This is a genomic window from Dactylosporangium sp. NPDC049140 (genome assembly GCF_040648435.1).
Map to the genome: position 1 here is coordinate 1 of NZ_JBEZDS010000017.1, position 200,381 is coordinate 200,381.

Sequence of the window (200,381 nt, forward strand, 5' to 3'; positions counted from 1 at the left end):
CGAACCGCGGGGCCTGGTACTGCGCCATCGGCCCCGGCGCGGCGGCACCACCGGCGCCGGGAGCGTGCGGATCGCGCGGCACCGCGTTCGTGGTCGGCCGCGGCGTGTTCGGCGGCGTCCACACCCCGCCCCTCGCCGGCGGCGCCGCCACCGCATTGGCCACGAGCGCGAGCTGCACGCCCAGCACCGCGCTCGACACGAGCGTGACCGCGCGGCGCAGTGAGCCGCGGTGGCGCCCGGACGGAATCGACAAGATCAACTTACGTCCGGAACCGTCCACCGCAACCCCCGTCGCTCGGATTACCGCCGATGCCCGCAATCAACGGAAGGTAGGACGACGGGCGTCGATGTCCGTGCAGACCGTAAACCGGCCGTCCGCTCCGGCGCCGTCCTGTCGCGTGTGATGAGAGTCACGCACTGCAGTCAAACGACTGCTGGCTGCTGATACGTGATTACGACTCACGAAAGTGCCCGCTTCGGACCAAAAAGCGGACAGTGCGGCTGAACGCTTGCGTGCAGCCAAATCGACGGCCGCGGTCTATCCTCTTGCGCCGTATCCGCGACCTGGAACGGACCAGGGTGGCCACGCTGCGCGGTGGTCGCCGTGGCGGGTGTCCCGGCGGGGCGGTGGCGGGGCCAGGCCGGTCCGGTAGGCGGCGATGACGGCTTGGACACGGTCGCGCAGGCCCAGCTTGGCGAAGACGCGGCCGACGTGGGTCTTCACGGTCGCCTCGCCGAGGACGAGCCGGCCGGCGATCTCGGCGTTGGAGAGGCCCTCGCCGATGAGGGCGAGGACTTCGCGCTCCCGTGCGGTGAGGCCGGCGAGAATGTCGGCCTGCTCGTTGTCGGTTGCCGGGCCGATGTGCTGGGCGACGAGCCGGGTGGTGATCGTGGGGGCGAGCAGCACGTCGCCGGTGAGGACGTGCCGCACCGCGGAGACGAGCCGCTCCGGGGGGATGTCCTTGAGCAGGAAGCCGCTCGCGCCGGCCCGTAGTGCGGCGTAGACGTACTCGTCGAGGTCGAACGTCGTCAGCATCACGATCTTCCACGGGGCCGGCTCGGCGAGCAGGGTCCGGGCCGCGGTGAGCCCGTCCGTGCCGGGCATGCGCACGTCGAGCAGGACGACGTCGGGGCGTTCCCGGCGGACGACGTCGACGGCGGCGGCGCCGTCACCGGCCTCGGCGACGACGGTGAGGTCCGGGTCGGCGTTGAGGATGATGCCGAGGCCCGTGCGCACGAGCGGGTCGTCGTCGGCGATGACCAGCCGGATCATGGCGCCGTCCCCGGCTCGGCGCCGCACGGGATAGGTAGGCGCACGGTGACGGCGAACGGACGGGCCCGGTCGTCGTCGACGGTCACGGCGCCGCCGTAGGACGCCACCCGTTCGCGGATGCCGATCAGCCCGCGGCCGGCGGTGGCCGCGGGCCGGGCGGGCGGCGGCGGCTGGTCGTCGGCGATGCGCACGGTGAGCGCCTCGGCGCCGATCTCGACACTGATCCGGGTGCCGGCGCGGGTGGAGTGCCGCAGCGAGTTGGTCAGCGCCTCCTGAACGATGCGGTACGCGGTGAGGTCCAGCCCGGCCGGAAGCCGCCGCGAGCCGGTGATCCGGCAGGTCACCGGCAGGCCGGCGGCGGTGACCCCGGCGATGAGGCCGGGCAGCATGGCCAGGCCGGGCTGCGGATGCACGCCGGCGTCGTCGGCGCCGGCGGCCAGCAGACTGAGCATGCCCCGCAGGTCACCGAGCGCCTCCCGGCCGCCGGCCTCGATCAGGCGCAGCTGTTCGCCGGCCCGCGCCGCATCACCGGGCAGCAGCGTGCGGGCCGCCCCGGCGGCGATGACCATGACACTGACCCGATGGGTCACCACGTCGTGCAGTTCCCGGGCGATGCGGGCCCGTTCCTCCCGTACCGCGGTGGCGTATGCGGCATCGCGTTCGTGGGCGGCCCTGACGGCCTCCGCCCGCCACGCGACGGCGGCGCGGGCCCGCGACCGCACGACCGCGCCGGCCAGCCAGGCGCTGCCCAGCACCAGGAACGGAATGGCCACGTCGGGGACGGGCAGCCGGCTGCCGCCGGCGAACGGCGCGACCGCCGCGACGAGCAGCGCCGGTCCGGGCCACGAACGCCGGGCGTGGACGGCGGCGGCAAAGCAGGCCAGGATCAGGCACACCGCGGCCACCGCGACGACCGCATCGGCGACCGGCAGGGGGAACGTGGCCACCAGGCCCAGGCCGACGACGGCACACACCGCGGTCGGCCACCGCCGCCGCCACGCGAGCGCGGCCGCGGCGAGCAGCACGCCGTACGGGAACGGGTCAGTGGTCCGGCCGGCGAAGACGACGGCGGTGAGCAGCAGCGCCAGCGCCGCCGCCGCGTCCGCCGGCGTCGACCCGGCCCGCAGGAACAGCCGCGTCACCCAGTCCATCCCGGCGAGCATAGGACTCAGCCGACCCGGCGGGCGACCCGCAGCGCGAGCACGACCAGCAGGAACGCCGCGAGCGTGGCGAACACGCCGGTGTCGAGAGCCTGCAGGTGCCAGAAACGGCCGGCCGGGACGTACCAGTCGAGTCGCTGCACACCGTGTGCGGCGAGACAGCCGTCCAGTCCGCCCTTGTCACCGCCGCTCGCCCCGGCGCACCACCGGGCGGCCTGCTCCGGGCCGACCGCGTTGCCGGCCTCGTCGACCAGGCTCGTCATGTCGAGCCGCCAGTCCTGCCGGGAGATGCCGGCCGGCTGGACGGCGTGCAGGGGGTAAGCGGCCCGGACCGGGGACGTCAACCGGTACCGGATCGACTCCCATGCGAACCGGACCGGCACGAACACGGCCAGGGTGGCCACCATCGCGGGCAGGTTGCGGCGCACATAGGTGCCGACGACCGCGCCGAGCGTGAACGCGAACAACGCATAGCCGGCCGGTGCGACGCCGAGCAGCCCGATCCAGTTGCGCTGAACGGGACTTATCGCACCGGCCCGGAAATACGGGTCGAGGAACCAGCGGTCGAGCACCCCGGCGATCAGGCCGAACACCACACATCCGGCCCCGAGCAGCGTCACCTTCGTCCACAGCCAACGCTGCCGGCCCACGCCCTGCGCCCAGGTGAGGCGGTGGGTGCCGGCCTCGACCTCGCCGGCGACCAGCGGAGCGCCCCAGAACAGCCCGACCAGCGCCGGCACCAGGTTCAGGTACGGCAGGGCGTCGAGCAGCACGGGGTACTGCCCCCGGAGGCCGCCGATCAGATCCCCGCAGCCCTCGTCGGGCCGCGACAGACACTCGATCAACCCGCTGGTGCGCAGGTAGGACTCGAGCGCGCCCCGCATCGTCAGGTACGCCGCCGACAGCGCCGCGATGACGAGGGCCGCCGCGAGCAACTGATTGCGGTGCTGGCGCCAGGACAGCCAGATCATGCCGCCGCCTCCGCTGCCCGGTCCCCGCCGAGGGCGCGCAGAATGAAGTCCTCCAGGCCTTGCCCGGCGGCGGTCAGGTCCGCGACCGGGCCGGCGTGCACGACCGCGCCGCGGCGGACGACCACGAGGTGGTCGCAGGCGCGGTCGAGCTCGGCGATGTCGTGCGACGAGTGCACGACGGTGATACCGCGCGCCTCGGTCTCGCCGTGCACGTGATCGAGGAACGCCCGGCGGGCCAGCGGGTCCAGCGCCGCGGCCGGCTCGTCGAGCAGCAACAGCTGCGGCCGTTTCGCCAGGGCCAGTGTCAACGCCACCTGGGCCTGCTCCCCGCCCGACAGCGAACCGGCCCGCCGCCCCGGATCAATCCCGAGCCCTTCCAGCCGCTCCACGGCGTACCGCTGGTCCCACCGCGGATTGAGTCCCGCTCCCATGCGCAGCAGCTCACGAACCCGGAACCGGCGGTACAGCGGCCTGTCCTGCGCCACGAACCCGACGTCGCCCTGGGACGTCGCCGCACGCGGCGAACGCCCGAAGACCTCCAGCCGCCCGGCGTCCGGCGGTACGAGACCCACCGCCAGGTGCAACAGGGTCGTCTTGCCCGCCCCGTTCGGCCCGACCAGGGCTACGACGCTGCCGGCCGGCACCCGGATGGTCGCGCGGGCCAGAACCCATCGACGTCCGTACCGCTTCCCGACATCCCACGTGGCCAGCGCCGGTTCGTCCGCGCGCGGCCCGTCCATACCTGGCTTCATGCCGACGACGCTAGGCATCCGCCGCCCCGCCCGCGTCCGACCCGCGGCGGAACCGCATCCACCCGCGGACGGAAATGCCCCGCCGCCTCCGCCCACGGTCCCACCGGTCGGGCCCCGACGCATCGAGCAGCACCGCCGGGGACGGCGCACCGCTGGATGCGAATCGTTGTCAATCATGGGCCAGCACTGCCCTGATGCGCGCACCCAGCTCGGCGAACTGCTCCGGGGTGCAAGGCAGGACGCCGTTCTCGGCCATGAGCGCGTGGTACTGCTGCCGCTCGTACGGCACGCCCGGCGGCAACGGCGCGACGTGCCAGTGCACATGCGCGTTGCCCTGCATGCTGCCGAGCGAGAGCAGGTAGGTGCGCTCCGGCCGGACCACCTCACCGACGGCCCGGGCGACTCGGTGCACCACGGCCTGCAGGCTCAGGTAGTCCTCCGGCGTGAGATCCCGGACCACGTCCTCCACGTGCCGGCGTGGAACGACCAGCGTGTAGCCCGCCAGCGTCGGATAGCGGCTGAGGAACGCCACGTGCGCGCCGTCATCAAGGAGCAGCTCGTGCTCGAACCCCGCTTCACCGGCGAGGAACGAACAGATGAAACAACCGCCCGAAAGAACCTGCCGCTCGTACGCGACGAGGTCCAACGGCACCCGATCACCGAGACCACTCATCCAGGCACCGTACGGCGTCGTCGAACGGAGAGCCTCGAAGTCGAAGACGCCGGGGCAGCGCTTAGCCGCCGTTCCGGCGCCGGCTTTCACCCGCGACGCGCACGGCCGCCGTGGTGTGGTGCGGCAACGTATGGGTACGCGCGGCGGAATGCAGACGCAACGACCGAACACCACCACGGAGGCCGGCGTCCCGGTGGCGAGCGACGAGCACTCGCTCACCGTCGGCCCGTCCGGGCCCAATCTCCTGCAGGACACCTATCTGATCGAGAAGCTCGCCCATTTCGTGCGCGAGCGCGTCCCGGACCGCGTGTACCACGTCAAGGGCGGCGGCGCCTTCGGCTATTTCGAGGTCACCGCCGATGTCACCCGGTGGACCAAGGCCGCGTTCCTGAACAAGGTCGGCAAGCGCACGCCGATGCTGGTCCGGTTCTCGTCGGTGGCCGGCGAGGAGGGATATCCGGACACCGACCGCGACGTGCGCGGCTTTGCCATGAGGTTCTACACCGACGAGGGCAACTACGACCTGGTCGGCAACAACACGCCGGTCTTCTTCGTCCGCGACCCCATGAAGTTCCCGGACTTCATCCACTCGCAGGAGCGCATGCCCGACAGCGGCCTGCGCAACAACAACATGCAGTGGGACTTCTGGACGCTCTCCCCCGAATCGGCGCACCAGGTGACGGTCCTGATGAGCGATCGGGGCACGCCACGCTCGTGGCGCCACATGAACGGCTACAGCAGCGACACCTACATGTGGGAGAACGCCGCCGGCAAGAAGTTCTGGGTGAAGTACCACTTCAAGACCGAGCAGGGCATCCAGAACATGACCGACGCCGAGGCCCATGCGATGCGCGGCGAGGATCTCGACTACCACCGGCGTGACCTGTGGGAGGCGGTCGGCCGCCAGGACTATCCGTCCTGGCGCCTCGAGATGCAGATCATGCCGTACGAGGACGCAGCCGACTACCGCTTCAACCCGTTCGACATCACCAAGGTCTGGCCGCACAAGGACTACCCGACGATCCCGATCGGCCGGATGGTGCTCAACCGCAATCCTGAGAACTTCTTCGCCGAAATCGTGCAGGCCTCGTTCGATGTGGGGAACTTCGTCCCCGGCATCGGTCCCAGCCCGGACCGGATGGTGCTGGGGCGCATGTTCGCCTACGCCGACTCCGCCCGGTACCGCAACGGCCCGAACTACACGCAGCTGCCGGTCAACCAGCCGCGCACGGAGGTGCACAACTACAACAAGGACGGCCCGATGCGGTACCACCACAAGGGCAACCAGCCGGTGTACGCGCCGAACAGCTACGGCGGTCCGCAGGCCGATCCGCAGCGGTACCGCGACCCGAGCTGGTTCGTCGAATCCGCCGAGATCATGCGCACCGCCTACGAGGCGCACCGCGAGGACGACGACTTCATCCAGCCCGGCCGGCTGTACCGGGATGTCATGACACCCACCGAGCAGGACCATCTGGTGAGCAACATCGCCGGGCACCTCAGTCAGGGCGTGGAGCGTTTCATCCAGGAACGCGCGATCAAGGAATACTGGGCCAAGGTCGATCCCGATCTGGGCGCCAGGATCGCCCGCGAGGTGGGTCTGACGGTCGGGGCGCGATAGCGACTGCACCACCGGCGGACCGCCTCCGCGTGGACCCGCCTTCGTTGGGCGTCCGCGCCCTCGCCAAACTTGCTTGGCCAGGCGCGGACGCCCAGTGGTACGAGCGTCGTCGCGGCGCGTGATGCCCGTTCCGGTGTCAAGAGGTGATCAGGTCGACGCCACAACCGCGGCGCTATGCCGTCGGAGACGGCGGGTCGCCGCTGCGCTTCCAGCTGACCAGCGGCAGGATGATGGTGGCGTCATCCGAATCGTGCCGCGCGGTGCGGGGCGTCGGCGGCCTGGAATAACTCACCGTCAGCCCAACGACCTCCGTTGCGGCGGACTCTTCCCGGGGACGGTATTCCACCGTCAGGCCCGTGCCCGGCCGGTAACGCGACGGCAGGCGCACCACTGCGGACGGCACCACCCAGGCTCGGCTGCGCTCGTCGCGGTACACGTCGGCGAACTGCGGCACCGACCAGTAGCCCCGTGCGGCCCGTTCGATGCGGTGCCGTCCGGGCAGCTCCTGGATCACCACGATCACGGCGGTACTGAGCGCGAGGTATCCGGCGAGGGTGCGGTCGATCAGCGGCGCGAACGCCACGGCGCTCGGGGCGGCGAGGATGATGTCGAACAGGACCAGCACGCGGAGGCGCGTGAGCACATACCAGAGGCCGCGCAGCGGACCATCGCTCAAAGGGCGCTGTGCCCGGAACTGAATGAGCACGCCGGCGCCCGCGCTCGTGCTCGCATAGATACCGGACGAGAGTCGCCGCGGCCCGAACGACCGGGCGGCGCTCACGCGGAATCTCAGCAGGAGGCTCAGGACCACCGGAATCGCAACGACGGCGAGGTTCCAGCGGCCGTACGGCTGGAGGAGCCTGGACTCGTCCGCCACCAGCACCGACGTGGCCGCAGCCACCGTCGCCAGGTACAGGACGAACGCGACGTACCACGTCCTGGGAACAACGGCGCGGCGGGACGAGTCCAGGCCGAGGCGTCTCGCTGAGCGTTCGACGCCCGCGAGCACCTTGGGGCCGGCCGCCGCGGCCTCCAGGTAGCGGTTCGGCTGGGAGATCGTGACGTTGAGATGGTCCACCCAGGCGAGCAGCGTGACGAGGTTGCTCCGCTTCGAATGGCCCTTCGCGAAGGGGTACACCTTGTCGCGCAACTGCGGTGTGATGAAGGGGCGGGTGTGCGGATCCAGCCCCTGCAGTTCGGCGAGGCAGTCCGAGTCCATGACCAGCGTCACCAGGCGCTCGATGATGGCGAATCGGGCCGGATCCTCCTCGATGCCCTCGGTCGCGAGGCAGCGCCAGAGCGGCTCGACGAGCGCCGGATCGTCAGGCACCACCGCGACGAGAGCCGGCAGGAGCCCGGCGACGCGCGTCGAGTTGGCGTCGGCGACGGTGTTGAGCACACGCCCGACCGCGTCGAGATCGCCGCCCAATGCGTTGACCACCTCGGCTCGTTTCGCGATGAGGCCGTTCAGCACGTCGCATGCCGTCTCGATCGCCGCGCGCTGCACCACGAGCCTGGGCGAGCTGGTCGCGGCGAGCAACGCCGAAAGGTTGACCGCCACGGCCTGGCGGGCACGGACCTTGCCGGCCAGGCCGCTGAGGATCGTCGCCGCGACCGCGTCGGGTGCGTCGGCCCCGGAGAGACACTGGCCGGCGAGGGCAAGGTTTCGTGGCGTCAGCTCGGCCAGGAACCCGGTGAGCCGACTCTGGTCCGCCGCTGCGGCATAGAACAGCACGACCTGGCGCCAGTCGCCGTCGGCCGAGCGCTCGATCATGGTTCGTTCACCCGCGTCCCCCAATCGCAAAAGCTCCTCGGCCACGAGATGCTCCTGGATGGACCGGTGGGCAAAGACGTACCGCTGCCCGTCGAGGGGCGACAGCAGCCCGGACCGCTCGGCGACCTCGTCGACGAACTCCTCCACGCGCTCTGTGGGCACTGCCTCCAGGCTCTCGGCGACCTCGGCCGCGACGCGCACCAGGGCACGCCGTGTGAACTCGTCGAAGCCGCCCACGCCGAGCGCCGCGCGGTGAGCGAACAGGCGCAGGAACGTGTACTTGTCACGGACCCGGAACCGGTTGGCGCTGCCCAGCGGATCGTCCTTGAACCGATGCCGGTCGAGCATCTCCGAGATCATGCGACGATAGAGTTCACTGATCGAGTGCGGGATCTCGTAGTAGTCCTTCTTGGCGAAGATCCCGACTGACATCGCGAGCACCAGCGGCGTGCGGTGCAGCTCCAGCGTCCGGGAACTGCGCAGCGCCACCATGAAGTCCTCCGGGCCCCGGGGACGCATCGCTTTGCGGACGTTGTCGAGGTAGTTGTAGATCTCCCCGTTCCGGAACGGCGCCAGACGGTACGAGTGCTCGGCGATCGGTCCGACCCACTCGTCCTGGATCGTCAGGAGGTTCTGCCGGCGACAGGTGATGACCATCCGGGCCTGTGCGGTCGGCGCGTCCGGGGACCGGTTGTCCATGAACCGGTGCACCTCGTTGAGCACCGGCCGGTAATGCTGTGCGGTGACCTCGTCGAGACCGTCGAGGAGCACGAGGCACTGCTGGGTGTCGAGCGTGCGCCGGAAGAACAACTGCGCGAGGTCGGAGCGCATGCCGACGCTCTTGACCAGGATCTCGTCGATCACATAGCCGTCGATGCCGCCTCCGCCGCTCAAGTGCTCACCGAGCTTGCGCAGCGGCACGAAGAACGGGACCTCGGGCTGACGGACCTGGATCGCGTCGATGGCGACTCCGGTACGGCCCCGCAGCGACGCCACCCCGAGCGCCTTCAGCAGCGTCGACTTACCGGAGCCGGGGTCGCCCTCGATGAGCATGTGCCGCTGGGCACCGACGGCGTTCACCAGCCGGCGCGCGACCACATCGGCGGCTGGTTGTCGCACGTCGGGTCCACCGTCCGCGCCCCGGAGATAGAGCGACACAAACGTGCGGCGTAGGTCGAGGTCCTCGACCCGCTCGAGGTACGGGTTGTCGTAGCGGCCGTGCTCACGCAGGAACCAGGCGGCGTAGCGGCGCTCGGGACCGCCGATGGCGAACCTGATCCGCCGGCCGAGGCGCACCAGCAGTGGCCGGATCGGCGGGAGCGCCGCAAGCAGCACGGTGACGAGGACGCCCAGCAGCCCGCTGACGTCACCGACCGACATTTTGTGAAACACATCGAACACTTGTCCCACCCGAGGTCAGCCGTCGCTCGACTACCCTTTGTACCGGGAGTCGGACGCGGATCGGCATCCGACCAACGGACAGGGTCGGCCACGCCAGTTCGGTCTCCTGATGCCGTTCTGAGTGCGACAGCCACGGTCACCACCGAGGGCGACCTGGCCGCTCACAGCGCTCTCCCCCGCTCCTGATGACCTGGCTGCTGGCCGCCGGGACCGGCAAGCCCCTCCTGCGCCCTCGGCCGCGGGCCGATAGCTTCGTTGCGAAGATATCATCGCATCGGTACCTTGGCGCGCATGACAGGTTCGATGCGGGAGCCGACGTTCCTCATCCTGACCGCGCTCGCCCGCGCGCCGATGCACGGCTACGGGCTGCTCGCCGAGGTCGCGGAGCTGTCCGGCGGGCGGGTCGAGCTGCGCCCCGGCACGCTCTACGGCGCCCTGGACCGGCTCACCGACGACGGGTACGTGGCCCCCGACCGGCAGGAGATCGTCGACGGCCGGGCGCGGCGCTACTTCCGCCTCACCGACGCCGGGGCGGCCGCGCTGCACGCCGAGACCGTGCGCCTGCGGGCCAACGTCGAGGCGGCCGCCCGGCGGCTCGCCGCGCGCGACACGGGCTTCGCCGGCGGGCCGGGTTTCGCCGGGGGTACCGCGTGAACCCGCACCTCCGATCGCGCTACCGGGCCTTGCTGCGCTGCTATCCGGCCGCCTACCGGGCCGAGCACGGCGACGAGCTCGTGGACATGTACCTCGACCTGGCCCACCCGGGCCAGCGGTTCCCACGCCCCGGCGACGTCGCCGACCTGGTCCGCGGCGGCGCACGCCAGCACCTGCGGGCGCGGCAGGCGACCGGACTGGCCGACGCCCTGCCGCTCGCGGCCATGGCGGCGATGCCCGCGGCCGCCGCGCTGGCCGCCGTGCTCCTGCTCCGGGTCGAATACGTGCCGGACATGGTCTTCCAGATCCGCCACCCGGGCCCGTTCCTGTCGCTGGGCGCGTTCGCGTGGCTGGCCTGGCTGCTGCCGCCGGTCACCGCGCTGGCCGGGCCGGCCCGCCCGGCCGTGTGGCTCGCCCTGGCCGTGACCGCGGGCATCACGGTGGCCGGCCCGCTGGCGCCCTACGACGAGGGCGTGCCGCTGTTCGTCGTCGTCCCGCAGCTGGCGCTGGGCGTCGTGGCCCTGGCGTTCCCGGCCCGGCCGGCGGCCTGGCTGCGCCTCGCCCCGCTCGCCGCCGCGGCCGTGGTGACCGCGCTGACCCTGGCGGTGATGCGGGTGCCGGGTACGTACTGGCAGGTACACACCGCCCATCTCGCCGCGGCCGGGCTGCTGGCCACCACAGGCCTCGCCGCGAGCGGCGTGCTCCTGGCCCGCCGCGACCGGCGCGGGCTCTGGCCACTGCTGATCCTGCTGGTGCCGATGGTCCTGCTGGCGCAGGTCGGCGTCGAGCCGGCCACGCGGCCGGACCTGATCGCCCGGCTGGTCCGGGCGGCCGCCCCGGGCGTGCTGGCCCTGGCCGTACTCCCGCTGGCCGTGCTCATCTCGGGCCGCCGCCAGCGGCCCTGAGCCCGGCGCCCGGCCCCGAATGTTGTCAGCGGTGGGCGGTGATCGCTTCGTGGTGTGTGGCACGGTCGATGGTCGATGCTGTACCGGCGGGTCATCCGCGCGGCAATCTCGCCGATGCGGGCGCTGGAGGCGTCGAGGGCGCCGATGGTGCGGTTCGCCGCGGCGGCGACCTGGACCGCCTCGCCGGCGATCTGGGCGGACGCCCAGCACACCGCCTCGGTCGTGCTCGCCTCCGCGTTCACGCTGCTGACCCCGCCGCCACTAATCTGGCGGTCCAGCCGTTCCCAGGGCGGTGAACGGGAGCTCCAGGCACAGGCGGGTCCCCGCGCCGTGCGGGCTGTACAGAGAAACCCGGCCGCCGAACGCCTCGACGCGGTCCTTGATGCCGACCAGGCCGGTACCGCGGGCGAAGTCGGCACCGCCGACGCCGTCGTCCTGGATCGCGACGCGTAGGACACCGTCGGCGTCGTCGGCCGCTACGGTGACCGTGACGGCCGAGGCGCGCGCGTGCTTGGCCGCATTGGTCAGCGCCTCGGCGACGACGTAGTACGTCGTGACCTCGACATGCCCGGGTAGCCGTCGCTCCGCGTGGATGTCCAGGTGGACCGGGACCGGCGAGCGGCGGGCGAGCACGCGTAGCGCTGGGCGGAGGCCGCCGGCGGTCAGGGTCGCCGGATGGATGCCGCGTGCGATCTCGCGCAGCTCGTCCAGCGCACCGACCGCTGCGGTGGCGGCGCTGTCGAGCTGCGCGCGAAGCGCGTCGAGCTCACATGGCACCTCCGCCTGCGCCGTGCGCAACTGCAGCGCCAGCGCGACCAGCCGCTGCTGAGCGCCGTCGTGCAGGTCCCGTTCGATACGCCGGCGGGTCTGGTCGGCGGTGGCGACGATCCGCGCACGAGACGTGGTGAGCGCGGCGTACAGCTGCGTGTTGTCGAGGGAGACGGCCAGTTGGCTGGCGACGAGCTTGACAGCGTCGAGCCGGTCGGTGTTGAACATGCCGCGGATGAGGCGGTTCTCGAGCATCAGCACCGCCTGCAGCGTGCCGCGGTTGAAGATGGGTACGGCTAGCAGCGAGCAACAGGAGATGTCGGTGAAGTACGGGTCGCGGGCGAAACGTTCGTCGCGGGTGGCGTCGCCCACGACCAGCGGCTCGCCGATCCGCTGGGCGTATCGCAGCGCGGACATCGGGACGGTGTGTTCGTGGTCGGTGAGCGGGACGATGCCGCCGTCGCCTCCGGGCAGCAGCCACCGTTGCCGGTCGTCGCTCCACAGCAGCAGGTGTACGGCAGTGGCGCCGGTCATCGCGCTGAGCACCTTGACCAGGCGGGAGTGCAGCCCGGCAATGCTCGTCTCGGAGCTCAGCACCTGCGATGCGGACAGGATGCCGAGCAGGTCGATCGTTCCGGTCGTGACGGTGCAACGACGATGTCGAACGTCATCGGGCTGGTCGCGCTGCCCGGTGGTCGCGTCGCGCTGCAGCCGCAGGGTCGGGTAGGCCCAATCGAGTTGGTCGACTTTCGCCGTCGCGCCCCAGGCGGAGTATTCCTGACGGGCTTGGGCGAGCAGGCCGTAGCCGGCGTGTTCGACGCCGTGGGCCAGGTAGAAGTGGGCCGCACGCTCGGTGATCAGGGCCCGATGCCATGGCCGCTGACGGCCGGCGACCTCGCGGCAGGCGGCGTCGAAGGCGAGGACGGCGGCGCGGAAGTCGCCGACGGCCCAGGCCCGCTCCGCCTCGAGCAACCGCACCAGGTGCAGGAGATTGTCCGGCGCGGTGGCGGCCCGGGCGGCCAGCCACTGCGTCACCTCGCCCAGTTCGGCAACAAGCAGATCGCCGCGATCGTCACCTTGGCTGTCGCGGAGCTGCCCGGCGAGGGCCAGCCCGCGCAGCAGGTGGGCCACGGCGCTTGGGTAGATGCCCGGGGCGGCCGGTAGCAGCGGCATCGCCGCCTCAGTGTGCCGCGCCAGGCCGATCACGTCGCCGAAGATGGCGGCGACGATCGCGTTGTTGATGTGCGCGTAGAGCAACGCTAGCGGATTGCCGGCATGCCTGTCGGCCGGGATTGGCGCGCTGGTTGCCGCAGAGCTTTCGCCGCGCAACACGCCGGCCAGCCACCGGTAGCTGTCGAGCGTTTCGCCGGTCTGCCCGTCGCCGGTCCGCCGCACCAAGGCCAGCCCGGCCTCCACCTCGGCAACGTAGACGTCCAGCGATGGCGCGCACTCCAGATGGCCGGTCACGGTGGGGTAGTAGCTGTGTCCGGCGCCGGCCAGGTCGCCCCCGGCGATCAGCCCTTCCCGGGCCCGCTGCCCTGCTTGGACACTGTGTTCGATCGGTTCGAACCAGCAGCTCAGGAGCGCGGACAGGAAGCGCACCTGCGAGGTGCCGGGCTCGTAGCCGCGGGCCTCGCCCAGCGCCAGGACCCGCTGCACCGCCTGCCACCCGGCAGCGTAGTCATCGCGCATGGTGATAGCGGCGAAGGCGGTGTGGCTTACCGGGCCGAGGAGGGCGCAGGCGGGGCCGTGCTCGATCCAGATCCGCAGCGCTTCGAGGCTCAGCCAGGCGAGCGTGGCGTGGTCAGCGGCGAAGTAGGTTGCCGGCTGGATCGCGTTGATCAGACAGGTCGCGGCGAGCAGCCTCGGGTCGGTGATCTCCGGGTGAGCCAGATCATCCGCGGTGTCGATGTGCTCCAGCCACCGGTACAGACGATCGAACTGGTGGTCGAGCGTGGCGGAGAGCTGATCGGCGACCGGCACGGTGATGCCGAGTTCACGCAGCGACTCCAGACCGAGCCCGACCGCATCCGCAAACCGGTTCCGGTACGTCAAACTGCGCACCTGCACCGCCGTCGCGCCCGCTCGGTCCCAGGCGTTGGTGCACAGCCCTTCGATCGTGCGGTACGCCGCGTCGGCCTCGTCCAGGCGTCCCATGCTGTACAGGGCGGCGTGGCGGCAGGTGTGCACCTCGACGAGCGTGGCGGTGGCGTCTGGGTCGACAAGCCGCAGCGCGGCGGTCAGCAGCGTGCTCACCAGCGCGTGGTTCCCGATCAGCGTCGCTTGGTCGCTCGCGCGCCGCAGCAGCCCGACAACGACCCGCCGCTCCGCCGGGTCGTCGATCGCGTCGACGACCGGCAGGTACTGTTCCGCCGCGCACGCGAACCGCTCCGGCACCCGGGCCAACCGTCGCGCCATCGCCAACCGCAGGGTGCGGCGGCGCTGTGGATCCAGACCGCGCAGGACGATCTCGCGGATCCGGTCGTGGCGGAACCGTATCGCATGGCGTGTCCCGGACTCCAACACCAGCAGGCCCCCGTCGACGGCGGGCCCCAGGCGGTGTTCGACCACGTCCATCGGCGCGCCGGCCGCGGTCTGCAGCTCGCTGAAGTCGGCTCGTCCGCCGAAACACGCCATTGCCTCCACCGCCTGCCGCGACAGCGCGGGCAGGGCCTCAAGCCGTGGCGCCAGCAGCCCGTCGAGCTCGGACTGGCCCAGTTTCGCGCGCACCGTCGCCTCGTCCCACCGCCACCCGGTGGCCGTCGCGAACAGCGCGCCGTCACGGCGCAGCGCGTTGAGCGCCTCCACCGTCTGGTACGGATTGCCGGACGCAGTCGGGTTCATCACCTTGACCAAGCCCGCCGCTGCGGCGTCGTCGGCGTGCAGCATCTCGGCAACCATGGTGACCAGGCTGGGGACAGGCAGGTCGCCCAGTCGCAGGTGGCGCACTGCGGGCTGTTCCCGCCACCGGGACAGGGGCGCCGCCAGCGGATGGGTCGCGTCCAGGTCGTCGTCGCGGTATGCGCCCACCAGCAACAGGCCGTCGATCTGGTTTTCGCTCAATACGGTATCGACGACGCCCATCGGTGTCCGCCCCGCCCACTGCAGGTCATCGACGAACAGCACCAGCGGACGTCGCCGCGACACGACCGCCCGCAACACGTCCACCGTCGTGCGCTGAGCCCGCACCTGCGCCGTCAGCGGATCCCCGGGATCGGGCGGCACCCCGAGCAGCGCCGCGAAATCCGGCTGTACCGCGGTCAGCAGACCCACGTTCGGGCCGACGCTCGCCAAGATCCGTTCACGCACTGTGCGCAGCTCGTCGTCCGGCTCGGCCAGCAGCAGCCGGCCCAACGAGCGAAGCGCCTGAAAGACCCCGTCGAACTCCAGATCTCGCCGATACTGGTCGAACTTGCCCGCCACGAACCAGCCATCAGCGCCCGTCACCACCGCCCGCAGCTCATCAACCAACGCCGTCTTACCCACCCCCGGCGCCCCACCGACCAGCACCCCACGACACCGGCCCGAAAGCGCCTCCTGGAAGGCCACCTCCAGCACCGCCACCTCGTCATCGCGTCCCACCAGCCGCGACGGCGGCAACAGCTCGAGTGGAACGTCCCGCTCGCCGACGCGCAGCCGGGCTGCCGCGTGCGGGGCGGCGTCGCGCAGCCGCTCCAGGTCGTAGACCACACCGTCGGCCGTCTGGTAGCGGCGGTCCGGTTCCTTCTCCAGCAGGTGCAGGATGATCTGGGACAGCGGCGCGGGCAGGACCGGGTTCACCTCGGCGGGCGGCACCGGCACCCGAGCCAGATGATCATGCGTCAGCCGCAGCGGGTCCCCGCGGCCGAACGGCGGCGCACCCGTTGCCAGCTCATACAGCGTCGCGCCCAACGCGTACAGGTCGGCGCGCTGGTCCACCGGCCGGCCGGTGCGTCCGGTCTGCTCCGGCGCCAGATACGGCAGCGTACCGACGATCTCGGTGTGGTGCGTGAACTCGGGACGCAGCCCGGCGAACGGCGTCGCCGAGGCGAAATCCACCAGGCAGGGCGCGCCGTCGCGGGAGATCAGGATGTTCGCCGGCGTGATGTCGCGGTGCATCACACCCCGCCGGTGCATCCGCGCCACCGCCCTGGCCAGCCCCACCGCCAGCCCGATCAGGTCGTCAACCGTCAGCGGCTTGGCGCGATCACGCAGGCTTGTGCCACCGACGTCGTCCACGAGGAGCGCCCCTGGGTACTGCGGCGCCTCCACCAGCTGCGGGACTCCCGCGACACCACGCAGCCGCTCCAGGATCTTCACCTCCTGCCGCAGCCGAGTTTCCGCGCCTGGCCCTAACGGCTCTTTCCGGACAACCGTGCGACCGGCGAGGAAGAGCCGCGTCACACGCGCGCGTTCGCTCTCGTGCAGCATTTCGGCCAGAGCGGGCGGACCTCGGCCAGGCACCATCTTGCCTGCTCCCATGCCGACACCTCCACGCACGATCGCGCTGAACCGCGTATATCGTGTTTATCCCCATTTTACGGATTAATGCGACTGCGCTCGCGACCTGGTCCGCGGGCGGCCACAGAAGGCCCAGTGGTCGCCGCTTCGGCCGAGCGGTCGACCGGATGCCGCGGTACCCCCTCAGGCCATGTGACGTGCGGCCGATCCCGATACGGCCGTCATCCGTGCGGCCGGTTACATGCGGCGGGCCGTGCGCCCGGAAGGAGTCTCGGTCACCAAGGCATCAAAACGGCGGGCGGCGGGCGGCGGCGGCGGATCGCGGTCGTCAGCCCCGCCGCCGCGGCTGCGGTCAGGGCCAGGCCCGCCGCGGCGATGCAGATCGGGCCGAAGCGTCCACCCGAGAAGCTCATCGGAGCACGGTACGCCCTGCCCGGCGACGCTGAGTGGCTGAAGGAGGTTCGGCAGGGCGGCTGGATGATCGGCACTGTGAGTGCGACCCCATTCCCGCATCAGGGCACTCGAATTCCCCGGGACGGACGGACAATGGCGCAGGTGGCCCTCCTCGTCACCGGCCCGGTCGATACGCGAGGTGGTGAGGCTGGTGTCGGGTGGTGGCCTGCGGTTCGCGGTACTGGGGCCGGTGCGTGCGTGGCGTGGCGCCGCGGAGGTCGACCTGGGGGCGCCGCAGCAGCGAGCGCTGCTGGCGTTGCTGCTGGTGCGGGCGGGGGAACCGGTCGGCCTCGGTGAGATTGTGGATGTGCTGTGGGGGGACGGATCCGCCGAGTACCGCGGTGAACGTGGTGCACCGCCACGTCTGGTCGCGGCCGAAGGCGCCCAGTCGCTGACGCTTGACGTGTGGCCCGCCGAGCAGGCCCGTGACTTCCTCGCCCGCCGGCTCGGGGTTGGGCGGGTCGCGGCCGAGCCGGCGGCGGTGGAGCAGATCATCACCCTGTGCGCCGGGCTGCCGTTGGCGCTGGCCATCGTGGCGGCCCGCGCCGCCATGAACCCGGCGTTCCCGCTCGGCGCCATCGCGAACGAGCTGTGGGAGGCGCACGGCAGCCTCGAGGCGTTCAGCGGCACCGACACGGGCATCAACGTGCGGGCGACGTTCTCCTGGTCGTATCGGACGCTCAGCCCCGCCGCCGCCCGGCTGTTCCGGCTGCTGGGCACGCAGCCGGGCCCCGATGTCGGCGTACCCGCCGCCGCGAGCCTGCTCGGCGTGCCGGTCCGGCAGGTGCGGCCGCTGCTGGCCGAACTGACCACCGCGCACATGCTCGTGCAGTCCTCGCCCGGCCGGTACGGGTTCCATGAACTGCTGGGGGCCTACGCCGCCGAACTGGCCGAGACCGTCGACGTGGCAGGCGAGCTGGACCTCGCGAAACGCCGGAACGTCGAGTACTACCGGCGCACGGCGTTCCGCGCGGATCGGCTGCTCCAGCCGCAGCGCGTGCCTCCGCAGTTCGCCTCCCTGCCGGCCGCCGACGACGTCATCGCCGAACCGTTGGAGGACCACCGCGCCGCGCTCGCCTGACGCGTGCCTGGCCGCCGCCGACGGCACCGCCGCCAGAGAGCACTGGAAGGCGGCCGAGGCGATCCTCGCCGACCTCGGCCACCCCGACCTGGACGGCCTCCGGGCCAAACTCGCCGCGGCCGGGTCACCGTCGTGACGGTGGTCTGATCACAGGCTGGTGATCAGGCCGCCGTCGATGACGACGTCGGTGCCGGTCACGTTTCCGGCTCGGTCGCTGGCCAGCAGCAGGACGAGGTCGGCGACCTCGTCGGGCCGGGTGAACCGGCCGGTCACCGAGTCGCCGGCGGCTTGTTTCGCCACCGCGTCCGGGTCGAGGCCGGTGGCGCGGCCCACGGTCGCCGCGACGCCGCCGTCGCCGAGCCACAGCGGTGTGCTGACCGGGCCCGGGCTGACGGTGTTCACCCTGATGCCGTGCGGGCCGACCTCCTTGGACAGCGCCTTGGAGAAGCTCAGCAGCGCCGCCTTGGCGGCGCTGTAGTCGATGACCAGCGGGTCGGGCAGCGATGAGTTCACCGAGGCGACGGTCACGATCGTGCCGGCGCCCCGGTCGAGCAGCAGCGGCAGGGCCGCGCGGGTGGTACGTACCGCGGCCAGGAAGTTGACCGTCAGGGCCGAGATCCAGTCGTCGTCGGCGACCGACAGGAACCCGCCGGTGCGCGGCTGGACCGCGCCTACGTTGTTGACCAGGATGTCCAGGCCGCCGAACGCGGACGCCGCGGCCCGGATCAGCTCGGCCGGGCCGTCCGGCGTGGCCAGGTCCGCCTCCACCGGATGCACACGGCCGCCGGCGGCGAGCTCGGCCAGTTCGGCGGTGATGTGGCGGGCGCCCGCCGCGACGCGGGCGCCCTCACCGGCCAGGGCCCGCGTGATGGCCAACCCGATGCCCTTGCTGGCGCCGGTGACGACCGCGGCCTTTCCAATCAGGTGCAGGTCCATGACGGCATCCTCTCGTGAGTCGGCCGACCCCGGCGCGGAATCGGTACGCCGGGGTCGGCCGGTCGTGCTCAGGCCAGGAAGGTGAGCAGGCGCTGGGTGAGTTCGGCCGGGTGCTCTTCGTAGATCCAGTGGCCGGAATTCGCGATCACGGCGCCGGTGACGTTGTTCGCGTAGGCGCTGACCTGGGTCTGCGCAGAGTCACGGAGGCTGTTGCTGGCGCCGAGTGCCAGGACTCTTCCCGGCCGTCGACGAGCTGTTCGGGCAGGCCGTTGGTCAGGGAGAAGAAGCCGAAGTTCCAGACGCCCGGGCCCTGCTTGGTCAGGGCCGGGAAGTTGTACAGGCCCTCGTCCGGGATCGGCGCTTCGCTGAGGACCAGCTTCGTCACCTCATCCGGGTGGGCGGCGGCGTAGGCGTAGGCGACCATGGTGCCGATGTCGTGGCCCACCAGCCGGATGTCGCGATTCAGGCCGAGCTGGACCAGCAGGCCGTGAATATCGGCCGCCATGGTCTTCTTGTCGTAGCCCCCGGCCGGGGCGTCGCTGCGACCGGCACCGCGCAGGTCCGGCGCGATCACCGTGTAATGCTTGGCCAGCTCGGGCAGGATCCCGCGCCACTCGTACCAGGTCTGCGGGAATCCGTGCACCAGGACCAGGGTCGGGCCGTGGCCGCCGCGCACGTAGTTGATCCCGACGTTACCGACCAGAGCCCGCTGTTCCGTGAATCCGTACGGCACCCGGGGTTCCCGGCCGGCGGCGACGGTGCCGTCGCTATGGGCCGCCGCCGCGGTCGGCGCGAGGAGCGAGAGCACCGCGGTCGCGGCCAGCAGCCAAAGGTGACGGGGCCGCACCGGGCGGGCCCTCATACCTGGTGCTCCTTCAGCCAGGCCAGGCTGGCGTCGGCGACGTCGCGCCAGCCGCTGTCGATGGTCAGCGAGTGCGCTCGGTCCGGGAACTCGAGGATGTCGGTGACCGCGCTGGAGTGCCGGTACTGCTTGAGGGTGGCGCGGGTGACAGCTTCCGGCACGGTGTGGTCCTTGCCGCCCATGATCAGCAGCAGCGGGCCGCGGGACTCGTTGGCGGTGTCCACCTTGGCCGGTGAGTGCGGATCGAAGTTGGCCGCGGCCGCCTCGAAGAGCGGCTTGCCCGGTGCCGGGATCGTCCACCGCTCGTACAACTCGTGGGACTCGGCCTCGGAGACGGCGTTGCCGAACGCGAACCGGAACTGCTCAGCGGTCAGCGAGACGGCCCGGTGCCGGTTACCGGGGTTCTTGAACACCGGCAGCGTGGCGCGCAACGCCGACAGCGGCAGTGGCAGCACGCCCTTGATCTGGGCCGCGTCGATCGCGATCGCGGCAGCCGCCCGGTCCTGGCCGAGCAGCTTCTGGGCGATCATGCCGCCGAAGGAGTGCCCGATCAGGATCGGCCTGGTGTCGAGCCCGTCGATGATCTTCGCGTAGTGCTCGACGACGTCGTCGATGCCGTGGTCGGCGATGCCGTCCGGGTTGGCGCGGGTCTGCTCGACCGTGTCCGCGTCGCCGGGCCAGCCCGGCGCGCTCGGTTCGTAGCCCGCGCCGCGGAACAGGTCGATCCACGGCGTCCAGGAGGTCGCGTGCAGCCATAGTCCGTGGATGAAGATGACTGGTGTCGGGGTACTCATGCTGGGCTCCTCAGGTCTGCTGGGGTGGCGGGCCGACGACCCGCAGGTTGAACGCTTGGGCGGACGCGATGATCGCGCCGATGTCGAACGACGCCGGCGCGTCGTCCACGTGTGCGACGGGCGTGCCGTTGGAACGGAACCACTCGTCGATACCGGCCGGGGCGTACACGACCGCCATCCGGGAACGCGGCGAGCGGACCAGGTAGCTGTGCGGCACGCCGCGCGGGCCGTACGCGACCTGGCCGCCCTGCAGGTCGTAGCGGGCATCGCCGACGAAGAAGCTGATCTCACCGTCGAGCACGACCCACACCTCGTCCTCCCCGTCGTGCACGTGCAACGGCGGAGCCTGCCCCTTCGGGTCGTCGAACTCGAGTACGCTCACCGCCCGGTTGGTGGCGGCGCCGGGCACCACGATGCGGGCCTGGCCGCCGAGGAACCAGAACGGTTCTCCCACACTGGGAGGCGGGAACAGCGGATCGGTCATGATGGGCGCTCCCTGATTCAGCCGGCCGTCGCGCGGGACGCGGCCCGGACGAGGTCGACGACGACATTCGGGTGCGTGATGAAGTACGCGTGTGAGGCGCCGGCGATCTCGACGGTGCGCGAGCCGGCCCGGCCGGCCATCGTCCGCTGCGAGGCCGGCGGGATCGCCTGGTCCGCACCGGACACCGCGTACCACGACGGGATGCTCCGCCACGCGGGCGGGCCGGACGGGGAGCCGAGCGCGGTCAGCGTGATCGGGCGCTGTGTCGCCGCCATCGCCAGCGCCGTGGCCGGGCCGACCTCGCTGATGAACGCCTTGCGGAACTCCTCCGGCCGGATCGAGAGTTCCACGTCGGTCCCGCCGCCCGGGATCGGGACCGGGACGCTGGCGACCACGTCTTGCAGGGTGCCCCCGGCGCTGAGCGCGAACGCGGACTCGCCCTCGTCGGGGACGAACGCGGCGATGTACACCAGCGCCTTGACGTTCGGGTTCCCGGTCGCGGCGTTGGTGATCACCGCGCCGCCGTAGGAGTGTCCGACCAGGATGACCGGGCCGGTGATCGAGGCGAGCACGGCCGCCAGGTAGGCGGCGTCGCCGGCCAATGCGCGCAACGGGTTGGCCACCGCGACCACCGGGTAGCCATCGTCCTGCAGGCGCTGTACCACACCGTTCCAGCCGGACGCGTCGGCGAACGCGCCGTGGACGAGCACGACGGTCGGGCGGGTGCCGCGGGCGGGCCGGGCCGAGGCACCGGATGCGGCCTGCGCGGGCACCGGCGACGTGACGATGCCGAGACCCGCGGCGGCCGACACGGTGGCCAGGCCGGTCAGGACGGTCCGGCGGGAAGTACGAGCGGTGTTCATGGTCATTCCTTTCAACGCAGCGTGCGCGCGGCCGTGAGAATCACGTCCGCGACGGCGGTGGGCTGGGACACCATCACAGCGTGAGAACCGGCCGTCTCGGCGATGTGCGATCCGGCGCGCTGCGCCATGAACCGCTGCGCATCCACGTGGATGGCCTGGTCGTCGGCGGCCACCAGGTACCAGGACGGCAGCACCCGCCACGCCGGCTCCCCGGCCGCCTCGGTGAAACCGGCCAGCGCGATCGGCCGCTGGCTGGCCGCCATGACCGCGGCGGCCGGCGCGGGCACGTCGGCGGCGAACACCGCCGGGAACTGCGACCGGTCGATGCTCAGCTCGACCACCTTGTCACCGTGCTCGGCCCGCACGACGGTCTGCCGCAGCGCCGGCCCCATGAGCGTGGCCGGGAACTGCTCGACGATCCCGGTGAGGCTTTCGCCCTGCTCCGGGGCGAACGCGGTGACGAACACCAGGCCGGCCGCATTGGCGAGCTCACCGGCGGCGCTGGAGATCACCACGCCGCCGTAGCTGTGCCCCACCAGCAGCACCCGGCCCGGCAGCTCGGCGGCCAGGTCCGCCACATAGCGGGCATCCGCGGCCGGCCCCCGCAGCGGGTTCGCCACCGCCCGCACGTCCAGGCCCGCCGCCTGCAACTGCGCGACGACGGCCGACCAACTCGACGCATCCGCGAACGCGCCGTGCACCAGGACAACGGTCAGGCCGTCCTCAGTACGCTCAGACTCAGTCATCTCTTCTCCCACCTCCACATCGACGTCGACCGACCGTAGGCCGACGCCGATGCAAGATCAGTGACAAAAGAGTGACGACGCCGCGAGCAGTGGCGAAGCGGAGAAAACCATCGAGGACGAGCACCAGATGTACGCCGCCTGGATGTTCCGCCAACAGACCGTCCACGACGTCGCGTTCACCGCCGGGCCGGTCCGCGGCCCGTCGGAGGTGCAGGTCGGCGCCGACGGGCCGCGGCCCGGTCGCCAGGACCACGCCTCCGCCCACGAGGCGACCCCGCTGTCCTGTGTGGACAGCGGGGTCGGGCGGATCAGGCCTCGGGGATCGGCCGGCCGAAGTTCTCCAGGGTGATGGCGGCCGGCTCGGGGCCGCCGCGCTTGCCGGTGTCCAGCGCGTCGATCGCGGCGAGCTGCTCGGCGGTGAGGTCGAAGTCGAACACGTCGAAGTTCTCCGCGATCCGCGCCGGCTTGGTCGACTTCGGGATCACCTGACGCCCCTGCTGCACATGCCAGCGCAGCATCACCTGCGCCGGCGACTTGCCGTGCGCCTTCGCGATCTCGCCGATCACCGGGTCCTGCAGGGTGCTGGTGTGCTCGCTGTCGCGGTAGAACGTGATGCCGCCGATCGGCGACCACGCCTGGGCCAGGATGCCGTGCTTCGCGCCGAGCTCCTGCACCTCACGCTGGGCGAAGTACGGGTGCACCTCGATCTGGTTCACCGCCGGCACCACCGTCGCCCTGTCCAGCAGCGCGGTGAGGTGGTCGACCATGAAGTTGCTGACCCCGATCGCGCGGACCTTGCCGTCGCCGTACAGGTTCTCCAGCGCCCGGTAGGCCTCCAGGGTCTTGTCGAAGTCCGAGGGCAGCGCCTGGTGCAGGATCAGCAGGTCGATCTGGTCGACCCCCAGCTTGGCCGCACTCTTGTCGAAGCCGTGCAGCGTCTGGTCGTACCCGTAGTCGCTGATCCAGATCTTGGTCTCGATGAAGACCTCGGAACGGTCGATGCCGGACCCGGCGATGGCTTCGCCGACCTCGCGCTCGTTGCCGTAGGCGGCGGCGGTGTCGATGTGCCGGTACCCGGTCGACAGGGCGGCCTGCACGGCCGCGCGGGTCTCGTCGGGCGGGGTCTGGAAGACGCCGAGGCCGATGGCGGGGATCTCGACGCCGTTGTTCAGCGTCAGGTTCGGGACGGTGGGCATGAAAGCGTTCCTCTCAACGGTCGTACCGAATGGTTGCTCAGCTGGGTCCGGCGTAGTCGGTGCTGACGTGCGCCTCGGCCAGGTCTTCGACCTTCGCCGCGTCGCGAGCGGTGACGATCGCATTGTGGCCGCGGGCGAGAACCGCCTCGGCGAGCGCGCGGCCCAGACCGCTGGAGCAGCCGGTGATCAACCAGGTGGCCATGTACGTCTCCTTACCGGTCAGGCGCCGAAGCGGACGAGCGCCTTGGTGGCGCGGCGCTCGAGCATGGCGGTGTAGGCATCCGCGACACCATCGAGGCCGGTCTCGTAGTCCAGGACCAGACCGGGGTTGATGCTGCCGTCGAGGACGTCGCCGAGCAGTTCGGGGATGTAGCGGCGGGCCGGGGCGACACCACCGCGCAGGCCCACGTTGCGGAAGATGACCGTCTGCAGCGGGACGGCGGAGTCGTGCGGCACCCCGACGGCACCCACGATCGAGCCGACCCGGGCGACACCGAAGGCGGTGGCCATCGACTGACCGGTGCCCACGCACTCCAGCGCCGCGTCGACGCCGATGCCGCCGGTCATGTCCATGACCAGCTTGGTCGCGTCGTCGCCGCGCTCGGTGACGATGTCGGTGGCGCCGAACTCGCGGGCGAGGGCCTGGCGGACCGGGTTGCTGCTCAGCGAGATGATCCGCTCGGCGCCGAGACGTTTGGCCGCGACGACCGCGCACAGCCCGACCGCGCCGTCGCCGACCACCGCGACGGTGTCGCCGGGCTTCACCCCGGCACTGAATGCGGCGTGATGCCCGGTGCACATCACATCGGACAAGGCCACCAGCGACTTCAGCACCGCATCCGAGTGGCCGCGGCCGGGCACCTTGACCAGCGTCGCGTCGGCGTACGGGACCCGTACGATCTCACCCTGGCCGCCGTCGACGCCGTTGTTGCCGAACGAGCCGCCGTTGAGGCAGTTGCCGGTCCATCCGCCGGCGCAGTTGGCGCAGGTGCCGTCGCAGAAGGTGAACGGGGCGACGACCAGGTCGCCGGGCGCCACCGTGGTGACGTCGGCGCCGGCCTGCTCGACGATGCCGATGAACTCGTGACCGATCGGGCCGAGCGCGTGCGGGTTGACCCCGCGGTAGTACCAGAGGTCGGAGCCGCAGACGCAGCCCAGCGTGACCCGTACCACCGCGTCGGTGGGGTTTTCCAGTCGTGGGTCCGGGCGCTCGCCGACGGTGATGTCGCCGGGGCCGCCGTAGAGGGTGGCACGCATGACAGTGGGTCCTTTCAGTGGCGCGCGCTGCGCAGCATCAGGCTGGCGACGGCGGTGAGAGTGATGAGAACGGCGGTGGCGGTGAGGCTGATGTGAAGACCTGGGCGGAAACCGGCCTGCGTGGCGACGACGGCGCCGTAGCCGGCGACGCCCAGCGAACCGCCCATCTGGCGGAAGGTGTTGAACACGCCACTGGCGGTACCCGCTCGCTGCGGCGGCACACTGTCGAGGATCAGCGCGGTGGTCGGTGGCACGGTGAAGGAGCCGCCCACCCCGACCGGGACCATCACGGCGGCGACCAGCCACGTCGGGGCGTCGACCGGCAGCAACACCAGGCCGAGCAGGCCGCCGACCATGAACAGCTGGCCGCCGATGATCGTCGCGGCCGCGCCGAGCCGGACGGCGGCGCGGGCCGCGAGCGGGTTGAGCGCGGCGACCAGGCCGGTCATCGGCAGGAACAGCAGGCCGGTGACCAACGGGGACGCGCCGCGCTGCTGCTGGAAGTACAGGCTCTGCAGGAAGACGACGCCGTAGAAGCCGGCCATGTTGACGAAGCCCACCGCGAGGGCGACGCTGACGATCCGGGATCGGAGCAGGTCCAGCGGCACCATCGGGTGCCGGCCCCGAGCCTGTGCGGTGAGGAATACCGCGGCGGCGACGAGGGCCACCCCGAACGCGATGAGAATCCGCGGGTGGCCGTAGCCGAGCTCCCCGCCCTCGATGACCGCGAAGGTCAGACCTCCGAGGGCGAGCACGGCGGCGATCTGCCCGGTCCAGTCGAACGGCACGACGGTGCGCGGCGAGCCGCCGCCCCGGCGCAGTACCAGCACGGCGGCGACACCGACGGGCAGGTTCAGGAAGAAGATCAGCCGCCAGTCGAGCTGGGTCAGCGCGCCGCCGAGGACCGGTCCGGCCGCGGCGGCGATGGACCCGCCCATCGCCCAGTAGGCGATCGCCCGGGCGCGGGCGGCCGGCTCCTGGTAGGCGGCCCGGATCAGGGCCAGCGACGTCGGTGTGACCAGGGCGGCGCCGACGCCCTGCACGATCCGCGCCGCCACCAGCCAGCCCAGGCTCGGCGCGAACCCGCACACCGCGGAGGCCACCACGAACACCGTCATGCCGATCCCGTACGCCCGGCGGGCCCCGATCCGGTCGGCGAACGTGCCGGCGAACAGCAGCAGGGCGGAGAACATCAGCGTGTAACCGGTGACGACCCACTGCAGTCCGGAGAGACTGCCGCCGAGGTCGGTGCTGACGTCGGGCAACGCCACGTTGACGACCTGCGTGTCGAGCGTGACCACGGCGAAACCCAGCATCGCCACCGCCAGCGAGGCGTGCGGGCTCCGTGCCGGTGGCGCCCCGCCGGTGGCGTGGGAGCTGTGGAGTGTGGTGGAAGGGCTTGACATGGCTGCCTTCTGAGGAACGTGGGTGGATCGCTGATGTTCAGCAAACGCCTGACGGCGGCCGGGAGGGAGACACCGCGCAAAGGGGTACCAGCAGGGACCCCCTTACCGCGGATCGGATGCCTAACCTGGGTTTATGGACAACCGCAATGAGGTACGGGCGTTCCTCAGCTCCCGCCGGGCGAAGGTCAGCCCCGAGCAGGCCGGTATTCCTGTGTACGGCAGCCGCCGGGTCGCCGGGTTGCGCCGTGGTGAGGTCGCCGCCCTGGCCGGGGTCAGCGTCGAGTACTACACCCGCCTGGAACGGGGCAACCTTGCCGGCGCCTCCGACAGCGTTCTGGATGCGGTCGCCCGCGCCCTGCGGCTCGACGACACCGAGGCCGCACACCTGCACCACCTGGCCCGGGCCGCCGGGCCCGCTCCCGCCCGCACCCGGGCCGGCCGGGACAAGACGCCCGAGATCCGGCCGGCGGTCCGCCATGTCCTCGATGCGATGACCGGGGTGCCCGCGTTCCTGCGCAACCACCGCTTCGACATCCTGGCCGCGAACCCGCTGGGCCTGGCCCTCTACGCGCCCATGTTCGCCGCCGGCGCGACGCTGCCGGTCAACTCGATGCGCTTCACCTTCCTGGACCCGCACGCACAGGGGTTCTATCCCGACTGGGCCCAGGTCGCGCGCTCCGCCGTCGCGGCGTTGCGCATCGCGGCCGCCCAGCACCCCGACGACCAGCAGCTGATGAACCTGATCGGTGAGCTGTCCATGCGCAGCGAGCCGTTCCGCGGCTGGTGGGCCACCCAGGACGTCTTCGTGCACCGTCACGGCACCAAGCGGTTCCGCCACCCGGCCGTCGGCGAGCTGGAGCTGGCGTACGAAGGGTTCGAGCTGACCGGCGACGGGAACCTGACGATGCTCACCTACTCCGCCGAGGCGGGAACCCCGTCCGGCGACGGTCTCGAACTGCTCGCCACGTGGGCCGCGACACAGGCGAGCGTCACCGCCCGGGCGGAGTGAGCGGGCCGGTTCAGGCTGACCGTCAGCGGGTGAGCAGGCCGGTGCGGCGCAGCCAGGCGTCCACGGCGGGCTCCGCGCCGGCGATCTCCTCACCCCTCACGGCCAGACCTTCGGCGATTGTCGCGCCGGGACACGACGCGGCATAGTCGCGCTCGGTGGTTCCCAGACCGCTCATCGCGTACGTGGTGAGCGGGTGGATCGTCCTGCCGTTGAACGAGAACTGTTCGACGAACGTCGTCATGATCATTGGGGCGCGGACGTTCCAGATCGGGCTGCCGAGCAGGATCGTGTCGTAGCGCTCGATCGAGGCGAGGGGGTTCGCGATGCCGGGCCGGGCGTTCGCGTTCTGCTCCCGCACGTTACGGGCGACGGTCTCTTCGTAATCGTCGGGGTAGCGGTCGGCGGCCTCGATACGGTACACGTCGCAGCCGATGCGCCGGCCGATCAGGCCGGCCACGACCTCGGTGTTGCCGACGCTCAGCTGCTTGCGGCCCCCGTTGAAGTAGTTCTCCCCGGCGCGGGAGAAGTACGCCAGCAGCACCTTGCCGCTCCCGGACGAAGACGTGGCCGGGGCGCTGCGGGATTGGTTGCCGGCCGCGGAGGGAGTTGCCGGCGCGGCGGCAGTCGGGGCATCCTCCGGGGAACCGGTGCAGGCGCCCAGCAGCGTACCGGCCAACGTCCCCACAGCGCCGAGCAGGATCGCGCGGCGAGGGTGCTTGCCCAGGTGAGCGCGCTCCGCGTCGTCGAGGCGCAGCGCCCGGCCGACCGCGTCCAGAACGCTGTCGGAGGCCCCGGAGAGGTTGCCGCGTTCCAAGCGGGTGTAGTGCTCGAGACTGACCCCGGCGAGCTGGGCGACCCCGGACCGGCGCAGGCCCGGCACCCGGCGGGTGCCCCCGGCCGGGAGCCCCGCCTGCTGCGGGCTCAATCTCGCTCGACGGGAGATCATGAGGTCCCGGATCTCGCTGCGGTTGTCCACGAAGCCCACGCTAGGCATCCGCCGAGGCCGGAGGGGGTCCCTGTCATAACACCTTTGCGCAAGGACTCCCTACCGGCGTCACGGCATCGACGCTTCGACCCCGGCCGGGCGAGCACCGGCACCGGCACCCGCTCGCGCGGTGGTGAACTGCTGCAGAAGCCTTCCCCACCGCCGGCCGCCGACGGCGAACCTGGTCCGCCGCCTGAGATCACGCTGCCGGGGTCACGGGCTCGTCGATCACGCTTGCGTCACCGCCGCGTATGGGGCCCAGGCTCCACGCGTTCAGCTCGTGCGGGGTGCCGAGCCTGACCGCGCTCACCTCGTCGAGCCGGGCGAACTGCGCCGGGGTCAGCGTCACGTCCAGCGCGCCCAGGTAGTCGTCGAGCTGCGCAACGCTGCGCGGGCCGATGATCGGCACGTACGCCGTGGCCGCCCGCGCTCCCTGCTGCCGCATCCAGGCGATGGCGATATGGGAGGCCGGCACGCCGCGCTCGGCCGCGACGTCGAGGACGGCGTCGACGATCGCGGTCTTCTGCGCGGTGTCCTCGAAGAACCCGACGGCCTTGAGGTCGCTGATCCGGCCGGTGGCGCCCCGGCGGTACTTGCCGGTCAGCAGACCGCCGCCGAGCGGGCTCCACAACGCCGCGCCCAGGCCAAGCGCCTGCGCCATTGGCAGCAGCTCCCGCTCGGCCGTGCGGTCGACCAGGCTGTACTCGACCTGGATACCGGCGACCGGGGACCAGCCGCGCAGCTCGGCGATGGCGGCGGCGCGCGACACCCGCCAGGCCGGGAAGTTCGACAGCCCGAAATAGCGGATCTTTCCGGCGCTGACCAGGTCGTCCAGGCCGCGCAGGATCTCCTCCATCGGAGTCAGGCCGTCAGGGGCGTGCACCCAGTACATGTCGAGGTAATCGGTGTTCAGACGGCGCAGGCTGGCCTCGAGGGCCTGGACCATGTACCGGCGGCTGTTGCCGGTGTTGGAGACGGTCTGCGATCCGACGCCGTTCATGCTGTACTTGCCCGTCAGCACGAAGTGGTCCCGGTCGGCGCCCAGGAACTCGCCGAGCAGCTGCTCGGATTCGCCGGCCTGGTAGTTCTCGGCGGTGTCGATGAGCGTTCCGCCGGCTTCGGCGAACCGGTCGAAGATCTTGCGGGCCTCGGCGGGCTGAGCACCGGGGCCCCAGCCGCCGCCGGCGCGCCAGCCGGTGCCGAAATTCGCGGTGCCGAGGCCGTACTCGGACACGCGCAGGCCGTTGTTGCGCCCGAAGGTTGTGTATCGCATGGGTGGACATCTCCTAAGACGAGTAAGACGAGCAACTTGCGTTGTGTAAGCGTGGAAGCGGTTCTCGGCGCCGGTAGGGCGTGTCGGGTCAGCGGGGGACGGTCACGACGATCTTGCCGACCTGGGATCCTGACTCGAGACGACGGTGGGCCTCGACGATGTCCTCCAGCGGGAACGTGGTGTCGATGACCGGCCGCAGGATCTTGCGGGCGACACCGTCGAGAATCCAGTCAATGGCGACCTTGCGGCGTTCGAGGTCGGTGGTGAGTTCGAAGACCTTGTAGCCGCGGATGGTCAGGCTCTTGCTGATCAACTCCAGCGCGGGCACGGTCGCGGCCTCGATGCTCAACGCGCCGTAGACGATCACAGTCCCCCCGGGCGCAGCGGCGCGGATCAGACGCGCCAGAGCCGGTCCTCCCACCGGGTCGAAGATCACGCGCGCGCCCTGCCCGTCGGTGAGTTCGTTCACCCGGGTGGCAACGTCTTCTTCGGTCGTGGCGATGACTGCCTCGGCGCCGGTACCCAGGAGCTGCTGACGCTTGGCGCTGGTGCGGGTCAGGGCCACCGGCCGGGCCCCCACGTTGCGGGCGATCTGGATCGCGGCCAGGCCGACGCTGCTGGAGGCGGCGGGGACGAGCAGCGTGTCACCGGCCTGCAGGGCCGCGGTCTCGATCAGGGCGCCGTAGGCGGTCAGGTACTGCCCCCACAGCGCTGCGGCCTCTTCCCAGGACAGCGTGCCGGGGTGCTTGACCACCCCGGCGGCGGGCGCGATGGCCAGCTCGCCGTGGATGGGGTAATCGGTGACCCTGAAGCTGGGGATCATGCTGACGGCATCCCCGATGGTGAAACCCTCGACGTCCGGGCCGATGGCGTCGACCTCACCGGATGCCTCCCATCCGATACCGGAGGGGAGCTCCATGAGGTGGCCGCTGCGGAGCATGGCATCCGCGCGGTTCACCCCGAGAGCCCGGGTGCGGATGCGGATCTCGCCCTGGCCGGGTTCGCGGACCTCGACGTCGTCCAGGGTCAGGACCTCGGGGCCGCCGGTGGCGTGAAATCGAACAATCTTGCTCATGGGAGTTGTCTTGCCTTTCAAGATCTGGACCTGGTCCGGTCGTTCGTGAGATCGGAGGGCCCAGGGGCTGCTCCGCGCGGATCGAAGGGGTTGCTGTGCGCCAGGGGGCCGCGAGCCCTACGCACCCGCGTCGGCCCCGGCGAGGCCGACGCGCGGCACGACGAGCAGCATCACGGCGGTCGCCGCGGTCAGCCCGCCGGCGACCACCAGCGCCAAGGCGACGCTGCCGCCGCCGAGGACGCCGACCAGTGGGGCACCCAGCGCACCCCCGCCGAACTGGACGGCGCCGAGCAGCGCCGCAGCGGTCCCGGCCGCCTCACCATGCCGGGTCATGGCCAGGGCCGGGGCGTTGGGGAAGGCGAGCCCGATCGCGGCGAGCACAAGGAACAGCGACACCAGCAGTGTGGCCAGGCCACCGAGGCCGGTCACGGCGAAGAACAGCAGGATGAACCCGGCGGCGGTGCCGGCGACCAGGGCGGCACGCAGGATCTGCGGCGGCGTGTACCGGCGCAGCAGTAGCACGTTGAACTGGATGGCGCCGATGAGTCCGGCCACACTGGCCGCAAAAACAAGGCCGAACTCCTGCTCGTCGAGACCGTACTGCTGTTGCAGGACGAAGGACGAACCCGCCACGTAGGCGAACTGGGCGGCGGCGAACAGCCCGACGACCAGTACCAGAGCGACGAACGCACGGTCGCGGAACAGCCGGCCGTACACGCGCACAGTCGCCGCCACACCGCCTCGGTGGCGGCGGTGCGGCGCGAGGGTCTCCGGAAGTCCGAAGAGCGCAACTGCGATCAGCAGTACGCCCAGCGCCGCCAGCGTCACGAACACACCCCGCCAGTCGGTCCAGCGCAGCACCGCGCTGCCCAGACTTGGTGCCAGAATCGGTGCCGCGCCGGTGACAAGCATCAGTCGCGAGAAGATGCGGGCGAAGGCGGATCCCCTGAACAGGTCCCGCACGACTGCGATGGCGACCACCGTGGCGGCCGCCACGCCGACCCCCTGCAGCACGCGCAGCACGTCGAGTACGGCGATGTTGGGTACGAACACGCACAGGATCGACGCGGCCACGTGCAGGACCAGCCCGGCCAGCAGCGGCTTGCGGCGGCCGGCCGCGTCGGACAGCGGCCCGATGAACAGCTGTCCGACGGCCAATCCGAGCAGCGTCCCAGTGAGCGTGAGCTGCACCGCCGTAGGGGTGGTCGCGAGTGCGGCCGTCACGGCGGGCAGCGCGGGCAGGTACATGTCGACGGTCAACGGACCGATCGCGATGAAGGCACCGAGCACGAGCACCAGCCGCGCCCGCTGGCGGCCGGTCATCAGGTCACCCGGCAGCACCGGTTCGGCGCCGTCGGTGGTTGCGGTGGCGGCACTCATGAGACCTCCCTCCAGACGAGATCGAACTCCGTATCCGTGCGCTGCACGGCGATGTCGTACACCCAGCGCGCTACCGCGCCGCCGTTCCAACCCGGCGAGTGCTGACGACGATGGTCCTGATCTTTTGTCATTGCGTTTCCTCTGCTGCTTGACGGGTACCCGGCCGGCATCTTCGCTTCGTCAAACACCTACCGACCGGGCCATCCGGAATTAGGAGCACATGCTCCTATTTGGGAGACGGCAAGGACAGACCCCTCGAGTCGAACCGAATATCGCCGTGCCCGACGTTCTCGAAGACGTGCCGGCGGGCGACCACGACCGCGCTGACGGGTCGGACCCACCCAAGCCCGACTGTCCATAGGGGACGGCGAGCAGCCGCGGGAGTTGGTACAGGCCTCTATCCGCCCGCGGGCACGATCTGTGCGCCGCCCGCCCTGGGTCTTGATTGCCTGCGACCGCGAGATCATGACCGATCGTCCTGCTGATCGAGGCCGCCGAGCTCAACCGTACAAGTCGGGCCGGGGCGGTCCAGATCCCGGTCAGGCTCTGGCCGTCTGAGCCACCCCGTTGCGCTCCCCCGACTTTCCAAGTTCCGCGCGGTCACTCCAAGCGCGAGATCTCCTGCCGTCGGAACTCCTCGACCGGAAGACCACCCCGTCCCCAGTTCTCGGTGTCGACCTCGTCGATCACTACGAAGGTGGAGCTCAACGGCTTGTTCAGGACATCGAGCAGTAGCTGGCTCACCCCTTTGATGAGGGCTGCCTTCTCCTCGACGGTTGCCGCGGAGGCACCGGGCGTGCTGCCCTCACGGGTGATCTGGATGGTGACGATCGGCATCGTAGTGGTCCTTTCTGCGGGTTGCGGCGGGTCAGTGTCCGGCGTTCTGGCCGCCGTCGACGTGGAGGATCTCGCCGGTGACGAAGGGCGCGGACTCAAGGTAGATAACGGCGTCGATCACGTCGCTGGTCTCGCCCATCCGGCCGACCGGGTGCAGACCGGCAAGCGCCGCGTGGGTCTCGACCGGGTGCATCGGGGTCTTGATGATGCCGGGCGCGACGGCGTTGACCCGGACGCCCCGGCTCGCGTACTCGATGGCCAGGGACTTGGTCGCAGAGCTGAGGCCACCCTTGGTCAACGACGCGAGCGCGGATGGAACGTTGGAGTTGGGCTGGTCCACGAAGCTGGTGGTGATGGTGACGATGTGCCCTCCACCGACTGCCAGCAGGTGCGGCAGGACGCGCCGGGTGAGATGGAAGAAGCCGGCGAGGTTGACCGCAGTCACCAGGTCGTACTCCTCGTCGGTGTAGTCGGTGAACGGCTTGGCGACGAACACGCCGGCGTTGTTGACCAGGGTGTCGATGCGGCCGAAGCGCTCAAGGGCCGCGCTGACCACCCGCTCTGCGGTGTCGGCGTCGGCGATGTCGCCCCGGATGTTCACAATCTCTGGATCGTTCGCGTCACCGATCGAGCGCGAAGTGCCCACGACGCCGTAGCCGAGCTTGCGGTACGCGCCCACGAGGGCGGCGCCGATGCCCTGAGACGCGCCGGTGATCACGGCGACCTTCTGTCCCTGAATGCTCATGACGTTCCTCCTCCTGACTGGCCGGAGCTCTGGTTCGCCCCGGCCCGGGGTGACCAGTAGACGACTGGTCGACAAAAAGCTAGCCGACCGGTCATGTATCGTCAAAGCCATGGGACGGACGAGTGATGCGCGAAACAAAATCCTCGACGCCGCCGCCGAGTTGCTGGAGCAGCGTGGCTATTCGGCGCTGGGCGTAGCGGAGATCTGCACCACGGCGGGCGTACCGAAGGGCAGCTTCTACTACTTCTTCGAGTCCAAGCAGGCTCTCGCGCTCACCGTTATCGACGATCACTGGGCAAGCCAGCGGCGGCAGTGGGTCGAACTACTCAGCAGCGACCTCGACCCGCTGCGGCGCCTGCGTGACCTGTTCGAGGCCACCGAGGAGGTCCAGCGCACCGGGCAGCGGAAGGCCGGCCAGGTCGTCGGTTGCCTCTTCGGCAACCTCGCGCTGGAACTCAGCACCCAGGCCGAGGAGATCCGCAGCCGGCTCCAGGAAATCTTCGAGGCCCAGATCGACCTCATCGAACAGGTGATCGTCGAGGCTCAGGCACTGGGCCAGGCAGGCCCGTCGGTCGACGCCCGCGAGGCCGCCCGGTCCATCGTCGCCCAGATCGAGGGACGCGCGATGCTCGCGAAACTGCTCAACGATCCCGCCCAGCTCGAGATGTTGTGGCGAAACAGCCTTGACCTGCTCCAGGTACCGCCGCAGGGGCGGGCCAAGGCGGCATCGCCACCTCGCAGGCGCCGGTCCACGCCCGGATCCTGACCCGCGGCACCGGCCTGAGCCGGACGCGGCGCGTGATTTGGCCGCCGGTGTCGCTGTGCCGTGGTGCACCGCCGACGCGTCGATGAGCGCCACTGGCCTCGTCGACTCGGCAAAGACATGGGGCCGCTCTGGCGGGCAGGCGTCGGTAGACAGCGAATCGGTTGCTCACGGCCGCTTTCGGCCGCAGGCCCCTCGTATTGCCTCAAGCCGCGCGCGGGGAGGAGCCCGGTGACCGTCGAGCCATCAGGCACCGTCAGCATCACTGGTCGAGCGCCGGGCCGTCGGTTCCAACGGGCCACTGCCGGGGGCGTGCAGCACCCGCGGCAGTGGCCGCCACGCTGAGATGGATCAAGGTCACCGCTTCGAAGAAGTCGGCCGCGAGGATGCCCTGAGGGAAGGAACCGCGGGGAGTTCTGTCTCGTGTTCGCGCGCCGTCGCGGCCGGTGTGTGGTTCCGGAAGCTGATCGCGGTCACGGCCAGCGCTGCGACCAGGAACGCGGCGCCGATCGGGCCGAGCCAACCCGCGCCGGTAGAGGCAACGATGCTGGCTCCGATGATGCCGGAGGCGGAGACCGCGACGTAGACGGCCGACGAGTTGAGTCCGATCAGCACGGGCGCCGATGCCGGTGCGGTCGCGACCAGCCGGTGCTGCTGGGCGACCAGCAGTCCCCACCCGGCGACTCCCCAGACCACCAACGCCACGACCGCGGTCGGCAGGGTGGCTGATGTCCATCGCAGCGCGGCGAGGTCGGCAGTGACGATGACGAGCGCGCCGATGATGACGCGGCGATTGCCGAACCGGTCGGCCAGGTGTCCGGCGGCCAGGTTGCCGAGCGTGGCGGCCACGCCCCATACGAGCAGCAGGGCGGCGAGGGTGCGACCGTTGCCGCCGGTTGCGTGGGCGAAGACCAGCGCGATGTAGCTGTAGACGCTGAACAGCCCGGCGTACGCGAGCAGCGTGGTGGCGAGGGTGAGGGCTACGCGGCGGTCTCGGACCGGCGCCAGGCGCGACCGGAGATCCAGCGGAGGCGGGGTCGGCACCGGTGGTAGAAGAGCCGCCACCCCGATCAGGGTGATCAGCCCAAGCCCGGCCACGCCAAGCATGGTTGTCCGCCAGTTGGCTACAGCCGCGATGGCGGTACCCAGCGGCGCGCCGATTGCGGTGGCGGCGGAGAGACCCGCGAGCACCACAGCCATGGCGCGGCCACGCTGCTCCGGCGCCGCCAGCGCGGCAGCGACGCCACCGGACGTCGGCACGATCATGGCTCCGCCAAGCCCGGCGACCGCGCGTGCGACAAGCACTGGCACGTACCAGGGCAGCAGGGCCGAGGCGGCGGTGCCGGCAACGAAGACCGCGAGGCCGGTCAGCAACACCAGGCGGCGTGGCCAATGCGCGGTTGCACTGGCCATGACCGGGGAAAGCAGCGCGTACGCCAGCGCGTAGGAGGTGATCAGCTGACCGGCCGCTGAGGGGCTGACGTGCAGGGTCGTCGACACCTCAGGCAGCACGCCGGCGATGACGAAGCTGTCGGTGCCGGTCGCGAACGCGCCGAGCGCGAGGACGAGTAGTCGTCGATACATGGGTTTCCTTGTGATGTCGAGGGCATGATGCGATGACCGGAGGGCACGGCGTGGCGGCCCCGGGCGCGTCAGAGGCTGAGCCGGCGATGTCCGCCGGCTGCCGGTTCGTCTGGACTATCGGCGTGCGACGGCAGTCGGTGTGTCATGCCTTGGCCGTCAGCAGGCTGCCGAAGAGGACTGGAAGTACGCGCCGAAGGCGGCGCCGGACCTCTCGACTCGGGTGTAGCCAAGGGTCCCGCGCCACCAAGCGAGCGCATGTGCAGCGGCTCAACATCGTCATCTAGCGAAGCGACCTGAGGCCGGCGCGAACCTCTTCCGCGAACAGTTGCGGCTGTTCCCAGTCCGCGAAGTGTCCACCTTTGTCGCCCTTGTTGTAATAGATGAGATTCGGGTATGCCCGCTCCGTCCAACTCCGTGGGGTTTGAACGACCTCGTCAGGAAAGGCGCTCACCGCGACCGGGATGGCGACTTGCTTCGGTGCGAAGAAGGCATGTTTGTTCTCCCAATAAATACGCGCCGAAGAGACCGCGGTTTTGGTCAGCCAGTAGAGCGTGATGTTGTCGAGGAGGTCGTCTCGCGTGAGACCCTCGGTCTGGCCGTCGAAGACGCGTGCGATCAGCGCGTAACTGCGCGTGTCGTGGTCGATGAGCCAGGCGGCCAGGCCAACCGGCGAATCCTCCATTCCGTAGATCGTCTGCGGGCGATTCGCCATCTCCTGGGCGTAGCCCACGTCGTGCTTGTAGAAGAATGCCAACTGCTCGCAGGCGCGTCGTTCGTCGGCCGAGAGGTCGGACGGCAGCGGGTTGCCGGTCTGGATCGCCCTGTCGATTTCTGGCGGGACCGTGAAAGGCCAGGTGAGGTGAATGCCGAGCAATTCCGGAGGCGCCTGCGTACCCATGACATCTGCGACCATCGCCCCCCAATCGCCGCCTTGCGCCGCAAATTTCCTGTACCCCAGGCGCTTCATCAGGACGGTCCAGGCACGGGCGATGCGGTCAGGGTCCCAGCCGGTCGTGGTCGGTTTGCCGGAAAACCCGAAGCCCGGCAGCGACGGGATCACGAGGTGAAAAGCGTCCGAGGCCCTCCCGCCGTGTGCCGTGGGATTCGTCAGCGGATCAATGATCTTCAGCAGTTCAACGATCGAGCCGGGCCACCCGTGCGTGACGATGAGCGGCAACGCATCTTCATGTTCCGAACGAACGTGGATGAAATGGATGTCGAGCCCATCGATCTCCGTGATGAACTGCGGCAGAGCCTTCAGCCTCGCCTCGCACTTGCGCCAGTCGTACTGCGTCTCCCAGTGGCGCGCGAGCGCCTGGATCGTCGCCAGCTTTACGCCCTGCGACTGATCGTCGACGGACTCCTTCTCGGGCCAGCGCGTGGCCGCGATGCGCGCACGCAGCTCTTCGAGGTCCGCCTCGGCGGCCTCGAATGTGAACGGACGGATCGCGGTCGCGTCCGCCTGCGTTCCGGTCACGTCAGTCATTCGTCTCTCCTGTCTTGGGGGGTTGGCATCGGTGCGGTCCTGTCAGGTGTCGGTCTATGCGTAGAAGACGACCGGTCTACTAACAGATCAACTGTGGCTGCGCCGCCTTGGAGGTCTGGTCTTGGGCGATGAGCGGTGCCCTGTGGTCGATCCCGGCCTCGTACCGCTGCCGGGTCGGCTTGTAGAAATTCGCTCCCGTGCCGATTGCCTCACGGCCTTACCCGTCCGTGCCGGCGCCGCGGGCCAGGCCCGTGCCACCGGGGTCATCCCGGCCGGGACCGACGCCTCTAGGAGGGATCCGGGAGGAGAACCACTCGGGAGCGCAGGTTCATTTCCTCGAACCGAGCCAACTGATCCGGCTCGATCCGTGACGGTGGCATCTCGCCCGGCACGGCGGGTTGAGCCAGGTCGGCGATCACCGTCTCCGGACCCGCCGGGGTGAACATGAAGATCATTTTTGCGGTGTGCACACCCTTGTTGAGGAAACGGTGACGGGTCCCCCGGGGCACGTGGACAAAGTCACCCGGCTTCGCGGTGAAGGTGTGGTCCCCGTCGAGAAACTCAAGCTCTCCGGAGAGCATGTAGAACGTCTCCTCCTCGTGCGGGTGCATGTGCGGCCCCGGCCCGCCGCCGGGCGGGACCGACGCCTCGATGAAGCCGATCGTTCCATTCGTCTGCGCCGCCAACGCCTTGATCGTGTAGACGTCGTTGACCGCCCACCTGGTCGGACCCTGCCCGGCCGGCACATAAAGCGCACCCCGCCTGCGGTAGGCGAGATCGTCCGGGTCCACCTCAGGCAACACGAAACTCATGAGTTCTCACATCCATCCTGTACTGCCAGCGACGGCCACAGCCGCGACTGAATTAGGAGCATATGCTCCTACTTCTGGAACGACAAGGCAGACCCCGTCGACGCCCAGCGGCCACCTCCAAATGTGGGAGCAGATGCTCGTATCATGGTGGAGGAGCTCTGGAGGAGACTGTGGTCCGAACGCCGACGAACGTCCACCCGTGCAACAACCTGGCGTTACGCAAGGCGGCCCGGTACCTTGGCGCGACCTATGACAAGGCCCTGGCCCCGGTCGGTCTTCGCGGGACGCAGTTCAGCATCCTGCAGAAGCTCAGTGCTCACGGAGCAATGACGATCGGCAGCCTCGCTGACATGATCGCCATGGACCGTACGACGATGGCCGCCAACCTCAAGCCGCTCGCACGGGAGGGCCTGGTGACCGTCGAGCCATCGGCAGCCGACCGCCGCGCACGGATCGTTACACTCACGCCGGACGGCCGCTCCCGAATGAAGGCGGCGCTGCCCCTGTGGCGAGCCGTGCAGACCCGGTTCGAGGAGAAGTTCGGAGCCGACGAGGCGACCCAACTGCGCGCATCCCTCGAAGCCGTCCTCGACACCGGCTTCGAGCCCTGGGCCGAATAAGACACGACACCAGGGGTTGTACCTGCCGAGAACCGGCCGGTGCTGCCCACGCTCAGCGACGGTTGTTGCCAATCGCCCACAAATTCATCTCACCCGAGTGAACCGGTGTGTGAGATGACGACGGTTGCGCGTACAGCCGTAGACCCGCCCGATCATCGTGGACCCGGGCGCCCGTCCCGCCCATCCATGGTCAGAGCTCGCGCAAAGAGCCTGGCCTCGGCTGCGGGTTCGGGAGCATCTCTTGTTGCGTCGTGCTGCGATGATCGTCATCAGCGCGCTCATCCTGTCGGTGATTGTCTACGCTCGATCGGCTACCGCGGCCGCGCCGCCGGACAGCGAGTTCCAGAAGGTACCGCTGGACACCAACACGTCCAACCCGATGATGCTCGACATTGCCCCGGACGGCCGGGTGTTCTACGTCGACCGTCTCGGCGACGTGCGGGTCATCCACGCCGGCGGCGGCACCGTGCTTTCGGCGCATCTGGGCGTGTTCACCGACAACGAGAGCGGCCTGCTGAGCATCGCGCTCGACCCCGGCTTCGCCACAAATCATTGGCTGTACCTCTACTACTCCCCCAACGCCGCGAGTGTCGACCGGCTCAGCCGTTTCACGGTCACCGGCGACGCCGTCGACCTGGGTAGCGAGAAGGTCGTCCTCGACGTGCCCGTCCAGCGGACCGATTGCTGCCACCACGGCGCGGGCCTGGCCATCGACAAGACGAACGGCAACCTCTGGCTGTCCACAGGGGACAATACGAATCCGTTCGGCTCCGACGGGTACGCCCCGATCGACCAACGGCCCGGCCAAGCCAATTTCGACGCCGAGCGCACGGCCGGCAACACGAACAGCCTGTCGGGCAAGGTGTTGCGCATCCACCCGGAGGCCAACGGCACCTACACGATTCCGGCCGGCAATCTGTTCCCGCCCGGCACCGCGAAAACGCGCCCCGAGATCTACATGATGGGTGAGCGCAACCCCTTCCGGATGGCCCTCGACCCGAAAACAGGCTACGCCATGGTCGCCAACTACGGCCCCGACGCCGACGCCGCCAACCCGGCGCGCGGCCCCGAGAACACGGTCGAGTGGGACATCCTGAGCACTCCGCGCAATGGTGGCTGGCCGTTCTGCATCGGCGCCAACCAGCCCTATGTCGCATATGACTTTGCCAGTGGTACCTCAGGTGCCCCGTTCGACTGCGCCGGCGGCCCGACGAACTCCTCGCCGAACAACACCGGCCTGACGAAGCTCCCGCCCGCGACCCCGGCCACCGTCTATTACCACTACGCCGCCGACCCGGCGCACTTCCCGCAGCTGTCCGGCGGCGCGCCGATGGCCGGCCCGGTCTACCGCTACGACCCGAACCTCAGCTCCGACCGCAAATGGCCGCAGTACTTCGACGGCCGCGCGCTGTTCGCCGACTGGGGCGCGAGCAAGATGTACACCTTCGGGCTCACCGCCGACGGCAAGGGCGTGGCGTCGATCGACCCGCTGCTGAGCTCGATGAGCTTCCTCAAGCCGATGGACTTCAAGTTCGGCCCGGACGGCGCGCTGTACCTGATCGAGTGGGGCTCCGGCTTCGGCGGCGACAACACCGACTCCGGCATCTACCGCATCGACCACGTGGGCGGCGCCGCGTCTCCCGTCGCGCAGGCGTCCGCCGACCACACGAACGGCCACGCACCGCTGACCGTCGCCTTCTCCAGCGCCGGCTCATCCGGGACCGCTTACAGCTGGACGTTCGGCGACGGCGGTACCTCGACCGCACCGAACCCCAGCCACACCTACACCGCCAACGGCAACTACACGGCGGTGCTCACGGTCCGGGACGCCGCCAACCACACCAGCTCGGCGAGCGTCGCGATCACGGTCGGCAACACCGCCCCGACCGTCACCATCACCGCACCGCCCGACGGCGCGTTCTTCCAGTGGGGCGACCAGGTCAAGTACTCCGTGACCGTGACCGACCCGGAGGACACGAGCATCAACTGCGCGGACGTCCACCTGCAGGCGATCCTCGGCCACGACACGCACGGCCACCCCCTCGACGCGCACACGGGCTGCAGCGGCACGGTCACCACGACCTTGTCGAGCGGCCACTCGGAAGGCGACAACACCTTCTACGTCCTCGAGGCCTCCTACACGGACAAGGGCGGCGCCGGCGGCGCGGCCCCGCTCACCACGCGCAGCCAGGTGCTGCTGCAGCCGAAGCACAAGAACGCCGAGTTCTTCACCGCCACCGGCCGCACCGCGACCGGCAAGGGCAACGACGCCCCTGGCGTCACGGCCGAGCCCGCCACCAACGACATCGGCTTCATTCAGGACGGCGACTGGTGGAACGTCGCGCCCGCGTCGCTGGCCACTATCAGCCAGATCCGGCTGCGCGCGTCATCCGCGACCGCCGGCGGCATCGCGGAAATCCGCTGGAACTCCCCGACCGGCACGCTGCTGGGCTCGGCCGCCATTCCGGCCACGGGCGGCTGGCAGACCTACACCGACGTTCCTGTCACCCTGTCCAACCCTCCGGCGGGCAGCGGCAAGCTGTACTTCGTCGCGCGCAACCCGGCGAACGCGCCCGGCTACCTGTTCAACGTCCAGTGGATGGACTTCCTCAGCCCCGGCACCTCGGTGATCAGCCTGCGCGCCCACGCGAACAACCAAGTCGTCACCGCGGACAACGGCGGCACCAGCCCACTGATCGCCAACCGGTCCGCCGTCGGTACGTGGGAGCAGTTCGACGTCGTCGACCAGGGCGACGGCACCGTGGCCCTGCGCGCCCACGCCAACAACCAATACGTCACCGCCGAGAACGCCGGCAACAGCCCGCTCATCGCCAACCGCGGCGCCGTCGGAGCGTGGGAGAAGTTCCAGATCATCCACAACACCGACGGCAGCGTCTCGCTCAAGGCCGGCGCCAACGGCAACTACGTCACCGCCGAGAACGCCGGTGCGGCACCGCTGATCGCCAACCGCACCGCAATCGGTTCCTGGGAAAAGTTCGACCTGGTCACCCAGGTGATCAGCCTACGCGCCCACGCCAACAACGAGTTCGTCACCGCGGACAACGGCGGTAAGAGCCCACTGATCGCCAACCGGTCCGCGGTCGGTACGTGGGAGCAGTTCGACGTCGTCGACCTCGGCGACGGCACCGTGGCCCTGCGCGCCCACGCCAACAACCAGTACGTCACCGCCGAGAACGCCGGCAACAGCCCGCTCATCGCCAACCGCGGCGCCGTCGGAGCGTGGGAGAGGTTCCAGATCATCCACAACACCGACGGCAGCATCTCGCTCAAGGCCGGCGCCAACGGCAACTACGTCACCGCCGAGAACGGCGGCACGGCACCGCTGATCGCCAACCGCACCGCGATCGGTCCCTGGGAGGAGTTCGACAGCCTTCAGTGGTAGAAACTGACCAGGTTCAGATGCGGTACACCGGCCGGGCGTCGGGGTGCAGCCGCCGCAGGCCGTCGCGGGCAACCTCAGCGGCGCTGCCCGCCGGCCGAGCCAGATCCCACTCCAGGTACACCTTGTCGCCGTTGTAGCAGCCGAAGCTGCTGGAGATGCACAACAGCGGCTCATGCTCGACCAGGTGCCCCTCCCGCACGATGTCATGGCCGAAGACGGCCACCTTGCACCCATGGTGCAGGGCACGGAGAAACGCAAAACCGCGCTCCGCGGGGGTGGTACGAGCCCACAGCAGCGCCCCGAGTGGTCCGGTCGATGCCATGTCGGCCAGGGGCACCGATTCGTATCCGGTCAGCGCCAGGTCGTCAAGGTCACCGGGGCCGGCGATCTGCGCGTGCGGCGCGGCGTGGGTAAAGGCGATGCCCGCGGCCGGCGCGACGGCCGCGAGCGGCCAACCCGCCAGCCACCGCCGGAGCGGGGTGAAACCGTCCGAGGCGTACTGCCGCTCCAGGTGGGCCGCCTCGTCGGCATGGAACTTGGCCAGTCGTGGGCCGCCCAGGTGGGCGTGCTCATGGTTGCCCAGCAGGAAATGGACCTGTTGCGGGTAGGCCGCCTGGAGCTGCTGAGCCTCGGCGAGCAGCCGCGGCGTCTGGTCGAGATAGAAGTCGCCGAGATGCTCGGGCCACGCCTGCGGGGCGATGGCCGGACCGTGCACAAGGTCGCCACAGAACAGCAGGTGCGGCCGCGGACCCTGAGTGTCCATGATGGACCTGAACCGGGCCACGATCGCATGGAAGTCCGCGACGTTGCCGTGCAGGTCGGTGACTGCGAGCAGGCTGCCCGTCGACGGCAAGGTCACCACGCGTGACATCAGCCCACCATGGCAGACCGGACGCCCGTAGTCCACCGTGGCCCGGTACGTACCTCAGTACGTGATGGTCAGGCAGGCCACCCGGGCACCGGCGACGCCCGCCTGGCCGGGCGCGGTCATGGTCTCGTCCGCGTGGATCACCAACGAGTACGGCCGGTGCTGCGGGGACAGCGCCCACGGCTGGTCGGCGCTGGCCTTGGCGTTGCCCTCGGCATCGGTGGTGAAGTCCAGCCACACCTCGTTCTGCGGGTTGGCATACGTCGGGTTGTTGGACGGCGAGGAGGTTGCCGTCGGTTCCGGGTGGTGCTGGAAGTGACCGCCGGCGGCCTTCGGGTCCTTGCCGCACGGGTTGACGTGCAAATGCGCGCCGTAGGCGCGGTTCGGTTTGAACCCGGTCACCGCGAGCGTGACCTTGGTGTGGTCGCCGGCGCTGTGCAGGGTGAGCTCCGCGGCGGCGGACGCGGTCGCCGCGGAGGTGTCGTACAGGAATGCGGTGGTTCCTGGCTGTGGCGTGGCTGCGGGGTGGAACGTTCCCTTCGCCGTCACCGTGCCCGGCTCGGCGCTCGACGGCCCGGGCAGCGCCGACGCCGTCCCCAATGGCCGCTTCGGCGATGCGTCCGCGCCCTGGCAGCCGCCGGCGAAGAGCGCCGGGCCGAGCAGGACCAGCGCTGCGGAAATTCCACGTTTCATCGATACTCCCCTCGTTGTCGGATGGGCACCGGGATCGGCGTGGGGGCTGACGACCAGGACCGGTACGTTCCCCCAGCCTGGCCGTCACGGGTACGGCCGGATACCGGGCCACCTCGCCGATCACCCGAGGTGTCACCACCTGGAGCGTCGCGGGGAGGTTCTCGAGGCTAACGATCTTGGTGCACCGGCATCGCGTACGGTAGGCGTAGGCTGACCTTATGGCGAAGGTTGTGCTGCGTGTCCGGCTGATCACCGGCGACAGCCTGGACGTCGCATACGAGGACACCAACGCCTCCGACGTCGACGCGGTGGCTGAGCACGCGATCACCGCCCTCGCCGCTGACTCTGGCATGATCCGTGCCCGCCACGGCGACCGGTTGCTGGTCCTGTACGGACGCGGCGTGGCGGCCCTGGAACTGGCACCTCGCGGCGCAGTCCTGTAGCCCGGCGTCGTCGAGCCACCCCGCCGGCAGACAGCGGTCCGGCAGTCGTGCGGACGAACGACGTAGCCATTCCCTGGGGTTCAACGCCGCCGATCAGCACGGGTCCTGCGCGGCGAGTGCGGGGCTATTGGCGCAGCTCCAGCACGTTGATCTGGGTCAGTTGGGCGTCCGCGAAGGCGTCCACGAGCGGCAGCTGGTAGGTGGCGACGGTCTGCATGCGGTCGCAGGGCAAATGTTCCCGGCCGGGATCACCGACGAGCACCTGGGCGCCGCGCGCCGCAGCGCGTTCCAGGAAGGCCAGCACGCGCTGCGCCATGGGCCCGGTGTAGAAGATGTCACCGGCCAGGACCGTGTCGGCGTCACCGCCGTCCCCGTCGAGCAGGTCCGCGAAACATTCGGCGACGCGCACGGCGTTGACGTTCGCATTGAGTGTGATCGCGGCGACCGCGTACGGGTCTACGTCATTGGCCGTCACCGCGGCCGCGCCGGCCTTTCCGGCCGCGATGCCGACCAACCCCGAACCGGCAGCCAGGTCCAGGACCCGCCGGCCCGCCACGGCCGCCGGATGGTCCAGGACATATCGGGCGATCGCCTTGCCCCCGGCCCACGCGGAAGACCAGAACGGCGGCGGTAGCTTCACACCGGCCTGCGCTTCCATCCTGGCCCACCACACGATCGCGTCCTCAGCCAGATAGAGCCACACCTCGGGTACCAGGGGCACCTCGACGAGCCGGAGCCGGTCCAGGCCGGCGCCTGGCGTCGTCACCTCATGGCGCAGCTCGGCCAGCGCCTGCCCAACCCGACTCATCATCGATCAAGCATGACGGATGAACGCGACGAATCCCGGTCATCTGCCCATTGTTGACCAACGACCTCACCCAGCGGCCGGACCGCGGTTTCTGTCGTTGCCAATTGGGTAGGGGCTACCCGCACCAACGTTGGGTAGGGCCTACCCACTGTCCAGGAGGAACGCGTGGCAAGCGGTACCGTGAAATGGTTCAACTCGGAAAAGGGCTTCGGCTTCATCGAGCAGGACAACGGAGGCCCTGACGTCTTCGTGCACTACTCGGCCATCGCGAGCGGTGGCTACCGTGAGCTCAACGAGGGTCAGAAGGTCGAGTTCGATGTGACACAGGGCCAGAAGGGCCCCCAAGCGGAGAACGTTCGAGCCGTTTGACCCCCCTCGGCAAGCGCCGGAGTCCGCCGAGCCGCACAGGCACTGTTGCGTCGAGCCATGAGTCGCGGTGGACCGCGACGCTTCTTGGGCCTCGTCTGGGTCGATTGCGGCCCGGTACCCGGTGTGCCGCGTCGAGCCCGACCGGGACGCCGGACATGCCCAACAGTCGGTGCGCCGTCTGGACGGCTTCGTCTTCGGTCTGCGCGCAGCAGGCTTGAGGCCGCCTTGCCGGCCTGTCACCGCCGCCTGAAGCGCAGGTCCTGCTGCGGCGAAACCGCGATGTTGCCGTCGCCGATCCGGCCGGCGAGATCGAGCGCTTTCGGTCCGAACGCCGGGACATGCGCTATCGGCGGCGCGGCGACGTGTGTGGAAGCTGCTTCTCTACCTACGCGATGACGCTGCCGGCCAAGCCGCACACCGCCATGAGCCGGACCGTTACACCGTCCGCGTCGACCCAGCCCGCCAGATCGTGCTGCGGCGCCTGCCATCCGCGGTCGGTCGCCCCGTCCTGGAGTCCGTCGGCGTAGCTGGCCAACGCCGCGAGCGTCGGCCGACGGCCGCAGACGCCGAGCAGGTCCCGCACCTCGGCTGCGTGCTGGTCGACCTGCGCCGACAGGCTGGGAATCGCAGCTGCTGCCGCGAGGCCGGCGGCGCCGATCCGTCGGTGGAGACGATCAAGCAGCATCTGCGCGGTCATGCGGTCGGCGCCCAGGTTCGAGGCGGGGATGTTCATGAAGTACGACCATAGAGCGGCCGTACCGGGGCGAAAAGGCCGCAACCACTCCTTTACCGGCATCATGGCCGTTCGGCTGCCGACCGACTGCCCGAACGGGCGAGTCCGGGAGATCCGCCGGACCCGGCAACCCGGTATGCCGGGTTGCCGCTCAACCTGGACGGCGGTGGCACGGCCCGGGAGGGCCGCAACCACCGCTGCGGTCGAGCGCCCGCGCTACCGGGTCGTAGGGGGCCGTTGACCGGTCTGCGGAGGCATGGCCCGTGTGTCGTCGTCCGCCGCGGACGGTGCCGACGGCGGGCGGGCACGCTGGCCGACGGACTGGTCGCGGTACGCCGAAGAGGCTTGCTGGCCTGCGGCGGCCGGCGCGGCTGCGGGCTGCTGCTTTTCTGCCATCAGCCGCTCCGCGTCGCTCTGGCCGGCCGCGTACGCCTTCGGGATTTCGGAGCGGCGGGCCGATTCTGTCTCCGCCCGGTCCAGCCACCTGTCCCAGCGCGCCTGCATCGGCTTCACCAGCCCACCGCCGACGCCGACGATCAAGATGCCGCCGACAGTGGCGAGAACCGCGATCAGCACCGGGGTCGTGACAGTGGTCGCCACCCCGATCTGGTTGAGCGCGGCGATGACGCCGATACCGAGGATGAACACGAAGGCGATGTTCGCCACCGCGCGACCGTAGGAGAGTCCCCCCAACGCTGTAGACACGATGTCTCTCACCGCGGAGGCGATCGCCGCGGCGACCACGACGATCAGGATCGCGACAAAGAGCCGCGGCAACCAGGCGATCACAGCCGTGATGAGCGTGGAAACCGCATTCGGGCCCCAGATGTCGAACGCTATCCGCAGGGTGATCAGCAGCACCGCGTAGAAGACGAGCTGAGCGACGATGCCGGAGGCGTCGTAGCGGGACCGCGCAAGCGCTGTCTTGAGACCGCCGCGCTCCACGAGCCGGTCGAAGCCGATGCGATCCAGCAACTTGTCGACCGCCGCGCGCAGCAGGCGAGCCACCAGGTACCCGACGATCAGGACGACAATGAACGCGATCGCCCGCGGAAGGAAGGCAGCCGCGGACCGAAGCATGTTGCTGAGCGGGCTGCTGATGTCCACGCTCCGCACGGCGAGGTATTCGGACACCATGACTCCTCACTCCTCGTTTGTGGCCGGGAACTGAACTGACCCATGTACCCGATCAAGCACCCGAAAACCACAAATCACCACACCAGCCCGTCACCCGAAGCACCCGGACCCGCACCACATGATGTGTCGTGGTGATCGCCGAGGGTCGGCGATCGTGGTTCGCGGGCCGTGTCGCCCTCGGCGGAGTGCCAGCGGCCTCGCTCGCCCTATCAATGCCAGGAAAGTGCTGAGCCGGATCGGCTTGCCGCTCCAGGTCGCCGGCGGCATCAGCTAGGTCCATTCTCAAATGTGGCTGAGGCTGGTCGCGCTCGCTCCTGGACCTGATTACCGTGTGGCGGCCCGAATGCCTGCGACGAGCGCGGCAACCAGTAGCCCGATCACGAGCACGAGCAGTACAACAGGAAGCAGCAATAGCGTCAGTACCAAGATCAACACCACCGCAAGTTTCACCTCGGGGCTAATCCCCGACCAAGCACCCTTGATCGCAGCCCCGACAGGGTTCTTTCCCTGCAGCTTGGCTTTCAGCCCCTCGACGACCGCTTGCGTGGCGGGCCCTCGGCTCGCCACAAAATCATTCAGATCGTCAACCCAGTGCTCCACCGTCCGCGACGCCTTCGCAGTGGCGTACCGCAGAGCCGCTTCTCGCAGGTCACTCAGCGCAGGTGCGAGGCTCGTCGCCACGGGGGCGCTCCTGGTCGCGCCGCTGGCGGTGCTCGATGCTGTCATGTCGTGGTCTCCTCAGCAAGAATACCTCCACGGCGCAGGCGGACGCTGAAAAATGGTTCTGGCACGAGTTTGGTGATCAGTAGTGGTCGATCAAAGTTGCTTGGATCTCCGGATCGGAGCCGGACGCGGCTCATTGACCTACCACGCCGTCCCACGGCCGCCGTCCGGCAGACGGCCGCTCGAGACTCTTGCCGCGCCGAGCGGTGGGACGACACCGACTGGACCCAGATCGTCGTGCTCTACGACATCCTCCTGCACCTGGCCCCGTCGCCGGTGACCCGCCTGCACCGCGCAAGGTCTTCCAGATCACCGGGACGGCCTGGTCCGATGACCGGCTCGCCAAGGTCGTGGTGGGGCCGCGCGGCCAGCTCATCGAGCTGGAGATCGACCCGCGGGTCTACCGCACGCCTAACTCCAAGGCGCGGCTGCGAACATCCTCGCCACCGTGCGCCGCACGGTCGACGACGCGATGCGCCGGACCGCCGAGGTGCTCGACGAGGGCATGCCCAGCGACCTGCGGCTGGGTAAGATCGGGTCGATCGACGTACGCCGCATGGTCGCCAGCCACGGCGGGGACCTGTCGCGGCAGGACGACGAGGACGAGAGACGCCATGGCCTGGCCCGAGGAGCCCCGCGACCCCGCGTCGCACCTGCTGACCGGGCGCGTCGTCCAGCGCCAGCCCGACGGCACCGTCGTCATGGCCGCGATCACCCTGACCGACGCCGGCCGGACGCTCACCGAGGCGGTGGCCAAGGCGCGCCCGGTCGACAGCCGCATCGAGTCCGACGCGGACCCGCTCGCCGACCTGCCGTCCGACACGCTGTCCCTCTCGCGGGATCAGGCAACGGCCATCGCGACCATGTTCCGCGACTTCGCGCAGCGGGTGCTGCCCGGCACCGCGGTCGGGGCGCTGCGCACGGACGATGCCCTCAGCGCCGTCGCCAAGGAGTGCGCCTCGCGGATGCGTCAGCGCACCATGCAGTTCCGGTTCGCCGACCCCGACGTCGCCGCTGACCCACCACGGCATTTCCTTACCAAGGCGCGGTATATCCCGTCCGGCGGCGGCCGGCATGAGACGCTCCCGCTGGAGCTCGACGCCCCCGTGGCGCAGTGGCGCGCCGAGATCGCCGCAGGCCGCGGCCACGAACCCAACGTGACGTACTTCTACCCCGACGTCATCTCGCTGTCGCTCGCCCGCGTGCAGGTGATCGCCGAGCTGCTGCACGAGTACGCGGCCCGCATGCGCCCGAGTCGCGAGGTAGGGCCGGTCCAGTCGAGCGGCGCGCTGAGCCGGTTGCTCGACGAGCTCGCCACCGACCTGCGTACCCGCGATGCGTGACCCGCGCGGGGCGTGCCGAGCTGGCCGCGAATGGGTCGGATCGCAGCCGATCGATCTTGGCCGTTACCTGTCGCGAATGCGAGGGTGGGGACCTATGCCGCCCGGAGTAAGGCCGGGCAGGGAGACGTCGGCGGCATTCCGACGACGCGGCGGAGTATCGGGACCGGACGAGGTGTCGCTCATGGCCGCCGTGGGCGACCCGACGCGGTCCGCCGGTCGGCCGGATGACCGCCACGTCGTGCTGAGCTGGGCGAAGCATGAGACCTGTTCAGGGCATGAGCGGCGACGCTAGGTTGAGGTCTCGAGGGAGGATACGTGCACGACAGCGGTGAGTGCCGGTTTGTGCAGCGCCATGCCGATCGGCGGGAGATCTTCGCGATAGTGACCGGTGGGCCGGCGCCCGGCGGGCACGGGCCGCTGCCGTTGGGACACGTCATCAGGCGGCGCTTCGCCGAGGCGCGCCTCGGGCGGTTCGTCCCGCGCGGTGATCCGGCGTTGGCCGCCGACCTGGCGGCGCGGGCGGGGGAGTTCCACGACCTTGACGACTTCTACGCGTGCTATGGGTACCCGCGGGAGGTGCTCGACTGGGTGGCGCGCATCCCGCGGCAGGAGCGCGACGGATCGGGCTACTACGAGCAACGGGGGTACCTCTCGGACGAGGCGGCGTCGATGCTCGGGGTCGACCTCGCCGTGCTCCATGCCTCGGCGTGGAAGGAGGCCGTGGAGCCGGGCCGCCTGGACCCTGCCGGCGACACGCTGTACTACACCAACTTCGCCGTCGACATGAACTGGGCGGTCACCGCGCAGAGCGGGCCGACGTGGATCGATGTGTCGTCGTACCGGTTCAAGGCGTGGCTGTCGTTCCTGCCCGGGCCCGGCGACCGCCGGCCGTAGGCGGGCGCTGGATCCCCATGCGCGGTCGGCGACATATCGGATTCTTCGGCCGAGCCTTCTCGCGATGAGACTGCGCGGGGTCGCTCGGTCAGGCGGAGACGCCTCGACACCAAGCAGGGCTCCCGGAGAACTGTTCGAACTCGCCTGTACCACCATGCGGTGCTCGGGTGCGGGGTGGCGCCCAGGATGTGGATTCGGCGGCTGGCGTGCTCGATCACCGCGAACACGTACATCCGCGCTCCGCGCCGACGTCACGAGGGCACGCAGTTGCGGGGACGGGTCACGCGCCGGGCCGGCGCGGCGCTCAGCGCAGGGGGAAGGCCGCGTCGAACGGGCCGGGGTCGATGACGGGGGGCTCATCGGGGGCGCCGCCGAACATTCCCATCGGCGGTGTCGTCCACACCAGGTCGGGTATGTGCACGCGCAGGGCGGCGGCGGCCGGGTGAAGCGGGGTGTCGCACGTCAGACGCACCTCGGCGCGGGTCAGGCTCAGCTGGCCGGCCACGGTGCGCATCGGGTAGCGGTTGCCGCGGTCGTCGAGGACGTGCAACTGCGAGGCGTCGAGCCAGCTCTGCCGCATCCGTTGCCCGTCGTCGTCCGGCGGCAGCGGCACGAACATCGACAGGGCGAAGCCCTCCTCGCTGGCGTCGAGGAACAGCCACGTGACCGACACCGCTGACTCCCCCGGCGCCGAAACCTTCCGGCCGATCGGGATCACGCGTTGCGGGCCGGGCGCCGGCGACGGCAGCGCGCCGTCGAGCAGTACCTCGAACGGAACGCTCCGGTCCGCACCGGCCAGGTCGGTGAAGCGCAGCTGCACCCGCAGGCTTCGCGCGTCCGTGGCGATCCCCGGGGCGGCAACGGCGTGCAGGTCCGTGGTCCAGGCGCCGTCCGGCGTCCAGCTCGCGTCGCCGCCTGCGCCGTAGTCGAAGTAGACACGGCCGCCGTCGTCGACGACGGTGACGTGCGGGTCCGGGCAGTCGTAGTCCCGATCCGACGGGAACCCGCAGTCGGCACACTCGGCCGGATGGTCGATCCGCGCCCGGACCTCCAGCCCGTCGCTGTACAGCGCGAGCGACAACAGCCGGACGTCGTGGCACCCGGCGGGCCAGGCCTCGTTGGGAGCGATAGCGCGGCGAAGCTGCCGCAGCTCAGGTGCCGGCGGCGGGAGGTCGTCGTCCGGTCCGGGCGCCACGATCGTCGCGGTCGCAGTCGCCACGAACGCGGTAGGGGCGAACGTATCGGGCGACCAACCCTCCGCGCACGGATGGCACAGCCGGTCGCCGGTGACCGGGTCGCCGAGCAGTGACTCCGCCTCGGCGAGGGTGCGGCCGCACAGCATGCACGCCACCTCGGACAGGTCCACGCTGCCCTCCCCCGTACTCGGCACCGGCATCGTAGGGCCCCGCCAGATCCAGGGCAACGGCTCGGCAGGACCGCCGCCCTGGCACAAGCCCCTGGCCAGGGGCAAGCAGCGTGACACGGGACCATCCCCGCGTGCGCGGGGAGCAGGCAGAAGTACTGCCGTGACGCCGACGTCATGTCACCGCAACCCGTCACCGTACCGGCGGACCTGACCGCCGCCGACTTCGTCGACACCTACCTGTGGGGGGCGAGGCATTCGACGTTTCCGCTCGTCGACGGCGCCCGGAGTGGTGCACCCCGATGCAGCAGTTCATCCAGAAGTTCCTGCTCAACACCGGCAACGCCGCCGGGCCAACCAGCAGTGGACCTTGCAGTAATTCCCGGCAGTAATCCGCAGGGGCGCCGCCAGCCTGACCCGCCGACGGCGCCCCCACCAGCGAGTCCGTGGACTGCCGGCCGGCGCTGACAGTCCCGGGTGACCCGGCCGGTCAGGGTGACCCGCTGGTCACGGACATCGGCCTTGACGGCGTTCGCCGGCACGTCGACGGTCCACGCGAGAGCCTCGCCGACCGCATAGGCGGGGGTCTGGTCGTTGATCTCCGTGGGCAGCAGGGCCCGTTGGTCCCGCAGTCGGCTCGGCCAGCCGTTTCCGTCACGCCCCCGCGGCCTCGCCGGTGGGCGGGATGACTGCGGTCGTCGCCGGATCTTGGCCGCCGCTGTCCAATCGGAACGGAGGGTAGGCGTCGGTCATCAACGAGGTGTACGCGGCAACCCGTAGAACCCACCGGTTCAGGCCCAGGATCAAGTCGTACAGACCCTGGGGGTACCGGCCGGTGACGGCCAGGACGACCGCGGCGATCAGCACCAGCAGACCGATCAGACCGCCACCGGTCCAGCTGTAGTTGTCGGTATCGGAGTTGACGGCGAACCATGCGCCTCCGCCGGCCAGGACGCCGACGATCAGCAGATGCGGCAGGGCCAGCAGCCACCACTTCACCAGCACCAGTCCACGCGACAGTTGTTCCGGGTAGGACACCTCCAGGTGCGCCGGGTAGTCGGGGACCTCGGCCGGCGTGAACGGCGGGTACTGGTCGGTGCCCAAGGCGCTGTAGGCGTAGTAGTTGACCCGCCAGGTCCAGCGCATCACACCCACGTTGAAGTCGAACAGCGGCCGGGGGTACCGGCCGGTGAACAGGATCGCGAAGAACGCGATCACGGACACCACGCAGAATGCAATCCACAGCGGGATGAGCACGATGAAGTGCGGAACGGCGAGCACCCACTTCACCAGCCACAGCCAGCGGGACAGGTGCGAGTCCAGGCGCGCGTCCACGCGCACCGGATAGGCGGTCGTAACGGTCATGATCGTCGGGCCTCCAACGGATCGGTTGCCGCACTGCTCCGCCGGGCGCGGAAGCGTCCGACCGGATCAAACTGCTGGCCCGTCCGGCGTCCGGACGACGGGGCATCAGGCCCAGGTGCGGGCCGGGTTCCAGTGCCATCGGTCGGCGCGCAACGCGGCGGCGCCACGTGACTACCAAAGTCTGGTGCAGCGCACCCACAGGGGCGCCGGCCGGTCAGGCCACCGACGAACCGATCCATCGCTGACTGTACTCGCTGTCGATGTGAATCGTTCGGCAGCCGGCGGCCATGGTCTTCGCCAGCACCCCGCCCGCGGACCGTCCGGCTGTCGTCGTGGCCAAACGGGACTCAGCTGGTTCCTGACGGCCGGAGCAGAGCGGACAGCTCGGCCGCGATGTGCTCGTCGTAAGCGGATGGCTGCCCCGCCGGTCGGCCCGGCGATCGGAGCTGCTCGGCGATCCGCCGGTCCGCGATGGCCATCAGCCACACCCGCGCGCCGTACCGCGGCCTCATGGGAGCGACTCTCCAGACCTCGACGGACACCGCGCGAGTGACCTCCACGGCGGCGCCGGGTCATCGACCGTCAAATAAATTCCAATGCGCATCCGCCGACCCGCTGCGGGCTGGCCACCTTCAACGCCGCGCTGGCCGCGCAGCTGGGCGTCACCGGCCGGTCGTGCGGGATCGTGCTGGTCGCCACCGCCGGCGACGACCAGCGCCCCGGCCCGGGCGTGGTGCACACCTGGCCGGCGGGCAGCGTCGCCGGATGGCTCGCGGCGGCGGAGGCGCTCAACGCCTTCGACGTTGCTGTCGTGCATCACGAGTTCGGCATCTATCCCGGGCCTGACGGTGGCGACGTCCTGCCGTTGGCTGTAACCGCAGCCGCACGCCGGCCGGACCGATCGCGCCCATCTGCGGATCAGCGTAGGGTTGGGCCGGGGACCCGGTCGCCTGTCCCCGCGCCGACAGGCCTCGGCGCCGCGTGCCTCCACCGCCGTCTGGACCCCGCGGTCATCTCAGTGATGCCCGGCGCTTCAACGGAAGCGTCACCGCTGCCGGTTTTTCGCGGCTGGCCCGTGAGGGGCATGAAGCATGCTCACTTCAACCGTATCGATACCGGCCACCGGTATCCCCGCCCGTCCAATGCGTGCGCCGTCCGGGCCGCCGGCAATCCACTCCGGCGCCGACAACTTGGCAGCGATGGATCACCTGCTGAAGAACCGCGGCCGGCTGCCGGCCGGTCACCCCGATCGGGAAGTCCTGCGTGGGCGGGCCATCGAGAGCTGCCTGCCGATGGCCTACCGGCTTGCGAGTCGATACACCGGTCGTGGGGAACGCCTCGACGACCTGCGGCAGGTCGCCGCGCTGGCGCTGGTCAGGGCCGTCGACGGCTACGATCCGGGACGTGGCGTCCCGTTCGTCGGCTACGCCGCCCCGACGATCATCGGCGCGCTCAAACGGCACTTCCGGGATGCGGCCTGGGGCATGCGGGTGTCGCGCTCCAGCCAGGAACTGCTCCTCGCGATACGCGCGGCGGTCAGCGACCTCACCTACCTGCACGGCCGGGCACCGACCCCGGCCGAGATCGCCGATCATCTCCGCATCGACATCGGCGCCATTCACGCCGCGAAACAGGCTGCACAGGCGTACCGGCTGCCGTCGCTCAACGAACCCCTCGACGGCCACTCCACCGCTGAACGCATGGACCTCATCGGCGCGATCGACCCGCATTACAGCGGCGTTGACGATCACCTGACGCTCACGTCGCTCGTCACAGCACTGCCACCGCGCGAACGGCGCATCCTCGCCATGCGGTTCTACGACGAGATGACCCAGGCGCGGATCGCCGCGGCGCTCGGTGTCTCCCAGATGCACGTCTCGAGGCTGCTCCGGCACACCCTGACCCGGCTCCGGGCCGGTCTGCTCACCGCCGACGCGCCAGGTCCGGATCGATGCCGGCCGCCTGCTCATTGAGGTCGGACCGATTTCGCGCGTACAGTACAGGCGTCGCTCCGGACCCTGGTGACCGGCAGTGCGCGACGTGTCCCGGCCTCGGTTGCCCACCTGTAGGTGGCGCACGGCTGCCGCGTATTCCGTCGTGGTCCGCACCGAAGCATCGTGTCTCCCCCGCCAGCGGGCGCACGGCACCAGGCACGAATCCGTTCAACCGGGCACGGTCGCGCCGCGGAGCCATCCCGGCCGGCCGCCGACGAGAAGAGCAGCCATGGAACCAGTACGGGACCGACACGACGCCGACCAGAACGCCAAGCTGAAGGTCTGCGTGATCGGGGCGTCCGGCAAGCTCGGCCGATACATGGTGCAGCACGCGCTCGACCGAGGCTACGAGGTCGTCGGGGTGTGCCGGGCCGCCAGTGTGGACAAGCTCGGTGCGCTCCGCGACCGCATCACCGTCGTTGCCGGCGCGACCGACGACCGGGCCGTCATCGCCCGCGCGGTCGGCGGCTGCGACGGCGTCCTGACGGTTCTGGTCCCGCGCGGGGTCAACCACTACGCGGCCGGCACGGCCCAGGCGGTGCTCGACCACACCCGCGGCGGCGCCCGCCTGGTGTTCTCCTGCGGATGGCACATCACCCGAGACGGCCTCGACGTCTACCCGTGGAAGGTCAGGGCGATCGTCAAGGTCGCCGGTCCGCTCGCGAAGCTCGCCCGCTTCGCCGACCTCGACGACCAGGTCGACGCGTGCCGGCGCGTGTTCGCCAGCAACACCCGGTGGACCGTGGTGCGCGGCAGCGACCTCGCGGAAGGTCCGAGCCAGGGCCTGCCGGTGTGGAGCCGGCACGTGGGCGACCCGAAGCTCTCCAGCAACCTGACCCGCCGGGTGGACTTCGCCCTGTTCATGGTCGCCGCCCTGACCGACGACACGCTCGTCCGCGAGGCGCCAGCGATCGTCGGCCGCCGGGCCCCCTCTGCCCTCGCGTACGCCAGCACCACCCAGGAACTGCGATGAGCTCGCTGCGGACGACCGCGCGGGTGGCGGGCGGGTTCTACCTGCTCAGCTTCGTCTCGGTGCCGACGCTGACCCTGTATGCCCCGCTACGCGACACGAACTACTTCACCGGCTCCGGCTCCGACACCGGCGTCATCTGGGGCGGGATCCTGGAGATGATCGTGGCTTTTGCCGGCATCGGCACAGCGGTCGCGCTGTACCCGGTGCTCAAGCGCGAGCACGAGGGGGTCGCGCTCGGGTTCGTCGGCGCACGGGTGGTGGAAGCCGCCAGCATTGTCTCCGGTGTGGTGATCGTGATGGCGATGGTGACCGTGCGGCAGGCCGGAACGGGGCCGGATGTCCCGGCCGCCGGTGAGGCGCTGGCCGCGCTGCACATCTGGACGTTCCTGCTCGGCCAGGGCTTCATTCCGGCTGTCAACGCCGTGCTGCTGGGCTACCTGCTCTACCGGTCCCGGCTGGTTCCGCGGATCCTGCCCGTGCTCGGACTCATCGGTGCGCCCCTGCTCGTCACGTCCGCCGTCGCCACGCTGTTCGGCTTCTGGACCCAGGTGTCCCCGCAGTCCGGGCTGCTGACCCTCCCGATCGGGGTGTGGGAGTTATCGCTGGGCATCTACCTCGTCGTCAAGGGCTTCCGGCCCTCCCCCGTCACCGCCGACCCGACCGGCACCGACCGCGTGCCCATCCCCGCCGGACGAAGCGACTGACAACGGATGGTGTGGCGACTCACTGCGACACCGACGGGTGAACCGACGGTCGAATCCGCAGATGGGCCCGCCGACGGCCTATGATCGGGGAACTCCCCCCACCGCTCCGGACCTCGGCGGCGTCCGCATCTGGGCATCGTCAGGAGCGTCGATGGTTATCCAGCACACTAGGCCGCTCATCGCCACAGCGGCGTACGACAGGCTGGTCCAGCGGATCGCCGATCGGGAACCGGCCGCCTTCTCCGCGCTGTACCGTCTCATGGTTCGTTCTGTCTTCGTGCGTTCCCGCATGCAGCTGCGCGACGCCGCAGCCGCCGTGGTGATCACGCGCGCTGTCTTCGTCGAGGTCTGGAGACTGGCTCCCACCAGGCGGCCGTGCGACACACAGGCTTGGCTGCTGGCCATCACGGACCGGCGGAGCGCCGAACACCTGCGATCATCCGCCCGGCCGACGGAGCTGACGGCCGGCTACGACGAACACGTCGCGGCCGAGTTGTCGGCCCTGCTGCGGCCGTCAGGCACCACCTGAAGCCCGCGGCCGGGCGGGCCGGTGGCGCGGAGACTCCGTCGGACGGCGCTTCATGCGGCGCCCGAACCCGGCTACCGCGCTGGTTACGTGCAGGGCTCCCGGCCGGCACAGCGTGCCGCCCGGGAGCCCTCGCCCTGGTACTGGAGTAACGTCATCAGGGGCCGGTACGCCCGGCACACCGCTCGCATTGAGCGCAGCAGAGGTTTCCGGCCGGTCGGGACCCGATGCGGCATCGACGGCCTCCCTCGTGTCCAATCGCGGCGGTGCCGAGTCGTACGGCTGTCCGCCACCGGGGACCGGGGCGGCAAGTTGCCGTTTCACCGTATCGGCGAGTTCGGCGCGTTCCTGGCCTGCGAGGCCACCACCGCGGCGACCCCCAACCCGGCGGCGCCCGACGGAAAGCCGCTCCCGGCCGGCGCATCCTGAGGTCAGCGCCCAGGCCCCGGTCGCCGACTCTCGTGCGGGCGGCGACCGGCGGCGGCGCGGACACCACGGCGACGAACGCACCGTCCGGTGTGCCACGGCGCGTGAAGGCGGTCTTCGGGCGGGCCCGCCGTCGCTTCGGCTGGCTCGATCACCTGGCGCGAGCGGCACGGCGCCACGACCGGGCCGATGGGGGACGGCTCGCCGCCGCGGTCACCTGCTATGCCTTCTTCGCCACGCACTCCCTTGCCCTGCTGGGGTTCGCGATCCTTGGCTACGTGCTCGACGACCCTGCCGTGCTGCGCTCCGTGCAGGCGTACCTCTCGCAGAACCTGCCCGGCCTGGACGCGTCGGCGCTGCGGGCGGCCCGCGGCACGGCGGGCCTCGTCGCGTTCGTCGTGCTCCCCGTCTCCGGACTGTTCTGGGTCGACGCCCTGCGCTCCTCGATCCGGGCGATCTGGCGGCTGTCGCAGTACCCGGGCAACTACGTTGAGCCGTGGCCAAACCGAGATAGGCGTGGTGCAGCGGGGTGCCGGCGCCGGTCGGACGGACCTGGTCCGCGGACCGGTCCGGTTATCGCAGCCAGGGGGCGCGGCGCACCAGCGGCAGGGCGGCCCAGACACGGCCGAGTCCGACGGTGTTCCCGGCGCCGAGCAGGGCCAGGACGATCAGGACGGCGGCGTAGACGAGGTGCTCGTCCAGGAACGGGTTGCTGGCCGGCGGCAGCACGGCGGTCCACATCATGACCGTCAGCAGTGCGCCACCGGCAGCGGCGAGCCACATCCCGACACCGAGCATCAACGCTACGCCGACGGCCAGGAGCGCGCCCATGAACAACACGTCAGCGCCGGCGGTCCCCGCGATGGCATGGTAGAAGCCGCTGAAGGGACCCTTGGCCGAGCCGAGGAATCCGCTGGTCGGGCTGCCGCCGTTGATCCAGGCCCGTGCCGAGGGGGTGGCGAACCCGAAGCCGAACAGCTTGTCCAGGAAAGCCCACAGGAATATCCAGCCGAGCGCGAGCCGGATACCGGCCAGCACGTACCGGGCGGCGGCGGCCGGAGATGCGCTCGTCCGGATCGATGATGCCGGTGCGGATGAACGCCGGTCACCGGTGGTCACAATGACGCGGCCGTGGTCGGCGGGCCGGTATCCGGTGCTGTCCGGATCCAGGTCCGGGACGATGGGGTTGGCGGGGGTACCGATGGCGCCCTCGGGTGCGGTGCTGTGGTCGTTGGCGATGTTGACCATCGCGCTCACGTTCCTTCGCATGACTTGTGGGTCGTGTCCCGCAGCGCGAGCGCTTGCGGGCGGAGCTGTTGGGATCACCTCAAGAGGGAGGCGCATCGAGCAGGCCCCAGATACACGGGAGCCGGAAGCCGGCATTCGCAGCGGAAAATGTGACGGCTCGACGGCCACCAGGGACCGGAGCGACACCATCACCCTACGCCTGATTGCTGCGGAAAGCGCCGCGGAGCCCTTGGGTACCGCGGAGGCGGCGCGGATCGATGCCTACCGGCGGGCCGCGAACTCCTCTCTGTCGGGCAGATCTACCAGCTAAGCGTGCTTGGCGACGGTGAGTAGTACTGCGGCGTCCTCCAGGGCCTCCAGCGTGTGCCGGCAGTCCGGCACGATCAGCAGATCGCCGGGTGAACCGTCCCACGATGCCTCGCCGGCGCCGAGTCTCACCCGGCCGTGCAGGACGTGCACGGTGGCCTCGCCGGGGTTCTCGTGCTCGCCGAGCATCTGGCCGGCGGTGAGCGCGATCACCGTTTGGCGGAGCTGATGTTCGTGGCCGCCGTAGACGGTCGAGCTGCTGCGACCGCTGGAAGCGGCGCGGGCTAGCTCAAGCTGTTGACGGGACAGCGCGGTGAGAGACGACTTCTGCATGCTGCGTCCTATCGGTCGTCGTGCGGGTGATGGGCCGCCGGTCGGTGCTGCCCGTCATGGGCTACGGCGGCGGTGGACGTCCGGATCGGTGTCATCGCCTCGATGAAGGTGGCTGCGGGATGGTGGCGAAGCCGACGCGGACGTCGCTGGCACCGTACGGCAGCCACAGGACGCCGTCGTGGACGATTCCGCCGCAGGAGTAGACGACGTTGGGGACGAGGGTGATGAGGCCGATGGTCCGGGCCAGCTGCAACGCGTTCCGCGTCGTCCGAACCGTTCCGTTCACGTCCGCGACCCGGCGGGCCGGGCCACCCGGGCGTGATCGTCCGGTGGAGCGGCGAGGAGGCCGGCCGCGAGCGTCTCGTACTGGGCCGCGACGGCCGGCCAGCGCACGGCGGCCGGGCGGGGGCGATCCAACCGGGTGGCCATCGCCGGGTCGGTGAGGACGCGGCGGATCGCGGTGGCCAGCGCGGCCGGGTTGCGGTGCGGTACGAGCAGCCCGCGCCCGTCATGCAGGAGCTCGACGGCGTGCGGGAAGGCGGTGGCGACGACCGGGACGCCGGCGGCGACCGCTTCGGTGAGCACGCCGGAGGTGACCTGTTCGGTCGAGTCGTAGGGCAGGACCACCACGTCCGCCGAGCGGATGAGGCTCCCCAGAGCCTGCTCGTCGAGGTACCCCGGCCGGTAGTCCACGGCGTGCGCGACCCCGAGCTGGGCGCCGAGGCGGTGCAGCCCGGCGCGGTAAGCCTCGCCGTGCCGCGCGAGGACCTTGGGGTGGGTCTGACCAGCGACGGTGAACCGCAGCGGTGGGTCGAGGTCCTGCAGCAGCGCGACGGCCCGCAGCGCCCATTCGACGCCTTTGCCGGGTCCGAGCAGGCCCCACGTGAGCAGCTGCGGCAGGCCCCTGGATGGGGCCGGCCGGTCAGCGTGCGCGGCGCTGCCGTGCGGGATGACCATGACCTTGCCGGGATCGACGGCGTAGCCGTGCAGCAGCCGGGCGCGGGCGGTGCCGGTCATGGTGACGACCGCCCCGGCGGTGCCGGCGATGGCCCCCAGGAGCTCCCGCTGACCCGGCGTGGGAGTGCTCAACACGGTGTGCAGCACGACGATGCTGGGCACAGTGAGCCGGCGCAGCAGCGGCAGGATGTCCCCGCCGTCCGCGCCGGGGTAGATGCCGAACTCGTGCTGCACCACCGCGACGTCGAAGGCGTTGAGTGCCGCCGCCGCACCGAGCCAGCCGGCCACGCTGCCGGCCGGCCAGGTGTGCACCACACCGGGGCCCGGGTGCGGATCGTCGCCGGTCGCGGTGACCCGGACGATCCCGCCGGACCTTGGTGCAGCGGTCAGCTGCTGGGCCAGCGAAGCATTGAAGGCGGCCAGACCGCACCGGGTCGGCGGATGGGTGCTGAGAAGTCCGTACGAAACTGCCATTGCTACATTCCGATCGTCAAACGCGCGTGGCGCGCGAGAAGCCCCGCGACGGTGGGGACGAGTCGATCGACGGGTCGTCAGCCACCGGGTTCCGGAGCAGCGCTTCGAGTCTACGCGCAGTAGCGGAGCCACGTGGATACGAACGTTCGGTGTACGGTGAGAGCGTTTCCGCGGCTTCCGGACCCGGCGGAGCCGAACGCGGCTCATTGACCTACCACGCCGTTCCCACAGCCACCGTCCGACAGACGGCCGCTCGAGAGGCACGAGGCCGCCGTTGTTTCCGGCTGTCCGCAGTGCTCACGATGCCTCGGATGATGCAGCGCCGCCGCTTGATCGGCAGCCGGTCGGTGCACGTCAGGTCGACCATCGTGAATGTGTGCCCGCGCGGAACGACGTGGTCGAGTCCGTGGCGCCGGTGCTCGGCTGGCAACCCGCCACCCGGGCGCAGCGAGCACCGGCGCTCATCGACGGCCTACCACTGGACGACGGTGAAGCCACCGGGGAGCACCACCGCGCGCACGGTGCTCCCCGATGCGGTGCCGCGCCGGCATTGCACGCCTGTGTCGTCGTAGGTCTCGGCCACGGCGGAGCCCGATCCGGCCACCGCAACGGTCACCGTCTGCGCCGTCCGGGCCGCGCTGCGCAGCAGTACGGTCGTGTGACCGGCGCCGTCGATGACGTACCGGGACACCAAAGGTTCGAGCACCACCGCGTCGAGCACCGCGTCGCCGCCGGATGCGGTGGCGACGAGGTCGGTCTGCCCGACCGGCAGCTCACCGTCCAGCGTGACCGGCAACAGCGCGCCGGGCGCGGGTGACGTGCCCTGCGGGCCGATACAGCCGTGCTGAACCGTCCCCAGCATCTGGTTCGCGCTCGACCAGCGGGTGACCGCGGCGCTAGCGGGCTGCAGGTCGACGATCGGCAGCACCAGCTGCGGCTGGTTCACCGCCGGTAGCCGGAACCGCGCCGACGAGCCGGTGGGGAGCCGGACGTAAGTGCCGTTGCTGTACTGCGATTCACCGGTCCACGCCGACGGCGGCGTGACCACCGTGGCGCCGCCGGCCAGCGTGCCCTGCTCGGCCTCCACGGTCGTCGAACCCACCCGCTCCACGATCCGGCCTTGCCGGGCCAGCGCGGCCACCTGCGGGTCGGCGTCCAGGGCCAGCATGCTCAGCAGCCCGTGGATGGTCGACTCCGCGCCCGCGTTGCGGTTCACCGTGCCGTCCCCGCCGATGCCGTCGACGGTCCGCCCCGTCGCGGGGTCGTAGGCCGCGACGCCGGCCGCGTTGGCCCCGAAGTACCAGGCGGCCATGATCCCGGCGAGGCGGTGGAATCCGTCGCGCCCGGTCGTGGCGGCCACGGCGAGCAGTGACTGCAGCCGCGAGTCGACGCCGTAGGCGATCTGGCTGCGGTCGATACGGGCCGGCAGGCGTCCGTTGTCCGGACCGCCGGAGGTGAGCAGCCACGGTGTGAAGGTGGCCGCGTCGGTCACCGCCGGGCCGGCCAGGCCGGCGTCGCCGAGGACCTTGCTCGCCCGGGCCAGGGCGGCCGGCATCTGCGAGGCCCAGGCGTGCCAGTCCGACAGCGACAGTGCCCATGGCCGGACGGCACCGAACGGCCAGCTGCGGGAGCCGCCGTCCGACAGCGTCGCGATGCCCTCCGCGAACTGCCGCAGCGCCCGGCGGGCCAGGTCACTACCGCCGGCCTCGACGTAGGCGGCCAGGCCCAGGACGGCTTCGGCAGTGGCGTCCGCGCCGTCGACGATGAGCCAGGCCGGCGTGCGCCGCCCGTCGACGGTCTGCCAGGACCCGTACCAGCGCAGCACCTGCCGGTCCAGGGCGGCGACGGCCAGGTCGAGGCGCTGCCGCAGGAACTGCGCGAACTCCTTGTCGGCGATGCGCCAGGCGGCATAGCCCTCGCCGAGAGCCCACACCGTGCGGGCCAGCCAGTACGACGGGCCGCTGTCGGACGGGTCCGGAGCATCCGGTGGGTCGGCGCTCGGGTTGAGGGTGCCGTCGTGCTGCATCCACAGGATCACGTTGCCGGCGTTCGGCCCGGTCGCCGTCTGGAAGTAGGCCAGGCCGCGCAGCAGTGCGTAGGACGCCGCCTTGCTGCTCGCGGCCCCGGTCTGCCGCCAGTGCCGCAGGTACACCACCGTCGCCCGGGCGATGTCGTCGGAGTTGAAGGCACCCTGGCCGTAGGTGTCGGTGGCCGGATCGTAGGCCCCGCCCCCGATACGCCGGTACGTCCCATCCGGGTTCGGCTCGGCGTAGGTCCAGAGCACGCCGAGGTCCGGCGAACGGTCGAGCCGGTAGGTGGTGTGGCTGTCCAGCGCGTGCACGGTCACGGCGTCGCGCAGGAAGTCCAGGTGGGCGAGGTTGGTCAGCCGGGCCGGGCGGGCCTCAGCCGGTGTTGCGGTCAGCAGCGGGGCGGTCAGAGCTAGACCGCTGCCGAGCAATACGGAACGGCGCTTCATGGCTCACTCCTTCGGTGACGCGGTCCAGCCGAGCGACGCCGATCCGGGCGTCCGCCATGCCGTAGAAGACATAGCGGACGCCGTCGACCTCCTCGATGGCGGTGGGGAAGACAACGTTGGATACCGTGCCGTGCCGCTCGTCCTCGGTCTCCGGGACGAATATCGGTTCGGGGGTCCGGTCGAGGACGCGCCCGGGGTCCGCCGGGTCGAGCAGCATCGCCCCGGCGGCGTAGACGGCCCGCTGCCCGCCGGGGTCGAAGCCGGGCGGGATGTATCCGCTGACCCCATGGTGGATGAGCAGCCAGCCCTCCGGCACCCGCACCGGTGGGGGGCCGGCGCCGATCTTGAGGGACTCGTAGTCGAACTGGGACAGGGCCACGCAGCGGTGCTCCCGGGGGCGGGCCAGCGCGCCGAGGTCGGCCTCGGCCTCATCGGCCGGGACGTAGGAGATCCAGATGCCGGGCCGCTCGTCGGAAATTCCAGCCGGCAGGTGTACTCCCTCACCCGGGCGGAACCAGCCGAGATCCCACATCGGACGGTGCAGCATCGCGTAGCTCGGCCGCCCGTCCGGTCCCGGCACCGGCTCGGGAAAGAAGACCGCGTCCTTGTTGGGGAACAGGTTCAGGTCGGTGTCGAGGCCCGGCTGGTAGGCGAACTGGACCGGCCCGAGCCGCTGCCACGTCCGCAGGTCGGCCGAGACCGCCAGGGCCAGGCGCGGGCCGAGCGGGCCGTAGGCGACGTACGTCATCAGATGCCGGCCCAGGCTCGGTACCCAGGTCGTGCGCGGATCCTCGATGCCGGCGTTGTTCAGGCCGCGCTCCCAGCCCTCGTCCGGGGCGAGGACGACGCCCTGCCGGCGCACCCCTACCGGCACACCGTCGCGGAGCTCGACCTCGGCCAGGCCGACCCGCGACACGTTGCCGGTCGCGACCATACGCGGCAGGAGATACAGCCGCCCGTCCGGTGTACGCCCACTCGCCGGGTTCAGCACGCCTTCGGCCTCGAGCGGATCACCGGGTTCGGGCGCCATCACCAATCCGAGCCTGGTCATTGTGTACGGAACCATGTCAACCTTTCACCCCGGAACCGATATCTGTGGACACGAACTGCCGCTGGAAGGCGATGAACAGGCCGACCGCCGGGGCGGCCAGCACACAGGCGCCGGCGAGGATGGCGCCGTACGGGTTCGCCGCCCGCGCCGACACGTTGCTGATGTAGTTGGCCAGCGAGACCGCCAGCGGCTGCATGCTCGCGTCCTTCGTGATCAGGAACGGCCAGAGGAACTCGTTCCACGGCCCGATGAACGTCAGCAGGACCGCGGTCAGCAGGGCCGGCCGCACCAGGGGCAGGGCGACCGACCAGAGGATCCGCAGCTCGCCGGCGCCGTCGAGGCGGGCCGCCGCGAACAGGTCGTCGGGCAGCTGGAGGAAGAACTGGCGGAAGATGAACACCGCGGTGGTGTTGATGGCAAAGGGCAGGATCATGCCCAGGTAGGAGTCGGCCAGCCCGTAGCCCCGCACGATCAGCACGTAGAGCGGGATCAGCAGCAGCTGGAACGGGATCACCTGGATCAGCAGCACGAGGCCGAACAGCGCCCCCCGGCCGCGGAACTGCAGGCGGGCCAGCGCGTAGCCGGCGAGCACGCCGAACACGACCGTGCCGAGCAGCACGCCGCCGGTGAAGATGCCGGAGTTGAGCAGCGAGCGCAGCAGGTCGACCCGGGAGTTGATGTCGGCGTAGTTGTGCAGCGTCAGCCCGGAGGACGGGATCGCGCCGGCGACCGAGGTGTCCGGCTCGGACTGCAGCGAACCGATCAGCATGTAGTAGAACGGGAACAGGAACACCAGCGCGCCGAGCAGCAGGATGCCGTAGCGGACCAAGGCACTTGTCCGGGTCATGGTCAGCCCCTCTCGATGAGTCGGCGGCTGATGTAGGCGACCAGCAGCACGCCGATGACCAGCAGCACGCCCAGGGCCGCGGCGAAGTCCGGTTCACCTTGCTGGAGTCCGCGCTGATACATCACCAGGACCGGCGACGCCGACGCGCCGTCCGGGCCGCCGCCTCCGGTGAGCAGGTACGGCTCGGTGAAGAGGTTGCCACCGGTGATGAGGGCCAGGATCACCACGAGGGCCGTCGCCGGGCGGACCGCCGGCACGGTCACCGACCAGAACCGCTGCCACGCCGAGGCGCCGTCGACCGAGGCCGCCTCGTAGAGCTCCTTCGGCACGTTCTGCAGCGCGGCCAGGTAGAGCAGGATGAAGAACCCGAGCTGCTTCCAGGTCACGAACACGGCGATGACCGGCATCGCCAGGTGCTCGTTGACCAGCCACGACGGGTCCGGGGCCAGCGGGCCGAGCACCTTGTTGACCAGGCCGCCGGAGTTGAACAGGAACAGCCACACGCCGACGACGGCGACGCTCGCCGTCACGTACGGCACGTAGAACGCGATCCGCAGGAACGTGCGGGCGTGCACGACCCGGTTCAGCGCGTTGGCCAGCACCAGCGCGAGCGCGGTGGTGAGCGGCACGTTGATGACCAGGAAGACCAGGATGTTCCAGAACGCCTTGTGTACCCCCGGGTCGCTCAGCACGGCCTTGTAGTTCGCGAGGCCGACGAACGGAGTGTCGACGACGGCGCCCGGGGCGGCGAAGAAGTAGTCGTGGAAGCTCATCCAGATCGCGAACCCGAGCGGGTAGGCGAAGATGACGGCGATGTAGACGGCGTACGGTGCGGCCAGGACCATGCCCACCGGGTGACGGCCGAGAACGGTCGCCACCCGATTGCGTGAGCCACGAACCTTGCCGCCCGCGACACCATCGGCGCGGGCGGCGGTCGTCATGATCCGCTGGCGAGCTGGTTGACCTTGGACTCGGCGCCGGAGAGCGCGTCGTTCACCGGCTGCTTGCCGAAGATCACCGACTGGGAGTAGGCGTCGCGGAACGTCTGCCAGATCGCGACGGAGTTCGGCACGTTCGGCACCTCGACGGTGCGGCCGGCCTGTGCGGCGAACTGGGTGTAGGTGGGGTTCTTGGTGAAGTAGTCCGGGTACGCGGCCTGCAGGCCCGTGCGCAGCGGCATCTGGCCGGTCATGTTCAGCAGCGCGCCGTCCTGCTCCTTGCTGGTGGCGAACTTCATGACCTCCCACGCGGTGGCCCGGTTCTTGCAGGCGCTGTACATCGCGACGTTCTTGGCGTCGCTGAAGGTCTTGATCTGGTCGGCCGGCTTGCCGGTGGAGGTGGGCACCGGCACCGCGCCCCATTTCACCTTGTTGCCGTAGACCGAGATCGCCCACGGGCCGACGATCGCCATGGCCGCCTTCTGGTCGGCGAACGAGTCCCCGTTGTAGGTCTCCTTCGGCGCCAGGCCCTCGTCGTAGAGGGTCTTCCAGAACGAGGCGACCTTCTGCCCCTCCGGGCTGTTGAACTGGGCCTTGCCGTTCTGCACAAGCTGCTTGCCACCGGTCTCGGCGGCGAACAGCGGGTAGAAGTCGAACCACGGCTGGAAGAACTCGCTGGACGGTGCGGGGTAGATGGCGGCCGGGGCGACGCCGCTGGACTTGATCTTCCGGGCGGCCGCGAGGAAGTCGTCGTAGGTGGACAGCGCGGGCTTCTCCGGGTCGAGGCCGGCCTTGGCGAAGAGGTCCTTGTTGTAGAAGATCATGACCGGGTTGGACTTCCACGGCAGCTGGTAGAACTTGCCGTCGGGCGACTTGTACTGGTCCGCCGTGGTACCGGTGCGATCGCTGATGTACTTCGCGGCCCCGTCGAAGCTGTCCAGCGGTACCAGACCGGCCTGTTTCTGGAATCCCGGCACCGCGGCGGGTGAAGTGTTGAAGATCAGGCACGGCGCGTTGCCGGCCGTGATCGCGGCCCCGATGACCTCTTCGGAGGTCTTGCCGGCCGGAATCTCCTGCGCGGTGATCTTCTGGTCGGCATGGGCGCCGTTCCACTGCTCGACCATGGCCTTGCCCCAGGCCAGCTCCTCCGGGTTGTTGGAGAGCCAGATGGTGATCTCGCCGGTGGCGGCGTCGGCCTTGGAGGCGTCGCCGCCGCCCTGGCCGTCGCAGCCGGCGGCGAGGACGAGCGCGAGTGGTATGACGACGGCGGGGAGAATACGTTTCACTGTGCGACTCCGTTCAACGTGCGGAAGGTGCCGGCGCGGTCGAGCCCCGGACGATGAGCGCGGCGGGCGGAACGGCCACGTCGTCGACCGGGTCACCGGCGATGAGACTCAGCAGGGTGTCGGCCGCCAGCCGGCCCCACAGGTACGGGTCCGTGCTGACGGTGGTGAGTGGCGGAGCGATGTATCCGGACAGTTCGGTGTTGTCGAAGCCGGTGAACGACAGCTGGGTGGGCACGGCAATGCCGTACTCCAGCGCGACCGACAGCCCGGCGATGGCCATCAGGTCATTGGCGCAGACGATGGCCGTGGGCCGGTCGGCCAGGTCCAGTAGTTCTCGGGTCGCCCGGGCGCCGCCGGCCGCCGAGAAGTCGGCCTCCACCACGGCGGTGGCGGTCAGGCCGGCGTCGGCGAGGGCCTGCTCGAACGCCACCCGGCGGGTCGAGCCGTGCAGGAAATGGGCCGGGCCGGCGATGTGCGCAATACGGCGATGCCCGAGCTCGACCAGGTGCCCCACGGCGGCGGCGATGCCCGGCCGGTCGTCGACCAGCACCGCCGGGTAGCCGCTGGGCACGTCCGGCCGCGCGATCGTGACGGCCGGCATCCCCAGCTCCCGCAGCAACGCGATGCGGGGGTCCCCGACGCGCAGGTCGAGGAGGAACACCCCGTCCACCCGCCCGTCGCCGGCCAGCCGCCGGTAGCCGGCCTCCTCCTGGGTGTCCGGCACCACCTGGAGCACGAGGGCCTGGCCCACGTCGGAGAGTGTCCGCTCGACGCCGGCGATGAAGGCGGGGAAGAACGGGTCGGCGCCGAGCAGTTCGGGCTCACGGGCGAGCACCAGCCCGACTGCGAACGCCCGCGAGGCCGACAGCGCGCGAGCCCGGTGACTGGGCGTCCAGCCGAGCGCCTCGGCCGCCTCGAGGACGCGCAGCCGAGTCTCCTCCGAAACGCCCGGCCGCCCGTTCAGCGTGAAGGACACCGTGCCCTTGGAGACACCGGCAGCGGCCGCGACATCACGGATCGTGGGCCGTCCCAGCTTGGCCATCTCACTCCCGCCCCGAGCTCACTAAACCGGTTTGATCGGACCCTAAACCGGTTTGAAGAGCCCCGCAATACGGGCGGCGAACTCGACGAAACATCCACATACATGCGAATTGTTAATGCATGCCCATATTTACGTATGGAACGCGCGGCGCGTCTCGCTGGCCGATCTCATGAAGACCGGGCAACCGCCGGCCACGGGTCGTCACAGGCCCGCGAGGAGCTTCCTGGTGATGTCGTCGAGGCGGGCGGCGCCGGCGGAGTCGGCCGTGAACGCGATGCGCCTGCCCTCCAGTACCGCAGTGAGCCCGGGTGACGGCGCGTCGAGGAACGGCAGGATCTGCGCGACGGCTTCGGCGACCGGCTTGCCCGACGTCCGCAGCCCGTCGACGTGGGCGGCGGTGGCCGCGTCGTATTCGCCGGCGAAACTGGTGGCGACGACGCCCGGATGGTTCAGCACGCAGGGCACCGCATACACCTCGGTGAAGTGCACGCCGAGGAGGTCGCAGAGCGCGGCGCTGTGGCCGAGGGCGCCCGTGCCGGGATAGTCGCGGTGCAGCTGCAGGTCGTCCCAGCGGACCGGGCCGGTGAGCCCGGCGCCGCCGAAGTTCAGCACGACCGGGTGCTCGGCGCGCCGCAGGGGATCGGCCAGTCCGTGGCTCAGCAGGTATCGGCTGAGGTAGTACAGCGCGAAGTTGCTCTCGAAGCCGTCAGCGGTCTCGACGCGGGTCGAACGGTGGAACCGCGCACCGAGGATCAGCACGTCGATCGTCGCATACCGCTCGGTGATCCAGTCGATGACGTGGCGGTTTCCGGCGACCAGGCTCAGGTCGGCGCGCAGGAACCGCGCCCGGTCCCCCGCCGCGCTGCCGGCGGCCCGCAGGAACGCGTCGCCCTTCTCGGCGTTGGTCCCGACGACCAGGACATCGTGGCCGCGGGAGAGGTACACGTCGGCGAGCGCGCGGCCGATCCCGTCGGTCCCGCCCGTGACGATCGCTGTGGGCATGCCCGCCCGCTCCGTTCTCAGCTCTGAAGGACCTTCTGGACAGCGCTGCATCCCACTATATGAGCGCGCCCATCTCTCAACAGTCCCGTGCTCACGGGAGCCTGTCGACAAACCGCGATGCAAATTACTAGTTTCCCGATAGGCTTTATATAAAGTCGGCCGTCGCCTACGCTGCGCCTGTGACCGTCGCCGACACGCAGCCCGCAGCGCGGATGGGGCGGACGGACCTCGGCCTGCTGGCCTGCTGCGCCGGCGCCGGGTTCGCGACGCTGCTCGACTCGGTGGTCGTCACCTACGCGGTGCCGCTGCTCGGCACCACGCTGGACGCGCCGACCAGCGGCGTGCAGTGGTTCCTGTCCATCTACTCGCTGACCTTCGGTCTCGGCCTGGTGCCCGGCGGGCGGCTCGGCGACGCGCACGGCCGGCGGACGTTGTTCATCGTCGGGCTCGTCGTGTTCGCGGCCGGGGCGCTCGCGGCCGCGGCCGCGCCCGCTATCTGGTGGGCGGTCGCCGGACGAGCCGTGCAGGGGCTGGGCGCCGGGCTGATCAGCGCCCAGGTCCTCGGCATCATCCAGGACCGGTTCACGGGACTGCGGCGGGTGCGGGCCCTCGCGGCCTACAGCGCCGCGGGCGCGGTCGCCGCCGTCGTCGGGCCGCTCGGCGCCGCGCTCGCACTCGACGTGCTCCCCGACCACCTCGCCTGGCGGGCGGTGCTGGCGCTGAACCTGCCGTTCGTCCTCGCCGTCGTCCTGCTCACCGTCCGGTTCGTCCCGCACCGGCCGCCGGCGGCCCAGCGGATCAGTCTCGACCTGCCCGCGATCGTCCTGGTCGGCGCGTTCGTCGTGCTGGTCACCATGCCCGTCATCGACCCGGGCATCGACGGCGGCCGGCTGTGGACCGTCGTCGGCGTGTGTGTCTCCCTGGCCGCGGCGACCGTCGCCTGGGAGCGCCGTTACGCCGCCCGCGGGCGCACCCCGCTGTTCGTGCCGCAGCTGCTGGCCTCCCGTGGCTTCGTGGCCGGCAACCTGATCGCGCTGCTCTGGTTCGGCGGCCTGCTGGCCCATTCGACGGTGCTGACGGTGTACCTGCTGCAGGGGCTCGGCTGGAGTCCTCTCCTCGTCGCGGCCGCGCTGATCCCCGGTGCGCTCGCGCGGGTCGCCGCGTCCTCGGTCAGCTCCCGGATCTACGCCCGGCTCGGCGCCCGTACCCTGCCGGCCGCCCTCGTGATCCAGGCCGGCGGCACCGGCGTCCTGGCCACGGTCAGCACCACCGGCACCGGCGCCGCGCTCGTCACCACGATCATTGCGGTCGAGCTTCTCATCGGCAGCGCCTCGGCGATCTTCGAGCCGCCGCTGAGGGCGATCACGCTGAGCTTCGCCCCGCCGACCCACCACGGTGTCGCGGCCGCCTTCCTGCAACTGACGCAGCGGCTGTCGGCGACGTTCTGCATCGCGCTGGTGACCGGGGTCGCCCTCGCCGGCGACCTGCGGACCGTCACCCCCGTCGGGCTGCGCCACGGCCTGCTGATCTGCTTCGGCTTCGTCCTCGCCGCGTGCCTGCTGTCCTTCAGCCCGGCACTGCGCGGCACGGCGGCGGCCCACCGTGCGCTACCCCGACCCGAGCCGGCAGCTCCCCGCGTTGTGCCCGAGTGACCGCACCAGGCGGAGGGGCCGGCCGCCGCGAGCGACCCCATCGGGCGGCGGCGACCTCCGCTGCGAGTCACCTCAGCGGGCGGCGGCGAGCGTTTCGAGTGCCGGGGTCCAGCCGAGGGCCGGGGCCACCGTCTGCGCCAGGCCGGTGAGCAGGCGCACGTTCTCGGCGAGGCCGAACGCCGGAGGCAGGAACAGCACCAGCTCGTCCGCCGCCGACAGGCCCGGGTCGGCGAGAACCGCCGCGGTCACCGTGTCCGGGTCGCCGTGGTACACCGGGCTCATTGCCATCCCGGCCGGCAACTCCGCGGACAGCGCCGGCGGCAGGGCACCCGCGGGGCGGGACGCGGCGGGGCCCTGGGTGCGCCGCTGCCGGTCATAGGCGGCGTAGGTGTCCCGCAGCGCCGCGGTCGGCCCGGGCAGGACCGAGGCGGCGACCGCGACCGGCGGCGCGGGCGTGCCGTGCGCGGCGGCCCACGCTGCACGGTAGGCGCCGATCAGCCGCGCCTGGTGGACCGGGAAGGTCTCGCCGGCCGGGACGTCGTGCAGGATCGTGCCGGTGATGAGCCGCAGCCCCTGCCGGGCGGCGGTGACCGCGGAGGCGATGCTGCCGGAGCCGTACCAGATCCGGTTCCGCAGCCCGGGGCTCGGCGGCGTGACCCGCAGCTCGGTGCCGACCGGCGGGCCGGCGAGGCCGTGGCGTTCCGTCACGGTGTGCAGGGACTCCCCCGCGACCGCGGACAGGAACCGGGCGAGCCGGCGCTGCCCCTCGGTGCGCGCGTCCGTGGTGACCGCGCCGAACACCGCGTCCCACACGTCGGTGCCGCTGGAGAACGCCAGCTGCAGCCGCCCGCCGATCAGCAGGTCCGTGGTGCAGGCCGCCTCGGCGAGCAGGACGGGCTCCTGGTAGCGGGCCGGGATGACGGCGCTGCCGAGGGTGATGCGCGTGGTGTGCTGGCCGGCGGCGGCGAAGAACGGGATCGGTGAGGACAGGTAGTTGTCGAAGTGCCGCTGGTACGCCCATCCCGACTGGTACCCGAGGTCCTCCGCGGCCCGGAAGAGCTCGATGCCCTCGCGGAGGCCCCGGGCGGCCTCACCGGTGGGAAACGACACGCGGGTGTTGAAGCCGAGTCTGGTCACGGGTTTCCTCCTGTGCTGTGCCACGCCGCGACGAGGTCGGCGTACGGGCCGGGCCGGCCGGCGAGCTCGGTGTGGTGGCCGGACTGCACCACGTGCCCGGCGGCGAAGACGAGGACCCGGTCCGCGGTCTCGGCGGTGATCATGCGGTGGGCGATCGACACGGTGGTCCGGTCGCGGGTCAGGACGGCGAGGGCGCGCTGCACCACGACGTCCGTGGCCGGGTCGACGCCGGACGTCGCCTCGTCGAGCACCACGAGGTCCGGGTCGGCGAGGGCCGTGCGGGCCAGGGCGACGAGCTGCCGCTCACCGACGGAGAGACGTTCGCCGCGCAGGCCGACCGGGGTCGCGAGGCCGTCGGGCAGGGTGCCGAACCAGTCGGCGAGGCCGAGCTCGTGCAGGATGCGCAGCGCGTCGCCGTCGGTCACGGCGGGCGCGCCGAGCCGGATGTTCTGCCCGACGGTGCCGTCGAACAGGAACGGGTCCTGCGGGACGATGACGACCCGGCCGGCCACCGACGCGGCGGCGAGCCGGGGCAGCGGCACCCCGCCGAGCTCGATCGTCCCGCCGGCCGTCTCCAGGCGGCGGGTCAGCAGTTTCGCGAACGTCGACTTGCCCGATCCGGTGCGGCCGACGACGGCGACGTGCTCGCCGGGCGCGATGCGGGCCGTGACGTCGCGCAGGACGAGGGGGCCGTCGCCGTACCGGGCCGACACCTGCTCGACGCGCACACCGACCGGGCCGGGAGGCAGCACGGCGCCGCCGGCGACCTCGGCGCTCGGCGTGCTCATCAGCTCCAGAGCCCGTCGCCAGCCGGTGAGGGCGTTCTGCGCCTCGCCGAGGCTCTGCACGAGGAACTGCAGCGGACGGACGAAGAAGCCGACGAGGAAGACCATCGCCACGACCTGCCCGGCGGTCAGCCTCGGCTCTGGCGGGTCGCCGGCGAGGGCCCACCGGACGCCGCCGAGCAGGACCGCCACGGTCATCGTGGAAATCGCCAGCTCCCCCAGCGACGTGTTGCTGTGCAACGGCACGAGGGTCCGCACGAGGCTGTCCCGGGAACGGTCGACGACCTCGTCGAGCTTGCCGCGGGCGCGGGCGGCGGTGCCGGTGGAGCGGATGACGGGCGCGCCGAGGACGGCCTCGTTCACTGCGGTCTGCAGGCGGGACAGGTCGGTGCGGGCGCGGTCGTACCGGCGGGCGATCACCCGCTGCATGCCGAGCATGGCCCCGAACGCGAGCCCGGCGAGGACCAGCACGGGCAGCGCCAGCAGCGGGCTGTAGGCGAGCATCGCGGCGGTGGCGACGACCAGCTGGGCGGCGCTGGTGAGGAACTGGATGCCACCGCCCTGCAGGAACGTCGTCACCTGGTCGACGTCACTGGTGAGCCGGGCGGTCAGGTCGGCGGCGGGCACCCGGTCGGCGGTGCTGGCGGCCATCTCGTGGACCCGGCGCAGCCCGGCCCGCCGCAGGTCGGCCAGAGCCCCCTCGACGCGGTCGTGCAGCCTCCGGTTGAGCAGGACGGAGGCGGTGCCGGCCACCAGCACGGCGCCCGCGCCGACCGTGACGGCGGGGCCGACGGTGTCCGGTGCCAGCCCGGCGTCGATCGCGTGCTGCACGGTCAGCGGCGCGATGACCCGCCCGGCGCCCGCGAGCAACGCGAGCAGCGCGGTGAGGGCCAGTCCCCGGCGCAGCCGCGGCGACACGCGCACGGCGGCGGCGATCAGGGCCCGCGGGCCGGCCTGCGCGAGGCTTGCCAGGGCCCCGGACGGTTCAGCCGACATGGGAGTGATCCTCGTAGGCGGTGACGATCCGGCGGTACCCCGGCACGCCCAGCAGCTCGGTGTGCGCGCCGGCGGCGGCGACCCGGCCGGCGTGCAGCAGGACCACGTGGTCGGCGAGGGTGACCGCGGCGGGCCGGCTGGTCGCGAGCAGCACCGTCGGGCGGTCCGGGCCGTCCCAGGCGGCGGCCAGGCCGGCGAGGACCCGGCGTTCGACGCGCGGGTCGAGCGCCGACATGGCGTCGTCGAGGACCAGCAGCCGCGGCTCGCGCAGGACGGCCCGTGCGAGGCAGATCCGCTGCCGCTGGCCCCCGGACAGGGTCGCGCCACGCTCACCGACGACGGTGTCGAGCCCGTCGGGCAGGTCCCGCACGATGTCGTCCGCGGCGGCGGTCCGCAGCGCCCGCCACAGCTCCTGCTCCGTGTACGGGCGGCGCCGCCACGGGTGGCCGGCGAGGCTCAGGTTGTCGCGGACGGACTCCGCGAACAGGAACGACGTCTGCGCCACGACGGCGACGTGCTCGGCCACCGCGTCCCGGCCGAGGTCGCGCACGTCGACGCCGTCGAACAGCACCGTGCCGCCGGTCGGGCGATCCTGGCCGCCGGCGATGTCGAGCAGGGTGCTCTTGCCGGAGCCGACGGCGCCGACGACGACGGTGACGGTGCCCGGTTCGAGGTCGAGGTCGACGCCGTCGAGGAGTCGGTGGCCGTCGACGGTGACGCGGGTGTCGCGCAGCTGCACCCGCGGCGGCCGCCGGGCGGTGAGCCGCCGCCCGGCGCCGGCCGCGGCGACCGGGTGCTGCAGCACGGCCTGGACGCGGGTGCGACCGGCGCCGGACATCGGCAGCATCGACAGGAACCGGCTGATGACGTTGAGCGGGATGGAGATCGTGATGAGCAGGTACACCACACCGACCAGGTCACCGACGGTGAGGCCGCCGGCCGTGGCCTGCGGCGCGCCGACGGCGAGGACGGCGAGCACGGCCACGGTGGGCAGCAGCTCCAGCACCGGGTCGAACACCGAGCTGACGGCGGCGATGCGCAGGTCGGCGGTGCGCAGGCCGTCCACGGCGGGCGCGAACCGGGCGTCCTCGGCCGCGGTGAGGCCGAGGCTGCGGACCACGGGGCCGCCCTCGATCGACTCGTGCGCGACGCCGCTGACGGCCCCGCGGGCCGCCTGCGCCGCGCGGGCACGCGGGGCGAGCAGCCGCTGGTAGCCGATGTTGACGCCGAGGACGAGGACGACGAGCGCCAGCCCGACGAGGCCGAGGGCGAGGTCTCGGACGAACAGCTCCGTCAGCGCGAGCAGCAGCATGAAGACCATGCCGGCGGCGAAGTACGCGAACTGCATCGGCGACCACAGCGTGTCCACGTCGGACACGGCGTGGGCGAGCAGCCGGCCGGGCGGGTGGCGGCGGTGCCAGCCGGGGTCCAGGTCGAGGTAGCGGTGCACGACGGCGCGGCGGGTCTCGGCCTGCGCGCGGTACTGGACCCGGCCGGTGGCGATGCCGCGGACGAAGATGGTGCCCCACCGCAGCGCCGAGATGCCGAGGATGAGCAGCGCGCTGACCCACCACGCGGACGCCGGCACGGGACGGCCGGACAGGGCGGGCGCCACGAGGTGGTCGGTGGACCAGCCGACGGCGGACGCTCCGAACACCATCGTGGCGCCGTTGAGCAGGCCGGTGACGGTCGCGACGGCCGCCGGTCCCGGGTTGGCCCGGGCCCCGGCGAACTGGGCCGCGAGGGCCGACGGCCGCCGTGTGTCCGGCAGTGGCGGCCGTCGCGCCGTGGACCGTTCAGCCATGCACGTCCGCCGTCGCCCGGTCCGGAGCAGCTGGGCGGTCCGCCACCGGCCGGTCCTGCGCGGCTGGGCGTTGGGGCGCGGGCCGGTCCGCGCCGGCGCGCCCGGGGACGGCATCGATGAGTTCCCGGGTGTGCGGGGACTGCGGGTTGGTGAAGACCTCCGCGACCGGCCCTTCCTCGACGACCTTGCCGCCGCTCATGACCGACACCGTGTGCGAGATCTCGGCGACGACGCCCAGGTCGTGCGAGACGAACAGGTACGACAGCCCCAGCCGCTCCTGCAGGTCGACCAGCAGCCGCAGGATCTGGTCCTGGACCAGCACGTCCAGCGCGGACACCGGCTCGTCGAGCATCAGCAGCTGCGGGCTCAGCGCGAGGGCCCGCGCGATCGCGACCCGCTGCCGCTGACCGCCGGACAGTTCGCTGGGCAGCCGGTCCAGGTACGCCATGGGCAGCGCGACCTGGTCGAGGAGCTCTTGGGCGCGGGACTCGCGGGTGCGCCGGTCACCGACCTTGAACGACACCAGCGGCTCGGTGATCGACTGCCGGACGGTGAACTTCGGGTCGAGCGCCGCGAACGGGTCCTGGTGCACCAGCTGCGCCTTGCGGCGCAACGGCCGCAGCTGGCTCCAGCTGCGGCCGGCGACCTCGGTGCCGTCCAGGAGGATCGAGCCGCTGGTCGCCGGTTCGAGGCCGAGCGCGACGCGCAGGGTCGTGGTCTTGCCGCAGCCGGACTCCCCGACGATCGCGTGGGTCTGCCCCCGGCGCACAGTCAGGCTGACCCGGTCGACGGCGTTGAAGCCGCGGGCGCCGCGCCGCAGGTCGTTGCTCGCGAAGGTCTTGCTGACTTCGGTGAGCGTCAGGATCGGCTCGGGCTGAGGCTGCTCGCGCACGTCGAAGCGGGGCACCACCCGGCCGCCGTGGGCGAGGCGCGGCGCGGCGGCGATGAGCCGGCGGGTGTACTCCTCGCGCGGCGCGGTCAGGATGGTGCCGGGTCCGCCCTCCTCGACCTTGCGGCCGTCGTGCATGACGACGACCCGGTCGGCACGGTCCGCGGCGACGGCGAGGTCGTGCGTGATGATCAGCAGTGAGATGCCCTGCTCGCGGACGAGCCCGCCGAGGTGGTCGAGGATCCGGCGCTGGACGGTGACGTCGAGGGCGCTGGTGGGTTCGTCGGCGATGATGAGCTTCGGCTTGCCGGCGAGGGCGATCGCGATCAGGACCCGCTGGCGCAGCCCGCCGGACAGCTCGTGCGGGTACTGCCGGATGCGGGTCTCCGGGTCGGGGACGCCGGCCTGGTCGAGGTGGCGCACCGCTTCGGCCTGCGCCGCCGCGCCGGTGATGCCGCGCAGGCGGACCACCTCGGTGAGCTGCGCGCCGATGCGCATCGTCGGGTTGAGCCCCACCATCGGATCCTGCGGGATGAGCCCGACGACCGAGCCGCGGAGGCGGCGCAGGACGCGTTCCTTCGCGCCGGCGATCTGCACGCCGTCCACGAGCGCCGAGCCCGCCGTGATCCGCCCGTTGGGCGGCAGCAGCCCGATGACCGCGTTGGCGATGGTGGTCTTGCCGGAGCCGGACTCGCCGACGACCGCGACGACCTCGGCCGCGTTGACCGTCAGGTCGAGGCCGGCGACCGCCGGGGTGATCTTCCGGTGGCGGGTGTACCCGATGTCGAGTCCCGTGATCCGCACGACTGCTTCGGCCGTCATCGCGAAAGCTCCTGGAGGGTCTTGGAGATGTGGTTCAGGCTGAGCACGAGCAGCGCCACGAACAGGCCCGGCAGCAGGCTCAGCCACCAGGCGGTGATGAGGTAGTTGCGGCCGTCGGCGATGAGCGTGCCCCACTCGGCGGCGGGCGGGGCCGCGCCGAAGCCGAGGAAGCTCAGCGAGGCGATGGCGATGATCGCCACGCCGGCGTCGAGCACGGCGAGGACCGCGACCGGGCCCCACGAGTTGGGCAGGATGTGCCGCAGCAGCACCCGGCTCCAGCCGGCGCCGGACGAGCGGGCGGCCTCGACGTACGGCAGCGTCTTGACCCGCAGGACCTCGGCGCGGGTGGTGCGGGCGAAGCCGGGGACGATGCCGACCCCGACGGCGACCGCGACCGGGATGGTGCCGTAGCCGAGCGCGGTGACGATCGACAGCGCCAGCAGCAGCCCCGGGATCGCGAGCAGCACGTCGACGATGCGCATCAGCAGCGCGTCGGCGGGGCCGCCGAAGAAACCGGAGACGATGCCGAGGCTGAGACCGGCGACGAGGGCGATGCCGAGGGCGAGCGCGGTGGCCTGGATGGTCAGCGGCGAGCCGTACAGCACCCGGGTCCACAGGTCCCGGCCGTAGTTGTCGGTGCCGAAGAGGTGGTCCGGGCTGGGTGGCAGGATCGCCAGTTCGGGCTGGGTGTCGAACGGGCCCGCCGAGGTGAAGAGCCGCGGCCGGAAGGCCGAGACGCCGACGAAGAGCACGTAGAGCAGCGCGACGAGGAACACGGGCCTGCGGGCCAGCTGTCCGGTCGCGCCCCACATGTTTGTCACAGCGTGCCTCCTTCGGTGGCGGCGACCGCCGGTGGGCGGACCCGGCCGCCGCCGGTGTAGGAGATCCGCGGGTCCAGCAGCGGGTAGAGCAGGTCGACGACGAGGTTGACGAGCACGAAGATGCTCGCGGCGATGGTCACCACGGCGAGCACCACGGGCACGTCCTGGGCGAGCACCGACTGCTGGGCGAGATTGCCCATGCCCTCGCGGGTGAAGACCGTCTCCACGACGATGGAGCTGGTCACGGTGAGCCCGACGATGACACCGAGGATCGTCATCGCCGGCAGCGCCGCGTTGCGCAGGGCGTGCCGCAGGTGGACCGCGGAGCGCGACAGGCCCTTGGCCCGGGCCGTCGCGATGTACGGCAGCTGCAGCGTCTCGTCGAACGTCTTGACGAGCACCTGCGCCAGCACCGACGACGTGAGCACCGCAATGGTCGCCACCGGCATCACCAGCGACGCGGCGCCTTCGGTGCCGTTGGCCGGGAACCAGCCGAGCTGGAAGGAGAAGAACTGGATGAGGAACAGCGCGACGAAGAACTGCGGGAACGACGCCCCGAGCGCCGGCAGCCGGGTCAGCAGCAGCCGCAGCGGGTACCAGCGCGCGAACGTCGCCAGGTAGGCCAGTGCCGTCCCGGCCACGAGCGACACCGTCGCCGCCGACACGCTCAGCAGCAGCGTCTGCCCGATCCGCTGGCCGATGAGGTCGCTGACCGGGACGCCCTGGGTGAGCGAGGTGCCGAAGTCACCGCGTACCACTCCGGACAGATGATGCCAGTACTGCGTCCAGATCGGCTGGTCGAGGCCGAAGCGGTGCCGCATCCCGGCGAACTGCTCCGGGGTCAGGCTGTCCTCCTGGATGCCGGCCGCGGCGAGCTGCAGCTGCATCGGGTCGCTGGGCAGCAGGTAGAGGATCGCGAACGTCAGCGTGAACGCCGCCCACAGCACGACGACGGCCTGGCTGATGCGACCCACGATGTACCGGGTCATCTGGGTTCCGCCTTTCTGGTCGGAGAACTGTGGGGCCGCCGGGCCCGCCCATGGGTGCGGACGGGCCCGGCGGCTGCGCCGGTCAGTCCTTCCACACGTCGTTGAGCTTGAGGAAGCTCTCGGAGGTGAAGGCGAAACCGTGGACCTTGCTGCTGACGCCGGCCTTCTGCACCCGCTCGAACAGCGGGAACGTGACGCCCTCGGCGATGAGGTAGTCCTGGAGGTCGGCGTAGGCCTGTTTGGTCTGGGCCGCGTCGGTGGTCTGCAGCGCCTTCGTGAACAGGGTCTGCACCTGGGTGATCCCGGCCGGCGGCGCGGAGGCCCGGGCGAGCGCCCTGGAGTTCGCGACGTCGGGGTTCAGGATGAACTGCAGCGCGCCCGGGTCGGCGCGGGTGAAGTACGTGCCGGTCAGGTCGTATTCGCCGTTGTTCACGTACGTCGCCTGCTGGGCCTGGGTGAGGGTGCGCAGGCTCAGGTCGATGCCGACCTTCTTCAGCTGCGCCTGCAGCAGCTCCGAGCCGGCGCTGAACTGCGTGGTCGGGTAGTCGATCGTGAGCTTGGCGCCGCCCTTGTACCGGTAGCCGTCCTTGCCGACCGTCCAGCCGGCCGTGTCGAGAGCCTTGGCGGCGCCGTCGGGGTCGTAGCCGAGCTTGTCCGACTGGGACTTGAAGAACGGCGTGGTCGCGTTGAACGCGCCCTGGACCACCGGGTAGTTCGCGCCGAACACGGTCGTGGCGTAGGTCTTGCGGTCGATGGCCTTGTTCAGCGCCAGCCGCACCTGCGCGTCGCCGAGGACGTGACCGGCGGCGGTGTTGGCGAACAGCGTGTAGGACACACCCGGCAGGGACCGCTGTTCGATCTTGTCGCCGGAGCGCTGGATGAGCTGCTCGTCCTGGGGCGTGAACGGGTTACGGGGCCAGGAGATGTCGGTGGCGCCGCTGATCAGGTTGCCGGTGCGGACGCTGTCCTCGGCGATGTAGTTGAAGACGACCTTGTCCAGGTACGCCTCGCCGCGGTTCTTCGACAGCGCCGAACCCCACTGGTAGCCGGTCCTCTTCGTGAGGACCGTCTCGACCTTCGCCGTGTAGTGGTCCAGGACGAACTGCCCGGACCCGACGACGCTCTTGCCGGTGCAGCGTTCCGCCGGGGTCAGCTGGTACTCGGCCGGGTCGGTGATCGCCAGGTTCGTCGTCGACGTCGCCTGCAGGAACGACGAGTTCGGCTTGCTCAGCGTGAACTCGACGGTGCTCGCGTCGACGGCCTTCGCACCGGTCAGGCCCTGCACGTACGACGCACCCAACGCGGCGCCGTTTGTCGCCTTCACCGTGGCGATCCAGCCGGTGGCGTTGTCGGCGACGGCCTGCGCGTCGAGCTTCTTGCCGTTGCTGAAGGTGACCCCGTCGCGGAGTTTGAAGGTGTACGTGAGGCCGTCCGGGCTGATCTGCCAGCTCGTCGCGAGCCACGGCACGATCTCGCCGGTCTTCGGGTCCTGGTCGGTGAGCGAGTCGGCGAAGTTCCGGATGATCGATCGGCTCTCGATCCAGTACACCTGGAACGGGTCGATGCAGGCCAGGTTCGGGTTGTCGGGGAAGTACGAGACCTTCAGCGTGCCGCCGCTCTTGGGCGTGCCGCCGTCGCCGCCGCTGCTGGCGGCCGGCGTCCCGCCGGCGCATCCGGCCAGGGCCAGCAGCGCCGTGCCGACGGTTAACAATCGAAGTCTATGCATGATGTTTCCTTCTCGAAGGCCGGCGTCAGACGCCGAGGATCCGGCGGCCGCTTGCCACCAGGACGGCGTCGTCCTGCGGCGGGTGGACTCGGATGCAGAGCGCGTCGCGCAGGTGCCGCTCCAGCGGGTGGTGCCGGGACAGGCCCGGGTTGCCCAGTGCGGCCACGGCCGTCTGGGTCGCGGCGATCACCGAGCGGGCGATGGCCACCTTGACGGCGGACAGTTCGGGCAGGATCGAGGTGTCGCCGCTCTCGACCCGCAGCAACGCGCCGTGCAGCAGGGTCTCGGCCTGCACGATCTGCAGGTCGATCTCGCCGGCGACGGACTGGATGCGCTCGGTCTGCGCGATCGGCCGCCCGAGCGCGGTCGGCACCCGTTCCCTGGCGAACGTCACGAACGCCGTCCGCGCGGCGCGGGCCACCCCCAGGTAGAGGGCGGGATGGCCGAAGCTGCCCGGTCCGGCCATGGCGGCCGGGTCCCGGTACACCCCGTCGGCGCCGCGGGGGATCTCGGTGAACGCGTCGGCCGGGACCGCCACGTCCTCGTACACCACGTCGTGGGTATTGGAGGCGCGGAGCCCCAGGTGGTCCCAGGTGTCGAGCCAGGTGATGCCGGGCCGGTCGCCGGGGACGATGACGTGCCCGACGCGGGGCCGCTCCGGGTCGCCGTCCGGCTCGTCGGCGACCGCCCACACGACGTGGTAGGCCAGGCCGGTGCCGCCGGTGGCGTACGCCTTGCGGCCGTTGAGCACCCACCCGCCGGCCGTGCGGGTCGCGGTCGTGCGGGGCAGCCCGCCGCGGGCCGGGGCGCCGAGCTCGGGCTCCGCGCGGACGGCGTTGACCAGGGCCGGGCCGTCCTGCGAGCGCCGGAGCAGGTCGTGGTAGCACTCGGTGGGCCAGCTCGGGTGGGCCGCCTGCGCGGCGTGGGTCAGCAGCGTGTTCGCGGCGAGCAGACCGACGGAGGCGTCGCCCTCGCCGAGCGCGGTGAGGATGCGGGCGATCTGGCGCGGACCGGCACCGGGCCCGCCGAACTGCGCGCCGACGGCCGCGGTGAGCAGGCCCGCTTCGTGCGCGACACGTAGTCCGGGCCACGGCAGGGCGGCGGTCCGGTCGTGCTCGGCGGCGGTCTCGACGACCCGCGCGGTGACGGCCGCGAGGGCCGCGTCGGACAGGTCGGGCGTGGTGAAGGTCAGCGGGGGTGCTTCGGCGCTGGTCATCGCTGCCCCGCCGTGGCGAACCGCGCGTACGCCGGGTCGTAGTTGCCGAGATGCTCGGCCTGCAGGGTGCCGCGCTGCCCGGTCTCCCGTCGGTGCGCGAGCTCCTGCCGGACCAGGGGCAGGACGTGTTCGCCGTAGTCGATGGCGTCGGCGAGGGTGTCGTAGCCGCGGATCGACACCAGCGACGCGCCGTGGTCGACGTAGTCGAGGATCGCGGCGGCGACCGTCTCGGGCGAGCCGACCAGCGCCGTCGAGGCGCCCGCCGCGTTGGTAACCGCTGCGGTGCGGGTCCACAGCGCCCGGTCGTAGAGCTCGGAACGCTCCGCGAAGGCGAGGGCCCGCTGCGAGCCGACGTTCTGCGGGGCGCCCTGGCGGTATTGCTGCACCGGGCCTGGCTTCTGCCAGGTCTCGGCCAGCTTTGCCACATACTGCTGCGCCTTCTGCCAGGCCAGCTCGTCGGTGCGGGCGATGATCGGGCGGAAGGTCACCCAGATCCTCGGCAGCGTGGTGCGACCGGCGGCCCGCGCGATGGCGTGCACCCGGTCGATCTCACCGCGCAGGTCGGCGAGCGGCTCGCCCCAGAAGCTGAAGATGTCGGCTTTCTCGCCACCGATGGCGAACGCCTCGTCGGACTGGCCGCCGATCGAGATGGGGATCGGGCCGTCGTGCGGTGCGAAGCCGGGGCCGAAGCCGTCGAACCTGTAGAACTCGCCGTCGTGGCTGAACGCCGCCGGTTCCGTCCAGGAGCGGCGCAGGATGTCGATGTACTCGGAGGTCCGCGCGTACCGTCGCGCCTTGGGCAGGTAGTCGCCCTGCCGGGCCTGCTCGGCGTCGTTGCCGCCGGAGATGAGGTGGACGACGGCCCGCCCCCCGGTGAGCTGGTCCAGGGTCGCGAGCTTCTGCGCGCCGACCGTGGGGAACGTGGTGTTGGGCCGCAGCGCGACGATCGGCCGGATCCGTTCGGTCAGCTGGCCGACCGCGCTGGCTACGACGAACGAGTCCGCGCTGCCGGCGCCGTAGGGCAACAGCGTGTAGTCGTACCCGGCGTCCTCCAGGGCCCGCACGTACCGGCGGAAGTACGGCAGGTCGATGCCGCGGCTCGGGACCGGGTTCAGCTCCGTCGACGGGTTCAGGTGCGACAGGCTGATGAACTCGACCGCCGGTGCCGCGGTCGAGGGAATCGTGGAGCCGAACGTCAGCGCGTCGCTCATGCGGGGTCCTCTCTGCTTCCATCTCCTAGTTCACCTACTAGTTTGGTAGGAGATTGGTCCGATGTCCAATAACAATCCGGACTCGGCACCGACCGCGATTCACGATCGGTCAAACCCTTGCCAACTCCTATACCAGCGGTATGAAAATGGAGGCGTGTCGTCCGACGGATCAAGCATGAGCGCGGCTGAGCTGCGCCGGGTCTTCAGCGCCTTCCCCAGCGGGGTCACGGCCGTGGCGGCGCTGATCGACGGCGTACCCGTCGGGCTGGCCGCGAGCTCGTTCACCTCGGTGTCCCTCGAACCACCGCTGGTGTCGATCTGCATCGCGAAGACGTCGAACACCTGGCGGGCGCTGCGACTGGCGGAGCGCCTCGGCGTCAGCGTCCTCGCCGCGCATCAGGAGCACCTCGGCCGGCAGCTCGGCGCCCGCGGCGGCGACCGGTTCGCCGGCGCGACCTGGCGCACGACCCGCAACGGCGAGATCCTGCTCGACGGCGCCTGCGCCTGGCTGGACTGCAGCATCGACAGCGAGATCCCGGCCGGCGACCACGACATCGTCCTGCTGCGGGTGCATGCCCTCGACGCCGACCGCGGCGTCCCGCCGCTGGTGTTCCACCAGAGCACGTTCAGCCGCCTGCACCGCGCCGCCTGAGCCCCCTTCCGCGGGCCCGGGGCCGGCGCGGTGCAACCGGGCTGTCAGCTCTCGGGTGCGACGGTCGGGAGACCCGCCTCGGCCCAGGCGGTGAACCCGCCGTCGACGTGGACGACGTCGGTGAAGCCGCGGCCGAGGAGCTCCGCGGCGACCGGCCCCGACCCCACGATCGAGCCGCACACCACCACGATCGGGGTGTCCAGGGAAACGATCGGCGCATGCCGCTGCGGTGACTCCAGGCCGAACTCGGCGGCGAGGCGCTTCCGGTCGGCGATGATCGCGCCCGGGACGGTGCCGTCGGTGGCGCGCCGCGGCGCGCTGCGCACGTCGACGAGGACCGCGCCGTCCGCCACCCGCCGCCCGGCCTCGGCCGCGTCGACCAGCGGCGCCGGCGGATACGGGTCGGCGCCGGTCACCGCCGGCCGGTCCGGCAGCGCCGCCCACTGCGACCACGACCCCGGGTACAGCACGACGTCGACGAGGCCGGCCAGGCTCAGCGCGGCGATCTGGTGCGCGGCGGTGACCCCGGAACCGCAGTAGACCCCGACGGGACGGCCGGGCATGACCCCGAGCGCGGCGAACCGCTCGGCCAGCTCCGCCGGGTCCCGGAAGGTGCCGTCGTCGGTGAGGTTCTCCGACGTCGGTGCGCTCACCGCGCCCGGGATGTGTCCCGGGCGCGGGTCGAACGGGTTGGGCTCGCCCCGGTACCGCTCCGCGGCGCGCGCGTCCAGCAGCACACCACCGTCCGCCACCAGGCGGGCGGCGCCGTCCGGGTCCGTCGACCGCAGCGTCCCGGCGGTGAGTGTCACGCCGCCCTGCTCAGGCTTCTCCTCGTCGGTGGCGAGGGGATGGCCGGCCGCCCGCCACGCGGCCAGGCCGCCGTCGAGCAGGCGAACGTCGGCGACGCCGGCCCAGCGCAGCAGCCACCAGGCCCTGGCGGCGGCGAGGTTGCCGTTGTCGTCGTACGCGACGACGGTGTCACCGGCGTTGATGCCCCACCGCCGCGCGGCGGCCTGCAGATCGGCGACGTCCGGCAGCGGGTGGCGGCCCGTGCCCTCGCCGGCCGGAGCGGCCAGGTCTGTATCGAGGTCGACGTACACGGCGCCGGGGAGGTGCCCGGCGAGGTACTGCGCGTGCCCGGCCGGGTCGCCGAGACGCCAGCGCACGTCGAGCAGCCGCACGCTGCCGGACTGCGGATCGGGCAGGATGCGCTCGGCGAGCTCGGCGACACTCACGAGCACGGGTCCGGGGGTCTGCGACATGTCAGATGGCCTTTCCTGGGTTGAGAATGCCGGCGGAGTCGAAGAGCTGCTTGATGCGGCGCTGCAGCGCCAGGACGTCGGCGCCGAGCTCGCGTTCCAGCCATGCGTGCTTCAGCAGGCCGACGCCGTGCTCGGCGCTGACCGTGCCGCCGAGGGCGAGCGCCAGGGCGAAGATCTCGTCCGCGGCGCGGTGCGCGGCGAGGCCGTCGAGGTCCTCAGGTGGCAGCAGGATGATCGGGTGGAGGTTGCCGTCGCCGGCGTGCGCGAACACGAAGATGTCGGTGCCGGTGGCCGACGCGATCGCGTGCACGCCGTCGACCGCCTCGGCCAGCCGCGACCGGGGCACCGCGATGTCCTCGATCAGCACCCGGCCCTTCGCCTCGATGGCCGGCAGCGCGTCGCGGCGGGCCGCGGCGAGGTCGGCCGCGACCGCCGGGTCCTCGGTGGTCCGGACGCTGCGGGCGGTGCGGGCCAGCACGGCGGCGACGGCCTCGATCTCCTCCCCCGCGCCGAAGCCGTCGGTCTGCACCAGGAGCAGCGCGGCGCCGAGCCCGGCGTGATCGCTGCCGCGCAGGTCGTCGATGGCGGCGAGGGTCGGGCCATCGACGAGCTCGAGCACGGCGGGGCGTACGCGGGCCGCACCGAGGGCGATCGACGCCTGGGCAGCTTCCGTCACCGAGGCGAAGTAGGCGACCGCGGTGGCCACCCGGGCCGGCCTCGGCAGCAGCCGGACGGTCGCACCGACGACGACGCCGAGGGTGCCCTCGGAGCCGACGAACAGGCTGACGAGGTCGAGCCCGACGACGCCCTTCACGGTGTCGTGCCCGACGTGCAGGAGGGTGCCGTCGGCGAGGACCACGTCGAGGGCCAGAACGCTGTCGCGGGTGACGCCGTACTTCGCGCCGCGCAGCCCGCCCGCGTTGGTGGCGACGTTGCCGCCGACGGTGCAGATCGCGACGCTGCCGGGGTCGGGCGCGTACATCAGGCCGTGCTCGGCGGCGGTGCGGTCGAGGTCGGCGGCGATGACGCCGGGCTCGACGCGGGCGATGCCGTCGGCCGGGTCGATGTCGAGGATCCGGTCGAGTCCGGACACGTCGAGCACGATCGCGTCGCGGCCGGCGACTGCGCCGCCGGCCAGCCCGGTGCCGGCGCCGCGGGTGACGACCGGGGTGCCGGTCCGGGTGGCCTCGGCGAGGGTCCGCTGCACGTCGGCGACGGTCCGGGCACGCACGACGGCGTGCGGCGGGCCGTCCGGCGCGAACCCGGACCGGTCGGTGAACAGCGGCTCCAGCTCGACCGGGCCGGGTGCCGGGCTAGGCACCGGCGTCCGCCGTCACCGTCAGCAGGTCGCTCACCCGGTTCGTGCCCGGAGGCAGGCCTGCGGCGGCCTGGGCGCCGAGCAGGCGTTGCAGCCGCTCGTTGACCGGGGTCGCGACACCGTGCCGGCGGCCGAGCCGGACGATCTCACCGTTGAGGTGGTCGACCTCGCTGGACGTGCCCCGGGCGAAGCTCTGCCAGGTCGACAGCCGCCCCGGTACGTGCCCCGGGACCGGCGCGAACGTCAGGCCGGCACCGGCCCGGATCGCGTCCGCGGCGGCCGGGACGATCCCGGCGGTGGCGTAGGCGGCCTCCGCCTCCGCGGCGAGCAGCGCGCCCGCGCGGGCCTTCTCCTCGTCGGTGCCGTCGAGGAGGTCGAGGCCGTTACGCACGTTGCCCAGCAGCTTGCGGGCCTTCCACGCGGAGATGTCCGGGACGCTGTGCACGCCGAACCCGGCCGCCGTCAGGTCACGGACGAACCGCTCCTGATCCTCGTCGCCCGCCCGGTCCGGGTACCGGCCGAGCCACACCACTCCGACGACCGGGAACGACGGGTTGACGACCTCGCCGGGGACCAGGTAGCTCGCCGCCACCGCGACCGTGACGCCGTAGACCCGGCCGAAGCGGCGCAGCGCGTCGTCCTCGGTCGCCAGCCCGTTCTGCACGGTGAGGATCGGCAGGTCGGCCGCGAGCCCGGCCGGCGCGCCGTCCTCGTCGTGCACGGGCCGCCAGGCCCAGTCGATGAGCGCCGCCTCGGCGTCCTGCGCCTTCGTCGCCAGCACCAGGACGTCGTCGGTGGTCAGCCGTACCTCGTCCGGGCCACCGGCGACCGCCAGCCGCACCACGTCGTCGCCATGCGGCCGCCGGATCCGCAGTCCGCGGTCCCGGATCGCGGCGAGCTGCGCACCCCGGGCGACCAGGACCGATGCGATACCGGCCAGCTCCAGCTGGGCGGCGAGCAGGCCGCCGACGGCGCCGGCGCCGATCACCACGTACCGGGTCATGCGGCACCCACCCCGCCGGCCACCAGCGGCGGCTGGGCGACGACCTGCCCGCGGCGGCCGGTCTCGGCGCGGTGGGCGAGCTCCTGCCGGACCAGCGGGATGATGTACCGGCCGTAGTCGATCGCGTCGTCGAGGTTGTCGTAGCCGCGGATCGAGATCAGGTCGGCGCCGAGGTCGACGTAGTCGAGGATCGCCGCGGCGACCGTCTCGTAGCTGCCGACCAGCGCGGTCGAGGCGCCGGCCGCACCCGTCGCCGTGGCCGTCGGCGTCCACAGTGCCCGGTCGTGCACGTCCTTGCGGCCGGCGATCTCCAGCAGGCGCTGCGAGCCGACGTTCGCAGGCCCGTCGGCGCCGGCCCAGCGCGCCTTCCACGGCCCCGCGCCGCGGCGGCCCTGCAGGATCGCCAGGATGCGGTGCGCCTTGTCCCAGGCGAGGGCGTCGGTGGCGGCGACGATCGGGCGGAACGTGACCCAGGTGCGCGGCGTGTCTTCGCGGCCGGCCCGGCGGGCCTCGGCGGCGACCCGGTCGATCTGCTGCCGGGTGTCGGCGAGCGGCTCGCCCCAGAGGCCGAAGATGTCGCCGAGCGCGCCGCCGACCCGGTACGCCTCGTCCGACGACCCGCCGACGGAGACCGGGATGGTGCCGTTGACGGGCCGCACCACTGACACGAAATCCTCGAACGTGTAGTACTTCCCCCCGTGGTCGAACGACTCGGTCGACGTCCAGACCTTGCGCAGGATGCGGATGTACTCCTCCTGCCGCTCGTACCGTTGCGCCTTGGCCAGCCGGTCGCCCTCGCGGGCCTGCTCGGCGTCGCTGCCACCGGCGATGAGATGCACGACGGCCCGGCCGCCGGACAGCTGGTCGAGGGTCGCGAGGGCCTTGGCGGCGACGGTCGGATACATCGTGTTGGGCCGCAGCGCGATGATCGGCCTGATCCGCTCGGTGAACTGCGTCAGCGCCGCCGCCACCGTGAACGGGTCGTGGAACGTCGAGTTGTACGGCACCAACGTGTAGTCGAAGCCGCCGTCCTCCAGGATGCGGGCGTAACGGCGCAGGTACCCGACGTCGACGGCCGGATCGGCGCGCCCGTTGACCTCGTTGCTGGCGTTGACGTTGATGGCACTGATGAACTCGACCGGCATGGGGTCGCACTCCTCGGTAAGGACGGCGCGGCGCCGAGCGGCCGTGCCATGCGACAATAGCCTACTTACCCGATGGGAATACATCCAATTCGGTTCGGTGTCCGGCACCGATCGGCAGACGCGATCGGTACCTTCTCAGGCAACGCTGCGCAGATGCGCCCGGGTTGCGAAGAACTCGCGGCTCACCTCGCACGCCATCCGCTCGAGTTCCGGGTCGATGCCCCTGCGGGCGGCGAGGTGCAGCCCGATCGTGCCGACCTCCGGCAGCTCGCGCCGCACCACCAGCCCGGCGGGCGTCCGGCCGGTGCTCGGCAGCAGCGCGACCCCGAGCCCAGCCCGGACCGCCGCGACCACCCCGTCGAGGCTGGTCGACTCGGCGATGATGGCGGCGACCCGGCCGTCCGCCTCGAGGGCCTGCAGCGCCCGCTGCCGCAGCCCGCACGGCTCCTCGAATGCCACGACCGGCCACGCGTCCCCGCCCGCGGGCGGCGTGAACTGGGCCGCCGAGTACCAGTGCAGCGGCAGCTCGGTGACGGGCGTGCCGATCGGCTCGGATCCGGCGAGGACGACCGCGAGGTCCAGCGCGCCGCGGGTCACGGCCTGCGCCAGCTGCGTCGACCGGTCGATGCGGAACCGCACCGTCCGCCCGGGGAACCCGTGCCGCATCACGGCCAGCAGCTGCGGCAACATCTGGTCGGCGGCGTGCTCCGTGCATCCGACGAGGATCACCCGCTCCGCCACGACCTCCAGCCGCCGCAGCGACTCGTCGTGCACCGCCAGGATCCGCCGCGCCTCGACGAGCAGCGCCTCACCGTGCACGGTGAGGCGCATCCCCCGTCCAGCCTTCTCGACCAGCGGCTCCTTGAGCCGCCGCTCCAGCAGCCGCACGTGCTGGCTCACCGTGGACTGGCTCATCCGCAGCGCGGCCGCGGCCCGGTGGAACCCGCCGCAGTCAGCGATGGCCACCAGTGTGCGCAGGTGGACCAGGTCGAGCGGGTCAGCCATGACGCCCAGCGGCCCATGTCGAAACGTCCGGCACCATGCGCCCGATGATGCGGACAATCGCCGCCGCGTGTCAATCGCCTCACATCGTGACTACCCCGGCTGAGCGGTGCGGGCGTCGTACTCGGCGCGCGCGGCGTCGATCAGGGCCAGGTGCTCGTTGCTCCACCGCAGCAGGTGGGCGGTGGCCTCGCGCAGGGTCGCACCCATCGGGGTGAGTTCGTAGCTGACGTTGGGCGGCATGACGTTGTGCACGGTCCGGGTCAGGATGCCGTCGCGTTCCAGGCTGCGCAGCGTGACGGTGAGCATGCGCTGGCTGATGCCGTCGATGCCCCGCTTGAGCTCGGTGAAGCGGCGCGGGCCGTCCCGGAGGTGACGCACGACCAGCAGCGACCACTTGTCCCCGACGATGTCGAGGACCTCCCGGGGCCGGCACCCCAAGGCCGACTCGACCGGCTCGTCCGTGGTGCTCATCAGTGGTTACCTCCAGAGAACCGGGGCACCGAAATGTGCCTGATTGCGCAAGGCGTGGTGGTCAAACCAGCATTGTCACGGTCACAAAAGAGTACCGAGGCACAGATGGGAACCGCATCTCATGACCACACCGACATACCTTCTGGTCCACGGCGCCTGGCACGACGGCCGCTGCTGGGAGCGGGTCGTCCCGCGGCTGGCCACGGCCGGCCACCGGGTGTTCGCGCCGTCGCTGACCGGGCACGGCGACAAGGCACACCTGCTCGGCCCCGAGGTCGGGCTGGACACCCACGTCGACGACATCGTCGGCCTGATCCTCGAGGAGGACCTCACCGACGTCGTCCTCGTGGGGCACAGCTACGCCGGGCTCGTCATCTCCGGCGCGGCCAACCGGATCCCGGATCGGATCGCACACCTGGTCTACCTCGACGCGATGGTCCCGCGGGACGGCGAGAGCGCCATCGATGTCATGCCCGTGACCCAGTTCCTGATCGACCAGGCCGCGGCGTCCGGCCCGGGCTGGCGCATCCCGCCGCTGCCGGAACAGCCGCCGCCGCTGGGGCTGTTCGGCGTGACCGACCCGACGGACGTCGCCTGGCTGCGCAGCCTGCTCACCGACGAGTCCGTGCGCTGCCTGCAGCAACCGGTCCGGCTCGACAACCCGGCGGCCGGCGCGATCCCACGCACGCACATCCACTGCGTCGCTCACCAGCCGGAGGGGATCACCCGCCGTCCGGTCCCCGCGGGGCAGCGGGTGTGGGAGCTGCCGACCGGCCACGACTGCATGATCACCATGCCGGCCGAGTTGACCGACCTGCTGCTCAAGCTCGACTGACCGGCGGGACCAGCCCGGCCACGAACATGCCGAACGGGTGGTTCGCGCCGGAATCTGCTCCAATGGGCCGGTGACACGCACGGGTGACGGGGCGGACGTCGGTGGCTTCGCCGCCCTGCGCTCCGTGGGCTTCGAGCCCCTCGCCCCGGTGACCGGCACCGCCGTGTTCAGCCCGCCCCTGGGCTACGACATGTGCTGGAACGGTCCCAGGCGCAAACCGGTCGTGGACGAGGTGGCCGAGCAGTACGAGCGCGACGTACGCGAGCTGGCGCTGGAACGGATGCGGCGCGCGTGCGTCGCGGCCGGTGGCCACGGCGTCGTCGGCGCCACCCTGGCGGTCCGCCCGTTCCTGAGGGACAGCCTGGAGTACGTCATCGCGGGCACCGCGGTCCGCGCCGGCGGCTCGCCGCCGCGGCGCGGGGCGCGGCCGTTCACCGCCGGCGTGGATGCGGCCGGGCTGGCGAAGCTGCTGCGGGCCGGATGGATGCCCGTAGCGCTGATCTTCGGCGTCGCCGTGCGGGCCGTGCACGACACCTCGGGCAGTCTTCAGCGCTCCTCGATGGACAACGTCGAGCTGAGCACCTCGACCCTACTCGTCAAGGCGGCCCGGGCCGCGGCGCGGGCCGCCCTGGCCGCCGAGGCGGCGCGGGCCGGCGCGGGCTCGGTACTCCTCGGCGACACCGGCCTCAAGGTCTGCGAGCAGCCCTGCGAGACGGGCCGCGGCGCCGTGGACCGCGACGGCGTGGAGATCGAGGCCGAGGACCGCATCGCCCGGGCCGACATGACGGGCACCGCGATCGTCCAGCTGCACCGCCCGATCGGCGCCCCGCCCGGCCGCCCCCTGTCGATCATGCGGCTGGACCGCGGCCGACGCCCCGCCACGAACTGGAGGAACGAGCCATGACGCTGGACCCGGCCGAGGTGGGCGTTCCGCAGGACGCGATCGACCGGCTCGCCGAGCTCAAGCCCGGCCGGTCGGGGCGGATCTTCACCTCCGACCTCACCGTCAACGAGTTCCTGCTCGTGAAGCAGGCCGGCTTCACGCCGCTCGGGCTGGTGCTGGGCACGTCGGTGTACCACTGCGGCTTCCAGTTCAGCCGCTGGGCGAAAAACGCCGAGCTCGACGTGTTGAGCCAGGCCATGTACCACGCCCGCGAGCTGGCCATGACCCGGATGCAGGCCGAGGCGGCGGTGCTGGGGGCCGACGGCATCGTGGCGGTGCGGCTGGAGGTCGACTTCAAGGAGTGGGGCAGCGACACCGCCGAGTTCCTCGCCGTCGGCACGGCCGTGAAGGCCGACCACGGCAAGCGCTGGAAGCCCAAGACCGGCCGCCCATTCACCTCGGCGCTGTCCGGGCAGGACTTCTGGACCCTGCTGCAGGCCGGCTACGCCCCGCTCGGCATGGTGATGGGCGTCTGCGTCTACCACGTCGCGCACCGCACCTTCGCCAACATGCTCGCGACCGTCGGGCGCAACGCCGAGCTCCCGCAGTTCACGCAGGCGCTGTACGAGGCCCGCGAGCTGGCGATGGCCCGCATGCAGCACGAGGCCGAGCAGCTCGACGCGGAGGGCATCGTCGGCGTCGACCTGAACCAGCGCAACCACTCGTGGGGCTCACACACCACCGAGTTCTTCGCCATCGGCACCGCCGTGCGACCGCTGCGCGACGAGCACACCATCGCCGTCCCTCAGCTGGTCCTCGGCCTCGACTGAACCCCCGACCGGCGACGCGGCCGATCAACCCGCTCCGGCGTCTCCGGTCAGCGCTTCCGGGCGCCGCGCGCCCGGCCGACCGGGCGCAGCCGCGGCCCGGCCGCCGACCGGGCGAACCCGGCCACCGCCGCGACCGCGATCAGCCCGACCGCGGGCCACCAACCGAACCGCCAGACGCCGTCGCCGACCGCCACGGCGATGTCGGAAGGGGGCGGCGGTGCCGTCCAGTGCCCGTCGGCGACCCGCCAGCCCGACCAGTACCGGACCTCGGCAACCGCGTGGTAGGCGAGGTACCCGCCGGCGGTCAGGCACAGGCCGTAGGCCGTGCCGGAGAGGTACTGCCGCCCGCGCGGCGGGCACAGCGCCACCGCCTCCCGTAGCCCCGCGCCGGCGAACACCAGGCCGGTCAGCAGCACCGCCACGCCCAGCGCGACCGCCAGCCACAGCGTCGCGGCCGTCCAGCCGCCGGCGCCGAGGACCCGGTGGGCCACGTACAGCACCGGGTCGTCGGCCGGGCGGCCCACCTCGACTTCGATGCCCGACGGCCCGGCCGGCGGGTCGCTACCGGGCCGGGCGTACCAGTGGGTCAGTGCCGCGCAGCCGAGGATGGTGCCCGCCGCGACCGCCATCGCGTACCCGTCCGGGCCGCCCGAGCCGAGCACGTCGACGGGGCGGCGGGTGGCGAGCCCGCGCAGGCCCGCGACGACGACGGCGAGGCCGGCCGCGACCGCGACCGCCGGCAGCCACCGGTCGGCGCCGGTCAGGACGTGGCGGAAGACACCGTACCCGGCCTCGCCGGGCCGGCCGGCCGCCCCGCTGTTGACCACGGCCGCGCCGGTGAGGACCGCGAGCAGCGCGGCGCTCGCGGCTGCGGCCAGGCCGAGCAGCCGCCCCGCCGGCGGCGGCGCGGCCCGGACGGGCAGGGCGAACGGGCCCGCCCGTGGGCCGAGCGCGGCGCCGCCGGCCGCCAGCAACGCCACGAACGCGAGCCCGGGGAGGAAGCCGACCGGCCCGAGGGGCGCACGCAATCCGGTGCCCAGCGCCTCGGCGCCGGAGGCGGTGGCGATCAGCGGGATGACGACGACCACGAGCACCATCGCCAGCAGGACCAGGATCGGCCGCAGATAGTCCCTGGGCCTCGCCCGACGGGTGCGCGGCGGCCGGGGCGCCGGCGCGGTTGCCGGTGTCACCGCCGACGGAGGGCTCACCGGGACAGGACTTCCCGTCGTCGCCGGGCCCACCGGGACAGGACTTCCCGCCGGGGCCGGGCCCACCGCCGGGGCCGGCTCGTCGACGGCGTGCAGGGCGCCCTCGGCGACGATCAGCTCCGGCTGCTCGATGACGACCGGGGCGACGCCGGTGCTGCGGTGCACGACCGTGGAGACCAGCGGCATCCGGCTCGCCCCGCCCACCAGGAACACCGCCGCGGGTGGGCCGGGCAGGTCGCGCAGCGCCGTGGCCACCGCGGCGACGGTCTCGTCGAGCACCGGGCCGGCCAGGCCGTCGAGCTCCTCGCGGCCGAGCGGCGCGTCCACGTCGAGCAGCGGCAGCCGCACGAACGTCGACGCGCTGCGGGAGAGCATCTCCTTGCCGTCCCGCACGTGCTCCGACAGGTCCAGCCAGGCGTCGCGGTGGGCGGGCTCGGCCAGCTGCTGCCAGGCGCCGGCCTGGTCGGCGTACACGCCGCGCAGGTGCTCGACGACGGCGGCGTCGATGTCGAGCCCGCCGCGGTCGGCCAGGCCGGTGCTGGCCAGCACCGCGAACCCGGCGGCGGTGCGGGCGACCACCGTCGCGTCGAACGTGCCGGCGCCCAGGTCGTACACGACGAGATGGGCGCCGACGGGCAGCGTGGCGCCGAGCACCGTGACGAAGTACGCCGCCGCCGCGACCGGCTCGTCGACCACGGCGGGGCGCGGCAGGCCCGCCTCGACCGCGGCCCGGACGAGGAGTTCCCGACGGATCCGGCCCCAGCTCACCGGGCACGTCACGGTCACCCGTTCGGGTGTCCCTCCGGCGACGCGCTCGGCCTCGGCGGCGACCCTCGACAGCACGGCGGCGAACAGCTCGACGACGCCGACCTCACGCTCGCCGAGCAGGAGCGTGCCGTCGTCGATGCGCCGCTTCGGGTACGGCTCGAAGCGCTCCGGATGCCGGCGGGCCCAGTGCCGCGCGTCGCGGCCGGCCAGCAGCGGCCCGTCCGGGTCGGCGTACACGGCGGAGGGCAGCAGCGGCGAACCGTCGAAGGTGAGCGGCCGGGTCCGGCCGTCCGGCCAGGCGAGGACGGCGACGGTGGTGGACGTGCCGAAGTCGACGCCCAGCCGGTACCCCCCGCCGATCATGCCGCCACAGTAGAGCGCCCCGGCCGCCCGGGAATCTGTCCGATACCTGACATCGCGGTAGCCGTTACGGCGGCCGAGACGATCACCGAACAGTGGGACTGGACCGGCTGAACTGTCGGTTCGTTCTGGTTCCGGCCCGCGTACGTTCGGTGCCACCAACCTGGGTCCGCGCCGGTACCGCGGCTGCGTCAGCGTTTGCCGGAAGAAAGGTTCGACCCGATGCGTCTCCTCCAGCGCGCCAGGCCTGCCGCGGCGGCCGGGCTGTTCGCCGTCGCTTTGTCCGCCGTCCTCACCGGTGCGGCGCTCCTCGCCGCGCCGCCCGAGCCGGCCACCGCCGCCCCCGCCCAGCCGGCGGCCGGCTGCGCCATCACCGGCGTCGTGGCCGGCTCCGCGGCCGACGCCGATCGGCTGCGCAAGCAGCTGCCCACCCAGCCGGCCCACGAGCTGGCCGGCACCCGGCTGGACGGACAGGCCGGCTGGCCGGTGCCGGGCGGCCGGCCCGTCCTGGTCGTCGACTCGACGACCGGGTCGGCGCCGGCCACGGCGACGGTCGCCGCGTTCGGGCTACGGCTCGGCCTGCCCGCCGCCCCGGGCGCGGCCAAGGGCCGGTACGTCAACCAGTCCCAGCCGCCGCTGTTCGGCAGCTTCACCCGCACCGTCGAGGTCACCGTGACCGGCCCCGGCTGCCACACCACGCTGGTCCTGACCAGCGACCGGAGCGCGTTCACCACCGTCGCCGGCGTGGCCGGGCTGCTGCTGGCGCTGGCCGGCGGCTTCTTCACCGTGCTGATCGCCCGGCGCCCCGTCGGCGGCTGGGCCCGGCGCGCGCTGCTGGCCGCGCCGCTGGGCCTGCTGGCCGGCGCCGGCGAGGGGCTGGTGCTGCACGAGTCCGGCGTGCTGAGCCCGTCGAGCGGGCTCATCTGGCTCGCGCCCCTCGTCGGCGTGGTGCTGGCGCTGCTGCTGCCGCTCACCCGCCGGCGCCCGCGGCCGGCCGCCGCCGCGCCGGAGGCGTTCGCCCGGCCGGCGCACGTGGACCTCGGTGGGCGTACCGCCGAATCGCTCTTCACGCAGAGCGAGAGCGTCGCCGTCTACCGGGCGCTCGAGCCGGACGGCGTCACACGGGTCCTGCTGAAGACGCCCCGGCCGCAGTTCGTCGGCGATCCGGCCGTGCTGGCCGCGCTGGCCCGCGACGCCGAGGTCATGCGTCTCCTCGACGACGACAACTGCCTGCGGCTGCACGGGGCCGCCGCGCCGCCCGTCGTGGTCACGGAGGACATCGACGGCGCCCCGCTGCGCCAGCTGCTCGACGCGGGCCCCCGGCTCACCCCGGAGCAGGCCCTCACCGTGGTCGCCAGGGCGGCGACCGGGCTGATCGCCCTGCACCGCCTCGAGCTGGTCCACCGCGACGTGCGGCCCGACAACATCTACCTCGACCGGTCCGGGCGCTCGGTCCTGGCGAGCTTCGGCAACGCCCGCCCCGGCGCCGAGACGGTGCCGGCGGCCGAGGAGGCGGCGGAGTACCTCAGCCCCGAGCAGCGCCGTGGCGAGCCGATCGACGCCCGCTCGGACCTGTTCACCCTCGGCGCCATTCTGGTCGAGCTGCTGACCGGCCAGGTGCCGGTGGTCGCCCCGGACGCGCCGCCCGCCGCCCCGGCCGGGCTGCACCCGCAGCTGGCGACCCTGATCGAGCGGGCCCTGTCGCTCGACCCGGCGGGGCGACCGCAGAGCGCCGAGGAGTTCCTGGCCGAGCTGGGCGAGGCGGCCTCCGCCGCCTACGGGACGGACTGGATGACGCTCGGCGCGGCCACCGGCGCGATCCTGGCCCCCGGCGGGGCGATCGCGGCGGCCGGCGCGCTCGGCGCGGGCGCCGCCACCGCGGGCACCGGGATCACCGCGCTCGGCGTCGCCGAGGTGGGCGCCGCGACAGCGCCGGTGGCCACCGGCGCCGCCGGCCTCACCGTGGCGAGCACCGGGACCACCGTCACCACCACGACGACCGTCACCTCGGTGTCGAGCGGCACGGCCGGCGGGGCCCTGCCGCTGGTCGGCGCGGCCACCGCCGTCCTGGTCGGCATCGTCCTCGCGGTGACGCCGTCGACGCCCGCCGCCGCGTCGCAGGAGGTGATCACGCAGGAGTCGGCCCGGGTCATCCTCGCCTCCACCTGGGGCGAGGCCCGCGGCGGCACCGATACGCACATCGTCACCGACGCGCGCCCGGCGCTGTTGACCCTGCTCGGCTTCCCGGGCGCGGCGAGCGGCGAGCTCAGCCAGGTCGAGATCGGCGTACCGCCCGGGCAGACCAAGTACCCGGCGTACTTCCTCGCCACCGCTCAGCTCAAGCTCGCCGACGGCACCATCGTCTACATCTACGCCCGGTTCACCCGCACCTCGGCCGACCAGCCCTGGATGATGTCGGAGCTGATCGAGTCGAAGGTCGCCGCCAACGTCCCCAAGCCCAAGATCAATTCGGACGGCACGCTGCCCCCGCCGCCCGAACTGGTCGCCGACCCGGCGACCCTGCCGGCCCGGTACGTCGCCTGGGGCCAGCGGGTGACCGACAGCAAGGCCCTCGGCTCCGACGACGTGCTGACGGTGTCCACCGGCGGCGGTTCGTTCCTGGCGGGGATTCCGGGCTTCGTCGGCGTGAACGGCGTGTTCTACAACGCGCTCACCTGGAAGCCGGCCGGCGGCCTGACCATGCAGCCGGTCCTGCTCGAGGACGGCACCGTGCTGGCGCACTTCAACGCCAGCGCCGCCCAGACGCTCTACAACTCGCCGGCCCCGGCGAGCCGGCCGTGCCTGGTGGGCAACACCCAGATCGCCGTGCAGTTCGGCTTCCCCGGCTTCCCGACCGGCAAGTACCGGGAGGTGACGGTGGACTGGGCGATCGCGGTGACCGCACACGTCCCGGTGAAGGGCGCGGACCCGGCCAAGGTCACCATCGAGGACGCGGCGACGCCGACGAACCCCCGCAGCACACCCTGCTGACGTGAGCCCGGCCCGGCGGTGAGCGACCGCCGGGCCGGGCACCGAACCACAGGGAGAGCCCGATGCCGCGCGGGCGTCCATTATGGACTGTCGACCGCACACTGCCGCTCAAGCGTCTGCAGCCGGCGTCGTGGCGCTGATCGCCGGCAACCGGCGCCCGGGCCCGATGACGGCCGTGAGTGCCTCCGCCACCTTCACGGAGGCGTTCGCCTCCGCAGGCGCTCGGTCAGTCGCGGCACGATGCTGCCCGAGCCGGGCGCGAACAGCGCCGACGCCGCCCCGCCGGGCACCTGCAGGAGGACGAGGGACCACAGCGGGACGGTGCCCCCGATGACCAGCACCGCCATGACCGCCTGCACGACGAAGCGGGCCACGTCCGCGCAGACCATTGTCGTTCGCGGGCCGAGCCGGTCGGACAGGGCGCCGCCGAGGACCGGTATCGCGACAACGAGCATGGCATCGCCGAGCAACGAGACGAGCCGCGCGGCGAAGAACAGCCGGAAGCTCGCGGTCCACAACGCGGGCGTATCCGGCGCCGCGGATCGATCCGGATCGTTTGTCACCCCGTAGACCCGGAAGGCTTACCGTGCCCGCGTCCGTGGGCGTGGTCAGATGGGGCGGCAGTGCGGACGGTCGAAGGCGGAAGGAACTGCTGGGGTGAGTGACGCTGGAGCCGGCCTCCGTGCGACCGGGGAGCCGGTGACGAACAGGTGGGCGGCCCTGGCCGCGTTGCTGGCGGGGTTCTTCGTCATTCTGCTCGATACGACGATCGTGGCGGTCGCGAGCCCGCGCATCCAGGAAGACTTGCAGGCCGGTACTTCAGGGCTGTTCTGGGTGACGGCCGGGTACCTGCTGGCGTTCTCGGTGCCGCTGCTCGTCGCCGGGCGGCTGGGCGATCGCTACGACCCGAAGCGTGTGTTCCTGGCCGGGATGACGGGTTTCGCGGTGGCTTCGGCGCTGTGCGGCCTGGCGCCGTCGGTCGGCTGGCTGGTGCTGTTCCGCGTCGTCCAGGGGCTGGCGGCGGCCGCGATGGCGCCCCAGCCGCTCACGCTGATCCGCCGGCTGTTCGGGGCCGACGAACGCGGGCGTGCCCTCGGCCTGTGGGGCACTGTCGCATCAGCCGGGGCGCTGCTGGGTCCGCTGCTCGGGGGCCTGCTGACCGCGGCCCTCGACTGGCGCTGGGTCTTCCTGGTCAACGTCCCGCTGTGCTGTGCCGCGCTGCTGTCGGGGTTGCGCTGGATTCCCGGCAGCCGGGGTCATGCCACGAGCCTCGACCTGCCCGGGGCGCTGCTCAGCACCGCGGGTCTCGGTCTGCTCGTCTGGACGCTGCTGGCATGGCGGGATGTTCCGGCGTCAGTGATCGTTGCCGCCTGCGTGCTGGCTGCGGTGCTGCTGGCCGGGTTCGTGGCCCGGGAGCAGCGGATCGGGCCGCTGGCGCTGGCCCCACCGACGGTCTTCCGATCGGCCGGATTCCGCGCGGCCAGCGTCGCGGTGGCCTCGCTGGGGACGGTGGTCATCGCGATGGCACTGCCGACGATGCTGTACCTGCAGGAGGTGCGGGGCCTCGGACCGCTGGCGGCCGCGCTGGTGATGACCCCGGATGCTGTGATCGCGGCGCTGCTGTCGCCGGCGGCCGGCCGGTGGGTCGACCGCGCGGGTCCACGCCGGCCGGCGATCCTGGGGATGGCGCTGCTCACCGCGAGCCTGCTGCTCATCGAGGTCGTTGTCGTGCTGGGCGTCAATCCGTGGTGGATCGTGCCGGGAGCCGCCGCGCTGGGGATCGCGAATGCGGTGGCCTGGTCGCCGTTGTCGGTCGCCGCCATGGCATCGGTGGACGCGACCGCCGCGGGCGCGGCGTCCGGCATGTTCAACACGATCCGGCAGGTCGCGGCCGTCACCGGTGTCGCGGTGACCGGCGCGCTCCTTGCCGGCTGGCAGGCATCGCCGACCGTCTCGTTCAGCGTCGTCTTCGCGCTCATGACCCTGCTTGCGATGGCGGGTGTCGCCGCTGCCTTCCGGTTGCCGAGGACGCCGGCCGAAGGCGACACCCATTGAATGAACGGCCGGACGTGAGCGGCGCCGCCCTCGACTGCCGGCCTTGCCGTAGCCGGGCCTGGGCGTCCTTCTCGTCAGAGGGCCGGGTGCTGGTCGCGGACCGGGCTCAACGCCTCCAGTAGCGACGCGATGTGCAGGATCGTCGACTCCGCGTACCAGCCGGCCACCAGCTGCACTCCGATCGGCAGGCCGCCGCCGGTCGTGCCGAAGCGCATGGACAGGGCCGGGAGGCCGGTCAGGTTGAAGGGAACGGTCGTCGAACTCACGTGGAAGGCGTCCACCGTCCGGCCGTCCAGCGTGAACTTCGCCAGCCCGTGCGCGTGCGCGGGGATTGTCGTCACCGGGAGGAGCAGTAGGTCGTACCGCTGGAAGTACTCCGCGAAGGCGTCCCGGAGCCGCTCGACCCCCTCCTCGGCCCGGACGTAGTCCTCCACGGACGTGTCCGGTGCGGCGAGCAAGGTCCTCGAGTAGTTGAACATCTGGTCCTCGTGGCCCGCGGTGACTTCGCGGACGGGCGGCTTCATCTCCATGGCGTGCTGCCGGGTGAAGATGTCGAGCGGGTTGTCGCGCTCGAGGGCCGGGATGTGCACGGCCTCCACGTGAACGCCCGCCTCCCGCAGAGCGTCGGCGGCCGCCTGTACCGTCGCCGCAACCTCGGCGTCGACCGGACCCAGCCCCGAGTCGACCAGCCAGCCGACGCGGACGGGCCGGTCCGGTGCTGCGCCCAGGCCGGCGTCGAACTCGCGGGGGACGTCCGCGAAGCCGTCGGCGCCGTCCGGGCCGGCCAGCAACGAGTATGCCAGCGCCAGATCGCGGATCGAGCGGGCCATCGGGCCGGCGTGCCAGTCGCGGCGGGGCTCCCGCGGCCAAATCCCTGTCATCGGGACGCGCCCGTGGGTCGCCTTGAGGGCCGCGATGCCGGTGTCGGCCGCCGGCCCGCGCAGCGAGATGGACAGATCGCTGCCGAGTCCGAGGGGTGACATGCCGGCGGCGATCGCCGCGGACTCCCCGCCGCTGGAGCCGCCGGGCGAGCGGTCCAGGTCCCAGGGGTTGTTCGTCCGGCCCGTCAGGAGATTGTCGGACTCGATCCAGTACGAGAACTCCGGCAGGTTGGTCTTCGCCAGCAGGATCGCGCCGGCCCGCTTCATGCGGGCCACGCTGGTGGCGTCCGCGTCCGGGACACGTCCGGCGAAGATCGGCGAGCCGCGCTGGGTGGCCACCCCGGCGGTGTCGAACGAGTCCTTGGCCGTGAAGGGGACGCCGTGCAGCGGTCCTGCCTCCGCGCCCGAGGCGAGCTGCTCGTCGGCCCGCCGCGCGGCGTCCAGGGCGCCGTCGGCGAGCGTGACGACGGCGTTGAGGTGCGGGTCGACGGACTCGATGCGGTGCAGGTGCGCCTGCACCACCTCGGCCGAGGAGGCCTCCCCGGTGCGGATCAGCTCGGCGATCGCCGTCGCGTCGGCGTAGGTGAGGTCGGTGCCCATGGCGGAGCTCCTCTCAAGATCCGTATCGGTTCTCAGATTACGTCGATCACACGTCGGCGGCGGCCGGCCGGACGATCACATGACGTTCGACGTTGCCGCACGCGGACGCCCTGGGCCGTCGGCGCCGCCATCGCCCGCGTGCTCGACGGGCCGCGGGCCCTCACGGCCTGCGCGGGACCGTCAGCCGACGCGGGCACCCGGCGGGACCAGGCGGGCCGGCACCGCGAACACAGCCAGGTACCACTCCGCAACGAAACACGCGGTCCCCGCGCCGCCGGTGAGGGTCGCGGTGATCCTCGCCGCCCCGGTCGTGAGGGCCGCGCCGTCGTTCTGGCAACCGGGCAGCACGAACGCGAAGATCCTCAGGTCCGGGCCGGCGTTTCGGGCGACCGCCGCCCGCGCCGACTCGATCGCCGCCGGTGGGCCGGCCACCAGCCGGTCGATCTGGCCGGGCTCGGTCACCTCGGTCGCGCCGCCGGTGCCGCCGTCCCGCACCATGACGAACGCGATGAGCGCCGGGGCCGACGCCGGCGCGGGCGACGGGTCACCGGCCGGCGGGGGTGAGGCCGTGACCGGCCCGGTCGATCGCGCCCACGAGGGTGAGGCCGTGACCGGCCCCGGCCCGGTCGATCGCGCCGCAGGTGCATCCGCCGGCCCGTCACAGCCCGCCGCCGTCAGCGCCAGGGCCAGCACGCTCAGTGTCAGCAGTGACCACTTTTCCATGCCGCTGGGACGCACGGCTCCCGGCCCCGGTTCCGCTGGGCCGGTCCCGGCGGCCTGACCGCCAGGTCCCTCACCGCACCCTTCATCGGGCCGATCAGGGCGGCCCGCTCTTGCCCCGCACGCCCGATCAGAGTATTCACACATTGAAATCTGTACACGTCTCGCTCAACCCGTCGGCCGGCATTCGCGGCTCCAGGCAGAGGAGGAATCGATCGTGGGCAGACCTCGATGGACCATGACGCGCAATCCGAAACGGAAGACCGCCGGGCTGATCGCCGTCGCCGTGGTCACCAGCCTGACGGCGACGGCCGCACCGTCGTGGTCGGCACCGCCACGGGACCCGCTCTCCGGCCAGACCGCCAGCGATTTCCTCGGCGAGGGTCACGGCGCCCGCGACGTGGACAACCGCACCGGCGCCGTCGCGCCCAGCGGGCAGCAGCGTTCGCTCGCCGGCAGGTTCGGCGCGGTGCAGTTCAACGCGTTCGGCACGCCGCGGGCGCTCGGCCCGGTGACGCCCGGGCGGACCGCACTGGCCGCGGGTCTCGCGGCCGACCCGGAGACGGCCGCCCGCCAGTTCCTCACCCAGAACCAGGCGCTCTTCGGCATCGACGAGCAGTCGGTCGCCGCCATGGACACGGTCCTGATCCGCCCGATCGGCAAGGCGTCGGTGGTACTGCTGCGGCAGCGCTTCGGCGGGCTGCCGGCCGGGCACGACGGGCTCGTGTCGGTCCTCGTGAGTGACGGCGCGGTCGTCCGGGTGACCTCGTCGCTCTCCCGCGACACCCGGGCACCGCAGCCGGCCACCGTACCCTCCGCCGAGGCGATCGCCATCGCGGTCCGCGACGCCGGGCTGACCGCCGCCAAGGTCGCGCACGTCGACGTCGACACGGTGGCCGTTCCCACGCCCGCCGGCGGGCCGCGCGCCGCGTACGCGGTGACGCTGAACGGATCCGACCTGAGCCGTCCGGTGGCGTTCACCACCTACATCGACGCGCGTACCGGCGGCGTGCTGGTCCGCGACGACCTGGTCGACTTCGACGCGGACAACCCGAGCTGGGCGGTCTTCCCGGCCAGCCCCACGAACGTCGCCGGCCTCGACTCCCGGGTACGCTGGTGCTTCAGCCCGATGCCGGCCTGCGTGCGCACGGTCCGCGACCCGAACAGCGGCCAGGCGTGGGACGTCGACCTGAGCACCGGGCAGCCGACCTTCACCTCCACCGGCAACGCGACGAACGACGTGGTGCAGTGGGGCGCCGGAACCTCCCCCGTCCCGGCGACGCCGAAGCCCAACCGCGACTACGCCTACCCGTTCACCGACCAGTGGCACACGGCCCGTTGCAACCCGGCGGCGTTCACCTCGGCCCAGCGCAACGACGCGGACGCGGCGGTGAGCAACCTGTTCGCCATGCACAACCGGATGCACGACTGGGCGTACAACCTGGGCTTCACCGAATCGGCCTGGAACATGCAGGTCGTCAACCTCGGGCCGGACGGCCTCGGCGGCGACGCCGAGCAGGGCCGCGCTCAGGCCAATGCGCTCAGCGGCAGCCGCAACAACGCCAACCAGGGCACCCCCCGCGACGGCCTCCCGCCGACCACGAACATGTTCCTCTGGCAGCCGGTCGCGGGGGCGGCGTACCCTCCCTGCGTCGACGGCGACTACGACATGACCGTGATCGGGCACGAGTACACGCACGCGATCACCAACCGCATGATCGCCGGGCCGGACACCGGGATCGGCTCGTTCCAGGGCGGCTCGATGGGCGAGGCGTGGGGCGATCTGCTCGCCGGCGAGTACCTGTACGAGAACAACATCCGGGCGCAGGGTGACACGCCGTTCGTCACCGGCGCGTACGCCACCGGGAACAACACGACAGGCATCCGCGACTACGACGGCAGCAAGAGTCCCCTGAACTTCTCCGACATCGGCTTCGACCTGACCGGGCCGGAGGTCCACGCCGACGGCGAGATCTGGGTCGCCACCAACCTGCGGGTTCGCGCGGCATTCGTGCAGCGCTACGGCGCCGGTACGCCGTCGCTGCAGCAGCGCTGCGCCGACGGACAGGTGACCGTCGACGCGTGCCCCGGCAACCGGCGGTGGGCCCAGCTCACGTTCGACTCGTTCCTGCTACAGGCATCCGGCCAGGTCAGCATGCTGGACATGCGGGACAACATGCTCGCCGCCGACCTGGTCCGCTTCGGCGGGGCCAACCAGGACCTGATCTGGAACGCCTTCGCCCAGTCGGGCCTGGGCGCGGACGCGGCCGGCGGGCCGGCCGACACCGATCCGACGCCCAGCTTCGCGTCCCCGTACGCGAACAACGCCACCGTGACGCTGCAGCCGCTGGGCGACTCGGCCGGCGCGGTCATACGGCTGTACGTGGGTGACTACGAGGCCCGCGCCGTCCCGGTGGCGGACACCGACCCGGAGACCGCCCTGCCGGACACCTTCCAGATCCTGCCCGGTACGACGTTCTCGTTCACCGCGGTCGGTGCCGGATTCGGGCACAAGAAGTTCACCTCGCTGTTCCGGGCCGGTACGGCCCAGGATCTGCGGCTGAACCTGCCCCGCAACCTGGCCTCGACCACGGCGGGCGCGGTGCTCACCGGCGACGGCGTCAACGTCGGCAAGCTCGGCGACGACACGGAGGCGACCGACTGGGCCTCACTCGACGGCGTGGCCGGCAAGCAAGTGACCGTCGACCTGGCCGGCGACCGGCCGGTGCAGGTGAACACGGTGAACGTGAGCGCGCTGCTGCGCCCGGCGATCGACGGCGACGTGGACACCGGCGGCCAGAACCGGTTCTCCGCCCTGCGCCAGTTCCGGGTGCTCGCCTGCGACGCCACGAGCGCCGACTGCTCGTCGGACGCCGGCTACCGCGAGGTCTTCCGCAGCGCGCCTGACGCGTTCCCCGCGGAGGCGTTCCGGCCGGTCAGCTCGCAGCTCAACCTCCGGACGTTCCATTTCAACCCGGTCCGGGCGACACACCTGCGGATCCAGGTACTGAGCAGTCAGTGCACCGGCAACCCCCGGTACGCCGGCGAGCAGGACAACGACCCGGCCGCGGCGACCGACTGCGCGACGGCGAGCCCGTTCGCGGCGCAGGTCCGCATCGCCGAGTTCCAGGCGTTCTCCCGGTAGCCCCCGATCGGCGGGGGCCCGCGCGCTCGGCCGCGGGCCCCCGCCGACGAAGCGGAGGCGGACGCGCCCACGACATCGCCCCTCCCCCGCCGCGTACACGCGTGCCGTGCGCGGCGTGCTCAGGGTTGCGGCAACGGCCGCGTGCGTTCCAGGTGGGCGGCGGCGAGGATCAGGTAGGCGCCGGCCGTCCAGGTGTAGGCGCGATCACGCAGGCCGGCGCCGGTCTTGGCGTCGAAGTTCTCGGCAAAGCCGGACTGCTCGCACAGGGCGCGGAAGCGGGCGCTGATGTCGTCGGCCAGGTCGGCGTGACCGGCCCGGCGCAGGCCGTCCTCGATCAGCACGGTGGACGGCGCCCAGATCGGGCCACGCCAGTACCCGTCGGCCTCGTAGTGCGGGGAGGTCGGCAGCTCGGTGGCCGGCCCGAAGGCCGTGAGATGCATCCGGATCCGCGCGGCCAGCGTGTCGCGGACCTGGGCCGGCAGCCCGTCGCCGAGCGCGATGGCCATGAGATCCAACAGGCTGTCGCTGGTCCAGGTGCGCCCGGTCGTGACGCTCCGGGCGGCGAACCGTTCACCGTCCCAGAGGCGATCGAGCATCGCGGCGCAGAGCCGATGGGCCGCCGCGGCCCAGCGGGCCGCGTCGCCGCCGCGGTCGAGGCTCTCGGCGAGGTCGGCGAGCTCGCGCAGTTGCAGCACGAGGAAGGCGGCGAGGTCGGCGCTCTGCACCACGCGCTCGAGGTCGAACGTGGTCGCGTTGTCCCAGCCACTGTCGTTGCCGTGCTGGTAGTGCGGCAGCTCCTCGCCCGGCCCCCGGCGCGTGTCGAGCCAGAAGGCGCTCCAGCGGGCGAGCGCGTCATAGGTCGCTGCGAGCTCAGCGACGTCGATATCCGGGAGTCGCCGGCGCAGCTGGCGCAGCGTCCAGCCGTGGATGGGTGGCTTGACGAAGTTGTAGAGCACCTCGGAGTGGGTGATCGAGTCGGGCAGGGCGCCGGCCGGGTCCTGGTGGTCGAAGACGATTCGGAACTGGTGCCAGGCGAGCTCGGGCAGCCCGTCGGCGAGGGCCAGGGCATTGAAGCAGTGGTCCCAGCTCCAGACCTTGTCCATCCAGTGCTTGGACATCAGCACCGCCGGGCGGGTGACGAACCCGGCCGGTCGGACGGTAGCGGACCACAGCACGTAGGCGGCCAGCTCGGCGGCCGGGGTCTGCGGACCGCGCCACGGCGCCACAGCATCGGCGAAGGCGGTGAACTCGGCCTCGGCGGCCTTGACGACCTCGTCGAAGGTGCAGCCGGCTCGGTACGGCAGCCGGGCGCTGTCGAACTCCTCGATCGCGACCTCCCACGGTTCGTCGCCGGCGACGGCCACACCGCGTTCGCCGGTGCCGAGCGCCTGCGCGCCGATGGCTTCGGCGGTGCCGGCCAGGACCGTGACGCGGTACCGGCGGCCGGTGCCGTAGTCGGTGAACACGTAGGCCCCGTCGACGGGGTCGCGGTAGAAGTACGTGCCGCTGAATGGTGTCAGCGCCGGGTGCGCGGCGCGGATCGCCATGCCGAGCCCGTGTCCGCGCAGCCGGACCGTGTCGACGGTCTCGTAGGCGAGCTCCACCTGGCCGTCCTCGCCGGACCAGACCAGGCGGGCCGGCGATGCGGAGACGGCCGCCTCCGCCTCGGCGCCGCCTCCCATCGGCACCAGCCGCAGCACGGCGTGCAGGCCCGTCTGGTGCGACACCAGGTGCAGGTGCTCGGCGTAGGTCTTCTCGGCCACGACCGGCGAGATGCCGAACCAGGACCCGGCGTAGCTGAACGGGATTTCCCGCACGGAAAATGCCGGGCCGGTGGTGGTGCGCATGGTGCGACTCACTTTCTGGTGCTGTTCAGCCCGTGACGGCACCGGCGGCGACGTAGCTGCGCGACGACGAGCAGCACCGGCGGCCGGGACGGTCACGATGGCGTTGCGGCTGACCGGCGGCACGATCGACCCGAACGTGCGCAACGGGCCGGCACCGTCGGTGCGGGCGGCCCGCCGCGGGTCGGCACCGTCGGTGCGGGCGGCCCGCCGCGGGTCATCGGGGCGGCCTACTTCGTCGCCGCTGCGGCCGCGGTCTGCGCGGCCGTGAGGGCGTCGGCCGGGGACTTCGAGCCGCTCAACGCTGCCTGGACCGCGGTCCACATCGGCTGCGAGATCTTCGGGTACTTCGTGCCGAGGTCGTCGCTGGTGCGCCCCTTGGCGGCCTTGACGGCTTCGACCCATACCTTCAGCTCGGCGTTGGCCGCCACCTGCTTCTCCTGTACGGCGGTGGTCGGCGCCACGTAGTTCAGCGTACTCACGGTGGTGTAGGAGTTCTCGGTGCTGGTCAGGCACTGCACGATCTTCTTGCTCACCTCGTAACGACCGGTGTCCTTCTGCACGGGGAGGCTGACGAACTCGCCGCCCGTCGGCGCCGGCGCGGTGCCGCCGTTCTTGGCCGGTACCGGGATGATGCCGTACTCGAAGCCGGCCTTCTTCGCGTTGCCCAGCTGCCAGGTACCGTTCTCCGCGAACGCGTACTCCCCGGTGGCGAACTCCTGCCAGCTCGTGGTCTGCGTGTTGTTGATGACCGAGTTGGGCGCGTAGCCCTGCTTGAGCCAGCCGGTCCACAGCTGCAGTGCCGAGACCGCCGCCGGCGAGTCGAGCTTGCGCAGGTCCGCCCCGGACCCCCAGTACCACGGCAGGAACTGGAAGCTGCCCTCCTCGGTACCGATGGCGGAGAAGGTGACGCCCTTCTTCCCGGCGGCCTTCACCTTGCCCAGCGCCGCGGTCAGCGACGGCCAGTCCTTGACCGTGGCGATGTCCACGCCCGCGGCCTGCAGCACCGCCTTGTTGTAGTACAGCGCCAGCGTGTTCGCGCCGATCGGCACCCCGTAGGACTTGCCCCCGATCGTGCCGGCGGCGATGAGGTTCGGCGAGATCGCGCCGGTGTCCAGCTTGTTCTCCTGGGTGGTGGTCAGCACGCCGGCCTCGGCGAGCGTGGAGACGACCGGGTTGTCGACGATGAGCACGTCCGGGGAGTTGCCCTGCTGCGCCGCCAGCAGCGCCTTGCTCGTCAGGTCACTGGTGTCGTAACCGGCGCGCTTCACGCTCGCGCCGGCGTCGGTGCCGCACTTGCTGAGCAGCTGGGCCCACTCGGAGCTGCCGTCGTACTGCGGGTACGGGTCCCAGATCGTGTAGGTGCCCCCGCCGGGCGAACCGGCCCCGCCGGTGTCCGGCGAGGAGCAGGCGGTTTGGGTGCCGACGACGGCGAGCGGGACCAGGATGGCGCCGAGGAGCCCGCGCCTGAGCGATGACATGGGCATGATGAACCTTCTGCGGGTGGGGGTGTCCGGCTGGTCGCAGCCGTTCGGGGTGTACCGGACAGGTCGCATGGGCAGGCGCCGTCATGTCTTCGCGGGCGAGGACGGGAACGGCACCTTCGGGACGCGAATCGGTTCGACCCGAAACATAGGGGCGTTCGCGCCGCCGGTCAAGAGCGGACCGGCGTCGCCGGTTACCGCGCATGCGATCCGGGGCCGGGGGTTCGGCGCCTCGTCGGCGCACCATCCCGGGCTGACCACATGGTGACGAATCGGTTCGAGGTGCGAATTGCGCGGCGGGCGGGGCTCCGGCAAGCTTCTCGCCGAGAGCAGGACACGCCGGGCGGCCGCGAGGAGCACCATGAACATCGGAGAGATCGCCCGCCGGGCCGGCGTGTCACGCAGCACGGTGTCGTATGCGCTCACGGGCAACCGGCCGGTCTCCGAGGCGACCCGCCGACGCATCCAGACCGTCATCGACGAGCTGAACTACCGCCCGAACGCCACCGCCCGCGCGCTCAAGGAGGGCCGGACCCGCACGCTCGGACTCGTCATCCCGCCGGCCAGCCGGCGGCTCACCGACATGCAGCTGGGCTTCGTCGCCACCATCGTGGAGGCCGCCGCCGGCGCCGACTTCGACGTGCTGCTGTCACCCTCCGGGGGCGACCACGACCGCTCGTTCGAGCGGATCGTCACCGGCCGCCGCGTCGACGGGGTCATCCTGATGGAGATCCGGCTCGAGGACGACCGGGTCGCCCGCCTGCAGCGCAGCGGCCTGCCGTTCGTGACCATCGGTCGCACGCGCGAAGCCCTCGACATGTGGTCGGTCGACATCGACTACACCGTGCTCGTCTCGCGGTGCGTGCACCACCTCGCCGACCTGGGGCACCGGCACATCGCCCTCATCAACCGCTCCGCCGAGCTCGTCGCCGCCGGGTACGGCCCCGGCCACCGCGCGCTCGCCGGTTTCACCGGGGCCGTCGCCGAACGCGGCATCGCCGGCATCGACGTGTGCTGCGGCGACGACGCGCCGGCCGGTGAGGCGTGTATCGAGCGGCTGCGCGCCGAGCACCCCGAGATCACCGCGCTCGTGACCGTCAACGAGGCCGCGCTGCCAGGCATCCAGCGCGGCCTGGAGCGGGCCGGCCTGCACGTGCCGCGCGACTTCTCCGTCACCGGCGTGGCCGCCCGGCACTGGGCCGAGGACTTCCGCCCTCCGATGACCGCCGCCGACGTGCCGACCCACGACATGGGTGCCCAGGCCGTCGAACTGCTGCTGGAACAGTTGAACATGCCCACGGCGCATCCACGGCACCTCCTGCACACCCCGCCGATCTCCCTGCGCGCCAGTACCGGACCTGCCCCGGTCCGCTGATCGCCGGCTTCCGTCCTGGGGCCGCGCCGCCCGGCCCACCCACGGCGCGGCTCAGGACGGTCGGCCGCCCGGCCGCGGAAGCTTCATTTCGGGGAACTCCCCTTGCAGACAATCACCGGCGTCGACGTCTGAGGCCACGAGCACGAACCGGTTCGTCGGCCCATGGCACTCGTGGATGCCGCCCGGTCCCCGCCAGCGGCCGTCTTGTTGACACGCCGCAGCGCCTGGCCTTACCGTGCACACGAATCGATTCGACGCTATGGCGCCACGGACCACCCAAGTCACCGGGCCGCCGATCGCGCATGTTGGACAGTCCGCCAGCCGTCCGACGACGCCACCTTTCTCCGTCGCCGGCTCGTCTCGCGATCGGTGTGGGCTGTCCGTCGCCCCCTCCCCCGCCGACTGACCGAGGAGATGTCAGTGCACCCTCCACGAATGCGCCGATGGCGCGCCCGCGGTGCCCTCGCCGGATCCCTTGCCTTCGCCGCCGCGCTGACCCTGATGGGCGCACGGCCGGCGCTCGCCGCCGACGAGTCCCTCACCGTCAACTTCTCCGTGACGAACGGGACGCCGTCGTACCGTGCGTCCGGCTGGATCTACGGCATGACCGAGGACGGCAAGAACCCGCCCGACAACTACTACCGCGACGTGAAGTTCCAGGCGATGCGGGCCGGCGGCGCGCAGCTGCCGGGCGGCGGCTGGGTCGGCGGCGGCTACGACCGCCGCTGGAACGCCACACGCGCGCAGGCGCAGCGCACCGCCGCGCTCGGCGGCAAGTTCGTCCTGCTCAACCACGACCTCTGGGGCGCCGACGGCGCCGCCATCAGCCGCTTCCCGGGCGACAACGGCAACTGGACCGACTACGACAACTACCTCAACCGGCTGTTCAGCGACGTCCAGGCGGCCGGGATCACCGTCGAGTGGGACATCTGGAACGAACCCAACATCACCCTGTTCTGGAACCGCCCGCAGGCACAGTACTTCGAGCTGTGGCGGCGCACGTACCAGCGCATCCGGGCCACCTTCCCCGGCATGCTCATCGTCGGGCCGAGCCTCGCCGGCGTACCCTCGACCAGCGGCTGGTGGACGCAGTACCTCGACTACGTCAAGGCCAACAACGTCGTGCCCGACATCGTCAGCTGGCACTCGCTGCCCGGCGACCCGGTGACCAACGTCGCCACCGCGAACCAGACGCTGGACGCCCGGGGCATCGCCCACCCGCGCCCGTACCAGATCAACGAGTACGGCGCCGCCAACGAACAGAACCCGGCCGGCGGCGCGTGGTACATCGCCCGCCTGGAACGCGCCGGCGCCGACGGCCTACGGGCCAACTGGGCCGGCGGGCAGAACCTCCACAACGACCTGGCCAGCCTGCTCACCCACAACTCCGCCGGGCAGTACCAGACCAAGGGCGAGTGGTGGGTGTACAACTTCTACGCCTCCCAGACCGGCCAGATCGCCGCGGTCACACCGAGCGCCTCCTACGACGCGTTCGCCACGAAGACCGCCGGCTCGGCGAAGATCCTCGTCGGCGGCAGCCGCACGACCGGCAACGTCGCCGTGAACCTGCAACGCCTGGACACCACGAGCGGCATCGTGCAGAACAACCAGGTCCGCGTGGTCGTGCAGAACATCCCGAACAACAACGGCGGCGCCGTGACCGGCCCGGTCACGGTACAGGACAGCGTGGTGACACTCTCCGGCAACGCCGCGACGGTGAACGTCCCGCACACCGCCGTCAACGACACGTCCACGATCACGCTGCTGCCGCCGTCGGGCACGGTCCCGCAAGGTCAGCTCATCGTGGGCACCCAGTCGGGACGGTGCGTCGACGTGCCGGGCGCGACGACGGCCAACGGCACACAGACGCAGCTGTGGGACTGCCACGGCGGCACCAACCAGCGCTTCACATACACCGCCAGCAAGCAGCTGCAGGTGTACGGCAGCAAATGCCTGGACGCCAACGGCCAAGGCAGCACCAACGGCACCGCCGCGATCATCTGGGACTGCAACGGCCAAGCCAACCAGCAGTGGAACGTCAACGCCGACGGCACCATCACCGGTGTGCAGTCCGGCCTGTGCCTGGACGCCAGCGCCCTCGGCACCGCCAACGGCACCAAGGTCCAGCTCTGGCAGTGCCTCAACGGCGCCAACCAGAAATGGAGCCTCCGCAGCTGACGCGGGCGCCGGCAGGGCGACGGGCCGACCGGTCCGTCACCCTGCCCCGCGGCGGCGATGTCGTCGAGGATCCACGAATCGATTCGGCGCGGTCCGCGGCCCACCCTGGCCCGCGGAAACCGATCAGCAAGGCCAAACCCGCGACGCCGGCCGTCCCGGAGGACGCCGGCGTGTCATGCCTGGAGGCTCGATGTACCGCAGATGTATTCGTACCTTGGCAGCGCTCGCCGTGCTGGCCGGCGTCACCGCGATGAGCCCGCACGCCGCGTCGGCGGCCACCGTGACCATCAACCCCGGGACCGCGTGGACCGATACGGCCGGCAACCGCCTGCAGGCTCACGGCGCCGGCATCTTCACCGTCGGATCCACCTACTACATGGTGGGCGAGGACAAGACCGCCGGGTCCACGTTCACCGCCGTCGCCTGCTACTCCTCGACCGACCTGGCGCACTGGACCCGGCAGGCCGACGCACTGTCCCGCCAGGCGAGCGGTGACCTGTCCGCCGGCCGGATCGTGGAGCGGCCGAAGGTGCTCTACAACAACACCACCGGCAAGTACGTGATGTGGATGCACATCGACAACACCTCGTACAACGACCAGCGGGCCGGCGTCGCGGTCAGCGACACACCGTGCGGGCCGTACACCTACCTCGGGGCAACCCGACCGCTCAGCCATCCGAGCCGGGATCTCGGACTGTTCAAGGACGACGACGGCACGGCGTACATGATCCATGAGGATCCGGCCGCCGGGATGCGGATCGAGCGCCTTTCCGCTGACTACACCAGCGCGCAGAGCACCGTCGCCACGTTCCCATCGCTGGAGTCGCCGGCGATGGCAAAGGTCAGCGGTCGCTACTTCCTGCTCACCTCGCACCTCACCGGGTGGTCCACCAACGACAACGTGTACGCGACCGCCACCTCCCTCGCGGGGCCGTGGAGCGGGTTCAGCAACTTCGCTCCAGCGGGCACCCGCACCTACGATTCGCAGACCTCATTCCTGCTGCCGGTGACCGGCAGCGCCGGCACCAGCTACGTATACATCGGCGATCGATGGAACGCCTCGAACCTGAACGCGTCGCTGCCGGTATGGCTGCCGATCACCCTCACCGGCACGGGCACGGCCACGCTGAACTGGTACGACTCCTGGGGCATCGACACGAGCACCGGCGCCGTGACGCTTCCCACGGGCGGGAGCCGGCTCGTCGGCAGCCAGTCCGGCCGATGCCTCGACATCACCGGCGCCTCCCAGGCCAACGGCACCGCCGCCGAGCTGTGGGACTGCAACGGCGGCGCGAACCAGAGCTTCACCGCGACCGCCGCCGGTGAGCTGCGGGTGTACGGCAACAAGTGCCTGGAGGCCCGCGGCGCGGGCACCGGCGCGGGCACCGCGGTGGACATCTCCGACTGCACCGGCGGCAACCATCAGAAGTGGACGCTCCCCGGCGACGGCACCGTGGTCGGCGTCCAGTCGCGTCTGTGCCTCGACGCGAGCGGCGGCGGCACCGCCAACGGCACGAAGATCATCATCTGGGCCTGCAACGGTGGCGCCAACCAGAAGTGGGCCCGCAGCTGACACCCAGGACGCACGGGATGCGCCCTCAGGGCCGGCGGCCGGCCGCCGCCGGCCCCCGGGGGCGCGTTCGTCCGGGTCGGACGATGCAAGGCGACGGCTGCCGGCGGTCGTACCGCTCGACGCTCGCACTCTGCTCAGTGGCGAGCCGGCCGTGGCGCCGGCACAGGACCGTTACCGTTGCCCCGTCGGCGCGCAGGGCCGGTGGAGCCGCGCACCACCAGCGGGGCGACCGGCTCGGGCGCCGGCGCGGGAAGCGAGCGCCGGTCCGCCATCAACCGCAGCAGCAGGTCCATGCCGGCCCGGCCGGCCTCCTCGCCGGGCCGGCCGACGGTGGTCAGCGCCGGGCTGGCCAGTCCCGCCGGCAGGATGTCGTCGAAGCCCACGACGCTCATCCGGCCGGGCACCTCCACCCCGCGGGCGCCGAAGGCGTTGAGCAGGCCCAGCGCCATCACGTCGTTGTAGGCGACGACCGCCGTCACGCCGGCCCCGAGGACCTGGTCGGCCGCGGCGACGCCGCCGGCGAAGCGCGGCTCGACGTTGCCGCACTCGACGAGCCCGACGCCCGCGGCGGCCGTGGCGGTGCGCAGCAGGCGCAGCCGGTCGCGGTTGAACCAGGACGCGCGGGGGCCGGCCACGTACGCCACCCGCTCGTGCCCGAGCGCGACGAGGTGCGCGACCAGCTGCCTGATGCCCTCGCCGTTGTCGGTCGTCACCGACGGGATCCCGGCGGCCCGCCGGTTGAGCATCACCATCGGCGTCTCGCGGGCCAGCACCCGCAGCTGCGGCTCGCCGGTGCGCGGGGAGCACAGCACGACGCCGTCGACCTGCTCGACGAGAGCGCGGACGCGGTCCGCCTCGACGGCCGGGTCCTCGTCGGTGTCGGTGAGGAAGACCCAGTGGTCCGATTCCCGGGCGCGGGCCTGCACCCCCTTGACGACGGCGGCGAAGTACGGGTTGAGCAGGTCGGGCACGAGCAGCCCGACGTTGCCGGTGCGCCCGGTGCTCAGTGCGCGGGCCACCCGGTTGGGGCGGTACCCGAGCTCGTCGGCCGCCCGTTCGATGCGCCGGCGGGTGCTCGGCGGCAGCAGGCCGGAGCCCGCCAGCGCCCGGCTCACCGTCGACGCCGAGACGCCGGCCGCCTGGGCGATGTGCTTGATCGTTACCGCCATGGCTGTACTCCCGAAGGTGTCCGAAGAGGAGCCCGGGCGGGCGGCAGCGGGGCGCCGACCCGCGGCCGCCCGCCCGGACGATCAGGCGACGGTGACCCTGAGGATCCGGTCGGAGCCGTTGCCGGCACCGCCGTTGTTGTCGCAGTTGGTGGTGCTGAGCCAGAAGGCGTCGGCGCCGGGGACCTTCGTAACGGTGCGCAGCCGGCCATAGGTGCCGACGTAGTAGGCGCTCGGGGCGCCGGTGCTCTCGCCGCCGAGGATGGGGATGCGCCAGAGGCGTTCGCCACGCAGGGCGCCCATGTACACGACGTCACGCACGATGGCGATGCCGCTGGGAGACGCCTCGTCGACGGACCATTGGCGTTTGGGGTTCTCCATGCCGGCGACGCTGCAGGTGCCCTCGCACGTGGGCCAGCCGTAGTTGAGGCCGGGCTTGATGAGGTTGAGCTCGTCGAACATGGAGTTGCCGAACTCCGCCTCCCACAGGCGGCCCTGGGAGTCCCAGGCAATGCCCTGGGGGTTGCGGTGACCGTAGCTGTACACCAGGGTGCCGAACGGATTGCCGGGGGCGGCGGTGCCGTCGGTCTTCATCCGCAGGATCTTGCCGTTGAGGGAGTTCTTGTTCTGCGCGTTGCTACCCGTCTGCGCGTCACCGGTGGTGGCATAGAGGTAGCCGTCCGGGCCGAACGCGAGCCGGCCGCCGTTGTGGTAGCGGTTCTTCGCGATGCCCGTCACCAGGGTCGTGTAGCCGGTGAGCGACGTGCCGTTGTAGGTCATCCGGACGATCCGGTTGCCCTCCGCGGCGGTGTGCATGAAGTACACGAAATGGTTGGTGGCCCAGTTGGGGTCGAACGCGACGCCGAGCAGTCCGCCCTCACCGTTGGTGGTCACGACGTTGGGGACCGTGCCGACGAGGGTCTTCGTGCCGCCGGTGGTGTTGAGCTTGTACACCCGGAACTGGCCGGCGGCGACCTTGTCGTCGCGCTCGGTGACCAGCGCCGACTGCCCGTCCGGCGCGAAGTAGGTCCCCCAGGGGATGGTCCAGCCCGTCGAGTACGTCGAGACGGCCGACGGCACACCGCCGCTGCACGAGCCGGTGGTGAAGCTGACCGTGTTGCTCGGCGGCGACACGTGACCGGCGAGGTCGCGGGCCACCACGTCGAGCGTGTACGGCGTGTTGCAGGCCAAGGTCGTGACCGCCGTCGCCGTCGCCGGCGGGTGGCCCCCGACCGACGCCACCACGGTGGTGCCGACCCGGACGTCGTAGGCGACGACGCCCACGTTGTCGCTCGAGGCGCCCCACGACAGCGCGACGCTGCCGTTGGTCACGTTGGAGAACGTGAGGCCGGTGGGCGCGCTCGGCGCCTGGGTGTCACTGCTCTGCAGCGTGGTGCAGACGGCCTGGGCGCTGGACAGTGACACGTTGCCGGCGGCGTCGCGGGCGAAGACCGACAGCCGGTATTGGGTGTCCGGGGTGAGTCCGGTCAGGGTCTTGGCGGTGCCGGTGCCGGCCGACTGCGCGAGGAGGTTGCCGTCCTGGTAGATGTCGTAGCCGGTGACGCCGACGTTGTCGGTGGAGCCGCCCCAGGACAGGTCGATGCTGTTCTCGGTGATGTTCGCGCAGCCGGGCTGCCCCGGCGTGCTGGGCGCGGCCGAGTCGCTCTGCCCGGTGACCCGCAGCCGGTCCAGGTTCGGGCCGCCGTTGGCCGTCGTGGCGGTCCCGCGGACGGTGTTGGTGCCGGCGTTGAGCGATACCGAGATGGTCTTCTCGGCCCAGGTGTCCCAGTCGGTCGTGGCGCCGAAGGCCAGGTCCAGGGCGGCGGAGTTGCCGTTGACGGTGATGTCCAGCGGCCGGTTGACCGTGGTGCCGTTGGCGTACCGGAACGTCAGCTGCGCGGTACCGGTCACCGCCGCGCTGACCTGGAACTCCACATAGGACCCGGCCACGTTGGTGTAGTCCACGAAGCCGGTGCCGGTGTAGCCGGTGTGGTTCGTGGCGACGGTGCCTTGCGAGACGGTGGCGGTCTCGGCCTGGTAGTCGGTGAACGCCGCGGCGACGCTGAAGTCGACGTAGTCGAGGTTCGGGTTGCCCAGCGCGGTGGTGGCGCTGATCCGGATCTTGTTGGTTCCGGCGTTGACGTTGGCGGTGACGGTCTTGTCGGCCCAGGTGTCCCAGTTGGTGGTCGGGTCGAACGCGGCGGCCGCGGCCACGACGGTGCCGTTGACGCTGATGTCGGCGGGCCGGTTCGCGGTGGCGCCGTTGGAGTAGCGGATGACGAACGTGCCCGGGCCGGCGTTGGCCGCGGTGACGGTGCATTCGAGGTAGTTGCCGACGGCGTTGTCGCCGTTGGCGAAGCCGGTGCCGCTGTAGTTGGCGTGGTTGGTGTCCACGGTGCCGGCCGGCATGGTGCAGCCCTCGGCCTCGTACCGGGCCGACGCGGCGCCGGCGGCCGTCGCGACCGCCATCGGCAGTATCAGCAGCAGCCCGGCCGCGGCGGCCAGAACGGGTCTTCTCATCGGTCCTCCACTGACTGGCGGTCGAGGTCGGGACCGCCGTCGGCGGTCGTAACGGTCGGGTGGTCGACCGGGGCCGAGCCGCCCACCGCGTCGAGGTAGTCCAGGTTGGGGTTGCCGCCGGCGGTGGTGGCGGTGATGCGCACGGTGTTGGCGCCGGCGTGTACCGGTGCGCTGAGCGTCCTGACCGCCCAGGTGTCCCAGTTCGCGGTCGGCGGGAACGAGGCGCCGGCCGCCAGCGTGGTGCCGTTGACGCTGATGTCGGCGCGCCGGTCGATGGCGGTGCCGTTGGCGTAGCCGATGCTCAGGTTCACGCTACCGGCGGCCGGCGCGGCAAACGTGAACTCCACATAGGACCCGGCGACGTTGTCGCCGTTGACGAACCCGGTGCCGGAGAAGCCCGCGTGGTTCGACTCGACCACGCCCTGGCCGATCGCGGCGGCCTCGGCCTCATGGCGATTCGGGTCGGCGTCGCCGCGCGACACGCGGTACATGACCACGCCGTGCCCGGGCACCGAGGCCCCGATCGAGCCGGTGGTGGTGCGCGTTGCCTTCGACCACAGGTCCTTGAGGCGGTAGCTCGGCGACCCGGTCAGGCCGATCGCGGCGGCGGTGGTGCTCACCGTCGCCGCGGTGGTGTTCTCGTTGAGCAGCACCACGGCGCGGTCACCGTTCGCGAGCACCTTGTTGTACACCACGAGCCCACCACTGGCCGAGACGATCGAGCCCTGCCGGCCGAGCGCGTCCTGGTCCACGGCGATCACGTCGGTGTTCTTCAGGGTGGCCAGCGTGGTGCTCGACACAGACCGGATGTCGCTGCCGATCAGCAGCGGCGCCGCCATCTCCGCCCAGAGGCTGAAGTGGGCGCGGTACTCGGCATCGGTCATGCCCCCGTTGCCGACCTCGAGCATGTCGGGGTCGTTCCAGTGCCCGGGGCCGGCGAACTGCGCCAGGTCGTCGTTGGTGTGTACGCGCGAGATCATGCTGGACCAGTTGTCGCTGATGTCGCCGGTGGTGCGCCACAGATTGCCGACGTCGGCACCCCATTCCCAGACCTTCGGCGGACCGGTGCGGCCCCACTCGCAGATGCTGTACACGATCGGCCGCCCGGTCCTGGCCAGCGCGTCGCGCATCGCCGAGTAGCGGGTCCGGGCGTCGACGTTCTGGTTGTTGCAGTTGTCGTACTTCAGGTAGTCCACGCCCCACGACGCCCACAGGTCGGCGTCCTGCTGCTCGTGGCCGAGGCCACCGGGAAATCCCTTGGTGTTGCACGTCTTCGTACCGGCGCTGGAGTAGATGCCGAACTTCAGGCCATTGCCGTGGACGTAGTCGGCCAGGTACTTGATGCCGTGCGGGAACCGGGCCGGGTCGGCCACCAGGTTGCCGTTGCCGTCACGCGACGGCAGCGCCCAGCAGTCGTCGAGATTGACGTAGGTGTAGCCGGCGTCCTTGAGGCCGGCGGACACGAACTTGTCGGCGACGCCCATGACGAACGCCTCGTTGAACGTGGCCGTGCAGCCGGTGGTGTTCCAGTTGTTGAAGCCCATCGGCGGCGTGCGGGCGAGCCCGTTCTCCAGCGCGGCGGCGGGCTGCGGGCGGGCCAGCACGGTGGCGGCCAGCACCGCCAGCGCCAGCGTCAGCGCGGGCAGCGCCGTCAGCGGTTTACGCATGCTGTCTCCTCGATTCCGGGCGTCAGGCGGCGGCGACGACGTCGAGACGGTCCAGGTTCGGGCCGCCGCCGGCGGTGGTGGAGGTGAGCCGGATCAGGTTGGTGCCGGCGTTGAGGCCGGCGGTGAAGGTGGTCGTCGCCCAGGTGTCCCAGTTGCCGGTGCCGGCGAACGTCGGCGAGGTGGCCACCGTGCCGTTGACGGTGATGCTCATCGGCCGGGCCGTGGTCGTACCGTTGGCGTAGCGGACCGTGACCGGCGCGGGGCCGGCGGCCGCCGCCGTCACCGCACACTCCACATAGGAGCCGACCTCGTTGGTGCCGTTGACGAACCCGGTGCCGGTGAAGCCGCTGTGGTCGGCGTCGACCGTGCCGTGGAAGACGGTGCAGCCCTCGGCCTGGTACTGCACGCCCGTGGCGGTCGAGCAGTTCTGGCTGGACGCGGAGTCCGCGTTGACGCGCAGTGCGAGGCCCGCGGTGTTCTGGCTGTTCTTCACGCAGTAGCCGGAGACGGACTGGAAGCCCATGTCGTACGGGCCGTTGGCGGTCCGTTCGGCGGTGAAGCCGTCGAAGGTGAGGTTCGCCGCGCCGTTGGCGATGACCGCCGGCCGGCCGTCGCCGGAGGCGAAGTCGACCGAGCTGTTCGTCCAGGTGATGTCGTGTGCGTTGTGGACGTACCAGCCGTAGGCCGGGCGGGTGCCGATGCTGTTCGGGTTGTAGTTGCCCGGGTCGTTGCTGGGTACGCCGGTGCCCGTGGTGCCGTTGCCGCCGGGCACGGTGATGTGCACGTTGGTGAAGTGCACGTCGGAGATCCGGTTACCGCCGGACTCGCCCCAGATCGTGGGGCTGAACGCCGGGCCGGCGCCGGTGGCGGTGATGTCGTCGTAGGTGATGTTGCTGATGTGGCCGACGCCCGGGCTGTTGCCGCAGCGTTTCCGGGTGCCGATCTTCTGCATGATCGGCGATCGCACGCCCGTCATCGTGATGTCGCGGTAGTGCACGTCGCTGATGTTCGCGCCGTCCATGGACACCATGCCGAGCCCGGACTTGTCCGCGCCGGTGATGTTGATCCGCTGGAAGTTGTAGTCGGTGAAGTCGCCGCACGTCTCGGATCCGAACATCAGCGCGTTGCAGCACTGCGCGGACAGGTGCGAGTCGGTGACGGTGACGTGGCCGTTGGGCAGCTTCGCGCCGAGGGCGAAGTCGCTCTTGAACACGAGCGCGTCGTCGTTGGCGGCGATGTCCGCGTTGGTGACGGTGACGTTGGAGGCGCTGATGACGTTCCAGCCGTCGCGGTCACCGGCGGTGTCGACGTGCAGGTGGTCGGAGGTGATGTTGTTGCAGTTGTTGGTGAGGATGGCGAAGTGCCCGCCGCGGCGGAACGTCACGCCGTCCAGCCGCAGCCCGTCGCAGCGGGTCAGCGAAAGGATTTTGTCCGCCTCGCCGGAGCCGGGGTTGCCGGTGATGAGGTTACCGGCCCCGTCGATCGTGCCGGCGCCGGTGATGCCGATGTTGGTGAGGCGGTCACCGTAGATCATCGCATCGTGGAAGTGGCTGTGGCCGTAGTCCTGGTAGCTGTCGTTCGGGTTGGACTCGGCCGCGTCGTAGGTGTCGGCGCTCGAACCTTGGATGGTCGATCCGGCGTCGAGTTGCAGCGTGACGTTGCTCTTGAGGTGGATCGTGTGCTTCGACTTGTAGTTGCCCGACGGGAACTGCACGGTGCCACCGCCGGCGCTGCTGGCCGCGGTGATCGCGGCGTTGATCGCCGGGGTGTCATCCGTGGAGCCGTCACCGGTCGCGCCGTAGCTGCGGACGTTGTACGTCGCCGCGTACGCCGCGGCCGGCGCTGCGAGCATGGCCGCGACGACGGCGAGCACCGCCGCGACCTGAGCGAGTCTGCGCATGTCGTTCCCCGCCTCCCAGTTGGACGCCGGCTCAGCCGGTGTGGTCGAGGTAGTCGATGTTCGGGTTGCCGGCGGCGGCGGTGGCGGTGATGCGTACCGCGTTGGCGCCGGGACGTACCGGCACGCTGAGCGTCCTGACCGCCCAGGTGTCCCAGTTCGCGGTCGGCGGGAACGAGACGCCGGCCGCGACGACCGTGCCGTTGACGCTGATGTCGGCGGGCCGGTCGGCGGCGGTGCCGTTGGCGTAGCCGATGCTCAGGTTGGCCGTGCCGGCGCCGGCGCTGTTGACAGTGAACTCCAGGTACGAGCCGGCGACGTTGTCGCCGTTGACGTAGCCGGTGCCGGAGTAGCCGGTGTGCGTGGCCTCGAGCACGCCCTGCGAGATCGTGGCGTTCTCGGCCTCGAGCCGGCCGGGCGGCGGCGGTACCGCCGCGCCCGCGTAGTCCGAACCGACCCACGCCTCGTCGATGCGCAGCCGGTTGTTGCCCTGGCTGTTCACCTTCTCCAGGCGGAGGTGCCGGGCGGTGGTGCGGGGCAGGTCGATGAATTGCACGCCGCGCGCGTTGGGCAGCGTGCCGGACTTGACCTGCGTCCAGGTGCTGCCGTCGTTGGAGGTGTAGACCCGGTAGTCACGGATGCGGGCCGACCCGGTCGCCGGGAACACCGTCGAGTCCTCGCGTTGGTTGACGGCGACGTACTGGATCGGCCTGGCGGAACCGAGATCGAACTGCAGCGAGGCGGGCTGGGTCGTACCGGCGTCCCAGTAGGTCAGGTAGTTGCCGTCGGCGGCCGCGGAGGCGGCGTGCCCGCCGGTGGAGGCGCTCGCGCTCATCGTGTAGGTCGACGGCGGGATGATGCCCTCGCGGCCGCTGGTGACGACCTTGAAGACGGTGTCGTAGGTGTCCCAGCTCGAGACGCCGGTCAGTGTCAGGCTGCCGCCGCTCTGGCCGAAGGCGACCGCGGCCCCGGTGCGCAGGTTGGTCACCGACGAAACCCGGTAACCGTTGTCGCGCACGGACAGCGTGCTGCCGGTCGGGCGGTCGGTGACGTGGATGTACTGCAGGTTGGGGTCGGTCCGGCTGATCGTGGTGACGCCGTAGGCGCCGTTGTTCCACGCGCCCGGCTTCAGGCCGCCGTACATGTACCCGCCGCCCTCGGTGCCGTGCAGCGACGGCCAGATCGGATCGAGGTAGCCGTTGGCGAAGTTGTTGAAGCTCGTCTGGTTGGACGGGAACTTCCCGTTGACCATCGCGGTCTCGGCCATCAGCGACTTCACCGACGAGCCGGCGTTGGTGATCATGCGGCCCAGCGTCAGCTTGTTGTCGACGGCCGAGTTGCTGCCGTCGTACCACCAGGCGCCGGTGGACGGCAGCTTGTAGTCCGCCTCGATCAACCGCGGCGCCGCCGTGTACACCGCCTGCGGGTAGTCGTAGGACGGCGTCATGCCGGTCTTCTGCTCGTTGCTGATCATGTCCATGATCGGCGTGTCTTCGTTGTTGTTGCTGATCGTGTAGCTGGGACGCTGCTGATAGATCTGCTGGTAGAGGTTGTGGTCCAGCCAGTACTGGTTGTCGTTGTCGATCCAGAACCCGCCGAGGTCGGGGTAGCGGTTCATCACCTCGAAGAACAGGTCGTAGCTGTACTCCCCGAAGCCGTCGCGGCTGGTCAGGTCCACGTTGTGGCCGGCGTACGACGAGAACGCACCGGAGTCGAGCCAGCTCTGCCCGGACGACAGGCCCTGGTTCCACCACTGTGGATCGTCGGTCATGTAGAGGATGGTTCGCATGTTGGCGGCCTTCGCCGCGGCGATGGTCTCGCCGAGGAAGTCGCGGTTGGTCTTGCAGCTGCCCGGGATCGCCGACGGCCAGGGCCGGGCGTAGCCGAGCCGGCTGTGGAACGTCGCGAGGACCAGGTACTGCAGGTGCAGCTTCTTGGCCTCGTTGACCCAGTAGTCGGCGCTCCAGCCGCCGTTGGTGACGTCGGCCTCCCACTGGCTGCAGCTGGTGTGCTGCGGTGACGTGCGCTCTCCCCAGTGCAGGAAAAGCCCGCCGACCGAGTCGCGCAGGAACTGCTGGCGCGGGTTCTGCAGATCGGCATGCGCTCCGGGCGCGTTCACGACGATTACGGACGCGGCGGCGACGAGCAGCGCACCGAGCCAGACGCTGATCCTTCGTCTCACCTCTCCCCCTCTTTGTGCAATAGGTAGGATCAATTAGGTTTCCTTGCTGTTTCGCGGAGTGTAGCCACCGGGCATACCGTGGCGGAAGGCCCACGCCTCCACTCAATTAATCCGATGAATCCTGAGATCAACCCTTGACCCGCATCGATGCACATCGGTATGTTGGCCGGCGCGCCGGCCAAGGAGGCGACAGGCGTTGTCCAGCGGGCCGGGAGAGGAGTTCCGCGTGCGCAAGTACCTTGCGGCCACACTCGTCGCGGCGCTGGCCGGGGGCGGCATCGCCGTCGCCGGGCCGGCGTCCGCGGCGTCGACGGTCTACGAGGCCGAGCAGGCCACCGTGTTCCACGGCACGGTGGACGCCGACCACAACGGCTACACCGGCACCGGCTTCGTCAACAGCACGAACGAGACCGGTGCCTACGTGGAGTTCGCGGTGCACGCCACCACCCCCGGCCGCGCCGGGCTGATCCTGCGCTACGCCAACGGCACCACCGCCGACCGTCCCGGCGCGGTCGGCGTCGACGGGGCGGTCGCCGCGACGCCGGCGTTCACCAGGACGGCGAACTGGGACACGTGGGCCGCCACGACGGTGACCGTGACCCTGGCCGCCGGCACGAACCTCGTGCGGGTGACCAGCACGACCGCCGGCGGCCTGCCCAACCTGGACTCGCTCACGGTCTCCGACGGCACGGCCGGCGACACGGACTGGTCCGACGCCCTCGTCGACTCGACCATGCGGCGGTTCACCCCGACGAGCATCGGCGGCTGGAGCTACCCCGTCGCGCTGTTGCTGATGGGGCAGTACCAGGTGGCGCTGCGCACGACCGACCCGGCCCGCCGGGCCGCGCTCATCGCCTACATCCGCGCGTGGGCGGACCGCTTCGTCGACAGCTCCGGCCACATCTCCAACAGCTTCACCAGCCTCGACAGCATGATGCCGGGCCAGGTCATGATCGCCATGTACCGCGAGACCGGACTCGCCAAGTACCGCCTGGCCGCCAAGCAGATCCACGACCGGCTCGCGCCCGGCGGCGGCTACCCGGCCACGAGCGACGGCGGGTTCTGGCACGCCACCAGCTCCAGCCGGGCCCATCAGCTGTGGGCCGACGGCACGTTCATGGCCGATCCGTTCATGGCGCAGTACGGCCACTACGTCGGCGACAGCGCCCAGTCCTACGACATCGCCGCGAACCAGCTGGTCGTCTACGCCGGTCACCTGCAGCAGCCCAACGGCATGCTCAAGCACGCCTACGACGAGTCCCGGGCGGCGTCCTGGGCGGACCCGGCGACCGGACTGGCCCCCGAGTACTGGTGCCGGGCCGTCGGCTGGTTCGGCGTCGCCTCCGTCCAGGTGCTCGACCTCATTCCACCCGACCACCCGCGGCGCGCCCGCCTCATCTCGATCCTGCAGAACCTGGTGCGCGGCATGGCCGCCTACCAGGACCCGGCCAGCGGCCGCTGGTTCCAGGTCGTCGACAAAGGCGGCCGCAGCGACAACTGGACCGAGACATCGTGCTCGGCGATGTTCACCTACACCGTCGACGCCGCCGTCAAGCGCGGCTACGTCCCGGCGTCGTACCAGTCCACAGTGGACGCCGGACGGACCGGCGAACTGGACCGGATCTCCCTGCACGACGACGGCCTGACCTACCTGACGACCATCTCGATCGGCACCAACGTCGGCGACTACGCCTTCTACGCCGGCCGCACGCAGGCCACGAACGACCTCCACGGCCTGGGCGCCTTCCTGTTCTTCGCCGAGGAATCGTTCCATTGAAGTGATGCCCTCCGATGTCTTGCGCCGCACACGCCCGGTCGCTACCGTCTCAATTAATTGATAGGCAGACTTCCTAACAGTTCGTGCGGAGCGCCGCCGCCACGGCCCCCCGGATCTGCCCAGCCCTACCTCGCATGGAGGAGAACTGTGGGACGAAAGCTCAGGACCGCCCTCGTCGCGCTCGTCACGACGTCGAGCGCGGTCGCGGTGACGCTCCTGTCCGCACCGGCGGCGCACGCCGCGAGTGGCCCGAGCGCGAGCGCGCTGCTGGCCAAGGTCAAGAACTGCACCGTGGCCTCGCACGGCAAGTACGCCACCGACGACGGCGAGGCCTCGACGGTGAACATCTGCAAGGCCGGCTCGGCGTTCTTCTGGAAGTCCGACCTGGATATCGACTGCGACGGCGTGCGCACGTCGAAGTGCAACGAGGACACCGACCCGTGGTACCAGGACCAGACGTCGTTCGAGACCTCGAAGGGCCGTCCGTTCCAGGCCGACAGCACGCGCTACTTCGTGATCCCGCTGCCCAGCTCCCGGTTCGACTACACGGCCAGCGGCATCAAGCCGGGCAGCGTCGCCGCGGTCATCTACAACAACAAGGTCGTCTACGCCGTGTTCGCCGATGAGGGCCCGAACAACATCATCGGCGAGGCGTCCTACGCGACCGCGAAGGCGCTGGGCATCAACGCGGACCCGGAGAACGGCGGCGTCGACTCGGGCGTGACGTTCATCGTGTTCCCGGGCAAGGTGCCCAGCCCGATCGAGTCCAACAGCGCGATCGACAGCAAGGGCATCGCCGCGGCGAACGCCTTCGTCAACGGCTGAGACAACCGGTCGGGTGGCGTCCCGTGGCCACGCAAGCCACGGGACGCCGCCGTCATTCGGCGGGTGGGCTGCGGCCGTCGATCTGGGTCCGCACGAACTGCTCCATGCCGGCCACATGCACCGCGGCCCGCAGCCGGGCCAGCTCCGGGTCCCGCGCCCGCAGCGCGGCCAGGATGGCGCGGTGCTCGTCGAGCGTCTGCCGCGCCGCGCCCTCCTCGGCCAGTTCCCGCCACCGCCGCGCCCGCATGGTCTGCCCGGACAGCAGCTCGGTCAGCGACGCCAGCACCGGGTTGCCCGACGCCTCGACGATGAGCCGGTGGAAGGCCCGGTCGTGTTCGAGCAGCGCGTCGGTTCGGCCGTCCTCGACGAGCCCCGCGGCGTCGTCGAGGATCTCGGCGAGCCGGGCCAGGTCCGCCTCGCCGAGGCGGACCGCCGCCTGGCTCGTCGCGTGCGACTCCAGCGCCCGCCGGGTCTCCAGCAGGAACAGCTCCGAGCTGTCCTGGTGCAGGTCCATGGTGATCGCCAGGGAGCCGAGGAGCAGGTGCGGCTCCAGGCTGGTGACGTAGGTCCCGTCGCCCTGCCGGGTGTCCAGCACGCCGATCATCGTCAGCGACCGCACCGCCTCGCGCAGGGTACCGCGGGACACGCCGAGCTCGGCGGCCAGCGCCCGCTCGATCGGCAGCTTGTCGCCGGCCCGGAGGCGGCCGTCGAGGATCATCGTCCTGATCGCCCCGACGGTGTCGTCGCTCAACGCCATGGCGCACCACCCCCAGGCCGGACATCTTATGCTTTGTCCGGCCGGATGCGGGGCAGCGCCCGGCACCGTTGCGTCAGCCAATGTCCTCCTCCATTCACAGAGCCGGGTCAGCCCTTGGTGGCACCGCCCGTGAGCCCCTTGACGAAATGTCGTTGCAGGGCGAGGTAGAACCCCAGGACCGGCAGCGTGGCCAGGAACATCAGCGCGAAGACGGAGCCGAAGTCCGACTGGTACTGCCCGATCGCGCGGTACACGCCGGTGGTGACGGTGGTGCCGCGGCCGGGGCCGAGGATGATGAGCGGGTCGATGAAGTCGTTCCAGATCCACACACCGAGGAAGATCATCACGCTGGCACTGGCCGGGCGCAGCAGCGGGAACACGACGCGCCAGAACACCTGGGCGCGGCCGGCGCCGTCGATGGTGGCGGCCTCCTCGAGCTCGACCGGAATGGTCCGGACGAAGCCGGCGAAGACGAACATGCCGAACGGCAGGTAGTAGCCGACGTTGAACAGGATCAGGCCTTGGACGGTGGCCATCAGGTGCCCGGCGCGCAGCACGTCGGTGATCGGGATGAGGATCACCTGCGGCGGGATCATGAGCCCGGCGAGCAGCACCAGGGTCAGCGCCCGGGCCCAGCGGCTGCGGGTGCGGGCGACGTAGTGGCCGAGCATCGCCGAGAGCACGACGAGCACGACCACGGAGACCGCGGTGACGACGACGCTGTTGGTGAGGCTGACCCAGAACAGGTGGTCCGGCCGGGTCAGCACGGCGACGATGTTGTCCAGCGTCGGCGGCCGGGGCAGCGACGCCGGGGCGGCCGAGATCTGGTCGCCGGGCTTGAACACGTTGGTCAGCACCAGGTACAGCGGCACGAAGAACACGGCGGTGACGGCGAGCGCGGTGACCGGGCGCAGCCAGGGTATGCGGTCGTTCACAGGTCGATCTCCCGGCGTCGCAGGATCCGCAGGGCGACGGCGGTGGTGACGCACACGATCACGAGCATGGCGACGGCCATCGCCGAGGCGTAGCCGACGTGGTTGGCGTCGAAGCCGGTCTGCAGCACGTTGAACGCGATGGTGGCGGTGGTGCCGGCGCCGGGGCCACCGTTGGTGATCACCTTGATGTAGTCGTACGTCTTGAACGCGGAGATCAGCAGCACGACCGTGTTGATGGTCAGCGCGGGGGCCAGCAGCGGCCAGGTGACGGCCCGGAACCGGTGGAACGCGCCGGCGCCGTCGATGGCGGAGGCCTCCTGCAGTTCCACCGGGATGCCCTGCAGGCCGGCCAGGTAGACCACGACGCAGAAGCCCAGCATCTGCCACGAGATGATCGACGCCACGGAGTACAAGGCGAGGCCGGGGTCGGAGAGCCAGTCGGGTGGGCGGTGGACACCGAGGGCCCGCAGGGCCTGGTTGAGCGGGCCGGCGGTGTCCAGCAGCCGGGTCCAGATGACGCTGACGACGACCGAGCTGACGATCATCGGCGTGAAGAACACGCTGCGCATCGCGTTGTAGAACTTGCCGGAGCGGTCCAGCAGCAGCGCGACGAGCAGCCCGAGCAAGTTGGGCACGATGACGACGATCAGGGTCAGGATCGTGGTGACGCGCAGTGCGGTGAGGAACTGCTCGTCGTGCAGCAGCATCCAGTAGTTGTGCGCGCCGACGTAGCGGGTGGGCGGGTTGAACGGGTTGGCGTTGGTCAGGCTGTAACCGAAGCTCACCGCGATCGGGGCGAGCACGAAGCAGGCGTACACCAGCACCCCGGGCGCTGCGAAGCCCGCGAAATGGGCGAGGTCCGCCCGGCCTGGACCGCGCCGACGCCGATTGCGGCGCGGTCCAGGCTCGTGCGCCGCCGGCTCCCGAACGGCGGCCGACCCCGAGTGTGTTGCGGTGCGCAGCGGCATCTCAGCTCGCCTTGGCCCACTCGGCGTCGAGGTACGCGGCCGCATCGGCGGCGGTCTTCCGCCCCGTGATCAGGTCCTGGGCGGCGGCGTCGACCTTGGCGGCCAGGCCCGGCAGCAGCCCGTCGTCGGCGGTCTCCCAGCGGAAGGTGTGCACCACCGCGTTCGCGGTGACGGCCTGCTGATACAGGTCGTAGCCGGCCTTGTACAGCGCGCCGGTGTCGGCCGGTGGGGTGTAGCCCTTGATGGCCGGGATCAGCCCGTCGGCCTTGACCGAGGCGTCGAGCTGGGTCTTGTCGAGCTGGAAGGCCAGCGCGAACTTCTTGGCCGCGTCGAGGTTCGCCGCCTTGGCGCTGACGATCATGCCGCCGCCGGTATAGGCGGGCACGACCAGCTTGCCGTCGGCGGTGGGGAAGTTGAACACGCCGATGTCGAACGGGTGCTTGCTGTCCCCGCTGGCCGCGAACCAGTTCCCCATCGGGTACATCGCGCCCTTGCCGTCCAGGAACGCCTGCTCGGTGGCCGCGTAGTCCCGCGACACGTCGGACTTGGCGATGTAGCCCTGCTGCGCCAGGTTCGCGAACTTGGCCAGGGCGGCGGTGAAGTCCTGGTCGGCGAACTTCACCTGGCCGGCCCGGCGCTTGGTCAGCCAGTCCGGCGTCGTGCCGTACACGTCGACGCTGATGATGCCGGCCAGGATCATCGACGAGGCGAAGGTGTCCTTGCCGCCCCCCACGACGAACGGCGTCACGCCCTTGGCCTTGAGCTTCGCGGCCGCGTCGAGCAGTTCGGCCCAGGTCTTCGGCGTGGCGGTGATGCCGGCGTCGGTGAACATCCGCTTGTTGTAGTAGATCGGCGGGATGGTCTGGGTGTTGGCCGGGAGCTGGAAATACTTGCCCTTGATGGGGTTCGCGGTCGGGAAGACGAAGTCCTTGAGCTCGCCGGGCGACCAGGCGTAGAGGTTGCCGGCCTCGGCGAACCCGGCCGGCGAGACGGCGATCATCACGTCGGGGAACTGCCCGGACTGCAGCAGCTGTTTGGCGTAGTCGGTGCGACCGTCGGCGGTCGGCGCGACCAGCTTGTTGACCTTGATGTCCGGGTATTTGTCGGTGATCCGCTTGATGGCGGCGTCCCAGTAGGCCGGCGTCAGGTTCGGCGTCTCGAAGGTCAGGAAACTGATGGTCTTCGTCCCGGAACCGCTGTCGGCGCTGCCGACGCTGCAACCGTCTACCGCGGCACCGGCGAGGAGGGCAACCGCGGTGCCGAGCGCCTGCCGTCGTGTCAGAGATGGCATGTGGGGTGTCCCTTCCGAACGCGCAAGAGGGGGGCGGAACCTCGAATGAACGCGCGTACATTTCTCAGCGAGCGGGACGCTACGCCGCGCAGTCGACTCCGTCAATGGGACAGAATCGGGCGGTTGACGGGCTTCGGCCGGGGAGCCGATACTGACGGGCGGCTCGATGTACACGCGTTCAGCGGTCTCGAAAGGATGGGCGATGGCCACGAGCGAAGAGGTGGCGCGCCTGGCCGGGGTGTCCCGGGCGACGGTTTCGCGCGTTCTGTCCGGCACGGCGAGGGTCAAGGACGCGACCCGGCTGCGCGTCGAGGCGGCCGCGGCCCGCCTGGGTTACCAGCCCGACGTGGCCGCGCAGAGCCTGTCCGGGGCCCCGTCGAAGACGATCGCCCTGGGCTTCTTCGCCAACGACGTCTGGACCCTGTCGCAGCTGACCCGGCCGCAGTACCACTTCCATCTCGACGTGCTGCACCACATCGAGGCGGCGGCCGCCAAGGCCGGCTACGACCTGCTGGTCCCGTCACGCCCCACCAGTACGGCCAGTGACAGCTACGTGCGGCTGCTGCGGTCGCGGCGCGTGGCCGGCACGATCATGGTCGCCTGCCCCCCGGACGACGTGCGGATCCAGGCCCTGGTCGAGTCGCGGCTGCCGACCGTCTTCGTCGACGCGGTCGGCACCGGGCCGCACGCCACCTACGTGGCCTCGGACAACGCCGACGGCGCCCGGCAGATCACCGAACACCTCCTCGCGCTCGGGCACCGCCGCATCGCCCGGGTCACCGGCACCGAGACCGACCCGTCCGGCCGCGACCGGCTCGCCGGTATCCGCGCGGCGCTCGGCGCGGCCGGCGTCCCGGAGGACCCCGGCCTCGCCCGCCGGTCGGACTGGTCCACCGAGGGCGCCTACCGCGCCGCGCTCGACCTGCTCGAAGCCCGCCGGGACTTCACCGCCGTCATCGCCGAGAGCGACATGATGGCCATCGGCATCCTCCGCGCGATGCACGAGCACGGCCTGCGGGTGCCCGACGACGTATCGGTCACCGGCTTCGACGACATCGACCTGGCCGCGTTCACCCTGCCGCCGCTGACCACGGTCCGGCAGGACACCGACGCCATCGGCACCGCCGCGGTCACCACGCTGCTCGACGTCATCGACGGCGGGACGCCGCCGCCGATCCTGCTGCCCACCGAGGTCGTCGTCCGGCGCTCGACCGCGGCGCCGCGCGCATGACCGCCCCGGCCCGCCCGGCGACGAGCGTGTCCCGGCCCATCACCGGCGGGCTCGCCACGGGTGTCTGGTGCCTGTCCACCCCCAACAGCAGCTACGTGCTCGCCGTCGCCGCCGACGGACGGCTCCTGCAGCGGCACTGGGGGGACCGGCTCGGCGACGTCGACTCGGCCCGCCTCGGCGAGGCCGCCGCCGTGCCGCCGTACGAACTGCCGCTGGAGAGCCAGGAGCCGCTGCCGGTCGACGGTGGCCTGCGCTGGGGGCCGCCGTCGCTGCAGATCGCCTTTCCCGGCGGCGTGCGCTCCCTCGAGCTCGAGCTCGTCGGCGACGCCGTCGCGGCCGAGCCCGGCGCCCACCGGCTCGACCTGGTGCTCGCCGACACGCGCTTCCCGCTCCAGGTCGTCCTGCACCACCGCGTCCGCGACGACTCCGACGTCATCGAACGCTGGGTCACGCTCCGGCATACCGCGGACAGCGGCGAACCGCTGCGGATCATCCGGGCCGACTCCGGCAACTGGCTCATCCCCCAGCTCGGCGACTACCGCTACAGCGTCGTCAGCGGCGGGTACTCGGCCGAGGGTCAGCTGCGGCGCGGACGGCTGCCCGACGGGGAGTACCGGCTCACCAGCCGCACCGGCATCACCGCGCATCACGCCAACCCCTGGATGATGATCGACGACGGCACGGCCACCGAGGCGCACGGCTCGGTGTGGAGCGTGGCCCTCGCCTGGAGCGGTTCCTGGCGCCTCACCGCCCACCGCCTCTTCCAGGGCCGCGCGGCGGTCAGCGCCGGGTTCGGCCACGACGGCCTCAGCTGGCCCCTCGACCCCGGCGCCGAGCTGACCACACCGCCGATCCTCGGCCTGTACACCGGCGGCGGTTTCGGCGCGGCCAGCCGCGGCTGGCATCAGCACGCCCGCGCCCATGTGCTGCCCCACCCCGGCGAGGACCGGCCGGTGCTGTACAACTCGTGGGAAGCCATCGAGTTCGACGTCGACGAAGCCGTGCAGCTGGACCTCGCCCGCCGCGCCGCGGACCTCGGCGTGGAACTGTTCGTCATCGACGACGGCTGGTTCAGCACCCGCACCAGCGACCGTTCCGGCCTCGGCGACTGGTGGCCCAACCCCGGCCGCTTCCCCGGCGGGCTGGCCACCGTCGCCCGGCGCGTCCACCGGCTCGGCATGCGGTTCGGCGTCTGGGTCGAACCGGAGATGGTCAACCCCGACAGCGAGCTGTACCGCGCCCACCCCGACTGGGTCCTGCACTTCCCGCGCCGGCGCCGCGACGAGCTGCGCCGCCAGCTCGTGCTCAACTTCGCCCGCACCGACGTGCGGGCCTGGGCCCTCGACTGGCTCGACCGGCTCGTCGCCGACAACGACGTCGACCACCTCAAGTGGGACATGAACCGCGGCTTCAGCCAGGCCGGCTGGCCCGAACGCGGCGACGCCCAGGACTGGCTGTGGATCGACCACACCCGCGGCGTCTATCAGGTCATCGACGAGTTGCGCGCCCGGCACCCGGCCCTGCGCATCGAGTCCTGCGCCGGCGGCGGCGGACGCCTCGACTTCGGGATGCTCGCCCGCACCGACCAGGTCTGGCCGTCGGACAACACCGATGCCTACCAGCGCCAGTCCATCCAGCACGGGCTGAGCCAGCTGTACCCGGCCGCCGTCATGTCGGCCTGGGTGACCGACAAGCCGTACAGCCACGACGAGCAGCGCAACCAGTACGCCTACCACGTCGCCATGGCCGGCGTCCTGGGCATCGGCGGCGACCTGAACACCTGGACCGACGCCCGGCACGAACAGGCCCGCCGCAACATTGTCCTCTACAAGCAGATCCGCGCGATCGTGCAGCGGGGCGCGCAGTACCGCGTCGGCGATCCGCCCGGCGCCGGCCTCACCGCGATCCAGTACGTGCTCGGCGCCGAGTCCGTCCTCTTCGTCTACCGCCCGCACGCCGAGGTCGCGCCCGGCCCCGACGCCCTCCGCCTCGCCGGCCTCGACCCGGACGCCGCCTACACCGACCCGGACACCGGAGCCGTCGCCGCGGGCCGGACCCTGATGTCCGCCGGCCTGCCGATCGGCGGCCGGCTGCCCGCCGGCGACTGGGCCAGCGCGGTGATCCGCCTCAACCGGACTGCTCCACGGCCGCGAGCGGGCTGATCTCCTCCCCGTGGGCGCGCGCCGCGAACCCTATCAGCCGCTCGGGAGGCGGGGGCCTTCGTCGCAACCCCTCACCCCGCGTCCACGAGCTCGTAGGGCGGCACGAGCACCGTCCGGGCGCCCGGGTTGCCGCCGAGGACGACCGGGCGCCGGGACACGTTGTTGCTCAGGTCGGTCTCGACCAGGCGGTGCGCCGGGTTGGCGGCCACTTCGACCCAGTAGTTGCCGTTGGGCAAGGCGGTGATGTCGAAGGACTGGCCGGGCAGGTCCTGACGGTAGGTGTCGCCCGAGCCCGCGTCGAGGACCTCCCGCAGCGACGCGACCGTACGCCCGCCACAACCGACCCGCAGGTCGGTACTGGCCGGTTGCCAGTTCGCGCCCGGCACGGTCAGGTCGATCGGGTCGGTCGAGGACAGGCAGAAGCCGGTCTTGCCGCTGTCGGCGACGGGACGGTACTGCAGGTCGAGCAGCCGATAGGCCGCAAAGTCCGCGAGGTGCCAGTGCCGGTGGCCGTCGCGCTCGTCCCACTGCAGGACCCCGGCCGGGGCCCAACCGGCGGTGTGCCCGCGGTCGTCCAGGAAGAACTGGTACGCGTCCATGGCACCGGCCTCCTCCCACCGGAATCCTCGATGACCAGCGGAGCCGGCCCGGCGTTCCACACGGTGGCGAAGAACGTCAGGTGGTCGCCGCCGTCGTCGTGCGTGACGCTCATGCCCCCGGCCGGCAGCGCACGCAGGTCGGGCCGGTCCGCGGCGGGGACCACGGCCGGGCCGGAGGGCCGCGCCGGGTTCGCCCGCAGCGGGGACACGGCGGCCGGCCCGGATCCGCCGGCCGGCGGCGCTGCCGGCCCGTCGACGACGGTGAGCGCGACGCTGGCGCTCGCCTTGTCGGCCGGGATGCCGAAGAGGTCGCGGTAGCGCTGCGCGATCTCGATCCGGGCCCGGTACGCGCCGGGCGGCAGGTCGACCGCCGCGCCCACCGGGTCGTGGACGGAGGCCGACCAGCCAGCCTGAATGCCCCACACCGCGCCGAGGGCGAACGGGTTGGTGGAGCACCGCAGCGGGTACGGCGACGAGCCGGGCGCCGACGGCCGCCGCCGCACGGGCCGGTGGCCCGGGCAGAACGTCGTCTCGAGCGTGCGCACGGTGGCGCCGCCGCCGTCGGCGATCGTCACCCGCACGAACCCGGGCAGCCCGGCGAAGTTCCGCACCAGCCCGTCCGGCAGCGCCCGGTCCCGGCCGTCGTCCCGGCGGACGGCGGCAACCGGCTCGGCGTAGGAGCGGCGGGCCGCGCGGATCACCAGCGGCGCGCCATCGGCCACCAGGTGCACGTCAAGGTCGAGGTCGACGCCGGACGCCCCCTGGCGCTGCAGGGTCACGGCGGCCGAGGCGGCGACCAGCGCGAGACGCGGCCCGCCCGGCGCGGCGGTCCGGCCCGGCGTGCACGCGGCCGACAGCAGCACAGAGACCACCAGCGCCCAGCCCGGCCGAGCGTTACGCAGAAGCGATCCACATCGGCTTGTGGCTGTCCGGCTGGGCCGGCAGCCACATCGGCTTGTGACTGTCGGGCTGGACCGGCTGCAGCCCGGCCGGTGCGGGCGAGAGCTGCGGGCCGTCCAGCCAGATGGACGCGTCCCCCGCAGTGGTGACGGCCTGGGCCGGCATGATCGTAGCGGCGGCCAGCAGCGCCGCCCGCCCCGTCGCGGCCCCACGACTACTCGCTGCCGGTGGGCCGATCTACTCAACAGCGTGGTGGTTCGCGCACGACCGCAGCTGATGGGCAGGCCGCCCCGGGCCGGTGGACGCCGGGCGGGCCGCGGCTCTCGAATCGGGCTCAAACCAGCACCGGGGCCCGGCACAAGGCGTTGTGGCCGGCGCCGGCGCGGTGATGACGGCTCGGCTCAACCGGCGTTCTGCCCCGGGATCACATCGAGGCGCCGGCCCATCTCGCGTTCGGACGGCCGCCGCAGCCGGCTGTTGACCCGCCGGAACAGCATCTCGGCGTGGATCGCCGGCCAATCGCCCGGCAGGAACTCCCGCGGCAGCCGCGGATCATCGCGCACCGTCTGCAGCCAGTCCGTCGTCAGCACGACGCGCCGGCTGACCGGGTCCGCCGGCGGCGCGCCGTCATTGTCGAACGGCGTCCAGCGCGCGGCGAAGCCGGTGTACCTGGCCGCGAGCGCCGGCAGGTCGTAGGCCTCGGCAATCAGCCGCGCCGGTTCGGTCGGGCCGACCGGCGCGGCCTCGAACGCGCGCACGTACTCGCCCAGCTCCGAGTCCTCCAGCACCACCGCAAGATCGACCCGGCGCGGCGCCACCCAGAGCCCGGCCTGGACCATGCCGAAGCCCGCCCACTGCAGACGCGAGCGGAGGTCGTGCCGTTCGCGCTGCCAGGATTCGGGCATCGAGAACCCGACGACGGTCCAGGTGCCGTCCCAGTGCCGGGTCACGATGTCGCCGTCCTGCACCCGGCTGCGGCCGTCGAGCATGATGCGCCGCCCATGTTCGGTCGGGCCGAAGTATGCGCGCCGGCCCCGCACCTCGCGGCGCAGCAGATCGCGGCGAACCATCCGCGTCAGCGTCGCCCGCGCCGCGTGCTCGCCGATGCCCACGCGACCGAGGACGTCCAGGACGCTCCCGGCCGCGACGAGGACGTCGCCGTCGAGTGCGTAGTCGCCGAAGAAGGTCAGCAGCACCGACTGCGGGCGCAGTACGACCGCGGCGGTCACCTGTGCGACCGCCGGATCGGTCGTGACGGCGGCAAGGTCGTTGACGGTCACGCCGACAGGCTACGCGATCTCCAACCTTCGACAGTCTGTTGACTGGAGTTGATGTATGTGTCTAGCATTTTTCTCATGTCCGGTCAGGACCTACCGCCGAGTCTCGCCCTGCAATGCGACGGAGCCACCGCCGTCCTCACGCTTTCCCGCCCGCACAAGCGCAACGCCATCGACGACGGCACGCTGCTGGGGCTCGAGCGGTTCTTCGCCGCCCCGCCCGCCGGTGTGCGAGCCGTCGTGCTGACCGGCAGCGGCGAGCATTTCAGCGCCGGCCTCGACCTGGCCGAGCTCTCCGGGACCGACATCGTGGCCGGCATCGCGCACTCGCGGATGTGGCACCGGGTGATGGCCGCGATCGAGTCCGGGCCGGTGCCGGTGATCTCGGTGCTGCGCGGCGCGGTGATCGGCGGCGGGCTCGAGCTGGCCTGCGCCACACACATCCGGGTCGCCGAGTCGTCCGCCTTCTATGCGCTGCCCGAGGGCCAGCGGGGCATCTTCGTCGGCGGCGGGGGTTCGGTCCGCCTGCCGCGGCTCATCGGCACCGCGCGCATGGTGGACCTCATGCTGACCGGCCGCGTGTACGACGCGGAGGAGGGTCACCTCGCCGGGCTCACGCAGTACCTCGTACCAGGCGACAAGGGGCTCGCCACCGCCCTCGACCTGGCCGGGCGGATCGCCGGGGCGGCGCCGCTCACGACGTTCGCGGTGCTGCAGGCACTACCGCGCATCGCCGAGGCCGGACCGGCCGCCGGACTGCTGCTGGAGGCGTTGATGAGCGCGATCGCGCAGGGAAGCGACGAGGCCAAGACCCGGATGCAGGCGTTCCTCGGCGGCCGCGGTCCCAAGGCCGGCGGCGCGGCATGAGCGCGGTCACCGAGGGTGGGCTCCTCCGCCCGGCCCCACCCGACGCCCGGCGGACGAGCGAGCTGGGACGGTACCTGGACTGGCTGCACGAGCGGCGCGGCCTCGACTTCGCCGACGCCGGCGAGCTGTGGCGCTGGTCGGTGACGGACCTGTCCGGATTCTGGGGCTCCGTCTGGGACTTCTTCGACGTGCGTACCCATTCGCCGTACCGTGCGGTGCTGGAGGACGACCGGATGCCCGGCGCCCGCTGGTTTCCCGGCGCCACCCTGAACTACGCCGAGCACGCGGTGGGCCGGGCGCGCGACGCCCGCCAGGTGGCGATCCTGGCGTACTCGCAGACCCGCGACCCGATCGAGCTGACCTTCGGCGACCTGGCCGAGCAGGTCGGCCGGGCCCGGGCCGGGCTGCGCCGGCTCGGCGTCGGCCGCGGCGACCGGGTCGTGGCCTACCTGCCGAACATTCCCGAGACGGTCGTGGCGATGCTGGCCACGGCGAGCCTCGGCGCGGTATGGGCCGGCTGTGCCCCGGAGTTCGGCGTCCGCAGCGTGGTGGACCGCTTCGCGCAACTCCAGCCGACCGTGCTGCTCGCGGTCGCCGCCTACCGGTACGGCGACCGCGAGGTGGACCGGCGCGACGACGTCGCCGCGATCCGGGCCGCGCTGCCGACCCTGCGCCACGTGGTCGACGTCCCGTACGGCAACGGGTCGCTGCCCGGCACCGTCGGCTGGGCCGAGCTCCTCGGCACCGCCGAACCGCTCGTCTTCGAGCCGGTGCCGTTCGACCACCCGCTGTACGTGCTGTTCTCCTCCGGCACCACCGGCCGGCCCAAGGCCATCGTGCACGGCCACGGCGGCATCCTCGTCGAGCACCTCAAGAATCTCAGCCTGAGCTGGGACCTGCGCCCCGGCGACCGTCTGCTGTGGTTCACCACCACCGCCTGGATGCTCTGGAACGTCCTGGTCTCCGGCCTGCTCGTGGGCGCCGGCACCGTGCTCATCGACGGCAACCCGCTCTACCCGGATCTCGAGGAGCAGTGGCGGCTCGCCGCGCAGACCCGGGCGACGCTGGTCGGGGCGAGCCCGGGCTACCTCATGGCCTGCCGCAAGCACGGCATCGAACCGGCGCGGCGGTTCGACCTCTCCGCGCTGCGCCAGCTCGGGGTCGCCGGCTCGCCGCTGCCGCTGGAGGGCTTCGTCTGGGTGACCGAGCGGCTCGGCCCCGATGTACTGCTCAACGTCGGCAGCGGCGGCACCGATCTCTGCACCGGGATCGTCGCGGGGAGCCCGATGCAGCCCGTGTGGGCCGGCGAGATGACCGGCAATCTGCTCGGCGTCGACGCCCGGGCCTTCGACGCGGCCGGTAACACGATCGTCGGTGAGCTCGGCGAGCTCGTCATCACCCGGCCCATGCCGTCGATGCCGGTGGGTTTCTGGAACGACCCCGGCGACGCGCTGTACCGGGCCGCGTACTTCGAGCGGTACCCGGGCGTGTGGTGCCACGGCGACTGGATCCGTTACACGGAGCGGGGAAGCTGTGTGATCACCGGCCGCTCCGACGCGACCCTCAACCGCGGAGGCGTACGCCTGGGGACCGCCGAGTTCTACCGCGTGGTCGAGGAGTTCGCCGAGGTGGTGGACAGCCTCGTCGTACACCTGGAGGATCCCGACGGCGGCCCGGGCGAGCTGCTGCTGTTCATCGTGGCGGACGACGGTGCGACCGTCGACGACGCCCTGCGCGACCGGCTGGTCCGGGCGCTGCGCACGAACCTGTCGCCGCGGCACGTGCCCGACGTCATCCACGCCGTGACGTCGATACCGCGCAGCCGGACCGGCAAGAAGCTCGAGGTACCCGTCAAACGGATCCTGCTCGGCATGGCGCCCGACGCCGCGGCGAGCCGGGGCGCGCTGCTCGACCCCGCCTCGCTCGACCAGTTCACGGGCTGGTCGCCGCGCGGGAGCGCCGCGCCGTGACGAACCCCGCAGCGCTACGCCGGGCGGCGGTGATCGGCACCGGCGTCATCGGCACCGGCTGGGTCACCACCCTGCTGGCGAGGCGGGTTGTGGTCGCCGCGTACGACCCGGCCCCGGGCAGCGCCGAACGGCTCCGTGCCGCGGTCCGGGCGAACTGGCCCACCATGCGGCTGCTCGGGGCCGGGGACGAACCCGACCTGGAGCTGCTGCGGGTGACGGACGACCCGGTGACGGCGGTCCACGACGCCGACCTGGTACAGGAGAACGGTCCGGAGGACGAGGCGGTCAAGCGCGATCTGGTCGCGGTCCTCGACGCCGCGGCGCCGGCCGCCGCGATCATCGCCAGCAGCTCGTCCGGGCTGCCGCCGTCGGCGGTGCAGGCCGGATGCACGCACCACCCGGAGCGGGTCCTGGTCGGCCACCCGTTCCACCCGGTTCACGTCATCCCGCTGGTCGAGGTGGTCGGTGGGCGCCGGACCGCACCTGAGGCCGTCGCGCGCGCACTGGAGGTCTACGCGTGGCTCGGGAAGCGCCCGATCCACGTGCGGCACGAAGTTGCCGGACACGTCGCGAACCGTCTGCAGGCGGCGCTGTGGCGCGAGGCGTACTCCCTCGTCGAACGGGGCACCGCCACCGTCGCCGACGTCGACGCCGCGATCGCGAACGGTCCGGGGCTGCGCTGGTCGGTGCTCGGGCCGTTCGTCAACCAGCACCTGTCCGGCGGCGCCGGCGGCCTGGCCCGCACCCTCGAGCACCTCGGGCCGCCGATGGTGCGGTGGTGGGACGACCTCGGCACGCCGGCGTTGACCACCGAACTCGCCGCCGCCCTGGTCGACGGTGTCCGGGCCGAGCTCGGTGACCGCACCGACGCGGATCTCGCGGCGGCCCGGGACCGGCTGATCGTCCGGCTCCTCACCGCGAAGTCCGACGAAGAAACGCTTCCCTGACCCGGCTCGATCCGCGCTGTGAGGAGCCACGCATGAACGGGTACCGCGGCCCCGATCCCGCCACTGTGGACGCCATCGACTTCCACGTCCACGCCGAGCGGGCCGACGACGGGCACCAGAGCCTGCCACCGGCCCACATGGCGGCGTCGGCGAAGTACTTCAAGGCGGAAGGCGGCCGGGCACCGGCGATCGACGAGATCGCCGCGCTGTACCGGTCGCGGCGTCTGGCCGCGGTGCTGTTCACCGTCGATTCGGAGTCGGTGACCGGGCACCCGCCCATTCCCAACGAGCACGTGGCCACGGCCGCCGCGCGGCATCCGGACGTGTTCATACCCTTCGCCAGCATCGACCCGCACCGCGGTGCGGACGCGCCGGAGCGGGCCCGCCGGCTGGTGGCCGAGCACGGGGTCCGCGGGTTCAAGTTCCATCCGAGCCTGCAGGGGTTCACCCCCGACGACCGGATGGCGTACCCGCTGTACGAGACGATCGCGGAGCTCGGCGTACCAGCCCTGTTCCACAGTGGACAGACCGGGATCGGCGCCGGGATGCCCGGCGGGGCCGGAATTCGCCTCGGATACTCCAACCCGATGCTGCTCGACGCCGTCGCCGCCGACTTCCCGGAGCTGACCATCGTGCTCGCGCATCCGTCCTTCCCCTGGCAGGACGAGGCCCTCGCGGTGGCGACGCACAAGGCCAATGTGTACATCGACCTGTCCGGCTGGGCCCCCAAGTACTTCCCGCCGCAGCTCGTCACGTACGCCAACGGCCCCCTGCGGCACAAGATGCTCTTCGGCACCGACTACCCGCTGATCAGCCCGGACCGCTGGCTGACCGAGTTCGCCGCGCTGCCCATCAAGGACGACGTCCGTCCCCTGATCCTGAAACACAACGCGCTACGCGTCCTGGGCACCTGAGAGGGGCGGCGACGTGCATCTCGAACCGCTGGCCACCGTCCGCGTCGAGCTCGCACCCGGGCTCGACGTCGGCCCGACGCCCGGGGGCCGGCGGCGGGTGTTCCCGATCGCCGGCGGCTCGTTCACCGGCCGGGCGTTCTCCGGCACCGTCCTGCCCGGCGGCGCCGACTGGCAGCTCGTCCAGCCCGACGGCACCGCCGTCATCGACACGCGGTACATGCTGCGCACCGGCGACGGCGCCCTCGTCTACATCCAGACCCGCGGCTTCCGGCACGGCCCGCCCGAGATCCTCGAGCGCCTCGCGACCGGCGAGCCCGTCGACCCGGCCGCCTACTACTTCCGGCTCTCCCTGCGCTTCGAGACGGCCGCCCCGGTGTACGCGTGGCTCGCCCGCACGATCGCCGTCGCCACCGCCCGGCGCGAACCCTCCGCCGTCGTCTACGACGCCTACACGCTGACCTGAAAGGCTGCCATGCTGGACATCCGCGACCTGAGCATCGCGTACCAGGGCACCATCGCCGCCCTGCGGGGCGTCAGCCTGACCGTGCCGGAGCGCGGCATCGTCGCGCTCGTCGGCAGCAACGGCGCCGGCAAGACCACGCTGCTGCGCGCGGTGAGCCAGAACCTGCGACGGCATCAGGGCCGGATCACCGGCGGGCACATCCGCCTCGATGGCAAGCCGTTGCCCGGCCGCGGCCCCGAAGGCCCGTTCCGGCTCGGCATCGTCCAGGTCCCGGAGGGCCGGCGGATTTTCGGCACGCTGACGGTCGAGGAGAACCTGCGCCTGGCCGCCGCCGCCGCGGGCGGCCGCCGGGACCGGGGCGTCCTCCAGCACGTGTACGACACCTTTCCCGAGCTCGCGGAACGCCGCCGGCAGCGCGGCCTGCTGCTGTCCGGCGGCGAGCAGCAGATGCTCGCGATCGGACGGGCCGTGGCAGCGGTACCGCGGCTGCTCCTGCTCGACGAGCCGACGCTCGGGCTGTCCCCGCAGGCCGCCGCGCGCGTCATGGCCGCCGTACGACAGCTCAACGCCGGCGGGGTCGCGGTGCTGCTCGTCGAACAGAACGCGGCCATCGCCCTGACGATCGCGCAGCACGCATACGTGCTGGAGCTCGGGCAGGTGTCGCTCGACGGCCCGGGCGAGCGACTCCGCGAGAACCCCGAGGTACGCCGGCTCTACCTCGGCGGCTCCACGGCGACCACCGCGGCCGATCCGGGTCCCGCACCGGCCTCGCCGCCGGCGACACCGCCGCCGGCGTCCGCGCCGCAGCTGGTGGTCCGGAACGTGACGGTCCGGTTCGGCGCGGTCGCCGCGCTGGCCGATGTCGGGATGAGCGTCGCGGCGGGGACCATCCACGCCGTCATCGGACCCAACGGCGCCGGCAAGTCGACGATGCTCAACGTGTTGTCCGGGCTGTACCGGCCGGCGGCGGGCGACATCCGGTTCGATGGGCACGACCTGACCGGCATGCCGCCGCACGCCATCGCCCGCCTCGGCATCGCCCGGTCGTTCCAGAACGTGGCGTTGTCCAGCCGGCAGACGGTCCTGCAGAGCCTGCTGCTCGGCTGCCATCAACGCATGACCGCCGGTCCGGTGCGCACCGGGTTGCGGCTGCCCGGCGCGCGCCGGGAGGAGCGGCGCGAGCGGGCGCGGGCCGAGGCCGTGGCCGAGCGCTTCGGCCTTGCCGGCCTGCTCGCGCGACCGGTGGCGCACCTGTCCTACGGCGACCGGAAGCGGGTCGACCTGGCCCGGGCGATGTGCGCCGAGCCGCGGCTGATGCTGATCGACGAGCCGGTCGCCGGGCTCAACGCGACCGAGACCGGGACCGTCGCCGAGCTGATCCGCCGGGTGCGGGACGAGGCCGGCGTCACGGTCGTCCTCGTCGAGCACGACATGCCGATGGTCATGCGCCTGGCCGACCGGATCACCGTCCTGGACTTCGGCCGATGCATCGCCGACGGTACCCCGGCGGAGATCCAGGACGACCCCGACGTGCTGCGCGCGTACCTGGGGGTCCCGGCATGACCCAGCTGCTGTCGATGCTCGTCACCGGGCTGTCCACCGGCGCGATCTACGCGCTCGTCGCGCTGGGCCTGGTGCTGTTGTACAAGGCCGCCGGGGTGGTGAACTTCGCGCACGGTTCGCTGCTGCTCCTCGGCGCCTACGTGACCGCGCGAACCTGGGAGCCGCTCGGGTTCCCGATCGCCGCCGGCCTCGGCGTGCTCGCCGCGGCCGGCGGGGCCCTGCTGGTACAGCGGCTGCTCGCCCATCCGATGCGCGACGCCGCACCGGTCGAGCTCGCCATCATGACCATCGGGGTGGACATCCTCCTCGCCACCGAACTGAACCGGCGGATGGGGCCGGACATCATCGTGCTCGGCCATCCGTGGGGCGGCTCGGCCGTTCGGATCGGTGATGTCGCGGTACCGGCCAACCGCATCATCGCCCTCGGCGTCGCCGCCGTCATCATCACGCTGTTCCTGCTCGCGTTCCGCCTGACCGACTGGGGCGCCGCGATGCGGGCGGCGGCCGAGGACCAGGAAGCCGCGGCACTGGTCGGCGTCCGGCTGCGGCGCGTCGTCACGGTGAGCTGGCTGCTCGCCGGGGCCCTGGCCGCCGTCGCCGGGATCTTCCTGGCCGGGTCCCCGACCCCCGGGCTGACGCCGGCTGTCGGCGTCATCGCGTTGCGGGCGCTGCCCGCCGCCATCCTCGGCGGGCTCGACTCGACCACCGGCGCGCTCGTCGGCGGCCTCGTCGTCGGCGTCACCGAGTCGCTCGCGGCCGGCTACCAGGACGAGCTGGCCGTGCTCGGACGGGGCTTCGACCAGGTCGTGCCGTACCTGGTGATGATCGTGGTCCTGCTGCTCCGGCCGGCGGGGCTCTTCGGCACCCGGGCGGCGTCCCGTGTCTAGGCCGGGCGCGCACGCCGGCCGCGCCGTCGCCGCGTGGTCGGTCATCGGGCTCGTGGTCCTCGTCGCGCCGTACTACCTGGACGAGTTCTGGCTCCAGCTGGGTGTCACGGTGGCGGCGGCCGGCGTCGGCGCCATCGGGCTGACGCTGCTCACCGGCACGGCCGGTCAGCTGTCGCTCGCGCACGGATTCTTCCTCGGCGTCGGCGCGGTCACGTACTGCGTCCTCGCTGCGCCCGCCGGCGGCGACCTGGCCGGCCTCGGCCTGCCCACACCGGTCGCCGCACTGGCCGGGGTGGTGCTGGCCGGCCTGGCCGGGCTCGCGTTCTCCCCGATCGCCGCCCGGCTGCGCCACATCTATCTCGGTATCGCCAGCATCGCGCTGGTGTTCCTCGGTGAGCACGTCCTCAACGTCGCGGAGCCGCTCACGGGCGGGTTCAACGGACGGCTCACCCCCGATCTCGTCGGCGACACCGTCACCGTCGTCGCCGACGTGCCGTTCGGCGAGTACGAGAAGCTCTGGTACGTCGGCGGCGCCACTCTCGTACTGGCCGCGGTGTACGCACGCAACCTCGTCGCCGGTCGCGTCGGGCGGGCGCTCGTGCTCGTGCGCGACAGCGAGCCGGCGGCCGCGGCGGTCGGCATCCATGTCCAGTCGTACAAGGCCCTCGCGTTCGTGATCTCGTCCATGTACGCCGGCCTCGCCGGTGTCCTCAACGCCGTCGCGATCGGCAGCATCGCGCCCCAGTCCTTCGCCCTGGACGTCTCGGTGCTGTACCTCGTGATGGTCGTGATCGGCGGGCTCGGCTCCATCGGTGGCGCGGTCTTCGGTGCCGCCGTGGTCACCGCACTGCCCGTCCTGCTGCAGGAGTACGCGTCCGACCTGCCCTTCCTTGCCCAGCCGGGCAGCGGTGGCATCACCGCCGGCCACGCCGCCCGGTACACGTTCGGCATCGCCGTCATCGCGGTGGTGCTCGTCCGCGCGACCGGAACCAAGCGCCTCCACTTCCGTCAGACACCCCCCAGGAGTCCTCATGAACAGCACCAGCCGCCTGCTGGCGGTCGCCGTAGCGGCGACGCTCAGCCTGGCCCTGAGCGCGTGCAGCGGGAAGGCCAACCAGGCGAGCTCCGGCTCGACCGGTGACCTCAAGACCGACCTCGGCGTCACCGGCAACCGGATCAGCCTCGGTGTGCTCACCGACCTGACCGGGCAGTTCGCACCGCTGGCCACGGAACTGACAAATGCCGAGAAGTTGTACTGGGAGGAGCGCAACGCCGCGGGCGGAGTCTGCGACGGCCGCTACCAGGTCGACCTCGACGTCCGCGACCACGGATACAACGTGCAGAACTCGGTCTCGCTCTACGCGAGCATGAAGACCAAGAACCTGGCCTTCGAACAGATCCTCGGCTCGCCCATGAACGCGGCGCTCTCGGCCGACATCCAGAAGGACGGCATCGTCACCCTGCCGGCCAGCTGGGCGCCGGTCCTGCTGAAGAACCCGCTCATGACGGTCGTCGGCGCGACCACCGACCTCGAGGTGGTGAACCTGCTCGACTACCTGCTCGACCAGAAGCAGCTCACCACCGGCGACGCGATCGGCCACATCTACTTCGAGGGCGAGCTCGGCGAGAGCGGCCTCATCGGCTCCAAGAAGGTCGCCGCCGCGCACAACCTCAAGCTGGTCGAGGCGAAGATCAAGCCCACCGACACCGACATGACCGCCCACGTCACCACGATGAAAGCGCAGGGCGTCAAGGCCATCGTCATGTCCACCAGCAGCGGGCCGCTCGCCTCCGCGGCCGCCGTGGCCTCGGCCCAGGGCATGCAGGTCCCGTTGCTGGGCAATACGCAGACGTTCGCCCCCGGCACGTTGAAGACGCCCGGCGGCGCCTACCTGAAGGCCCACTTCCTCGGCGCCCAGCCGGTCTCGCCGTTCGACCAGGCGGCCTCGAAGGCGATCCTGGACAAGTACCTCAAGAAGTTCGCCGGCACCAACCCGACGCTGCAGATCTCGTACGGATGGGCGCGCGCCGACGTCATGCGGCAGCTGCTGGAGCGCGCGTGCGCGGCGCACGACCTGACCCGGCAGGGGCTGGTGAAGGCCCGGCAGTCGCTGGCCAAGGTCGACACCGGCGGGCTGGCCCCGGTGCTGGACTACACCACCGCGGGCGCGCCGCCGACCTACGAGTCGTACCTCATGAAAGCCGGCGACGCCCCGGGCGGCCTGACCCTGGAGAAGGGCCCGTACCGAGGGGCCGACGCCACGTAACGGCCGAGCCGAAGTCAATCAATTCCACACGGCCCGGCCTGTTCAGGCCGGGCCGGGCGACCCGGAGAGTGCGGGCCAGCTCCCGCCGTTGCTCGTCACAGCCGGTGACACAACGAACGACGTCACGGTCGAGTACACCGCCGGCGACCACCACCGCAGCGACGGGCCGCTTTTCGCCGGCACCGGCAGGGCGGCCGAGGCGATCCGTGATGCGAGCATGCACCGCCGGGCCGAGCGGGAGGCGGCGGCTCAGTGGAGGTCGGTCGGGGTCGTTCCGTGCGCGATCACCAGCCGGCGGCTGCTGATCCGGGACGGCGAGCGGCAGTGGCAGGCGTACCCGCTGGACACCCTGGTCTCGCTGACCCCGGACGTACAGACGTCGGCACTGGAGCTCGCCTTCGAGAACAGCGCATCCGTGCGGCTGCGCGGCCCGTGGGTGCCGTGGCTCACGGTGGTGATCAGCACGCTGCAGTTCGCACGGCCGTGGCCGCCGGGCTTCCCGCTGCCGACCGGCGACGGCCCCCGTTAGCGGCCAATGCCATTCCGTCCATCCGCGCCGCCATACACGGGGTCTCAGTGAGGGTTGATACGTGGACGAGGATCCGCCCGTCGAGTCGGTTGCTGTCGGGGCCGGTGCGCAAGGCGTTCAGGTCGGCGACAACAACACTCAGTACAACGTCATCATGGCCCAGGCTCGAGCCGGTTGGCCGCATCGGGTCGGCGCGGTCCCGCCGCTGGCCGACTGTTGGCAGCAGCGCACGCCCGACCTCGATCTGCACGCCGCGGCCACCGCCGGCATCGCGCCGGAAAATCCGTCCTGCCAGGTACTGACCGGCATGGGCGGAACGGGCAAGACGCAGCTTGCCGCCGCGTTGGCGCATCGCGTCTGGCGAGACGGTGAGGTGGACCTGCTGGTGTGGGTCACGGCCGAGTCCCGGTCGAAGAATCGTCCCCGTCGGGCTGTTCACGTTGGACGATGCGCGCATGTACCTGCGCCAGAAGCTGGCCGGAACTCCGTGGCTGATGGACGGCGCCGACGACCTCGCGTCCGATCTCGGGTACCTGCCCCTCGCGCTCGCACAGGCCGCCGCATTTCTGCTGGACCGGGAGCTTACCTGCGCAGAGTACCGCGTGCGGTTCGCTGACGAGCGGCGACGCCTCGCCGACCTCGTCCCGGAGTCGAGTGCACTGCCGGATGAGTATCAGTACACGATCGCCGTGACCTGGTCCATCTCCATCGAACTGGCCGACCGTCTGCGCCCGGCGGGCTTGGCCAGGCCGTTACTCGAAGTGGCTTCCCTGCTGGAGCCGAACGGGATGCCGCTGGAGATCTTCGCCGCCCCCAGCCTGGCCGCGTATCTGGCCGACCGCCGCGGAGGTCGCCATGGTCGCCCAAGCCGCGACGACATCCTCGACGCCTTGCATGCCCTGCATCGGCTCAGTCTCGCCAACTTCGACCGCGACGCGCGCATGATCCGGGTGCACTCGCTCGTCCAGCGGGCGGTCCGCGAGGCCACGCCGACCACGCGTCAACCTTCCTCCGCCACAGCCGCGGCGGACGCTCTGCTCGCCACGTGGCCCGCCTTCGATGTGGATTGGAGCCGCGTCCAGGCATCGCAAGGCTGCGCCGTCGTGCTGCGCGCCGTGGCGCGCAGGTGGCTGGAGCCGGCTCATCCGGTCCTGTTTCGAGCCGCCCACAGCATCGGCACCACCGGCCAGGCCAGCAAGGCGGTCGAGTTTCTGACGGCACTGCTTGAACTCGACGACGAGGCGCCGATCGATGCCGGTGATGCCTTGGCGTTGTGCGTCAACCTCGGATACTGGAGTGGACGATCCGAGGAGGACGTCGACGGTGCCGCCCATTCCGTCCGCATCTGCGAAATCTTTGCCGACGAGTGCCTGCAGGCATTGGGCCAGGACGACGTGCGCACGCTTGCCGCGAAGAACAATCTGGCGCACTGGAAGGGCCGGGCCGGCGACGTCGGCGGTGCGATCGAGCTCCTGACCCGCTTGTCGCAGGAAGCGGCCGGAACAGTCGCCGCCGACCCGGGCCTGGCACTGACCGTGGACGCGAACCTCGCATTCTGGCGGGGCGTCTCGGCCGGGTTCGGCAATGTCGCGGACACGCTCGAGCTGCAATTGCGGCGATGCCTGCAACGCGTCGGATCCGACGATGCCATCGCTCAGGTCATATGTGGCAACCTCGCCTACGCGCAAGCCCTGGCCGGAAACCCGGCACGTGCGGTGGAGCTCGCTGAAGCGCTGGTCAGCGTGCGCACACGACTCTTGAGCCCGGACCATTTGGACACCTTGAAGATACGCACCTTCCAGGCCGAGTGGCGCGGGTGGTCGGGCGACGCCCACGGCGCTCGGCGCGCCTTCGAGCGACTGCTGAGCGACTACCGGCGAATCAAGGGAACCGATGACCACGACGCGTTGGAGGTCGCGGCCTACCTTGCGATCTGGGAAGCGGCGACCGGCGACCTCGAAGGTGCAATTCACCGGCTGGAGCAGGTGGTGGATCGGCAACAACCAACCGGCACCGTGGGGTACGCGCTCGCGGTAGCCACCGACAACCTGGCCTCCTTGAAGAGTAGGGCGCCGCACGCCGCTCGGGGTGATCGCGACATCCGCGACGAGTGCGCCGACGGCTGGCGGATGGCGACGGCGCAGATCGGCAGGCTCGCAGCCGGTCAGCATCTGACTCCCGCACCGCCGACCATCGCCTGCGGCCCGGACGAGGTGCAATACGGTGCGCTCTACGCATTCGCGCATGCGTTCCACTCCCGGGCGATCGAATATTCGACGTACGGGATGGCGATCGATGGCCTTCGGTGGGGCAATCTCACGATGGCGTTGGCGGACGTGCTGGCGGAGGACGTTCGACGGAAAGCACAAGCATTCGCGGAGGCGCAGTGGCGCCCGCTCGGTCCAGTGTCGATCGCCTTGACGAACCGGCGTGTACTGCTGAAGATCGGCTCGGAGTGGAGCTCCTGGTTTTTGGCCCACCTCGTGTCGATGGAGCCGATGGACGACAACTGGTCACTGACGTTGTACTTCGAGGGCACATCCGCAGTGATGCTCACCGGACCTTACGTTCCATGGCTCACCGCAGCGATCTCCACACTCGTCTTCGCAACAACCTGGCCGAACGGATACGCACCGCCGTCGCCGAACGGCGTGCCAAACCCGCTCGGCGACGACTGGCTTGACCTCAAGACCCTCCGGCACTTCACGTTCTGAGCGGCGGAGCCCTCCGGCGACGCTCAGGAGCGCGGCCGCTCAGACCGGGACGGCGTCACCGGCTGGACGGTACGACCTTCCACGCGATGGCGGCCGAGACGAGCAGCAGCACCGCGGCGATGATCGACGTGAGCTGCATGCTGTGCGCGAAGGCGTCCCGGGCGCCGGCGAGAATCTGGGCCTGCGGCCCGGCTCCGGTCAGGGCGTGCGTGCCGGCCGCCAGTGACTCGGTGACGGCCCGGCGGCCCGGCTCCGGCAGGCCGCTCAGGTCCGGCAGGCGGCCGCGGTAGAAGACGGTGTGCAGGGTGCCGAGCAGCGCGATGCCCAGCGCCACACCGAGTTCGTAGGACATTTCGGAGATCGCCGAGGCGGCCCCGGCCCGTTCGCCGGGCACGGCGCTGAGGATGGCGTCGGTGGCGGCGGTGTACGCGATACCGACGCCGAGGCCGATCACCACCAGGGCCAGCGCCAGGCCGACGTACCCCCGAGACCCTTCGGCCACGGCGAGCAGGCCGAAACCGGCCGCGGTGAACAGCAACGACGCACCCAGGGCGTTGCCGACACCGAGGCGGGTGATGACACGCACGGCCACGACGACCACCGCGATCGAGGCGACGGTGCCCGGAAGTTCCCGGAACCCGGCCTGCAGAGGCGAGTAACCGCGGACGAGCTGCAGGTACTGCGAGAAGAAGAACAGCAGGCCGCTGAAGGCGAACACGGCGACCATCGACGCGAGCACCGTGCCGGTGAACGCCCGGCTGGCGAAGAGCGTGACGTCGACCAGCGGCGTCCGCAGGGTGCGCTGCCGGCGCACGAAGACCACCGCGGCGACGATGCTGCCGGCGACGGCGAGCAGGCCGGCGGCGTCGATGCCGGTACTGGCCGCCTGTTTGACCGCCCACACCAGCGGCACGATCGCGGCGACCGACAGCGCCGCGCTGGCCAGGTCGAACCGTCCCGGATTCGGGTTGCGGGACTCGGGCACCACCAGCGCGACGCTGACGAGGACCAGCAGCATGATCGGCAGGTTGATGACGAAGACCGACCCCCACCAGAAGTGCTCGAGCAGGACGCCGCCCACCAGCGGGCCCAGCGCCGCGCCGCCGGAGGCGCCGGCCGACCACACCGCGACCGCACGGGTGCGCTGCTTCGGATCGGTGAAGATGTTGCGCACGATCGACAGCGTCGACGGCATGACGGTGGCTCCGGCCACCCCGAGCAGCGCCCGGGTGGCGATCAGCCAGCCCGCGGTCGGCGCCAGAGCCGCCAGTAGCGAGGCGGCACCGAAGACGGCGGTGCCGGCCAGCAGCAGACGCTTGCGCCCGATCCGGTCGGCCAGCGTGCCCATGCTGATGAGCAGGCCGGCCAGCGCGAAGGAGTAGGCGTCGCCGATCCACAACACCTGCGTCGAGCTGGGGGCCAGCTCGGCGGTGAGCGCGGGCAGCGCCAACGCCAGCACTGTCGCGTCCACCGCCAGCAGCGTCACCGCCAGGGCGAGTGCGGCCAGGGCCGCCCACTCCCGGGCCCCGGCCTTGGCGATCACCGGCACCTCGACCGGAGCAGGCATGCACGTCGTCATGCCTCGACGTTACCGACCATGTGGTCGGCAGTGCAAACCATATGGTCAGTTCGTACACTGTGAGCTCGGACGCGCAACAGCCGTCGGACGATGCCATCAGGGGGTACGGGTGCAGGGTCGGGAGCGGGACACTGCCAGGACGCGCAGGGTCGTCCTCGACGCCGCCACGGAAGTCGTCGGCAAGCGCGGCTCCGGGGCCAGCGTCGACGCGATCGCCCAGGCCGCCGGGGTCTCCAAGGGCGGGCTCCTGCACCACTTCAAGTCGCGCGAGCAACTGCTGCTCGCCCTGGCCGAAGACCTCGCCGAGCAGTTCCGGGCCGCGGTGCACGCCGCCGTCGACCCCCGCGACAACGCGCCCGGCCGGCTGGTGCGCGGCTACGTCAACGCCACCTTCGACGACCTGCTCGACGGCTCCGCCGCCTCCGAGCACGCCGTCCTCGTCGCCACACTCGCCACCGCACCCGGCGTCGCCCAGGTACTGCGCCGAGACACCCAGCAGTGGGTCGAGGCCTTCGAAGCCGACGGCCTGCACCCGCAGCGCGTCCTGCTGATCGTCCGGGCGGCCGACGGCGCGTCCATCGCCGGGCTGTCCGAGGGCGGCACCGATCCGGAGGAGATGGAACAGTCCCGGCAGCTGCTCCTCGCCCTCAGCCGGCAGGAAGGCCCGCTCATCGACCTCTGAAGAAGGCGCACCCCGCCCACCCTCGCCGGGGTCGGGTCGGTCGCCGAGCTGACCGCCGCCGGCTACCTGGAGCGCGGCGCGGACCCCGGCATCGGCGAGGCGCGCCCCGGCCGGGTCACAGGAGGTCGAACTGCTCCCACTGGCCGATCGCCGTGCGGTTGGCGATGAGCGGGGCGGCGCCCGCGTTCTCCGCGCACACGTACCGGCCGTCGGCGGCGGCCTGGAGGCTGACGGTGCCGTTGGCGTTCTGGATCACCTTGAACGTCTCCCACGGTCCGACCGCGGTGCGGCTGGCGATGAGCGCGGCCGCGCCCGCGTTCTCCGCGCAGACGTACCGGCCGTTGATCCGGGCCCGCAGCGCGATGTTGCCGCCGCCGAGGTCGATGCGGTCGAACTGCTCCCACGACTGGGCCGTGGCCGCGTTGGCCAGCAGGGAGGAGGCGCCGGCGTCGCGGGCCGAGACGAAGAGGTTGTTCGCCCGGGCGCGCAGCGAGACCACACCGGTCGGGGCCGCCACCACCGGCTGGGTCGGACGCACCGCGGTCAGCGGGGTCTGGCCCTTGAACATGCGGCCGCCGTCGGCGGTGATGCGCAGGTAGTAGTCCGAGGAGCAGGCCACGCCGTCGGCGTCGAGGGCCGGGTGGCCGAAGTCGGCCGGCTGCATCGAGGCGTTCTCGGCCGTCTTGGCGATCTGGTTGCCCTCGTTGAACTCGTCGAACATGGACACGTAGAGGCCCTGGGCGCCGAGCCGGGTCATGTTGTAGATGTGGTGCCAGTAGAAGTCGCCGTGGGCGCGGGCGCCGGCGGACAGGTCGCCGGGCATGACGCACGGCTGGTAGTCGATGCCGCGGGCGTTGCAGTCGGCCTGGTCGCCGACGTTGGCGTTGTTGTAGTACGAGTCCAGGCCCGCGATGTCGCCGGTCCGGCCGACCATCCAGGGCGAGATCATGTTGAACGCGTGGTAGACGTCCAGGAAGCCCGGGCGGGAGTCGTTCACGCCGGTGCGCCACCACGTCGGCACGCCGCCGATGACGTAGCAGCCCTGCGCCTTGAACCAGTTGATGACGTCGAGGCACGGCGCCGGGGTGAACGGGCGGCCGGCGTCGCTGAAGCCGAAGCCCCAGATGCACACCACCGGCTTGCCGTTCTGGCGGGCGTAGGCGGGCGAGGACGTGTAGGCCGACATCTTCGCCGACCAGTCGGTCTTGAGCTCCGACTGCATGTTCGTCCAGCCGGTGACGTCGTACATGATGTAGAACTTCCGCCCGGTCGCCTCGGCCGCCTGGCGGACCTTCGCGGTCATCGCGTCGCGGGTCGGGCCCTCGCCCCCGAACGGGTTGAACCGCTGCAGCGCGGCGGTGTCGACGCCGTACTGCTGCATCCACCTGAAATGCGTGTCGACCGTCTGCTGGTCGTAGGAGGAGAACAGCCGGGCCGGCTGGCCGTTGCCCAGGTTGGCGTAGGCCGTCGGGTACCCCTTGGTGAACTCCCGCATGTCCGGCCACGACACGATCGTGGTGTTGCTCGCCGACGGGGCCTGGCCGCCGTTGCGGCTCCAGTGCCACCACTGGTTGATCGGCGCACCGTCGCCCGGGCAGGCGAACCAGCCCTGGTAGCCGACGGCGATCTTGCCGACCACGTCACCGGGGGCGCTGGCCGCTTCGGCGGTGCCCACGGAGAGGTAGCCGGCCGCGCCCAGGCCCGTGGCGGCGAGCCCGGACGCGAGCACCTGACGTCGAGTGAGACTCATGAGGTTCCTTTCGGCGCGGTACAGGAGCGCGCCGATCGCACCTGCTGGGTCGATTGCCTCCGAATGTCACCGACGTCGATGCGTCTTGTCAACTTTTTCATCCGATGATTCGGTACCGAATCAAGAAATAAAGACCTTTTAAGGTATCCACCGGCCTAATTGATCGGATCTGAGCCTCGAGGGAAGTCGGATGCGGGTCCGGAGTGACCGGGTCAGGGCGGTGAAAGCGTCCTGAAAGCTTGATTTGGCAACGTCCCTCCCGTCAGTGATCCGATTCACCGGTACACGGGAGGAAGCACAGCGTGCGATTGGGAAGAATCGCGGCGATGGTCGCCGCGGCGGTCATGGTGAGCGTGACGGTATTCGCGCCGGCGGCGCACGCCGACACGGTGCAGCAGTGGGAGACCCGCTGGAACACCGGGTGCCTGTCGTCGGGCACGGCTCGGGTGGTGTACGTCGAACGGGACTGCAACCCGATGGACGCCCGCCAGCGCTGGCACATGCGGTACTACGCCGACGGCACCGTCCGGTTCATGAACGAGTACACCACCATGTGCCTCGACGACAGCGAGTACGGCGTGCGCGGCTGGGGCTGCAACGACCTGGCCTACCAGAAATGGAAGGTCAACGGCTGGGGCAACGGCTGGTACGAGCTGCTGAACCAGTACACCCACCATTGCCTGGACGTCAGCGAGTACGGCGTGCGGGACGTCGGGTGCAACGGGATGACGTACCAGCAGTGGAAGGTGTGGTGACGGGCTCAGACCCCCGCGATCGCCGCCTCCAGCGCCGGAACCCGCGGGTCAGATAGCTCGCGCATCGCCTCCAGGGCGGTTCGCCAGCAGCCGCGGGCCATCTTCGGATGGCCCGCGGCGAGCAGCGTGTCGCCCAGGTCGACGAGCAGGTTGGCCTCCTGGCGGAGGTGGCCGAGCCGGCTCAGCGTGGCCGCGGCCAGCCGCAGCGAGCGGACCGACTCGGCGTAGCGGCCGGCGGCGGCGTAGGCCCGGCCGAGGTTCTGCTCGTTCCAGGCGCCGATCTCGGTCTCGCCCAGCTCGTGGAACAGCTCGGCGGCCCGGCGGTGGCACTCGACGGCCCGGTCGTACTCGCCGAGGGCGACGTTGGCCATGCCGAGGTTGTCGAGGTTCAGCGCCACCCCACGGCGGTACCCGTCCCGCTCGCACATCTCCTGCGCGGCCCGGCACAGCTCGCGCCCGTACGCCGGGTCGCCGACGCTGATGCGCGTCAGGCCCAGGTTGCCCAGCGCCATCGCCTCGCCGTAACGGTTGCCCATCGAGCGGAAGCGGACCAGCGCCCGGGCGAAGCAGTCCTCGGCCCGTGCGAAGTCTCGGCGGTCCAGCAGGATGCAGCCGAGGGAGTTCCGGGTGTACCCCACCCCGGCCCGCTCCTCCGCGAGCTCGGCGGCCCGCACCGCCGCCTCGATGAACTCGACGCCGTCGCGCCATGGAATCCGCCGGTCGAGGAACGTCGTCATCGCGATCGCGATGCGCCAGGCGTACCCGGGCCGGCCGTGCGCCGCCGCCCACACCACGACGGCCCGCAGTCCGTCGTACTCCTCCTCGAACCACGCCATCGCCGCGGCCTGGTCAGCGAAGGTCCGCGGCGCCGTACGGGGCATGTAGGGGACGAGAAAGTCGCGCAGGCGGTTGGGCATCAGGGTCGTGTCCGCGCTGACCGCGGTGTGCAGGTACCACTCCAGCAGCCGGGTCGTCGCCGCTTCGTCGCCGGGCCGTTCGGCGGCGTACAGGCGGATCAGGTCGTGCAGCTCGTAGCGGTCAGGTCGCGGCTGCTGCACCATGTGCGCCGCCACGAGCTGGTCGAGGGCGCGCTTGGCCTCGGCCGGCGGCCGGTCGGCCAGGGCCGCGGCGGACTCCAGCCCGATGGTGCCGGCCGGGTGCCGGCCGAGCCGGTCGAGCATCGCCGCCGCGTCCGGGCCGAGCGCCTGGTACGACCACGACAGCGCGGCCCGCAGGTCCGTGTGCGGGTCGCCCTCGCCGGCCCCGAAGTTGTCCAGCCGGGCCTTCTCGTCCTGCAGGGCGTGTACCACCTCGGCGAGACTGCCGGCCCGGTGCGCGCGTTCGGCGACGATGGCCAGTGCCAGTGGCAGCCCGGCGCACAGCTCGATGAGCCGGGCGGCGGCGCCGGGCTCGGCGGCCAGCCGGTCGGCCGGGATCGCGGCCGAGAGCAGCCCGGCCGACTCGCCCGCCGACAGCCGGTGCAGGGTCACGCGGTGCGCCCCGTCCCGGATGGACAGCCCGCGCAGCTGGCTGCGGCTGGTGACGATCACAAGGCCGCCGGAGCCGGGCAGCAGCGCGCGCACCTGATCGGCGTCGCGGGCGTTGTCCAGCACGAGCAGGACCCGCCGGCCGGCGAGGGTCGTGCGCAGCAGGGCGGCCCGCTCCTCGACCCCGGGCGGGATGAGGTCGCCGGCCACCCACAGCCCTCGCAGCAGCGTGGCCAGCGCGGCCGCCGGGGTGACCGGCTCGCCCGGGCCGTAGCCGTTGAGGTTGAGGTAGAGCTGCGCGTCGGGGTATCGCTCGGCGACGCGGTGTGCCCAGTGCACGGCCAGGGTCGTCTTGCCGGTGCCGGGCGCGCCGTCGAGGGCGACGATGGCGGTGGGGCTCTGGTCGGTCCCGCACAGCCGGTCCAGCTCGGCCAGCTCGGCTTTCCGCCCGCTGAAGCGGGCGATGTCGTGCGGAAGCTGCCGGGGCCGCGGGCCCTCGGCCGTCGGTGTCGCGGCCGGCTCCTGCAAGATCGAGCGGTGCAGGTGCTGCAGCTCCGCGCCCGGATCGATGCCGAACCCCTCCCGCAGGGTCGTGCGAATCCGGGTGTACGCGTCCAGGGCCTCGGCCCGCCGGCCCGACCGGTGCAGGGCGACGATGAGCCGGTGCCACAGCGACTCGCGGGTCGGGTGGCCGTCGGCGAGGCCGCGCAGCTCGGCGACCAGCCGGTCGGGGGGCCCGGCGTCGAGCTCGAGGTCGATGCGGCGCTCGGTGGCGGCGAACCACTCCTCGTCGAGGCGGGGAATGATCTCGCGATCCAGCCAGACCGACTCGACGCCGGTGAACGGCCGGCCCCGCCACAGTGCCAGGGCCGCACGCAGCAGCCGGAGCTCCTCGTCATGTCCGGCGCCGTCGCGGGACCGGCGCATCAGCTCGCGGAACCGGTGCAGGTCGAAGTCGTCGAGCGGGACATCGAGCTGGTAGCCGCCGCGCGCGGCCGCGGTCTGGATCAGGTCGCGGCCGAGAAGCCGTCGCAGCCGGGTGACGTAGGTGCACGGTGCCACGCACGCTGGCGGGCTCGCCCTCGGGCCACAGCCGCTCGGCGAGCGCCTCGATCGTCACCGGCCGTCCGGCGGAGAGCAGCAGCGCGACCAGCAGGATGCGCAGCCGCCCCGGCGGCACGAGCACGTCGCCGGCCTCCCACGGGCCGAGCACCCTGAACCGCACGGTGGTCAAGCATAGACGCCGGCGTTACGTACTGTGTCGATGCGTACGGGCTTGACAGACGCGTGACAGGATCATGAAAGTCCGCCGCCCTACTGTCCCGGGGCATGTCCCCTCGAACTCGACGAATGTCACGAATACTCATCCGGGCCGGGGTCGCGCTCATCGCGGTGGCGGCGACACTGACGTTCGCGGCCGCGCCGGCCCGGGCGGCCGCGGGCAACACCAACATGACCCCGGTGGCGACACTCTGGGCGGAGTGCCTCGACATCGGCTCGAACGCGCCCGGAACTCCTGTCGGCCTGTTCGGCTGCAATCGAGCCGCCCTCAGCCAGGAATGGTGGTGGAACTGCTCGCAGCCGAACTCGATGTGCCTGGTCAGCTCCGCCTCCAGCGGCTACAGCCAGTGCTGGGACCTGCGCTCCTACGCCACCGGCTCGAATGTCATCCTGAACTACTGCAACTCGTCCCTGGCCAGCCAGCGCTGGACCATCAGCGCCAACAAGATTGTCAGCGCGGGCAGCAACGGCCGGATGTGCCTGGACCTGCGCTCCTACGATGCGCGCACGCTGGTCGGGCTGAACGCGTGCAGCGACGGGCTGGCCAGCCAGAGATGGTTCTGGCGCACGACCTCCTGACGGCGGCGCAACCGTAGCCGGCCCACGGCGTGGATCGGCTCACGGAAGTCAGGCGACAGGCAACCGGCATCGGGTGGGCCGGTCCGCACCGGCGACGTACGGCGCGGGCGGCTCACCCGAGACCCGTACCGCCGGCCAGCACCCGGTGGGCCAGGCTGGTCAGCGTCGCCACCTCGTCCGCGGTCAGCGGGGCGAAGAACTCAGCCGTCACCTCGGCCACGATCTCGTCCGCCTCGGCCAGCTCGTCCCGGCCCCGCGGCGTGACGGCCAGGATGTAACGACGCCGGTCGGTGGCGTCCCGGGTGCGCGAGACCAGTTCCTGCGCCTGGAGATGGTCGACGACCGTCACCATGTCCGCGCGATCCACGCCCAGCCGTTCGCAGACCTGCTGCTGCGACAGTGGCGCGAACTCCGCGATGCACGCCAGCACGGCGTAATGGTGCAGGTTCAGCCCCCGCTCGGCGAGCCGGGGCGCGATCATCCGCTTGGCGTCGCCGTGCACCCGGCCGAGCAGCCACGTCGGCCATTGCCGCAGCCGCGCCGGGACCTCGTCGATCGACCTGGGCTCCATGGGCATCCCACCACGATAGTCGAAACCGCGGGTTGAGTTAATCATTGGTGACTCCTACTATTGGCGCTGCCCGCAATGAACACCTGCGGTTCGCGCTCGATGCCGGAGGACTGATGTCACAGGTCGAGACCCCCACGGCGGTCACCACCCCGCCCCCGATTCCGGCCGCCGTCTGGCGGCTGGCCGTCGTGATCGTGTTCGGCGCCTTCATGTCCACTTTGGACACCTCCGTGGTCAACGTCGGGCTGGATCGGATGGCGCACAGCCTGGATGCGCCGCTCGCCACCACGCAGTGGGTGGCCAGCGGCTACCTGCTGGCGCTCGCCGCGGCCATGCCGGTGACCGGCTGGCTGACCCGGCGGGTAGGAGCCCGGCCGGTATGGCTGGCGGCGCTGGCGAGCTTCACCCTGATCTCCGGCGCCTGCGTGCTCGCGGGGAACATGAGCGAGCTGATCGTGCTGCGGATCCTGCAGGGCGTGGCGGGCGGCGTACTGGTGCCGGCCGGGCAGATCATCCTCGGGCGCGCCGCCGGTCCGGCGCGGATGGGGCGGGTGATGAGCACGGTCGGCATCGCCGTGGTGCTCGCCCCGGTAGTCGGGCCGGTGCTGGGCGGGCTGCTCATCAACGTGTCCTGGCGCTGGCTGTTCGCGATCAACCTGCCGATCGGAGCGGTCGGCCTGATCGCCGGGCTGCGCCGGATCCCGCGGCAGCCGCCGGCCGGCACCGGCCGGCTGGATCTGATCGGCGTGGTGCTGTCCGGCGCCGGTCTGTCCCTGTTCACCTACGGCGTCATCGACGCCAGCCAGCGGGCCGGCCTGGACTCGGCCGGTGCGATCGGCGGCCTGGCCGGCGGGGCGCTGGCACTGACCGTGTTCGCGGTGCGGGCGCTGCGGATCCCGGCCCCGCTGCTCAACCTGCACCTGTGGCGCAACCGGGGCTTCAGCGCCGCGTTGGCGGTCGGCTTCTTCGGCGGTGGCGCGCTGTTCGGCGTGCTTGTACTGATGCCGCTGTACTTCGAGATCCAGCGGGGCCAGAGCACGGTGGCAACCGGCCTGCTCATGATCGGCCAGGGCGTCGGCGCGGCCATCACGATGCCGTTGGCCGGCCGCCTGACCGACCGGTTCGGCGGCGGCATCGTCAGCCTGGCCGGGCTGTCGATCACCGCGATCAGCATCGTGCCGCTGGCGCTGATGGGCGCGCACACCAGCCTGGTCGCGGTCGAGGCCGTGATCGTCCTGCTCGGAGTCGGCCTGGGCTTCAGCCTCATGCCCGCGGCGGCCGCCGCCTACGGCGCGATCTCACCCGACCAGCTGGCCGACGCGACACCGCAGCTCAACGCCGTGCAGCGCGTCGGCGGTTCGATCGGCACCGCGCTCTGCGTCGTCGTGGTCAGCCGGGGCCTGGCCGCACACCACGCGCCGGTGACCGCCTTCCACGCGGGCCTGTGGTTCCTGTTCGCGGCCACCGTGCTGGCGTTGCTGCCGGCGGCGGTACTGACGCGGGTGCTCCGGCGCCCGCCGGCCCGCTGATCCGAGGCCCTTCCGGTCCGGCCGGCGGCGCGGCGTCCCGCGCCGCCGGCTCCCGGCCGCTCGACGCCCGACCGGCCGGCGGAACCTAGCCCTTCGCCGCCCGGGGTTCGTGGTCGCCTTGCACGGCGTTGATCTGCTGCCACTCGGTCATCCGGAAGAAGAGGGTCCGGTTGACGGCGTCGGCCGTCGACGTGTCCTGCCGCGTGGCGACCGAGGCGATCAGGGCGCGGACCAGGTCCGTGGTGGCCGACCCGAGCATGGACAGAGCCGGGCCGGGCGTCAGAGCGTCGACCACCGCCGGGAGGTCGCGCAGGTGCTGCCGGGCCATCGGGTACAGCGGGCTGGACTCCAGCCGGGGAATCGCCGAGCGCACCGCGTCCACGCTGAGACCGAGGTAGCGGTAGTCGAGGATCACCGCCTGGTTCGTGGAGTGGCCGTCGACGAAGAACGCGTACGGTGAGGTCAGGTCGACCAGCTGCAGCTCGCCGAGGCGGTCGCTGCGCGCGGTGTCGCGGTGCTCCAGGCGTACCGATCCGGAACGCGGCAGTCCGAGCGATATCTGCTCCGGATCGTCGGAGCGCTGGTGCCGGCCGGTCCTCGACATCCGGTGCCCGTCGGTCACCGTGTGCAGCAGGGCCGCGCCGGGCGCCAGGGCCCAGTTGCTGATGCGGCAGCGCGAGCCGGGTGGCGCCGATACGGTCGCCCGCGCACCGGCGGTGGACAGCGCCGCACACAGCGCGTCCGCCCGCTCGCGCCACGGCAGGTCGGTGGTGTCCAGAACAACGGCCATGCGGCGACTCCGTCCCTGCGGATCTTCAGCGTAGGACGCCCCGTGAAGCTTGCACAATGAGCCCGATGTGTGCACTCACGGACCATGTCCGGGGCCCGCGCGCGCACTACATTCGCGTCCGCGGGGCTTTCCGCGGCAGTGGACGCGTTGAGGAAGGGCCGACCCTGATGCGTGAGGTGCACGACGATCCGCCGGCGATGCACGGCCGCGACCGTGAGCGGGCCGTCCTGGAGAGCCTGCTGGCCGAGGCGAGCGCCACCCGTGGTGCGGCGCTGATCGTGCGCGGACACGCCGGCATCGGCAAGACCATGCCGCTCACCGCGGCGCGGCGGACCGCGATCGGCACCGGCTGGGCCCTGCCGGATCTCGCCGACGCCGCCGTCCGATCGGGCCGGCAGGACCAGGTCCGCGACATCGTGGCCCGGGCCGAGGAGCGGGCGGCCCGTTTCCCGTCCCCGATGCTGGGCCACTCGCTCGCCTACGCCGTCGCCGTGCTCGCTCCGGAGCACGGGGCGGACGCGAAGTTCGCCGAGGCCCTCGCCATGGACCTCGGCGGGTGGCCGGTGCACCGCGCCCGGCTGAACCTCGCGTACGGGGCGTGGCTGCGGCGGCGCAAGCGCATCCTGGAGTCACGGGTACCGCTGCGGGCCGCGCGGGACGGCTTCGACGCCCTCGGCGCCGCCGCCTGGGGCCGGCTCGCCCGGGAGGAGCTGCGCGCCGCCGGCGAGGAGAGCGCGGGACGGGCGGCACCGTCAGGGGAACAGCTGACCGCCCAGGAACTGCAGACCGCGATGCTGGCCGCGGCCGGGCTCAGCAACCGGGAGATCGGCCAGCGGCTGTTCGTGTCCCACCGCACGGTCAGCTCGCACCTGTACCGGATCTTCCCGAAGCTGGGCATCACCGGCCGATCGCAGCTGCGCGAGGCGCTCGAGGCGCTGCAGCGCGACCCCGGCTGACACAGTCAACCTACGGATGTGTGCCGTTGCCCGGCCGTGCATGGTGAGCGCGACGCCTGCACACACCCCGGGCCGTGCCGCCACACCGTGCCGGGAGAAGCCGATCATCATCGGCCACTCGTTCGGCGGCACGCTCACCCAGCTCCTGCTCGACCGCGGCCATGGCGCCGCCGGCGTCGTCATCGACTCGGCCCCGCCGGAAGGCATCCGGGTCACCCCGCCGTCGCAGATCAGGTCGCTGTTCCCGATCCTCAACAATCCGGCCAAGCGGCACCAGGCGGCCGGATTCACCCCGGCGCAGTTCCACTACGCGTTCGCCAACACCCTGTCGGAGGAGGACTCGCTGGCGGCCTACGACCGCTACGCCATCCCCGCCCCCGGCAGCTGGGTCTGGTCCTACGGCCTGATCGCGAACTTCAAGCCGGGCAAGCAGGAAACCTGGGTGAACTTCCACAACGAGCAGCGCGCCCCGCTGCTGTTCATCGCCGGCGGCGCGGACCACATCATGCCTCCGTCGGTGAACAAGTCCAACGCCCACCACTACAAGGCGCCCGGCACGATCACCGACTACCACGAGTTCCCGGGCCGGTCCCACTGGACCTGTGCCGAACCCGGCTGGGAACAGGTCGCCGACCACGCCCTCGACTGGGCCCTGCGGCACGCCCGATAGGCACCCGGGGCGGATGGCCCGCCGGCCCGAGGGCCGGCGGGTTGTCACCCCACTGCGATCACAACCTGGCCGTACCGGGTGAGGCTGTGCTCGCCGTCGTCGGTCGCGGTCAGGTTGAGCACGATGCGCTGGCCCGCCTTCGCATCGGCCGGCACCGTCACCCGGGCGTTCCGGTCGTTGCCGCCGCCCGTCGCGCGCACAGCCGGGCTCGCGCCGGTCGTGCCCGCTTCCGCGTAGACCGACCAGGTGCTCGTCACGTGGTCTCCGTCGGGGTCGGTGACCTGCGCGCGCACGTCGACGGTCTGGCCGGGCCTCGCCGTCAGGTGCTGGTCCCTGACCCGCACGACCGGAGCATGGTTTTCAGTCCCTCCCGTACCGAGGCGGTGGGGTTGTGGTTCCGCTGGTGGGAGTACACCTACGCCGGCACCGTGGCGCTGGCTTAGGGCGCCGCCGGACGGCTACCCGGTCGGCCCGCCGCCCGGTGGCGGCGCGCCCGGTGGCCAGGCTCCGGGCGGGACGGGAGGTCCACGACAGCGACTGCTACGGGCAGCCGACCGGCATCCACTACCGCCCCCACGCCCGCCCACGCGCCCACCAGGGCGCGCCGTGGCTCGACTTCCAGTGGTGCCAGACCGGCCACGGCGGCGAGCACGTGCCCGAACGGGTGGCCGACATGTGGCGCGAGACGCCGGTCAAGGCGGTGGCCAACGGCGAGCCCAGCTACGAACGCACCGGCCACCGGGGCGTCGCGGCGGGCTGGTGGCAGGGTCACGAGGCGTGGAGCAACCTGTGCGCCGGCTCCACGATGGGCGTCGTCTACGGCGCGGCGAACATCTGGCAATGGGTGCATCGCGACGGCGAACCGGGCCATGCGCCGTACTTCCTCGGGCCGAAGGGCGGCTGGCGGGACGCGCTGGACTACGAGGGCTCCACCTACGTCGGCCTCGTGGGCCGGATTCTGGCGGATTCGCCGACCACCGACATGGCTCCGGACTGGGAGACCTTCCTCAGCCCGCGAGGTCTGCGCGTGCCCGGAACACTGCACATCGTGTACCAGGAGAACGGCGCGCCCTTGCGGATGTTGCAGGATCGCGGGACGCCGCCGGGGTACCGGATCGTCGACCCGAGAACCGGACGCGTGACGGCCACCGGCCGGCTGCGCCCGGGCGAGGTCATCGCCGCCGACCGCGATCGGGAACCCCGCGTCGTCATCTTCGAGGACCCCGGCCGGTAGGCCGGAGTGCTTCCTGACCGCCGACCCGGCGGTTGATCGATCACGGGGCGGCGGCGAGCCGGCCCCAATCGTCAGTGGTGGAATCCGGACGGGCCACCGGACGGATGCAACGGTCCGGGCTGGGCCTGCAGCTCTGGCAGGAGCCGGCGCAGGTCGGCCAGCAGGAGATCCGCCAGGTCGCGCGTGAAGCCGTTGCGGACCACGATACGCAGGACGGCCAGATCGGTACGGTTGGCCGGGAAGGTGTAGGCCGGCACGAGCCAGCCATGTTCCCGCAGCCGCCGGGAGACGTCGAACACGTCGAACGCGCCGATGTCGTCGTTGGTGGTGAACGCGAACACCGGGAGCTCGTCGCCCCGGCCCAGCAGCCGGAACGGGCCCAAGGCCGCGATCTGACCGGAAAGGTAGACCGCCACGTCACGGGACGCCTGCTGCACGGCCCGGAACCCGGCCCGGCCAAGCCGGAAGAAGGTGTAGTACTGGGCGACGACCTCCGCGCCCGGCCGGGAGAAGTTCAGCGCGAATGTCGGCATGTTGCCGCCGAGGTAGTTCACGTTGTAGATCAGGTCTTCGGGCAGCGCGTCACGACGGCGCCAAAGTACCCAGCCGACGCCGGGATACACCAGGCCGTACTTGTGACCGGAGGTGTTGATGGACGAGACCCGGCCGAGCCGGAAGTCCCACTCCAGGTCCGGGTCCAGAAACGGCGCGATCATCGCCCCGGATGCGCCGTCGACGTGCACCGGGACGTCCCAACCGGTACGCCGGTGCAGCGCGTCGAGCGCGGCGGCGATCTCCGCGACCGGTTCATAGCTGCCGTCGAACGTCGAGCCGAGGACCGCGACGACACCGATGGTGTTCTCGTCGCAGTGCGCCGCCGCCTCTTTCGCGGACAGGTGCAGCCGGTCGCCCTCCATCGGGACCAGGCGCGGCTCGACCTCCCAGTAGTTGCAGAACTTCTCCCAGCACACCTGCACGTTGATGCCCATCACCAGGTTGGGCCGGCCCGCCGACCCGGGTGCGCGCCGGGCGGCCCACCGCCGTTTGAGCGCCAGACCGGCCAGCATGCACGCCTCGCTGGAGCCGGTCGTCGAACAGCCGATCACGCCGGCCGGATCGGGGGCGTGCCACAGGTCCGCGAGGATGTTGACGCAGCGCCGCTCGAACTCAGCGGTCTGCGGATACTCGTCCTTGTCGATCATGTTCTTGTCGACGCACTCGGCCATCAGGCGGGTCGCCTGCGGCTCCATCCAGGTCGTGACGAAGGTGGCGAGGTTCAGCCGGGCGTTGCCGTCCAGCATCAGCTCGTCGTGAACGAGTTGCCAGGCGGTGTCGGCAAGCACCGGGTCCTCGGCCAACGCATCGTGCGGGGCGCTGACCTGTTGGGCCAGTTCCGGGTTGGTGATGGTCGCGAACGGGTTGCCGCCGTCCGCAGCCTCCGGCCGCCGCGGCGGGCGGCCGCTGTGCAGCACCATCGTCGTACCGTCCTGTCGTAGGTCCTGCGAGCTCACCTCGATGAGGGATGGCGCTCCGTCGTGGCCTCGCCGGTCGCCGGAATTCGGGGGGCCGCCGCCGTCCCCTACGGTGTGGAGGGTAGTCCGGTTGAACGGCCGATCGCCCTTGTTTCCGGACCCCGGCGAACCGGCCTGCGCCCGTTCATCCGCGCCGCGGCCGGGATTCCTCGTCACCTTCACCCTCGGCGTCGCATCCGTTCAGCCACCTGCGCCCATTCGACGAACCCACTGACACTGACGGGGCGCCACAGGAATTGTCATGAATCCGGCGCGGCGCCGCCGGGCGGCAGGCCGTGCCAGGGGTCCTCGCGCCGCCACACCACCGGGAAATGCAGTGGTACCGCGTCCGCCGCAGCGAGCCCCTCGAGGATCCGCATGCTGGCGTCGAGGTCGTCGCCGAGGTACGGCAAGGCCCGCAGCGGCCGGTCGAGGGGGCGGAAGAAGTCGTCCCAGTGGATCAGGACGACGCGCCGCGCTCCCACGGCCCGCACCGTCTCGTCCCAGTAGGCCCGGATGTACGCCTCGGGCTGTACACCGAGCTGGCCGACGCCGAGGTACACCACGTCGGCCCGGTGGCCTCGCAGCCGGCCGGGCACGAAGCCGGCGCTGCCCTGCAGCAGGGCGGTCCGGCCGGTCGCGTGCCGGACGAGGATCGACCAGGCTTCGCCGCACCGGTAAGCGCCCACCCGTACCGGCGGTACCACCGGTTCGGTGATCGGGCCCGGGAACCGGTCCGGCGGGCAGTGCTCGGACACGAGGTGGGTCACCGTGAACGGGCCGTAGGTGTCGGGCCGGCCGGGCGTCACCACCCGAATCCGATCCTCGGCCAGGCCGTGGCCCCGCCCGATGTTCGCGGCCGACTCCCCGCCGACCAGCAGGGCACCGGTACGGCCGGCGACAAGAGCGGCGTCGAGCGCGTGGTCGAAGTGCGTGTGCACCGGCAGGACGGCGGCCAGCCGGTCCACTCCGGCCCGGGCGAGGGCCGCGTCGACCAGGGCGGCCGAGGGCCGGACACGGCCGAGCAGGAGCCGCCGTAGCGGGTACCGGCTGAAGAATCCGTCCGTCATCACCGCCACGGACCCGTCGTCGATCAACAGCGTCGAAACGCCGAGAAACGTCACGCTCAGTCCCGGCCCGGGTCGGGGCGGTACGTCGAACCGCCGGCGGTACCGGTCGATGTCGGGGCGTCCGAGCTTCCAGCGCATGCGGCGACGCTACCGCGGTGGATGCCGCGCCACGGGCGCCGCGAGCCGGCTGACGGCCCGCGGCGCCCGTTGGGGTCCTACTTGTCCTTCAGGCAGAGCAGCGTGCCCTTCTGGCCCGACTTGCCCTCCCAGTACGTGTTCGTCGCGTCCGCCCACTGGTCGCACACGCCGTCCGCGCTGGCCTCGCTCTCGGTCTTGCTCTCGACGCGGCCGAGCACGGTGAAGTTCGCGTCGGCGCTGTCGCACTTGACGATCGCGAGGTCGTTGCCGCCCTTCCTGTGCAGGCAGTCGCCGACCTTGGCGTTCAGGGCATCGTCGCGGCTGAGGTACCAGCCGACGCCGCCCAGCACGACCAGGACGACAAGCGAGATCACCAGTCGCGGGATCTTGATGCCCTTTTTGGCCGGCTGCTGCTGGGATGTGGTCATGGTGTTGTTGCCTCCCGTTGAATAAGTACCGGGTAGGCCTACCGGGTCAGCACCGGTTCGTCGAGGGTTTATTCGCATCCTTCTCCGTAATGTTGATCTCCTTACACGGGCTGTCACAGCGCGGGCACGTTCGGGATCGCCGGTGCGTAAAACGGCATGGTGGCGCCGGTGGGGTGAGCCCACCCTGGTGCCGACCGCATGACCGCTCCGTTGAAGGAGACGCATATGAACAGGGTGCGCAAGGTACTGCTGACCGCCGCGGCCGCGCTGCTCACGGTCGGCGCCGGGGTGGATCCCGCCCGCGCCGACACCGCGGAGTCGTATTGCTTTATCGAACTCGTCTCGCTGACCGCGTCCAATCTGTGGCACGACGGCGGCAAGGACTGGATCTGGTTCGTCATGGACGGCTATTACTTCCCGGGCAACAACAAGTCCGTCCCGTTCTACCAAGGCACCAGCCAGACCTCCGGCGCGTTCGGCAACGCGAACGAGCTGCTGGAGCGGGGCACCGGCCCCGTGACGCTCCAGGTGGTCCTCGACCGGACCTGGCCGACGGCCAACGTGGTGATCGACTCGAACCAGGTTTCCTGCTCGTTGGGCAACGGTCAGACGCTGCGGTTCAGCGACGGCGACGCCGCCTACAACCTGACGTACAACGTGAACTGACGACCGAACCATACAAAGACATATGTTGATTCGACCATGCCTTGGGTGTTCCTCTGGATGCTCGTGCACCTCCACACCCAAGGAGGCTTGATGAGCCGAACCCGGAGGCTCTGCGCCCTGCTGTCACTCGTCCTGGCGAGCGGCGGCGCCCTCGTCGTCGCCGGCGCCGGTCCGGCCGCCGCCGACACCACCGAGACCGCCTCGCCGTACCTGGTCAGCGCGGTCACCACGCTCGAGCAGCGCAACCGGATCGCCGCCAGCGGGGCGTCGATCGACGGCATCGAGGACGGCGTCGCCGACATCAGCGCGACGCCGTCCGAGGTCACGCTGCTGCGGCAGCAGGGCTTCGCCGTCACCAAGGCACTGCGGCCGGCGAGCCCGATCGGGCCGCCCACCGTCCAGGACTTCCCGTCGGCCGACTCGGCGTACCACAACTACGCGGAGATGACCGCCGAGCTCAACCAGGCGGTGACCGACCATCCGGCGATCCTGCGCAAGACGAGCCTCGGCACCTCGTACGAGGGCCGGGACATCCCGGTCATCAAGATCTCGGACAACGTCGCGACCGACGAGAACGAGCCCGAGGTCCTGTACACGGCGCACCAGCACGCCCGTGAGCACCTGACCGTCGAGATGGCGCTGTACCTGATCAAGCAGCTCACCGACAACTACGGCACCGACGCGCGGATCACCGGCCTGGTCGACTCGCGCGAGATCTGGATCGTGCCGGACATGAACCCGGACGGCGGCGAGTACGACATCGCGACCGGGTCCTACCGGTCCTGGCGCAAGAACCGCCAGCCCAACAGCGGCAGCGGCAACATCGGTACCGACCTCAACCGCAACTGGGGCTACAACTGGGGCTGCTGCGGCGGATCGTCGGGGACCACCAGCTCGGAGACGTACCGCGGGCCCTCGGCGTTCTCCGCCCCGGAGACCCAGCGCGTGCGCGACTTCGTCCTGGGCCGGCGGGTCGGCGGCGTGCAGCAGATCAAGACCCACATCGACTTCCACACGTACGGCAAACTCGTGCTCTGGCCGTTCGGCTACACCACGGCCAACACCGCGACGGGCCTGGACGCCGACCAGGAGGCCACCTTCCGCACCCTGGGCGTGCAGATGGCCGGCACCAACGGGTACACGCCCGAGCAGGCCAGCGACCTCTACATCACCGACGGCTCCATCGACGACTGGCTGTGGGCGGACCAGGGCGTCTGGTCCTACACGTTCGAGATGTACCCGTCCGGCACCAGCGGCGGCGGCTTCTACCCGCCCGACGAGGTGATCGCGGCGCAGACCTCCCTCAACCGTGAGGCGAGCCTGCAGATCGCTGAGTACGCCGACTGCCCGTACCGCGTCATCGGCAAGGAGGCCCAGTACTGCGGCGCCGGCTCCGGCACCACCGTCTGGTCCGACGACTTCGAGACGAGCCTCGGCTGGGTCGCCAACCCGAACGGCACGGACACCGCGACCAGCGGGGCCTGGGAGCGCGGCGACCCCGAGGCCACCGACTCCAGCGGCCCGAAGCAACTCGGCACCACGGTCAGCGGCACCAACGACCTGGTGACGGCGCGGCTGGCCGGCACGAGCGCGGGCGCCAACGACGTCGACGGCGGCACGACGAGCGTCCGCTCGCCGAGCATCGCGCTGCCGGCGAGCGGGACGCTGACGCTCGGGTACTCCTGGTACCTGGGCCACGGCAGCAACGCCAGCTCGGCGGACTTCTTCCGGGTCAGCGTGGTCACCGCCAGCGGTACCACCGTGCTGTTCACGGCGGCCGGCGCGGCCAGCGACCGCGACGCGGCCTGGGCCACCGGCAGCGTCAACCTCACCCCGTACGCCGGCCAGAACGTCCAGATCCTCTTCGAGGCCGCGGACGCCTCGACCGCCAGCCTCGTCGAGGCCGGCGTCGACAACGTGACAATCCGGCAGACCTGAGCCGGCGGAGGGTCCGCCCGCGCGGGCGGACCCTCCTCGGCGTCGTTCAGTCGTAGTGCCGCAGCCGGGGCCACAGCTGGGACCACGGCTCGCGGAGGCCGGTGCACAGGTAGACGTGGCCGCCGGACTCGATGTTGCGGACGCCGTAGCGGTTGGTGACGGTGGCCACCTCGCGGACGTCGGTGAAGAAGCGACCCAGATAGCCGGTGTACCCCGAGGCGGTGCCGGGCGCCACGGCGATGACGGTCGTGGCGCCCGGGTTGCCCGGTCCCCACCACCATTGGCTGTTGTGCCCGCTCACCGCGGTCGGCAGTCCCCGGCCGCGGCCGAGCTCGTTGACGGCGGCCGCCTCGCTGTAGTTCTCGGTGAAGATGACGGCGGCGGCCCGCTGCGGCGGCGGCAGGGACGTCCAGACGGTACCGACGGTGTCGACGAGCTCGGGCCAGCCGATCGTGTCGGTGAGGGTCGCGTCCATCGCGTGCCGGGGGCCGATACCGGTGGGCGGCAGGACGGGCAGCAGGAGCGCGGCGAAGACGGCCGTGCCGAGCGCGGTCGCGACGGTGAGGATCCGGATCCGGCGCCGCCGTGCGTACAGCCAGCCGTCGACGGCGACCGCGCCGGCCGCGAGCAGGTACACGTAGGCGCCCATGAGGTAGTACACCTTCACGCCCGTCGTGACGGCGTACAGCACGAACAGCAGCCCGTAGGCCCAGACCAGCGCCCGCCACAGGGGGCGCCCGGTGCGCCACAGGTGACGCAGGCCGGCGACCCACACCCAGACGAGGGCCAGGCTCGCCATGAGCAGCTGGCCGACCACCCACACCGGGGCGTTGGGCAGACCGCCGTTCTCCTGGTTCAGCTTCCGGGTCATCTCGATCGTCGCCCAGCCGTGCTGGGCCTGCCACCAGATCTCGGGCCCGGCGAACGCGGCGGCGATCGCGACCCCGCCGGCGAACCAGCCGTTGAACAGCAGCCGCCGCCCGCCGCTGAGCAGGGCGCCGGCGACGACGGCGAACGCGAAGAAGGCGGCCTGGTGATTGTTCGCCAGCCCCAGACCCGCGACCAGGCCGGCGAGCAGCCACCACCGCGGATCGCCGGTACGCCCGACCCGCGCGACGACGAACGCGAGCGCGGCCAGCGCCAGCACTGCGTACGGCGTCGTGTTGGCAACGTGCGCGGCCGCCCACAGCGCGGGCATGGTGGCGGTGGCGACGGCCGCGAACAGTTGCACGCGGCGCGTACCACCGAACTCGCGGGCGGTCAGCCCGCCGATCACCACGGTCGCCCCCGCCGCCAGCGCCGGCCACAGCCGCAGCCCGGGAAGCCATTCGCCGAACAGCTCCAGCGACACCCGGGCCAGCAGGGGGGCCAGCATCGGCTGGTCGACGTAGCCGGCCTGCAGGTGCCGGGCGCAGTCGAGGAAGTACAGCTCGTCGCGCTGGAACCCGTACCGGGTCGACAGGGCCATCAGCACGGCGAACACGACGCCGCCGACCGCGAGCACCCGCCGGTCGAACGCGGCGACGCCGACCGGCGGGGGCGCCTCGGTGGTTCTCAGGACATCCACCGCTCCAGGCTGTCAGCGGTCACCGGGCCACGCATGCGCCGCACGGCGGATTTCATGGTCGGAGACCGGGGTACACCAATCGGAGGAGGCGGGTCATCCTCGTGCACGAGCCGGCCCCGCCGACGCGGGCGCCTTGAAGGTTGCAGCAGCAGACGACAAGCAGGTGACAGCGCGGCCGTTACCAAGGGCTATATTGTGCGCCGATCTGCCCGATTTCCAGCCCGCCGAGGTGCTCATGGCCGCCGCCACGCTGCGTCGCCGTTTCAGATACTGGTTCGACCGGACGATGTCGAAGGGGACGTCGGCCCTCGTCGCTTGGCTGGGCCTGGCCTCCGTGGCGGTGGTGCTCGCCGGCGGGCTCCTGGTGTGGCTGGTCGACCCCAACCCGGCGGACGGCGAGCCCCGCGGGTTCTTCGCGTCGGTGTGGCAGGCCGTGCTGCATGCGCTCGACCCCGGTGACGTTGCCGGGGACACCGGCGGGCACTGGGAGTTCGTGGCCGTCGCGTTCCTCATCACCATCGGCGGCATCTTCATCGTCACGGCGTTCATCGGCGTGCTGACCACCGGCCTCGACGCCAAGCTGCAGGAGCTGCGCAAGGGCCGCTCGATCGTGCTCGAGACCGGTCACACGGTGATCCTCGGCTGGTCCGACCAGGTGTTCACGGTCATCGGCGAGCTCGTCGAGGCCAACGGCAACAAGCGACGAGCCTGTGTGGCCGTACTCGCCGACAAGGACAAGGTCGAGATGGAGGACGAGATCCGGGCGAAGGTCGGCGACCTGCGCAGCACGAGCGTCGTGTGCCGCACCGGCGACCCGCTCGACCCGGACGACATCACGCTGGTGAACATCGCCGAGGCCCGGTCCGTCATCATCCTCACCGGCTCGGGGCACGACCGCGACGCGCACCTCGTCAAGATGCTGCTGTCCGTCACGAAGGCCGAGAACCGGTGCACGATCGTCGGCAGCGTCGCCGACCAGTCGAACATGCCCGCCGCGCGCCTGGCCGGCGGTCCGGCCGCGTACCTCATCGACGCCACCAGCGTGGCCGCCCGCCTGATCGTCCAGACGTGCCTGCAGTCGGGGCTGTCCGTCGTCTACACCGACCTGCTGGACTTCGGCGGTGACGAGATCTACGTGCGGCACGAGCCGAGCCTGGCCGGGCAGCCGTACTCCGCCGCGCTGCACTCGTACCGCACGTCGGCGATCTTCGGCGTGCGCCAGGGCAACGGGACCGTGCTGCTGAACCCGCCGAGCGACTACCGCATCGCCGACGGCGACCACCTGCTCGCCATCTCCGCCGACGACGACACCGTCGTGATGGCGCCGCCCGCGCCGATCCACCATGAGCTGATCGTGGCCGGCCCCGACCCCGTGCCGGCGCCGAAGCGGGCCCTGATCCTCGGCTGGAACCAGCGGGCCGTCGGGGTCGTCGAGCAGCTCGACCAGTATCTGACGGCCGGCTCCGAGGTCGTCGTCGTGGCGCGGCACCACGACGTGTCGCTGAGCCTGAAGCGGCTCGCGGCCGAGGTGCGGAACCTGTCGCTGAGCCTCACCGAGGACGACAGCGCCGACCGGGCCGTGCTCGAGGCGCTCGGCATCGACGACTTCGACCACGTCATCGCGCTGTGCTACGACGACGTCGACCGGCAGGTCGCCGACTCGCGGACCCTCGTGACGCTGCTGCACCTGCGCGACATGGAGCAGAAGCTCGACGGGAAGTTCTCGATCGTCAGCGAGATGGGCGACGACCGCAACCGCCAGCTGGCCCAGGTCACCCAGGCCGACGACTTCATCGTCAGCGACAAGCTGCTGAGCCTGATGACGACCCAGGTCTCGGAGAACCCGCACCTCGCCGACGTGTTCGGCCGGCTGTTCGACGCCGGCGGCAGCGAGATCTACCTGAAGCCCGCCGAGCTGTACGTCCGCGCCGGCCACCCGCTCAACTTCCAGACGGTGCTGGAGGCGGCCCGCCTGCGCGGCGAGTCGGCGGTCGGCTACCGGCTGGCCGCGAACGCGCAGGCCGCGCCCGCGTACGGGATCGTGCTCAACCCGGACAAGGCGGCGAGCGTGACGTTCGCCCCGGACGACCGTGTGATCGTCCTGGCCAAGGACTGAACGGGCCCGACCTGGCCCGACCGTGAGGGCGGCAACAATGCTCCCCGAAACGTTGCCGCCGCTCACGGAGGTGGTTCAGGCCACGTAGCCGCGCGCCGCCGCCCAGTTGGCCAGGGCGTCCGTGGACATCCAGTACGTGCGCGGGCCGAACATGCCCGACGGGTCGGCGATGAGCACGGCGCGGCCGTGGTCGCGGTAGCCGACCAGGGAGATGTAGTGTCCGCCGGGGAACTCGTGGTAGGTGCCGGCCTGGTCGGTGGCGCCGCCCACGATGTTGGCGACCAGGGCCCGGCCGGTGCTCAGCGCACGGACGGCGTCGTACTGCAGTTCGCGCGCCTCGCCGGCCGAGGCCCGCTGGCCAGCGATGAAGCGGGCCTGGTACACCTCCTTGCCCAGAACGCCGTTCATTGCCCTGGTCACGTCGGCGACCGAGTTGGTGCCGTTCACCGTGGTGCCGAGGCGAGCGGCGACGTCGTTCTGCGACAGGTCGGCGCCCACCGACGTCAGCGCGATGCGGGTCGAGGCCGGGCCGCAGTAGTAGAAGTTGGGCTGGAACTGGAAGTCGAAGTTGACCGTGTTCTCGGCCGGCGCGGTGTCCAGCAGGTCGGGGGCCGGCGGCGTGGTCGCCTCCGGCTGTACGGGCGTCGCGGTGCTCAGCGCCGCGGTGCCGACGGGGTGCGCGTCGGCCGGCGCGGCGCCCCCGTTGAGCAGTGCCGCGGTCGCCACGGAGACCACCACCAGCGAGGCGGTCCCGAGCAGTGCGGGGATCGGGCGGCGAAACAGCGCGGTGAAGCGTTGGTGCATCAAGGCTCCTTCCGATGCCGTCTACCGGGTTAGCTGACGGATTCGGGCGGGAAGCACGCCCTACCACGACCTACGTGAGGAGGCCGACGGATTCACCCCGGGACTGCTTGGGTCCCCGGCTCGCAACGATGCGACTCGACGGGTCCGGGCCGGCGCCATCTGGCGATGGCAAACGACCAGCTCAGACACGTGGACATTACTGGTCGGTACATCCACCGGCCCACCCCGTCCGCCCCACCCCACCCCTCCTACAAATGCAGGCCTTCGACGGCGGACACCCTTGACAGTCCGACGTCCAGGCCCGGGGGCGGACATGGTGGTTGACACGATGGCCGCCCGGAATCAGGCTGGGTGGAACGAGGATGCCATCGCGAGGTGAGCCATGACGGCCCGGCCTACGGAGCCGCCCACCGCCGGCCCCCGTCCGCTGGCGGAGCTGCGCCGCGAGGACCGCGGCCTGCCCTGGCTCGGCCAGATCTTCGACTACCAGCGCGACCCGATCCGGCTCTACCGGCGCCACTGGGAGCACTACGGCCCGGTCGCGCCGTCGTACCTGCTCGGCCAGGACACGGTGTTGCTGCTCGGCCCGGACGCCTGCGGCGAGGCGCTGCAGAACCGGGACAAGGCGTTCGCCAACGAGCCGGCCTGGTCGCAGCTGGTGGGACCGTTCTTCCACCGCGGCCTGATGCTCATCGACTTCGACGAGCACCGCGGGCATCGGCGGATCATGCAGGAGGCGTTCACCCGGCGGCGGCTGGACGGCTACACCCGCCGGCTGCACCCCGCCGTCGAGCATGGCATGGCGAACTGGGAGGCCGGGCGGGAGTTCCGGGCGTACCGTCGCCTCAAGCAACTGACCCTCGACATCGCCGCCGATCTGTTCATGGGTGGGGCCCGCAACACCGGCCCGGCCGAGATGGAGCGGGTCAACCGGGCGTTCATCGCCTGCGTGCAGGCCGCCGCCGGAATCGTCCGGGCCGACGTGCCGTTCACGCGCTGGGGCCGGGCGTACCGCGGCCGGAAGGTGCTCGAGCAGTTCCTGCGGGGGTACCTGCCCGTCAAGCGGGCCGAGGCGACCGACGACATCTTCTCGGTGCTCTGTCACATCGAGACCGAGGACGGCGACCGCTTCTGCGACGACGACGTCGTCAACCACATGATCTTCCTGATGATGGCGGCCCACGACACGTCGACCATCACCATTTCCACGATGTTGCAGTACCTCGGGCAGCACCCGGCCTGGCAGGAGCGCTGCCGGGCCGAGGCGCTGGCCCTCGGACCGGCGCCGGAGATGGCCGAACTGGAGTCGCTCGTCTCGATCGACCTGGTCATGCGCGAGGCCCTGCGCCTGCGCGCACCGGTGCCGGTGCTGGTCCGCTATACCGTCAAGGACACCGTCGTGCAGGGCGTCCGCATCCCGGCGCGCACGCTCTGCATGCTCGGCCTCCAGTTCACCCACCTGATGGACGACTACTGGAGCAACCCGGCGGCGTTCGACCCCGAGCGCTTCGCGCCCGAGCGCCGCGAGGACCGCTCGCACCGCTTCGCGTGGGAGCCCTTCGGTGGCGGCGTGCACAAGTGCATCGGCCTGTACTTCGCCGGCCTGGAGGTCAAGGCGATCATGCACCGGCTGCTGCGCGGGTACCACTGGAGCGTCGACCCCGGCTACGTCGCGCCGCTGGACCACCACTCGTTGCCGTTCCCCAAGGACGGGCAGCCGATCGCCCTGTTCCGGAACTAGGCGCTGCCGGGCGGTTTCGCCTCACGGAACGGGTGGCCCGAGTCGGCCGCCACGCGAGCCGTTCAACCGAGCCGCGGACCCGGGCGCCGTCGGAGAATCGGTCGTACGCGTCGGCAGGAGGCCTCATGCGAAGACTGGCCACGGTGGCGACGGCCCTCACGATCGCCGCGGCGCAGACGTTCGCCGTGCCCGCGCTGTATGCCTGGGCCCACCGGCGAGACCACGCAACTGGTCGCCCCGACCCAGTACGGCGAGCGCCTGCAGCTCAGTGCGGACGCCGGCGTGCTGCTGTACACCTCCTTCCGGGGCGGCGTGACGATCAGCATCGACCGGACCGCGCCGTCGACCGGCGCCGCCGTGTGGTCGGCGAACCCGCAGTTCGTCGGCGGCAGCGCCATCCTCACCGCGACCGCCGGCGACGCGCTGTCCGGTGTGGCCGGCGGTGAGTACTTCATCGGCACGGACCCCGGACCCGGCCACGGCACGCCGATGGCCTACGGCGGCGGCCTTCTGTCCGCCTCGGTCGGGGCCGGCCTCGGTGTCGGCGTCCACACCGTCGGCGTGCGCGCCCGCGATGCGGCCGGCAACTGGAGTACCACGACGACGACCATGCTCGTCCTGTACGACCCGGCGTCGGGCCTGACGGCCACCGGCAAGAACAAGAAGGACCTCGTGCCCAGCCTCGCCAACGGCGACGTGCTGCCCGGCCTCGGCAGTGCCGGCCAGACCGACGCCGCCGACTACGGCTTCACGGTCCAGCACAAGCACGGCACGCTCGATCCCCGCAACGACTTCGCCTTCACGTACCGCACCGGTACCCACTGCGGCACCCCGAATGCGCAGGGCTGCCACACGCTCGCCCTGAACGCCGACGGCTTCGCCTGGCTCGTGGTCGACGGCCCCGGCAACTCCCGGGCCAGGTTCACCGGCACCGCGACGGTGACCGTCGACGGGACGACGACCGTGCACCCGTTCACGGTCGAGGCGATCGACGGCGACCGGCTCGCCCCGAGCACCGACGACACCCTCGTCCTCACGGTGTTCCCGACAGGGTCCGACCCGCTCGTCGCCGCGCCGCTGTACCGGGCATCGGGGTCGATGGCCAAGGGCAACAGCGTCAAGATCCGCTGAGCGGAACGGAAGTCCCGTCCGTTAGGCGATACCGGCCAGGTCATCGCCGTCCGCGGGCGTCGGACTACCCCTCGGGCGGCGTGAACTCGTACTTCCCGTCCGCGCCCCTGGTCAGCGCAAGCACCGCGACGACCGCGTCCGTGTTCAGCGGCCCGTAGATGTGCGGGAACGGCTCGTCCCAGCCGGGCGCGTCGTCGTAGCGCAGCGGCGCGGACAGCCGCTCCTCGTCGACGGCGAGCACGACCAGCCCCTCGTCCGAGCCATAGATCATGTTGGCCACCGGGGCGACCTGCGCGGCGGTACCGCCGTGAATGAACCCCTGCTCTTCGAGGGTGCGCCCCTTCGTCGACAGCCGGTACTCGCCCCGCTCCCCGGCCTTCTCCCAATCGGACGCAAACGCGATGTGGTAGATCATGTTGCGACAGCCTACGGGCCGGTTCACGCCCGTCGTCGATACGGCACCTGCGGCCGGCCTCATTCGCGCTCCGGCCGCCCGCCGGGCGGCCGGGGGCTGAGACCCTGGAGCACCGGCCGGCGGTCCGGCCCGACCACACGGTTGCGGCCGGCGTTCTTGGCCTGGTACGGGCGCAGGTCCGCGAGCGCGAGCAGTTCCGGGCCGACGCGACGCCGATGCTCACCGTGACCTGCAGGCCGGCCCCTCGGCCAGTTCGTCGCCCACCAGGCGGGCCATGCTCTCCTCAAGGGCCTCGGAGGTCTTACCCGTGGCCAGCAGCACCCGGGCCACCTCGCTGCGGGCGCGCGCCTCGATCGCCGGGTCGGCGCCGGCCCGGGCCAGCCCGGCGGCGTCGAGTGCGGCGGCCGGCGCGGCCGGGTACTCGTCGCGCAGCCGCCAGCACATCGCGACGATCGAGAGCGCCCCGGCCCGCGCGGCGGGGTCGTCGGCGGCGACGGCGGCGAGCTCGCGGGCCCCGTCGGGATCGGACACGGCGAGCCGTTCCCGGCTCAACCGGATGAGTTGCGCGGACGAGACGCCACCGGCAACCGCTCGCGCTTGCCGAGCCCACGTCCAGGCGCGCCCGCGGGGTATCGTAGCTCCTCGGTGTGCCGGGAAGTCTGGTCGGCGTCGTACTGTCGCCTGCGCCGAGGAGTCCCGATGCCCAACCGCCCCACCGGGTTCGTGCCGTGAACGACGTCTTCGGCTTCGGCGTCATCGTCGGCGTCGTCAGCGTCGCCGGCCTGCTCGCCGTGGTCTCCAACCGGCTCAGCGAACGGATCCGCGTACCGGCGCCGGCCGTCTTCCTGATCGCCGCCGCGGTCGCCTCCGACGTGATCACGCGGCTCGGCCACTTCCCGACCGTCGACGTCCAGCGGCTCGTCACCGTCATGCTGATCCTGCTGCTGTTCGACGGCGGGATGCACATCGGCTGGCGACGGTTCCGCGGCGCCGCCGGCCCCGTGCTGTGGACCGGGGTGGCCGGCACCCTGCTGACCACCGCCGGTGTCGCGCTGGCCGCGCATCTCGTGTTCGGCCTCGACGGACGGTCGGCCCTGCTGCTCGGGGTGGCGCTCGCGCCGACCGACCCGGCCGTGGTCTTCTCGGTCCTCGGCCGGCGCGAGATCAGCGGCCGCTCCGGCACCATCCTGGAGGGCGAGTCCGGCGCCAACGACCCGGTCGGCATCGCCGCCATGGCCGCCGTGCTGGGCGCGGCCGGGCACGGCGGGTGGTCGGCGCTCGGACACGGCGCCGGCGAGTTCGCTCTGCAGATGGGCATCGGCGGCGCCGTCGGCCTCCTCGGCGGCAAGGCCCTGGCCGTCGCGATGCGCCGCCTCGCGCTGCCCAGCGGATCGCTCTACCCGCTGCGCACGCTGCTCGCCGCCGGAGTGATCTACGGCGTCGCCACCGTCGCGCACGGCTCCGGCTTCCTCGCCGTCTTCGTCGCCGGCATCGTCGTGGGCGACATCCGGGCCCCGTACAAGGCCGAGATCGAACGCTTCCACTCCGCACTGGCCAGCCTGGCCGAGATCGTGGCCTTCACCGCCCTCGGCCTGACCGTGTCGATCGCGTCGCTCGCCGGGGGCAACGCCTGGCTCGTCGGTCTCGGCATCGCCGCCCTGCTGACCCTCGTGATCCGCCCGCTGCTCGTCGGCGGCCTGCTGCTGCCGATGCGGCTGTCCGGCGGCGAGAAACTGTTCGTCATGTGGAGCGGCCTCAAGGGCGCCGTGCCGATCCTGCTGGGGACCTACCTGCTCTCGGCCGAGGTTCCGGGCGCCCTGCGGCTGTACCAGATCGTCGTTGTCGTCGTCACGTTCTCCGTCATCGTGCAGGGCGGCCTCGTCCCCGCGGTCGCGCGGTGGTGCGGCGTGCCGATGCGCACCGTCGAGCCCGAGCCCTGGACGCTGAGCCTGCGACTGCGCGAGGAGCCCACCGGCCTGCGCCAGCACGTCGTCGCGGCCGGCTCGCCCGCCGACGGTTCCGCGATCAAGCACCTCGACCTCGGCGAGGACACCTGGATCAGCAACGTCACCCGCGACGGCGAGCTCATCCCGGTCAGCGGCGCCACCCTGCTGCGCGCGGGCGACCAGATCCTCGTCATGGTCAACCCCGCCGCCCCGCCGGCGCCACGAACGGTCTTCGACGCGTCCGGCCCGCCACTGCCCTGAGGTCAGCCGAAGCCGCCGGCGGGCGAACCCACCGGCGGCTTCAGGCGAATCGGATCAGTAGGTGACCGTGAAGGGCACCTCGACCCGGATCTTCGAATCGGCGCCGGCCAGCTGGATGCTGGTGGCGCTCGGGACCACTGCGTTCCCCGGCACGCTGAACGACGCGGCGGAGACGATGCCGTCGGCGTTCGCGTGGACGGTCAGCGCGGCGAGGCCGTCGCCGAAGGTGATCGTGACCGTTTCGTTCCGCGCGAAGCCGGACGCGTCGAGGGTCAGCGCCGTGCCGCGCGAGCCCTCGGTGGCCGACAGGGTGATCTGCGGCTGGGGCCCCGACGCCGTGGCCGGGGCAGCCAGCTCGATGGTGGCCGTGGCCGGGGCCTGCGAGGACGCGCCCTCGGCGGTCACCGCGTAGAAGCCCGGCTCCGGTACCGCGAGCGAGGTGTGCACGGTGCCGGCCGGCGTGGCCTTGACCGTCACGTCGTCCGTGCCCAGCTTGACGCTCACCTGTTCGCCCGCGGTGAAGCCGGTGCCGTCGACGGCCACCGCCGACGACGACGTCCGCGCGGCGGTGATCGTGGGCTGCTTGCCGCCGCCCGCCACCGTCATGGTGAACGTCAGCGTGGCACTGGACCGGCTGTCCCACACGGTGACGTGGGCGGTGTAGGTGCCGCTGCCCGCGTACGTGTGCTGCGCGCCGATCGCGCCACCGGCCCCGATCGTGGCGTCCTGCGGGGTCGTGCCGTCGCCCCACTGGACGCGGGCGTGGTAGCCGGTGGCGTCGGGGACGCCGCCGGTGACCGTGCCGAGCGCGGCGGTGAACGCCTGGCCGGCGTTGGCCGTCTGGCTGTTCGGGGCCGTGGTGGCCAGCGCCGGCGGCGGGGTGCCGTCGTCGGCGATGGCGAACACGTGGATCCGGCCCGCGGAGCCGGGGTCGCCGGTCTGCGTGGGCAGTGTCACCGAGACGAGCGTCTTGCCCGCCGGGATCTGGTACGGCGCGGTGGCGAACAGGAACGGCTGGGCGCCGTCCCGGCTCGTGCCGAGCAACCGGTATGCGGTCTTGGCGACCACGATGTTGCCGTAGGACGGCGTGCCGTTGGGGTTGCCGCCCAGCGTCCAGTCGCTGAGCTGGATCGGGATGCTCGCCGTGGTGCCGTCGCTGAACGTCGCCGTGGCGGTCGTGCTCTGGTTGCCCTGCGTGCCGGCGCCGACGAACGAGATGGTCTTGGCGTCGGCGGGCAGGTTGAGCGCGATCGTCCGGCCGTTGCCGGTGGCGTTGTCCGGCTGACCGGCCGGGGTGGCCGGCAGCGTGAAGTGCAGCGCGGTGCCCGGCACGTCGTGCGCCTGGCCCTGGGTCACGCCGCCGGCCGCGAGCGCGGCCCGGGAGTACGCCCAGTTCTTGGCGTCGCAGTTGGCCGCGAGGACGCCCTCGTCGCCGATGCAGACGGTGTCGAAGGCGGCCGGCAGCGCCGACGCCGGCGTGTAGGCCACGTCGATGCCGACCGTCGCGGTGTCCTGGCTGGTGCCGTCGGTCACCGTGACGGCGGCCTGGTAGTAGCCCGGCTGCGCGTACGTGTGCGAGCCGCCGACGTTGTACACCGCCCGCGAGCTCAGGGTGATGGTGCCAGTGGTCACCGGCGAGCCGTCACCCCAGTCGACGGTCGCCTGGTAGCCGGTCGCGGTGCCGCCCGTGACCGTGGCCAGGGGTACCGAGACCGCCGCCCCGGATATCGCGGGCACGGAGCCCACCGGGGTCACGGTGACGTCGCCGCCGCCGAGTTCGACGTCGCCGCCGCGCAGCAGCTCGATCTCGGCCAGGTTGGTCTGCGCTCCCCCGACCGTCTTCGTGACGACCAGGCGGAACTGGGTGAACTTCCCCGGGTGGCCGACCTGGAACGGCCGGGTCTGGTTGCGCCAGGTGAACACCTCGTCCTTGCGGGAGTCGACCGTGGTCCAGCTGACCCCGTCCCGGGAGCCCTGCAGCTTCCAGTCGGCGGGGTCGCCGGGGTTGGCGCCCGAGGTGATGGTGTAGTACGTCGGCTTCTGCTTGCCGCCGCGGTAGGCCCAGCTGATCTGCGGCGTGCCGGTGGCGAACGTCATCTGCGTGGCCGAGGTGTCGTCGAACAGCTTCGACGCGTCCTGCCCGCCGGTCGCGGTCGCGGTGCCGAGGCCCGGGCCGGTGGTGTCCTGCAGCGGCTGGGGTACGTCGTCGCCCTTGGTCAGCGACGGCGGTACGTCGTTCTTGCCGGTGCCCCACGACGACGGCTTCGACCCCATGTCGAAGTCGATGGTGCCGCCGCGGGCGAGGACGGACGAGTCGATGGAGACGTCCTTGAGCTTCTTGCCGTTGACCTTGACGCCCTGCACGTACACGTTCTTCGTGCTGTTGTTGGGCGCGTTGACGACGATGTCGCCGCTCTCGCGGTGCACGGTCATCTTGGTGAACTGCGGCGAGCCGATCGCCCAGTTGGACGAGCCGGCCTGCAGCGGGTAGAGGCCGAGCGAGCTCAGCACGTACCATGACGAGAGCTCGCCGTTGTCCTCGTCGCCCAGGTAGCCCTGGCCGATCTCGCTGCCCACGTAGAGCCGCTGCAGGATCTCCCGCACGATCGCCTGGGTCTTGGCCGGCGCGCCGGCGTAGTCGTACATGTAGGGGATGTGGTGCGAGGGCTGGTTGCTCATGCCGAGCTGGCCCAGGCGGACCGCCCGCGCCTCGAGCATCTCGTGGATCGTGCCGCCGTAGCCGCCCGGGTGGTCGGCCTTCTCGGGCGTGGCGAAGAACTCGTCGAGCTTCTGGCGCAGGGCGTCCTGCCCGCCGTACAAGTTGGCCAGTCCCTGCCCGTCCTGCTGGGCGGTGAAGGCGAAGTTCCAGCCGTCGGTCTCGGTGTAGACGCCGCCCCAGTCCAGCGGGTCGCCGCCCAGGAAGTTGCCGGCCGCGTCCCGGCCCTGGAAGAACTTGCCGCTCGGGTCGAACAGGTTGACGTAGTTACGGGCGCGCTGCAGGAAGTACTGCGACTCCTCCTTCAGCCGGTCCCGGTCGGCCTTCGGCGTGGCCGGGTCCTTGGCCAGCGCGGCGGCCATGTTGCCGATGCCGTAGTCGTTGATGTAGCCCTCCAGGGCCCACGACACCGACTCGCCGGTGGAGGTCGGCGTGTAGCCCAGGAACTGCGACGACTCGATGCCCTTGCGGCCGACGCCGCTCTGCGCGGACACGACCGTCGCGTCCCGGACCGCCGCCTTGTACGCGCTCATCGGGTCGGGCAGCGCCACCCCGTTGAGGTACGCCTCGGCCAGCGCCACGTCCGCGCTCGTGCCGGTCATCAGGTCGGCGTAGCCGGGCGAGGACCAGCGGGCGATCCAGCCGCCGTCGCGGTACTGCTGGACGAACCCGTCCGCGATCTTCGCCGCGACGTCCGGGTACAGCAGCGTGTAGGCGGGCCACACGGTGCGGTAGGTGTCCCAGAAGCCGTTGTTGACGTAGATCAGCCCGTCGACGACCTTGGCGCCGGTGAAGGTCTGCGTCGAGGAGCCGGTCGGCGCCGAGACCGGGCTGGCGTACTGCCAGTGCGGCGCGGCGGCGGTGCCGGTGTTCTCCGACTGCGAGTTCGGGTACAGGTTCAGCCGGTACAGGGTGGAGTACAGCGTCACCAGCTGCGTCTCGCTCGCGCCGCGGACCTCGACCCGGCCGAGCCGGTCGTTCCACGCCGCGGTCGCGGCCGCGTGGACCTGCTCGAAGCTGCGCCCGGCGACCTCGAGGCCGAGGTTCCTGCCGGCCTGGTCGAGCGAGATGAACGACGTCGCGATGCGCAGCGTCACCTGCGGGTTGGCCGAGGTGTCGAAGGTGGCCGACGCCGCCGCGGTCGCGGTCGGCGCCCGGTCGAAGGTGCCGGACACGAACATCCGGCTGCGCCCGGCCGACAGGCCGCTGCCGTTGTCGACCCAGCCGGTGAAGGTGCCGTCCGCGCCGATGGTGAACGTGCCGTTGTAGAACACGAGGCTGCCGGTGGCCTGCCCCGCGGGGAAGGTGAACTGCATGATGCCGCCGTGGTCGGTCGGCGACAGCTGCGCGGTCAGGCCGTTGCCGGTCTTGACCTGGTAGAAGTCCGGCCGCGCGATCTCGTCGGCGTGGCTGAACGACAGGGCCCGGCTGCTCGGCGCCCCGGTGAGGTTGCCGCCGGCCGCCACCGGCATGACCGACATCTGGTTGCGGTCGCCCATCCACGGGCTGGGCTCGTGCGAGATCGCGAGGCCCTGCAGCGTGGGCAGGTTGGCGCCGTTGTTGGCCCGCTGGTACTCGTACTCCCACGAGTCCGAGGTGGCGTTCGTGACCGGCGTGAAGAAGTTGAAGCCGTTCGGTACCGCGGAGATCGGCAGGTTGTTGCCGCGCGAGAACGAGCCCGAGGCGTTGGTGCCCCGCCGGGTGTCGACGTAGTTGGTGAGGCTGGCGCCGTCGATCGCCGCCGGCGTGCCGGTCACGGTGACGTCGTCGATCCAGCCCTGGAACCGGGTCGCCGCGGTGGCCTGCGGGTCGTCGTAGGCCAGCAGGATCCGGTCGATGGTCTTGCCGGCCGCGACGGTGCCGACGTCGGACTGCACCGCGTTCCACTGGTCGGCGTAGAGCACCTTGGAGGCGCCCTGGCCGGCCCCGGTCAGCGCGTACCCGTGCTGGTCGACGGGCGAGCGGGCGCTGAGGTACGTGCCGTCGGTGAAGTGCAGGTCGACGGCGGCGTAGGTGGACGGGTACTGCGCGTCCTGCCCGGTGTACTCCGGGAAGATCTTGTAGGCCAGCCGGGTCTTCGGCCCGACCGGGATGTTCACGTCGAACAGCTTGTTCGTCGCGTACGAGCGGCCGTCGGCCTCGGCGCCGCCGGAGTACCGCAGCGACGCCAGGCCGGTGAACCCGGCGTTGGGCTTCATGTTGTACCCGCTGACGGGCCCGGCCCCGGCGACGCTGACCATCGGGGTGGCCGGCGGGCGGGTGTTCGTGCCGTCGCTGACGTCCCAGTCGGCCAGCTGGATCAGCGAGTCACCCGAGTTGGCGGTGACGTTCAGCCGGTAGAAGCCGTAGGCGGTCGTGTTCGTGAAGCTGTAGGTGTTGGTGGCGAACCGGCCGCTGAAGGTCTGGCCCGTGCGCCGGTCCAGGTCGACCCACTGGCTGCCGTCGGTGGACCCCTGCACCGTGAAGTCCCGGGGGTCGCGGCTCGGCGCGTCGTTGGCGGACGTCAGCGAGTACTGCACGACCGCGGCGGGGGCCTTGAGCTGGTACACGGCCCAGCCGGTCGGGTTGAAGGCCAGCCACTTCGTCGACGGGTTGCCGTCGGCGAGCCGGGCCGCGATCTCGTTCGGCGGGTTCTCGGCGCTGGCCGTCACCGCGGCGACCTGGGCGAGCAGGCTGCCGGGCAGCCCGCTGGGGCTCGATCCGGAGAGGTTGCCCTGGATCGGCCGGCCGCTCTGGTCGAGCTCGACGGTGGTGGCGGCCGGCTGGGGGTCGGTGGACTCGAAGGAGGAGCCGAAATCGCCGGGGGGCGCGGCCGCGCTCGCGGTGGTGGCGGCGACGAGCAGCCCGAGGGGCAGCAGCAACGCAACTGCCCCGGCTGTCCGCCGGCTGGTCCTGGGCACTTTCATGCAGAACTCCAGGGGTGATCACGGGCGCAGGGGCACGCCCGGTGGCGAGCGTCAGCCTGGCTTGGCCTGACAACGTTGTCAAGATCCATGTGTGTAATCGCGGATCTTCTGGCAACGTTGTCAATGACGGCCGATCTGCCGCTGTTCAGGCGACACAGGCCTCGTCGGCGGAGACGCAGTCGGCCGGCGGCGGCTATCGTCTGTCGCGTGACAGGTGAGCTGGGCCGCAGCAGGCGGCCCACCATGGCGGACGTGGCCGCCCGGGCCGGGGTGAGCCTGAAGACCGTGTCGCGGGTCGTGAACGACGCGCCCTACGTCCAGCCCGAGCTCGCCGAGCGGGTGCTCGCCGCCGTGGCCGAGCTCGGCTTCCGGCGCAACCACCTGGCCAGCTCGCTGCGCTCCGGGCAGGCGACGGCCACCATCGGGCTGCTCATCGAGGAGATCGCCAACCCGTTCTACGCGACGATCGCGGGCGCGGCCGCCGAGATCGCCCGGCACCGCGACACCATGCTCATCATCGCCAGCTCCGAGGAGGACCCGGCCCGCGAGCAGCAGCTGCTGCGGGACCTGTGCGCCCGGCGGGTCGACGGGCTGCTGGTCGTGCCGGCCGGGCACGACCACTCGTTCCTGCGGGCCGAGGTCGAGCTGGGCACGCCGGTGGTCTTCCTGGACCGGCCGGCCGGCAACCTGCGCGCCGACACGGTGCTGCTGGACAACCGCGGGGGCGCCCGCGGAGGGGTACGCCGCCTGATCGAGGCCGGCCACCGCCGCATCGCGGTCCTGCTCGACTCGATCGGCGTCTACACGATGCGCGAGCGCCTCGACGGCGCGCAGGACGCACTGGTGGAGGCCGGCGCCCCGTACGACGACCGGCTCGTGCGCGACGGCGTCCGCGACCCGGCGGCGGCCGGGCGGGTCGTCGCGGACCTGCTCGATCGGCCGGACCCGCCGACGGCCTTCTTCAGCCTCAACAACCGGATCACCCTGGGCGTGATCGAGGAGCTCCACCGGCGGGGCAGCGACGCCGCCCTGCTCGCCTTCGACGACTTCGAGCTGGCGCGGCTGGTGCCGTACCCGCTGACGGTGATCGCCTACGACACCCGCGCGCTGGCCCGCACCGCCACCGAGCTGCTCTTCCGGCGCATCGACGGGGACCGGTCCTGGCCGCGCACGGTGGTGCTGCCGACCGAGCTGGTCGAGCGGGGACTGCGCATCTGAACGGACTCGTCAGGGGACAACGCGGATCGGCGGGCGGCAGTACGATGACGCGTCCCTGGAGCTCCATGAGGTGAAGATGACGCAGCAGCAGTACCCCTCGCAGCCGCAGTACGCCCCGCCCCCGCAGTACCCCCAGCAGCCCTTTGCGGCGCCGCAGCCGCAGGGACTGCCGCTGGTGCAGTGCCGCTTCTGCGGCAGCGTCCCGGCCGCCCACGTCAAGTTCCGCGGGCACCAGGGCATGATCCTGCTCATGCGGTTCCTGTCCCTCGACGGCCCGTTCTGCCGCGACTGCGGCCTGGCCACCTTCCGCAAGATGACGGCACGGACGCTCGTGCAGGGCTGGTGGGGTTACGCGTCGTTCGTGATCACGCCGATCACGGTCCTCATCAACCTCGTCAAGCGCGACAAGGTGGCGAGCCTGCCCGCGCCGCAGCCGTCCCCCACCGGCGGCAGCCGCCCGCCGATGGACCCGGGCCCGCCATTGCTGGCCCGCCCGATGGCGATCATCGGCCTGGCCATCCCGCTGGTCCTGATCGTCCTGATCTTCGTGCTGGCTCTGACGTCGAACGGCTGACCGGCCCGCGGCGATCCAGCTCGAGCCGGATCGCCGCGGCCGGACGCCATTGATCAGACCCGCATCCCGCTCGAGATGCCGGCCCCCGCCGGGACGTCATGAGGCGGAATCGCCTCAGCAGGGCGTGAAGAACACCTGCCGGATGCCCGACGTCACGCCCCAGCTGCCGGCGGGTTGACCGCAGCCGGTCCACGACTGCCCGATGACCTGGGTCTTGGCCGAGTCGGCGTAGTAGGCGAAGACGATGAGCAGGTCTCCGCCGGGCGGCGGTGGCGGGATCGCGCCCGCCGGGGTCACGGCGCCGGCGATGACGGCGCCGGCGACCAGCACAGCGAGCAGGGTACGGCGAATCATGGGGCATCCCTTCGACAACGGCCGATGTATTGGCCATTGTTGCCGCTCCCGGCCGCAGAGACAATCGGCGTCGTCACCGTGCGGGAACATGTCCACTGTGGTCACACGCGCCATCTGGTGACCACCGGCGGCCCGGCCGGCGCACACGGTGCGCGTCGGCCGGGCCTGGTGATGGGCCGTTCACCCGTACGGGGCCCGGCGTTCGTCAGCCGTGCCGCTGCACGCGGTCCTTGTCGACCGTGACGTAGGCCGGCAGGTGGCGGAACTGGCTGGTGTACGGCCCGACGGCGATGCCGCGGACGTGCTGCAGGCTGGCCAGCTGCTGGAAGGGCAGGCTCTGCATCGCGACGTTCAGGATGCGCATCGCGCTGCGTTGCAGGTCACCCAGGCGCATGTCGTAGCTCGCCGGGTAGTTGCCCTTGAGCACCAGGGTGTAGGCCGTCACCGGGCTGGTGGCGTCGGCCGGGTTCTGGTGCACGACGCCGGTCACCGTGATGGCGGCCTTCTGGTCGGCGGTGAGCGCGGTGCTCGCCGGGTCGAGCAGCGCCTGCACCGCCGCGTACGCGTCCTGGACCGAGGCGAAGGGCGCGTTCGGCGTGAACACCGTCTGCCCGGCCGCGTTCGGGGCGGTGGTGCCGGACAGCGGCACCCGGGTCAGGTCGGTGTGCTCGTCGACAGTGGTGCTGACGCTCTGGCCGCCGGTGGCGGTGAGGGACAGGTTGCCGAGCGACCACGAGTACGTGGTGGTGGTCGTGCCGTTGCGCACCCGGATGGTCTTGTTGTAGACGGGCAGGCCGCCGACGTCGATGGTCGGGGTGACCTTGCGGCTGGCGTTGATGACCTCGTTCGGGTTGTTCCCGGGCATGATGAGGTCGTTGCCGGCGTACATCGTGCCGGTGGCGCCGTGGTTGCCGCCCCAGTCGGTCATGACGAGGCCCTTGAAGTTCCACTCCCCGTGCAGGATGTCGGTGACCAGGTCGTAGTTGCGCGACGCCCAGGTGCCGTTGATCTTGTTGTAGGACGTCATGATGGCCATCGGCTGCGCCGACCGGACGGCGTACTCGAAGCCCTTGAGCTCGATCTCGCGCAGCGCGCGTTCACCGACGACGGCGTTGGAGGAGTTGCGCAGGGTCTCCTGGCTGTTCTCGGCGTAGTGCTTCAGCGTCACCCCGACGCCCGGGTGGCTCTGCACGCCCTTCGTCGTTGCGGCCGCGGTGAGCCCGGCGATGAGCGGGTCCTCGGAGTAGTACTCGAAGTTGCGGCCGTTGAGCGGGTCGCGGTGGATGTTCATGCCCGGCGCGAGCCACAGCGTGGCGCCGTAGGTCACCATCTCCTGGCCCACGGCCGTGGCGACCCGCTGCACCAGGTCCCGGTCCCAGGTCTGGGCGAGCATGGTGCCGATCGGCCACGCGGTGGCCCACTGGTACGTCGTCGGCGTGGTCGGGATCTGCTGGGTGATGCGCAGCCCGGCCGGCCCGTCGGAGGCCGTCATCCCCGGGATGCCGAGGTTCTCGTACTTGGCCGTGGTGTACCCGGCCGCGCCGACCGCCGTCGGCGTGGTGCCGGCCGCGCTCGCACCCTCCACGATGTTCGCCAGCTGCGTGACGTCGAGGCCGGCGACGAACTGCTCCATGCTGACGCGGCCCTTGGCGACGTGGTACAGCGTCGCGTTCGTCACCGGGCGCACGGCCCGGACCCGCTCGCCGGTCTTCGGCGAGTAGGGCGCGCCGGTACCCTCCCAGTTGCTCTGCCGCGGGTCGACGTAGGCGGTGGTGGCGCCGATGGGGCTGCCGTCGACGGCGTAGTACGGCGAGTCGGTCGGGACGGGCACCGACTGCTCGTACGGCGAGCGGCTGTCGCTCGGGCGGAACGAGCTCGCCTTGAGCTCGATCCGGGGCGCCCGGGCCAGCTCGGCCGGCTCGCCCGCGTACCCGAAGAAGTTCGCCGGCGAGCTGGTGAGCTCGGTCGCCGGCTTCTGGTCGGCGGCCTCGTTCGCGACCCGCTCGGTCACCACTGTCGCGGACAGGCTGAGCTTCGCCGCGACGTGCGTGTCGCGGGAGGACGAGCCGACGCGCACGACGTAGTCGCCGGCGTCCATGACGTACGCCGCGCGGGCCTCGTCGTAGGAGGACATCTGCGTGGTGTCGTAGGCGATGGTCAGGTCCTGCGACGCGCCGGGCGGCAGCTCGTCGGTCTTGGCGTAGCCGGCGAGCTCCTGGTACGGCTTGTCGAGGCCGGTCTGCGGCGCGGAGAAGTACACCTGCACGACCTGCCGGCCGCTGCGGTTGCCGGTGTTGGTGACCGTCACCTTGACCTTGGTGGTCCCGGCGTCCGCCTCGACCTTCCGCGGCTCGATCCGGAAGTTCGTGTAGGACAGGCCGAAGCCGAACGGGTAGTTGACCACGCTCGCCGGGTCGGCGGGGTTCAGCGACTTGAAGAACGAGTCGAAGTACCGGTACCCGACGTAGATGCCCTCGCTGTACTGCTCGCTCGTGGCGTCGCCGTCGTTGTTCGCGAAGGTCGCCGACGCCGGGTAGTAGGAGTACTTCGAGGCCCAGGTGTCGGTGAGCCGGCCGGACGGGTCGACGGTGCCGTTGAGCACGTCGACGAGCGCGTTGCCGGACTCCTGGCCGGCCTGGCTCATGAGCAGCAGCGCGTCGAGGGCGGAGCCGCCGTGCGGGTCCTTCGCGGCGGCGTTGACGGCCGGGTAGAAGGACGTGTCCACCACGCCGCCGACGTTGAGCACCACCGTGACGTGGGTGTACGTCTGCCCGATCAGGGCCAGGTCGGCCTTCTCGGTGTCGGTGAGCTGGTAGTCGCCGGGGCCGGAGGAGCGGTCGCTGCCCTCGCCGGAGTTGCGCGCGACGACGAACAGCGCCGTGTCCGTCGGCGCCTTGGGCTGGACGCTCGCGGCGGTGAGCACCTGCTCGACCGAGGCGTAGTCGACCGCCGGGCCGAAGATGGTGCCGGGCGCGGGCGGCGGGTACTTCGTGTCGTACGCGCTCGTCATCGCCGACCAGTACGCGTCACCGGTCGTCACGTGGTAGCCGGCGTTCTCCAGGCCCTGCCGGGCGTTGACGGTGTAGCGGTTGTTGACGTCACCCGAGCCGGTGCCGCCCTTCACCGTCTTGTACGCGCCGACGCCGAAGAGCGCGACGTTGCCGGAGCGGGCCATGGGCAGGGCCCCACCCCGGTTGTCCAGCAGCACCATGCCCTCGGTGGCGGCCTTCCTGGACAGCGCGGCGTTGGCCAGCTCGAGCTGGCTGGGGTTGGGGTCGGTGGTGGCGGCCTGAGCGGGGCCGGCCGAGGGGGTGATGAGCGCGAGCGCCAGGCCGGCCGCCGCCGCTGAAGTTCGTTTTCGGAGGCGCTTCATTAGGTTCCTCCCGGGTGTTTGGTGTCGCCCACAACATATTGGGCGGCCAATACCCGGGGAAGACCTACCGACCACTCGGTAGTAACAAATTGGTAACGGCCGGGAAACATGCAGGTCGTGACTACACTCACGGGATGCCGACACGAGTCCCTCGGGCGTCCAGCACCCAGAGGGGTGCGCGCACCCGCGCCGAGATCCTGCGCGCCGCGGTGCCGCTGTTCGTCCAGAACGGCTACCGGGGCGCGCCGCTGGCCGCCGTCGCCGACGCCGCCCAGATGACCCAGCCCGGGGTGCTGCACCACTTCCCGTCGAAGGAGCATCTCCTGATGGCGGTGCTGGAGGAGCGCGACCGCGAGTCGCGGGAGGCCATGCGCGAGGCCCTGCGGGAAGGCGGAGTCGCCGCCCTGCACGCCCTGGAGGAGCTGGTCGAGCACAACGCCGACACGCCGGAGCTCGTCCAGCTGTTCACCGTGCTGGTCGGCGAGGCGGTCGCCGCCGAGCACCCGGCCCACGGGTTCTTCGTCGAGCGCTACGAGCACATCCGCCACCGCATCGCGCACGCGGTGCGCCACGGCCAGGAGACCGGCGCCTTCCGGTCCGACGCGGACGCCGAGACGATCGCGGCAATGGTGATCGCGATGATGGACGGGCTGCAGGTCCAGTGGCTGCTGGACCGGCAGCTGGACATGGCCGGCAGCTTCCGGCGCTTCGTCGAGATCCTGCGGCAGTACCTGGGCGACCAGCGGCCGGCGTCCTGACGGCCGGCGGGAGCGGCCCGGCCGCCGCACCCGGCCGGGACGGGGCGGCCGGGCCCGGCGTCACGTGCCGGAGCAGCTCACCGCCGGGGTGGTCGCCGTGCCGGTCGCCAGGAAACCGAAGGTCGTCGACGCCCCGGCGGCCAGCGCGCCGTTGTACGACTCGTTGGCCACGGTCGCGGTCGACCCGCTGGTGCTGAGCAGACCGTTCCAGACCTGGCTGATGGACTGGCCGCCGGCGAGGGTCCACCTCGCCGTCCCGCCGGTGATGGCCTTGCCGCCGGCCGTCGCGCCGCGGCGGCGGCCAGAGCGAGGGCGGTTCGTGTTCGTGGCGTTGACATGGTGGCCTCTCTGCCGGGTGGGGGGTCGCCACCCGTACAGATGCCAGCCCACGGACCGCATTACGTCTTTCGCCGATCGGCGTCCGGCCGCCCAGGACCGGCGGGAAACTTTCAGCCCCTGCCCGCGGCGACCGGGGCGTTGTTCGACAACCGGGGCTGGTGCCGCCGTGACGTCATGGGCACGCGCCGCTACTTGTGGTCCGGTTCAAATTAGCGTTATGCCTTCCTTCGCCGCCCCTCCCGGCCTTTTCCGCGGCAGTACGGTCGGGCCGTAGCCTTCAGGTTGCCGCACGGGCTCCCGGCCACGCCGGGAGCCCGTGTGCCGCCATTGCAAGGAGCACGGCGTGTTCGACAAACGCCCGGCGTGGAAGCCGGGTCATCGCAGCTCGGAGCCCGGGTCCACCGGTCGCCGGGGGCTGGGCCGACCGTTGTTGACGCTGGGCGTGCCCGTGCTTGTCGCGGCGCTCGGCGGCATCGTACTCACGTCGCAGGTCGCCCTCGCCGGCCAGGACGCGCCCGAGGTCACGTGCACGCTCACCGTGCCCGCCGACCCGCTGAGCGCGAAGGGCCTGGCCACGGCGTACCGCCTCGAGGCGCCCTGCCACGAGGCCGACGCCGGCTCGGCCGCCTTCGTGCAGGCCACGATCGTGGACCCGGCGACCGGCGCCGTGTCGGTGTACAACCCGCTGGTCGTCGACGCCGGCATGCGCCCGGCCGCGCCGCCCGCCCCGCCGAAGCTGCCCGCCGGCGCGGTCGTGGGGCTGTGGTTCGGCTTCAACGGCGACAACCTGCGCCTCGCCGGCGACCACGGCAGCCTCGCGGCCGGCAAATGCGTCAACGGACTGGACAAGTCGATCTTCGGCCAGTTCGCGTACTGCAACGCCCCCGCCCTGTTCAGCGCGGCCAACACCGCGATCGCGGCCGGCAAGCTCACCGTGCCGGGCCTCGGCACCGCCGCCGACGGCCGCCCGTGCCCGACGACGCGCGACTTCGGTCTGGTCGACATGGACCAGAGCGACAACGTCACCACCACCTACCTGGTGCTCGCCGACGGCACCACCGCCCAGAACACGAAGGCGAACCGCACCACGCTCGGCCGGCGCGGCGCCCGCGTCGCGGTCAACGGCAGCGACAACGCCCTGCTCGACGCGCACGTCTTCCCGGCGCTGGGTTGCACGCCGTTCCACGCGCCGGACCTCGCCGACGGCGGCGTCCCGGCCACGTCGCTCGCCCTCAACGAGCTGCAGGCCGCCGCGCACCAGGCCGCCCCGGTGGCGCTGGTGCCGACCTCGGACCCGATGACGAAGCTGGGCGACAAGACCAGCGTCGCGAAGACCGACCTGTACCGCGCCGGCGTCGGCCAGCCCGCCATCGACGCCGCGGCCGAGACGCCCAAGGCCTACTGCACCGGCCTGCTCCAGGTCGGCGCCGACCGCATCGAGCTCGACCGCAGCCTGACCGTCCGCGCCGCCTCGCCGGACCCGGAGGCGGCGAACAGCCTGTTCACGTTCCTGGCCCAGCGCTTCAGCGGCGCCTACGACGAGCTCGGCTGCCCGCGGCTGCTGCGCACGAAGAACCCGGTCACGGTGACCACCGACAAGAAGGGCGTGGTCGTCAGCGCCCGCTTCGCCCTTCCGCCCCGGCCGTCCACCCCGGCGACGACGCAGGCCACCCGGCCGCCGGAGCACAGCACACAGCCGACGCACACGACGACCTCGCAGCCCCCGCAGACGGTCGTCGAGACGACCCGGCCACCGCAGACCGTGGTGCAGACGACCCGGCCACCGCAGACCGTGGTCCAGACCACCCGGCCGCCCCAGCCGACCCACCCGGCGCAGACCGGCCAGGCCGCCGCGCCGGCCGACACCGGGACGACAAAGCCGGCCGACACCGGGACGACGACCCAGCCGGCCGACACCGCGACGACGTCCGACCCGCCGGCGAGCGAAGCCCCGCCGGCCGACAACGCCAACCCGCCGGGCCCGGCCGTCGACGCGATGCGGCTGAAGGCCCCCGACACCAAGGCGGCCCTGACCGGCACCTCCATCGCGAGCACCGCGGTCGGCGTGATCCTGCTGGTCGGCGGCGCCATCGCCTGCATCGCCGGGTTCGTGCGCGCCGCCCGCCGCAACCGCGGCCGGTACTTCCCCGAGGCCCCGCCCCCCATCACGGAGACCAGCCCCTGGTAGGGCCTCAGATCGCGCCGAGGACGTTCTGGATGCCGACCACCGCCGCGCCGCGGGCCCAGTCGGTGAACGTCACCGGGGCGGTGGCGATCCCCAGGTGGCAGTTCTGGGCCCCCCGCCGGCCTTCCGGATTCCGGGCCTGACGCCCGCAGGCCGCTACACGGTCGCCCGCCTCGACCCGGGCCCGCGCCCGGCCTACGAGCCGCCGCCGGGCCCGCTGAGCGGCGCGGCCCTGGCCGGCATCGGCCGGCCGGTCCCGCCCCCGGCGCCCCTCACGACGACGATCGTCCACCTGCGGCGCACCGCCTGAAATTTTCAGGCCGATCCGCACGGGCACCCGGACCCCGCAGAATCGGTTGAACCCTCGGTAGGGGGTCGCCGTACCACGCGACGAGTTCCGTCCACCGTCGAAGGGTCGGCCGTCGCATGTCCACTGTAGACATTCATCCCAGAGCCCGGCGGAAATGGCTGTTGCTCGGCACCGGAGTGCTCGCGCTGCTCAGCGTCGGGCTCGGGCTCGGCGTCGCCGCGGCGCAGACTAACGACAGCGGCGCGCCGGGCAACATCGTCTGCCCGTCGGTGGCCGACAAGCTGCCGGCGGTACCGGCGGAGGCCCAGGCCGAGGTCGACCGCAACCTGGCCCTGCTGAACACCCAGATCGCCGAGGCCAACCAGCGGCTCGCCACCAGCCGGGGCCAGGGCGGCCCGAACTTCGTCAGCAACGCGATCCTGGGCCCGCTCAAGGACAAACGGGCCTCGACCATCGACCGCATCGCCATCGCGATCGGGCGCCACGCGGCGCGCCCGACCGGGCTGGACGCGCTGGCGGCCTGCCGGGTGGTGCAGGGCCAGCCGCCCGCGACCGCCGTCGTGCCGGCCGCCGGAGCGACGCGGACGACCGCGGCCCCGGCGCCGGCGCGGACCACCGCCGCCCCGGCGAAGACCACGGCCGCGCCGGTGAACACCGGCAACGGCTCCGCCATCGTCTGCCCGTCGGTGGCCGACAAGCTGCCCGCGATCCCGGCCCAGGCGCAGGCCGAGGTCGACCGCAACCTGGCCCTCCTGGACACCCAGATCGCCGAGGCCAACCAGCGGCTCGCCACCAGCCGGGGCCAGGGCGGCCCGAACTTCGTCAACAACGCGATCCTGGGGCCGCTCAAGGACAAGCGGGTCGCGACAATCAACCGCATCGCCACCGCCATCGGGCGCAACGCAGCCCGCCCGGAGGGCCTCGCCGAGTCCCTCGCCGCGTGCACCCTGGCCTGACCGTGAGGCGGCGGATCAGGGCAGGATCTCGACGTACCCGTCGGTTCCGTGCACCCTGATCCGCTGCCCGTCGGCGATCAGCCGGGTGGCGCCGACCACGCCGACGACGGCCGGCAGGCCGTACTCCCGGGCGATCACCGCGCCGTGCGTCATCAGGCCCCCCACCTCCGTGACCAGGCCCGCGATCGCCACGAACAGCGGCGTCCAGCTGGGGTCCGTGTAGGCCGTGACCAGGATGTCGCCCGGTTCGAGGGCGGCCTGCGCCAGGTCCAGCACGACGCGGGCCCGCCCCTCGACGGACCCGGCCGAGACCGGCAGGCCGGCCAGGGCCCCCGCCGGCACGTCGTCGCGCCGGTACTCCCCCGTGAGGGCCTCGCCGTCCGAGGTGAGCACCCGGGGCGGGATGAGCGCCTGGTACGACCGGAACGCCTCCCTGCGCCGGGCGATGAGCGCGTCGTCCACCCGGTTCGTGCGCACAACCTCGCGCAGCTCCGGGAACGTGAGGTAGAAGATGTCCTCCTTCTCGCGCAGCGCGAGGCGCCCGGCCTCTTCGAGCAGGGCCCGCTTGTACACGAAGTAGCGGCTGATCATGCCGTACTTCGGGTACTCCCGGTAGCCGATGAAGGTCCGCACCAGGTCGATCATGCGCTTGGTCTCCTCGGCCCGGCCCTCCCCGTCCGGCAACGCGCGCAGGCGCTCCAGCACGTCGCGCTCCTTCGCCTCCGCCTCCAGCCGCCCCTGCTCGAAGCGCCGCACGCCGGCGCCCGGCTCGAAGTTGCGGATGTTGCCGAGGATCACGGGCACGAGCGTGGACGGGCGCTCCCTCCAGCGCGGCCGGGTGATGTCGATCTCGCCGACGCAGCGCATGCCGTACCGCTCCAGCCACGCCTCGATGGCGTCCCGCGCCTCCGGGCCGCCCGGGAGCTTCCGCAACTCGTCCAGGAAGTCCTCGTCCGCGACGTCGCGCAGGAACGCCACCACGTCCGGGTGGGGGCGGATCGCGTCCGCGACGTCCAGCAAGGCCAGCCCCATCTCCGACGTGACGTTGTTGGGAACCGACTGCGTGAGCGTGTCCGCCACGTTCTTTTCGCCCAGCCACTCCAGCAGCTTGTCGTTGAGCCACCACGCGGCCTCCATGGCCGACATGAACACCTGATGGCTCCGCCGGTCGAACAGGACCCGTCGCAGCTCCTGCAGGTCCGCCTCGATGAAGTCGAGCAGCGCCGGCCCGGACTTCGTGCGGATGTCGCGCTCCGCGGCGGCGACGGACTCCTCGCCGAGCCGGATCAGCTCGGTGACGACGGCCGGGTCGGTCTCGATCGGGTCCGGGGCGGCGCGCGGCAGCGGCGCGGGGGGCGCCGCGTCCGGGAGGGGCCGGATGTAGCCGTCGCGCTCGAGGATGCCGCGCACCGCGTCCGTGGTCAGCGGGTCGGCCCTCTCCATGAGCTCCAGGAGGGCCTCGCGGGTGGCCGGCGCGGCCAGCCGCTGGGTGACGTCGACGAACAGGCGGCCGCCGGCCTCGGCCATGGGCGCGGGGGTCGTCATCTGCCAGAAGGAGAGCCCGAGGGGCTTCATGGCGTCGGTCATCATCTGCTGGTGGCCGACGGAGAGGTACACGTGGTTCTCGCCGTCGCCGGACTCGGGGACGGGGAACAGCGTGGTGATCGGCCGGCTCTGCACGATCTGGAAGTCGTCGCCGGCCAGGCACCACTCGATGTCCTGGGGGCGGCCGAAGTGCGCCTCGATCCGGCGGCCGAGGTGCACCAGCCGCAGGACCTGGGCGTCCGTCAGCGCCGGCCGGTCCTGCCGCTCCGGGCCGATCGCCTCCTCGCGCGTCCCGCCCGCCGGGTCGGCGTGGATGGCCAGCCGCTTGGTGCCGACCGCCCGGGCCACGACCTCGCCGTCGCGCACCTGGTAGACGTCCGGGTTCACCAGGCCGGAGACCAGGGCCTCGCCGAGGCCGAAGCCGGCCTCCACGGTGGTGACCCGGCGGTTGCCGGTGACCGGGTCGGCCGTGAACAGGATGCCGGCCGCCTCCGGGAAGACCATCCGCTGCACGACCACGGCCATGTGGACCGTGCGGTGGTCGATGCCGTTGCGCCGGCGGTACGTCACCGCGCGCTCGGTGAACAGCGAGGCCCAGCACCGGCTGACGTGCCGGAGGATCGCCTCCGGGCCAGCGACGTTCAGGTACGTGTCCTGCTGGCCGGCGAAGGAGGCGCTCGGCAGGTCCTCCGCCGTCGCACTGGACCGGACCGCGCAGGCGACCCGCTCGCCGAGCCGCCCCACGGCGCCGATGATCGCCGCCGCGATCTCGCCCGGGACGGCGGTCTCCTCGATGGTCCGGCGGAGCTGCGCGCTGATCGCGCGGGTCGCCTCGCGGTCGTCCGGGCCGAGCCGCGACAGCCGGTCGAGCCCCTCGTCGATCGACGGCGCCTGCGCCATGACCCGCCGGAAGGCGTCCGTCGTCACGCAGAAGCCGGCCGGCACGCGGATGCCCTCGATCCGTGTCAACCCGCCCAGGTGCGCGCCCTTGCCCCCGGCGAGCGCGACCCGCGCCTCGTCGATCTCGTGCAGCTCCACCGCGTACCGCTCGCTCACGCACTACCTCCGACCAGTCCGTTTCGGTCCGGCCGTCGATTCTGCGGCCCGACCCGGGCCTTGCCGCAAGCCCCCCGGTGCGTTATACGTTAGAAGTGGCAGGGAGTGCGATCTCCCTGCCTTTGCTTTTTGCCATTGACCGGGGTGAGGTCATCGACGCGGTTGCGGTGCCGGGCCGGTGGACGCGCGCACGATCAGCCGGGTCGGCAGCGCGGTGCGGGCGCCGCCCGGCCGCGGGCGCTCGTTGAGCAGGTCGACGAGCAGGTCGACGCCCGCCCGGCCGCACTGGTCCTTCGGCTGGCTCACGGTCGTCAGCGCCGGGCTGACGAGGGCCGAGGCCGGGATGTCGTCGAAGCCGACGATGCTCACGTCGTCGGGCACCCTGACCCCGCGGGCGCCGAACCGGCTCATGAGGCCCAGCCCGATCATGTCGTTGTAGGCGATCACCGAGGTGACGCCGCCCGCCAGGACCAGGTCGGCGACGGCCACGCCGCCCTCGAAGTCGGGCGACACGTGGCCCGCCTCCACCACCGTGAGGTCCAGGCCGGCCGCGACGGTCCGCACGGCGCGGGCCCGTTCCCGGTTGACCCAGGAGGCGCGGGGGCCGGCGACGTAGGCGACGCGCCGGTGGCCGAGCGCGGCGAGGTGGGCCAGCGCCTGGCGGATGCCGTCGGCGTTGTCGAAGATGATGGACGGCAGCTGGCCGACCCGGCGGTTGAGCAGGACGACCGGGACGTCACCGCAGACGGAGCGCAGTTCGTCGTCGCCGGCGCGGGGCGCGCACAGCACGAAGCCGTCGACCTGTTTGGTAAGCGTCCGGATGAGGTCCGTCTCGGTGGCGGGGTCCTCGTCGGAGTCGGCCAGCAGTACCGCGAGCCCGAAGTCCCGGGCCCGGCACTGCGCGGCCTTGACGATGCCCGGGAAGAACGGGTTGGCGATGTCGGGCACCACGAACCCGATGGCGCCGGCGCGTCCGGTGCTGAGGCCGCGGGCGATCCGGTTCGGGTGGTACCCGAGCCGGGCGACGGCCCGCTCGACCCGCTCCCGGGTCTCGGGGCGCACCTGGTCCGGGGCGGCGAGCGTGCGGGAAACCGACGACTGCGAGACGCCGGCCAGCCGGGCGACGTCCTTGATGGTCGCGGCCATGCCCGCCTCCTGACGCCGGCTCTGGAAACGGTTCCAGATCTTGTCAGCAGGCCGACGATAGCACGATGTGTGTCGATGCAATATGGGTGTTGACAAGCCGACTCGGCGGGATCAGGGTGGGAACCGTTTCCGCAGCGCAGCGTCCGCCAACCCTGCCCGGAGACCGAATCGCCGCACCTTACGAGGAGTCGATGCGATGAAGAGAAGAAACGTGCTCGGACTGGCCGCCGGACTGTCGATCGGCGCGGTCGCCGCGCCGGGCCGGGCCGGGGCCGCCACCGGAGAACAGCTCGGCAACTACGCGTCGCACGTGACCGACGCCCGCAGCATCACCGTCACCAGCGCCACCGGCCAGCGGCTGAAGATCACCGCGTACGGCGACCAGATCGTCCGGGTCCGCGCGATCCGGGGCGGGGAGACGTTCTTCGCCGACTCGCGGTACGAGATGGTGGTGCCCGCCAACCACGCGGGCATGGGCGGCAGCCTGAGCGTCACCGACTCCGGCACCGCGCTGACGATCGTCACCGGCGCGGCCGACGGCGTCCGGATCGTGCTGCAGAAGAACCCGCTGCGGCTGGAGTTCTACCACCGCGGTACCGGGGCCCTGCTGGCGAAGGAGGACGCGACCCGCAGCATCACCTGGGGCGGCACCAACAACAGCGTCGTCACCGAGGCCTTCGTCCCGCCGCCCGCCGACGAGCACTTCGTCAAGGCGGGGCACGGGTTCTACGGGCGCTCGCCCCGGGTCGACCGGACCGGCGACGTCGTGGCGCACAACTACGGCTCCGTCCGCGGCGACCAGGCGCCCGCGATCGTGCCGCTCTACCTGTCCACCAAGGGCTACGGCGTCTTCTTCAACACGACGTTCGACGTCACCTACTCCTTCGCCAGCGGCACCGCCAAGGACTACGCGTTCTCCGCGGACGACCACGCCACCGCCGGCGCCCGGCCGCAGATGGACTACTTCCTCATCAACGGCCCGGAGTTCGCGAAGCTCCTCGACCGGTACACCCAGCTGACCGGCCGCCCGCGCCTGCCCCGGCTGGCCATCTTCGGCCTGCACATGACCGACAAGAACTTCCCCGACGTCAGCGACCAGAACTGGTGGCGGACGAAGATCACCCAGCATCGCAACGCCGGCTTCCCCTTCGACCACCACGTCAACGACAACCGCTGGCGGGCCGGCACCGGCGCGTGGGGCGGGTCGTGGTTCGAGTTCAGCTCCGTGCGGTGGCCCGACCCGGCCGGGTACCAGGCGTGGGCCGCGGACAACGGCGTGACCATGACCCTGGACTACAACCGCAACAACTCCAGCCTCATGGCCGGCTGGGTCGGCGGGCCGCCGCCCGGCTACAGCTTCAAGGCGGCCGACCTGACCGCGGTGGCGGACAACGGTTCGGTACCCGACTGGAGCAACCCGGCCACGCGGGCCTGGGTGTGGAGCGTCTTCTGGGCCAAGGCCCTGAACCCGGCGCTGCACTACCCCGGCGACGGGCTGTGGATCGACGAGCCCGACGAGCTGGGCCCGATCCCGTTCAACGCCGACAGCGCGGGCGGCAAGAGGTGGTCGGAGCTGCGCAACGGCTGACTCGAAAATCTTGAGTGCGTGGGGCAGGCGGCAGCACCGGGGCGGAGCCGCGGTGGTTTGTGTTGGGTCATGCAGCGGCTGGTTCGTCT

At 71.5% G+C, this 200,381-nt stretch carries 166 protein-coding genes, 2 pseudogenes and 1 riboswitch; of the genes and pseudogenes, 65 read left to right on the plus strand and 103 right to left on the minus strand.

What is annotated here, in order from left to right; translation table 11 throughout:
* The 6 genes from AB0B76_RS26260 to AB0B76_RS26285 all read right to left on the minus strand — a co-directional run.
* Window positions 1–253 (minus strand): hypothetical protein (locus tag AB0B76_RS26260; RefSeq protein ID WP_360380136.1); only part of this gene is annotated, 253 nt, incomplete at its 3' end.
* Window positions 254–538: 285 nt separating this feature from the next.
* Window positions 539–1,273, minus strand: a complete 735-nt coding sequence (locus AB0B76_RS26265) for a response regulator transcription factor (RefSeq protein WP_360380139.1) — start codon at window positions 1,271–1,273, stop codon at window positions 539–541.
* On the minus strand, window positions 1,270–2,424 hold the full coding sequence (locus tag AB0B76_RS26270) for a histidine kinase (RefSeq protein WP_360380141.1): 1,155 nt from the start codon (window positions 2,422–2,424) through the stop codon (window positions 1,270–1,272). Before AB0B76_RS26270 ends, AB0B76_RS26265 begins: the two co-directional genes overlap by 4 nt.
* A 17-nt stretch (window positions 2,425–2,441) precedes the next feature.
* Window positions 2,442–3,404, minus strand: coding sequence for an ABC transporter permease subunit (locus tag AB0B76_RS26275; RefSeq protein ID WP_360380144.1), 963 nt, complete (start codon window positions 3,402–3,404; stop codon window positions 2,442–2,444).
* Window positions 3,401–4,156, minus strand: a complete 756-nt coding sequence (locus AB0B76_RS26280) for an ABC transporter ATP-binding protein (protein ID WP_360380147.1) — start codon at window positions 4,154–4,156, stop codon at window positions 3,401–3,403. The genes AB0B76_RS26275 and AB0B76_RS26280 overlap by 4 nt, the downstream gene beginning before the upstream one ends.
* A gap of 169 nt (window positions 4,157–4,325) precedes the next feature.
* Window positions 4,326–4,829, minus strand: coding sequence for an HIT family protein (locus AB0B76_RS26285; RefSeq protein ID WP_360380150.1), 504 nt, complete (start codon window positions 4,827–4,829; stop codon window positions 4,326–4,328).
* A gap of 148 nt (window positions 4,830–4,977) precedes the next feature.
* On the opposite strand from AB0B76_RS26285, the gene AB0B76_RS26290 reads away from it, so the two are divergent.
* Window positions 4,978–6,450 (plus strand): catalase, encoded by a 1,473-nt coding sequence (locus tag AB0B76_RS26290; RefSeq protein WP_360380152.1) that lies wholly within the window; start codon window positions 4,978–4,980, stop codon window positions 6,448–6,450.
* Window positions 6,451–6,622: 172 nt separating this feature from the next.
* Here the strand turns inward: AB0B76_RS26290 and AB0B76_RS26295 are convergent, their stop codons facing one another.
* Window positions 6,623–9,604 (minus strand): NACHT domain-containing protein, encoded by a 2,982-nt coding sequence (locus tag AB0B76_RS26295; RefSeq protein WP_360380155.1) that lies wholly within the window; start codon window positions 9,602–9,604, stop codon window positions 6,623–6,625.
* A 312-nt stretch (window positions 9,605–9,916) separates the two neighbouring features.
* Between AB0B76_RS26295 and AB0B76_RS26300 the strand changes: the two genes are divergently transcribed.
* Both AB0B76_RS26300 and AB0B76_RS26305 read left to right on the plus strand, forming a co-directional pair.
* Window positions 9,917–10,279 carry a PadR family transcriptional regulator gene (locus AB0B76_RS26300; protein ID WP_360380158.1) on the plus strand — a complete coding sequence of 121 codons (363 nt, stop codon included), beginning with the start codon at window positions 9,917–9,919 and terminating at the stop codon, window positions 10,277–10,279.
* On the plus strand, window positions 10,276–11,184 hold the full coding sequence (locus tag AB0B76_RS26305; RefSeq protein ID WP_360380161.1) for a GlsB/YeaQ/YmgE family stress response membrane protein: 909 nt from the start codon (window positions 10,276–10,278) through the stop codon (window positions 11,182–11,184). The genes AB0B76_RS26300 and AB0B76_RS26305 overlap by 4 nt, the downstream gene beginning before the upstream one ends.
* Before the next feature lie 261 nt (window positions 11,185–11,445).
* Here AB0B76_RS26305 and AB0B76_RS26310 read toward each other — a convergent pair whose 3' ends face one another.
* Both AB0B76_RS26310 and AB0B76_RS26315 read right to left on the minus strand, forming a co-directional pair.
* Window positions 11,446–16,413 carry an AAA family ATPase gene (locus AB0B76_RS26310; protein ID WP_360380163.1) on the minus strand — a complete coding sequence of 1,656 codons (4,968 nt, stop codon included), beginning with the start codon at window positions 16,411–16,413 and terminating at the stop codon, window positions 11,446–11,448.
* A 254-nt stretch (window positions 16,414–16,667) separates the two neighbouring features.
* Window positions 16,668–16,805 carry a hypothetical protein gene (locus tag AB0B76_RS26315; protein ID WP_360380166.1) on the minus strand — a complete coding sequence of 46 codons (138 nt, stop codon included), beginning with the start codon at window positions 16,803–16,805 and terminating at the stop codon, window positions 16,668–16,670.
* A gap of 191 nt (window positions 16,806–16,996) precedes the next feature.
* Between AB0B76_RS26315 and AB0B76_RS26320 the strand changes: the two genes are divergently transcribed.
* Entirely contained in the window at window positions 16,997–17,926 is a 930-nt protein-coding gene (locus tag AB0B76_RS26320) for a hypothetical protein (RefSeq protein WP_360380169.1), read from the plus strand.
* Window positions 17,927–18,073: 147 nt separating this feature from the next.
* Here the strand turns inward: AB0B76_RS26320 and AB0B76_RS26325 are convergent, their stop codons facing one another.
* The 10 genes from AB0B76_RS26325 to AB0B76_RS26370 all read right to left on the minus strand — a co-directional run bounded on the left by AB0B76_RS26325 (window position 18,074) and on the right by AB0B76_RS26370 (window position 26,470).
* Window positions 18,074–18,862: an oxidoreductase gene (locus AB0B76_RS26325; RefSeq protein WP_360380172.1), complete on the minus strand. Its 789-nt coding sequence runs from the start codon at window positions 18,860–18,862 to the stop codon at window positions 18,074–18,076.
* Between the two features lie 145 nt (window positions 18,863–19,007).
* On the minus strand, window positions 19,008–19,724 hold the full coding sequence (locus AB0B76_RS26330) for an alpha/beta hydrolase (RefSeq protein ID WP_360380174.1): 717 nt from the start codon (window positions 19,722–19,724) through the stop codon (window positions 19,008–19,010).
* Window positions 19,721–20,518: an alpha/beta hydrolase gene (locus AB0B76_RS26335; RefSeq protein ID WP_360380177.1), complete on the minus strand. Its 798-nt coding sequence runs from the start codon at window positions 20,516–20,518 to the stop codon at window positions 19,721–19,723. The genes AB0B76_RS26330 and AB0B76_RS26335 overlap by 4 nt, the downstream gene beginning before the upstream one ends.
* A 10-nt stretch (window positions 20,519–20,528) precedes the next feature.
* On the minus strand, window positions 20,529–21,002 hold the full coding sequence (locus AB0B76_RS26340) for a cupin domain-containing protein (protein WP_360380180.1): 474 nt from the start codon (window positions 21,000–21,002) through the stop codon (window positions 20,529–20,531).
* A gap of 17 nt (window positions 21,003–21,019) precedes the next feature.
* Window positions 21,020–21,865, minus strand: coding sequence for an alpha/beta hydrolase (locus tag AB0B76_RS26345; protein ID WP_360380183.1), 846 nt, complete (start codon window positions 21,863–21,865; stop codon window positions 21,020–21,022).
* Between the two features lie 11 nt (window positions 21,866–21,876).
* Window positions 21,877–22,611 carry an alpha/beta hydrolase gene (locus tag AB0B76_RS26350; RefSeq protein ID WP_360380186.1) on the minus strand — a complete coding sequence of 245 codons (735 nt, stop codon included), beginning with the start codon at window positions 22,609–22,611 and terminating at the stop codon, window positions 21,877–21,879.
* 308 nt (window positions 22,612–22,919) lie between these two features.
* Window positions 22,920–23,807 (minus strand): aldo/keto reductase, encoded by an 888-nt coding sequence (locus AB0B76_RS26355; RefSeq protein WP_360380189.1) that lies wholly within the window; start codon window positions 23,805–23,807, stop codon window positions 22,920–22,922.
* A gap of 37 nt (window positions 23,808–23,844) precedes the next feature.
* Window positions 23,845–24,009: an SDR family NAD(P)-dependent oxidoreductase gene (locus AB0B76_RS26360; RefSeq protein ID WP_360380191.1), complete on the minus strand. Its 165-nt coding sequence runs from the start codon at window positions 24,007–24,009 to the stop codon at window positions 23,845–23,847.
* Window positions 24,010–24,026: 17 nt separating this feature from the next.
* Entirely contained in the window at window positions 24,027–25,064 is a 1,038-nt protein-coding gene (locus AB0B76_RS26365; RefSeq protein WP_360380194.1) for a zinc-dependent alcohol dehydrogenase family protein, read from the minus strand.
* 14 nt (window positions 25,065–25,078) lie between these two features.
* Window positions 25,079–26,470, minus strand: a complete 1,392-nt coding sequence (locus tag AB0B76_RS26370) for an MFS transporter (protein WP_360380196.1) — start codon at window positions 26,468–26,470, stop codon at window positions 25,079–25,081.
* Between the two features lie 133 nt (window positions 26,471–26,603).
* Between AB0B76_RS26370 and AB0B76_RS26375 the strand changes: the two genes are divergently transcribed.
* A complete protein-coding gene (locus tag AB0B76_RS26375; protein WP_360380199.1) occupies window positions 26,604–27,479 on the plus strand; it encodes a helix-turn-helix transcriptional regulator in 876 nt (291 codons plus the stop codon).
* Window positions 27,480–27,501: 22 nt separating this feature from the next.
* On the opposite strand, the gene AB0B76_RS26380 is transcribed toward AB0B76_RS26375, so the two are convergent.
* The 6 genes from AB0B76_RS26380 to AB0B76_RS26405 all read right to left on the minus strand — a co-directional run bounded on the left by AB0B76_RS26380 (window position 27,502) and on the right by AB0B76_RS26405 (window position 33,774).
* Window positions 27,502–28,455 (minus strand): flavodoxin, encoded by a 954-nt coding sequence (locus AB0B76_RS26380; protein WP_360380201.1) that lies wholly within the window; start codon window positions 28,453–28,455, stop codon window positions 27,502–27,504.
* 208 nt (window positions 28,456–28,663) lie between these two features.
* Window positions 28,664–29,737 carry an aldo/keto reductase gene (locus AB0B76_RS26385; protein ID WP_360380203.1) on the minus strand — a complete coding sequence of 358 codons (1,074 nt, stop codon included), beginning with the start codon at window positions 29,735–29,737 and terminating at the stop codon, window positions 28,664–28,666.
* Between the two features lie 88 nt (window positions 29,738–29,825).
* Window positions 29,826–30,833 carry a zinc-dependent alcohol dehydrogenase family protein gene (locus tag AB0B76_RS26390; protein WP_360380205.1) on the minus strand — a complete coding sequence of 336 codons (1,008 nt, stop codon included), beginning with the start codon at window positions 30,831–30,833 and terminating at the stop codon, window positions 29,826–29,828.
* A gap of 96 nt (window positions 30,834–30,929) precedes the next feature.
* Window positions 30,930–32,192 carry a multidrug effflux MFS transporter gene (locus tag AB0B76_RS26395; protein WP_360380207.1) on the minus strand — a complete coding sequence of 421 codons (1,263 nt, stop codon included), beginning with the start codon at window positions 32,190–32,192 and terminating at the stop codon, window positions 30,930–30,932.
* Between the two features lie 600 nt (window positions 32,193–32,792).
* Window positions 32,793–33,029, minus strand: a complete 237-nt coding sequence (locus AB0B76_RS26400) for a 4-oxalocrotonate tautomerase family protein (RefSeq protein ID WP_360380209.1) — start codon at window positions 33,027–33,029, stop codon at window positions 32,793–32,795.
* Window positions 33,030–33,060: 31 nt separating this feature from the next.
* Entirely contained in the window at window positions 33,061–33,774 is a 714-nt protein-coding gene (locus AB0B76_RS26405) for an SDR family oxidoreductase (protein ID WP_360380211.1), read from the minus strand.
* 109 nt (window positions 33,775–33,883) lie between these two features.
* Between AB0B76_RS26405 and AB0B76_RS26410 the strand changes: the two genes are divergently transcribed.
* Window positions 33,884–34,540 carry a TetR family transcriptional regulator gene (locus AB0B76_RS26410; RefSeq protein ID WP_360380214.1) on the plus strand — a complete coding sequence of 219 codons (657 nt, stop codon included), beginning with the start codon at window positions 33,884–33,886 and terminating at the stop codon, window positions 34,538–34,540.
* Between the two features lie 354 nt (window positions 34,541–34,894).
* Here the strand turns inward: AB0B76_RS26410 and AB0B76_RS26415 are convergent, their stop codons facing one another.
* From AB0B76_RS26415 to AB0B76_RS26425, 3 genes are all read right to left on the minus strand, one after another.
* Complete coding sequence (locus tag AB0B76_RS26415) at window positions 34,895–36,121, minus strand: MFS transporter (protein WP_360380217.1); 1,227 nt, start codon at window positions 36,119–36,121, stop codon at window positions 34,895–34,897.
* Between the two features lie 280 nt (window positions 36,122–36,401).
* Window positions 36,402–37,607, minus strand: a complete 1,206-nt coding sequence (locus tag AB0B76_RS26420) for an epoxide hydrolase (RefSeq protein ID WP_360380220.1) — start codon at window positions 37,605–37,607, stop codon at window positions 36,402–36,404.
* Between the two features lie 287 nt (window positions 37,608–37,894).
* Entirely contained in the window at window positions 37,895–38,419 is a 525-nt protein-coding gene (locus AB0B76_RS26425; RefSeq protein WP_360380222.1) for a cupin domain-containing protein, read from the minus strand.
* Between the two features lie 170 nt (window positions 38,420–38,589).
* Between AB0B76_RS26425 and AB0B76_RS26430 the strand changes: the two genes are divergently transcribed.
* Window positions 38,590–39,039: a MarR family winged helix-turn-helix transcriptional regulator gene (locus AB0B76_RS26430; RefSeq protein WP_360380225.1), complete on the plus strand. Its 450-nt coding sequence runs from the start codon at window positions 38,590–38,592 to the stop codon at window positions 39,037–39,039.
* Window positions 39,040–39,298: 259 nt separating this feature from the next.
* Window positions 39,299–42,442, plus strand: coding sequence for a PQQ-dependent sugar dehydrogenase (locus tag AB0B76_RS26435; protein WP_360380228.1), 3,144 nt, complete (start codon window positions 39,299–39,301; stop codon window positions 42,440–42,442).
* A 13-nt stretch (window positions 42,443–42,455) separates the two neighbouring features.
* Here the strand turns inward: AB0B76_RS26435 and AB0B76_RS26440 are convergent, their stop codons facing one another.
* Together AB0B76_RS26440 and AB0B76_RS26445 are read right to left on the minus strand one after the other, a co-directional pair.
* On the minus strand, window positions 42,456–43,349 hold the full coding sequence (locus AB0B76_RS26440; protein WP_360380231.1) for a metallophosphoesterase: 894 nt from the start codon (window positions 43,347–43,349) through the stop codon (window positions 42,456–42,458).
* A gap of 18 nt (window positions 43,350–43,367) precedes the next feature.
* Window positions 43,368–44,003: a superoxide dismutase family protein gene (locus AB0B76_RS26445; protein WP_360380234.1), complete on the minus strand. Its 636-nt coding sequence runs from the start codon at window positions 44,001–44,003 to the stop codon at window positions 43,368–43,370.
* A gap of 218 nt (window positions 44,004–44,221) precedes the next feature.
* Here AB0B76_RS26445 and AB0B76_RS26450 point away from each other — a divergent pair, with 218 nt between their 5' ends.
* Window positions 44,222–44,446, plus strand: coding sequence for a hypothetical protein (locus tag AB0B76_RS26450; RefSeq protein ID WP_360380237.1), 225 nt, complete (start codon window positions 44,222–44,224; stop codon window positions 44,444–44,446).
* A gap of 124 nt (window positions 44,447–44,570) precedes the next feature.
* Here AB0B76_RS26450 and AB0B76_RS26455 read toward each other — a convergent pair whose 3' ends face one another.
* Window positions 44,571–45,254 (minus strand): 50S ribosomal protein L11 methyltransferase, encoded by a 684-nt coding sequence (locus AB0B76_RS26455; RefSeq protein WP_360380542.1) that lies wholly within the window; start codon window positions 45,252–45,254, stop codon window positions 44,571–44,573.
* A gap of 165 nt (window positions 45,255–45,419) precedes the next feature.
* Between AB0B76_RS26455 and AB0B76_RS26460 the strand changes: the two genes are divergently transcribed.
* Window positions 45,420–45,623 (plus strand): cold-shock protein, encoded by a 204-nt coding sequence (locus tag AB0B76_RS26460; protein WP_360380239.1) that lies wholly within the window; start codon window positions 45,420–45,422, stop codon window positions 45,621–45,623.
* Between the two features lie 385 nt (window positions 45,624–46,008).
* Here AB0B76_RS26460 and AB0B76_RS26465 read toward each other — a convergent pair whose 3' ends face one another.
* The 3 genes from AB0B76_RS26465 to AB0B76_RS26475 all read right to left on the minus strand — a co-directional run bounded on the left by AB0B76_RS26465 (window position 46,009) and on the right by AB0B76_RS26475 (window position 48,174).
* On the minus strand, window positions 46,009–46,356 hold the full coding sequence (locus AB0B76_RS26465) for a DUF6401 family natural product biosynthesis protein (RefSeq protein ID WP_360380241.1): 348 nt from the start codon (window positions 46,354–46,356) through the stop codon (window positions 46,009–46,011).
* A 216-nt stretch (window positions 46,357–46,572) separates the two neighbouring features.
* Window positions 46,573–47,490 (minus strand): hypothetical protein, encoded by a 918-nt coding sequence (locus tag AB0B76_RS26470; protein WP_360380545.1) that lies wholly within the window; start codon window positions 47,488–47,490, stop codon window positions 46,573–46,575.
* Between the two features lie 327 nt (window positions 47,491–47,817).
* The gene (locus AB0B76_RS26475) at window positions 47,818–48,174 is read right to left on the minus strand and encodes a hypothetical protein (protein WP_360380244.1); all 357 of its coding nucleotides are present in this window, start codon (window positions 48,172–48,174) and stop codon (window positions 47,818–47,820) included.
* Window positions 48,175–48,830: 656 nt separating this feature from the next.
* Between AB0B76_RS26475 and AB0B76_RS26480 the strand changes: the two genes are divergently transcribed.
* The gene (locus tag AB0B76_RS26480; RefSeq protein WP_360380246.1) at window positions 48,831–49,559 is read left to right on the plus strand and encodes a hypothetical protein; all 729 of its coding nucleotides are present in this window, start codon (window positions 48,831–48,833) and stop codon (window positions 49,557–49,559) included.
* 315 nt (window positions 49,560–49,874) lie between these two features.
* Window positions 49,875–50,453 (plus strand): hypothetical protein, encoded by a 579-nt coding sequence (locus AB0B76_RS26485; protein ID WP_360380248.1) that lies wholly within the window; start codon window positions 49,875–49,877, stop codon window positions 50,451–50,453.
* A 304-nt stretch (window positions 50,454–50,757) separates the two neighbouring features.
* On the opposite strand, the gene AB0B76_RS26490 is transcribed toward AB0B76_RS26485, so the two are convergent.
* The 5 genes from AB0B76_RS26490 to AB0B76_RS26510 form a co-directional block, all read right to left on the minus strand.
* A complete protein-coding gene (locus tag AB0B76_RS26490; RefSeq protein ID WP_360380251.1) occupies window positions 50,758–51,843 on the minus strand; it encodes a hypothetical protein in 1,086 nt (361 codons plus the stop codon).
* A 209-nt stretch (window positions 51,844–52,052) separates the two neighbouring features.
* On the minus strand, window positions 52,053–52,523 hold the full coding sequence (locus AB0B76_RS26495; RefSeq protein ID WP_360380548.1) for a BON domain-containing protein: 471 nt from the start codon (window positions 52,521–52,523) through the stop codon (window positions 52,053–52,055).
* Entirely contained in the window at window positions 52,471–53,181 is a 711-nt protein-coding gene (locus AB0B76_RS26500) for a DUF4389 domain-containing protein (protein ID WP_360380253.1), read from the minus strand. The genes AB0B76_RS26495 and AB0B76_RS26500 overlap by 53 nt, the downstream gene beginning before the upstream one ends.
* Before the next feature lie 347 nt (window positions 53,182–53,528).
* Complete coding sequence (locus AB0B76_RS26505) at window positions 53,529–53,693, minus strand: hypothetical protein (protein ID WP_360380256.1); 165 nt, start codon at window positions 53,691–53,693, stop codon at window positions 53,529–53,531.
* Between the two features lie 70 nt (window positions 53,694–53,763).
* Window positions 53,764–53,973, minus strand: a complete 210-nt coding sequence (locus AB0B76_RS26510) for a hypothetical protein (RefSeq protein WP_360380259.1) — start codon at window positions 53,971–53,973, stop codon at window positions 53,764–53,766.
* 407 nt (window positions 53,974–54,380) lie between these two features.
* Here AB0B76_RS26510 and AB0B76_RS26515 point away from each other — a divergent pair, with 407 nt between their 5' ends.
* From AB0B76_RS26515 to AB0B76_RS26535, 5 genes and pseudogenes are all read left to right on the plus strand, one after another.
* Window positions 54,381–55,154: a sigma-70 family RNA polymerase sigma factor gene (locus AB0B76_RS26515; protein WP_360380262.1), complete on the plus strand. Its 774-nt coding sequence runs from the start codon at window positions 54,381–54,383 to the stop codon at window positions 55,152–55,154.
* A 250-nt stretch (window positions 55,155–55,404) separates the two neighbouring features.
* Complete coding sequence (locus tag AB0B76_RS26520) at window positions 55,405–56,148, plus strand: NAD(P)H-binding protein (protein WP_360380265.1); 744 nt, start codon at window positions 55,405–55,407, stop codon at window positions 56,146–56,148.
* Window positions 56,145–56,852, plus strand: coding sequence for a DUF4386 domain-containing protein (locus AB0B76_RS26525; RefSeq protein ID WP_360380267.1), 708 nt, complete (start codon window positions 56,145–56,147; stop codon window positions 56,850–56,852). Before AB0B76_RS26520 ends, AB0B76_RS26525 begins: the two co-directional genes overlap by 4 nt.
* Before the next feature lie 61 nt (window positions 56,853–56,913).
* Window positions 56,914–57,381: a hypothetical protein gene (locus AB0B76_RS26530; RefSeq protein ID WP_360380269.1), complete on the plus strand. Its 468-nt coding sequence runs from the start codon at window positions 56,914–56,916 to the stop codon at window positions 57,379–57,381.
* A 224-nt stretch (window positions 57,382–57,605) separates the two neighbouring features.
* A pseudogene (locus AB0B76_RS26535) lies at window positions 57,606–58,214 on the plus strand (hypothetical protein); the annotation flags it as partial.
* 163 nt (window positions 58,215–58,377) lie between these two features.
* On the opposite strand, the gene AB0B76_RS26540 reads toward AB0B76_RS26535, so the two are convergent.
* The 11 genes from AB0B76_RS26540 to AB0B76_RS26590 form a co-directional block, all read right to left on the minus strand.
* Window positions 58,378–58,881, minus strand: coding sequence for a hypothetical protein (locus AB0B76_RS26540; protein WP_360380551.1), 504 nt, complete (start codon window positions 58,879–58,881; stop codon window positions 58,378–58,380).
* A gap of 477 nt (window positions 58,882–59,358) precedes the next feature.
* The gene (locus tag AB0B76_RS26545) at window positions 59,359–59,691 is read right to left on the minus strand and encodes a cupin domain-containing protein (protein ID WP_360380271.1); all 333 of its coding nucleotides are present in this window, start codon (window positions 59,689–59,691) and stop codon (window positions 59,359–59,361) included.
* A 91-nt stretch (window positions 59,692–59,782) separates the two neighbouring features.
* On the minus strand, window positions 59,783–59,977 hold the full coding sequence (locus AB0B76_RS26550; RefSeq protein WP_360380274.1) for a hypothetical protein: 195 nt from the start codon (window positions 59,975–59,977) through the stop codon (window positions 59,783–59,785).
* The gene (locus AB0B76_RS26555) at window positions 59,974–61,122 is read right to left on the minus strand and encodes a glycosyltransferase (protein ID WP_360380276.1); all 1,149 of its coding nucleotides are present in this window, start codon (window positions 61,120–61,122) and stop codon (window positions 59,974–59,976) included. The genes AB0B76_RS26550 and AB0B76_RS26555 overlap by 4 nt, the downstream gene beginning before the upstream one ends.
* 472 nt (window positions 61,123–61,594) lie before the next feature.
* Window positions 61,595–63,598, minus strand: a complete 2,004-nt coding sequence (locus tag AB0B76_RS26560) for a hypothetical protein (protein ID WP_360380278.1) — start codon at window positions 63,596–63,598, stop codon at window positions 61,595–61,597.
* Window positions 63,525–64,628, minus strand: a complete 1,104-nt coding sequence (locus AB0B76_RS26565) for a hypothetical protein (RefSeq protein WP_360380553.1) — start codon at window positions 64,626–64,628, stop codon at window positions 63,525–63,527. The genes AB0B76_RS26560 and AB0B76_RS26565 overlap by 74 nt, the downstream gene beginning before the upstream one ends.
* 37 nt (window positions 64,629–64,665) lie before the next feature.
* Entirely contained in the window at window positions 64,666–65,496 is an 831-nt protein-coding gene (locus AB0B76_RS26570; RefSeq protein ID WP_360380281.1) for a carbohydrate ABC transporter permease, read from the minus strand.
* Between the two features lie 2 nt (window positions 65,497–65,498).
* Window positions 65,499–66,341: a sugar ABC transporter permease gene (locus AB0B76_RS26575; RefSeq protein ID WP_360380284.1), complete on the minus strand. Its 843-nt coding sequence runs from the start codon at window positions 66,339–66,341 to the stop codon at window positions 65,499–65,501.
* Window positions 66,342–66,433: 92 nt separating this feature from the next.
* Window positions 66,434–67,720 (minus strand): extracellular solute-binding protein, encoded by a 1,287-nt coding sequence (locus AB0B76_RS26580; RefSeq protein WP_360380286.1) that lies wholly within the window; start codon window positions 67,718–67,720, stop codon window positions 66,434–66,436.
* Between the two features lie 13 nt (window positions 67,721–67,733).
* On the minus strand, window positions 67,734–68,762 hold the full coding sequence (locus AB0B76_RS26585; protein ID WP_360380289.1) for a LacI family DNA-binding transcriptional regulator: 1,029 nt from the start codon (window positions 68,760–68,762) through the stop codon (window positions 67,734–67,736).
* A gap of 201 nt (window positions 68,763–68,963) precedes the next feature.
* Entirely contained in the window at window positions 68,964–69,764 is an 801-nt protein-coding gene (locus tag AB0B76_RS26590; protein ID WP_360380292.1) for an SDR family NAD(P)-dependent oxidoreductase, read from the minus strand.
* A gap of 179 nt (window positions 69,765–69,943) precedes the next feature.
* On the opposite strand from AB0B76_RS26590, the gene AB0B76_RS26595 reads away from it, so the two are divergent.
* Window positions 69,944–71,416, plus strand: a complete 1,473-nt coding sequence (locus AB0B76_RS26595) for an MFS transporter (protein WP_360380294.1) — start codon at window positions 69,944–69,946, stop codon at window positions 71,414–71,416.
* A gap of 72 nt (window positions 71,417–71,488) precedes the next feature.
* Here AB0B76_RS26595 and AB0B76_RS26600 read toward each other — a convergent pair whose 3' ends face one another.
* The 9 genes from AB0B76_RS26600 to AB0B76_RS26640 form a co-directional block, all read right to left on the minus strand.
* Window positions 71,489–72,553: an LLM class flavin-dependent oxidoreductase gene (locus tag AB0B76_RS26600; protein WP_360380297.1), complete on the minus strand. Its 1,065-nt coding sequence runs from the start codon at window positions 72,551–72,553 to the stop codon at window positions 71,489–71,491.
* A complete protein-coding gene (locus AB0B76_RS26605; RefSeq protein ID WP_360380300.1) occupies window positions 72,550–74,334 on the minus strand; it encodes an ABC transporter ATP-binding protein in 1,785 nt (594 codons plus the stop codon). Before AB0B76_RS26605 ends, AB0B76_RS26600 begins: the two co-directional genes overlap by 4 nt.
* The gene (locus AB0B76_RS26610) at window positions 74,324–76,138 is read right to left on the minus strand and encodes an ABC transporter ATP-binding protein (RefSeq protein ID WP_360380303.1); all 1,815 of its coding nucleotides are present in this window, start codon (window positions 76,136–76,138) and stop codon (window positions 74,324–74,326) included. Before AB0B76_RS26610 ends, AB0B76_RS26605 begins: the two co-directional genes overlap by 11 nt.
* Entirely contained in the window at window positions 76,131–77,849 is a 1,719-nt protein-coding gene (locus AB0B76_RS26615; protein ID WP_360380305.1) for an ABC transporter ATP-binding protein, read from the minus strand. Before AB0B76_RS26615 ends, AB0B76_RS26610 begins: the two co-directional genes overlap by 8 nt.
* Complete coding sequence (locus tag AB0B76_RS26620) at window positions 77,846–78,661, minus strand: ABC transporter permease (protein WP_360380556.1); 816 nt, start codon at window positions 78,659–78,661, stop codon at window positions 77,846–77,848. The genes AB0B76_RS26615 and AB0B76_RS26620 overlap by 4 nt, the downstream gene beginning before the upstream one ends.
* Before the next feature lie 5 nt (window positions 78,662–78,666).
* Window positions 78,667–79,659, minus strand: coding sequence for an ABC transporter permease (locus tag AB0B76_RS26625; protein ID WP_360380308.1), 993 nt, complete (start codon window positions 79,657–79,659; stop codon window positions 78,667–78,669).
* An 82-nt stretch (window positions 79,660–79,741) separates the two neighbouring features.
* Complete coding sequence (locus AB0B76_RS26630) at window positions 79,742–81,370, minus strand: ABC transporter substrate-binding protein (protein WP_360380310.1); 1,629 nt, start codon at window positions 81,368–81,370, stop codon at window positions 79,742–79,744.
* 40 nt (window positions 81,371–81,410) lie between these two features.
* Window positions 81,411–82,601 carry an acyl-CoA dehydrogenase family protein gene (locus AB0B76_RS26635; RefSeq protein ID WP_360380313.1) on the minus strand — a complete coding sequence of 397 codons (1,191 nt, stop codon included), beginning with the start codon at window positions 82,599–82,601 and terminating at the stop codon, window positions 81,411–81,413.
* Window positions 82,598–83,812, minus strand: coding sequence for an LLM class flavin-dependent oxidoreductase (locus tag AB0B76_RS26640; protein WP_360380315.1), 1,215 nt, complete (start codon window positions 83,810–83,812; stop codon window positions 82,598–82,600). Before AB0B76_RS26640 ends, AB0B76_RS26635 begins: the two co-directional genes overlap by 4 nt.
* Window positions 83,813–83,987: 175 nt before the next feature.
* Here AB0B76_RS26640 and AB0B76_RS26645 point away from each other — a divergent pair, with 175 nt between their 5' ends.
* Window positions 83,988–84,464: a flavin reductase family protein gene (locus AB0B76_RS26645; RefSeq protein WP_360380318.1), complete on the plus strand. Its 477-nt coding sequence runs from the start codon at window positions 83,988–83,990 to the stop codon at window positions 84,462–84,464.
* Window positions 84,465–84,508: 44 nt separating this feature from the next.
* On the opposite strand, the gene AB0B76_RS26650 is transcribed toward AB0B76_RS26645, so the two are convergent.
* The 7 genes and pseudogenes from AB0B76_RS26650 to AB0B76_RS26680 form a co-directional block, all read right to left on the minus strand.
* Window positions 84,509–84,880, minus strand: coding sequence for a rhodanese-like domain-containing protein (locus AB0B76_RS26650; RefSeq protein ID WP_360380559.1), 372 nt, complete (start codon window positions 84,878–84,880; stop codon window positions 84,509–84,511).
* Between the two features lie 12 nt (window positions 84,881–84,892).
* Window positions 84,893–85,726, minus strand: a pseudogene (locus AB0B76_RS26655) (sulfurtransferase); the annotation flags it as partial.
* A 1-nt stretch (window position 85,727) separates the two neighbouring features.
* The gene (locus tag AB0B76_RS26660) at window positions 85,728–87,047 is read right to left on the minus strand and encodes an FAD-linked oxidase C-terminal domain-containing protein (RefSeq protein ID WP_360380320.1); all 1,320 of its coding nucleotides are present in this window, start codon (window positions 87,045–87,047) and stop codon (window positions 85,728–85,730) included.
* Window positions 87,040–88,047 (minus strand): 2-dehydropantoate 2-reductase N-terminal domain-containing protein, encoded by a 1,008-nt coding sequence (locus AB0B76_RS26665; RefSeq protein ID WP_360380322.1) that lies wholly within the window; start codon window positions 88,045–88,047, stop codon window positions 87,040–87,042. The genes AB0B76_RS26660 and AB0B76_RS26665 overlap by 8 nt, the downstream gene beginning before the upstream one ends.
* Window positions 88,044–89,192: an LLM class flavin-dependent oxidoreductase gene (locus AB0B76_RS26670; protein WP_360380324.1), complete on the minus strand. Its 1,149-nt coding sequence runs from the start codon at window positions 89,190–89,192 to the stop codon at window positions 88,044–88,046. The genes AB0B76_RS26665 and AB0B76_RS26670 overlap by 4 nt, the downstream gene beginning before the upstream one ends.
* Window positions 89,193–89,327: 135 nt before the next feature.
* Entirely contained in the window at window positions 89,328–90,197 is an 870-nt protein-coding gene (locus AB0B76_RS26675) for a LysR substrate-binding domain-containing protein (protein WP_360380327.1), read from the minus strand.
* Window positions 90,198–90,287: 90 nt separating this feature from the next.
* Complete coding sequence (locus tag AB0B76_RS26680) at window positions 90,288–90,668, minus strand: helix-turn-helix domain-containing protein (RefSeq protein ID WP_360380330.1); 381 nt, start codon at window positions 90,666–90,668, stop codon at window positions 90,288–90,290.
* Window positions 90,669–90,789: 121 nt separating this feature from the next.
* Between AB0B76_RS26680 and AB0B76_RS26685 the strand changes: the two genes are divergently transcribed.
* From AB0B76_RS26685 to AB0B76_RS26695, 3 genes are all read left to right on the plus strand, one after another.
* Window positions 90,790–91,503: an alpha/beta hydrolase gene (locus AB0B76_RS26685; RefSeq protein ID WP_360380333.1), complete on the plus strand. Its 714-nt coding sequence runs from the start codon at window positions 90,790–90,792 to the stop codon at window positions 91,501–91,503.
* A gap of 70 nt (window positions 91,504–91,573) precedes the next feature.
* Window positions 91,574–92,407, plus strand: a complete 834-nt coding sequence (locus tag AB0B76_RS26690; protein WP_360380335.1) for a hypothetical protein — start codon at window positions 91,574–91,576, stop codon at window positions 92,405–92,407.
* Window positions 92,404–93,216: a heavy metal-binding domain-containing protein gene (locus AB0B76_RS26695; protein ID WP_360380337.1), complete on the plus strand. Its 813-nt coding sequence runs from the start codon at window positions 92,404–92,406 to the stop codon at window positions 93,214–93,216. Before AB0B76_RS26690 ends, AB0B76_RS26695 begins: the two co-directional genes overlap by 4 nt.
* A gap of 47 nt (window positions 93,217–93,263) precedes the next feature.
* Here AB0B76_RS26695 and AB0B76_RS26700 read toward each other — a convergent pair whose 3' ends face one another.
* Complete coding sequence (locus AB0B76_RS26700; RefSeq protein ID WP_360380340.1) at window positions 93,264–95,555, minus strand: Hsp70 family protein; 2,292 nt, start codon at window positions 95,553–95,555, stop codon at window positions 93,264–93,266.
* A gap of 219 nt (window positions 95,556–95,774) precedes the next feature.
* Between AB0B76_RS26700 and AB0B76_RS26705 the strand changes: the two genes are divergently transcribed.
* Entirely contained in the window at window positions 95,775–98,543 is a 2,769-nt protein-coding gene (locus tag AB0B76_RS26705) for a serine/threonine-protein kinase (protein WP_360380342.1), read from the plus strand.
* Window positions 98,544–98,737: 194 nt separating this feature from the next.
* On the opposite strand, the gene AB0B76_RS26710 is transcribed toward AB0B76_RS26705, so the two are convergent.
* Window positions 98,738–99,106, minus strand: coding sequence for a hypothetical protein (locus AB0B76_RS26710; RefSeq protein ID WP_360380345.1), 369 nt, complete (start codon window positions 99,104–99,106; stop codon window positions 98,738–98,740).
* Window positions 99,107–99,242: 136 nt separating this feature from the next.
* Here AB0B76_RS26710 and AB0B76_RS26715 point away from each other — a divergent pair, with 136 nt between their 5' ends.
* Entirely contained in the window at window positions 99,243–100,598 is a 1,356-nt protein-coding gene (locus AB0B76_RS26715; RefSeq protein WP_360380347.1) for an MFS transporter, read from the plus strand.
* Window positions 100,599–100,672: 74 nt separating this feature from the next.
* Here the strand turns inward: AB0B76_RS26715 and AB0B76_RS26720 are convergent, their stop codons facing one another.
* Together AB0B76_RS26720 and AB0B76_RS26725 are read right to left on the minus strand one after the other, a co-directional pair.
* A complete protein-coding gene (locus AB0B76_RS26720) occupies window positions 100,673–102,079 on the minus strand; it encodes an amidase (protein WP_360380349.1) in 1,407 nt (468 codons plus the stop codon).
* A 180-nt stretch (window positions 102,080–102,259) separates the two neighbouring features.
* Window positions 102,260–102,802, minus strand: a complete 543-nt coding sequence (locus AB0B76_RS26725; RefSeq protein WP_360380352.1) for a hypothetical protein — start codon at window positions 102,800–102,802, stop codon at window positions 102,260–102,262.
* A gap of 235 nt (window positions 102,803–103,037) precedes the next feature.
* Between AB0B76_RS26725 and AB0B76_RS26730 the strand changes: the two genes are divergently transcribed.
* Window positions 103,038–105,944 carry a M36 family metallopeptidase gene (locus AB0B76_RS26730; RefSeq protein WP_360380354.1) on the plus strand — a complete coding sequence of 969 codons (2,907 nt, stop codon included), beginning with the start codon at window positions 103,038–103,040 and terminating at the stop codon, window positions 105,942–105,944.
* A 119-nt stretch (window positions 105,945–106,063) separates the two neighbouring features.
* Here the strand turns inward: AB0B76_RS26730 and AB0B76_RS26735 are convergent, their stop codons facing one another.
* Window positions 106,064–107,791, minus strand: a complete 1,728-nt coding sequence (locus AB0B76_RS26735) for a glycogen debranching protein (RefSeq protein WP_360380357.1) — start codon at window positions 107,789–107,791, stop codon at window positions 106,064–106,066.
* A gap of 227 nt (window positions 107,792–108,018) precedes the next feature.
* A complete protein-coding gene (locus AB0B76_RS26740) occupies window positions 108,019–109,275 on the minus strand; it encodes an extracellular solute-binding protein (RefSeq protein ID WP_360380359.1) in 1,257 nt (418 codons plus the stop codon).
* Window positions 109,276–109,633: 358 nt separating this feature from the next.
* Here AB0B76_RS26740 and AB0B76_RS26745 point away from each other — a divergent pair, with 358 nt between their 5' ends.
* The 3 genes from AB0B76_RS26745 (at window position 109,634) to AB0B76_RS26755 (ending at window position 114,398) form a co-directional block, all read left to right on the plus strand.
* Entirely contained in the window at window positions 109,634–110,647 is a 1,014-nt protein-coding gene (locus tag AB0B76_RS26745; RefSeq protein ID WP_360380361.1) for a LacI family DNA-binding transcriptional regulator, read from the plus strand.
* Between the two features lie 435 nt (window positions 110,648–111,082).
* On the plus strand, window positions 111,083–112,825 hold the full coding sequence (locus AB0B76_RS26750; RefSeq protein ID WP_360380364.1) for a ricin-type beta-trefoil lectin domain protein: 1,743 nt from the start codon (window positions 111,083–111,085) through the stop codon (window positions 112,823–112,825).
* A 214-nt stretch (window positions 112,826–113,039) separates the two neighbouring features.
* Window positions 113,040–114,398, plus strand: a complete 1,359-nt coding sequence (locus AB0B76_RS26755; RefSeq protein ID WP_360380367.1) for a ricin-type beta-trefoil lectin domain protein — start codon at window positions 113,040–113,042, stop codon at window positions 114,396–114,398.
* Window positions 114,399–114,532: 134 nt separating this feature from the next.
* Here AB0B76_RS26755 and AB0B76_RS26760 read toward each other — a convergent pair whose 3' ends face one another.
* From AB0B76_RS26760 to AB0B76_RS26780, 5 genes are all read right to left on the minus strand, one after another.
* Window positions 114,533–115,567 (minus strand): LacI family DNA-binding transcriptional regulator, encoded by a 1,035-nt coding sequence (locus AB0B76_RS26760; RefSeq protein ID WP_360380369.1) that lies wholly within the window; start codon window positions 115,565–115,567, stop codon window positions 114,533–114,535.
* Between the two features lie 81 nt (window positions 115,568–115,648).
* Complete coding sequence (locus tag AB0B76_RS26765; RefSeq protein ID WP_360380372.1) at window positions 115,649–118,084, minus strand: PQQ-dependent sugar dehydrogenase; 2,436 nt, start codon at window positions 118,082–118,084, stop codon at window positions 115,649–115,651.
* On the minus strand, window positions 118,081–119,751 hold the full coding sequence (locus AB0B76_RS26770) for a carbohydrate-binding protein (RefSeq protein ID WP_360380375.1): 1,671 nt from the start codon (window positions 119,749–119,751) through the stop codon (window positions 118,081–118,083). The genes AB0B76_RS26765 and AB0B76_RS26770 overlap by 4 nt, the downstream gene beginning before the upstream one ends.
* Before the next feature lie 22 nt (window positions 119,752–119,773).
* Window positions 119,774–121,651: a glycosyl hydrolase family 28 protein gene (locus AB0B76_RS26775; RefSeq protein ID WP_360380377.1), complete on the minus strand. Its 1,878-nt coding sequence runs from the start codon at window positions 121,649–121,651 to the stop codon at window positions 119,774–119,776.
* A 31-nt stretch (window positions 121,652–121,682) separates the two neighbouring features.
* On the minus strand, window positions 121,683–123,830 hold the full coding sequence (locus AB0B76_RS26780) for a discoidin domain-containing protein (RefSeq protein WP_360380379.1): 2,148 nt from the start codon (window positions 123,828–123,830) through the stop codon (window positions 121,683–121,685).
* A gap of 226 nt (window positions 123,831–124,056) precedes the next feature.
* Between AB0B76_RS26780 and AB0B76_RS26785 the strand changes: the two genes are divergently transcribed.
* Both AB0B76_RS26785 and AB0B76_RS26790 read left to right on the plus strand, forming a co-directional pair.
* Window positions 124,057–125,607 (plus strand): glycoside hydrolase family 88 protein, encoded by a 1,551-nt coding sequence (locus AB0B76_RS26785; RefSeq protein ID WP_360380381.1) that lies wholly within the window; start codon window positions 124,057–124,059, stop codon window positions 125,605–125,607.
* A 147-nt stretch (window positions 125,608–125,754) separates the two neighbouring features.
* Window positions 125,755–126,432 (plus strand): glycoside hydrolase family 75 protein, encoded by a 678-nt coding sequence (locus AB0B76_RS26790; protein WP_360380384.1) that lies wholly within the window; start codon window positions 125,755–125,757, stop codon window positions 126,430–126,432.
* Window positions 126,433–126,484: 52 nt separating this feature from the next.
* On the opposite strand, the gene AB0B76_RS26795 is transcribed toward AB0B76_RS26790, so the two are convergent.
* From AB0B76_RS26795 to AB0B76_RS26810, 4 genes are all read right to left on the minus strand, one after another.
* Entirely contained in the window at window positions 126,485–127,189 is a 705-nt protein-coding gene (locus AB0B76_RS26795; protein ID WP_360380387.1) for a FadR/GntR family transcriptional regulator, read from the minus strand.
* Between the two features lie 107 nt (window positions 127,190–127,296).
* Entirely contained in the window at window positions 127,297–128,124 is an 828-nt protein-coding gene (locus tag AB0B76_RS26800) for a carbohydrate ABC transporter permease (protein WP_360380389.1), read from the minus strand.
* The gene (locus tag AB0B76_RS26805) at window positions 128,121–128,927 is read right to left on the minus strand and encodes a sugar ABC transporter permease (protein ID WP_360380392.1); all 807 of its coding nucleotides are present in this window, start codon (window positions 128,925–128,927) and stop codon (window positions 128,121–128,123) included. Before AB0B76_RS26805 ends, AB0B76_RS26800 begins: the two co-directional genes overlap by 4 nt.
* A gap of 166 nt (window positions 128,928–129,093) precedes the next feature.
* Window positions 129,094–130,383, minus strand: coding sequence for an extracellular solute-binding protein (locus AB0B76_RS26810; RefSeq protein WP_360380394.1), 1,290 nt, complete (start codon window positions 130,381–130,383; stop codon window positions 129,094–129,096).
* Window positions 130,384–130,585: 202 nt separating this feature from the next.
* On the opposite strand from AB0B76_RS26810, the gene AB0B76_RS26815 reads away from it, so the two are divergent.
* Window positions 130,586–131,614: a LacI family DNA-binding transcriptional regulator gene (locus AB0B76_RS26815; RefSeq protein WP_360380397.1), complete on the plus strand. Its 1,029-nt coding sequence runs from the start codon at window positions 130,586–130,588 to the stop codon at window positions 131,612–131,614.
* Entirely contained in the window at window positions 131,611–133,776 is a 2,166-nt protein-coding gene (locus AB0B76_RS26820) for an alpha-galactosidase (protein ID WP_360380400.1), read from the plus strand. Before AB0B76_RS26815 ends, AB0B76_RS26820 begins: the two co-directional genes overlap by 4 nt.
* Before the next feature lie 71 nt (window positions 133,777–133,847).
* Here AB0B76_RS26820 and AB0B76_RS26825 read toward each other — a convergent pair whose 3' ends face one another.
* Window positions 133,848–134,246 carry a lysyl oxidase family protein gene (locus AB0B76_RS26825; RefSeq protein WP_360380562.1) on the minus strand — a complete coding sequence of 133 codons (399 nt, stop codon included), beginning with the start codon at window positions 134,244–134,246 and terminating at the stop codon, window positions 133,848–133,850.
* A gap of 159 nt (window positions 134,247–134,405) precedes the next feature.
* Between AB0B76_RS26825 and AB0B76_RS26830 the strand changes: the two genes are divergently transcribed.
* Window positions 134,406–134,693 carry a hypothetical protein gene (locus AB0B76_RS26830; protein WP_360380402.1) on the plus strand — a complete coding sequence of 96 codons (288 nt, stop codon included), beginning with the start codon at window positions 134,406–134,408 and terminating at the stop codon, window positions 134,691–134,693.
* Window positions 134,694–134,822: 129 nt separating this feature from the next.
* Complete coding sequence (locus AB0B76_RS26835) at window positions 134,823–135,053, plus strand: hypothetical protein (RefSeq protein ID WP_360380405.1); 231 nt, start codon at window positions 134,823–134,825, stop codon at window positions 135,051–135,053.
* 216 nt (window positions 135,054–135,269) lie between these two features.
* On the opposite strand, the gene AB0B76_RS26840 is transcribed toward AB0B76_RS26835, so the two are convergent.
* Both AB0B76_RS26840 and AB0B76_RS26845 read right to left on the minus strand, forming a co-directional pair.
* Complete coding sequence (locus tag AB0B76_RS26840) at window positions 135,270–135,440, minus strand: hypothetical protein (RefSeq protein WP_360380407.1); 171 nt, start codon at window positions 135,438–135,440, stop codon at window positions 135,270–135,272.
* Between the two features lie 236 nt (window positions 135,441–135,676).
* Window positions 135,677–136,555, minus strand: coding sequence for a PaaX family transcriptional regulator C-terminal domain-containing protein (locus tag AB0B76_RS26845; protein ID WP_360380409.1), 879 nt, complete (start codon window positions 136,553–136,555; stop codon window positions 135,677–135,679).
* Window positions 136,556–136,630: 75 nt separating this feature from the next.
* Here AB0B76_RS26845 and AB0B76_RS26850 point away from each other — a divergent pair, with 75 nt between their 5' ends.
* The 11 genes from AB0B76_RS26850 (at window position 136,631) to AB0B76_RS26900 (ending at window position 149,673) form a co-directional block, all read left to right on the plus strand.
* Window positions 136,631–137,419, plus strand: a complete 789-nt coding sequence (locus AB0B76_RS26850; protein WP_360380411.1) for a crotonase/enoyl-CoA hydratase family protein — start codon at window positions 136,631–136,633, stop codon at window positions 137,417–137,419.
* Window positions 137,416–139,389: an acetoacetate--CoA ligase gene (locus AB0B76_RS26855; RefSeq protein ID WP_360380414.1), complete on the plus strand. Its 1,974-nt coding sequence runs from the start codon at window positions 137,416–137,418 to the stop codon at window positions 139,387–139,389. Before AB0B76_RS26850 ends, AB0B76_RS26855 begins: the two co-directional genes overlap by 4 nt.
* Entirely contained in the window at window positions 139,386–140,336 is a 951-nt protein-coding gene (locus AB0B76_RS26860) for a 3-hydroxyacyl-CoA dehydrogenase NAD-binding domain-containing protein (RefSeq protein ID WP_360380416.1), read from the plus strand. Before AB0B76_RS26855 ends, AB0B76_RS26860 begins: the two co-directional genes overlap by 4 nt.
* 32 nt (window positions 140,337–140,368) lie before the next feature.
* A complete protein-coding gene (locus AB0B76_RS26865) occupies window positions 140,369–141,250 on the plus strand; it encodes an amidohydrolase family protein (protein WP_360380419.1) in 882 nt (293 codons plus the stop codon).
* Window positions 141,251–141,263: 13 nt separating this feature from the next.
* Window positions 141,264–141,713: a DUF3237 domain-containing protein gene (locus AB0B76_RS26870; RefSeq protein WP_360380421.1), complete on the plus strand. Its 450-nt coding sequence runs from the start codon at window positions 141,264–141,266 to the stop codon at window positions 141,711–141,713.
* Between the two features lie 9 nt (window positions 141,714–141,722).
* Window positions 141,723–143,276, plus strand: a complete 1,554-nt coding sequence (locus AB0B76_RS26875) for an ATP-binding cassette domain-containing protein (RefSeq protein WP_360380424.1) — start codon at window positions 141,723–141,725, stop codon at window positions 143,274–143,276.
* Window positions 143,273–144,163, plus strand: coding sequence for a branched-chain amino acid ABC transporter permease (locus AB0B76_RS26880; protein ID WP_360380427.1), 891 nt, complete (start codon window positions 143,273–143,275; stop codon window positions 144,161–144,163). Before AB0B76_RS26875 ends, AB0B76_RS26880 begins: the two co-directional genes overlap by 4 nt.
* Window positions 144,156–145,304 carry a branched-chain amino acid ABC transporter permease gene (locus AB0B76_RS26885; RefSeq protein WP_360380429.1) on the plus strand — a complete coding sequence of 383 codons (1,149 nt, stop codon included), beginning with the start codon at window positions 144,156–144,158 and terminating at the stop codon, window positions 145,302–145,304. The genes AB0B76_RS26880 and AB0B76_RS26885 overlap by 8 nt, the downstream gene beginning before the upstream one ends.
* Window positions 145,195–146,430 carry an ABC transporter substrate-binding protein gene (locus tag AB0B76_RS26890; RefSeq protein ID WP_360380432.1) on the plus strand — a complete coding sequence of 412 codons (1,236 nt, stop codon included), beginning with the start codon at window positions 145,195–145,197 and terminating at the stop codon, window positions 146,428–146,430. The genes AB0B76_RS26885 and AB0B76_RS26890 overlap by 110 nt, the downstream gene beginning before the upstream one ends.
* Before the next feature lie 88 nt (window positions 146,431–146,518).
* A complete protein-coding gene (locus tag AB0B76_RS26895) occupies window positions 146,519–146,959 on the plus strand; it encodes a hypothetical protein (RefSeq protein WP_360380435.1) in 441 nt (146 codons plus the stop codon).
* 455 nt (window positions 146,960–147,414) lie between these two features.
* Window positions 147,415–149,673: a tetratricopeptide repeat protein gene (locus AB0B76_RS26900; protein WP_360380438.1), complete on the plus strand. Its 2,259-nt coding sequence runs from the start codon at window positions 147,415–147,417 to the stop codon at window positions 149,671–149,673.
* A gap of 55 nt (window positions 149,674–149,728) precedes the next feature.
* Here AB0B76_RS26900 and AB0B76_RS26905 read toward each other — a convergent pair whose 3' ends face one another.
* A complete protein-coding gene (locus AB0B76_RS26905) occupies window positions 149,729–151,252 on the minus strand; it encodes an MFS transporter (protein WP_360380441.1) in 1,524 nt (507 codons plus the stop codon).
* A gap of 109 nt (window positions 151,253–151,361) precedes the next feature.
* Here AB0B76_RS26905 and AB0B76_RS26910 point away from each other — a divergent pair, with 109 nt between their 5' ends.
* Window positions 151,362–151,934, plus strand: a complete 573-nt coding sequence (locus AB0B76_RS26910; protein WP_360380444.1) for a TetR/AcrR family transcriptional regulator — start codon at window positions 151,362–151,364, stop codon at window positions 151,932–151,934.
* 115 nt (window positions 151,935–152,049) lie between these two features.
* Here the strand turns inward: AB0B76_RS26910 and AB0B76_RS26915 are convergent, their stop codons facing one another.
* Window positions 152,050–153,684 carry a lectin gene (locus tag AB0B76_RS26915; RefSeq protein WP_360380447.1) on the minus strand — a complete coding sequence of 545 codons (1,635 nt, stop codon included), beginning with the start codon at window positions 153,682–153,684 and terminating at the stop codon, window positions 152,050–152,052.
* A gap of 302 nt (window positions 153,685–153,986) precedes the next feature.
* Between AB0B76_RS26915 and AB0B76_RS26920 the strand changes: the two genes are divergently transcribed.
* On the plus strand, window positions 153,987–154,439 hold the full coding sequence (locus AB0B76_RS26920; protein ID WP_360380450.1) for an RICIN domain-containing protein: 453 nt from the start codon (window positions 153,987–153,989) through the stop codon (window positions 154,437–154,439).
* A 5-nt stretch (window positions 154,440–154,444) separates the two neighbouring features.
* On the opposite strand, the gene AB0B76_RS26925 is transcribed toward AB0B76_RS26920, so the two are convergent.
* Complete coding sequence (locus AB0B76_RS26925; protein ID WP_360380453.1) at window positions 154,445–156,988, minus strand: BTAD domain-containing putative transcriptional regulator; 2,544 nt, start codon at window positions 156,986–156,988, stop codon at window positions 154,445–154,447.
* Between the two features lie 288 nt (window positions 156,989–157,276).
* On the opposite strand from AB0B76_RS26925, the gene AB0B76_RS26930 reads away from it, so the two are divergent.
* Window positions 157,277–157,786, plus strand: coding sequence for an RICIN domain-containing protein (locus AB0B76_RS26930; protein WP_360380456.1), 510 nt, complete (start codon window positions 157,277–157,279; stop codon window positions 157,784–157,786).
* A gap of 112 nt (window positions 157,787–157,898) precedes the next feature.
* Here the strand turns inward: AB0B76_RS26930 and AB0B76_RS26935 are convergent, their stop codons facing one another.
* On the minus strand, window positions 157,899–158,363 hold the full coding sequence (locus AB0B76_RS26935; protein ID WP_360380458.1) for a MarR family transcriptional regulator: 465 nt from the start codon (window positions 158,361–158,363) through the stop codon (window positions 157,899–157,901).
* A 107-nt stretch (window positions 158,364–158,470) separates the two neighbouring features.
* Here AB0B76_RS26935 and AB0B76_RS26940 point away from each other — a divergent pair, with 107 nt between their 5' ends.
* Entirely contained in the window at window positions 158,471–159,886 is a 1,416-nt protein-coding gene (locus tag AB0B76_RS26940; RefSeq protein ID WP_360380460.1) for a DHA2 family efflux MFS transporter permease subunit, read from the plus strand.
* Window positions 159,887–159,971: 85 nt separating this feature from the next.
* Here the strand turns inward: AB0B76_RS26940 and AB0B76_RS26945 are convergent, their stop codons facing one another.
* Window positions 159,972–160,676: a hypothetical protein gene (locus AB0B76_RS26945; RefSeq protein ID WP_360380463.1), complete on the minus strand. Its 705-nt coding sequence runs from the start codon at window positions 160,674–160,676 to the stop codon at window positions 159,972–159,974.
* Between the two features lie 167 nt (window positions 160,677–160,843).
* Between AB0B76_RS26945 and AB0B76_RS26950 the strand changes: the two genes are divergently transcribed.
* Both AB0B76_RS26950 and AB0B76_RS26955 read left to right on the plus strand, forming a co-directional pair.
* The gene (locus tag AB0B76_RS26950; protein WP_360380466.1) at window positions 160,844–161,632 is read left to right on the plus strand and encodes a LuxR C-terminal-related transcriptional regulator; all 789 of its coding nucleotides are present in this window, start codon (window positions 160,844–160,846) and stop codon (window positions 161,630–161,632) included.
* A 16-nt stretch (window positions 161,633–161,648) separates the two neighbouring features.
* Entirely contained in the window at window positions 161,649–162,302 is a 654-nt protein-coding gene (locus tag AB0B76_RS26955) for an alpha/beta hydrolase (RefSeq protein ID WP_360380468.1), read from the plus strand.
* Window positions 162,303–162,346: 44 nt separating this feature from the next.
* Here AB0B76_RS26955 and AB0B76_RS26960 read toward each other — a convergent pair whose 3' ends face one another.
* Window positions 162,347–162,646, minus strand: coding sequence for a hypothetical protein (locus AB0B76_RS26960; protein ID WP_360380471.1), 300 nt, complete (start codon window positions 162,644–162,646; stop codon window positions 162,347–162,349).
* Window positions 162,647–162,798: 152 nt separating this feature from the next.
* Here AB0B76_RS26960 and AB0B76_RS26965 point away from each other — a divergent pair, with 152 nt between their 5' ends.
* Window positions 162,799–163,536, plus strand: a complete 738-nt coding sequence (locus AB0B76_RS26965; protein WP_360380473.1) for a DUF4038 domain-containing protein — start codon at window positions 162,799–162,801, stop codon at window positions 163,534–163,536.
* A 71-nt stretch (window positions 163,537–163,607) separates the two neighbouring features.
* Here the strand turns inward: AB0B76_RS26965 and AB0B76_RS26970 are convergent, their stop codons facing one another.
* The 3 genes from AB0B76_RS26970 to AB0B76_RS26980 all read right to left on the minus strand — a co-directional run bounded on the left by AB0B76_RS26970 (window position 163,608) and on the right by AB0B76_RS26980 (window position 166,683).
* Window positions 163,608–165,011 carry a glutamate decarboxylase gene (locus AB0B76_RS26970; RefSeq protein ID WP_360380476.1) on the minus strand — a complete coding sequence of 468 codons (1,404 nt, stop codon included), beginning with the start codon at window positions 165,009–165,011 and terminating at the stop codon, window positions 163,608–163,610.
* Between the two features lie 296 nt (window positions 165,012–165,307).
* Window positions 165,308–166,255, minus strand: a complete 948-nt coding sequence (locus tag AB0B76_RS26975; RefSeq protein WP_360380479.1) for an MBL fold metallo-hydrolase — start codon at window positions 166,253–166,255, stop codon at window positions 165,308–165,310.
* Between the two features lie 77 nt (window positions 166,256–166,332).
* Window positions 166,333–166,683 carry a hypothetical protein gene (locus AB0B76_RS26980; RefSeq protein ID WP_360380482.1) on the minus strand — a complete coding sequence of 117 codons (351 nt, stop codon included), beginning with the start codon at window positions 166,681–166,683 and terminating at the stop codon, window positions 166,333–166,335.
* 225 nt (window positions 166,684–166,908) lie between these two features.
* Between AB0B76_RS26980 and AB0B76_RS26985 the strand changes: the two genes are divergently transcribed.
* Window positions 166,909–167,349, plus strand: a complete 441-nt coding sequence (locus AB0B76_RS26985) for a hypothetical protein (protein ID WP_360380484.1) — start codon at window positions 166,909–166,911, stop codon at window positions 167,347–167,349.
* A gap of 90 nt (window positions 167,350–167,439) precedes the next feature.
* Window positions 167,440–169,287 (plus strand): M14 family zinc carboxypeptidase, encoded by a 1,848-nt coding sequence (locus AB0B76_RS26990; protein ID WP_360380486.1) that lies wholly within the window; start codon window positions 167,440–167,442, stop codon window positions 169,285–169,287.
* A gap of 46 nt (window positions 169,288–169,333) precedes the next feature.
* Here the strand turns inward: AB0B76_RS26990 and AB0B76_RS26995 are convergent, their stop codons facing one another.
* On the minus strand, window positions 169,334–170,854 hold the full coding sequence (locus AB0B76_RS26995; RefSeq protein ID WP_360380489.1) for a glycosyltransferase family 39 protein: 1,521 nt from the start codon (window positions 170,852–170,854) through the stop codon (window positions 169,334–169,336).
* 193 nt (window positions 170,855–171,047) lie between these two features.
* On the opposite strand from AB0B76_RS26995, the gene AB0B76_RS27000 reads away from it, so the two are divergent.
* Window positions 171,048–172,970 carry an NAD-binding protein gene (locus tag AB0B76_RS27000; RefSeq protein WP_360380492.1) on the plus strand — a complete coding sequence of 641 codons (1,923 nt, stop codon included), beginning with the start codon at window positions 171,048–171,050 and terminating at the stop codon, window positions 172,968–172,970.
* A gap of 75 nt (window positions 172,971–173,045) precedes the next feature.
* On the opposite strand, the gene AB0B76_RS27005 is transcribed toward AB0B76_RS27000, so the two are convergent.
* Window positions 173,046–173,774 (minus strand): C39 family peptidase, encoded by a 729-nt coding sequence (locus AB0B76_RS27005; protein ID WP_360380494.1) that lies wholly within the window; start codon window positions 173,772–173,774, stop codon window positions 173,046–173,048.
* Window positions 173,775–173,777: 3 nt separating this feature from the next.
* Window positions 173,778–173,925, minus strand: a riboswitch (cyclic di-AMP (ydaO/yuaA leader).
* Between the two features lie 231 nt (window positions 173,926–174,156).
* Here AB0B76_RS27005 and AB0B76_RS27010 point away from each other — a divergent pair.
* Together AB0B76_RS27010 and AB0B76_RS27015 are read left to right on the plus strand one after the other, a co-directional pair.
* Window positions 174,157–175,515, plus strand: a complete 1,359-nt coding sequence (locus AB0B76_RS27010) for a cytochrome P450 (protein WP_360380497.1) — start codon at window positions 174,157–174,159, stop codon at window positions 175,513–175,515.
* A gap of 198 nt (window positions 175,516–175,713) precedes the next feature.
* Window positions 175,714–176,646 (plus strand): hypothetical protein, encoded by a 933-nt coding sequence (locus AB0B76_RS27015; protein ID WP_360380500.1) that lies wholly within the window; start codon window positions 175,714–175,716, stop codon window positions 176,644–176,646.
* Window positions 176,647–176,710: 64 nt separating this feature from the next.
* Here AB0B76_RS27015 and AB0B76_RS27020 read toward each other — a convergent pair whose 3' ends face one another.
* Together AB0B76_RS27020 and AB0B76_RS27025 are read right to left on the minus strand one after the other, a co-directional pair.
* Window positions 176,711–177,061: a DUF952 domain-containing protein gene (locus tag AB0B76_RS27020; protein ID WP_360380502.1), complete on the minus strand. Its 351-nt coding sequence runs from the start codon at window positions 177,059–177,061 to the stop codon at window positions 176,711–176,713.
* A gap of 219 nt (window positions 177,062–177,280) precedes the next feature.
* On the minus strand, window positions 177,281–177,592 hold the full coding sequence (locus AB0B76_RS27025; protein WP_360380505.1) for a hypothetical protein: 312 nt from the start codon (window positions 177,590–177,592) through the stop codon (window positions 177,281–177,283).
* A 197-nt stretch (window positions 177,593–177,789) separates the two neighbouring features.
* Between AB0B76_RS27025 and AB0B76_RS27030 the strand changes: the two genes are divergently transcribed.
* A complete protein-coding gene (locus AB0B76_RS27030) occupies window positions 177,790–179,268 on the plus strand; it encodes a cation:proton antiporter (protein WP_360380507.1) in 1,479 nt (492 codons plus the stop codon).
* 54 nt (window positions 179,269–179,322) lie between these two features.
* On the opposite strand, the gene AB0B76_RS27035 is transcribed toward AB0B76_RS27030, so the two are convergent.
* The gene (locus AB0B76_RS27035) at window positions 179,323–184,845 is read right to left on the minus strand and encodes a GH92 family glycosyl hydrolase (protein ID WP_360380509.1); all 5,523 of its coding nucleotides are present in this window, start codon (window positions 184,843–184,845) and stop codon (window positions 179,323–179,325) included.
* 288 nt (window positions 184,846–185,133) lie between these two features.
* Here AB0B76_RS27035 and AB0B76_RS27040 point away from each other — a divergent pair, with 288 nt between their 5' ends.
* A complete protein-coding gene (locus AB0B76_RS27040; RefSeq protein ID WP_360380564.1) occupies window positions 185,134–186,108 on the plus strand; it encodes a LacI family DNA-binding transcriptional regulator in 975 nt (324 codons plus the stop codon).
* A gap of 70 nt (window positions 186,109–186,178) precedes the next feature.
* Window positions 186,179–186,682: a hypothetical protein gene (locus AB0B76_RS27045; protein WP_360380511.1), complete on the plus strand. Its 504-nt coding sequence runs from the start codon at window positions 186,179–186,181 to the stop codon at window positions 186,680–186,682.
* A gap of 114 nt (window positions 186,683–186,796) precedes the next feature.
* Here AB0B76_RS27045 and AB0B76_RS27050 read toward each other — a convergent pair whose 3' ends face one another.
* Window positions 186,797–187,036 carry a DUF6289 family protein gene (locus AB0B76_RS27050; RefSeq protein WP_360380514.1) on the minus strand — a complete coding sequence of 80 codons (240 nt, stop codon included), beginning with the start codon at window positions 187,034–187,036 and terminating at the stop codon, window positions 186,797–186,799.
* Window positions 187,037–187,241: 205 nt separating this feature from the next.
* Window positions 187,242–190,409 (minus strand): glycoside hydrolase family 3 N-terminal domain-containing protein, encoded by a 3,168-nt coding sequence (locus AB0B76_RS27055; RefSeq protein WP_360380517.1) that lies wholly within the window; start codon window positions 190,407–190,409, stop codon window positions 187,242–187,244.
* A gap of 134 nt (window positions 190,410–190,543) precedes the next feature.
* Here AB0B76_RS27055 and AB0B76_RS27060 point away from each other — a divergent pair, with 134 nt between their 5' ends.
* A complete protein-coding gene (locus AB0B76_RS27060) occupies window positions 190,544–191,167 on the plus strand; it encodes a TetR/AcrR family transcriptional regulator (RefSeq protein WP_360380520.1) in 624 nt (207 codons plus the stop codon).
* A 60-nt stretch (window positions 191,168–191,227) separates the two neighbouring features.
* Here the strand turns inward: AB0B76_RS27060 and AB0B76_RS27065 are convergent, their stop codons facing one another.
* Complete coding sequence (locus tag AB0B76_RS27065; protein WP_360380522.1) at window positions 191,228–191,557, minus strand: cellulose binding domain-containing protein; 330 nt, start codon at window positions 191,555–191,557, stop codon at window positions 191,228–191,230.
* 292 nt (window positions 191,558–191,849) lie between these two features.
* Here AB0B76_RS27065 and AB0B76_RS27070 point away from each other — a divergent pair, with 292 nt between their 5' ends.
* The 3 genes from AB0B76_RS27070 (at window position 191,850) to AB0B76_RS27080 (ending at window position 194,957) form a co-directional block, all read left to right on the plus strand.
* Complete coding sequence (locus tag AB0B76_RS27070; RefSeq protein WP_360380525.1) at window positions 191,850–193,694, plus strand: hypothetical protein; 1,845 nt, start codon at window positions 191,850–191,852, stop codon at window positions 193,692–193,694.
* 94 nt (window positions 193,695–193,788) lie between these two features.
* Entirely contained in the window at window positions 193,789–194,001 is a 213-nt protein-coding gene (locus tag AB0B76_RS27075) for a hypothetical protein (RefSeq protein WP_360380528.1), read from the plus strand.
* Between the two features lie 116 nt (window positions 194,002–194,117).
* Window positions 194,118–194,957: a hypothetical protein gene (locus tag AB0B76_RS27080; protein WP_360380531.1), complete on the plus strand. Its 840-nt coding sequence runs from the start codon at window positions 194,118–194,120 to the stop codon at window positions 194,955–194,957.
* A 15-nt stretch (window positions 194,958–194,972) separates the two neighbouring features.
* Here the strand turns inward: AB0B76_RS27080 and rph are convergent, their stop codons facing one another.
* Both rph and AB0B76_RS27090 read right to left on the minus strand, forming a co-directional pair.
* A complete protein-coding gene (rph, locus tag AB0B76_RS27085; RefSeq protein ID WP_360380534.1) occupies window positions 194,973–197,558 on the minus strand; it encodes a rifamycin-inactivating phosphotransferase in 2,586 nt (861 codons plus the stop codon).
* Between the two features lie 150 nt (window positions 197,559–197,708).
* Complete coding sequence (locus AB0B76_RS27090; protein ID WP_360380537.1) at window positions 197,709–198,704, minus strand: LacI family DNA-binding transcriptional regulator; 996 nt, start codon at window positions 198,702–198,704, stop codon at window positions 197,709–197,711.
* Between the two features lie 196 nt (window positions 198,705–198,900).
* Here AB0B76_RS27090 and AB0B76_RS27095 point away from each other — a divergent pair, with 196 nt between their 5' ends.
* Window positions 198,901–200,292, plus strand: coding sequence for a hypothetical protein (locus AB0B76_RS27095; protein ID WP_360380540.1), 1,392 nt, complete (start codon window positions 198,901–198,903; stop codon window positions 200,290–200,292).
* Window positions 200,293–200,381: the final 89 nt, after the last annotated feature.

Excerpts from the sequence above, each read along its gene's own strand:
- AB0B76_RS26265 (WP_360380139.1), bottom strand. The coding sequence starts at position 1,273 with ATGATCCGGCTGGTCATCGCCGACGACGACCCGCTCGTGCGCACGGGC.
- AB0B76_RS26270 (WP_360380141.1), bottom strand. The coding sequence starts at position 2,424 with ATGGACTGGGTGACGCGGCTGTTCCTGCGGGCCGGGTCGACGCCGGCG.
- AB0B76_RS26275 (WP_360380144.1), bottom strand. The coding sequence starts at position 3,404 with ATGATCTGGCTGTCCTGGCGCCAGCACCGCAATCAGTTGCTCGCGGCG.
- AB0B76_RS26280 (WP_360380147.1), bottom strand. The coding sequence starts at position 4,156 with ATGAAGCCAGGTATGGACGGGCCGCGCGCGGACGAACCGGCGCTGGCC.
- AB0B76_RS26285 (WP_360380150.1), bottom strand. The coding sequence starts at position 4,829 with ATGAGTGGTCTCGGTGATCGGGTGCCGTTGGACCTCGTCGCGTACGAG.
- AB0B76_RS26290 (WP_360380152.1), top strand. The coding sequence starts at position 4,978 with ATGCAGACGCAACGACCGAACACCACCACGGAGGCCGGCGTCCCGGTG.
- AB0B76_RS26295 (WP_360380155.1), bottom strand. The coding sequence starts at position 9,604 with ATGTCGGTCGGTGACGTCAGCGGGCTGCTGGGCGTCCTCGTCACCGTG.
- AB0B76_RS26300 (WP_360380158.1), top strand. The coding sequence starts at position 9,917 with ATGACAGGTTCGATGCGGGAGCCGACGTTCCTCATCCTGACCGCGCTC.
- AB0B76_RS26310 (WP_360380163.1), bottom strand. The coding sequence starts at position 16,413 with ATGGGAGCAGGCAAGATGGTGCCTGGCCGAGGTCCGCCCGCTCTGGCC.
- AB0B76_RS26315 (WP_360380166.1), bottom strand. The coding sequence starts at position 16,805 with ATGAGCTTCTCGGGTGGACGCTTCGGCCCGATCTGCATCGCCGCGGCG.
- AB0B76_RS26325 (WP_360380172.1), bottom strand. The coding sequence starts at position 18,862 with ATGGACCTGCACCTGATTGGAAAGGCCGCGGTCGTCACCGGCGCCAGC.
- AB0B76_RS26330 (WP_360380174.1), bottom strand. The coding sequence starts at position 19,724 with ATGAGGGCCCGCCCGGTGCGGCCCCGTCACCTTTGGCTGCTGGCCGCG.
- AB0B76_RS26335 (WP_360380177.1), bottom strand. The coding sequence starts at position 20,518 with ATGAGTACCCCGACACCAGTCATCTTCATCCACGGACTATGGCTGCAC.
- AB0B76_RS26340 (WP_360380180.1), bottom strand. The coding sequence starts at position 21,002 with ATGACCGATCCGCTGTTCCCGCCTCCCAGTGTGGGAGAACCGTTCTGG.
- AB0B76_RS26345 (WP_360380183.1), bottom strand. The coding sequence starts at position 21,865 with ATGAACACCGCTCGTACTTCCCGCCGGACCGTCCTGACCGGCCTGGCC.
- AB0B76_RS26350 (WP_360380186.1), bottom strand. The coding sequence starts at position 22,611 with ATGACTGAGTCTGAGCGTACTGAGGACGGCCTGACCGTTGTCCTGGTG.
- AB0B76_RS26355 (WP_360380189.1), bottom strand. The coding sequence starts at position 23,807 with ATGCCCACCGTCCCGAACCTGACGCTGAACAACGGCGTCGAGATCCCC.
- AB0B76_RS26360 (WP_360380191.1), bottom strand. The coding sequence starts at position 24,009 with ATGGCCACCTGGTTGATCACCGGCTGCTCCAGCGGTCTGGGCCGCGCG.
- AB0B76_RS26365 (WP_360380194.1), bottom strand. The coding sequence starts at position 25,064 with ATGCGTGCCACCCTCTACGGCGGCCCCGGCGACATCACCGTCGGCGAG.
- AB0B76_RS26370 (WP_360380196.1), bottom strand. The coding sequence starts at position 26,470 with ATGTCAAGCCCTTCCACCACACTCCACAGCTCCCACGCCACCGGCGGG.
- AB0B76_RS26375 (WP_360380199.1), top strand. The coding sequence starts at position 26,604 with ATGGACAACCGCAATGAGGTACGGGCGTTCCTCAGCTCCCGCCGGGCG.
- AB0B76_RS26385 (WP_360380203.1), bottom strand. The coding sequence starts at position 29,737 with ATGCGATACACAACCTTCGGGCGCAACAACGGCCTGCGCGTGTCCGAG.
- AB0B76_RS26395 (WP_360380207.1), bottom strand. The coding sequence starts at position 32,192 with ATGAGTGCCGCCACCGCAACCACCGACGGCGCCGAACCGGTGCTGCCG.
- AB0B76_RS26400 (WP_360380209.1), bottom strand. The coding sequence starts at position 33,029 with ATGCCGATCGTCACCATCCAGATCACCCGTGAGGGCAGCACGCCCGGT.
- AB0B76_RS26405 (WP_360380211.1), bottom strand. The coding sequence starts at position 33,774 with ATGAGCATTCAGGGACAGAAGGTCGCCGTGATCACCGGCGCGTCTCAG.
- AB0B76_RS26410 (WP_360380214.1), top strand. The coding sequence starts at position 33,884 with ATGGGACGGACGAGTGATGCGCGAAACAAAATCCTCGACGCCGCCGCC.
- AB0B76_RS26415 (WP_360380217.1), bottom strand. The coding sequence starts at position 36,121 with ATGTATCGACGACTACTCGTCCTCGCGCTCGGCGCGTTCGCGACCGGC.
- AB0B76_RS26420 (WP_360380220.1), bottom strand. The coding sequence starts at position 37,607 with ATGACTGACGTGACCGGAACGCAGGCGGACGCGACCGCGATCCGTCCG.
- AB0B76_RS26425 (WP_360380222.1), bottom strand. The coding sequence starts at position 38,419 with ATGAGTTTCGTGTTGCCTGAGGTGGACCCGGACGATCTCGCCTACCGC.
- AB0B76_RS26435 (WP_360380228.1), top strand. The coding sequence starts at position 39,299 with ATGATCGTCATCAGCGCGCTCATCCTGTCGGTGATTGTCTACGCTCGA.
- AB0B76_RS26445 (WP_360380234.1), bottom strand. The coding sequence starts at position 44,003 with ATGAAACGTGGAATTTCCGCAGCGCTGGTCCTGCTCGGCCCGGCGCTC.
- AB0B76_RS26450 (WP_360380237.1), top strand. The coding sequence starts at position 44,222 with ATGGCGAAGGTTGTGCTGCGTGTCCGGCTGATCACCGGCGACAGCCTG.
- AB0B76_RS26455 (WP_360380542.1), bottom strand. The coding sequence starts at position 45,254 with ATGAGTCGGGTTGGGCAGGCGCTGGCCGAGCTGCGCCATGAGGTGACG.
- AB0B76_RS26465 (WP_360380241.1), bottom strand. The coding sequence starts at position 46,356 with ATGAACATCCCCGCCTCGAACCTGGGCGCCGACCGCATGACCGCGCAG.
- AB0B76_RS26480 (WP_360380246.1), top strand. The coding sequence starts at position 48,831 with ATGGCCTGGCCCGAGGAGCCCCGCGACCCCGCGTCGCACCTGCTGACC.
- AB0B76_RS26500 (WP_360380253.1), bottom strand. The coding sequence starts at position 53,181 with ATGACCGTTACGACCGCCTATCCGGTGCGCGTGGACGCGCGCCTGGAC.
- AB0B76_RS26505 (WP_360380256.1), bottom strand. The coding sequence starts at position 53,693 with ATGAGGCCGCGGTACGGCGCGCGGGTGTGGCTGATGGCCATCGCGGAC.
- AB0B76_RS26515 (WP_360380262.1), top strand. The coding sequence starts at position 54,381 with ATGGATCACCTGCTGAAGAACCGCGGCCGGCTGCCGGCCGGTCACCCC.
- AB0B76_RS26520 (WP_360380265.1), top strand. The coding sequence starts at position 55,405 with ATGGAACCAGTACGGGACCGACACGACGCCGACCAGAACGCCAAGCTG.
- AB0B76_RS26525 (WP_360380267.1), top strand. The coding sequence starts at position 56,145 with ATGAGCTCGCTGCGGACGACCGCGCGGGTGGCGGGCGGGTTCTACCTG.
- AB0B76_RS26530 (WP_360380269.1), top strand. The coding sequence starts at position 56,914 with ATGGGCCCGCCGACGGCCTATGATCGGGGAACTCCCCCCACCGCTCCG.
- AB0B76_RS26545 (WP_360380271.1), bottom strand. The coding sequence starts at position 59,691 with ATGCAGAAGTCGTCTCTCACCGCGCTGTCCCGTCAACAGCTTGAGCTA.
- AB0B76_RS26555 (WP_360380276.1), bottom strand. The coding sequence starts at position 61,122 with ATGGCAGTTTCGTACGGACTTCTCAGCACCCATCCGCCGACCCGGTGC.
- AB0B76_RS26560 (WP_360380278.1), bottom strand. The coding sequence starts at position 63,598 with ATGAAGCGCCGTTCCGTATTGCTCGGCAGCGGTCTAGCTCTGACCGCC.
- AB0B76_RS26565 (WP_360380553.1), bottom strand. The coding sequence starts at position 64,628 with ATGGCGCCCGAACCCGGTGATCCGCTCGAGGCCGAAGGCGTGCTGAAC.
- AB0B76_RS26570 (WP_360380281.1), bottom strand. The coding sequence starts at position 65,496 with ATGACCCGGACAAGTGCCTTGGTCCGCTACGGCATCCTGCTGCTCGGC.
- AB0B76_RS26575 (WP_360380284.1), bottom strand. The coding sequence starts at position 66,341 with ATGGTCCTGGCCGCACCGTACGCCGTCTACATCGCCGTCATCTTCGCC.
- AB0B76_RS26585 (WP_360380289.1), bottom strand. The coding sequence starts at position 68,762 with ATGGCCAAGCTGGGACGGCCCACGATCCGTGATGTCGCGGCCGCTGCC.
- AB0B76_RS26590 (WP_360380292.1), bottom strand. The coding sequence starts at position 69,764 with ATGCCCACAGCGATCGTCACGGGCGGGACCGACGGGATCGGCCGCGCG.
- AB0B76_RS26605 (WP_360380300.1), bottom strand. The coding sequence starts at position 74,334 with ATGTCGGCTGAACCGTCCGGGGCCCTGGCAAGCCTCGCGCAGGCCGGC.
- AB0B76_RS26610 (WP_360380303.1), bottom strand. The coding sequence starts at position 76,138 with ATGGCTGAACGGTCCACGGCGCGACGGCCGCCACTGCCGGACACACGG.
- AB0B76_RS26615 (WP_360380305.1), bottom strand. The coding sequence starts at position 77,849 with ATGACGGCCGAAGCAGTCGTGCGGATCACGGGACTCGACATCGGGTAC.
- AB0B76_RS26620 (WP_360380556.1), bottom strand. The coding sequence starts at position 78,661 with ATGTGGGGCGCGACCGGACAGCTGGCCCGCAGGCCCGTGTTCCTCGTC.
- AB0B76_RS26625 (WP_360380308.1), bottom strand. The coding sequence starts at position 79,659 with ATGACCCGGTACATCGTGGGTCGCATCAGCCAGGCCGTCGTCGTGCTG.
- AB0B76_RS26635 (WP_360380313.1), bottom strand. The coding sequence starts at position 82,601 with ATGACCAGCGCCGAAGCACCCCCGCTGACCTTCACCACGCCCGACCTG.
- AB0B76_RS26640 (WP_360380315.1), bottom strand. The coding sequence starts at position 83,812 with ATGAGCGACGCGCTGACGTTCGGCTCCACGATTCCCTCGACCGCGGCA.
- AB0B76_RS26645 (WP_360380318.1), top strand. The coding sequence starts at position 83,988 with ATGAGCGCGGCTGAGCTGCGCCGGGTCTTCAGCGCCTTCCCCAGCGGG.
- AB0B76_RS26665 (WP_360380322.1), bottom strand. The coding sequence starts at position 88,047 with ATGACCCGGTACGTGGTGATCGGCGCCGGCGCCGTCGGCGGCCTGCTC.
- AB0B76_RS26670 (WP_360380324.1), bottom strand. The coding sequence starts at position 89,192 with ATGCCGGTCGAGTTCATCAGTGCCATCAACGTCAACGCCAGCAACGAG.
- AB0B76_RS26675 (WP_360380327.1), bottom strand. The coding sequence starts at position 90,197 with ATGGCTGACCCGCTCGACCTGGTCCACCTGCGCACACTGGTGGCCATC.
- AB0B76_RS26680 (WP_360380330.1), bottom strand. The coding sequence starts at position 90,668 with ATGAGCACCACGGACGAGCCGGTCGAGTCGGCCTTGGGGTGCCGGCCC.
- AB0B76_RS26685 (WP_360380333.1), top strand. The coding sequence starts at position 90,790 with ATGACCACACCGACATACCTTCTGGTCCACGGCGCCTGGCACGACGGC.
- AB0B76_RS26695 (WP_360380337.1), top strand. The coding sequence starts at position 92,404 with ATGACGCTGGACCCGGCCGAGGTGGGCGTTCCGCAGGACGCGATCGAC.
- AB0B76_RS26700 (WP_360380340.1), bottom strand. The coding sequence starts at position 95,555 with ATGATCGGCGGGGGGTACCGGCTGGGCGTCGACTTCGGCACGTCCACC.
- AB0B76_RS26705 (WP_360380342.1), top strand. The coding sequence starts at position 95,775 with ATGCGTCTCCTCCAGCGCGCCAGGCCTGCCGCGGCGGCCGGGCTGTTC.
- AB0B76_RS26720 (WP_360380349.1), bottom strand. The coding sequence starts at position 102,079 with ATGGGCACCGACCTCACCTACGCCGACGCGACGGCGATCGCCGAGCTG.
- AB0B76_RS26725 (WP_360380352.1), bottom strand. The coding sequence starts at position 102,802 with ATGGAAAAGTGGTCACTGCTGACACTGAGCGTGCTGGCCCTGGCGCTG.
- AB0B76_RS26730 (WP_360380354.1), top strand. The coding sequence starts at position 103,038 with ATGACGCGCAATCCGAAACGGAAGACCGCCGGGCTGATCGCCGTCGCC.
- AB0B76_RS26735 (WP_360380357.1), bottom strand. The coding sequence starts at position 107,791 with ATGCGCACCACCACCGGCCCGGCATTTTCCGTGCGGGAAATCCCGTTC.
- AB0B76_RS26740 (WP_360380359.1), bottom strand. The coding sequence starts at position 109,275 with ATGCCCATGTCATCGCTCAGGCGCGGGCTCCTCGGCGCCATCCTGGTC.
- AB0B76_RS26745 (WP_360380361.1), top strand. The coding sequence starts at position 109,634 with ATGAACATCGGAGAGATCGCCCGCCGGGCCGGCGTGTCACGCAGCACG.
- AB0B76_RS26750 (WP_360380364.1), top strand. The coding sequence starts at position 111,083 with ATGCGCCGATGGCGCGCCCGCGGTGCCCTCGCCGGATCCCTTGCCTTC.
- AB0B76_RS26760 (WP_360380369.1), bottom strand. The coding sequence starts at position 115,567 with ATGGCGGTAACGATCAAGCACATCGCCCAGGCGGCCGGCGTCTCGGCG.
- AB0B76_RS26765 (WP_360380372.1), bottom strand. The coding sequence starts at position 118,084 with ATGAGAAGACCCGTTCTGGCCGCCGCGGCCGGGCTGCTGCTGATACTG.
- AB0B76_RS26770 (WP_360380375.1), bottom strand. The coding sequence starts at position 119,751 with ATGCGTAAACCGCTGACGGCGCTGCCCGCGCTGACGCTGGCGCTGGCG.
- AB0B76_RS26775 (WP_360380377.1), bottom strand. The coding sequence starts at position 121,651 with ATGCGCAGACTCGCTCAGGTCGCGGCGGTGCTCGCCGTCGTCGCGGCC.
- AB0B76_RS26795 (WP_360380387.1), bottom strand. The coding sequence starts at position 127,189 with ATGGCGTTGAGCGACGACACCGTCGGGGCGATCAGGACGATGATCCTC.
- AB0B76_RS26810 (WP_360380394.1), bottom strand. The coding sequence starts at position 130,383 with ATGCCATCTCTGACACGACGGCAGGCGCTCGGCACCGCGGTTGCCCTC.
- AB0B76_RS26815 (WP_360380397.1), top strand. The coding sequence starts at position 130,586 with ATGGCCACGAGCGAAGAGGTGGCGCGCCTGGCCGGGGTGTCCCGGGCG.
- AB0B76_RS26820 (WP_360380400.1), top strand. The coding sequence starts at position 131,611 with ATGACCGCCCCGGCCCGCCCGGCGACGAGCGTGTCCCGGCCCATCACC.
- AB0B76_RS26830 (WP_360380402.1), top strand. The coding sequence starts at position 134,406 with ATGACCAGCGGAGCCGGCCCGGCGTTCCACACGGTGGCGAAGAACGTC.
- AB0B76_RS26840 (WP_360380407.1), bottom strand. The coding sequence starts at position 135,440 with ATGCCGGCCCAGGCCGTCACCACTGCGGGGGACGCGTCCATCTGGCTG.
- AB0B76_RS26850 (WP_360380411.1), top strand. The coding sequence starts at position 136,631 with ATGTCCGGTCAGGACCTACCGCCGAGTCTCGCCCTGCAATGCGACGGA.
- AB0B76_RS26855 (WP_360380414.1), top strand. The coding sequence starts at position 137,416 with ATGAGCGCGGTCACCGAGGGTGGGCTCCTCCGCCCGGCCCCACCCGAC.
- AB0B76_RS26865 (WP_360380419.1), top strand. The coding sequence starts at position 140,369 with ATGAACGGGTACCGCGGCCCCGATCCCGCCACTGTGGACGCCATCGAC.
- AB0B76_RS26875 (WP_360380424.1), top strand. The coding sequence starts at position 141,723 with ATGCTGGACATCCGCGACCTGAGCATCGCGTACCAGGGCACCATCGCC.
- AB0B76_RS26880 (WP_360380427.1), top strand. The coding sequence starts at position 143,273 with ATGACCCAGCTGCTGTCGATGCTCGTCACCGGGCTGTCCACCGGCGCG.
- AB0B76_RS26890 (WP_360380432.1), top strand. The coding sequence starts at position 145,195 with ATGAACAGCACCAGCCGCCTGCTGGCGGTCGCCGTAGCGGCGACGCTC.
- AB0B76_RS26900 (WP_360380438.1), top strand. The coding sequence starts at position 147,415 with ATGTACCTGCGCCAGAAGCTGGCCGGAACTCCGTGGCTGATGGACGGC.
- AB0B76_RS26905 (WP_360380441.1), bottom strand. The coding sequence starts at position 151,252 with ATGACGACGTGCATGCCTGCTCCGGTCGAGGTGCCGGTGATCGCCAAG.
- AB0B76_RS26915 (WP_360380447.1), bottom strand. The coding sequence starts at position 153,684 with ATGAGTCTCACTCGACGTCAGGTGCTCGCGTCCGGGCTCGCCGCCACG.
- AB0B76_RS26930 (WP_360380456.1), top strand. The coding sequence starts at position 157,277 with ATGTCACGAATACTCATCCGGGCCGGGGTCGCGCTCATCGCGGTGGCG.
- AB0B76_RS26935 (WP_360380458.1), bottom strand. The coding sequence starts at position 158,363 with ATGCCCATGGAGCCCAGGTCGATCGACGAGGTCCCGGCGCGGCTGCGG.
- AB0B76_RS26940 (WP_360380460.1), top strand. The coding sequence starts at position 158,471 with ATGTCACAGGTCGAGACCCCCACGGCGGTCACCACCCCGCCCCCGATT.
- AB0B76_RS26945 (WP_360380463.1), bottom strand. The coding sequence starts at position 160,676 with ATGGCCGTTGTTCTGGACACCACCGACCTGCCGTGGCGCGAGCGGGCG.
- AB0B76_RS26950 (WP_360380466.1), top strand. The coding sequence starts at position 160,844 with ATGCGTGAGGTGCACGACGATCCGCCGGCGATGCACGGCCGCGACCGT.
- AB0B76_RS26955 (WP_360380468.1), top strand. The coding sequence starts at position 161,649 with ATGTGTGCCGTTGCCCGGCCGTGCATGGTGAGCGCGACGCCTGCACAC.
- AB0B76_RS26970 (WP_360380476.1), bottom strand. The coding sequence starts at position 165,011 with ATGGTGCTGCACAGCGGCCGCCCGCCGCGGCGGCCGGAGGCTGCGGAC.
- AB0B76_RS26975 (WP_360380479.1), bottom strand. The coding sequence starts at position 166,255 with ATGCGCTGGAAGCTCGGACGCCCCGACATCGACCGGTACCGCCGGCGG.
- AB0B76_RS26980 (WP_360380482.1), bottom strand. The coding sequence starts at position 166,683 with ATGACCACATCCCAGCAGCAGCCGGCCAAAAAGGGCATCAAGATCCCG.
- AB0B76_RS26985 (WP_360380484.1), top strand. The coding sequence starts at position 166,909 with ATGAACAGGGTGCGCAAGGTACTGCTGACCGCCGCGGCCGCGCTGCTC.
- AB0B76_RS26990 (WP_360380486.1), top strand. The coding sequence starts at position 167,440 with ATGAGCCGAACCCGGAGGCTCTGCGCCCTGCTGTCACTCGTCCTGGCG.
- AB0B76_RS27005 (WP_360380494.1), bottom strand. The coding sequence starts at position 173,774 with ATGCACCAACGCTTCACCGCGCTGTTTCGCCGCCCGATCCCCGCACTG.
- AB0B76_RS27010 (WP_360380497.1), top strand. The coding sequence starts at position 174,157 with ATGACGGCCCGGCCTACGGAGCCGCCCACCGCCGGCCCCCGTCCGCTG.
- AB0B76_RS27015 (WP_360380500.1), top strand. The coding sequence starts at position 175,714 with ATGCCTGGGCCCACCGGCGAGACCACGCAACTGGTCGCCCCGACCCAG.
- AB0B76_RS27020 (WP_360380502.1), bottom strand. The coding sequence starts at position 177,061 with ATGATCTACCACATCGCGTTTGCGTCCGATTGGGAGAAGGCCGGGGAG.
- AB0B76_RS27040 (WP_360380564.1), top strand. The coding sequence starts at position 185,134 with ATGGCGGACGTGGCCGCCCGGGCCGGGGTGAGCCTGAAGACCGTGTCG.
- AB0B76_RS27050 (WP_360380514.1), bottom strand. The coding sequence starts at position 187,036 with ATGATTCGCCGTACCCTGCTCGCTGTGCTGGTCGCCGGCGCCGTCATC.
- AB0B76_RS27055 (WP_360380517.1), bottom strand. The coding sequence starts at position 190,409 with ATGAAGCGCCTCCGAAAACGAACTTCAGCGGCGGCGGCCGGCCTGGCG.
- AB0B76_RS27060 (WP_360380520.1), top strand. The coding sequence starts at position 190,544 with ATGCCGACACGAGTCCCTCGGGCGTCCAGCACCCAGAGGGGTGCGCGC.
- AB0B76_RS27080 (WP_360380531.1), top strand. The coding sequence starts at position 194,118 with ATGTCCACTGTAGACATTCATCCCAGAGCCCGGCGGAAATGGCTGTTG.
- AB0B76_RS27090 (WP_360380537.1), bottom strand. The coding sequence starts at position 198,704 with ATGGCCGCGACCATCAAGGACGTCGCCCGGCTGGCCGGCGTCTCGCAG.
- AB0B76_RS27095 (WP_360380540.1), top strand. The coding sequence starts at position 198,901 with ATGAAGAGAAGAAACGTGCTCGGACTGGCCGCCGGACTGTCGATCGGC.